Source organism: Chryseobacterium jejuense (genome assembly GCF_900100075.1).
In the GTDB taxonomy this organism is placed as follows: Bacteria; Bacteroidota; Bacteroidia; order Flavobacteriales; family Weeksellaceae; genus Chryseobacterium; species Chryseobacterium jejuense.
Window position 1 is genome coordinate 1 of sequence record NZ_FNEG01000008.1, and the last position, 209,874, is coordinate 209,874.

The 209,874-nt window shown below is 36.0% G+C and carries 187 protein-coding genes, 2 tRNA genes and 2 riboswitches; of the genes, 106 read left to right on the forward strand and 83 right to left on the reverse strand.

What is annotated here, in order from left to right; translation table 11 throughout:
- Positions 1-972 precede the first annotated feature (972 nt).
- The 5 genes from BLS98_RS20265 to BLS98_RS20285 form a co-directional block, all read right to left on the reverse strand.
- Positions 973-1,046, reverse strand: a tRNA-Asn gene (locus BLS98_RS20265).
- A 192-nt stretch (positions 1,047-1,238) separates the two neighbouring features.
- The gene (locus BLS98_RS20270; protein WP_089738893.1) at positions 1,239-2,966 is read right to left on the reverse strand and encodes an erythromycin esterase family protein; all 1,728 of its coding nucleotides are present in this window, start codon (positions 2,964-2,966) and stop codon (positions 1,239-1,241) included.
- Between the two features lie 160 nt (positions 2,967-3,126).
- A tRNA-Asn gene (locus BLS98_RS20275) sits at positions 3,127-3,200 on the reverse strand.
- Between the two features lie 80 nt (positions 3,201-3,280).
- On the reverse strand, positions 3,281-4,762 hold the full coding sequence (gene rseP, locus BLS98_RS20280) for an RIP metalloprotease RseP (RefSeq protein WP_089738894.1): 1,482 nt from the start codon (positions 4,760-4,762) through the stop codon (positions 3,281-3,283).
- Between the two features lie 106 nt (positions 4,763-4,868).
- Positions 4,869-5,309, reverse strand: coding sequence for a DUF6646 family protein (locus tag BLS98_RS20285; protein WP_089738896.1), 441 nt, complete (start codon positions 5,307-5,309; stop codon positions 4,869-4,871).
- Between the two features lie 187 nt (positions 5,310-5,496).
- Here BLS98_RS20285 and BLS98_RS20290 point away from each other — a divergent pair, with 187 nt between their 5' ends.
- Positions 5,497-6,249 carry a nitrilase family protein gene (locus BLS98_RS20290; RefSeq protein WP_089738898.1) on the forward strand — a complete coding sequence of 251 codons (753 nt, stop codon included), beginning with the start codon at positions 5,497-5,499 and terminating at the stop codon, positions 6,247-6,249.
- Between the two features lie 43 nt (positions 6,250-6,292).
- Here the strand turns inward: BLS98_RS20290 and BLS98_RS20295 are convergent, their stop codons facing one another.
- From BLS98_RS20295 to BLS98_RS20305, 3 genes are read right to left on the reverse strand one after another with little or no spacing between them, the layout of a single operon-like run.
- Positions 6,293-6,592, reverse strand: a complete 300-nt coding sequence (locus BLS98_RS20295; RefSeq protein WP_089738899.1) for a thioredoxin family protein — start codon at positions 6,590-6,592, stop codon at positions 6,293-6,295.
- Between the two features lie 17 nt (positions 6,593-6,609).
- Positions 6,610-6,981 (reverse strand): rhodanese-like domain-containing protein, encoded by a 372-nt coding sequence (locus BLS98_RS20300; protein ID WP_089738901.1) that lies wholly within the window; start codon positions 6,979-6,981, stop codon positions 6,610-6,612.
- Between the two features lie 4 nt (positions 6,982-6,985).
- A complete protein-coding gene (locus tag BLS98_RS20305) occupies positions 6,986-8,395 on the reverse strand; it encodes an MBL fold metallo-hydrolase (RefSeq protein ID WP_089738903.1) in 1,410 nt (469 codons plus the stop codon).
- Between the two features lie 357 nt (positions 8,396-8,752).
- On the opposite strand from BLS98_RS20305, the gene BLS98_RS20310 reads away from it, so the two are divergent.
- The 13 genes from BLS98_RS20310 (at position 8,753) to BLS98_RS20370 (ending at position 23,883) form a co-directional block, all read left to right on the forward strand.
- Positions 8,753-10,279, forward strand: a complete 1,527-nt coding sequence (locus tag BLS98_RS20310) for a helicase HerA-like domain-containing protein (RefSeq protein WP_089738905.1) — start codon at positions 8,753-8,755, stop codon at positions 10,277-10,279.
- A 147-nt stretch (positions 10,280-10,426) separates the two neighbouring features.
- Positions 10,427-11,650: a 3'-5' exonuclease gene (locus tag BLS98_RS20315; protein ID WP_089738906.1), complete on the forward strand. Its 1,224-nt coding sequence runs from the start codon at positions 10,427-10,429 to the stop codon at positions 11,648-11,650.
- Positions 11,651-11,909: 259 nt separating this feature from the next.
- Positions 11,910-13,112 carry a diaminopimelate decarboxylase gene (lysA, locus tag BLS98_RS20320; protein ID WP_181575078.1) on the forward strand — a complete coding sequence of 401 codons (1,203 nt, stop codon included), beginning with the start codon at positions 11,910-11,912 and terminating at the stop codon, positions 13,110-13,112.
- 375 nt (positions 13,113-13,487) lie between these two features.
- Positions 13,488-15,221, forward strand: a complete 1,734-nt coding sequence (locus tag BLS98_RS20325) for a thiamine pyrophosphate-dependent enzyme (protein WP_089738909.1) — start codon at positions 13,488-13,490, stop codon at positions 15,219-15,221.
- Positions 15,222-15,357: 136 nt separating this feature from the next.
- Entirely contained in the window at positions 15,358-15,837 is a 480-nt protein-coding gene (locus BLS98_RS20330) for a hypothetical protein (protein WP_089738911.1), read from the forward strand.
- A gap of 45 nt (positions 15,838-15,882) precedes the next feature.
- On the forward strand, positions 15,883-16,296 hold the full coding sequence (locus tag BLS98_RS20335; protein WP_089738913.1) for an energy transducer TonB: 414 nt from the start codon (positions 15,883-15,885) through the stop codon (positions 16,294-16,296).
- 168 nt (positions 16,297-16,464) lie between these two features.
- Entirely contained in the window at positions 16,465-17,901 is a 1,437-nt protein-coding gene (miaB, locus tag BLS98_RS20340; protein WP_089738915.1) for a tRNA (N6-isopentenyl adenosine(37)-C2)-methylthiotransferase MiaB, read from the forward strand.
- Between the two features lie 9 nt (positions 17,902-17,910).
- The gene (locus BLS98_RS20345) at positions 17,911-18,426 is read left to right on the forward strand and encodes a hypothetical protein (protein ID WP_089738916.1); all 516 of its coding nucleotides are present in this window, start codon (positions 17,911-17,913) and stop codon (positions 18,424-18,426) included.
- Positions 18,398-19,195, forward strand: coding sequence for a tetratricopeptide repeat protein (locus BLS98_RS20350; RefSeq protein WP_089738918.1), 798 nt, complete (start codon positions 18,398-18,400; stop codon positions 19,193-19,195). The genes BLS98_RS20345 and BLS98_RS20350 overlap by 29 nt, the downstream gene beginning before the upstream one ends.
- A 36-nt stretch (positions 19,196-19,231) precedes the next feature.
- Positions 19,232-20,518: a sigma-54 interaction domain-containing protein gene (locus BLS98_RS20355; protein ID WP_089738920.1), complete on the forward strand. Its 1,287-nt coding sequence runs from the start codon at positions 19,232-19,234 to the stop codon at positions 20,516-20,518.
- 15 nt (positions 20,519-20,533) lie between these two features.
- Entirely contained in the window at positions 20,534-21,238 is a 705-nt protein-coding gene (locus BLS98_RS20360) for a DUF2189 domain-containing protein (RefSeq protein WP_089738922.1), read from the forward strand.
- Positions 21,228-21,779 (forward strand): LptE family protein, encoded by a 552-nt coding sequence (locus BLS98_RS20365; protein ID WP_089739214.1) that lies wholly within the window; start codon positions 21,228-21,230, stop codon positions 21,777-21,779. The genes BLS98_RS20360 and BLS98_RS20365 overlap by 11 nt, the downstream gene beginning before the upstream one ends.
- A 1-nt stretch (position 21,780) precedes the next feature.
- Complete coding sequence (locus BLS98_RS20370; RefSeq protein WP_089738924.1) at positions 21,781-23,883, forward strand: tetratricopeptide repeat protein; 2,103 nt, start codon at positions 21,781-21,783, stop codon at positions 23,881-23,883.
- Between the two features lie 47 nt (positions 23,884-23,930).
- On the opposite strand, the gene BLS98_RS20375 is transcribed toward BLS98_RS20370, so the two are convergent.
- The 4 genes from BLS98_RS20375 to BLS98_RS20390 all read right to left on the reverse strand — a co-directional run bounded on the left by BLS98_RS20375 (position 23,931) and on the right by BLS98_RS20390 (position 26,541).
- Positions 23,931-24,536 carry a DUF4126 domain-containing protein gene (locus BLS98_RS20375; RefSeq protein WP_089738925.1) on the reverse strand — a complete coding sequence of 202 codons (606 nt, stop codon included), beginning with the start codon at positions 24,534-24,536 and terminating at the stop codon, positions 23,931-23,933.
- Between the two features lie 286 nt (positions 24,537-24,822).
- Positions 24,823-25,194 carry a ribonuclease P protein component gene (gene rnpA, locus BLS98_RS20380; protein WP_089738927.1) on the reverse strand — a complete coding sequence of 124 codons (372 nt, stop codon included), beginning with the start codon at positions 25,192-25,194 and terminating at the stop codon, positions 24,823-24,825.
- Entirely contained in the window at positions 25,194-25,922 is a 729-nt protein-coding gene (locus tag BLS98_RS20385) for a tRNA threonylcarbamoyladenosine dehydratase (protein WP_089738929.1), read from the reverse strand. Before BLS98_RS20385 ends, rnpA begins: the two co-directional genes overlap by 1 nt.
- The gene (locus BLS98_RS20390) at positions 25,915-26,541 is read right to left on the reverse strand and encodes a TatD family hydrolase (protein ID WP_089738931.1); all 627 of its coding nucleotides are present in this window, start codon (positions 26,539-26,541) and stop codon (positions 25,915-25,917) included. The genes BLS98_RS20385 and BLS98_RS20390 overlap by 8 nt, the downstream gene beginning before the upstream one ends.
- 96 nt (positions 26,542-26,637) lie before the next feature.
- On the opposite strand from BLS98_RS20390, the gene BLS98_RS20395 reads away from it, so the two are divergent.
- The 9 genes from BLS98_RS20395 to BLS98_RS20435 all read left to right on the forward strand — a co-directional run bounded on the left by BLS98_RS20395 (position 26,638) and on the right by BLS98_RS20435 (position 35,525).
- On the forward strand, positions 26,638-27,267 hold the full coding sequence (locus BLS98_RS20395; protein WP_066693165.1) for a TetR/AcrR family transcriptional regulator: 630 nt from the start codon (positions 26,638-26,640) through the stop codon (positions 27,265-27,267).
- 103 nt (positions 27,268-27,370) lie between these two features.
- On the forward strand, positions 27,371-28,366 hold the full coding sequence (locus tag BLS98_RS20400; RefSeq protein ID WP_089738933.1) for an outer membrane protein assembly factor BamD: 996 nt from the start codon (positions 27,371-27,373) through the stop codon (positions 28,364-28,366).
- Between the two features lie 42 nt (positions 28,367-28,408).
- Positions 28,409-28,732 carry a DNA-directed RNA polymerase subunit omega gene (locus tag BLS98_RS20405; RefSeq protein ID WP_002983982.1) on the forward strand — a complete coding sequence of 108 codons (324 nt, stop codon included), beginning with the start codon at positions 28,409-28,411 and terminating at the stop codon, positions 28,730-28,732.
- 123 nt (positions 28,733-28,855) lie between these two features.
- Positions 28,856-30,061 (forward strand): bifunctional phosphopantothenoylcysteine decarboxylase/phosphopantothenate--cysteine ligase CoaBC, encoded by a 1,206-nt coding sequence (gene coaBC / locus BLS98_RS20410; protein WP_089738935.1) that lies wholly within the window; start codon positions 28,856-28,858, stop codon positions 30,059-30,061.
- A gap of 36 nt (positions 30,062-30,097) precedes the next feature.
- A complete protein-coding gene (gene porD, locus BLS98_RS20415) occupies positions 30,098-31,003 on the forward strand; it encodes a type IX secretion system protein PorD (RefSeq protein WP_089738937.1) in 906 nt (301 codons plus the stop codon).
- The gene (locus BLS98_RS20420; protein WP_089738939.1) at positions 30,991-31,524 is read left to right on the forward strand and encodes an SMI1/KNR4 family protein; all 534 of its coding nucleotides are present in this window, start codon (positions 30,991-30,993) and stop codon (positions 31,522-31,524) included. Before porD ends, BLS98_RS20420 begins: the two co-directional genes overlap by 13 nt.
- A 96-nt stretch (positions 31,525-31,620) precedes the next feature.
- The gene (locus BLS98_RS20425) at positions 31,621-33,270 is read left to right on the forward strand and encodes a DNA repair protein RecN (protein WP_089738941.1); all 1,650 of its coding nucleotides are present in this window, start codon (positions 31,621-31,623) and stop codon (positions 33,268-33,270) included.
- A 50-nt stretch (positions 33,271-33,320) separates the two neighbouring features.
- Positions 33,321-34,787: a DUF5687 family protein gene (locus BLS98_RS20430; RefSeq protein WP_089738944.1), complete on the forward strand. Its 1,467-nt coding sequence runs from the start codon at positions 33,321-33,323 to the stop codon at positions 34,785-34,787.
- Positions 34,788-34,790: 3 nt separating this feature from the next.
- A complete protein-coding gene (locus BLS98_RS20435) occupies positions 34,791-35,525 on the forward strand; it encodes an ABC transporter ATP-binding protein (RefSeq protein ID WP_089738946.1) in 735 nt (244 codons plus the stop codon).
- Positions 35,526-35,609: 84 nt separating this feature from the next.
- On the opposite strand, the gene fumC is transcribed toward BLS98_RS20435, so the two are convergent.
- Positions 35,610-37,004 carry a class II fumarate hydratase gene (fumC, locus tag BLS98_RS20440; protein WP_089738948.1) on the reverse strand — a complete coding sequence of 465 codons (1,395 nt, stop codon included), beginning with the start codon at positions 37,002-37,004 and terminating at the stop codon, positions 35,610-35,612.
- Between the two features lie 195 nt (positions 37,005-37,199).
- On the opposite strand from fumC, the gene BLS98_RS20445 reads away from it, so the two are divergent.
- Together BLS98_RS20445 and BLS98_RS20450 are read left to right on the forward strand one after the other, a co-directional pair.
- Complete coding sequence (locus BLS98_RS20445) at positions 37,200-38,807, forward strand: fumarate hydratase (RefSeq protein ID WP_089738950.1); 1,608 nt, start codon at positions 37,200-37,202, stop codon at positions 38,805-38,807.
- A gap of 171 nt (positions 38,808-38,978) precedes the next feature.
- Complete coding sequence (locus tag BLS98_RS20450) at positions 38,979-39,263, forward strand: hypothetical protein (RefSeq protein WP_181575077.1); 285 nt, start codon at positions 38,979-38,981, stop codon at positions 39,261-39,263.
- Between the two features lie 94 nt (positions 39,264-39,357).
- Here the strand turns inward: BLS98_RS20450 and BLS98_RS20455 are convergent, their stop codons facing one another.
- Complete coding sequence (locus BLS98_RS20455; protein WP_167356260.1) at positions 39,358-40,230, reverse strand: helix-turn-helix transcriptional regulator; 873 nt, start codon at positions 40,228-40,230, stop codon at positions 39,358-39,360.
- A 143-nt stretch (positions 40,231-40,373) separates the two neighbouring features.
- Here BLS98_RS20455 and BLS98_RS20460 point away from each other — a divergent pair, with 143 nt between their 5' ends.
- The 10 genes from BLS98_RS20460 (at position 40,374) to BLS98_RS20505 (ending at position 59,192) form a co-directional block, all read left to right on the forward strand.
- Positions 40,374-41,405, forward strand: a complete 1,032-nt coding sequence (locus BLS98_RS20460) for a T9SS type A sorting domain-containing protein (protein WP_089738955.1) — start codon at positions 40,374-40,376, stop codon at positions 41,403-41,405.
- 197 nt (positions 41,406-41,602) lie between these two features.
- Positions 41,603-44,437, forward strand: coding sequence for an alpha-amylase family glycosyl hydrolase (locus BLS98_RS20465; RefSeq protein ID WP_089738957.1), 2,835 nt, complete (start codon positions 41,603-41,605; stop codon positions 44,435-44,437).
- A 99-nt stretch (positions 44,438-44,536) separates the two neighbouring features.
- A riboswitch (SAM riboswitch) is annotated at positions 44,537-44,642 on the forward strand.
- A 94-nt stretch (positions 44,643-44,736) separates the two neighbouring features.
- Positions 44,737-47,190: a TonB-dependent receptor plug domain-containing protein gene (locus tag BLS98_RS20470; protein ID WP_089738959.1), complete on the forward strand. Its 2,454-nt coding sequence runs from the start codon at positions 44,737-44,739 to the stop codon at positions 47,188-47,190.
- Between the two features lie 7 nt (positions 47,191-47,197).
- Positions 47,198-48,496 carry an APC family permease gene (locus BLS98_RS20475; protein ID WP_089738961.1) on the forward strand — a complete coding sequence of 433 codons (1,299 nt, stop codon included), beginning with the start codon at positions 47,198-47,200 and terminating at the stop codon, positions 48,494-48,496.
- A gap of 148 nt (positions 48,497-48,644) precedes the next feature.
- Entirely contained in the window at positions 48,645-49,730 is a 1,086-nt protein-coding gene (gene prfA, locus BLS98_RS20480) for a peptide chain release factor 1 (protein ID WP_089738963.1), read from the forward strand.
- A gap of 82 nt (positions 49,731-49,812) precedes the next feature.
- The gene (locus BLS98_RS20485; RefSeq protein WP_089738965.1) at positions 49,813-50,478 is read left to right on the forward strand and encodes a hypothetical protein; all 666 of its coding nucleotides are present in this window, start codon (positions 49,813-49,815) and stop codon (positions 50,476-50,478) included.
- 104 nt (positions 50,479-50,582) lie between these two features.
- Positions 50,583-52,685 (forward strand): prolyl oligopeptidase family serine peptidase, encoded by a 2,103-nt coding sequence (locus BLS98_RS20490; RefSeq protein WP_089738967.1) that lies wholly within the window; start codon positions 50,583-50,585, stop codon positions 52,683-52,685.
- Between the two features lie 136 nt (positions 52,686-52,821).
- Positions 52,822-55,902: a reprolysin-like metallopeptidase gene (locus tag BLS98_RS20495; RefSeq protein ID WP_089738969.1), complete on the forward strand. Its 3,081-nt coding sequence runs from the start codon at positions 52,822-52,824 to the stop codon at positions 55,900-55,902.
- A 138-nt stretch (positions 55,903-56,040) separates the two neighbouring features.
- Entirely contained in the window at positions 56,041-58,161 is a 2,121-nt protein-coding gene (gene scpA, locus BLS98_RS20500; protein ID WP_089738971.1) for a methylmalonyl-CoA mutase, read from the forward strand.
- 44 nt (positions 58,162-58,205) lie between these two features.
- Positions 58,206-59,192, forward strand: a complete 987-nt coding sequence (locus BLS98_RS20505) for a M28 family peptidase (protein ID WP_228425111.1) — start codon at positions 58,206-58,208, stop codon at positions 59,190-59,192.
- Positions 59,193-59,235: 43 nt separating this feature from the next.
- Here BLS98_RS20505 and BLS98_RS20510 read toward each other — a convergent pair whose 3' ends face one another.
- On the reverse strand, positions 59,236-60,078 hold the full coding sequence (locus BLS98_RS20510; protein WP_089738973.1) for a hypothetical protein: 843 nt from the start codon (positions 60,076-60,078) through the stop codon (positions 59,236-59,238).
- Positions 60,079-60,515: 437 nt separating this feature from the next.
- Between BLS98_RS20510 and BLS98_RS20515 the strand changes: the two genes are divergently transcribed.
- From BLS98_RS20515 to BLS98_RS20535, 5 genes are all read left to right on the forward strand, one after another.
- Complete coding sequence (locus BLS98_RS20515) at positions 60,516-61,265, forward strand: hypothetical protein (protein ID WP_089738975.1); 750 nt, start codon at positions 60,516-60,518, stop codon at positions 61,263-61,265.
- A gap of 11 nt (positions 61,266-61,276) precedes the next feature.
- Positions 61,277-62,668 carry an RtcB family protein gene (locus BLS98_RS20520; RefSeq protein WP_089738977.1) on the forward strand — a complete coding sequence of 464 codons (1,392 nt, stop codon included), beginning with the start codon at positions 61,277-61,279 and terminating at the stop codon, positions 62,666-62,668.
- 203 nt (positions 62,669-62,871) lie between these two features.
- On the forward strand, positions 62,872-63,447 hold the full coding sequence (locus BLS98_RS20525) for a nucleotidyltransferase family protein (protein WP_228425108.1): 576 nt from the start codon (positions 62,872-62,874) through the stop codon (positions 63,445-63,447).
- Positions 63,448-63,449: 2 nt separating this feature from the next.
- A complete protein-coding gene (prfH, locus tag BLS98_RS20530) occupies positions 63,450-64,148 on the forward strand; it encodes a peptide chain release factor H (protein ID WP_089738979.1) in 699 nt (232 codons plus the stop codon).
- Positions 64,135-64,641, forward strand: coding sequence for a tetratricopeptide repeat protein (locus tag BLS98_RS20535; RefSeq protein ID WP_089738981.1), 507 nt, complete (start codon positions 64,135-64,137; stop codon positions 64,639-64,641). Before prfH ends, BLS98_RS20535 begins: the two co-directional genes overlap by 14 nt.
- A gap of 141 nt (positions 64,642-64,782) precedes the next feature.
- Here the strand turns inward: BLS98_RS20535 and BLS98_RS20540 are convergent, their stop codons facing one another.
- Together BLS98_RS20540 and BLS98_RS20545 are read right to left on the reverse strand one after the other, a co-directional pair.
- Entirely contained in the window at positions 64,783-65,070 is a 288-nt protein-coding gene (locus BLS98_RS20540) for a c-type cytochrome (protein ID WP_089738983.1), read from the reverse strand.
- 24 nt (positions 65,071-65,094) lie between these two features.
- Entirely contained in the window at positions 65,095-65,388 is a 294-nt protein-coding gene (locus tag BLS98_RS20545; protein ID WP_066693231.1) for a c-type cytochrome, read from the reverse strand.
- A gap of 197 nt (positions 65,389-65,585) precedes the next feature.
- Here BLS98_RS20545 and meaB point away from each other — a divergent pair, with 197 nt between their 5' ends.
- Entirely contained in the window at positions 65,586-66,578 is a 993-nt protein-coding gene (gene meaB, locus BLS98_RS20550; protein ID WP_089738985.1) for a methylmalonyl Co-A mutase-associated GTPase MeaB, read from the forward strand.
- Here meaB and BLS98_RS20555 read toward each other — a convergent pair.
- Positions 66,575-67,126: a DUF4251 domain-containing protein gene (locus tag BLS98_RS20555; protein ID WP_089738987.1), complete on the reverse strand. Its 552-nt coding sequence runs from the start codon at positions 67,124-67,126 to the stop codon at positions 66,575-66,577. The two genes, meaB and BLS98_RS20555, sit on opposite strands and share 4 nt — an antisense overlap.
- A 106-nt stretch (positions 67,127-67,232) precedes the next feature.
- On the opposite strand from BLS98_RS20555, the gene BLS98_RS20560 reads away from it, so the two are divergent.
- Entirely contained in the window at positions 67,233-68,039 is an 807-nt protein-coding gene (locus BLS98_RS20560; RefSeq protein WP_089738989.1) for a M48 family metallopeptidase, read from the forward strand.
- Positions 68,040-68,248: 209 nt separating this feature from the next.
- Entirely contained in the window at positions 68,249-68,560 is a 312-nt protein-coding gene (locus BLS98_RS20565; protein ID WP_045501475.1) for a hypothetical protein, read from the forward strand.
- A 37-nt stretch (positions 68,561-68,597) separates the two neighbouring features.
- Here BLS98_RS20565 and BLS98_RS20570 read toward each other — a convergent pair whose 3' ends face one another.
- From BLS98_RS20570 to BLS98_RS20625, 12 genes are all read right to left on the reverse strand, one after another.
- Positions 68,598-69,209 (reverse strand): outer membrane beta-barrel protein, encoded by a 612-nt coding sequence (locus BLS98_RS20570; RefSeq protein ID WP_089738991.1) that lies wholly within the window; start codon positions 69,207-69,209, stop codon positions 68,598-68,600.
- Entirely contained in the window at positions 69,193-70,002 is an 810-nt protein-coding gene (locus BLS98_RS20575; RefSeq protein ID WP_089738993.1) for an ABC transporter ATP-binding protein, read from the reverse strand. The genes BLS98_RS20570 and BLS98_RS20575 overlap by 17 nt, the downstream gene beginning before the upstream one ends.
- Complete coding sequence (locus BLS98_RS20580; RefSeq protein WP_089738995.1) at positions 70,002-70,754, reverse strand: MlaE family ABC transporter permease; 753 nt, start codon at positions 70,752-70,754, stop codon at positions 70,002-70,004. Before BLS98_RS20580 ends, BLS98_RS20575 begins: the two co-directional genes overlap by 1 nt.
- Positions 70,755-70,849: 95 nt before the next feature.
- On the reverse strand, positions 70,850-72,220 hold the full coding sequence (locus tag BLS98_RS20585) for an exopolysaccharide biosynthesis polyprenyl glycosylphosphotransferase (protein WP_089738997.1): 1,371 nt from the start codon (positions 72,218-72,220) through the stop codon (positions 70,850-70,852).
- Between the two features lie 43 nt (positions 72,221-72,263).
- Positions 72,264-72,893: a 7-carboxy-7-deazaguanine synthase QueE gene (locus BLS98_RS20590; RefSeq protein ID WP_089738999.1), complete on the reverse strand. Its 630-nt coding sequence runs from the start codon at positions 72,891-72,893 to the stop codon at positions 72,264-72,266.
- 7 nt (positions 72,894-72,900) lie between these two features.
- Positions 72,901-73,785 (reverse strand): bifunctional 5,10-methylenetetrahydrofolate dehydrogenase/5,10-methenyltetrahydrofolate cyclohydrolase, encoded by an 885-nt coding sequence (locus tag BLS98_RS20595; protein WP_089739001.1) that lies wholly within the window; start codon positions 73,783-73,785, stop codon positions 72,901-72,903.
- A gap of 25 nt (positions 73,786-73,810) precedes the next feature.
- The gene (locus tag BLS98_RS20600) at positions 73,811-74,635 is read right to left on the reverse strand and encodes a class I SAM-dependent methyltransferase (protein WP_089739004.1); all 825 of its coding nucleotides are present in this window, start codon (positions 74,633-74,635) and stop codon (positions 73,811-73,813) included.
- Positions 74,636-74,638: 3 nt separating this feature from the next.
- Positions 74,639-76,279 carry a glucose-6-phosphate isomerase gene (pgi, locus tag BLS98_RS20605; RefSeq protein WP_089739006.1) on the reverse strand — a complete coding sequence of 547 codons (1,641 nt, stop codon included), beginning with the start codon at positions 76,277-76,279 and terminating at the stop codon, positions 74,639-74,641.
- Between the two features lie 207 nt (positions 76,280-76,486).
- Entirely contained in the window at positions 76,487-77,092 is a 606-nt protein-coding gene (locus BLS98_RS20610; RefSeq protein WP_089739008.1) for a hypothetical protein, read from the reverse strand.
- On the reverse strand, positions 77,082-77,516 hold the full coding sequence (locus BLS98_RS20615; RefSeq protein ID WP_394331783.1) for an RNA polymerase sigma factor: 435 nt from the start codon (positions 77,514-77,516) through the stop codon (positions 77,082-77,084). Before BLS98_RS20615 ends, BLS98_RS20610 begins: the two co-directional genes overlap by 11 nt.
- Before the next feature lie 99 nt (positions 77,517-77,615).
- Complete coding sequence (locus BLS98_RS20620) at positions 77,616-78,491, reverse strand: TraB/GumN family protein (RefSeq protein WP_089739012.1); 876 nt, start codon at positions 78,489-78,491, stop codon at positions 77,616-77,618.
- Between the two features lie 143 nt (positions 78,492-78,634).
- Positions 78,635-79,555 (reverse strand): DUF4349 domain-containing protein, encoded by a 921-nt coding sequence (locus tag BLS98_RS20625; protein ID WP_089739014.1) that lies wholly within the window; start codon positions 79,553-79,555, stop codon positions 78,635-78,637.
- A gap of 210 nt (positions 79,556-79,765) precedes the next feature.
- Between BLS98_RS20625 and BLS98_RS20630 the strand changes: the two genes are divergently transcribed.
- The gene (locus tag BLS98_RS20630; protein WP_089739016.1) at positions 79,766-81,124 is read left to right on the forward strand and encodes an acyl-CoA dehydrogenase family protein; all 1,359 of its coding nucleotides are present in this window, start codon (positions 79,766-79,768) and stop codon (positions 81,122-81,124) included.
- A 51-nt stretch (positions 81,125-81,175) separates the two neighbouring features.
- Here BLS98_RS20630 and BLS98_RS20635 read toward each other — a convergent pair whose 3' ends face one another.
- Positions 81,176-81,553 carry a MauE/DoxX family redox-associated membrane protein gene (locus BLS98_RS20635; protein ID WP_089739018.1) on the reverse strand — a complete coding sequence of 126 codons (378 nt, stop codon included), beginning with the start codon at positions 81,551-81,553 and terminating at the stop codon, positions 81,176-81,178.
- Between the two features lie 155 nt (positions 81,554-81,708).
- Here BLS98_RS20635 and BLS98_RS23425 point away from each other — a divergent pair, with 155 nt between their 5' ends.
- A complete protein-coding gene (locus BLS98_RS23425) occupies positions 81,709-81,954 on the forward strand; it encodes a bacteriocin-like protein (protein WP_089739020.1) in 246 nt (81 codons plus the stop codon).
- A 73-nt stretch (positions 81,955-82,027) separates the two neighbouring features.
- Here the strand turns inward: BLS98_RS23425 and BLS98_RS20645 are convergent, their stop codons facing one another.
- Positions 82,028-83,140 carry an AI-2E family transporter gene (locus tag BLS98_RS20645; RefSeq protein ID WP_089739022.1) on the reverse strand — a complete coding sequence of 371 codons (1,113 nt, stop codon included), beginning with the start codon at positions 83,138-83,140 and terminating at the stop codon, positions 82,028-82,030.
- A 191-nt stretch (positions 83,141-83,331) separates the two neighbouring features.
- Positions 83,332-85,737, reverse strand: coding sequence for an endopeptidase La (lon, locus tag BLS98_RS20650; protein ID WP_089739024.1), 2,406 nt, complete (start codon positions 85,735-85,737; stop codon positions 83,332-83,334).
- Positions 85,738-85,997: 260 nt separating this feature from the next.
- Here lon and BLS98_RS20655 point away from each other — a divergent pair, with 260 nt between their 5' ends.
- From BLS98_RS20655 to serS, 11 genes are all read left to right on the forward strand, one after another.
- A complete protein-coding gene (locus BLS98_RS20655) occupies positions 85,998-88,151 on the forward strand; it encodes a peptidylprolyl isomerase (protein ID WP_089739025.1) in 2,154 nt (717 codons plus the stop codon).
- Positions 88,152-88,279: 128 nt separating this feature from the next.
- Positions 88,280-89,230: an MlaD family protein gene (locus BLS98_RS20660; protein ID WP_089739027.1), complete on the forward strand. Its 951-nt coding sequence runs from the start codon at positions 88,280-88,282 to the stop codon at positions 89,228-89,230.
- Positions 89,231-89,238: 8 nt separating this feature from the next.
- The gene (locus BLS98_RS20665) at positions 89,239-90,570 is read left to right on the forward strand and encodes a 4Fe-4S dicluster domain-containing protein (RefSeq protein ID WP_089739029.1); all 1,332 of its coding nucleotides are present in this window, start codon (positions 89,239-89,241) and stop codon (positions 90,568-90,570) included.
- An 88-nt stretch (positions 90,571-90,658) separates the two neighbouring features.
- A complete protein-coding gene (locus tag BLS98_RS20670; protein ID WP_089739031.1) occupies positions 90,659-91,444 on the forward strand; it encodes a (Fe-S)-binding protein in 786 nt (261 codons plus the stop codon).
- Positions 91,445-91,476: 32 nt separating this feature from the next.
- The gene (locus BLS98_RS20675; RefSeq protein WP_139166164.1) at positions 91,477-92,613 is read left to right on the forward strand and encodes a hypothetical protein; all 1,137 of its coding nucleotides are present in this window, start codon (positions 91,477-91,479) and stop codon (positions 92,611-92,613) included.
- A 144-nt stretch (positions 92,614-92,757) separates the two neighbouring features.
- Positions 92,758-93,573, forward strand: a complete 816-nt coding sequence (locus BLS98_RS20680) for an FkbM family methyltransferase (protein WP_089739035.1) — start codon at positions 92,758-92,760, stop codon at positions 93,571-93,573.
- 82 nt (positions 93,574-93,655) lie between these two features.
- Complete coding sequence (locus BLS98_RS20685) at positions 93,656-94,144, forward strand: hypothetical protein (RefSeq protein WP_089739037.1); 489 nt, start codon at positions 93,656-93,658, stop codon at positions 94,142-94,144.
- Between the two features lie 186 nt (positions 94,145-94,330).
- Positions 94,331-95,479 carry a glycosyltransferase gene (locus tag BLS98_RS20690; RefSeq protein WP_139166165.1) on the forward strand — a complete coding sequence of 383 codons (1,149 nt, stop codon included), beginning with the start codon at positions 94,331-94,333 and terminating at the stop codon, positions 95,477-95,479.
- The gene (locus BLS98_RS20695) at positions 95,476-96,720 is read left to right on the forward strand and encodes an oligosaccharide flippase family protein (protein WP_089739041.1); all 1,245 of its coding nucleotides are present in this window, start codon (positions 95,476-95,478) and stop codon (positions 96,718-96,720) included. The genes BLS98_RS20690 and BLS98_RS20695 overlap by 4 nt, the downstream gene beginning before the upstream one ends.
- Positions 96,721-96,747: 27 nt before the next feature.
- Positions 96,748-97,251: a hypothetical protein gene (locus tag BLS98_RS20700; RefSeq protein WP_089739043.1), complete on the forward strand. Its 504-nt coding sequence runs from the start codon at positions 96,748-96,750 to the stop codon at positions 97,249-97,251.
- 63 nt (positions 97,252-97,314) lie between these two features.
- Complete coding sequence (gene serS, locus BLS98_RS20705; RefSeq protein WP_089739045.1) at positions 97,315-98,583, forward strand: serine--tRNA ligase; 1,269 nt, start codon at positions 97,315-97,317, stop codon at positions 98,581-98,583.
- A gap of 60 nt (positions 98,584-98,643) precedes the next feature.
- On the opposite strand, the gene BLS98_RS20710 is transcribed toward serS, so the two are convergent.
- From BLS98_RS20710 to BLS98_RS20750, 9 genes are all read right to left on the reverse strand, one after another.
- Positions 98,644-99,387 carry a hypothetical protein gene (locus BLS98_RS20710; protein ID WP_089739047.1) on the reverse strand — a complete coding sequence of 248 codons (744 nt, stop codon included), beginning with the start codon at positions 99,385-99,387 and terminating at the stop codon, positions 98,644-98,646.
- A 19-nt stretch (positions 99,388-99,406) separates the two neighbouring features.
- A complete protein-coding gene (locus tag BLS98_RS20715) occupies positions 99,407-100,132 on the reverse strand; it encodes a sulfite exporter TauE/SafE family protein (RefSeq protein ID WP_089739049.1) in 726 nt (241 codons plus the stop codon).
- On the reverse strand, positions 100,123-100,575 hold the full coding sequence (locus BLS98_RS20720) for a FixH family protein (protein WP_089739051.1): 453 nt from the start codon (positions 100,573-100,575) through the stop codon (positions 100,123-100,125). The genes BLS98_RS20715 and BLS98_RS20720 overlap by 10 nt, the downstream gene beginning before the upstream one ends.
- A 9-nt stretch (positions 100,576-100,584) precedes the next feature.
- Positions 100,585-102,039, reverse strand: coding sequence for a cytochrome c oxidase accessory protein CcoG (gene ccoG, locus BLS98_RS20725; RefSeq protein WP_089739053.1), 1,455 nt, complete (start codon positions 102,037-102,039; stop codon positions 100,585-100,587).
- A 95-nt stretch (positions 102,040-102,134) separates the two neighbouring features.
- Positions 102,135-103,016 (reverse strand): cbb3-type cytochrome c oxidase N-terminal domain-containing protein, encoded by an 882-nt coding sequence (locus BLS98_RS20730; protein ID WP_089739055.1) that lies wholly within the window; start codon positions 103,014-103,016, stop codon positions 102,135-102,137.
- 10 nt (positions 103,017-103,026) lie between these two features.
- Positions 103,027-103,227, reverse strand: coding sequence for a cbb3-type cytochrome oxidase subunit 3 (locus BLS98_RS20735; protein ID WP_045501410.1), 201 nt, complete (start codon positions 103,225-103,227; stop codon positions 103,027-103,029).
- A gap of 17 nt (positions 103,228-103,244) precedes the next feature.
- Positions 103,245-105,506: a cytochrome-c oxidase, cbb3-type subunit I gene (gene ccoN / locus BLS98_RS20740; protein WP_089739057.1), complete on the reverse strand. Its 2,262-nt coding sequence runs from the start codon at positions 105,504-105,506 to the stop codon at positions 103,245-103,247.
- 21 nt (positions 105,507-105,527) lie between these two features.
- On the reverse strand, positions 105,528-105,737 hold the full coding sequence (gene ccoS / locus BLS98_RS20745) for a cbb3-type cytochrome oxidase assembly protein CcoS (protein WP_089739059.1): 210 nt from the start codon (positions 105,735-105,737) through the stop codon (positions 105,528-105,530).
- A 109-nt stretch (positions 105,738-105,846) separates the two neighbouring features.
- The gene (locus BLS98_RS20750) at positions 105,847-108,225 is read right to left on the reverse strand and encodes a heavy metal translocating P-type ATPase (protein WP_089739061.1); all 2,379 of its coding nucleotides are present in this window, start codon (positions 108,223-108,225) and stop codon (positions 105,847-105,849) included.
- A gap of 89 nt (positions 108,226-108,314) precedes the next feature.
- On the opposite strand from BLS98_RS20750, the gene BLS98_RS20755 reads away from it, so the two are divergent.
- The 12 genes from BLS98_RS20755 (at position 108,315) to BLS98_RS20810 (ending at position 118,199) form a co-directional block, all read left to right on the forward strand.
- Positions 108,315-109,028, forward strand: coding sequence for a Crp/Fnr family transcriptional regulator (locus tag BLS98_RS20755; RefSeq protein WP_065400912.1), 714 nt, complete (start codon positions 108,315-108,317; stop codon positions 109,026-109,028).
- 62 nt (positions 109,029-109,090) lie between these two features.
- Positions 109,091-109,906, forward strand: coding sequence for a 3-methyl-2-oxobutanoate hydroxymethyltransferase (panB, locus tag BLS98_RS20760; protein WP_089739062.1), 816 nt, complete (start codon positions 109,091-109,093; stop codon positions 109,904-109,906).
- A gap of 3 nt (positions 109,907-109,909) precedes the next feature.
- Positions 109,910-110,233: a hypothetical protein gene (locus tag BLS98_RS20765; RefSeq protein ID WP_089739064.1), complete on the forward strand. Its 324-nt coding sequence runs from the start codon at positions 109,910-109,912 to the stop codon at positions 110,231-110,233.
- A 5-nt stretch (positions 110,234-110,238) separates the two neighbouring features.
- Complete coding sequence (locus BLS98_RS20770) at positions 110,239-110,916, forward strand: RluA family pseudouridine synthase (protein WP_089739066.1); 678 nt, start codon at positions 110,239-110,241, stop codon at positions 110,914-110,916.
- Between the two features lie 19 nt (positions 110,917-110,935).
- Positions 110,936-111,778, forward strand: a complete 843-nt coding sequence (locus BLS98_RS20775; RefSeq protein ID WP_111994725.1) for a hypothetical protein — start codon at positions 110,936-110,938, stop codon at positions 111,776-111,778.
- 104 nt (positions 111,779-111,882) lie between these two features.
- A riboswitch (TPP riboswitch) is annotated at positions 111,883-111,978 on the forward strand.
- A gap of 57 nt (positions 111,979-112,035) precedes the next feature.
- A complete protein-coding gene (gene thiS, locus BLS98_RS20780; RefSeq protein ID WP_089739070.1) occupies positions 112,036-112,242 on the forward strand; it encodes a sulfur carrier protein ThiS in 207 nt (68 codons plus the stop codon).
- A gap of 24 nt (positions 112,243-112,266) precedes the next feature.
- Positions 112,267-114,078: a phosphomethylpyrimidine synthase ThiC gene (gene thiC / locus BLS98_RS20785; RefSeq protein ID WP_089739072.1), complete on the forward strand. Its 1,812-nt coding sequence runs from the start codon at positions 112,267-112,269 to the stop codon at positions 114,076-114,078.
- Positions 114,075-114,662, forward strand: coding sequence for a thiamine phosphate synthase (locus BLS98_RS20790; RefSeq protein ID WP_089739074.1), 588 nt, complete (start codon positions 114,075-114,077; stop codon positions 114,660-114,662). Before thiC ends, BLS98_RS20790 begins: the two co-directional genes overlap by 4 nt.
- A gap of 92 nt (positions 114,663-114,754) precedes the next feature.
- The gene (locus BLS98_RS20795) at positions 114,755-115,378 is read left to right on the forward strand and encodes a thiamine phosphate synthase (RefSeq protein WP_089739076.1); all 624 of its coding nucleotides are present in this window, start codon (positions 114,755-114,757) and stop codon (positions 115,376-115,378) included.
- Positions 115,379-115,419: 41 nt separating this feature from the next.
- A complete protein-coding gene (locus tag BLS98_RS20800) occupies positions 115,420-116,196 on the forward strand; it encodes a thiazole synthase (protein ID WP_089739078.1) in 777 nt (258 codons plus the stop codon).
- Positions 116,197-116,207: 11 nt separating this feature from the next.
- Positions 116,208-117,326: a 2-iminoacetate synthase ThiH gene (gene thiH / locus BLS98_RS20805; RefSeq protein ID WP_089739080.1), complete on the forward strand. Its 1,119-nt coding sequence runs from the start codon at positions 116,208-116,210 to the stop codon at positions 117,324-117,326.
- Positions 117,327-117,488: 162 nt separating this feature from the next.
- Entirely contained in the window at positions 117,489-118,199 is a 711-nt protein-coding gene (locus tag BLS98_RS20810; protein ID WP_089739081.1) for a HesA/MoeB/ThiF family protein, read from the forward strand.
- Between the two features lie 186 nt (positions 118,200-118,385).
- Here BLS98_RS20810 and BLS98_RS20815 read toward each other — a convergent pair whose 3' ends face one another.
- Together BLS98_RS20815 and BLS98_RS20820 are read right to left on the reverse strand one after the other, a co-directional pair.
- The gene (locus BLS98_RS20815) at positions 118,386-120,617 is read right to left on the reverse strand and encodes an outer membrane beta-barrel family protein (protein ID WP_089739082.1); all 2,232 of its coding nucleotides are present in this window, start codon (positions 120,615-120,617) and stop codon (positions 118,386-118,388) included.
- Positions 120,618-121,010: 393 nt separating this feature from the next.
- Complete coding sequence (locus BLS98_RS20820; protein WP_089739220.1) at positions 121,011-123,137, reverse strand: outer membrane beta-barrel family protein; 2,127 nt, start codon at positions 123,135-123,137, stop codon at positions 121,011-121,013.
- 179 nt (positions 123,138-123,316) lie between these two features.
- Between BLS98_RS20820 and BLS98_RS20825 the strand changes: the two genes are divergently transcribed.
- Together BLS98_RS20825 and BLS98_RS20830 are read left to right on the forward strand one after the other, a co-directional pair.
- Positions 123,317-124,324: a sensor histidine kinase gene (locus BLS98_RS20825; protein ID WP_089739084.1), complete on the forward strand. Its 1,008-nt coding sequence runs from the start codon at positions 123,317-123,319 to the stop codon at positions 124,322-124,324.
- Entirely contained in the window at positions 124,317-124,991 is a 675-nt protein-coding gene (locus tag BLS98_RS20830; protein WP_089739085.1) for a LytR/AlgR family response regulator transcription factor, read from the forward strand. Before BLS98_RS20825 ends, BLS98_RS20830 begins: the two co-directional genes overlap by 8 nt.
- A 333-nt stretch (positions 124,992-125,324) precedes the next feature.
- Here BLS98_RS20830 and BLS98_RS20835 read toward each other — a convergent pair whose 3' ends face one another.
- Positions 125,325-127,592 (reverse strand): aconitate hydratase, encoded by a 2,268-nt coding sequence (locus BLS98_RS20835; protein WP_089739087.1) that lies wholly within the window; start codon positions 127,590-127,592, stop codon positions 125,325-125,327.
- A gap of 316 nt (positions 127,593-127,908) precedes the next feature.
- Positions 127,909-130,692, reverse strand: a complete 2,784-nt coding sequence (locus tag BLS98_RS20840) for a bifunctional aconitate hydratase 2/2-methylisocitrate dehydratase (RefSeq protein ID WP_089739088.1) — start codon at positions 130,690-130,692, stop codon at positions 127,909-127,911.
- A gap of 289 nt (positions 130,693-130,981) precedes the next feature.
- Here BLS98_RS20840 and BLS98_RS20845 point away from each other — a divergent pair, with 289 nt between their 5' ends.
- From BLS98_RS20845 to BLS98_RS20880, 8 genes are all read left to right on the forward strand, one after another.
- Positions 130,982-131,755, forward strand: coding sequence for a WG repeat-containing protein (locus BLS98_RS20845; protein ID WP_228425106.1), 774 nt, complete (start codon positions 130,982-130,984; stop codon positions 131,753-131,755).
- A gap of 461 nt (positions 131,756-132,216) precedes the next feature.
- Entirely contained in the window at positions 132,217-134,334 is a 2,118-nt protein-coding gene (locus BLS98_RS20850; RefSeq protein WP_089739222.1) for a TonB-dependent receptor, read from the forward strand.
- Between the two features lie 180 nt (positions 134,335-134,514).
- Positions 134,515-135,267, forward strand: coding sequence for an HU domain-containing protein (locus tag BLS98_RS20855; RefSeq protein WP_089739093.1), 753 nt, complete (start codon positions 134,515-134,517; stop codon positions 135,265-135,267).
- On the forward strand, positions 135,255-135,806 hold the full coding sequence (locus BLS98_RS20860) for an acyl-CoA thioesterase (RefSeq protein WP_089739095.1): 552 nt from the start codon (positions 135,255-135,257) through the stop codon (positions 135,804-135,806). The genes BLS98_RS20855 and BLS98_RS20860 overlap by 13 nt, the downstream gene beginning before the upstream one ends.
- Positions 135,807-135,951: 145 nt before the next feature.
- Positions 135,952-136,881, forward strand: coding sequence for a 2-hydroxyacid dehydrogenase (locus tag BLS98_RS20865; protein WP_089739097.1), 930 nt, complete (start codon positions 135,952-135,954; stop codon positions 136,879-136,881).
- A gap of 197 nt (positions 136,882-137,078) precedes the next feature.
- Positions 137,079-138,341: a serine hydrolase domain-containing protein gene (locus BLS98_RS20870; RefSeq protein ID WP_089739099.1), complete on the forward strand. Its 1,263-nt coding sequence runs from the start codon at positions 137,079-137,081 to the stop codon at positions 138,339-138,341.
- Between the two features lie 25 nt (positions 138,342-138,366).
- Complete coding sequence (locus tag BLS98_RS20875; RefSeq protein WP_089739101.1) at positions 138,367-140,145, forward strand: Ig-like domain-containing domain; 1,779 nt, start codon at positions 138,367-138,369, stop codon at positions 140,143-140,145.
- A gap of 4 nt (positions 140,146-140,149) precedes the next feature.
- Entirely contained in the window at positions 140,150-140,608 is a 459-nt protein-coding gene (locus BLS98_RS20880; RefSeq protein WP_089739103.1) for a heme-binding domain-containing protein, read from the forward strand.
- A gap of 191 nt (positions 140,609-140,799) precedes the next feature.
- Here BLS98_RS20880 and BLS98_RS20885 read toward each other — a convergent pair whose 3' ends face one another.
- From BLS98_RS20885 to BLS98_RS20905, 5 genes are all read right to left on the reverse strand, one after another.
- Positions 140,800-141,312 carry an NUDIX hydrolase gene (locus BLS98_RS20885; RefSeq protein ID WP_089739105.1) on the reverse strand — a complete coding sequence of 171 codons (513 nt, stop codon included), beginning with the start codon at positions 141,310-141,312 and terminating at the stop codon, positions 140,800-140,802.
- A gap of 35 nt (positions 141,313-141,347) precedes the next feature.
- Entirely contained in the window at positions 141,348-142,268 is a 921-nt protein-coding gene (gene xerD / locus BLS98_RS20890; RefSeq protein ID WP_089739107.1) for a site-specific tyrosine recombinase XerD, read from the reverse strand.
- A gap of 6 nt (positions 142,269-142,274) precedes the next feature.
- The gene (locus BLS98_RS20895) at positions 142,275-142,697 is read right to left on the reverse strand and encodes a deoxycytidylate deaminase (protein WP_089739109.1); all 423 of its coding nucleotides are present in this window, start codon (positions 142,695-142,697) and stop codon (positions 142,275-142,277) included.
- Between the two features lie 50 nt (positions 142,698-142,747).
- On the reverse strand, positions 142,748-143,515 hold the full coding sequence (locus BLS98_RS20900; protein WP_089739110.1) for an enoyl-CoA hydratase/isomerase family protein: 768 nt from the start codon (positions 143,513-143,515) through the stop codon (positions 142,748-142,750).
- Between the two features lie 105 nt (positions 143,516-143,620).
- Positions 143,621-145,108 (reverse strand): catalase, encoded by a 1,488-nt coding sequence (locus BLS98_RS20905; protein ID WP_089739112.1) that lies wholly within the window; start codon positions 145,106-145,108, stop codon positions 143,621-143,623.
- A gap of 133 nt (positions 145,109-145,241) precedes the next feature.
- On the opposite strand from BLS98_RS20905, the gene BLS98_RS20910 reads away from it, so the two are divergent.
- From BLS98_RS20910 to BLS98_RS20935, 6 genes are all read left to right on the forward strand, one after another.
- Positions 145,242-146,192 carry a LysR substrate-binding domain-containing protein gene (locus tag BLS98_RS20910; RefSeq protein WP_089739115.1) on the forward strand — a complete coding sequence of 317 codons (951 nt, stop codon included), beginning with the start codon at positions 145,242-145,244 and terminating at the stop codon, positions 146,190-146,192.
- 233 nt (positions 146,193-146,425) lie between these two features.
- Positions 146,426-147,706, forward strand: a complete 1,281-nt coding sequence (gene metK, locus BLS98_RS20915; protein WP_089739117.1) for a methionine adenosyltransferase — start codon at positions 146,426-146,428, stop codon at positions 147,704-147,706.
- Positions 147,707-147,790: 84 nt separating this feature from the next.
- Positions 147,791-148,282: a hypothetical protein gene (locus BLS98_RS20920; RefSeq protein WP_089739118.1), complete on the forward strand. Its 492-nt coding sequence runs from the start codon at positions 147,791-147,793 to the stop codon at positions 148,280-148,282.
- A 195-nt stretch (positions 148,283-148,477) separates the two neighbouring features.
- Positions 148,478-149,068: an RNA polymerase sigma factor gene (locus tag BLS98_RS20925; protein ID WP_089739224.1), complete on the forward strand. Its 591-nt coding sequence runs from the start codon at positions 148,478-148,480 to the stop codon at positions 149,066-149,068.
- Between the two features lie 203 nt (positions 149,069-149,271).
- Positions 149,272-149,967, forward strand: a complete 696-nt coding sequence (locus BLS98_RS20930; protein ID WP_089739120.1) for a YjjG family noncanonical pyrimidine nucleotidase — start codon at positions 149,272-149,274, stop codon at positions 149,965-149,967.
- Positions 149,968-150,341: 374 nt separating this feature from the next.
- A complete protein-coding gene (locus tag BLS98_RS20935) occupies positions 150,342-150,791 on the forward strand; it encodes a PepSY-like domain-containing protein (RefSeq protein ID WP_089739122.1) in 450 nt (149 codons plus the stop codon).
- Positions 150,792-150,840: 49 nt separating this feature from the next.
- Here BLS98_RS20935 and BLS98_RS23430 read toward each other — a convergent pair whose 3' ends face one another.
- Positions 150,841-151,017 carry a hypothetical protein gene (locus BLS98_RS23430; protein WP_167356261.1) on the reverse strand — a complete coding sequence of 59 codons (177 nt, stop codon included), beginning with the start codon at positions 151,015-151,017 and terminating at the stop codon, positions 150,841-150,843.
- A gap of 196 nt (positions 151,018-151,213) precedes the next feature.
- Here BLS98_RS23430 and BLS98_RS20945 point away from each other — a divergent pair, with 196 nt between their 5' ends.
- Positions 151,214-151,885, forward strand: coding sequence for a response regulator transcription factor (locus BLS98_RS20945; protein WP_089739125.1), 672 nt, complete (start codon positions 151,214-151,216; stop codon positions 151,883-151,885).
- On the forward strand, positions 151,885-153,171 hold the full coding sequence (locus tag BLS98_RS20950) for a sensor histidine kinase (RefSeq protein WP_089739127.1): 1,287 nt from the start codon (positions 151,885-151,887) through the stop codon (positions 153,169-153,171). The genes BLS98_RS20945 and BLS98_RS20950 overlap by 1 nt, the downstream gene beginning before the upstream one ends.
- Positions 153,172-153,227: 56 nt before the next feature.
- Here the strand turns inward: BLS98_RS20950 and trpS are convergent, their stop codons facing one another.
- The 9 genes from trpS to ileS all read right to left on the reverse strand — a co-directional run bounded on the left by trpS (position 153,228) and on the right by ileS (position 161,592).
- Positions 153,228-154,196 carry a tryptophan--tRNA ligase gene (gene trpS, locus BLS98_RS20955; protein ID WP_089739129.1) on the reverse strand — a complete coding sequence of 323 codons (969 nt, stop codon included), beginning with the start codon at positions 154,194-154,196 and terminating at the stop codon, positions 153,228-153,230.
- A gap of 121 nt (positions 154,197-154,317) precedes the next feature.
- Positions 154,318-155,178, reverse strand: a complete 861-nt coding sequence (locus BLS98_RS20960) for a hypothetical protein (protein WP_089739225.1) — start codon at positions 155,176-155,178, stop codon at positions 154,318-154,320.
- A 1-nt stretch (position 155,179) separates the two neighbouring features.
- The gene (locus tag BLS98_RS20965) at positions 155,180-155,890 is read right to left on the reverse strand and encodes a hypothetical protein (protein ID WP_089739131.1); all 711 of its coding nucleotides are present in this window, start codon (positions 155,888-155,890) and stop codon (positions 155,180-155,182) included.
- 26 nt (positions 155,891-155,916) lie between these two features.
- Positions 155,917-156,561 carry a SanA/YdcF family protein gene (locus BLS98_RS20970; protein WP_089739133.1) on the reverse strand — a complete coding sequence of 215 codons (645 nt, stop codon included), beginning with the start codon at positions 156,559-156,561 and terminating at the stop codon, positions 155,917-155,919.
- A 14-nt stretch (positions 156,562-156,575) separates the two neighbouring features.
- On the reverse strand, positions 156,576-157,217 hold the full coding sequence (locus BLS98_RS20975) for a lipoprotein signal peptidase (RefSeq protein ID WP_045501324.1): 642 nt from the start codon (positions 157,215-157,217) through the stop codon (positions 156,576-156,578).
- A complete protein-coding gene (locus tag BLS98_RS20980; RefSeq protein WP_089739135.1) occupies positions 157,217-157,414 on the reverse strand; it encodes a DUF2683 family protein in 198 nt (65 codons plus the stop codon). Before BLS98_RS20980 ends, BLS98_RS20975 begins: the two co-directional genes overlap by 1 nt.
- 18 nt (positions 157,415-157,432) lie before the next feature.
- Positions 157,433-157,678: a DUF6576 domain-containing protein gene (locus BLS98_RS20985; RefSeq protein WP_089739137.1), complete on the reverse strand. Its 246-nt coding sequence runs from the start codon at positions 157,676-157,678 to the stop codon at positions 157,433-157,435.
- A gap of 78 nt (positions 157,679-157,756) precedes the next feature.
- A complete protein-coding gene (locus BLS98_RS20990; RefSeq protein WP_045501318.1) occupies positions 157,757-158,137 on the reverse strand; it encodes a TraR/DksA family transcriptional regulator in 381 nt (126 codons plus the stop codon).
- Positions 158,138-158,196: 59 nt separating this feature from the next.
- Positions 158,197-161,592, reverse strand: coding sequence for an isoleucine--tRNA ligase (gene ileS / locus BLS98_RS20995; RefSeq protein ID WP_089739139.1), 3,396 nt, complete (start codon positions 161,590-161,592; stop codon positions 158,197-158,199).
- Positions 161,593-162,038: 446 nt separating this feature from the next.
- Here ileS and BLS98_RS23725 point away from each other — a divergent pair, with 446 nt between their 5' ends.
- The 3 genes from BLS98_RS23725 (at position 162,039) to BLS98_RS21010 (ending at position 165,778) form a co-directional block, all read left to right on the forward strand.
- Positions 162,039-163,727 (forward strand): M23 family metallopeptidase, encoded by a 1,689-nt coding sequence (locus tag BLS98_RS23725; protein ID WP_089739142.1) that lies wholly within the window; start codon positions 162,039-162,041, stop codon positions 163,725-163,727.
- A gap of 85 nt (positions 163,728-163,812) precedes the next feature.
- On the forward strand, positions 163,813-165,105 hold the full coding sequence (locus BLS98_RS21005) for a flexirubin biosynthesis putative acyl-CoA ligase FlxY (RefSeq protein ID WP_089739144.1): 1,293 nt from the start codon (positions 163,813-163,815) through the stop codon (positions 165,103-165,105).
- A 64-nt stretch (positions 165,106-165,169) separates the two neighbouring features.
- Positions 165,170-165,778 carry a hypothetical protein gene (locus BLS98_RS21010; RefSeq protein WP_089739146.1) on the forward strand — a complete coding sequence of 203 codons (609 nt, stop codon included), beginning with the start codon at positions 165,170-165,172 and terminating at the stop codon, positions 165,776-165,778.
- A 29-nt stretch (positions 165,779-165,807) separates the two neighbouring features.
- Here the strand turns inward: BLS98_RS21010 and BLS98_RS21015 are convergent, their stop codons facing one another.
- Complete coding sequence (locus BLS98_RS21015) at positions 165,808-167,058, reverse strand: NAD(P)/FAD-dependent oxidoreductase (protein WP_089739148.1); 1,251 nt, start codon at positions 167,056-167,058, stop codon at positions 165,808-165,810.
- Positions 167,059-167,156: 98 nt separating this feature from the next.
- On the opposite strand from BLS98_RS21015, the gene BLS98_RS21020 reads away from it, so the two are divergent.
- From BLS98_RS21020 to BLS98_RS21055, 8 genes are all read left to right on the forward strand, one after another.
- Positions 167,157-168,677 (forward strand): flexirubin biosynthesis tyrosine ammonia-lyase FlxA, encoded by a 1,521-nt coding sequence (locus BLS98_RS21020; protein WP_181575076.1) that lies wholly within the window; start codon positions 167,157-167,159, stop codon positions 168,675-168,677.
- A gap of 79 nt (positions 168,678-168,756) precedes the next feature.
- Positions 168,757-169,488, forward strand: a complete 732-nt coding sequence (gene fabG / locus BLS98_RS21025; RefSeq protein ID WP_089739152.1) for a flexirubin biosynthesis SDR family reductase FlxB — start codon at positions 168,757-168,759, stop codon at positions 169,486-169,488.
- A gap of 107 nt (positions 169,489-169,595) precedes the next feature.
- Positions 169,596-170,816, forward strand: coding sequence for a beta-ketoacyl-[acyl-carrier-protein] synthase family protein (locus tag BLS98_RS21030; protein ID WP_089739154.1), 1,221 nt, complete (start codon positions 169,596-169,598; stop codon positions 170,814-170,816).
- A 4-nt stretch (positions 170,817-170,820) separates the two neighbouring features.
- Positions 170,821-171,075, forward strand: a complete 255-nt coding sequence (locus BLS98_RS21035; protein ID WP_047377388.1) for an acyl carrier protein — start codon at positions 170,821-170,823, stop codon at positions 171,073-171,075.
- A 105-nt stretch (positions 171,076-171,180) separates the two neighbouring features.
- On the forward strand, positions 171,181-172,065 hold the full coding sequence (locus BLS98_RS21040) for an LpxL/LpxP family acyltransferase (protein ID WP_089739156.1): 885 nt from the start codon (positions 171,181-171,183) through the stop codon (positions 172,063-172,065).
- Positions 172,066-172,240: 175 nt separating this feature from the next.
- Entirely contained in the window at positions 172,241-173,758 is a 1,518-nt protein-coding gene (locus BLS98_RS21045) for a phytoene desaturase family protein (RefSeq protein WP_089739158.1), read from the forward strand.
- A gap of 11 nt (positions 173,759-173,769) precedes the next feature.
- Entirely contained in the window at positions 173,770-175,461 is a 1,692-nt protein-coding gene (locus BLS98_RS21050) for a C45 family autoproteolytic acyltransferase/hydolase (RefSeq protein WP_394331782.1), read from the forward strand.
- Between the two features lie 318 nt (positions 175,462-175,779).
- A complete protein-coding gene (locus tag BLS98_RS21055; protein WP_089739160.1) occupies positions 175,780-178,437 on the forward strand; it encodes a T9SS-dependent M36 family metallopeptidase in 2,658 nt (885 codons plus the stop codon).
- 66 nt (positions 178,438-178,503) lie between these two features.
- Here the strand turns inward: BLS98_RS21055 and BLS98_RS21060 are convergent, their stop codons facing one another.
- The 10 genes from BLS98_RS21060 to BLS98_RS21105 all read right to left on the reverse strand — a co-directional run bounded on the left by BLS98_RS21060 (position 178,504) and on the right by BLS98_RS21105 (position 186,048).
- A complete protein-coding gene (locus BLS98_RS21060) occupies positions 178,504-179,676 on the reverse strand; it encodes a DUF2062 domain-containing protein (RefSeq protein WP_089739162.1) in 1,173 nt (390 codons plus the stop codon).
- A 4-nt stretch (positions 179,677-179,680) separates the two neighbouring features.
- Positions 179,681-180,157 carry a hypothetical protein gene (locus BLS98_RS21065; protein WP_089739164.1) on the reverse strand — a complete coding sequence of 159 codons (477 nt, stop codon included), beginning with the start codon at positions 180,155-180,157 and terminating at the stop codon, positions 179,681-179,683.
- Positions 180,154-180,534 carry a 3-hydroxyacyl-ACP dehydratase gene (locus BLS98_RS21070; RefSeq protein ID WP_089739166.1) on the reverse strand — a complete coding sequence of 127 codons (381 nt, stop codon included), beginning with the start codon at positions 180,532-180,534 and terminating at the stop codon, positions 180,154-180,156. Before BLS98_RS21070 ends, BLS98_RS21065 begins: the two co-directional genes overlap by 4 nt.
- A gap of 54 nt (positions 180,535-180,588) precedes the next feature.
- On the reverse strand, positions 180,589-181,224 hold the full coding sequence (locus tag BLS98_RS21075) for a flexirubin biosynthesis protein LolB2 (protein WP_089739168.1): 636 nt from the start codon (positions 181,222-181,224) through the stop codon (positions 180,589-180,591).
- Positions 181,190-181,816 (reverse strand): flexirubin biosynthesis/transport protein LolA2, encoded by a 627-nt coding sequence (locus BLS98_RS21080; RefSeq protein ID WP_089739170.1) that lies wholly within the window; start codon positions 181,814-181,816, stop codon positions 181,190-181,192. Before BLS98_RS21080 ends, BLS98_RS21075 begins: the two co-directional genes overlap by 35 nt.
- Positions 181,809-182,564 carry a polysaccharide deacetylase family protein gene (locus BLS98_RS21085; protein ID WP_089739171.1) on the reverse strand — a complete coding sequence of 252 codons (756 nt, stop codon included), beginning with the start codon at positions 182,562-182,564 and terminating at the stop codon, positions 181,809-181,811. Before BLS98_RS21085 ends, BLS98_RS21080 begins: the two co-directional genes overlap by 8 nt.
- Positions 182,565-182,823: 259 nt before the next feature.
- Complete coding sequence (locus BLS98_RS21090) at positions 182,824-183,885, reverse strand: beta-ketoacyl synthase N-terminal-like domain-containing protein (RefSeq protein WP_089739173.1); 1,062 nt, start codon at positions 183,883-183,885, stop codon at positions 182,824-182,826.
- Positions 183,882-185,081, reverse strand: a complete 1,200-nt coding sequence (locus tag BLS98_RS21095) for a beta-ketoacyl-[acyl-carrier-protein] synthase family protein (protein ID WP_089739175.1) — start codon at positions 185,079-185,081, stop codon at positions 183,882-183,884. Before BLS98_RS21095 ends, BLS98_RS21090 begins: the two co-directional genes overlap by 4 nt.
- Before the next feature lie 84 nt (positions 185,082-185,165).
- A complete protein-coding gene (locus tag BLS98_RS21100) occupies positions 185,166-185,423 on the reverse strand; it encodes a phosphopantetheine-binding protein (protein ID WP_034692439.1) in 258 nt (85 codons plus the stop codon).
- Positions 185,424-185,508: 85 nt separating this feature from the next.
- A complete protein-coding gene (locus tag BLS98_RS21105; RefSeq protein WP_089739177.1) occupies positions 185,509-186,048 on the reverse strand; it encodes a 3-oxoacyl-ACP synthase in 540 nt (179 codons plus the stop codon).
- A 171-nt stretch (positions 186,049-186,219) separates the two neighbouring features.
- Between BLS98_RS21105 and BLS98_RS21110 the strand changes: the two genes are divergently transcribed.
- Genes BLS98_RS21110 through BLS98_RS21130 form a run of 5 tightly spaced genes read left to right on the forward strand, consistent with a single transcriptional unit; the run spans position 186,220 to position 189,825 of the window.
- The gene (locus BLS98_RS21110; RefSeq protein ID WP_089739179.1) at positions 186,220-187,545 is read left to right on the forward strand and encodes a hypothetical protein; all 1,326 of its coding nucleotides are present in this window, start codon (positions 186,220-186,222) and stop codon (positions 187,543-187,545) included.
- A 12-nt stretch (positions 187,546-187,557) separates the two neighbouring features.
- Positions 187,558-188,124 (forward strand): DUF6705 family protein, encoded by a 567-nt coding sequence (locus BLS98_RS21115; protein ID WP_089739181.1) that lies wholly within the window; start codon positions 187,558-187,560, stop codon positions 188,122-188,124.
- Positions 188,124-188,693, forward strand: coding sequence for a DUF6705 family protein (locus BLS98_RS21120; protein WP_089739183.1), 570 nt, complete (start codon positions 188,124-188,126; stop codon positions 188,691-188,693). The genes BLS98_RS21115 and BLS98_RS21120 overlap by 1 nt, the downstream gene beginning before the upstream one ends.
- Entirely contained in the window at positions 188,693-189,262 is a 570-nt protein-coding gene (locus BLS98_RS21125) for a DUF6705 family protein (protein WP_089739185.1), read from the forward strand. The genes BLS98_RS21120 and BLS98_RS21125 overlap by 1 nt, the downstream gene beginning before the upstream one ends.
- Complete coding sequence (locus tag BLS98_RS21130) at positions 189,262-189,825, forward strand: DUF6705 family protein (RefSeq protein ID WP_089739187.1); 564 nt, start codon at positions 189,262-189,264, stop codon at positions 189,823-189,825. The genes BLS98_RS21125 and BLS98_RS21130 overlap by 1 nt, the downstream gene beginning before the upstream one ends.
- A 70-nt stretch (positions 189,826-189,895) precedes the next feature.
- Here BLS98_RS21130 and BLS98_RS21135 read toward each other — a convergent pair whose 3' ends face one another.
- From BLS98_RS21135 to BLS98_RS21160, 6 genes are all read right to left on the reverse strand, one after another.
- Positions 189,896-191,056, reverse strand: a complete 1,161-nt coding sequence (locus tag BLS98_RS21135; protein WP_089739189.1) for a beta-ketoacyl synthase N-terminal-like domain-containing protein — start codon at positions 191,054-191,056, stop codon at positions 189,896-189,898.
- The gene (locus BLS98_RS21140; protein WP_089739191.1) at positions 191,053-191,481 is read right to left on the reverse strand and encodes an acyl-CoA thioesterase; all 429 of its coding nucleotides are present in this window, start codon (positions 191,479-191,481) and stop codon (positions 191,053-191,055) included. Before BLS98_RS21140 ends, BLS98_RS21135 begins: the two co-directional genes overlap by 4 nt.
- A 68-nt stretch (positions 191,482-191,549) precedes the next feature.
- Positions 191,550-192,818 carry an ABC transporter permease gene (locus tag BLS98_RS21145; RefSeq protein WP_089739192.1) on the reverse strand — a complete coding sequence of 423 codons (1,269 nt, stop codon included), beginning with the start codon at positions 192,816-192,818 and terminating at the stop codon, positions 191,550-191,552.
- Complete coding sequence (locus tag BLS98_RS21150; RefSeq protein ID WP_089739194.1) at positions 192,805-193,563, reverse strand: ABC transporter ATP-binding protein; 759 nt, start codon at positions 193,561-193,563, stop codon at positions 192,805-192,807. Before BLS98_RS21150 ends, BLS98_RS21145 begins: the two co-directional genes overlap by 14 nt.
- 1 nt (position 193,564) lies before the next feature.
- Positions 193,565-194,560, reverse strand: a complete 996-nt coding sequence (locus BLS98_RS21155; RefSeq protein WP_089739196.1) for a BtrH-related acyltransferase DarH — start codon at positions 194,558-194,560, stop codon at positions 193,565-193,567.
- A gap of 52 nt (positions 194,561-194,612) precedes the next feature.
- Positions 194,613-195,017, reverse strand: a complete 405-nt coding sequence (locus BLS98_RS21160) for a flexirubin biosynthesis protein DarG (RefSeq protein ID WP_089739198.1) — start codon at positions 195,015-195,017, stop codon at positions 194,613-194,615.
- A gap of 430 nt (positions 195,018-195,447) precedes the next feature.
- Here BLS98_RS21160 and BLS98_RS21165 point away from each other — a divergent pair, with 430 nt between their 5' ends.
- Positions 195,448-198,360, forward strand: a complete 2,913-nt coding sequence (locus BLS98_RS21165; RefSeq protein ID WP_089739200.1) for a M16 family metallopeptidase — start codon at positions 195,448-195,450, stop codon at positions 198,358-198,360.
- A 569-nt stretch (positions 198,361-198,929) separates the two neighbouring features.
- Here the strand turns inward: BLS98_RS21165 and BLS98_RS21170 are convergent.
- Genes BLS98_RS21170 through BLS98_RS21190 form a run of 5 tightly spaced genes read right to left on the reverse strand, consistent with a single transcriptional unit; the run spans position 198,930 to position 205,562 of the window.
- Complete coding sequence (locus tag BLS98_RS21170) at positions 198,930-199,373, reverse strand: hotdog family protein (RefSeq protein ID WP_089739202.1); 444 nt, start codon at positions 199,371-199,373, stop codon at positions 198,930-198,932.
- Between the two features lie 6 nt (positions 199,374-199,379).
- Complete coding sequence (locus tag BLS98_RS21175; RefSeq protein WP_089739204.1) at positions 199,380-199,811, reverse strand: hotdog family protein; 432 nt, start codon at positions 199,809-199,811, stop codon at positions 199,380-199,382.
- Positions 199,811-200,950: a dialkylresorcinol biosynthesis protein DarB gene (locus BLS98_RS21180; RefSeq protein WP_089739205.1), complete on the reverse strand. Its 1,140-nt coding sequence runs from the start codon at positions 200,948-200,950 to the stop codon at positions 199,811-199,813. Before BLS98_RS21180 ends, BLS98_RS21175 begins: the two co-directional genes overlap by 1 nt.
- Before the next feature lies 1 nt (position 200,951).
- Positions 200,952-201,866, reverse strand: coding sequence for a hypothetical protein (locus BLS98_RS21185; RefSeq protein ID WP_089739207.1), 915 nt, complete (start codon positions 201,864-201,866; stop codon positions 200,952-200,954).
- Positions 201,867-201,908: 42 nt separating this feature from the next.
- Positions 201,909-205,562, reverse strand: a complete 3,654-nt coding sequence (locus BLS98_RS21190; protein WP_089739208.1) for an MMPL family transporter — start codon at positions 205,560-205,562, stop codon at positions 201,909-201,911.
- 172 nt (positions 205,563-205,734) lie between these two features.
- On the opposite strand from BLS98_RS21190, the gene BLS98_RS21195 reads away from it, so the two are divergent.
- From BLS98_RS21195 to BLS98_RS21205, 3 genes are all read left to right on the forward strand, one after another.
- Positions 205,735-206,727 (forward strand): hypothetical protein, encoded by a 993-nt coding sequence (locus tag BLS98_RS21195; protein ID WP_089739210.1) that lies wholly within the window; start codon positions 205,735-205,737, stop codon positions 206,725-206,727.
- A 12-nt stretch (positions 206,728-206,739) separates the two neighbouring features.
- Entirely contained in the window at positions 206,740-207,894 is a 1,155-nt protein-coding gene (locus tag BLS98_RS21200) for a hypothetical protein (protein WP_089739212.1), read from the forward strand.
- Positions 207,895-208,471: 577 nt separating this feature from the next.
- On the forward strand, positions 208,472-209,874 hold a 1,403-nt coding region (locus BLS98_RS21205; protein WP_139166166.1), incomplete at its 3' end, for a hypothetical protein.

Consider the following 209,874-nt stretch of genomic DNA (forward strand, 5'->3'; position numbering starts at 1 on the left):
GCCGATGGTACTGCTAACGCGGGAGAGTAGGCCGCCGCCAGTTTTTATTTTATTTTTAAAAATCCTTTATCATTACGATAAAGGATTTTTTTTTGTGCCATACCCAACGAATAAAGCAGACCTAATCCACAACTCAAGGATAACTCATCCAATAAGTAATCAGTAATGAGCAATGAGCAATGGGTAATAACAGAGATGTTCTCAAAGTTATATTCATTACCATCTATTCTATATTACTCTCCTACTTTATTTTTTAGTTGATCTAAAACCTATTATATAAGTGTTGGATCACTCTTTTTATCAAGGATATTCCTTGGTATCATTACTATTCTTTTTCCATGGCCTATTGTCATCCTGTAAGGATCCTTAGCAATGGGAAGGCTATGAAGTAAGCTATCCATAATCAGTAGAACAAAATTATGAATACCATTGTCTAGATCCCTACGGGATGACAAAGAGTACTGTTTGGTTACAAACTAAAATAGCATACAAATGCTCCCAAATTCATTGTAGATTACTTATTACTCATCACTCATCATAAAGGGGCTTCATTTATCATATGGGAAAAGAGCCATTTGCCATTCATTATTCCTAAGCTTTTTAGGCCTAAAAATAAGTTATTATACAAATTAGCTACTTTGATGTCTCATAATTTAAATTGCAATAAAAATAGGGCTTATTTGAAGTTATAGAGAACAATGTTTAATAGTTTTGAATAAGCAGAGTACTTTATATTGGGATAGGAAATGTTTGTTAGATTTTGATTTTTTTATCAGGATTGAATAAAGCCTTTTTCAAAATAAGATTCGAAATGAAAGAACATTTATGATAGAATGAAGAAAGGTTACTTGAATTAACCAATTATTGACCTTGGATTGAGAATTGACTAATAATTTTTAAATTATTGCCCCAAGAATATTGAATAAGATTATAGAAATAAAAAAAGACCTACATTTCTGTAAGTCTTTTTTGCTCCTCCTGCTGGGCTCGAACCAGCGACCCTCTGATTAACAGTCAGATGCTCTAACCAACTGAGCTAAGGAGGAATGTCCTTTGTTTTAAGTGGTGCAAATATAATAGGAATATCTGTACCAAGCAAGTTTTTATCCCTTAATATTTAACGAAAATAGCTATTGTTTTATTTTTCAATAAATTAAATTTCATAAAATATTTAAAATTTGAGATACAAATGATAAAAGGTGTTTTAAAAGATGCTATTTCTAGAGAGTAAGATATCTTTATTTCAATAAAACTGAGGCTGTAGACTTGTTAATGAATATAAGATAGTCAAAATCTTTTGATATATTTTTAGGGCTAAACTCATCAGGCTTATTCCTGGAGCCCGTGATTCTGAGGTCTAATCCTTCAATCAGCCATTTCAATTTTTCATTATTATCCTTCTTTATTTTCTTTATATCAAGAATAAAGTAAGGCTCGTTAATAGAATTCAGAAAATATTCATACGTTCCTACATAGGGCTCTTGTGCATTGTACGCAGTCAATCCATCTTCACCTACTGCAGTATATTGGCCTGAGTGAAATGCAAAGCCTATTGTGGTATAATCTTTTCCAAGTTGATCTGATAAGTATTTTCCCATACGTATAGGGGCCTTATTGATATGGGTATTATGAGCCCAAAGTATGATTTTCGAATTCTGGTTATGATTTTTTATCCATAAAACATTTTCAGCCATAAACTTATCTCTGGTAAAACTATTTAATTCGGTATTCTGTTCCAGAAGCCGGAGATACTGATTAATCCAGACAAGATTATCATTACCAATCTTTTCCTTATTAATATCATTTTTAATGTCTGTAATAATAGAAACCACAATATCTTTCTTTTCCATTTCAACAATCCGATCTCTTTTTTCCTTGTCTTTAAAATTAGCCAGTAATGGGCTTAATTTGTCAAGTTTTTCTAAGATTGAGGGATTGGCTTTAAAAACTTTTTTAAGTTCATTTAATGGCGTATAGAAGTCCTGCATATCAAAACCGGTAAAAAGAATTTTACGGCTTGATGTTTCATTGTATTTTTTCATCCATTCGGTCATAGCTAAAACTTCATGGGTATTCCATGTCCAGAAACCCATTGCTCTCAGATAATCTTTTGCTGATCCTTCGCCTTTAGTAGTATAGTTACTGACCTGATAAGATTCCGGCATTCTTGCCTCAATAGAAAAGATATTGAAATTGTTATTTTGTATCAGATATCGAATGATGCGATCTTTCATTTTGAAAATCTCCGACGATCCATGGGTAGATTCTCCCAAAGCAAGAATTTTTGAATCTCCGATAAGTTTATTCAATATTTCAAGATCTTGAGTATTGTTGGTGTCCGGATCATATGTTTTCAGAGGGTAGATATATTTCTTCAACAGGGTAATTTCTTCCTGGTTCAGTTTTTCTTTTTTGGATGCATCTTGAATTGGTTGATGATCTGAAGCTATCCTGAAATCATCAAACCATACAATGCCTTCTCCTTCAAAAAGACCTCCCACTACAATTTTTTCAGCATCTGGGCTTATTCTCATACTAAGAGATACCTCTTTCCAGTCTGTAGTTCCCTTGATTCTTTTGTTTTTCATATTGTCGAAAGAGATGATAGCTTTTTTTGCATCAGTCACTTTGATCCAAAGTCCTGCATTTCCAGCTCGATGGGACTGTATTTTGATTTTGGCTGTAAGATGTAATTCTTTTCCCTTCAATAGATGAACCGGAAGAAGTGTGTAGATTGAAGAGAAATTAGAACTGTCAGCAGAGCGACTGGTAATCTGCATACTTTTTTTTCCGGAAAATTTGGTGCTATTATCAACTTGATAAGAATAACCACCTTTCTTAAAATCCCATTTCAAGGGTAAGTTATTTGAATTGGTTTCTTCAAAATCTAAATTGAGAAAACTTTGTGCAAAAATTGTTTGGAAAAAGAATATACCGATTACAGGCAGATATTTTCTTAGAATCATCTTATAATGGTTATAGTTTTGTAAAATAAAACCATGAATTTATCTAATAAATTCTTTTGCAGAAATTATTTTATGATACTTTATAAGAAATTATACCTTTTTTAGAATACAAGAATGGACGTAAATAAAAAAAGACCTACATTTCTGTAAGTCTTTTTTGCTCCTCCTGCTGGGCTCGAACCAGCGACCCTCTGATTAACAGTCAGATGCTCTAACCAACTGAGCTAAGGAGGAATGTCCTTTGTTTTAAGTGGTGCAAATATAGGACGAATATTTATACCCTGCAAATATTTTTAAGAAAATTTTTCAAAAAATTACAGACCTCCTGTAATCATTTTGAAAATATCGCTTCCGAATATCAGTAACATTAAACCTAATAGGAATATAACTCCCACCATTTGAGCATTTTCCAATACTTTTTGAGGAACAGGTTTTCCTACAATGATTTCGTATAATGTAAATATAACATGCCCACCATCAAGTCCCGGAATAGGAATAAGATTCAGGAACGCTAACCATACGGAGAACATTGCTGTAAAGCCCCAAAATGCAGACCAGTTAATAGAAACATTACCTGTAGCATCTTTATCTACCGGCATATTTTTTACGATAGCGATAGGACCTCCTACTTTTTTGTAACCTTGAACCTTCTTGTTGAAGATTAATTTAAACTGCTTAATCTGATATGTTAAGCTCTCAATAGTAAGGGTAAATCCTCTGGTGATAGATCCGAAGAATGTATAATCACGGTGAACATTATATTTTTCAATTTCCTTGAAAGACACTACACCAATTGTTCCTTCTTTAGAAACAGGAATATGTAAGTCAACAGTTTCATTGTTTCTCGCTACTTTGAAATCTACTACTTTTCCTGCATTAGGAACAACCAATGGTTTAAGTTCATCATAATAAGTAATAGGAGTTCCGTTGATGGCAAGAACTTTATCACCAAGTTTTAAGCCTGCATCCATTGTTGATTTTGAAACAATGGTATCTATAATAGGAGTCATTCTTGGTGTAAGGAATGCTCTTGGCTCAGGATCATTGAATGCTATTACTTTTCCGTCATCATTGGTTGGGAAAGTAACCTCTTTTCCATTTCTGGAAACGGTAATTTCGTCACTTAGTAAAACGTCTAATGCCAGTTTTTTGAAGTCTTTCTGAACTTTTCCGTCTACTTTCAATATTTTATCTCCATCCTGGAAGCCCATTTTCTTGGCTGCTGCAGTATAATGAAGTGGGGTAGTGATTTTATCTGCTTCAAAGATATTTTCTCCATTTTTTCCAACTAACGCTGAGAATATGATCCATGCCAAGAAGAAGTTAACGGTAACCCCGCCCAACATGATGATAAGCCTTTGCCAAGCTGGTTTAGACCTGAATTCCCAGGATTCAGCCGGTTTTTTCATTTGGGCTGTATCCATACTTTCGTCTACCATTCCGGCAATTTTCACATAACCTCCGAAAGGAAGCCATCCGATTCCGTATTTGGTTTGCTCCGGATATTTTCTCCAATCGTCGTCAGAAAGTTTTGATATATCGATAGGAACTTCTTCCTTTTTTCCATTTACCTCTATCACTTCAGTATCTGGCAGGTTCTGAGATAAGAATTTATACTTCCATTTTCCGTTAACCTTCTTCATAGAGAATATGGAGAAGTAAGGATCAAAAAACAGGAAGAATTTCTCTGCTCTGGTTTTGAACCATATGGCTGGTAAGAAGTGGCCAAGCTCATGAAGAACTACAAGTATAGAGATACTCAGAATGAACTGGAAGAGTTTGATTGCTATTTCCATTAATAAATTTTAGATTTTAATTTGCAAAGGTAACAATTATCAAAACTATGCCAAATAAAAAAGCCCCTCTAAACGAGAAGCTTTGTCATATTTTAGGACTATTTGATTATAAATTGAATGAAACTCCAAGACTACCGTTGTTACCCACCTCTGCAAATACCCCAATTCTTTCTGTAAAGAAATAGCGTGCACCAATGTGAGCCCCTATTCCAAAGTCTTTTCCAACCACTCCAACGTCAACACCAGGATAAATATCCAACTTTGGCGGAAGGTTTAAAGCTTCCTGTAGGTGAAAATTCAATCTTCCGAAAACAAATACCCGGTTATCCTTATCGTTGTTCTTGTAATTGCTGAAATAACCATTAAGACCAGCTCCTACGGATATGAGCTTATTCAATCCGTAGTCGTAAGTTCCTGTTATTCCGGTTCCATATCCCCAGGCACTAAGCCCCAATTGAACTTTTTGATCTCCCTTTCCAGTCCATGCTTGAGCATTAGCCGTGATTCCGAAAAAGAACATCATCACCATAAAAACCAATTTCTTCATAAAATTTATAATGTTTAATGATATTAATAAAAATTACCTGCATCAAAAATGAAACCGAAAGAGACTGAATACTATAAAAATAGCAGACTTTAATAAATATTAAGAATTATAACTCTCTTTTCCTTATTCAACATAAAAGCTGTATTTTTATCCTTCAGATATTGAAATAATTAAAAAAATAGAAAAGATGAAGATTGTAGGGCTCAATTTGGATATCATCTGGAAAAATAAAGCTGAAAATTTTAAAATAATAGAACGAGAGCTTCAAAATCTTGAAGCAGATTTATTTCTGCTTCCTGAAATGTTTTCAACGGGCTTCTGTATGGATGCATCTGAAGTTTCTGACAGAAATGGAGAATCTCTGGAATTTTTGAAGAAGATTTCAAAAGAAAAAAATGCGGCATTCTGCGGCAGCGCACCCGTAGAGGAAAATGGTAATTTTTACAACAGAATGTACTTTGTACAACCGAATGGAGAAGTTACTTTTTACGATAAAAGACACTTGTTTTCCTTTTCTGGAGAAGATAAAGTATATACTCCAGGGAGAAACAGAGTGATTGTAGAGTATAAAGGAATCCGTTTTTTACTTCAGGTATGCTATGATCTTCGTTTTCCTGTATTTGCAAGAAATAACGATGATTATGATGCGATTTTATATGTTGCGAATTGGCCTGAGAAGAGGGTAGGAGCTTGGGAGCATCTTTTAAAAGCAAGAGCCATTGAAAATCTTTCTTTTGTATTTGGATTAAATCGAATAGGAACAGATGGAAATAATCTTTTCTACCAGGAGAGCTCTCATTGTTTTTTTGCTGATGGAAGAGAAATTTCAAATAAAAATGGAAATGTTGTGTCAGCTGAACTGGATATGAATGAGTTGAAGGATTTCAGAACTCATTTTCAGTTTTTAAATGACCGTGATCATTTTTCAATAGATTTATAAAAAATAAGGCTGAGTTTACATAAACTCAGCCTTATTTTTAATCTTAAATATATTGTTGCAGAAGCTGCGTTAATGTATTCACATCATGCACTCCACTTTCCTTCCAAAGAAGTTCTCCTTCTTTGAAGACCGCTAATGTAGGTACACCTCTTACTCCGTATTGTGCTGCAATAGCAGGATATTGGTCTACATCTACCTTTATGATTCTGGCTCCTTCACCAATATTTTCTTTTACAGTATTTAATACCGAAGATTGCACTTTACAAGGTTGGCACCACGTGGCAAAAAAGTCAATAAGTACCGGTCTTTCGGAATTAATGATTTCCTGAAATTTTTGTGACATAGTTTGAGTTTATTAGTTTACTTTTTATTTGCTTCGTCCTGGATGCCTTTCACATTTTTCCAACTCGTTCCATCGTAGGCTTCCACTCCGTTTTTCTTTAAAATTTCCATAGCCTGGTCTGCCTGTACTCCTTTATTACAGAATACGACTACTTTTTTACCCTTTAGGGTTTCAAGTTCGTTCTGAATATCTGCTAACGGGATGTTAATCGCATTTTTAGCCGTTCCGGCAGCGTATTGTTCAGGAATTCTTACATCCACTAATGTTACATCTGAACTCATTACCACTTCCTTAATGTTAGCCTTGGGAAATTCCGCAGAATGAGTTGTTTTACAGCTGCTTAATGCTAGAATAGAAGTTAAAGCTATTCCAAAAAAACTAAGTTTCATAATGTTATGATGTTTTGGACTGACATACAAAGTCCGTTGTCGGAAGTTTTTCTGTCTTTTTAATGCCGTTAAAACCACCTTCTATTTCAGTAAAGTTTCTGATTCCGTGTGAATTAAGAATGCTTGCTGCAATCATACTTCTGTATCCTCCAGCGCAATGAAGGAAGAAATGCTCAGAGTCATCAAGATTACGCGCCCAATCACTAATGGAGTCCAAAGGTCTGTTGTAAGCATTATCAATATGTTCTGCAGAATATTCTGTAAGTTTTCTAACATCAATTACTTTTGCATCTGTTGTAAACTGTTCTGCAAACTCAACAGGAGTGATTCTTTTTACTTCATCAACTTCTTTTCCTGAATTTTTCCAGGCTTCAAAACCTCCGTTCAGGTAACCCACCACGTTATCAAAACCTACCCGGCTTAATCTGATGATAACTTCTTCTTCTGTTCCCTCATCTGTTATCAATAGTAAAGGATGCTTTACATCTACGATTAGGGTTCCTACCCAAGGAGCAAAATCTCCTTTTAATCCGATATTCACAGAATTAGGGACAAAACCTTTATGGAAATCTGCAGCTCCTCTTGTGTCAAGAATTAAAGCTCCGGTTTCTTCTGCCATTGCTTCAAAATCTTCTGGAGAAACAGGCTGAAGTCCTTTATCCATAACTACATCCAGACTCTCATAACCACCTTTATTCATAGCTACGTTCATTCCAAAATATTTTGGAGGTGCAGTAAGCCCGTCAAGTACTTCTCTAATGAAAGAAGCCTTATCCGGCTGGTTAAGTGCATAGTTTGTTCTTTTTTGATTTCCCAGAATATCTACTGTTTCTTTCTGCATATTTTTTCCACATGCAGAACCTGCTCCGTGAGCCGGGTAAACAGTAATACTGTCATCCAAAGGCATAATTTTGCTTTGAAGACTGTCATACAGAATCCCTGCAAGATCTTCCTGAGTAAGATTAGTTGCTTTCTGCGCAAGATCCGGTCTTCCTACATCTCCTAAAAACAGAGTATCTCCAGTAAAGATGGCTGTTTCCTTGCCATTTTCATCAATTAGAAGATAAGTAGTACTCTCCATTGTATGTCCCGGAGTGTGAAGTACCTTTATTTTTATTTTTCCAATTTCAAAAACCTGGTTGTCTTCAGCAATAATTGCTTCAAACTCAGGAGCTGCCGTAGGCCCGTATACAATCGGAGCATTTGTTTTTTCACTTAAATCTAAGTGTCCTGAAACAAAATCAGCATGGAAATGGGTTTCAAAAATATATTTTAAAGTGACATTGTCTTTTTCCAGACGATCCAGGTAAGGTTTTACCTCTCTTAAAGGATCAATAATGACAGCTTCGTTTTCTGATACAATATAATAGGCACCCTGAGCCAGACAGCCCGTATATATTTGTTCAATTTTCATTGGATATTTTTTTAATAGTTAAAGATACAAAGTATTAGATAAATTCTAAATCAAATGTTAAATTCAATTGATAGTTTCTTTCAATACTTATGTTAAACAAATGTTTAACACGCGATGTTTTTCAGCAAAAAGGATGCCTTACATAATGATAATCAACAAATGCTGTTTTTTATCATGTTTACTTATTGAAGGGCAGTTTTTTAACAATATAGTATTCTTATTTCATAGACCATGGTTTGAATTTTGCTTAAATAGTGGCAAAGTTGTTTCCTCAGGCTACTAATGAAAGTTAGAGGGAAAATATTACACAATATTTTAAAGAAAATTTTATATTTATAAGTTCAAAAAAGCGATCAAATGGCAGACAAAGCACAATTTATTGAAGAATTAAATGCTAGATACACTCCAAAAGGAGAACATATTATATTAGGAAAAGGAATGCTGGACGGAGAAGTTGTTCCTGAAGTAAATGTAACCATCCCTTTAAAAACCATTAACCGTCACGGCCTTATTGCCGGAGCAACAGGGACAGGAAAAACCAAAACATTACAGGTTTTTGCAGAACAGCTTTCTCATCAAGGAATCCCGTCATTAGTCTTGGATATCAAAGGTGACTTTTCCGGGATTGCAGAAGCAGGTCAGATGAATTCTATCATTGAAGAAAGATATGCAAAGACTCAGCTTCCTTATACTCCGCAAGGGTTTCCTGTAGAATTGATGAGTATTTCTGGAGGAAAAGGTATAAAACTGAGAGCTACCGTAACAGAATTTGGCCCTGTTTTATTAAGCAAAATTCTTGAGCTTAATGATACGCAGCAAAGTATCATGTCTATTGTCTTTAAATACTGTGATGACAAAGGACTTCCTTTGATTGATCTTAAAGATTTGAAAAAAGTTCTTCAGTATGTTACAGATAATGCACAAGGAAAAGCTGAACTTGCAGCTAATTATGGCTCAATAGCATCGGCTTCATTGGGAGCTATTCTAAGATCTATTGTAGCATTGGAGCAGCAGGGAGCCGGAGACTTCTTTGGAGAGTTGAGTTTTGACGTTCAGGATTTACTGGAAACCAGAGATGGAAAAGGAGTTGTTAATATTTTAAGAGTATCAGATATTCAGAATAAGCCACAGCTGTTTTCTACCTTCATGCTTTCTCTTTTTGCAGAAATCTATATGACTTTCCCTGAAGAAGGAGATAGTGGAAAACCAAAATTGGTATTGTTTATAGATGAAGCACACTTACTTTTTGATGAAGCTTCAAAAACCCTTCTTTCTCAGATTGAAACGATGGTGAAACTTATCCGTTCAAAAGGAGTGGGAATTTATTTTATTACCCAGATTCCTGGTGATGTACCGGAAAGCGTTTTGTCACAATTAGGATTAAAAATACAGCACGCCCTGAGAGGGTTTACAGCAAAAGATAAAAAGGAAATTTCTAAGGCTGTAGAAAACTATCCAACTACAGAATTTTATAACGCTTCCAATCTGATTCAGAATATGGGAATTGGTGAAGCATTTGTAACTGCTTTGGATGAGAAAGGGATTCCAACACCGTTGGTGCATACTTATCTTATTTCTCCTGAATCAAGAATGGATGTTCTGAGTGAGGCGGAAATTACTGAATTAACGTCCAGCTCAGCTATGGTCACTAAATATGAGGAGGCAATAGACAGAGAATCTGCTTATGAAATGTTAACCAACAGAATGGAACAAGCAGCTCAGAACCCAACACCTAATCAAAGAACAAAACCGGTAAAAGAAGAACCGGGAATGTTTGAACAGGTATTGCAAAGCCAGGCGGGAAGAACTTTTACCAATACACTGATGCGTGAAGGTGCGAAAGCTATTCTTGGAATGTTTGGTCTTGGAGGGCGAAGAAGGTAATAATTACTTAACTTAAATCTAAAGTAACCTGCTATATTTTGATATTTTTTTTGTTATTTTAGCAGGTTATCTTTACTGATGGGGAAAATAGTATCGGATTAAAGAGCTAAAACTTTTAATAATAAACACAGCAGTTAATAGAAATCAATGTATTCAATTATAGACATAGAAAGTAATGGTGCAGGTTATAGAAATGAATGCATTATAGATATCGCCATTTACAGATATGACGGGCAGAAAATTACAGATCAGTTTATATCCCTTGTTAATCCCGAAGGAGATATTACACCTTTTGTACAGAAGCTCACCAGCATCACACCAAAGATGGTGAAAACTGCTCCTAAGTTTCATGAAATAGCCAAAAGAGTTATTGAAATTACCGAAAACACAACATTGGTAGGACATAATATTGATTTCGATTATAGAATGCTTCGTCAATCGTTCAAAAGGCTTGGCTATGATTTTAAAATCAACACTTTAGATACAATTCCGTTAGCTAAAAAACTGATTCCTGATGAAGTAAGTTATTCGTTGGGTAAATTAGTAAAATCACTGGGAATTCCTTTGACTAATCATCACAGAGCAGATGGGGATGCCAGAGCAACGTTGGAACTGTTTAAACTTTTAGTATCAAAAGATATTGAGAACGAGATTATTCAAAAACAGCACGATGAAACCAATGCCAAAACCTATATCAATAAGATCAAGTTACTAACACAAGATCTTCCGAACGATAAAGGATTTGTGTATTTTCAGGATGAGGCAGGAAGGATTATCTTCTCAGATTACGCTCAGGATATCAATAAGTTTTCAAAAAAAGTATTTAACTCCAAGTCAAAAAAATGGGAGCACGTTCAAAAGGGCTCTGAACAGATTAATTTTGAACTTACCGGAACAGATATTATTGCTAAACTGACTCTGAATTCCAAAAATATTAAGAAAAAGGAAGTACTGCCATTTGGTCTTTATTTCAGAAACAATAAATATGTTGTTGAAAAAAACAAACTGAATAAAACGGAAAAACCGATTCTGAAATTCAGATCATTTACCCAGGGTACAAAAGCAGTTCAGTTTATTGGGGCTCAGGAAGAATACAATGATGTAGCAGTATTGAAACAGAAAATAGAGTTCAGAAAAAGAAATGAACTTTGGCTGGGTATCGGAAGAAAATTAGGAGAGAAATTATTTTTAATTATTGAAAACGGAAAGGTCGTGTCCTTTGGTTTTTATGAACTGTTTACGCAAATACAGACGTTAAGTAAACTTGCTAAATTAAAAATAGACCTTCAGCTGTCTTCAACAGATTTGAACAATGAACTGCAGCTAGCACTTCTGCGTGGTGATTTTGAGACGTTGCCACTGCCTAAATAATTAAAAATTTAGACCTTAAATTTTGATTAGAAAGAAGATACTTTTCAAATCAATTTTCTCAGAATAAAAAATAAATAGTATTTTTGCAAAAAATAAATAGAAGCAATGCAAATTTTAAAACAAATAAAAACTGGAAAAAAGGGAGCTATTAAGTTCTCTAAGGTTTGGAATATTTGAAAGACTTGTCTTGCATAAAAAATAATCAATGTGGCAGGCTCTTTTACTAAGAATCTGCCTTTTTTTATGTTAAAATAAAATTATGAATTCACAAGAATTATTAAAGATCGCCAATGAGTTTGGCACACCAGTGTATGTTTATGATGCTGAATCCATCAAAGTTCAATACGAAAAACTTACATCTTCTTTTTTAAAACATACTAAGTTCTTCTATGCAGCGAAGGCGTTGACAAACATCAATATCCTTAAGTATGTCAAGAAGCTGGGTGCATCTTTGGATTGTGTATCTATTAATGAAGTCAAATTAGGATTAAAGGCAGGATTTCCAAAAGAAAAAATATTATTTACTCCCAACTGTGTTGACTTAGCTGAAATAGAAGAAGCAATGACATTCGGAGTTCATATTAACATTGATAACATTTCTATTCTTGAGCAATTCGGGAATAAATACGGAAATTCTTATCCTATTTTTGTTAGAATCAACCCACACATCTTTGCCGGCGGAAACTATAAAATTTCAACAGGTCACATCGACAGCAAGTTTGGAATTTCTATTCACCAGCTTCGTCACATTGAAAGAGTGATGAAGAGCACCAACCTTAATGTTGAAGGACTTCACATGCACACAGGAAGTGAAATTAAAGATCCTGAGGTTTTCCTTCAGGCTCTGGATATCATGCTTGAACTTTCTGAGCATTTCCCTAACCTGAAATATCTGGATATGGGAAGTGGTTTCAAAATTCCTTATCAGGATAGTGAAGAAGAAACTGACGTTAAAACATTAGGAAGAAAAGTAGAAAAAGTTTTAGGTGAGTTTGCAAAAACTACAGGTAGAAAATTCGAATTATGGTTTGAACCAGGGAAATTCTTAGTAGGAAAAAGCGGATATCTATTAGTAAAAGCTAATGTAATTAAACAAACTACAGCTACAGTTTTTGTTGGGGTAAATTCAGGATTTAACCACCTGATTCGTCCAATGTTCTATGATTCTTACCACACCATTGAAAATTTATCCAATCCAAAGGGAGCAGAAAGAATTTATACTGTTGTAGGAAACATCTGTGAGACGGATACTTTTGCATGGGACAGAAAGTTACACGAAGTAAGAGAAGGTGATATCCTTGCGTTCCACAATGCAGGAGCTTACGGTTTCGAAATGAGCTCAAACTTCAACTCAAGATTAAAGCCTGCTGAGGTTTTATTCCTGGATGGAAAAGCTCACCTGATCCGTAAAAGAGATGAATTTGAAGACTTATTAAGAAACCAGATTGAGGTGGTTATCTAACCTATAGAAAATAATATATAATCGGCTGTCCCTTTGGATGGCCGTTTTTATTTTTAATATAGTTTATAACTTTTAAACTTAAAAATAAGATATAGTTTTTTTATATAAGGATTGTGATGTTTTGTACTGATGTGTTCTTGGATTATAAAGTAATTCCCCTTTGCTAAGTGAAAGGATTTTGCGTTCTATTTTAAATCAAACATTTTTAAATAATCTTGCGAACTCACCGTTAAAATCTGGAACATCATTAAAAATTTACGAGTTTTTTAATACTGTATCTCCTTCAGTTCTGCTATTAATTAGCTAAATTTGATAGGCTTAGGATATGTACATCCCAAGTACTATACAGAAAAACAACCACCAAATCTATAAATTATGGCTAAAAATATAGCAGAGCAAATTGTTGAAATGCTCGAAAGCGCCAATGTGAAAAGAATCTATGCAGTAACAGGAGACAGTCTCAATCACCTAAATATTGCGGTGAAGAAAAGCAGCATCCAGTGGATTCATGTACGCCATGAAGAAGTAGGAGCTTATGCCGCCGCCGCCGAAGCTGAACTAGATGGCTTTGCAGTATGTGCAGGAAGCTGCGGCCCTGGACACGTTCATTTGATTAATGGAGTATATGAAGCACACAAATCTCATGTTCCAATGCTGGTGATTGCGTCTACAATTCCAAGTGATGAAATGGGAATGGATTACTTTCAGGAAACCAATACCATAAAGTTATTTGATGATTGCAGTTATTATAATCAAATGATTACCCGTCCCGAACAGGTGCAGAGAACCATTCAAACGGCTATTCAGCATGCCATTTCCAAAAAAGGAGTAGCTGTAATTGGTCTTCCAGGTGATGTTTCAGAGCTGGATGCACAGGAAGGAACAACATCTACCCAGATTTTTAAAACCAATCCTGTAATAAGACCATCAGATGAAGAACTGAAAAATCTAGCCACTCTAATCAATGAAAGTAAAAAAGTAACCCTTTACTGTGGGATTGGATCTGCTGAAGCCAGTGCTGAGGTGATACAATTATCTCATTTATTAAAAGCTCCTGTAGGCTATTCATTCCGGGGAAAAATGGCCATTCAGCCTAATAATCCTAATGAAATTGGGCTTACAGGTCTGCTGGGATTCCCTTCTGCCTATCATGCGATGCATGAAGCCGATCTTGTGATCCTTCTTGGAACAGATTTCCCTTATCAGAAATTTATGCCGGTAAAAAATAAAATTGTTCAGGTTGATGAAAGCCCGGAAAGATTGGGGAGAAGAGCAAAGCTTGAATTGGGGCTTACAGGAGATGTTAAACAGACGATTATGGCCTTACTTCCTTTGCTGAATGAGAAAACAGATGTTGACTTTCTTAATGAGCAGCTGGCTTTTTATGATAAAGTAAAAGAAAATCAACTGGAATATGTAAAAGATTCAGGGAAAGCAGATGCTATTCAGCCCGAGTATGTAGCCCATACTTTGGATCGGTTAGCTAAAAAAGATGCAATTTTCACGGTAGATACGGGAATGTGCTGTGTTTGGGGAGCAAGATTTATTACAGGAACAGGAGAACGAAAGATGCTGGGATCCTTTAACCATGGATCAATGGCCAATGCAATGCCAATGGCTATTGGGGCTTCTCTTTCTCATCCCGATAAACAAATCATTGCGATGTGTGGTGATGGTGGTTTATCGATGTTATTAGGTGACATGGCAACCATTTTTCAGTATAAACTTCCTGTAAAATTGATTGTGTTCAATAACAGAACTTTGGGAATGGTAAAATTGGAAATGGAAGTGGGCGGAATGCCGGATAACGAAACAGACATGATTAACCCGGATTTTGCAATGGTTGCTCAGGCTATGGGATATCCTGGAAAAAATGTTCATCAACCTGAAGAGGTGGAGAATGCTATTAAGGAATGCCTGGAGTATAACGGACCTTATTTACTTAATATCTTTACCAATCCTAATGCATTGGCTCTTCCTCCAAAAATTGAACTCGATCAGGTGTTAGGAATGACCAAATCTATGGCTCAGCTTATGCTGGGAGGAAAAATGGATGAGGTCCTTGAAACCGTTAAAAGTAATTATAAACACATCAAAGGCCTTTTATAGAAGTTGTTTTCAGTATTTTAATACGCAAGATGTGAACCCCATTTTAGAAAACTTCATACATTGTGTGAAGTTTTTCTTTTTGGTAAGACTTCTAAATATTTACCTTTGTTTATTAATTTAATGAACAGATCAAGCTATGAGAACGATACTTTTATTTTTTGCCGTATTTTTTGCCAACTTTTCTTTTGCGCAGGAGCTTGAAGATAGAGATGATTCCTTTATTGTAGAAAACAATAAAAACCTTTTCAAAATAGACATTAAAGAACCTTTTTTACAAGTCGCGGTAAAATGTAATGATTTTAAGCCTGCAGCTTTTGAAGGAGGAGCTTCAGCGTATAAAAATATTCTGAGTAAATACATGTATACCTATTTGAATGCAGATTTCTATACACTGAGTGGAGATTTTACATTTACCTTAATGATAGATGAATCAGGAAAGGTAATAGATGCTGTAGGTGCTCCAAAAGTATTGCACAGTGAAGCGTTCTTTGATGATATGCAATATGTAGTGAGAAGAATCAAAAGAAACTGGAAGCCTGCAACTTGTAACGGACAGTCGGTAAAATCAGAAATGAAAGTAAAAATGAATTTCTCTTCTTTATCAATAGATATGTAAAGCCATCGCTGCAGAGACATTTTGATTAATAACTATTTAATAACCATGAAAAAACACATTGTAATCCTGTTCCTCTTTATGGGGTTTATAGGATATTCACAACAGTCACAATCTCCAAAAGAAGATGTGGTGGGTTCCCAAAATGCAGAATTTCCAGGTGGTGATGAGGCTTTTACCAAAGAATTTTTAGAGATGATCCACGCCTACATTGATTTGAAAAAATATGCAGTAAACGGAAAATTTGTTTTTGTTTTTGATGTGAGTACAAACGGGAAGGTGGATAACCTTGATGTATTACCCAAAGTGAAAAATAGTGAGATGTTTATTGATGATATGAGGTTTGCTATTAAAAAAGTAAAGAAGAAATGGAAACCTGCAATGAAGGATGGGCAGCCTGTAGTTTCTAAAAAGATCATCAAAATTAACTTTACTTCAGACCATTTTGACCACGGAGATTAATACTTTTTCAATAGAAAAAATGATAGTTCTTCAGGAGTTTAACAGATCATAATAATCCTCCTGCCATTCTGTCACAATATTTTGTATCTTTGCAGACTCATCTGTTCGTAGTTTAAAATTCACGGAAAGAATTCCTATGTTTTAACCCCGAACCTTAAATTGATTATTGTGCAGGAAAAATATATAGACGAAACAAAACAGGGCGAAGCATTTGCTATTGCCGAAAGACCTGAAAATTCTAAAAAACTGTTTTTAGAAAGCTATGGTTGTCAGATGAACTTCTCAGATTCAGAAATTGTTGCCTCCATTCTTAATGAACAGGGATATAACACAACTATGAAAGTAGAAGAAGCAGATCTGATCCTGTTAAACACTTGCTCTATTCGTGAGAAAGCCGAGCAGACAGTGAGAATGCGTCTTTCCCAATTCAAAAATCTTAAGAAAGAAAAGCCAAACATGACGGTAGGGGTTCTGGGATGTATGGCAGAAAGATTAAAAACCAAATTCTTAGAAGAAGAACAATTGGTTGACCTTGTAGTAGGACCAGATGCTTATAGAGACTTACCAAACCTACTAAAAGAAACAGATGATGGTAGAGATGCCATCAACGTAATACTTTCCAAAGAAGAAACTTATGCAGATATTAATCCGGTTCGTTTAGGCGGAAACGGGGTTACAGCCTTTGTTACCATTACGAGAGGTTGTGATAATATGTGTACATTCTGCGTAGTTCCATTTACCAGAGGAAGAGAAAGAAGCCGTGATCCACACTCCATTATTGAGGAATGTAAAGATCTTGCCAATAATGGGTATAAAGAAATTACCCTTTTGGGACAGAACGTAGACTCTTACTTATGGTATGGAGGCGGTCCTAAAAAAGATTTTGCCAAAGCATCTGAGATGCAGAAAGCAACGGCAGTTGACTTTGCTCACTTATTAGATTTGGTTGCTAAGGCAGTTCCGGAAATGAGAATCAGATTCTCTACATCAAACCCTCAGGATATGAGCCTTGATGTATTTAAAATGATGGCGAAGCACGATAACATCTGTAAATATGTACACCTTCCTGTTCAGAGTGGAAGCAATAACATGCTTGAAGCGATGAACAGACAGCATACCCGTGAAGAATATCTTGAATTAATCAGAAAAGCGAAGGAAATTGTACCGGAAGTGGCATTTTCTCAGGATATGATTGTAGGATTCTGTAATGAATCAGAAGATGATCACCAGGATACACTAAGCCTGATGAGAGAAGTAGAATATGACTACGGTTATATGTTTGCTTATTCAGAAAGACCGGGAACTCCGGCTCACAAAAAAATGGAAGATAATATTCCTGCTGATGTGAAGCAGAGACGTCTTGCTGAGGTGATTGCGCTCCAGGGAGAGCTTTCCAGAATGAGAATGGTGTCTTATGTAGGAAGAGTTCATCAGATCTTGATTGAAGGAACTTCCAAAAAGAATCAAAACCAATGGAAAGGAAGAAATTCCCAAAATGCAGTTTGTGTCTTTGATAAGCTTGAAGGGCAGCAAATAGGTGACATTGTGGACGTTTTTGTGTATGATAACACCCAGGGCACACTTTTAGGGAAAATCACAGAATAAATTTAAGTTTTGAAGGCGGTTTCCCTTTTTACTTTATTTTCCTTTGTTCTGTTTTCGTGTCAGGCAGAGAAAAACAGGAGTAAATATCCGGATACTGTAGGTGATATAGCTTTTGATGAAAAATTGGATGAAGCAGGCTTTAAGAAATGTGGAGCAGGAAAAGACAGACCTTTCAGTTTTCAATATTATCACGGACCTAAGATGTTCGATTATAAGGGAGAAAAAATTGCTATCGTTCAAAAACTTAAAAAAGAAAATATATATTCAGAAAAGAAGGTCAACGGATATATTACCGTTAGATTTTTAGTAAATTGTGAAGGAAAAACAGGCCTGTTCAGGCTAAAGCGCATGAACTCGGATTTGAAAGATATTGCTTTGGATGAAGAATTGGAAAACAAGCTGTTGAAATTCACAAAATCATTAAATGGCTGGATGCCGAAAGAGATAGAAGGTTTAAAAGTAGATTACTATCAGTATTTAACCTATAAAATTGAAGATGGAAAAGTTTCAGAGGTATTACCTTAGCTTTTTGTTACTTATAGTGTACACCAATACTATTGCACAGGTCAACTGTAATGCAATAGAGGGTGAGGACTGCAAAAAAGCCTGTGAACTTTATAACACAGCTTCAGATTTACAAGGCTCTTGGGAATCACAGGAAGGATTTGATAAAGCGATAGAGCTTTGCCCGGATTTCTCCAATGTTTACATGGAGAAAGCAGTGCCTTATCTCAAAAACGGAGATTTTGCAACCTGGAAAATCCTGATTGATAAAGCTGTTGCCTTAGACCCTAAAATGCATCTTGGCTACAGAGGCTGGTGCAAATTTCAATTTTTAGGAGACTATAAGGGAGCTATTCAAGACTTAGAAGAGTTTCGTAAATATTATCCTGAAGATCTTGGCAGATCTTTAAATGGAGATTATCATCTGGATGTAGTTAAAGCTATGTCCTACAGTGCTTTAGGGAAGAAAGGAAAGGCCGCCGGAATTATTGAACACCTGTTGGCTACAAGAGGATATGTAAAAGGCATGTTCGATCATTACCAGCTTGGTGTGACTTATTTTGAGCTGGGTAGATATGATAAAGCCCTTGAGAATTTTGAAAAACAAAGCAAAGAAAACAACTTTGCTGAGAATATATACTTTAAAAGTAAAGTTTCTAAAATTAGAAACAAAGATTATTTGGATTTGAAAATGTTAGCCTTAAAAACGTACGATGAAGGTAAGACAATGAAAGATGTCTATACTCATCATTTTAACAAAGTCTACAGACAGCAGATTGAAGAGCTGTAGAATAGTAACATTCAATCAATAATCAAAAATTTACTTATGAGCAACGAGTTACAAAACATAAAAAACCGCTTCGGAATTATCGGGAACTTTCCGGCACTCAACAGGGCCCTGGAAAAATCGATACAGGTTGCCCCTACCGACATCTCCGTTCTTGTTATCGGAGAAAGTGGAGTAGGAAAAGAATTTATTCCGAAGATCATTCATTCAGAATCCAGAAGAAAACATCAGCCTTATATCGTAGTCAATTGTGGAGCTATTCCTGAAGGAACGATAGACTCAGAATTATTTGGGCACGAAAAAGGAGCTTTTACAGGAGCTACTGCCACCAGAAAAGGATATTTTGAAGTAGCAGATGGCGGAACTATCTTCCTGGATGAGGTAGGTGAACTTCCTTTACAGACGCAGGTTCGTCTTTTAAGGGTACTTGAGAGTGGCGAATTTATGAAAGTAGGATCTTCGCAGGTACAAAAGACCAATGTAAGAATCGTAGCAGCTACCAACGTTAACATGATGAAGGCTATTCATGACGGAAGATTCCGTGAGGATCTGTATTACCGTTTGAATACCGTTCAGATTGATATGCCGCCTTTAAGAGAAAGAAAAGGAGATGTCCATTTGCTGTTCAGGAAATTTGCAATAGATTTTGCAGAAAAATACAGAATGCCTGAACTGGAACTGGAGCAGAGTGCCGTTCATTATATAGAAAACTATGCTTTCCCAGGTAACGTCCGCCAATTAAGGAATCTTGTTGAGCAGATGACCGTTGTGGAAAGAAACAGAAATATCACTGCAGAAAAACTTGCAGAATATATTCCGATGGAAACCCACCTTCCAATGGTGGTAAATAATCAGAATACTCCAAAACCAAATGATTTCGGAAGCGAAAGAGAAATCATGTATAAGATTCTCTTCGATATGCGAAACGATATTAATGATTTAAAATCCTTAACTTCGGAATTAATAAAGAACAGAGGAACAGCTGATCTAAGTAATCATGAGAAAAGTCTGATTAACAGAATCTATACTCCTGAAACTCAGCCGCAGATAAATTCAGGCTCTTTACTGTATTTTGAGAATAATGACGCTCCGGCAGTACAGACACCTACCATTATTTCAAGCCCGGATGATAGCTACGAAGATATTGAGGATATTGAAGTAGAAGAAAACAGACCCGAATCACTCTCTCTTCAGAATAATGAAAAGGATTTGATTATCAAAGCACTGGAAAAACATAAAGGAAGAAGAAATAGAGCTGCAGACGAGCTGGGAATTTCACAGAGAACTTTATATAGAAAAATAAAACAGTATAATCTGGAAGATTAGTAAAGCACAATAAGTATGAATGTAAATTTAAAACCTAAGCCGATTAATTTTAAATTCGGGGATTATATTAACAAGGGTATCGAACTTTTAAAGAAAGATTTTGGAAATATTTTTGTTGCATTTTTAGTGTGCATGATCATGTCAATCATCCCTTTTTGTGGAATGCTGGCAATGGGCAACATGTATAAATATCTTCAAAAATTAAATAGAAATCAACCTGCTAGCCCCGGAGATATTTTCGACTTTAAAGACTTTATGCCTTATTTTATTCTACAGCTCATTATTTTTGGAGCCGTTTTAATCATTTACATTCCACTGATTATTGTATTAGCACTAACAGGAGCATTATCTGGTAGTGATGACCCTAACCCAATGGCAGCGTTTTTTATGTTTCCTTATATATTTGCAGTAATGATAGCGATCTATTACTTTGCATTAAAAGCTTTCTATATTACTCCTTTAATAAGTCTTAAAGGAATTAAAGATTTAAAAACAGCCTGGAATATTTCAAAGGTAATGACCAAAGGAAATCTTATATCAATTCTTCTTTTCTCATTTGTAGTAGGACTTTTAGCTCAGATAGGTTTTCTTGCTTGTGGGATCGGAATTTTCCTGACCCTTCCCTTTGTATATGCTGCTAATTATTTTGCTTACGAAGATGCTATTCAACAAATTGAATTTGATGAAATCACTGAAATTGGATCTAAAAATGAATTTTAAAAATAAAAATATCAGTCTGAAACAGCCATTGCGAATGATGGTGCTCTTTGCACTGCTGGGAGTATTAAACTCATGCTATAGCTTTACAGGATCATCTCTTACAGATGAGAAAACCGTTCAGATCAACGAGTTCCCAAACAATGCTTCTCTTGTAAACCCAGCATTGTCACAACAGTTCTCAACCGATATTCAGAACAGGTTTTTACAGAGAACTACTCTGAAAGGGACAAAATCAAATCCTGATATTCTGATAGAAGGAGAAATTTCAGACTATGCTATTACGCCTACTACCATCAGCTCCAATACGCAGACAAATCCTGCAGGAGGAGTGGTACAACAGGCTCAGAATAAACTTACAATTACTGTAAAAGTACATTACGAAAATAAAGTACACCCGGATTCCAGTTTTGACAGAACGTATACGGATGAAGCTGCATTTAACAGCAGTTTGTCACAGAGTGAGATCGAAAACTCTCAAGTGAAAATTGTGACTGAGAGAATTATTAACAAGATTTTTAACGACATTGTAGCGAATTGGTAAGATGAATCCCAGAGTTTTAGAATTAATAAAAAATCCGAAAAATATTCAGTCAGAAGATCTAGGTCTTTTGAAGGATGAGATTCACGCATTTCCCTATATTCAAAATATCAGGGCACTTCATCTGTATGGAGTACACCTGTATGAAAAGGAGAATTATCAGAAAGAACTTTCCATAACAGCGGCTTATACCACTGATAAAAAAATTCTTTATCAACTGATCAACGGGAAAATTCAGCAAGAAGTAAAATCGGTAGTAACGGAAGATAAACCATCTGTAATTGCTGCTGATAAGCCTGTAAAGTACAACTATAATGTCAAAGGTTTCCCGATAAAAAGAGAAGAATCTGCCCCAGCTCCTGAAAATGAAGAGGCAGCAGAAAAGGAAACATGTATAGTACAGACAGAGCAGGAAGTAAAGCATCTTTATGTAAATGGAGAACGCAATAGAATTCTGTTTGAAGGCGAAGAAAACTTCCTGAATGAAGAAAACCCTGAAACGATAGATCTTGAATCTACATTAGAATCAGGAACACTTGTAACCCAAAGATCAGAACCGGATACTGCTACAGTGCCAGTTCAAGAGGAAGCAGAAGAAAGCTTTACACCGGGAACTGTTATTAATGAAGATCAGATTACGTCAGAAGCAGTAGAAGAAAAAGTTGAAGAACAGGAAAATCTGAGTTTTGAAGAAACCGAAGCTTTATTACCAGAAGCAAAAGTAGAAGAAAATGCAGTTGAAGTTCCAATAGAAGATGCTGAAGGCATTGTTGAAGAAGAAGTTCCTGTTTCAGAAATTAAAGAAGAGACAGAGCCTTTAATAGCGGAAGCAATTGTTGAAGAAAGCATCGTTGATGTTCCAGCAGAAGATGCTGAAGCTATTGCTGATGAAGAAATTCCTGTTTCTGAAGTTGAAGAACAGATCACGGAAGAACCGGATGCAGAGTTAAGTTTCCATGGAACAGAGGCCTTCTTGCCGGATGTTAAAATTCAGGGCAATAATGATGAGGTTGCTGAAGCCGTTGAAACTCCAGTACTCAATGTGAACAAGCATGAGGAGGAGATGAGACGCTTGATTGAAGAGGTTGAGAAAAAGATGAAGGAAACTAAATCTGCTCAGCAAGAAGAACAAGTAGAGCCAGAAGCTGTTGAAGATCATGAGATAAGCTTCGCAGAGACACAAAGTTTCCATTTCTGGTCAACAGATCAGGAAAATTCAGTACAAGCGGAAGAGGCAAAAGAGGAGGAGATACAGACAGAAGCAGCTGAGCATACAGAACCTGAAGTAGAAGTTACAAAAGAAGAAGTTGTAGAAGAAACGGTTCCTGAAGTTCAGGCAACATGGAAACCTATGAGCCTTGAATCTAATGTACCTGATTCTTTAATTAATAAACAGGCAGAAACTGTTGCTCCTGCAGTAAATATTCCTGTAGTAGTGGAAATGCTTTCTACAGAGGTAAAAGTTGAAAATAGAGAGGCTCTTGAAGAACCTGAGACTATAATAGCGCTTCCTGTTGAAGATATTTCTGCGGAAAAAGAGGAAGAACAATCTGAAACTCCTGAAGAAATACAGGAGATTAATGAAGCAGCTCCTAAGAAGGATGGGGAAGTTCCGGTAATGAATGTCTCATTCTTTGGTAGTGATATTTCGAGTTTGAAAGTTGGCGAATCGAAGGAAGCTAAAGAAGAGCCTATAAAAGAAGAACCAATGAAGGAAGTAGCGGTGGAAAGTATTCCTCAGTCTCCAATCAATAGCAACGTTCCAGGATTTATCAATACATGGCAAAGCTGGCTGAAAATTGGCAGAACAGAAGAGGACGAGGTTGAAAAGGAGAAAGAGGAGATTAAAGAAAAAGCAATTGAAACCTTTATTGAAACCAATCCTAGGATCAGCCAATTGAGAGAAGAAAGTTCCTATGTTGTCAAAGAAAAGAATGATGATATTTCCCACTTGATGACCGAAACACTAGCCAATCTTTATTTCGAACAAAAATTATATGCTAAAGCAATTAAAGCATTTGGAATACTGATTAAAAAACATCCGGAAAAGAAAGAATATTTCGAAACCAGAATTAAAGAAATCAAAGATTTTAGAAGTAAAAACTAAGATATAATATAAAAGGTACAGCTCTAGGAGACTGTACCTTTTGTTTTTTATTCAGTTGAAGGTGTTTTTCTGCCCCTTAGCTTCCTCCATGCTTTTCGGCCATATACCACTACCAAAACCAATAAGATAATAGCTAGAATAGCTGCAATAATAGGAGCTACCATTGCAAGTACAGTCATGATGCCGGCTCCTGCGGTCTCAGTAGTTCCCACTACAGAATTTCCCAACCCTCCTGTGGTGGCTGTAGAAGCTGCCCGTATCCCTGCAAAACCGGAACTTATGGTAGCAGCTGTTCCTCCACCTGCAATTAAAGCCAGCGCCCATTGCGGAAATGTACCTAATTCGGCAAACTGACTGGCAAATAAGATAGAGCCGGCTACAGTAGCCATTGGAACAGAAACAGTATCCAATAAATGATCTACGAATGGGATATAATAAGCTAAAATTTCAACAACCGTTGCGATTCCCGTAGTGATGAGTGCAGGTAAACCCGCCAGCCATTCAAAACTTTCACTCATTGGAATCCAATGAAAATAAGAAGCAAGACTTACGGCAAACAGAGGAAGAAAAACCCTGAAGCCTGTGGCAGCAGATAGTCCAATGCCGATAAAGGCACTAATGACATACGAAAGATAGGGAACTTGATCCAACATATTAATTTTCAGATTTATTGTTTCCTATAAAATTACAAAAAGTATGCGAGATGTAAAGAATCTGAATTTTGAGAGAGATTTGGGATACGAGTTGCGCAGTTTCGGTTTGTCGGCAAGTATAGACTTGATACAGAAAATCTATGAAATATAGGCTTAGAGAAGCTTATTGCGTAATCATCTGTGTGAGAGAAAAAAGAAAAAAATCTGTGTAATCAGTAAGGTATGCGAGAGGAAGCCATCAGTAGGGTTTAATACTATCCTAACTGTTAGGCTTCTCTATCAAAAATTATTTTTTCTGAGCATCACAAAGCTTGATAAACTGTGCTTCCACATCCTGAAACTTGGCAGGCATTTCGGAAGAAACCCAAAATAGCATGGCCCTTGTTTTTTCTCCAAAAGCTTCTTTAAATAAGCCTTTATTTAATCGATAGCACTCTCTTAGCAACCTTTTAATACGGTTTCTGTGAACCGCTCTTTTGAAATATCTTTTAGAAACAGAAACGCCAAACTTTCCGCTTTCAATGGGGATAGTGGGCTTGTCTTTCAAAATAATGATTCTCAGATTTCCAGAAGTCCGCCATTTACCTTTTTCAAAAAGTAAACTGATCTCTGTATTTTTTTTGAGCTTTTCCGCTTTCGGATATTTGGTATTCTGCATTAATCTTGTTTCGCTAGTAGAGAGTTGATAACTTCAGCAGCAGCATACAACCCGAAAATTGCAGGCATATAGCTTATTGTTCCGTAAAAAGATCTTTTATAATTAGTTCCGTCAGTCATTTTCAAACTGTCTTCATCCTGAATATCATTAGCAAAAACACAACGAACCCCTTTGTCAATTTTAACTTTTTTCAACCTTTTTCTTACTTGTCTTGCAAGGTGGCAATGTTCGGTTTTGCTAATGTCTCTCACCAATACTTTGCTTGGGTCGGTTTTTCCACCTGCTCCCATTGAACTTACAACCTTTATTCTTCTTCTTTTGGCAGCAATAATCAAACTAAGTTTTGGTGTAACGCTGTCAATACAGTCCAAAACATAATCAAACTTTGCAGAATCTAAAACTTCATCCATTCTTTCAGGATTTAGAAACTCATTGATTTTGGTTAAATTAAGATCAGGATTAATATCTAAAAGCCTTTCTGCAACAACTTCTACTTTATGTTTTCCAACAGTAGAACGTAAAGCCGGTAATTGTCTGTTAACATTGGTAATATCCACTGTATCACCATCCACGATCGTCATCGTTCCTACTCCGGCTCTCGCCAGAAATTCAGCAGCAAAAGAACCTACACCGCCTAAACCAACAACCAAAACAGTGGCTTTATTCAATTTTTCCAAACCTTCTTCTTTTACCAAAAGTTCCGTTCTTTCCAACCAGTATTTATCCATTTCTTATCGTGTGTAAATTTTCTAAAATTTGTTCGTTGAGGTCTTCCAAAGAAATTCCTTTTATTTCCGAAACCTTCAGGTACAATTCATCGATCTTAAAGTCTTCATTGTCAGTTTCTAAAAAGAATTTGTCTAAGGGAGTGTTTTTTAAAATATCCTGCAAAGATAAATTATACAAAACAGCTTTTCCAAAACTCAGATAAAAATTATTTGTCAGAAGATCCTCTGCAATTTTCTGTTTTTTATTAAAACCATGAATAATCATAGGTTGTTCAGCCTTTTTCTTAAAGGAAATCACCTCATAAAATTTTCTTACACAGTGAATGATAACAGGCTTTTTTACTTCATTGGAAATGTTGATCTGTCTTAAAAAAACATCTTCCTGAATTTTTTGAGGAATAGAAACAAGAGAATCCAGACCACATTCACCTATGGCAAAACAGTTCTGAAACATCATACTTTTCATCCAGTTCAACTGACGATCTATATCATTAATGTCAATATCATTGGGGTGTATTCCTATTGAATAAGGGGAATCCGGCGGAATTTGCTCAATATCCAAATTGTAAATTCCGTCTCGAATGTATTTTTTATGATGATGAAAATCAAAAAATTCCATAGCCAAAAATACTACTATTTGGAATTAATATAAAATTATTAAACAATCGTTTACAAATGTGTTAAAAATTTCTTAACTTTACTCAAAGTACACTTTATGAAAAAAAAATTTACTGAAAAACAGATTCACATACTGGATATTGCAGAAGAATTAATTGCAAAGAAAGGGTACGAAGGAACTTCTGTGAGAGATATTTGCTCCAAAGCCAATATCAACGTCGCTATGATCTCCTATTACTTCGGTTCTAAGGAGAAAATGATGTCTTATCTTTATCAATATAGAGTATTAAAGACCAGGGAAAATTTTTCAGAATTTGCTGATACCATCAAAGAAGGAAAGCCAGAAATGCAGATGCGCGAAATGATAAAATATATTGTTTCCCAGCTGTTCAAATATAATTATTTCCATGGGTTTGTTACTCAGGAACTTCGTCATACAGAGAATTTGAAGGATGAATTGCTGGATTTTTACCAGCTGTTTGTTAAAAAACTGGATGAAGTCATCAAAAAAGGAGTGGCTTCAGGAGTATTCACCTTTACCCCAAAGCCGGAAGATATTCTTACGATGATTATCGGTTCTACCTTATTTGTGATCCGGAATAAAAATTTTTATGAACTTTACGTACCAAGTAAAAACGAAGAAGCCTATGCAAAAGAGGCTGAAAAGAAGGTGAGAATGAATCTTTTATTAAGTGTTTTTGCAATTTTAGGATACGCTGCAGACTAAAATTACGTTAAATATTCATAAAAAAAAATCTATTGACAAAAAAGTTATATTTTTGCAAATTAGTAAATCGGCTGTATAATCCGAAAACTGTTGAACTTTTTATATGAAAAAATATATTTTAGGTCTTTTTGCTGTAGCAGTGATGGCATCATGTGTTAGCCAGCAAGAAAGAGCAATGAAGAGTGCTGATAAAGATTTTATCTTAAAAGCTGCCAATGAAAACTTCGCTAAGAAAAAGTGGAAAAATGCATTGGCTCTTTATGACAGACTGGCAAACCTTGTAGCAGGAACAGATGATTTTCCTAACGTAGGTTTCAATACAGCTTATGCCAATTACTACGATAAAAGTTATAAACTGGCAGGGCATCAGTTTAAAAACTTTGCGGTCAACTTTCCAAAAGATCCAAGAGCAGAAGAAGCTGCTTATATGTCTGCATTATGTTACTATGAAGGATCTATGGATTACAACCTGGATCAGTCTAGTACAGAATTAGCAGTTAATGAGCTTCAGGATTTCCTGAACAATTATCCTAATTCTGAAAGATCAAAAAATATTAGTCAACTTATTGACGAGCTTTCTTATAAGCTGGAGTTTAAAGCTTATGAAAACGGAAGACAGTACTTTAAAATGGGTGAGTACAAAGCTGCTAACGTAGCATTGGAAAATGTATTGGAAGATTTCCCAAGTACAAAACTTCGTCCGAAAATTTATGATTATATCATGAAATCTCGTTATGAATTAGCTATAAAGTCTATATATAGTCTTAAAGACGAACGTATTGAAAGTGCTTTAACCTATGTGAAAATGGTTGAAAAAGAGCTTCCTAATACAGAGTACTCTAAAACGGCATCTGATTTGAGAGCAAAACTTGAAAAAGAAAAAGAACATTTTGTGGTGGTTAAAAAAGATACCGAAGCAAAAATTGCAGCTTTAACAGCTAAGCAAAAGAAAGAAGCAGAAAAGCTTGCCAGCCAGGGTAAAAAAGAACAGCAGATTAAAGATCAGATCAGTAACGAAAAGCAGGCAAAGCAGATGCAGAGGGATAGTGCGGCACTTCAGACCCCTCCACCAGCAGCGACTTTCAAAATTAAAAGATAATTCGTAAATTTGCCATCTTAAAATAAAAATAAATTTCTCAAAATGAGTGTAAAAGATACAAAAGCAGAAGTAAATACTATTACTTACGACAAAGATAAGATTGAAGATAAAGTAGGTTCAATCTACGAAGCTATTGTTATCATGGGAAAGAGAGCAGAGCAAATTAATGCGGAGATCCGTACGGAACTTCACAACAAATTAGATGAATTTGCTGTTCACAATTCTACATTGGAAGAGGTTTTCGAAAACAGAGAACAAATTGAGATCTCTAAACATTACGAAAAACTTCCAAAGCCAACTTCAATTGCTATTGAAGAATGGTTAAACGATGATGTATATTTTAGAAAAACAGAAGAAAGAAAGTAATCATCTGTGTTTTTTATAAACGAAGGTCATAAAGGAACTAAGTTCTTTTATGACCTTTGCTGTTTTAAACCCTGATTGTGGGAAAAAATAAGTATTTTAGTGTTTCAAAAAAATTAAAGCTAAATGAGTGTTTCCGGTAAAAAGATCCTTATTGCTGTTTCTGGCGGAATTGCAGCCTATAAAGTTCACTTCCTGATAAGAGACTTTGTAAAACAAGGAGCCGAAGTACAGGTAATTATGACCCCTGATGCAGAACATTTTGTAACCAAATTAAGTTTGGCTACACTATCTAAGAAACCAGTTTATTCTGATTTTTATGGTGACAACGGAACCTGGAACAGCCACGTAGAACTTGCTTTATGGGCAGATGTGATGATTGTGGCTCCATGTACAGCCAATACCTTATCTAAAATGATCCACGGAATGTGTGATAATCTCGTGATTGCCACTTATATGTCTGCGAAATGTCCGGTATTTATTGCTCCGGCAATGGATTTGGATATGTATGCACATCCTTCCACAAAAAGAAATCTCGAATTGGCAGGAAGCTATGGGCACCTTATCATTCCCGCTGAAAACGGAGAATTAGCTAGTGGATTGGTTGGTCAGGGAAGAATGGCAGAGCCGGCAACCATTTTTAATACTGTTGAAAATTATTTTACAGATTATACCGTTGAAAAAAGCCTTGAAGGGAAAACTGTCTTAATTACAGCAGGACCTACTTATGAATCGATTGATCCGGTAAGATTCATAGGAAATCATTCCTCAGGAAAAATGGGGTTCTCTTTAGCTGAAGAAGCTTCAAAAAGAGGAGCAAAGGTGATTTTGATCTCAGGACCAAGTTCCCAAACCCTTACCGATAAAAATGTAGAACTGCATAAAGTAACTTCTGCAAAAGAAATGCTGGCTAAAGTATTTGAGTTTTATGATACCATAGATATTGGGATTGCAAGTGCTGCAGTGGCAGATTATGCACCAAAGGATGTGGCTAAGGAAAAGATCAAGAAGAATGATGAAAACCTTACCATTGAACTGGTGAAAAATCCTGATATTCTTAAAACGATGGGGGAAAAGAAAACCCATCAGTTTCTGGTAGGATTTGCTTTGGAAACCCAGAATGAAGAAGAAAATGCCAAAGGAAAACTGGAAAAGAAAAACCTTGACATGATTGTTTTGAACTCTTTGCGTGATGAAGGAGCCGGGTTTAAAAATGATACTAATAAGATCAAGATATTCACCAAAACAGAAAAAAGAGAATTTGATCTGAAGTCCAAAGATGATGTAGCGAAAGATATTCTCAATTTTGTTGAATCTCAGCTTTTAAAATAATTTTAATAAATTTCCGTTCTCAATTTTTAATAGACAATGAAAAAAATTATAAGTTTATTTTTTCTGTTATTTATCTTTAATCTTGGTTTTTCCCAGGAGTTGCTGGCAACTGTGCAGGTAAATTCTCAGCAGATAGGAGGGAGTAACCAGCAGGCTTTTAAAGCTTTGGAGAAAAGTCTTAGAGATTTCATCAACAATACCAGCTGGACAGGGAAGAAATTACAGAATTTTGAAAAGATCAAATGTGGTTTTTCCATTGTTATTTCTGAAAGAGATGTCAATAAATTTAAAGGAGTCATTGTAGTTCAGGCAGTACGTCCTGTCTATAATACCACGTATGAATCCCCTTTACTGAATCTTCAGGATCAGAGATTCAGTTTTGAATATATTGAGAACGAAAACCTTATTTTCAATGAGAGACAGTTTTCCGGGAAAAACCTTACCGATGTAATCAGTTTCTATATTTATCTTATTTTGGGCTATGATGCTGATAGTTTCCAGTCAATGGGTGGAACCCAGTGGTTCACAAAAGCACAGCAGATTGCTCAAAACTCTCAAAACAGAAACTATGACGGTTGGAATACGATCAACGAACCGAGAAGCCGTACCATATTGATTAACGAAATTATGAATCCAAACTGGAGCCAGTTGAGATCTACGATGTATACTTACCACAGATCCGGTATGGATAATCTCTTTAATCAGGATCAGACTCCTGGAAAAAAAGTGATTTTTGATGCTCTGATGCAGCTTAAAATGTATGAAAATTCTTTCCAACAAGGCTTTTTCTTCAATCTTTTCATGGATACTAAGAGTGATGAGATCTTCAATGTTTTCAATTCCGGGAATAATGGCGGACTTATTCTTAATGACCTGAAGCAGACCATGATTATTCTTTCTCCAAAAAATATTGATAACAAGTGGAATAAATGGAAGAATTAAATTATGAGGAAGGACGAATTAAAGAAATAGTTGACAGAACACTTAGCTTTTGGATTGAGAATGAACTCAATCAACTTCCTTGTGATATCGAAATAGAAATGCTTGCTCCGGATCAGCCTGATGAAGAATGGAAATTCTGGCTTCCTATTGAAAGTACAATTACAGACGTTGCACTTAAGGAATTTGAAACAGAAACAGGGTTTGTTTTTCCAAACGATTTTAAAATATTCCTGAAACATAAACATTTTTATGAGCTTCAGATCTCGGAAGTTTCCTTTTGCTCACTTCCTGTCAGTTCGTGGAGAGCTTCTCTTCGTGAAATGATGTTCGAGACCTACTCAAGAGAATTCCTTTTTGATAAAGGGTATGTTCCTTTTGCGGTATACAGTGACTGGGGACTGTTGTGTTTTGATACCCATAACAATAATACTGTTGTTCTTTGGGATCATGAAGATGAAAATTCTTTCCAGTATCAATACTCAAACTTTTATGAACTGCTGGCAGAAATTTCAAAAGTGTAAGCCTTCTTATTTAATCGTTATCTGTCGTTTCTGTTTTCGTTAAAAAAACTTACTTTTACAATCAATATTAATATCTGATAAAAACACGGATTATCCATGCTTTCAAGAATTTACATTAAGAATTTTGCCCTGATTGATACCCTTGAAGTATCATTGAATAATGGTCTTCAGGTAATTACCGGAGAAACCGGAGCAGGAAAATCCATTATTTTGGGTGCATTGCGTCTTATCCTGGGCGAAAGGGCAGATGTAAAATCTATTTCAAAAGCAGAAGAAAAAAGTGTTGTAGAAACAGAGTTTGCATTGAACAATCAATTCAAGAAGTTTTTTATTGAAAACGATCTAGATTATGAGTTGCAGACCATCATCAGAAGAGAAATATTACCATCCGGAAAATCAAGAGCATTCATCAATGATGTTCCGGTAACATTGGATATCCTGAAAGAGCTTTCTTCTCAGTTAATTGATATCCATTCTCAATTTGAAACATCCAACCTTTTTACCTCAGAATATCAGTTTAAAATTATAGACGGACTTTCTGAAAATAAAAAAATCATTGAAGACTATCAGCTGGAGTTTTCAGCATTTCAGAATCTTAAAACCTTGTTGAAAAAGCTGAAAACACAACTTTCAGAAGCCAATAAAGAAAGTGATTATAAAGATTTCTTACTCAATGAGCTTGAAGAATTAAAACTGGATGATGTAGATTACGAAGATATTCAAAACCAATTAGCTGTTCAGGAAAATGCAGGAATGATTTCTGAAAACGTAGGTCAGATCCTGTCCAGATTCCATCAGGAAGAAATTGGAATTCTTTCATTCTTTAACGAAGCAAAAGCTAAACTTTCCAGAATTGCAGGTATTTCAACCAGTTTTGCAGAGCTGGACCAAAGGCTTGAAACCTCTTTTGTGGATTTGAAAGATATTATTTCTGAGCTTGAACATGAAGCAGAGAAACTGGAGATCAATCCGGAAAACCTTCTTGTTCTTACGGAGCTGAATAATAAGATAAATGCTTTGTTCCTTAAACACAATGTTTCAGACCTTAATGAACTGATTGAGATCAGAAACGGGCTGGCAGGAGATCAGAAAGGAGCTTCAGAGCTTGAAGCACAAATTCTTGAAACTGAAGAGAATATTGCTCATAAAGAAAAGTCACTTCAGATTCTCACTGAAAAGCTTTCCAAAAATAGAAAAAAGAACATTCCTGTTTTCATTAAAAAAGCAGAAGGACTTCTTAAAAAACTGGGCCTTGAAAAAGCCAAAGTAGATATAGAATTACAGGATGCTGAAGAATTTAATCAATTCGGAAGAGAAAATATTCAGCTTTTATTCCAGGCCAATTCAGGATTTCCACTTAAGCCAATCCAAACGGCTATTTCTGGTGGAGAAAGATCCAGAGTAATGCTTGCTGTGAAAAAAATTATCGCAGAAAGTGATGAATTACCAACATTGATTTTAGACGAAATTGATACTGGAGTTTCAGGAAAAGTAGCCGAGGAAATTGGAAATCTGATGCGCGAAATGTCTGAAGATATGCAGTTGATTGTTATTTCTCACCTTGCACAGGTTGCAGCCAAAGGAAATGATAATTATAAAGTGGTAAAACAAGATGTTGCCGGGAAAACTCAATCTACCATCATTCCTTTAAATGATAAGGAAAAACTGAATGAGATTGCCCAATTGCTTTCAGGAAGCAAAATTACTGAAGCAGCTCTTGCTCAGGCGAAAGAACTTATTGGCTAAGAAGCTGTAACGTTTTTTACATTATATTTACTAATGTAAAAAACTAAACTATGTTTCTAAAGTTCCTTAATCTTGAAATTAAAAGCTTTTTCCGTGGTACCTCTTTAGGAGTTAATCTTACCATGAAAATTTTAAGATTCATTGCGATTCTTTATTTCATGGGATGCCTTGTAGGTGGAGCTTTTCTGGTCTTTATGTATGTGAAGAATGAAATACATCAGGATCCTTTAAAGATTGTTTCCACATTTTTACTCATAGGTTGGGTTGCAGATTTAGCAATCAAATATCTCTGGCAGGAAATTCCAACACAAAACATCAAGCCTTTCCTTACTTTGAATATTAAAAAGAGGACATTGGTAAATTATCTGTTGGTAAAAACCTTTTTTTCAGCCTTTAGCTGGCTTAATTCTCTGTTTTTCATTACGTTTTCGGGGATTGCATTGTTTTATGGATATAGTTTTCCAGGAGTTTTATCATGGTTAATAGGAGTCTCTGCTATTTTTTATCTAAATAGCTTTCTCAACATTTTTCTCAACAGCACAGAAAAGGTTGCTATTGTTGTAGCTGTAGTTATTGCAATAGTGGCAGCGTTGGGCTATTATAATATTATCCCAATACTTTCTTACTCGGACATTGCTTTCTATGGCCTATATGAGAAACCATATCTTTCCTTGATTCCTGTTTTCATATTTGCTGTACTGTGGGTGTTTTGTTTTCGATATATCCGTAGGGAATTCTATCTGGATCAAGGCCTTGAAGCAAAAAAATCAGTAGGTAAAACAGAAAATATTGCTTTTCTAAATAAATATGGAGTCATAGGAACATTCATTAACAATGATATAAAAATGCTGAAACGTAATAAAGTAACCAGAGGTATTCTTTTGGGAAGTTTTATGTTTCTTTTTTATGGATTGCTGATGTATACTTCTAAAGCGTACAAAACTCCCGCAATGACAATGTTCATGGGACTTTTTGTAACGGGAGGATTTCAGTTTTTATTTGGGCAAAGAGTTCCTGCCTTTGACAGTTCTTATTATCCTCTGATGATGACTCTGAATGTTCCCTACAAAGAATATTTAAAGGCCAAATGGTGGCTGATGAATATTGTAACAGGAGTGTCAATCATTATAGCTGCATTGTATAGCTATTTTGGCTGGGAAATTTATGTTACGTTTTTTGCAGCCGGGCTTTATAATATCGGCGTGAATTCACAATTTACACTTTGGTCCGGAGCATTCAATAAAACTCAGATTGACCTTAATTCAAAAGAAAAAAGATTCGGGCAGAAAAATAGTTTCAATTTGAAATCGATGCTGTTAATGATTCCTAAAATGCTGCTTCCCATGGCTGTATTCGCTGGTGCAAAATCTCTTTTTGGAATCACGGCTGGAGTAGTAAGTATTGCAATTATGGGATTAATAGGATTTTTATTGCGGGAAAAAATCTTTGATATCATTGTGAAACACTATAAAAGAGAAAAATACAGCACACTGGATGCATTTAAAAATAAAGACTAAGCTATGATTACTATAAATAATTTATCTAAAACATACGGGACGGCAACCGTTCTGAATATTGAACATCTTGAAATTTCTAATGGAGAAACTTTTGGTCTGGTGGGAAATAACGGAGCCGGAAAGACCACTCTTTTCAGCCTGATGTTAGATCTTATTCAGGCTAGTACTGGGTTTGTAAGCATTGATGGGACGAAAGTAAATGAATCAGAAGTCTGGAAAAACAAAGTTTCTGCGTTTGTAGACGATTCTTTTCTTATTGGCTATCTGACTCCTGAGGAATATTTTTATTTTATTGGTGAATTGAGAGGGCAGAATAAGGCATCCATAGATGAGTTTTTGAAACCTTTTCATGATCTTTTTAATGGTGAGATCCTTAAATCCAATAAATATATCAGAGACCTTTCAAAAGGAAATCAGAAAAAAGTAGGCATCGTAGGAGCCATTATTGGAAACCCTGAAATCATCATTCTGGATGAACCTTTTGCTAACCTGGACCCATCTACACAGATTAAACTTAAAAATCTAATCAAAGAATTATCGAAGCAGGATGGTGTAACTTTTCTTATCTCCAGTCACGATTTATCTCATACTACTGAAGTTTGCAACAGAATAGTGGTGGTAAACAAAGGACAGCTTGTAAAAGATATTCAAACAACACCTGAAACACTGAAAGACCTTGAACAGTATTTTTCAGATCAGGTTTCTGGTCCAAATGAAGCTGCCGAAAATAAATTTTAATGTTTTGATAATATAGCCAAAAAAGCACCGAAGAAATATCTCCGGTGCTTTTTGTTTAAAGTCTATGAATGAAAATTAGAATTGTTATTTCAGGCTACCCACCATATCTTCCGGTTTTACCCATTCATCAAACTGTTCTGCGGTTAATAACCCAAGATTGACAGCTTCTTCTTTTAACGTTGTTCCGTTTTTATGAGCGGTTTTAGCAATTTTGGCTGCATTTTCATATCCAATATGAGTGTTTAAAGCCGTTACAAGCATTAAAGATTTATCTACAAGTTCTTTAATTCTCTCATGGTTCGGCTCAATACCTACAGCACAGTGATCATTGAACGAAATACATGCATCAGCAATAAGTTGTGCAGATTGCAGGAAGTTGTAAGCCATCACCGGTTTGAAAACATTCAGCTCATAGTTTCCTTGAGTTCCTGCGAATGAAATAGTAGTGTCATTTCCAAGAACCTGAGCGCAAACCATTGTCAGAGCTTCATTTTGAGTTGGATTTACCTTTCCAGGCATGATGGATGATCCCGGTTCATTTTCAGGGATGTGGATCTCTCCGATTCCGGAACGAGGTCCGGAGGCCAGTAATCTGATATCCTGAGCAATTTTGTATAGAGAAACAGCAAGTTGTTTTAATGCTCCATGGCTTTCAACAATAGCATCATGTGCTGCCAGTGCTTCAAATTTATTCTCAGCTGTAATAAACGGATGGTTAGTAAATTTTGCAATGTATTCAGCTACTTTTACATCATAACCATTTGGAGTATTCAGTCCTGTTCCTACTGCAGTACCACCTAAAGCCAATTCAGAAAGGTGAGGCAAGGTGTTTTTTAAAGCTCTTAATCCGTATTCCAGTTGAGCAACATAACCGGAAAACTCTTGTCCCAGTGTAAGTGGAGTAGCATCCATCAGGTGGGTTCTTCCGATTTTTACTACATCTTTGAAGGCTTTGGCTTTTTCAGCAAGAGTATTTTTTAATTTTTCAACAGCGGGAATAGTCACTTCCACTACTTTTTTGTAGGCTGCAATATGCATAGCGGTTGGATAAGTGTCGTTGGAGGATTGAGATTTATTCACATCATCATTCGGATGAATTTCAGATTTTTCGCCTAAAGTTCCGCCATTATTAACATGGGCACGATTAGAAACCACTTCATTCACATTCATGTTGGATTGCGTTCCGGAACCGGTCTGCCAGATTACTAATGGAAATTGATCGCTCAGTTTTCCTTCAAGAATTTCATCACACACTTTGGCGATCATATCTCTTTTTTCACCTGAAAGTACTCCTAAATCTGCATTAGTATAGGCTGCGGCCTTCTTTAAGTACGCAAAAGCTTCAATGATCTCGTGAGGCATGGATCCTTCAGGACCAATTTTGAAATTATTTCTTGAACGTTCCGTCTGTGCACCCCAAAGTTTATCTGCAGGTACCTGCACTTCTCCCATGGTGTCTTTTTCAATTCTGTAATTCATTGTGGTTGAAATTTTAAAGTCTTTTAAATTTTGAAGCCACTTTTACTTTTTGTGGATTCATTATTTGGTTAGTATAAAGGTACTTATAAACTCATAAACCCGCAATTTATAATCATTATAAATATCAATTTTAATGACTGATTTTGCTCATCTTTTTTTAATGGAAGCCGTATTTTTGTACAAACAAAAAATTGAATGGACTTTAGATATCAGGATCCGTATCCAATTCAGAAAGATGATACGGTGTACAAAAAGCTTACATCAGATTATGTAAAGATTGAAAAACTAGGTGACAGAGAAATTTTAACTGTTGACCCGAAGGGATTGGAGTTATTGGCTGAAGAAGCTATGGCAGACGTTTCTTTCATGTTACGTTCTTCACACCTTGAAAGCCTTAAAAGAATCATTGATGATCCTGAAGCTACCGACAATGACAGATTCGTTGCTTATAACTTGTTACAAAACGCTGCTGTAGCGGTTGAGGGAGCTCTTCCTTCTTGCCAGGATACAGGAACGGCAATCGTAATGGGTAAAAAAGGAGAAAACGTATACACAGGTGTGGATGACGGTGAATTCTTAAGCCGTGGAATCTACAATACTTACCAAAAAAGAAACTTAAGATATTCTCAGGTAGTTCCTTTAACAATGTTTGATGAGAAAAATTCAGGATCAAACCTTCCGGCACAGATTGATATCTATGCTAAAAAAGGAGATTATTATGAGTTCTTATTCTTAACAAAAGGAGGCGGTTCTGCTAACAAAACCTTCCTTTACCAAAAAACAAAATCTTTATTAAACGAGAAGTCTCTTGAAGAATTTGTTAAAGAAAGAATCTCAGATCTTGGGACAGCAGCTTGCCCGCCCTACCACTTAGCATTAGTGATTGGAGGAACTTCAGCTGAGGCTAACCTTGCTGCAGTGAAGAAAGCTTCTGCAAAATATTATGATAATCTTCCAACAGAAGGAAATGAAGCTGGCCAGGCTTTCAGAGACCTTGAATGGGAAGCTAAAGTTCAGAAAATCTGCCAGGAAAGTGCTATCGGAGCACAGTTTGGTGGGAAATACCTTACTCACGATGTAAGAGTAATCAGACTTCCTAGACACGCTGCTTCTTGCCCGGTAGGAATGGGAGTTTCATGCTCAGCAGATAGAAATATCAAAGGGAAAATTACAAAAGACGGTATCTTCCTTGAGCAGTTGGAACAAGATCCAAAAAGATTCTTACCAGCAACGCCACCACATTTAGAAGAAGCTGTTGAAGTTAATTTGAATAAGCCAATGCCTGAAATTCTGGCGGAGCTTTCAAAATATCCAATCAAAACAAGACTAAAACTTAACGGGACATTAATCGTAGCAAGAGATATTGCTCACGCTAAGATCAAAGAAATCCTCGACAGCGGAAAACCGATGCCGGAATATTTCAAAAATCACCCCATTTACTATGCAGGACCTGCAAAGACACCGGAAGGAATGGCTTCAGGAAGTTTCGGCCCTACAACAGCAGGGAGAATGGATGTTTATGTTGATGAATTCCAGAGCCATGGCGGAAGTATGATTATGCTGGCAAAAGGAAACAGAAGTAAAGATGTTGCCAATGCTTGTAACAAATACGGAGGTTTCTATCTTGGATCTATTGGTGGACCTGCAGCTATTTTAGCCAAAGATAATATTGTATCAGTAGATGTAGTAGACTTCCCGGAATTAGGAATGGAAGCAGTAAGAAAAATTGAAGTAAAAGATTTCCCTGCATTCATCATTACGGATGATAAAGGAAACGATTTCTTTGCAAATCTTGCTCATTAATTAAATAAAAAAGTCCTTGAGAGCGGAGATATGAGATCATTGAATAAGTCTCAAATCTCCCGTCTCATGGCCTTAAAATCTATATAGAATTAAAATAAATTAAAAAATAGAGCCTGTATCTTTTGTGTAAACAGGAAAAAAGCTTTATTTTTGCCTAAAATCTTTAAGAGAATGATAACTATTTTATCAGCATTTTGGCCGTTCTACCAGTTCCTTTGGACTGTATTTTTCATTACTATGTTCTTAGTAGGATTCTGGTGTATTTTTATGTTCTTCGGATTAGTAATCCCAATGTGGCTAACTGAAGGTTTGAAAGAGTACTTCGGAAAAGTGAAGCCTTTCGATCCTGAAGATATCAGAAGAAAGCTTATTACTGAGCAGGAAGGTGTAGAAACTATCTACAGCCAGCCTAAAGGAAACGGACCTTTCCTTCACGATCACGGACATCATCATTAATTGATTGTCATTGCTTTTTCACCTGAATTCTGAAAAAGTAATATCAAAGCAAAACAACATATATAAACCGCTTAATTTTTTTTAAGCGGTTTTTCTATTTATTATTCCGTAGATGTTCCGGAGAGACGCCAAACTTCTTTTTAAAAGCCCGGGTAAAATTCTGGAGATATTCATAGCCGCATTCAATAGCAATTTCCTTTATCATCATTTCTTTGTCTGTAATCAGCTTTCTGGCTTTCAGCATTCTTAATTCAGAAATGTAGTGACTGATTGTAGTGTGGTATTCCGCCTTGAACTCTTTCCTGATGAGGTTTTGATTTACCCCTATTAATTTTCCGATTTCCTCTGCTTTAATATTCCGGTGATAATTTTCATCAATGAATTTTTTAATGATTTCAGGAGCTTTTGAGGAAGCTTTCAGGTTGTTTTTTTCATTGAACTGTTCAAAAATAAGGATAAGCAGCTTGATGATCTTAGCTTCAATAAACAGCTTCTGCATGATTCCCTTTTTAGAATAGCTTAGAATCTCTTTTAATATAATATGCATTTCAACGGTCATGTTGGGAGGAGTGGCTTTTTGAAGAAAGACGAAATTGTTATGGATCATATTTTCCAGAATTTCGGCTCCCTCTCCATTAGTTTCCGGAGTAATTAGATTTGAAATGTACTGGTAATTGAGCTGAATATGCAGATATTTCAGAGGTTCTTCACTGTTGGTCCATAATTCTGCTTTGTTTTTCTGCAGAGAATAATGAAGGATGTATTGATTCTTTTTAAACATGAACTGAATATCACAATCATGAGCTTTCAAATGAATGTCCGGACTTAATAAGAACAGAAGATTAAAACTAGATGAGGACTCCAGGAGGTATAATCTTGAAGCTCCTTTAAATCTCGATGAATCCTGTATGATAATTTCAATATTCTCCGATCTGAAAACGATCTCATTTTCCTGTTGATTCCCCATACAACACATTTTTACAGCCATAGTACCACGTAAAGTACTCTTATAGGATAACTAAAAGGTGGGAAATGATAACCCGGATTTAATTTCGTAAGGTACTTTTGCGCAAAATTAAATTAAATTTAGAATAAATAAAAATAATATTTATGGTTGGAGATTTATCTTTTGCAGTACGAAACCTGGGAATAGGAATTATGCTGATGGCTGGAAGTGTATTAAGTGCACAACAAGGCTGCAATAATACTGATCCTGGAAATAATGTTGGTGATTTGGGATGTGTAACCTTTACCTATCGTGGGCAGCCGGTTACTTATATTACTGTAAGAACTGCGGATGGAAATATCTGGCTTAAGCAAAATCTTGGAAGTGAAAGAGTAGCAGAATCTATGAATGATGATAAGGCGTATGGAGATTTGTTTCAATGGGGAAGATGGGATGATGGGCATCAATTGAGAACTTCTTCCACAGCTTTTGCTCCTTCTAGCAATACTCCGGATGGTTTACAAGGCGAGGCTTCTTTTGTTACAGGATCTCCGGCATGGTGGTCTACTAATGGTCTTGATGATAAATGGTCTGGGACTGGTTTTTCAGAAATAACAGAAACTATTGGAGTTGATCCTTGTAAAGCAATCGGGAACGGTTGGAGACTACCTTCTCAAGGAGAATGGGGAGATATTGCTCAGGCTGTAGGAATTCAGTCACCTGTAAAAGCCTTTGAAGGAATTTTAAAATTACCAATGGGAGGTTTCCGTAATTCATCAGATGGAGGTTTTACTTTTGTAGGTCAGAAAGGGTATTATTGGAGTTCTACTGCTACAGGAATTGGTGGAAAATATTTGTATATCGGAACGCTGGTAGCAAATGCTTCAGCCGGAGCATCACGAGGGCAAGGCTCATCGGTAAGATGTATGAAGACTCAAGATCAATTAGGTACCACAGACATTCATCTGAAACGAAATAAGGTTGAGGTATACCCGAATCCTGTTAAAGGAATTCTTACCCTCAAAAGTGATCCAGTGATTGAGGGAGTGAAGATTCTTAATGCTGTCGGACAAAGTATAGGCGCTTCATTTTCAGACAATAAGGTTAATATGAATAGCCTTCCATCAGGGTTATATATGATAGAGTTAAAATTAAAGAACGGAGAATCTGTGGTAAAGAAAATTATGAAAAATTAATTTTTTTAACATTTGAATCAATATATCTGCGAGATTTCCGTTACATACGGTATAGTTCATTACAATTACTTTTATTGAAAGGCTCATGAAATTTTTCATGGGTCTTTTTTTATGATCTGGTAAAACATCTATGGTTAAATAAAATAAAATCATTCTCGTGAAGAAAAATTAATATTATATTCGATAAAAATAAAGACATGAAAAAGTTTTATTCTGTTGTTTTGCTATTCATTACAACGGTTGTTTGGGGGCAGATTAACTATACGGTTTCTCCCAATCCTTTTAATGAGACAAACGCTATAACCCTCACAATTCCCGGAAATCAGATTGACGAATCGGCCTGGGGAGTAACCAATAATGCAATTTATATCTGGTCCTGGTCCTTTGATGTCAATTATCAGAACAGCCTAGATTGTCCTACCAACGGAAGCTGGAATAGCTCCAATGATCTGAACAAACTTAACTATAACGCTGCAACAGATACATATTCACTAACACTAACGCCAACTGTTTTTTTCGGCAGAACGGGAATCGGAAGGTTTGGATTTTTATTAAAAGATAAAACAGGATCACATCAGAGCTCTCCAGATATCTTCGTGAATGTGGGTATCCTGAACTTAAACTTGACAAATCCTGCAGCAAACAGTCTTACAACAGTCCCGGCGGGAAACACCATCAATATTACAGCAACAACTAATGTTAATGCTACTTTTCAGCTTAAAGCCAATGGAGCAGTAGTGAACTCCGTATCTACACCCTCTCAATCTTATTCCTATAATTATACAGTTTCACAGGATGCCAGCATGGAACTTGTTGCCACAGAGGGAAGTGGTTCGAAAACAGCAACTTTCATTCTACAGGTTCCCCGAAATGTACTTTCTGAAACCATTCCGAACTGGATTAAACAGGGAATAAATTATGACCCGATAGATCCTACAAAGATTGGGCTTGCTTTGTATGCTCCTCACAAAAACTTTGTGCACGTCATCGGAAGTTTCAATAATTGGACCGTGAATGATACTTATTTGATGAAACGTGATACCACCAATCCCGACCTTTATTGGATTGAAATGAATGGATTGACTCCACAACAGTTGTATACATTCCAGTACAGGACTAATGATTTGAAAAAAGTAGCTGACCCTTATTCTCCTCAGATCTTATCTTCTTATGATGATCCATGGATTTCCTCATCAACCTATCCTAATCTTCCGGTATTTCCGGCAGGGCAGAGTTTTGAGGCTTCAACATTCAAGACAGGACAAACATCTTACAATTGGCAAATTACCAATTTTCAGAGACCAGTAAAAGAAGATCTTGTGGTGTATGAACTTTTGCTAAGAGATTTTACGCAGGAAAAAAACTGGCAGTCTTTGATTAATAAAATTTCCTATTTAAAAAATCTAAAAATCAATGCCATTGAATTACTTCCTATTATGGAATTTGATGGAAATCTTTCCTGGGGATACAATACTTCCTTCCATTATGCCTTAGATAAAGCCTATGGAACTCCGGAAAAATTCAAAGAATTTGTTGATTTGTGTCACCAAAATGGGATTGCTGTGATTCTGGATGTCGCTTTTAATCATGCAACAGGGCGTTCTCCATTAGTAAGACTTTGGAATATAGATCCTGATGGGGATGGTTTTGGTGATGTGGCTCCAAATAACCCTTATTTCAATCAGGTTCCGAAGCATTCATATAATGTGTTTAATGATTTTAACCATTCCAGCCCTTCAACTCAATATTACGTTGAAAGATGTCTTGAACAATGGTTGAAAGAGTATCACATTGATGGCTTCCGTTGGGATTTGACGAAAGGCTTCACTCAAAACTGTTCTGAAAATGATGAAAACTGTACCAATGCCTATCAGCAGGACAGAGTAGACATCATGAAGCAGTATGCAGATAAACAATGGGCACTTGATCCTAATTCTTACATGATATTTGAGCACTTGGGAACAGATCAGGAAGAACTGCAATGGGCCAATTACAGAGTAGCAGAAGGAAAAGGAGTGATGCTTTGGAATAAACAGACGGAGCCTTATAATCAGAATACGATGGGCTACAAGGATAACAGTAATTATGACCGTATGAATCATAATCTTCATGGGTTTACCAGCATGAGAGCAGTAGGATATGGTGAAAGCCATGATGAAGAAAGATTGATGTTTAAAAATCTTTCTTATGGAGCAGTCAATGGAAACTATAGTGTAAAGAACCTGAATACGGCTTTGGAAAGAATGAAAACATTCGGTGCTACATTCTTTACCATTCCAGGCCCAAAGATGATCTGGCAATTTGGGGAACTAGGCTATGAATTCAGTATCAACAGATGCGCAGATGGAAGTATTAACAACGGATGTAGAACCGATGAAAAACCTGTAGCTTTTACATTAGGATATGATAGCGATGCCAACAGAAAGGCTGTTTATGATACATGGGCGAAGATTATTGATATCAGAAATACCAATCCAGTATTCAAATCAAAAACCTATACCATAGAGTCAAACAACCTTGCCAATGATCCTGATGGTTTAATTACACGAATTTATGTTTACGACAACACCATTAACGGACTGAAAAACGTGGTAGTTCTTGCGAATTATTCCACTTCCGCACAAAATGTAGTTCCTTATTTCCCATATGTTGGTCAGTGGAAAAATTTGATGGATGATACCCTCTCAAATATTAGTTCTACAATAGCTCCAATTACTTTACAGCCTGGAGAATTCAGGATTTTTGGAAACTTTGCCGGGGCTTTATCCGTTTCAGATGTAAACGCAGGAAACAAATTGTCTCTTCAGATTGCAGATAACCCGATCAAAAATGGTTCAGTAAAATTGATCTTTAATAAAGCTAAAAACGGAGAAATTATCATCTTCGATATGAGTGGTAAAAAGCTGGATTCTTTCAAATTGGATAAAGAAAATGGCACTTATGAGCTAAAGGTAAATTATCCGCCGGGAACGTATCTGGTCCACCTCAAATCAGAAACCGGAATGGCGATTCAAAAGATGATCGTAAAATAAATACAAAGGCAAATTTGCAAATCAGCAGGTTTGCCTTTTTTTCTTCAAAGGAATGAGTCTCTTTTTGCATATTTGAAAAATAAGTCTACCTTTGCACTAGATTTATCAAGAAAGGTGGAGGGATTTGGCCCAATGAAACCTTAGCAACCAACACAATTCCAGAAGTGTAAAGGTGCTAATTCCAACCCGATGGGGGAGATAAGTGAAGTCAATATTTCTTATATGAATTCCATTTCTTGAAGTCTTGTGTATCTGCAGAACGATCTGCGGAAGAATATTATTAATTGGCAAGAACAAAGATGAAAAAATTAAGTACAGCTGTATTATTACTGGGAACAATTTTAGTTGCTGCTCAGGAGCAGGAAGAAAAAGGAAAACAAATCGAAGACATCATCATCGTCGGAAACCGTAACGTTAAAAGAACAAAGCTGGAAACTCCGGTGCCTGTGGATGTTATCAATATCGATAAAGTTCAAAGATCGTCTCCACAAATGACGGCTCAGGACCTTCTGAACTATGTTATTCCTTCCTTCAATGCTGTAAGACAATCCGCGTCTGATGGAACAGAGCATATTGATCCTGTAACGTTAAGAGGAATGGGTCCGGATCAGGTTTTAGTACTGCTTAATGGGAAAAGAAGACATACCACTTCACTGGTTAATTATCAGAATACAGTAGGAAATGGATCTGTAGGAACAGATTTAAGTACCATTCCTGTTATTGCCATAGAAAAAATTGAAGTATTAAGAGATGGTGCGGCTGCACAATACGGGTCCGATGCTATTGCCGGGGTTATCAATATTATTTTAAAAAAGAATGCAGGTGCTTCTGCAAGTTTAACCTATGGATTAAGTGGAAGAAATGATGGAGATACTTATCAGGCAGGTGTAAACTATGGAACTTCTTTGGGTAAAAATGACGGATTTATCAATCTTTCATTACAACTAAGCCACAGAGGAAAAACAACGAGAACTCAAAATCATAATCTTGATATTTTCGGGAATAATTTCGCTTATGAATTTGCTGGTGATGCTGAAGCTATACAAGCTGCCAGGGATGCGGATGACGCGAAGATTAAAGAAAGAGGATTAACGAGAGATGATTTCAATTTCCAGATTGGAGATGCACAGATCAGACAGGGACAATTGTTTTTCAATTCAGAATATCCTTTGAATGATCATTTTAAATTCTATTCTTTTGGAGGTTTCAGCATTAAAGAAGGAAAAGGATACGGCTTCAGAAGACTTCCTAATGAAGACTTTAATATTGTGAAAGCAATTTATCCTAACGGTTTTCAGGCCGTTCTGAATTCTCAGATTTATGATATTTCCTATGCAGTAGGAGCAAAATATAATGTAAACGATTGGTTGATTGATCTTAGTAATACTTTTGGAAGCAATACCTTCAATTATAACGTAAGCAATACCAATAATGCCTCTCTGGGGATCAAATCACCAACCCGTTTTTATGCAGGAGCGCATAGCTTCTTGCAAAATACAGTGAATCTTGATGTTTCGAAAAAGATAAAGAACTTCAATATTGCATTCGGAGGAGAATTCAGGTTTGAACAATATCAGATCAAAGCAGGAGATGAGGCTTCTTACACTCAATATGATGAGAATGGAAATGTGGCAACAAAAGATTCTAAAGTGATAGGAGCTGGAGGTTCGCAATCCTTCATTGGTTTTTCACCGGATAATGCTTTGAAAAAAGACAGACATTCTACAGCGGTATATGCTGATATTTCCTATGATTTGGATAAAAAACTGAATATTGATGCCGCTGCCAGATTTGAAAACTACTCGGATTTTGGAAGTACCCTGAACGGAAAACTTGCCGTGAGATATGAATTTGTAAAAAATTACGCTATAAGAGCAGCAGTTGGAACAGGGTTCAGAGCACCATCCCTTCAGCAACAGTATTTTAACAACTCTTTTGCTGATATTTCTACTTCCGGTTCCGGAATTGTTAGGAAAGGAATCTTCAATAACGATAGCCAGGCCGCACAAGTTCTGGGATTTGATAAATTAAAGCAGGAAACCTCAGTTAATGGAAGCGCAGGATTTACCCTACAGCCCATTAAAGGACTCTTTATTACGGTAGATGGATATATCATTAAAGTGAAAGACAGAATTGTCATTACCAGCAATATCACGGATTCAAGATTGTCTGATCCTAAAGTGGTAGGAGAAGGAAATGCAGTGGAAAGCGGCAGATTCTTTGCCAATGCCATTGATACCGAAACAAAAGGATTAGATGTAGTCGTTTCCTATGATTGGAAGCTGGCTGGCGGAAGCTTAAATATTAACCTTGCCGGAAATTATACCGAAACAAAAATTACAGATTTTCACTTCCCGGAAAACCTTGGAACTCCACAAAATGAATTCTTTGGCCCGGATCAGATCAACATTATTGAAACCCTTTCTCCTAAAACAAAAGCTTCATTGGGGCTAACGTATGGAATAGGTAAATTCAATTTTCTCGTGAGAAATACCTATTTTGGTAAAGTAATAAGAGACGGTTACCCTTTCGGAGAAGTTCAGGAATTTTCTCCAAAAGTGATTACTGATGTTAGTGTAGGATATGATATCACAAAAAATATCAACTTTACAGTAGGAGCCAACAACGTATTTGATGTTTTCCCGGATCTTCAGAGCTATAAAAATTCATATTATGGAGTATTTAAATATGCGCCGGTTCAGATGGGAACATTGGGAAGCTATTTCTTCGGAAGGCTTAATTTTAATTTTTAATGAGTAAATGAGTACTGCTTCACATCAGATCGGCTGGAAAACAGCCGCAGCCATCGTAGTTTCCAATATGATAGGAACGGGGATTTTTACAACCCTGGGATTTCAGTTATCCGATATTACCAATACCTACAGTATTTTCCTGTTATGGGTAATCGGAGGAATTCTGGCACTGTTTGGTGCCTTTTGCTATGCGGAATTAGGATCCCATTTTAAAGGAAACGGTGGTGATTTTATTTATCTTAAAGAAACCTATCATCCTTTATTTGGTTATCTGATAAGCTGGGTTTCCCTGATTATCGGGTTTTCTTCGCCTGTTGCGTTGGCAGCATTGGCCATGTCGAAATATCTTTCCGTATTTGATTATTCCTTTGGAAATGGTTTTGCGATTGCAGCCATATTTTTGGTGGCTATAACGCTATCATTCAGTTTAAAGACTTCAAGCCGTTTTCATAACTTTTTCACGTTTATCAAGATTGCTTTTATCATTGTACTGGTGATTCTGGGAGTTGGATTATCAGATTCTCCCCAAATTGGAAACAGCTTAAACTTCAGTGACAGCTGGCAGAATGAGATTATGCTTCCTGCCTTTGCAACCTCATTGGTTTTTGTTACCTATTCCTATACCGGATGGAATTCAGCGTCTTATATTGCGGGGGAAATAAAAGATGTTCAAAAAAATCTTCCTAAATCACTGATTATAGGAACCGTTTTTGTGACCATAAGCTATATTCTTGTGAATTACATCATGCTGAAACATGCTCCGGTAGATCAATTGGCAGGAAAAGAAGATGTAATGGGAGAAGCTGCCGTAAATATGCTGGGACTTTCTTTCGGAAAAATTGTGAATATTTTTATCGCATTACAACTGATTGCAACAATTAGTGGATATCTCTGGGTAGGATCAAGACTTACACAGGCTTTTGCAAAAGATACCCGCATCTGGAAACAGCTTTCTGTAGGAAATAAAAAAGGAATTCCGGTAAGAGCCATCTTTGCTCATGCGGTTATCGCAACGATCATTATTTTAACAGGAAGTTTCAAGGAAATCTTTGTGTATACCGCATTTATCCTTCAGTTATTTGCAAGTTTAGCGATTTCAACCGTGTATTTTCTTAAAAAGAAGGATAGAAAAATTTTTAAATCCAACGCCTTTTATATTTTCCCGACAGTTTTCTTACTCTTTAGTATTTATATTCTGTACTTTACCTTTATTCATAACCCTAAAGAAAGTTTAATAGGGCTGGGAATTATTGCGGTAGGACTTATTTTATATTGGATAGACAGAAGACTTTCCAAGGGAGATTAAAAGGAATATTGAAAACATAAAAAAGCGGATAGGGCAATTTGTAAACGGATCTTTTTAGCGTTTTGTTCCCTTGAACCCTAATGCTCAAAAATTTATACTTTAATTTTGAATTAATAATTCTTATCTTTGCACCCACAAAAATTCGACAATGTCTAAATCATTAATTCCAAAATTAGAAGCTATAAAACAAAGATATAATGAGGTTGCAGACCTTATTATACAGCCTGATGTCATTTCAGACCAAAAAAGATATTCTTCTTTGAACAAAGAATATAGCGATTTGGGTAAAATTGTAAGAGTTTACGATCAGTACAAAGGTGCTTTAGACAGCATTGAAGAATCTGACGAAATTATTGCTGATGGCTCAGACAGAGATCTTGTAGATCTTGCAAAAGAAGAAAAATTAGAAGCTCAATCTAAACTTCCCGGATTAGAAGAAGAGCTTAAAGTTCTTTTGATTCCTAAAGATCCTGCAGATGACAAAAACGTTATCGTTGAATTACGTGCCGGAACCGGAGGTGATGAAGCTGCAATCTTCGTGGAAGATGTATACAGAATGTATACCATGTATTTCAAAACGAAAGGATGGAGACATGAAGTAACAGATTCCAATGAAGCTGCAAAAGGATACAAGGAATTGATCATGAAGGTGGAAGGAGAAGGTGTGTACGGAGTGATGAAATTCGAATCCGGAGTTCACCGTGTACAACGTGTACCTGAAACAGAATCTCAGGGAAGAGTTCATACATCTGCTATTACGATAGCCGTTTTACCGGAAGCAGAAGAAGTAGACTTTGAATTAAACCCGGCTGATATTGAAATGCAGACTTCCCGTTCAGGAGGTGCCGGAGGTCAGAACGTAAACAAGGTTGAAACTAAAGTACAGTTAACTCACAAACCTTCAGGGATGGTAGTTGTTTGTCAACAGGCTCGTTCTCAGCTGGCTAACCGTGAGTTGGCAATGGAAATGCTAAGAACTAAGCTATACGATATCGAATTACAGAAAGTACAGGGAGATATTGCAGCACAGCGTAAATCTATGGTTTCTACAGGTGACCGTTCTGCAAAAATCAAAACATATAACTATCCACAGGGAAGAGTAACAGATCACAGAATCAACAAATCGATGTATAATCTGGATGCTTACATGAATGGAGATATTTCTGAAATGATTGATGCCGTAATTATGGCAGAGAATGCAGAAAAAATGAAGGGAGAAGAAGAAAACTACTAAAAGTTTCAAAAAATAAAATAAAGCCTCTGATTTTTTCAGGGGCTTTTCTTTTAACCAGAACAATACATTCAAAATATTAACTATGAAAAACTACAAAATTATTTTTTTGCTGTTACTGACGATGATGGGACAGCAGCTTACAGCACAAACAGAAGTAAAGAAACCGAAAGAAGTATTTGAGCTTTTCTTTGGGTCTTTCCTGAATAATGATGAAGCCACCCGCCTTAAACTGAATGACTATCTGAGACCTACCGTTGAAGGAAAAGATGCTTTTGAGATCAACTTTAAAGAAAACACAGATGAAATGGTAAAATCAAGTGCAGAAAACTTCCTTTCAGTATTTCCTAAGGCAGCTGCTTCAGCCTGTCAGAAAGAAGCTGAAGATTATTTCAAAGTTGTATTTACCAATTTCAGGAATGCTAAGCTTACTATTAAAAATATTAACGTAGTTCAGAATGAATATATAGAAGATCAGAAAATAGCTGAGGTGAAATATACGGTAAGCTTTAAGATACCAACCACTCCAACGCCTCATCCAAATGTAGAGCCAAAAAAAATAAAAGCTGATGATCTGAAAAAATATTTACTTCAATTGACTCAGAATTTTAGCAATGCTGATAAAACAATCACCACAGATCAGGAATTCAGTTTATATGAATTAAAAGAAGGCGATAAAATATACTACTGGAACGGAAGTCCGGATCAAATTGTTACCAATCTTACCGATTTCTATTTTGACAGTTTGTAAGTAGAGAACAATTGATTAATAATCATTTAAATAATTAAAAGTCCCGAAAATTGGGGCTTTTTTTATTTCACTTACTTTATGTATTTTTGAGAAAACCGTTCAGTATGAATTTTAAACCTATGTTATTAACTGCTGGAGTTCTGTTTTCAGCATCTTTTTATTCTCAAACAATGAATTATCCAAAAGCATTAAAGGGAGCTCAAACCGATACCTATTTTGGAACTGCAGTTTCTGATCCGTACAGAGATCTTGAAAATGATTCTGAGGCTACCAAAAAGTGGGTAGATGAAGAAGTAGCGTACAGCCAGAATTATCTTTCAAAAATTCCATTCAGGGATAAAATTAAAAATCAATTGAAAGATATCTGGAATTATGAGAAAATTTCAGCACCTTTCAAAGAAGGAGAATATACATATTATTCTAAAAATGATGGATTGCAGGCACAGTCTGTTTTATACAGAACAAATAATAAGACTAAGGCTACAGAAGTATTTTTAGATCCTAATAAATTCTCAGAAAAAGGAACCACTTCCTTATCTAACCTTTCTTTCAACAAAAAGGGAACGCTTGCCGCATATTCTATTTCTGAAGGCGGAAGTGACTGGAATAAGATCATCATCATTGATGCTGTTAACAAAAAACAGATTGATGAGACTTTAGTAGATGTGAAATTCAGTGGGATTTCATGGCAGGGAGACGAAGGTTTCTACTATTCAAGCTACGACAAACCGAAAGAAGGTACTGTCCTTTCCGGAATGACGGATAAGCATAAAGTGTATTTTCACAAGCTGGGAACAAAGCAGTCTGAAGATAAACTGATCTTCGGTGGAGAAAAAACTCCAAGAAGATATCTGGGCGCTAGTGTTTCAGACGATCAGAGATATTTAATTATTTCAGCAGCCAACGCTACGAATGGAAACGAGTTGTTTATCAAAGATTTGAAAAAAGGGGGAGACTTTGTACAGATTAACAAAGGATTTGATATCAATGCTAACATTGTAGATACTCAGGGAGATGAACTTTTCATTTCTACAGATAAAGATGCTCCTAATATGCGTCTTGTAAAAACAACCATCAGCAATCCCGCTCCGGAAACATGGAAAGATGTTATTCCACAAACAGAAAATGTATTAGGAATCTCTACAGGAGGCGGATATTTCTTTGCTACTTATATGGTTGATGCTATAGATCAGGTAAAGCAATATGATAAAACCGGAAAACTGATCAGAGAAATTACACTTCCTGGCAAAGGAAATATTTCAGGTTTTGGAGGAAAAGAAAAAGAGAAAGAATTGTATTATTCTTTCAGCAACTATATTACACCGGGAACTACCTATAAATTCAACGTAGATTCAGGGAAATCTGAAGTATATCAGAAGCCTAAAGTGAAGTTCAATCCGGATGATTACGTTTCTGAGCAGGTATTTTACACGTCCAAAGACGGAACAAAGGTTCCTATGATGATTAACTATAAAAAAGGAACGAAGCTTGATGGGAAAAATCCTACCATTCTATACTCTTACGGAGGTTTCAATATCAGCTTACAGCCATCTTTCTCAGTAGTAAATGCAATCTGGATGGAAAATGGGGGTATCTATGCTGTTCCAAACATCCGTGGTGGTGGTGAATATGGAAAAAAATGGCATGATGCGGGAACAAAAATGCAGAAAAGAAACGTTTTTGAAGACTTTATCGCAGCAGGAGAATACCTACAGAGCAAAGGCTATACATCAAAAGAATATATGGCACTTTCTGGAAGATCAAACGGAGGGTTATTAGTTGGGGCAACCATGACTTTACGCCCAGACTTAGCAAGAGTAGCATTCCCAGGAGTTGGAGTATTAGATATGCTAAGATATAACAAGTTTACAGCTGGAGCTGGATGGTCTTATGACTACGGAACTGCAGAAGACAACAAAGAAATGTTTGAATATCTGAAATCATATTCTCCGGTACACAACGTAAAAACAAAAACATGTTATCCGTCTACAATGATCATTACCAGTGACCATGATGACAGAGTAGTTCCGGCTCACTCTTTTAAGTTTGGAGCAGAACTTCAGGAAAAGCAGGCTTGCAAGAACCCTATTTTGTTAAGAATTGAGAAAAATGCAGGGCACGGTGCCGGAAGATCAACAGATCAGGTAATTGGTGAAAATGCAGATTTGATATCATTTGCTTTATATGAGATGGGAATAAAAAAATAGATATTAAAAGTAAAATACTCAACATAGCGGCTAATTTGTTAAAAGTTAGTCGTTTTTTTATGTGAAATTATATTTATAATTCTTATTTTTATCGCGGATATTTAAAGTTTATTAATCTTAGATTAATTAAGTGATTATGAAAAAAAGAATTTTACTAGTTTGTGCATTGGCAGCGGGGCTGTCTAGCTTTAATGCACAGAGGTGGACGCCAGCCTCACAAAAAACGTCTGACATTAGAAGAGAGGTAGAGGTTCAGTATTCTTATAGAATGGATCTTCAGTCTCTTAGAAATACATTGAAAAATGCTGTAGAGACAGGGAAAGGAGCTCAGGCTGTTATTATTTCTTTACCTACGGCGGAGGGAAAAATTGAACAATTTGCAGTGTACAGTGAGCCTGTGATGGAAAAATCTTTAGCAGATAGATATCAATTAGGTTCTTATATGGGAGTTGGAGTAGATGATCCATCTAAATATGTGAGATTCAGTACTTCTCCAACTGAAATGCAGTCTATGATTATTAAAGACGGAGTATTTCAGTTTATAGAGCCAATCTCTACAGATAAACAAACTTATGGTGTTTTCTATAAAACAAAAAGAACAGAAGGACTCCATGGTTTTGAATGTTCAACAGATGAAAAAGGATTGGACATTAAAGCATTAGAAGCATTTGGAAAAAAAAATCTTTCTAATGTAGGAATTGCAAATAGACCAGCAAGTACAAAATTTAGAACATATAGATTAGCACTTTCTGTAACAGGAGAATATACACAGTATTTCTTATCTCAGCCGGGAGCACCTGTTGCCACAACTGAGGATGAAAAGAAAGCAGTGGCACTTACAGCCATCAACAATACGATGAGTAGAGTAAATGGTGTTTTCGAAAAAGATTTTGGTATTAAACTTCTTGTTCAGAACTTCCCTGGAATCATTTATACCAATGCAGCTACAGATCCTTATTCGGCGGCAGCACAAATGGGGAACTGGAATGTACAGCTTCAACAAACTCTTACTACCCAGGTAACTAATGCAAACTATGATATAGGTCATTTATTTGGTGCCACAGGAGGTGGAGGAAATGCAGGATGTATTGGTTGTATCTGTACGGACCCTGCCAGTACCACTGCTAAAGCTAAAGGTTCAGGATATACTTCTCCTGCCAATGGAAAACCTTTTGGGGATGCTTTTGATATTGATTATGTAGCTCATGAAATGGGGCATCAATTAGGAGGAAATCATACATTCTCTCATGCTTCTGAGGGATCAGGAGTTAATATTGAACCAGGTGGAGGTACTACCATTATGGCTTATGCCGGAATTACACAGGATAACCTACAGGCTAATTCTAATGCTTACTTCCATTATTCTTCCATTAATCAGATTCTAAATAATCTGGATGCGAAAACAACATGTGGAACTACAGAAACCATCACAAATAATAATGCTCCAGTTATTTCAGCTCTTACAGCATATACTATTCCTAAAGGAACGGCTTATTATTTAGAAGCATCAGCCACTGATGCACAAGGTGATCCGATTAACTATACTTGGGAGCAATATGATACTGCAAGCAGCAAGGCTTCTATCTCTGGAGATAGCGGTTGGGGATTCATTACAGAAGGTTCTATTGCTAGATCTTTTACAGGTACAGCAAGTGGAAAAAGATATTTCCCTAGTTTACCTCTTGTAATGGAAGGTAAGCTTACTAACAAAGCAACATGGGAAACCGTTTCATATGTTCCTAGAGTACTTCATTATGCTGTTACTGCAAGAGATACAAATGCGCAGAGACCAATGCTTTCATCTCTAGAAACAACAGTTACAGTAGGTAATGACGGTCCATTTAAGTTTACTGGTATTACAGGTTCTACATCACTTTATAATAATGCAGCCAACACTATTTTATGGGATGTAGCCAATACAAATACAGCTCCTTACAATACAACAAACGTTAAAATTGAATATACTACAGATCTTGCAAATGGTGCATCATGGACAGAACTTGTAGCTTCTACACCTAATACAGGAAGCTTCACAGGGCAGATGCCAGCAGGATTAACAGGAAATATTAAGTTAAGAATTTCTGCTGTAGGAAATGTATTCTATGCAGTATCTCCTACGTTGAAAGTTGAAACAGCTCCAACATCTTCTTCTGCAGCACCTACAGGTGTTTTTGCACTAGATACAGAAGTTTTAAAAAGCTCAGCGAGATTATCTTGGAATAACTTCCCAGGGGCTACATATTTAATTAACTACAGAAAAGTAGGGGAAACAAACTGGCAAAATACCACAAGTAATACAAGCTCTGTAACATTAGCTAATCTTGAAGATGAAACTAATTATGAAGCACAGGTAGCAGCTGTTGTAAACAGTGTTCCAGGAACATATTCTTCAAACTATACCTTTAAAACAAAAGGGTTAAGAACAGGTTATGATTACTGTTTAATGACAACAGGAGGAAATAACATGAACGGATATTATTACAGTGGATTAATTAGCTTTGGATTAGCTAACTTAAATTATTCGCAAACAAGTATTGCAGGAGTAGCTAGAACTTATCTTGACTTCAGTGAGGATGCAACTAGGTTGGTGAACCTAACAAAAGGAACACAATATACAATTACATACAGAAACTTAGGAAATGCAGCGGGTTATGATGACTTTATTGAAGTATGGATTGACTATAACAGAAACGGTGTTTTTGAAGATTCTGAGAAAATTGGATCTAGCGGTGACATTCCGGTTAATGATCCTGATTCTGGTTATGATTATCATGATGGAACATTAACGTTTACAGTACCGAATACCGCTTACTCAGGTGATAAAATGCTTAGAATGAGAGTAGCAAGTACATTCTTTAATCCTTCATCAGGACCATGTGGATATCCTTCAGTTCCGGCAGGTCCAGGAGTTATTGTTTCTGCTGGTGGATTCAGAGATTTCTCAGTGAAGATCGCAGAAACATTAGGAACAGATGAAGTAAGAGGTACGAAGTCATCATCAGAAGTTTCTATCTATCCTAACCCTGCAGATACTTTCGTAGAAGTGAAAAACCTTAAAGGTAAGGCAGATTACAAAATTTACTCTGCTGACGGAAGATTAGTTCAGGAAGGTAAAATTGATGGAAGAATTAATGTTGCTTCATTAATTAAAGGTATGTATGTTGTGACGATCAAAGATGATAAAAACACTTACAATACTAAGCTTATTAAAAAATAATAAGATTAAATAAATTGTATAGAGGCCGGGCATTTGCCCGGCCTTTTTCTTTAGATAAACTTCAGAAAAACTGAATGTTAACAGAAGTTTCATGTTTCGTTCAAAAAAATTAACTTTACGGGGACAAAAATTATTGGAATGCGAAAAACAATTTCTGTGAAAAAGCCCGATTTTAGTGTATCTCCTCAGGAAAGAGAAATTTACAACTTTGAAAAAGACGGGTTAGAACTTAAGTCATCCTATGAAAAAAAGGATGTAAAAGATGAATCATTAACACAGACTTCTCCAGGAATTGAACCTTACCTGAGAGGACCGTATTCCACCATGTATGTTCAAAAGCCATGGACTATCCGTCAGTATGCCGGATTCTCCACAGCTGAAGAATCCAACGCCTTTTACAGAAGAAACCTTGCGGCAGGACAAAAAGGACTTTCTGTAGCGTTTGATCTTGCTACGCACAGAGGATATGATTCTGACCATGCAAGAGTAGTAGGAGACGTAGGAAAAGCAGGTGTGGCCATCGATTCAGTGGAAGATATGAAGATCCTATTTAACGAAATTCCGTTAGATCAGATTTCCGTTTCCATGACAATGAATGGTGCTGTACTTCCCATTCTGTCTTTCTATATCGTAGCAGCAGAGGAACAGGGCGTAAAACAGGAACTGCTTTCAGGAACTATCCAGAATGATATTCTGAAAGAATTCATGGTAAGAAATACTTACATTTATCCACCTGCACCATCCATGAAGATCATTGCTGATATTTTTGAATATACTTCGCAGAACATTCCAAAATTCAACTCTATTTCCATTTCAGGATACCACATGCAGGAAGCAGGAGCTACTCCGGTATTAGAAATGGCTTATACCCTAGCAGACGGTCTTGAATATGTAAGAACAGGAATCAAAGCAGGGATGAACGTAGATGATTTCGCTCCACGTTTATCATTCTTCTGGGCAATCGGGATGAATCACTTCATGGAAATTGCTAAAATGCGTGCGGCAAGATATATCTGGGCCAACCTTTTAAAGCAGTTTGATGCTAAGAATCCAAAATCTTTAGCATTAAGAACCCATTCTCAAACTTCTGGATGGTCATTAACAGAACAGGAACCTTTCAATAACATCACAAGAACTGCCATTGAAGCATTATCTTCAGCATTAGGAGGAACACAATCGTTACACACCAATGCATTGGATGAAGCTATTGCTCTTCCTACCGATTACTCAGCTAAAATTGCAAGAAATACACAGATTATCCTTCAACAGGAAAGCAGAATTTGTGATGTGGTAGATCCGATGGGCGGAAGTAACCTTGTGGAAAGCCTTACCCAGCAGATGATTGAAGAAGCGATGAGGTATATTGATGAGGTGGAACAGGAAGGTGGAATGACCAAAGCCATTGAAGCGGGAATTCCAAAAATGAGAATTGAAGAAGCGGCTGCTAAAAAGCAGGCTAAGATCGATAGTGGTGAAGAATTCATCATTGGGGTAAACTCATTCAAATCCTCATTAAAACAAGATGCCATAGAGATTCTTGATATTGATAATACAGAAGTTCGAAGAAAACAGATTGAACGATTAAATACAATCAAAGCAGAGAGAAATACTGAAGCAGTAACGGAAATCCTGAATGAAATCCGTGAAAGTGCAAAAACAGGAAAAGGAAACCTGCTGGCACTTTGTATTGAAGCGGCGAGAAGAAGAGTGACACTTGGCGAAATGAGTGATGCCATGGAAGAAACCTTCGGAAGATATAAAGCCAACATTAAAACAATCTCTGGAGTATACGCTATGAATGCCGGTAAAAACGAATATTTTGAAAAAGCCCTTAATCTGACTCAAAAGTTTGAAGAAGAAGAAGGCCGTCGCCCAAGAATTATGGTGGCTAAAATGGGGCAGGATGGGCATGACAGAGGTGCGAAGGTAGTAGCAACCGCATTTGCCGATATGGGATTTGATGTTGACGTAGCTCCATTATTCCAAACACCGGAAGAAGTGGCAAAACAAGCTGTAGAAAACGATATTCATATTCTGGGAGTATCTTCATTGGCTGCCGGACACAAAACATTAGTGCCTCAGGTAGTAGGAGAATTGAAAAAACTGGGAGCAGATGATATTACTATCGTAGTTGGCGGGGTTATTCCACAACAGGATTATGAATTCCTTTATGCGAATGGGGCAGATTTCATTTTCGGCCCAGGAACAAACCTTCCAAAATGTGCAGTGGAAATCCTGCAAAGATTTTTAGAAAACTAATCCCAAAAAGCTTTAATTTTCATATAGAAATTAAAAGCAGATCTATGGGTTTAAAAAATATACTAAAGCCTACGAAGAAAAAGCTGATTTTCTTCGTAGGCTTTCTCTTTATAGGTATGATATTTCTCTTTTCAGGAGGGAAAGAGGTGCGGACCGTAAAAATTTCTCCTGTTCCTGCAGATAGTGTACAGGTTAAAAAACATCTGGTAGCACTTACCCAGACTCCACAATTCCGGAATCATAAAAATATAGATCAATTAGATACTGTTGCAGACTATATTCACCAAACTTTCATGACTTACGCTGATAGTACAGCGTTTCAGGAATATACAGTAAATGGACAGGTCTATAAAAACGTAATATGCTCTTTTGGTACGGGAAACAGCAAAAGAATTATCATAGGAGCTCATTATGACGTTTGTGGAGACCAACAGGGAGCAGACGATAATGCTACCGGAGTTACAGCACTTCTGGAGCTGGCAAGAGTGCTTCAAAATCAAAAACTCAAATATAGAGTGGATCTTGTGGCTTACACATTAGAAGAACCACCTTATTTCAGAACAGAGAATATGGGCAGCTATGTTCATGCAAAATATTTAAAAGATAACAACATTAACGTCTATGGAATGGCCAGTGTAGAAATGATTGGTTATTTTAAAGATGAAAAAGGATCTCAGGATTTTCCTATAGGTGCTCTTTCCTGGATTTATGGAGACAAAGGTGATTTTATTACTTTAGTAAAAAAGTTCAGCGGAGCAGGGCCGTTTGTAGGAAACTTTATAGATCATTTCAAAGATTCAAATCAGATAAAAGCAGAAACATTTCCAGCCCCGAAATTTGTTGGCGGTGTAGACTATTCCGATCATCTGAATTATTGGAAGTTTAATTTTCCAGCACTCATGATTACCGATACGTCCTTCTTTAGAAACAAAAATTATCACAAATCTACAGATACTTTAGAAACATTGGATATCAAACGGATGACAAAAGTTATTGATGCTATTTTTCTAAGCATTATTCACCTCAAGTGAAAAAAATAAAGGCTGTTTCAACAATTGAACCAGCCTTTATTTTTTATTTTTTCTGAACGATTTTACCATCATCCATAATCTGATAATACGCTTTAGTTATCTTTTGAGAATTTCCATCAATCTGATGATCCGTTGTTACAGTAATTTCCCCTCTTTTATTGATTTCATAACTGCTGAATTCTTCTTTCTTGTCGTCTTTTCCGGGATCAAACCAAATGCCTTCTACGTAGGCTTCACCAACGATGCTGTTATTCAATACAGTAAGCAGATAATAGCGGTAATCAAAATCTCCGCAATCCATAGGGACAAGAATTAGTTCAATATTTTTATATCGGGTTAAAGGAAAATATCGGAATGTAGGCTCTCCACAGCTGTACTTTTGTGAACCTTCCACCGCAAAATCAGTTTCTATAAACTTTACATCTACCTGTGGAAGACTTTCAATGGGTAAGCTGTAAAGCCCTTGCTTTAATAAAGATTCCATTGGGGCAGATTCATCTTTACCCTTTCTCCATTCCTCAATAGAAATATATTCTCCGGATACAGGTTCTAATACGGTTAACGTATTACATTTATCACTTGAAGCCTGAAAAATATGATAGGTTTCAAAGCGATCCGGACCGTTATACCCTACAGAAATAGAATAATCCCAGTCGTTATTTACTTTGGTACTGTCTACAAGAAAACCGATCTTGCCTTTTCCTTTGGTCTCTGATTCGAGAAACTTGGCCTGGTCTTTTATTTCCTCCAACGCCAAGATTTTTTCCATGAAATGAGGAGAAAAACAACCTTTCTCTACTACTTTCACCTCTTCTTTTTTTACAGGTTCCTCTTTCTTACATCCTATGAAAAGTAATGGAAGTAATGCCAATAAAAATCTATGCATACAACTCGTTTTTCACAAAAATAAGAATTAAATAATTGATGATTAAAAAAATAATTCTATATTTGCACCTGAAAATCAAGTTTAACCATTTAAAAACAACGAAGCAATGTTCAGAACTAATCAGAATTCTACAGTTGGATTACCCCTTATGGTGGTAAGGCTTCGCGGTTTGGTACACTCTTAGAAAAATAGTACAATACATATCAAAACCCGAAGTCGTAGAGATTTCGGGTTTTTTATTGCGCAATATTTCAAACTCACGTTTCCCCGAAATCTTTTTAAGTGTTTTTTAAGAACAAAATAGTTGAGGTTTTAGCCCTAAAACTATACCTGTTCATCATTATTAATTCATTCAACTAATGTTTTAGTTGATTAAGAAAATAGAGTAAGAGCATGTCCGATATTTCGGGTATTGCATCTGATATCTTGTGTCTTACATGGAAAATGACAACCTTCTGTCTTACCGGCTGAGAAGCCTGAGAAGCAGAAAAAGAACAATAAAAAAAGATGTAGAAAAACAGATAAGAAAAAAGTATAAACGTAGTAAGGAAGTCTGGCATATAAGAAAAAACATTCCATTGGTTCCTCTTTCAACTCCCTATCAATTAGGATTCGTAAGATTCTTTGTGGTAAGAGATGATGTCATGCGGAGCAGTGATGGAGAGTTCTTTGAAGGACTTTTGAAGAAAATCAATACCTACATGTATTCTGGAAGCCGCCAATTTTTGAAGAAGAAAAGAAAATTTGGACGAAGAATATATGTAGAAAGAGAGCAGAAGCTCAATCGTGTTTCTTTATGCTCCTGGATCAGTCCAAAATTTGGGCTTACCCCAAGAGAAAGACAATATTTCCTGAAAAAGGAAGAATACTGTCCCTTCCGGAAATACAATGAAACTTACTATGAATTTACGGAACCGTGGAGATTTACCTTGAGGACAAGACCTCATATGATAACTCATTACAAGCCTATAGATGCAGAATTGAAAAAAGAGGAGGCAGAATTAGACGCGTATTTAGAACAGTACAAAGTTACTGGAATTATCAACAAAAAAATTCATGGTAAATCATACTCATGGGATTCGAAAACTGAAGATACTGATCTTATCAAAAGCAGGAAATATACTACCTGCACAATGTCTGCAACAGAGATTGCAGAAAGTTTTTTGGACGATGCGTCCTTTATTTAAAAACAAAAACAATGGGAAATTTAAAACTAAAAGGAAAAGATATATTAAAACTGGGCTATCCAAATAATCAAAGTGTAAACGTAGCCTTGGAAGTAATGAAGAGAAATTTTGCAACCAAAAATGTACATTATGTGAAATCTCTTTTAAAGGAGATTCTGATTCATCCGGAACAATTCGAAAAAGATTTAACCTTCGGACAGATTGCAGAAACTTTACTTTCATCCAAAAAAACAGAAAAAAGGATGTTGAATTCGCAGCGTGCAGACTTTCAGATCTTCGGGAATAATATCTCAGAAGAAGCAAAAAACCAACTGTACACAGCTTTGAAACTTCCGGTTTCTGTCCAGGGTGCATTAATGCCTGATGCTCATAGCGGATATGGTCTTCCGATCGGAGGTGTTTTAGCTGTAGAAAATGCAGTGATTCCTTACGGAGTAGGAATGGACATCGGTTGCAGAATGAGCCTCAGTATTTTGGATACACCCGTTTCATATCTGAACGGAGCAAGGGATAAATATGAAAAAGCCCTTGCCGAACATACAAAATTTGGAATGTATGAGACTCACAAATCTCATATAGATCACGAAATCTTCGAGAGAGACACCTTTGATCTGATTCCTATTCTGAGAAGATTAAAAGGAAAAGCCATCAAACAGATGGGATCTTCAGGAGGAGGAAATCACTTTGTGGAGTTTGGAGAAGTGGAAATTACCGAAGAAGATGAACAAATCGGATTACCAAAAGGAAAATACCTTGGTATTCTTTCACACAGTGGCTCAAGAGGATTGGGAGCTGAAATTGCCCAGTACTATTCAAGAGTAGCGGTAGAACAATGTCCACTGCCTAAAGAGGCGCAACAGTTTGCCTGGCTAGACTTAAGTACTCACCTTGGATTGGAATACTGGACAGCTATGAACCTTGCAGGAGATTATGCTTCAGCCTGTCACGATGATATTCACAGAAGATTGGTAAAAGCAGTAGGCGGAAGAGTAAAAGCTCGAATCGAAAACCATCACAACTTCGCATGGAAGGAAATCCATAACGGAAAAGAAGTGATCGTTCACAGAAAAGGAGCTACACCAGCCAATGAAAATGAATTGGGTATGATTCCCGGATCTATGACTGCCAAAGGATTTATCGTCCGTGGAAAAGGAAATCCGGATTCACTGAATTCAGCTTCGCACGGAGCTGGCAGAGCACACTCAAGAGGAGAATGCAGAAGTCTTTTCACTCAGAATGACATCAAAAAAGAGTTAAAGCTTAAAGATGTTACGCTAATGGGCGGAAATACAGAAGAAGCACCAATGGCTTATAAAGATATTCATGAAGTCATGAATGCACAAAGTGAATTGGTAGATATTCTGGGAACATTCCAGCCAAGAATTGTGAGAATGGACAGATAGCCAGTTAAATATTAGGAGCTTAATCCCGCTTTCCGCACTCGCTATTTTTCTTTTACAAAAAGAAAAATGAGCTCAGACAATTGCTGCAATCGGGGCTAGGCATAAATTCAGTCATTCTGAATTCAGTTTCAAAACGAAGCGAAGAATCCTGCTGTATAAAAAGAGATTCTTCCTTCGTCAGAAATTGCAGATTCAGCGTAGTAATGACAAATAAAAACCACACAAAACAAAAAATGGGAGCACCTCATAATATAAAAAGATATGGAGAGCTCTGGCCGGAATTCAGAATCCGGTTAGGACTCGAAATAGTAGAAAAACTAAAAGATAGAATCATTATATCCGGTGGATGGGCATGGCATTTTATGTCTGAAACAGGGCATACAGAATACAAGCATGCTCATGACCATAAGGATATTGACGTCTTTGTAAAGAAAGAAAACGTAGCTGAAGTGGTCATTATTCTTCAACAGGAAGGGTTTCAGAAAGTTTGGACCCGTTACGACCATCTTCCAAGCGAAGAAAACTTTAGACGCTATGAAAAAACGGTAGAATTAGAAAATGGAAAATATCACAGAATTACCATCGATTTTTTTGAAAGAAACGACCTTGAGACAATCGAAGTCAATGGGTTTACGGTGGTAAAACCTGATCTTTTACTTTCATTCTACAGAAATATTCACTCCAGCGATAAATGCTGGGCAGTAATGGCTGCAAAAGAATTATTACAAAAGGGAATAGATCCTGTTGGAAATCCCTTATTAAGCAAAATGCCAAAATAACAATGGAAAAATTAATACAGATCACTTCCGGAAGAGGACCTTTAGAATGCCAATGGGTAGTATCCAAGGTATTAAAAACCTTCCTGGAAGAACTAAAAGATAATACTATAGATTACGAGATTATTCATCGTGAAAACGGAGATGTAAATATGACGATAAAGTCCGTAACCGTGCTTTTAAAAGGAAAGAACATCAAAGAATTTTTAGAAACCTGGCTGGGAAGCATCTGTTGGGAAGGAAAAAGTACATTCAGAAAACTGCATAAAAGAAGCAAATGGTTCATCGGTATTTTTGAATTGGAAAACCTGGAAACTGCTAATTTCAATGAAAAAGATATTAGATTTCAGACCGCCAGAAGTCAGGGAAGTGGTGGGCAGAATGTCAATAAAGTGAATACGGCTGTCCGTGCTACCTATATTCCTACCAATGAATCCGTATTTGTACAGGATACACGATCTCAATTGAATAATAAAAAGCTATCCATTACCAGATTAAAAGAAAAAGTAATGGGAACCTATATTCAACAATTGGAAGATAGAATGAAAGAAACCTGGAACCATCATCTTCAGGTAGAACGTGGAAACCCGGTCCGTACATTCTCCGGAACAGATTTTAAAAGCAACTATCAGGATAAATCCTTTAAAAAACAAAGGAATATCCTTAAACAAAAATTTAAAAATTATAGCAATGACCTTAACTAAAAATAAATACTATTTTGAAGCCTTGGACTACTTCCCTTACAATATGTCTGAGTGTCTGGACGCCCTGAACTATGCTCTTTCCTATGAACCAGAAGATGCAGACAGTCTTTGTCTGATGGGAAGAGTCTATTCAGAGGTTCTGAGAGATTATGAAACCGGGAAAAAATATTTTGAAGAAGCGATGCAGTCCAATATTGGAAATGTAAACACTCCTAAATATTATATAGAATGCCTTCTGAGCAATGAAGATTATGAAGAAGCAGAAAAACTCATTGAATATGCTCTAAAAATGAAAGGGATAGATAAAGCAGAAATTCTGAATAGCAAATCTCTTTTACTGGAAAGAAAAGGAGAATATAAACAGGCTTTGGAACAGCTTAAAGAGGCAAGAAAGTTTAGTTTTTGTAGAAGTTCACTTGACCTTTTGGAAGATAGAGAGAAACTTCTTCAAAACAAAATGCCTAAAACAAGGACAAGGAAAAAAGTGGAATAACCACGTTGAATATCATGAATATATCTGGCAAGATCTATGGTCCATATCCAGCAGGGAGATAAAACCCAGACTGAAAAACTTATTGTAAGATAATGTTCTTTCTTCCATAATAATCAAAAAAATAAGCTTTCAAATGAAAGCTTATTTTTTATTTGCAGAGATCAGATAGTCATAAACCATTTGATGTTGGTCATCACTAAGCTTGGCTTTAGGAGCCATTCTGCTTAAAGTGTTGATCCAGCCCTGATTGTCATGCTTGGTAGGTTCTGGCAGTTTATGGCATTTTGCACAGGAATTTTCAAAAATGGTTTTTCCTTGCGCCAATTGCTCAGATGAGGTATACTTAGGGCCTGTTACAGCCGTACTTTTAGGTCCGCAGGATACCAGAAATGCTGATGCTGCAATACCGCTTAAGATTAACTTTTTCATACCTTTATTATTTTATTGGGTGAATTACTTTTTCACAGAAACAATATAATCATAAACCCATTTGTGCTGCTCGTCTGTTAGTTTAGCCTTTGGAGCCATTGCATTCATAATCCCTACCCATTGTACAGAATTATGAGATGTAGGATCAGGCAGTTTATGGCATTTTCCACAAGAGTTTTCAAAAATAGTTTTTCCCTGGGCAATCTCTTCAGCGGTAGAAGTTGAAGTTCCTGCGGTAGCCGCAGAAGTTGAAGCTTTAGGAGTACAGGAAACTAATAGAATCGCAGTGAATGATGCCGCAGCAATGAGTTTTTTCATGTTTCTTATTTTGATAGATAACAAATGTAATCAATTCCGAAACCCGTTGATACTGTGTGTTGTAGTTTTAATTTAGAAGAAATAAAAATTGAAATGGTGCGAATAATGAAATACATAATTTTCTGTTATCATCCTTTTATGAGGTCATTAACTATGAACTATTGACCATTCGCTTTTTAATTATTAATTTTGAATCAATGAAATTTTCTACAGAAGAACTTATTGAAGGAATACAGTCAGGTAATAAACGTCTGATTGCAAAGGCCATTACTTTAGTTGAAAGTAAAAAAGCTGAGCATAGAGTACAGGCGGAAGACCTTCTGAAAAGAATTATGCCATTCTCGGGGAACTCCATAAGAGTAGGAGTAACTGGAGTACCCGGTGCGGGGAAATCTACTTTTATTGAAAGTTTCGGTAGATTGGCTATTGCTCAGGGGAAAAAGGTGGCTGTTCTTGCCATTGATCCCAGTTCTTCAATCAATAAAGGAAGTATTCTGGGAGATAAAACCCGTATGGAAGAGCTTGCAAAAGAAGAGAATGCGTTTATTCGACCTTCCCCAAGTTCAGGGTTTTTAGGTGGAGTAGCCAATACAACCTTTGAAACCATGATGATCTGTGAAGCTGCCGGTTATGATTATATTTTAATTGAAACCGTTGGAGTAGGGCAATCTGAGGTTTTGGTAGCAGATATTACTGACGTTTTTCTATTCCTTAAAATCATTGGTGGTGGTGATGAACTACAGGGAATAAAACGTGGAATTATGGAAATGGTAGACGTTGTTTTCATTAATAAAGTAGATCAGGATAATTTTCAAAAGGCAAAAAATACAAGACTAGAATTAAAAAGAGCGTTAGATTTTATTCCGCCAAAAGAAAAAGGATGGAAAATCCCGGTGTTATTAGGTTCTGCATTACACAATGAAGGGCTTCAGGAGATCTATGATAAAATCTCTGAATTTATTGATTTGAAAAAGAAAGCTGGGCGGTTTGACGAAATCCGTACCCAACAGGCAGAAAAACGCTTTGAATATTGGGTTCAGGAATATATTTTATCCTTGATGAAAAAAAGTAATGCTGTAGAAGAAGCTTATCAATGGCACAAAAAAAATGCTTCAGAGATGATTTCTAATCCAAGTACTGAAGCAAAATTATTTGTTGAAAAATTTTTATCCGGTGAAAACAGAAATTAAAGTTTTTCCTTTTCCTGTTTCACTTCACTTTTAGAAACATATCCATCATAAGTGATTGGTTGCCTGTCATTGCTTTTCATAGAAACGAATGCCTTACCATTTTTAAAGATCTCAATATTGATCTCTTCTACAGTACTCACATCCTTAGGCTGGATTTTTACAGTCCAGGTTCCTTTTTTGTTCTGAGATTTATTAATGACAAAATCCTTTGAGGTAAATCTGTACCCATTTTTATCGGTATTTCCAAAAGATGGGGTAAATAATCTTCCGAAATATGGAAGCACAACATCTACAGTGTTCTTATTGACTTCAATAGTATAATCTCCAGTGTTCAGATTCAACATTCTGGTGGAAGTAGAATTAGGCATGGAGTTCATCACATTGATAACATCATAATTTGTTGGATTAGCCTTTTGTGCATAGAAAGTAAATTCCTGGGAATCCACTAATGCATTTACTATTGTTGGATCCGATGAACCTTGTGATGCACAACTCTGAAAGCTGAACAGAAGCCCAAATATCATCAGAATAGAAATATACTTTTTCATAATACAGATAATTATTAAATTTAAACAGCAAAATGTATGCAAAAATTTCATATCAAAAATATTTTGGAATAAAAATTGTTAAGGTTGAATTATTAACACTCAAACTATGAAAGTTACACATCTATTAGGAATGGGAGCATTTGCTCTATTGGTTGCTGCCTGTACTACAAATCCAATTACAGGAAGGTCGTCTTTACAGCTGGCCAATAATTCAGAAATTTTAACAATGTCTGCACAAGAATACAAAACGACATTGTCTAAAGGTAAGCTTATTACCGGAACAGCAGATGCAAAGAGAGTGGTAAATGTAGGAAACAGAATTAAAAACGCAGCAGAGAGATATTATCAGAGTATAGGAAGATCAGCAGATCTTGCCAATTATAGCTGGGAGTTTGCTCTACTGCAAAGCAATGAATTGAATGCATGGTGTATGCCGGGAGGTAAAGTAGCTGTTTATACAGGGATTTTACCGGTTACCAAGGATGATAACGGACTTGCTGTAGTAATGGGACATGAAGTTTCTCACGCATTGGCAGGTCATGGAAATGAAAGAATTTCTCAGGCTATGATGGCTCAGTATGGAGGAGCTATTCTTGGCGGAGCTATTTCAAATGCACAATGGGCAAGTGTTTTCCAGAAAGTATACCCTATCGGATCACAGGTTGCATTGCTAAAGTATGGCAGAGGCCAGGAATCTGAAGCTGACGAAATGGGATTATATTTAATGTCTATGGCAGGTTACGACCCAAGAGCAGCTATTCCTTTTTGGAACAGAATGGAAGCCGCTTCTTCAGGAGCAAGACAACCGGAATTCTTATCTACTCACCCGAGCCCGGATACAAGAATTTCAGATATTAATAAAGACTTACCGAAAGCTTTAGAGTATTACAAGGCTGCGGGAGGAAAAATGTAATCTATTAATTTATTATAAAAAACGGACTTATTTCTAAAATGAGTCCGTTTTTTGTTTGATAATACTTTTTCTTTTCACAGAATTTGGAATAATTATGGCATATTGATTATTGGAAATACCAATTAAAGTGCTTATTCAGTATAAAGGCTTATTAATTTTTTAGTAAATTTGGTATAGCTTTTATAACATAATCAATTAAACACAATATTATGAAGAGTTTATCAATTACCGGACTTATCCTCTTAGCAGTTTCGGCTTTACTATTTTATCTTACCACTGATTTTGCCGTAGAGCAGATTAAAATTTCTCACATCATGGGTATCATGGCTGGAGTAGGAATTGGTCTTATTATTGGCGGAATGGTTGGATATCTCAGTAAAGGAAGCGCTATAAAGGCTGAACAGAAGAAAAAAGAATTCAAGCAGCTTCAGAAAGAAAAAGAAGACTTAGAAAAGCAGGCCGCAGAAATTGCAAAGCGTCAGGCTGAGCTTGAAAATCAAAATAAAAATCCTCAAATTTAAAATTTGAGGATTTAAAGTTGTTATTTTCGATTGTTGATTAAAATTTATATCCTAAACCAACCATAAATAAGTTAGGTCTGTTATCATATCTGATCTCCGAACCGGAAACTTTGTTGATGAAGTTTCTTTCGTCTTTACTGAAAGCCCCTTCGTATTTTGCATTTACAATAAGCTTTTTAATTTCAAGCTGTGCACCGAATTGGTAGCCTACCGTAAAGTTATTTTTTGCATTTTCTTTAAAATCGTTGTAAGTATTGTCTTTGCTTAGGTTAAAGCTTCCTACCGGACCTACAAAAACACCAAGCATATTACCTAAAACGTTATATCCTAAAAGAACCGGAACATCAATACGGTTGCTCTTTACATCAAAAGTAGTATTCTCTGTTGTGAATTCATTCTTAAAGTGAGTATAATATACCTCTGGCATTAAGAAAAGTGAAGTAGGTAATGCTACCTTTAATGAAAGTCCAACATTGAACCCTACATTGTTTTTTCCTGTTCCTTCAATAGCATCATTCACAGTTCCTTTAATGTTGGACCATGATGGTGAACCTGTAGGAAATATTATGTTGGCCTTACCTGCCAGTGAGATCTGTGCAGAAGCCCACATTGAAAACCCTATTAACGCTACACTAAGTACCTTTTTCATTATCGTCTAATTTTGTATTCTCAATTGTTTTATTATTCTCAAGTAAATATTCTCTCAGTTCTTTAAACAGTTCTGAAGAATAAACGAAGTCGATCAGATTTTTATTGCCTGCTGTAATCAGAATGTCTTTATTTCCTTCCCATTCCTTGATTCCAAGTCTTAGGTATACAATTTTCTCACCAATCGTCATTACAGAGTTCATATCATGGGTATTGATGATTGTTGTAGTATTATATTCTTTGGTGATTTCATATAGAAGATCATCAATGATTTTTGATGTATATGGATCCAGCCCCGAGTTAGGTTCATCACAGAACAAATACTTCGGATTGTTCACAATAGCTCTTGCAATGGCAACCCTTTTCTGCATTCCCCCGGAAATTTCAGAAGGGTATTTTTTATCAGCTTTGTCAAGGTGCACTCTACCTATTACTTCAAAAACCCTTTTCTTTTTTTCTCTATACGTAAGATTGGTGAACATATCCAACGGAAACATAATATTTTCCTCCACTGTTAAAGAGTCAAACAGAGCACTTCCCTGGAATACTGTTCCAATCTCTGAACGAAGATGCTGTTTTTGATCGCGGGTCATGGTATTAACATTACGGCCATCAAATAAAATTTCTCCGGAAGACGGCATATAAACATTCAACAGACTTTTCAGAAAAACTGTTTTTCCGGAACCACTTTGTCCAATAATCAGGTTTACCTTTCCTTTATCAAATGAAGTTGAAATTCCCTTAAGTACTTCAACATCGCCAAAACTTTTCTTAAGATCTTTTACCTCAATCATTAGCTTAATATTAATTGGGTTAAAATTAATTCAGAGATGATAATGAATACCATTGTCCATACCACAGCCTGTGTACTGGCTCTACCTACTTCCAGTGAGCCTCCTTTTACAAAGTATCCGAAATAAGACGGAACGGTTGCAATGATGAAAGCAAAAACAGTGGTTTTGGTAAATGCATAATAAATGAATAAATTAGGCATATACATCTGAATCCCGGTGATATAGTCGTTTGCTGTCCAGTTTCCTGTCAAAAGCCCAGCAATATAACCTCCGGAAATACCAAATACGATACTTATGGCAATCAAAAGAGGATTAAAAATCATACAGGCAATGATCTTTGGAAATATCAAAAAGTTGGGTGAATTTACTCCCATGATATCCAAAGCATCAATCTGTTCAGAAACTCTCATTGTTCCGATACTGGAAGCAATATATGAACCTACTTTACCTGCTAAAATTAAACTGATGATGGTAGGGGCAAACTCCAATACAAGTACGGCTTTTGTTGCATATCCTACAAATGAAGGTGGGATGGGAAATGAAGACGCATCAAAGTTGTTGAACATCTGAATAGCCACTACAGCCCCCACGAAGATTGATGTGAAGACTACAAGTCCGAAAGAATTTACTCCCAAATCATTAATTTCTCTCATGAACAGCTTCCAAAAAACCTTCATTTTCTGAGGTTTCTGCAGGGATTTTCCTAAAAGAATAATATATTCCCCTATTGCTGTGAAAAACTTTTTTAACATACCGCTAAATTAGACTTTTTTATTGAATTAGGCTAAGGTTGAAATGAAGACTAATGCCCGGATAATGTTAAAATTATCCTAACCTTAGCATAGCTTTATTTTGCATTTTTGTCCCCGCCAATAACCAGTAAAATGGTTTTTAATATGATAACCAGATCCAGAACAAAACTCCAGTTTCTTACATAGAAGGCATCTGCGAGAATCCTTTTTTTCATTTCTACTTCCACATCTCCCAGGTCACCACGCAATCCGCTTACTTGTGCAAGCCCTGTAATTCCAGGGGTTACCATACTTCTTAAGCTGTATCTTCCGATTTTTGGTTTGTAATAATTATCAACGGCTAACATGTGAGGACGTGGCCCTACCACAGACATTTGGCCTTTCAGAACGTTGATGAACTGCGGAAGTTCATCAAGGCTGGTTTTTCTTAAAAATTTACCTACCCTGGTGATTCTTGTGTCATTTTCTTTAGTAGTACTGGTGGTAGATTCATCATTCACCACCATGGTCCTGAATTTTATACAGCTGAATACCTCTTCATGGAAGCCATACCTTTTCTGCAGGAAAAAAACAGGTCCTTTGGAACTTACCCGGATTAAAATAGCAATAATCGGGAACAACCAGGTACAAACAAGAACCAAGACAAATATGGAAAAAAAGATGTCAAAAGCTCTTTTCATCAGGAAATTAGAATAATAATCCAATGGATATCTTGCCTGATTAAGGATAGGTTGAGTTTGTATATAAGCAAGGTCATACAGGAAAAAATCACTCTGAGTAATACTCGGGATCAATGAAATATGAACCTTATTGTCTTCTGCGAGTTTGAAAATTTCCGATTCTGTGCTTTCGCTATAAGAATTTTCTGTAGAGAAAAACAGAGTATGTATCCCATTCTTTTTCCAGAAATTAACCAGTTCTGCTGTAGTGGCATCTGCATTCTCATGTTCGAAAATCCTGTATCCATAATCTTTACGTTCCTTAAAAATGTTTTTAAGGATCTCAGTAGAATCTCCATTTCCTAAAAACATGATATTTCGGTAGTTAGCTCCCAAGGAGCGTAAATACTTAATAGAAAAATAAATAAATGATTTTGCTAAGAAGATAAAGATAAACAGATAAAATGACAGCCAATAAATATCTGAGTTAAAGAATACATTATTGCTGACCTTTCCAATAAGCAGTACCCCAAGTATAAAGGAGATGAAATGGATCAAAAGCCTTTCCAGAAAGAGGGTATACGTAAGGTTCCTCGGAATATTGTATATTTTTGTCCTACCGCTGAGAAGCACCCAGAACAAAAACAGCAAAACCAGAGAAAAAGTGTTCTGGTACCAGGTTTCCTTATGATACTTCAGATTTTCGTTTCTGCTTATAAAAAAGAATATGAAGATAGATGCAATAACCATAAGGTCAAGCAAAATAATGATCGATTTCAGGTATCTAGAGTATCGAATTCTCTGCATCTATCGGTATTATTACAGGAACGGCCAGCTAATGTACGTATTTTTAAGGGATATTCAGATATTTGTGGGTTTGTACCGAAGCCTGCCATTCCGGGTGTTCAAGAATAAAATCTGTAATCTTCGGATACATATCATCCCTTTTACTCCATTCACTTTGAAGATAAAGCTTACAGTTTTCAGAAACCTTGGCAGCCTGCTCCTGTGCAAATTCAAAGTCATGATTGTTGAAAATGATGACCTTAAGCTCGTGAGCATTTTGATAAATCTCTTCTTTCGGCAATCCTGTTTTCTTTGGAGAAAGGGTAATCCAGTCCAGATGTCCGCTCATAGGATATGCTCCAGAAGTTTCAATGTGGATCGTACATCCAAGTTCCTTTAATTTAGATGTCAGGATCTCCAGATTCCATGTAAGAGGCTCTCCTCCTGTAAGAACGATGGTTTTACAATGTTTGGCTGCTGTTTCCGCAATTTCCACTGCATCCATCAATGGATGAAGCTCAGGATTCCAGCTTTCCTTTACATCACACCAATGGCAACCCACATCGCATCCTCCTAATCTGATAAAATAAGCGGCTTTTCCTGTGTGTGCTCCTTCTCCCTGTAAAGTGTAAAAATGCTCCATTACAGGGAGCATTTTACCTTCTTTTAATAAAATATCTTGTTCTTTATTCATTTTAAAATTAGTCGTTATAGACCGAAGTTTTATAGGCAATGATGGTGTTTTTCATCAACATTGCTCTTGTCATTGGGCCTACTCCTCCAGGAACTGGTGTAATCCAGCTTGCCTTTTCTGCACAGCTGTCAAAATCTACATCACCAGCAAGGTAATATCCTTTTGGAGAATCATCGTCTACTCTTGTGATCCCTACGTCAACAATTACGGCACCATCCTTAATCATTTCTCCTTTTAAGAAATGTGGATCTCCCAAGGCTGTAATAACGATATCTGCCTTTTTAGTATACTCTTCAATGTCTTTTGTGTATGAGTGTGTAAGTGTCACTGTTGAGTTTCCAGGGAAATCTTTTCTTCCCATTAAGATACTCATTGGTCTTCCTACAATTTTACTTCTTCCGATGATTACACAGTCTTTTCCTTTAGTCTCAATATTATATCTTTCCAATAATGTTAAGATTCCGAAAGGAGTTGCTGGCAAGAAAGTATCCATTTCAAGAGCCATTTTTCCAAAGTTTTCAGGGTGGAATCCGTCCACGTCTTTTCTTGGGTCAATAGCATTGATGATTTTCTCCTGATCAACCTGATCCGGTAAAGGCAACTGAACGATAAAGCCATCAACAGCCTTAGACTTATTCAGTTCGTCAATTGTCTCCAATAATTCAGATTCCGAAACTGTGCTAGGGAATTTGATTAAGCTGGATTGAAACCCTACTTCTTCGCAGTCTTTTACTTTAGCATTTACATATGCCTTACTTGCTCCGTTGTTTCCTACAAGAATTGCTACCAAGTGAGGTGCTCTTCTCTTGCTTGCAAGGATTTTTTCAACTTCAACTTTAATCTCTGCTTTAATTTCCTTGGATACTTTAAGTCCGTCAAGAATTTCTGCCATTTTTACTTTTTACTTTTATTTAGATTTAGATTTTTTCAAATACTACAATGTCCTGAAATTCATCGGCTCCTTCCTTTTCTACATCATTTCTCCAGAATCCTCCTTGTATTGTTTTTACTTTCAGACCTGCCTCATGGGCCATTTGATTCAATAATGGAACATTTACAGCAATATTAGCAGCTGTTACTTTATCATCCATTAATCTGTAGCCTTCATATTGATGTGGAAAATGCATGCTGCCCCCTTCTTTTTTAGACTCATCATATAGGAAAAAGGTAGCCAGACATTGTCCGCCACTTTTTAATACTCTACTGATCTCATTCAGATATTGTCTGATTTCAGGAATCTGCATGTGAGTGAAGACAGAGAATAAAAATGCTTTATCAAACTGAGCATTCTCATAAGGGAAGGTGAAGTTTTCTGCTTTCTGGCTGAAAGAATTATACAGATCATTATAAATCGGTGTAAACTTAAAGTTGAAATTCGGATATTTTCTATGGATATGTTTGTCACACCACTTAATTCCCTTTTCTACTGCATCAAAACCATCGTAAGTTCCCTTATCTATAAATCCGGACAGGGCAACAGCCGTTCTCCCGATACCACAGCCTATATCCAGAACATGGTCTGTATTTTTAAGGGCGATATGTTTCTTCAGAACATTCGTCTGACGAATTCCATGGGGAATAAAATCGCTGCTTCCCACATAAATGTCCCCTTTTTTGGGCTCGTTTTTAGCTCTTTTTCCGGTGATCCCTTCATAAAGGTCTATAGGAAAATAATAGAGTTTTCTTCCTAAAAGTCTAAAACCGGGAGGCAGTTTATAATAATATGATCGTAATGCAGACATCTGCTATTTATTTCCTTTATAATAATTAATTAATCCGTTCGTAGAGCTGTCATGTGAAGTAACAGTCTCATTGCTTTCAAGTTCTGGTAAGATTTTGTTAGCAAGTACTTTACCTAATTCTACTCCGAACTGATCGAAGCTGAAAATGTTCCAGATAACACCCTGAACGAAAATTTTGTGTTCGTACATAGCAATTAACTGTCCTAATGAAAAAGGAGTTAATTCCTTGAATAATATTGAGTTAGTAGGGGTGTTTCCGTGGAAAACCTTAAAGTTTAATAATCTATCTATTTCCTCATCAGATTTTCCTGCATTTTTAAGTTCTTCCTCCACCTCTTCTTCCGTTTTACCAAAAGCAAGAGCTTCTGTTTGGGCAAAGAAGTTGGCTAATAATTTATCCTGATGATCAGAAACCTTATTAGAGCTCTTAGCATAGGCAATAAAATCTGCAGGAATCAATTCTGTACCTTGGTGGATCAGTTGATAAAATGCGTGCTGCCCATTAGTTCCAGGTTCACCCCAAATAATTGGTCCTGTTTCATATTCTACGAATTCACCGTTTCTGTCTACACATTTTCCGTTGCTTTCCATATCTCCCTGCTGAAGATAAGCTGCAAATCTGTCCAGATATTGTGAGTATGGAAGGATTGCATAGCTTGTTGCTGCATAGAAATTACGATACCAGATTCCTAAAAGTCCCATTAATACAGGCACATTTTCTGAGAAATCTTCGGTCTGGAAGTGTTGGTCTGTATCAAAAGCTCCTTTTAAAAGTTGTTCAAAGTTTTCATAGCCCACAGCCAGTACAATGCTTAATCCGATAGCACTCCAAAGCGAGTATCTTCCGCCTACCCAATCCCAGAATTCGAAAATGTTCTCTTCTGCAATTCCAAACTGCTTAACAGCTTCAATATTAGTGGATAAAGCTACAAAGTGCTTTGCTACATCTTCCTGTTTTCCAGCTTTAAGGAACCAGTCTTTTGCAGAATTTGCATTCGTCATTGTTTCCTGAGTAGTAAACGTTTTAGAAGCAATGATAAATAGAGTCGTTTCCGGGTTTAAGTTTTTAACAACTTCTGCAATATGATTTCCGTCCACATTGGAAACAAAGTGAACATCCAGTCTTGTTTTAAAATGCTTTAAAGCCGAACAAACCATTACAGGTCCTAAATCTGAACCTCCGATTCCGATGTTTACTACATCTGTGATCTCTTTTCCGCTGAAACCTTTGTGCTCTCCTGAAATAATTTTTTCGGAAAAAGCTTTCATGTGATTCAATACTCTTTTGATCTGTGGCTTAATATTCTCGCCGTCTACAAGAATTTCACGATCGGAAAAATCTCTTAAAGCAGTGTGTAAAACAGCTCTCCCTTCCGTTTCATTAATTTTATCACCAGAAAACATTTTAGAAATAGCATTTTTTAACTGACATTCTTCTGCCAGTTGTAATAAAAGTTCTTTTGTTCTGGAATCAATAAGGTTTTTAGAATAATCGAAAAGGTAGTTATCCTTTTGCAGAGAGAATTCTTCAAAACGGTTCGGGTTGTACTGGAAAAGGCTTCTTAGCTCAAGATCGTTAGATGCAAAATGTTCGTCAAGGGCTTTCCAGCTGTTGGTTTGTATAGGATTTATTTTTGATAGCATGTTGTTGAGAATTTATAGTTCAGAAAAATAAGGTGCCGGATCAAAATCTTTAGAAATCCATAACGATTTATTTCTGATTTGCAAATTTAAGGAAAAATAGAACCTCAAATAAATTTGAAGCTGATAAATAACAATTTTTTAAAAAACAAAACCCCAGAAATGATCTGAGGTTTACTTTTTATACCTTTAAAAATGTTTTTTTGAATATTATTCTTCTATTTCATTCAGAATATTTTCCAATTGCTTAGCCCGGCGTCCATAGATATACTTTGTCCATAAAACAATATTAACGATAATTGCGATTGTTCCAATAAGAACAGAGATAATGAGAGTTTGTTGATAAGAATTGGCTACATTTTCAAAGGTCATTCCTTTTTTAGCCAATACCTTATAGAATTCAAGTCCCAGTGTAATCATGAAGTGAGGGAGAAGCAGGAAGCCGAAAGATTGATATCTTTCCATATTGAGTTTTAATTCATGGTAGATTTTCCAGAGGCTGTTTTTTGTATTTCCTGTATAAAGTTCTGTTTGCTTGTAAAATTTGTAAAAGCCAAATAAATAATAAGAAGATATAACAACAAGCATCACATAAGAGGTATAATAAATAACATATTGTGAGACTGGAAAATTCAGTATTTGAGGGAAGAATGCCATAAAAATAATAGCCAGAACCTGTGCCGGAAATTCTTTTTTCATACTCTTCTGAATTTTCTCAATAGGGTGTTTACTCTCTTTTAATTGTTCTATCGTTTCTGGAATATGAACATTGCTGTCTTCATTATTCCATTGTTCTTTTAATTGATCAAAATTCATAACCTGATTTTTTTATGATTTGCTGTATTTTTTCTTTTGTTCTGTTAAGTTTTACGCGGGCATTGCCTTCGCTAAGTCCGAGGTTGCTTCCAATATCCTTGTGTGACATTCCTTCCATGAAATAAAAGATGACGGCTTTCTCCAGAGAGTTCAATTCCTGAACAGCCCTGTAAAAAACTTCCAGCTGTTTATCCTTTGTAGGATTATAATCTTCATGCTGTACCTCAAAATGATGGGGTGAATCTGTATGATTTTTAGACCTCTGCTTTTCTTTTTTCAAATAGGTAATAGCAGTATTGATGGCGACACGATACATCCAGGTTGAAAACTCACTGTTTCCTTTGAAGTTTTGATAGGATTTCCAAAGCTGGATAAGGATTTCCTGCTGAAGGTCTTCCCGGTCTTCTATAGAATCGGCATAGATCCGGGAAGCTTTGTATAAGATGCCTTTGTGCTGATTAACAAGCTTTAAAAAGGCTGTTTCAGTGGGAGTGCTCACAATAGTTTCATGGTTGGGTTATTATTATAAGTTGGATACGGGTTTTACGGTATATCCTTTTGCTTTAAGAAGGGTGATGAGTCCGTTATTTCCCCATAAATGACCACTTCCTACTGCAAAGAAAGAACTTTGTTTTTTCATTATTTCAGGCATTTTTTCTGCCCATTTTACATTTCTGTCAGTAAGTACAAGCTTCTCCTGTTTCTTATTCATGAATTTTGGGTCTTTAATAAGTTGATCCAGACTTTTTAAATTTTCATTTTTAAATGCTTCAGTCATTTTTTGTGAAGCAATGGTATACTCATTACTTAATTTTAGCTGGGATATTACTTCTTTTAAATTATATGACTGTCCAATTGCATTAATTTGATCGTCAACCTTTTCCAGACCATTCACGCTCTTTTTGTTTTTCAGAGCCTCTGTTAGCAATTCAAATTCATACATCTTTACTTCATTTGGCGGACATGGGATGGCTTTTGTCGCGATAAGAGAGTAAAGAGCTTGTGTGCTGTGGCTATCAACATTTTTAAGGCTGGTTCCATAATCGGCAAGTAGTTTATCCAGTTCTTTTGCTTCTTCAGGTGTCAATTGCTCAGAGATTTTTTTATCTGCAGCCATCATTTTTTGCATGGCAAGCACTTCATTTTGATCTGTGTAATTGATTTCCATCACGAAGTTTTCAGCTTGATGAAGGGCTTTCCAGGTTTTAGGTTTTATCTCAAAATCTTTGTTGCATAAGATATGAAATGTTCCTGCAATATAAGATGGCTTAGAAAGTCCGTTTCCGGATACCTCCCATAGCAGGCTGTTTTCATTTTCTGTGTTCTTATTTTGTGCAGTTGCTGTTGTGAAGTGTATTGACAGTAATGCAGCGAATCCAAGTTTTATTAAATTTTTCATAGTATTTATTTTTTTTGATTTTCTGTTCTTTTAAATAGTAGGTAAGGGGGACATTACAATCGTTACAGTTTTTTTTCAAAAAAATAAAAACCTCCTGAAAACAGGAGGCTGTAAAATCTAAAATTATGATGATAACCTATAGGTTAGGAGTTTTGTTCAGAAGACTTAGAAAGTTCAGACCTTTTTGCTTTTCTTTTTCTTAAGAAATAAACCACTCCGGCTGCGATTAATACGATGGGCCATATGTTGATGAGCCCTACAATAATTCTCTGGATCAAATAAAATCCATAAACAAAACCGTCTTTTGCATCATATATAAAGTTGTATTTATATTTATTATCAATGCTGTCTGTATTGGTTACAGCAATTTCTGCGATGCGTAGTTTGGGCTCTTTGATGTAGATGTCAACGGTGCTGTATTTCAGGTTGTCAGCCATACTCATGGTATTCAGTTTTTGAAGATTTCCTTCAGACATGTTATCGTCACCCAAGCTTACTTTGTCTTTATTGGTTTTTATTTTCTCGATATTTTCTGAAGTCTTCTGGTTCCTTTTAGCTTCCAGCTCAGAATATTTGATATTGGCGGTAACATCTTCTGCGTTGATTGTTCTTGAATTTAAAAATAATTTGCTGGTGTTGATAGCTGTTAAAAGCTCTCCAAGTTTTTCGGTAGGTACTCTTACCTGCATTGTGTTTTCAGTCTTGTATTTTTTGATGAGCATCGCTTCAGTGTCGGAAGTGTTATAAGTATCTTCATAAACAACATTGCTCTGAAGATTGCTTTTGGTAACAAAACCTCCAAGATCTTGCACAGACTTTTCAATAGAAATGGTGGCGTTGTAAACATCTTTCACCTCCATATTTACATCTGCAGTCTTGATGAACTGCTTGTCTTTTACTTTCATACTGGCAGCAGACGAAATGCTGTCTGCTACTACGGCTGCAGAATCTGTTGAAGCTTCATAGCTTTTAAGTTCACTGGTGGTTGCTTCTCCTTTTTTACATGAATAAATTCCCAGTAAAAGAACAGCAGATAATGATAGTGTAATGTAATTCGTTTTCATAGCGTAAGATTTTTGAGGTTTTGCTTGAGTCAAAGTTCAGCCAGGAATCTTTGTAATGATTGAAAATGGGAAGTAAAAAACTTGTAAAGAGAATGTTCTGTTTTAATAAATTGAATATTAGCTATTTGTAAAATGGTTGATGAATTAGGAACTTGTTTTCGGAGTAATTTTTGCTTATCTTTTTACAAACCAAAATCACAATATATCATTATGTCAAATACCTTTTCTAAAATCAGAAATGCAATAGGGCTATTTACGTCCATAGATTTTGATCAGCTAAGTGCTATTTCACAAAAAGTAGATCTGCCCAAACTGATGCATAATTTTTCAAAACTTGATGATAAGCAACTTTCAGGACTCATGAAAATGCTTGATCCCAATAAGAAAAAGAAAGAGCTTCCTCCCATTGATGGTGATTTTTATGATATCTACCATACTTTAAGCCTAGAACAACGGGAAATACAGCTTAAAGTAAGAGCTTTCATGGAAAAAGAGGTAAAGCCTTTGGTCAATCATTACTGGCTTAGAGATGAATTCCCTTTCGAGTTGATTCCAAAATTTCAAAAACTGGATATTTGTGGAGTAACCTATGAAGGATACGGCTGTCCGGGTATGCCTTTTCTGATGGAAGGGGTTATTGCTATGGAAATGGCCAGGATTGATGCTTCTATTGCTACCTTTTTTGGAGTGCAGTCAGGGTTGGCAATGGGTTCTATTTATATCTGTGGTTCAGAAGAGCAAAAACAAAAATGGCTTCCACAGATGCAGAAGTTTGAAAAAATAGGAGCCTTTGGACTTACCGAGCCGGAAGTGGGCTCCGGAGCTGCGGGTGGACTTACCGTTACTTGTAAGAAAACAGAAGAAGGCTGGGTTTTAAACGGTCAGAAAAAATGGATTGGAAACGCCACCTTTGCAGACCTTGTTATTATCTGGGCAAGAGATTTAGATAGTGGAGAAGTAAAAGGATTTATTGTTGAAAAAGACAATCCCGGATATTCCGTTGAGAAAATTAAAGGAAAAATGGCCTTGAGGATTGTTCAAAACGGATTGATTACACTTAAAGACTGTTTAGTTACAGAAGAAAACCGTCTGCAGAATGCCAATTCATTTAAAGATACCGGAAAAGTACTGCGGATGACTAGGGCAGGAGTAGCATGGATGGCAACCGGATGCGCAAGAGGGGCTTATGAAAGTGCTTTAGCATATACCCGAACAAGAGAACAGTTTGGAAAACCAATTGCTTCATTTCAGATGATTCAAGGGCATTTGGTTGAAATGTTATCTAATCTTACCGCCATGCAGACTATGGTTTTCAGATTGTCTGAAATGCAGGATGAAGGAATTTTAAAGGATGAACACGCTTCATTAGCTAAGGTTTTCTGTACATTAAGAACTCGTGACATCGTTTCCAGAGCAAGAGAAGTAATGGGTGGAAATGGTATTCTTCTGGAATATGATGTAGCCCGTTTTGTAGCTGATGCTGAGGCTATTTACTCCTATGAAGGAACTAAAGAAATCAACTCGCTCATCGTAGGACGATCGATTACTGGTTTTAGTGCCTTTATATAAGAAAGTTAGCAGATGATGGTTTTGTCATCTGCTAAATATAAGTTTCAATTGCTATCCAACAAGGTTTTTATACTTTGCTCTGTTATCAATTAATATCCAGATATTAATTAGAAAAAGAATGCCGGAAATACAAATTCCTGTGGTGGAAGGATCTCTGTAAACGTTATGGATTAAAATTCCTGTCAAAACAGGCAGAATAATGATAGCTCCTAATGCTCTTGTTTTTGGAAAAATAAATAAAAGGCCGCCAATTACTTCTACAGTTCCTACGAGTGGTAATAACCAGCCTATTTCTCCAAATGCCGCATATAATTTCATTTGAGTTTCAGTTAGTGGGGGAGCCGGATTGTAATGAAAGAACTTGTCTAATCCTGCATTAATAAACATAACTCCGAATAAAATACAGATGATAAGTTTGATGATTTTCATAATAAATATTTTATATCAAATGTAAAATAAAAATATAATTCTATTGCGATTTTATTAGTTAAAAACATTTTTATCTGTGTTAATGGTAGGTTAATATTGAATTTTGCATTGCTTTATTATTTATATTTGAATACAAACTAAACTCAATAATTATTATGTTGAAAAATCTTAAAAAATTAAACCGTATCAACCTGAGAGAAATTCAGGGTGGCGTTGGTATTGGAAAATGTGATATTGGCCCTATAGGATGCCCATGTAAAATTCCGCCTGGTGATCCATGTTTGGGCGGTCCTGGAGGAGGAGGACAAGATTACGGATACTGTCCAGATATACAATCTAATATTCTTTGCACAGAAACCTGTCCAAATGGAATGCATCCATATTGCGCTGCGAGTGTATAAGATATACAAATAAAGAAAAGGCTGCTTTTTAAAGCAGCCTTATTTATTACTCATTATTTATTGCTAATAATGCCTAGTCCATTTCTTTCAACGTAATATTCTTTGAGATTTTGTAGCTTTTCTTCTTTTTGTTGGGCCTTTCTTCTTCTCCAAGTAATTTTCCCCAAGGCTTTAAATCTTCAACTTTTTCACAGATAATTTTAATAATAGCAATGGCAGGAATACACAGAAACATTCCGGCAATTCCCCAAAGATGCTCTCCTAAAAGAATTCCTATAAAAGAAAATAACGCATTGATCTTCACTCGGGAGCCTACAACAAATGGAAGTACAATATTTCCATCTACAGCATGAATACCAATATATCCTATAGCCACATAGATACAGGTTGAAGGACTGCCGGTAGCAAATGCAATAAAGCAGGAAATAACCAGTGAGATGAAAATGCCCAAATAAGGAATCACATTTAATAATCCTGTTAAAACCGCTAAAAGGATGGCGTATTTTACCCCTAAAACAGTAAGTACAATAGAGGTAAGGATAGACACAATAATAACCTGAAGACAAAGTCCGAAGATGTATTTCTTGGTCATAACCCGAATTTCATTTACAGCAGCCTGAACACTTGATTTATGTCTTTCCTTGAAAACAGTAACAATAAAATTGTTCAACAGTCTTCTGTAATTTAAAATGAAGATAAAAAATAAGGTGAAGAATATGATGAACCCAAATCCTGTTGAAAAAATACCGAATGTAAAACCTAAAATAGCACCGGAAGAAGATAAGAGTTTATTCAGTGCTTGGTTGATATAATCTACCTGTTCATCTACCTTTACATTAAAAGTTTTGGAAACCCAATGTTGAGCATTATTAAAAACGGTAGTAAGTTGTTCTCTCAAGTGAGGAAGGTCCTTGCTGAAATCAGATAACTGATTGGTGAAGAAATAAATGATTCCTGCTAAAATCATTAACATAATGAATACAGAAGTCATTGTTGATACAGATCTTGGAAATCTTAGTGTTCTTTCCATGAAAGTGGCTATCGGTAAAAACAGCATAGCCATAAGGAATGCAAAGAAAAAAGGTGCTAAAATGGTCTGCCCCAATGCTAAAAGATATCCGATTCCGATAATCGAGATAACAACAAGGGTGAGCTTAACAAGGAAAGGAAGTCTGAGAAAGTTCATAATCTAAAATCTGCAGTAAGGAATAAAAATAAGAAAAACCCATCGAATTGAAGAATTTTTTATTCAAACAGTGTGGATTTTTCTTTCTGCATATCAAAATTCATTCCTAAAGTCCCCTGTAAAAGCAGAAACACGTCCTGAATTCCAGGACGTGTTTCTTATTGAGAAGTTGATATGTAAATAAGTTGTTTTTATTTTTCAATGGCGATGTCAATGACTTCTTCCATTCTGTTGACATAGTGTACTTTCAGATTTTTTAAATAATCCTTCTTAATTTCTTCTACATCTTTTCTGTTCGCTTCACAAAGAATAACATCTTTTACTCCCGCTCTGGTTGCGGCAAGAAGTTTTTCCTTAATTCCGCCTACAGGAAGTACTTTTCCTCTTAATGTAATTTCTCCTGTCATAGCAAGGTGAGGTTTTATCTTTTTGTTTTTAAAAGAAGAAACCATTGAAGTTAACATAGCAATACCGGCAGAAGGTCCATCTTTTGGAGTAGCGCCTTCAGGAACGTGAACGTGGATGTTTTTCTTATCCAGATCTTCCTGAGCGATTCCCAATTCATTATGTTTAGCCTTAATGTACTCTAATGCAATAGTAGCAGATTCTTTCATAACAGTTCCCAGATTACCGGTCATTGTTAAAGCTCCTTTTCCATTGCTTAGAATGCTTTCAATGTATAAAATGTCACCCCCTACACTTGTCCATGCAAGGCCTGTTACTACCCCTGGAGCATCTGTAATTTCAGATAAGCTTTTTGGTCTTGGAACTCCAAGAATTTCATCTACTTTTTCCAGTGAAATCTTTGGATCGTATTCTTTTGCCAAGGCGGTTTGTAATGCTACCCATCTTCCAACAGAAGCAATTCTTTTCTCTAAGGTTCTTACACCACTTTCAGAAGTGTGTGCCTCAATAATATGTTTAAGCTCAGGATTTCCAAGTTTGAATGATTTGGTATCCAAACCGTTTTCTTCCTGTTGCTTTTTGATTAAGTGTCTTTTAGCGATCTCAATTTTTTCTTCCAGAGTATATCCTGCAATCTGAATAATTTCCGTTCTGTCCAAAAGAGGAGTCTGAATGGTTGAAAGAGAGTTCGCTGTAGCAATAAACATTACTTTCGATAAATCATATCCCATTTCAAGGAAATTGTCATAGAAAGATTTATTTTGTTCAGGATCAAGAACTTCTAGAAGTGCAGAACTTGGGTCTCCGTGAAGTCCCTGTCCAATTTTATCAATCTCATCCAAAACAATCACCGGATTCGAGGTTCCTGCCTTTTTAATAGACTGAAGAATTCTTCCGGCCATCGCACCAATATAAGTCTTTCTGTGTCCTCGGATTTCACTTTCATCATGAAGACCGCCTAAAGATAATCTTACATATTTTCTGCCTAAAGCATCCGCAATAGATTTCCCTAGGGAAGTTTTACCTACTCCCGGAGGTCCTACCAATAATAGGATAGGAGACTTCATGTTGTTTTTTAATTTTAAAACAGCCATGTGCTCCAGAATTCTTTTCTTAATATCTTCAAGTCCGAAATGGGCTTTTTCTAATACTTTTTCAGCCTTAGCAATATCAAAAACATCTTTGGTGTACGTTTCCCATGGAAGATCTGTGAAGAAATCCAGATAATTTCTCTGTACATTATAGTCCGGAGAATTAGGATTCTGTCTTTGTAATCTTCCTATTTCCTTTTGGAAATGATCCTCAACTTCCTGGTTCCATTTCTTTGTTTTTGCCTTAGCGATAAGATCTGCTACATCACTTTCAGGTCCGCCGCCTAATTCTTCCTGGATCGTTCTGATCTGTTGGTTCAGGAAATATTCTCTTTGCTGTTTATCAAGATCTTTTGAGGTTTTCTGATGGATCTGATTTCTCAATTCCAGTTTTCTGAAGTCCTCATGCATCATTTCATAGCACTTATTAGCTCTTTCCATCATGCTTTTTTCTTCAAGCAGCCTTTGTTTTTCCAAAGACGGGAAGCTGGCATTGGTACAGATGAAGTTCAGCAAATCATCATTGTTGTTGATGTTTTTGATCGCAAAATTAGCAGCATTAGGAATGTTAGGATCCAGCTCAATAATTTTTAAAGCAAGATCTTTGATGTTTTCCAGTAAAGCTTCATATTCCTCCTGATTTTTAGGCTTAGTATCCTTCAGTTTGGTGATTTCAGCTCTGAAATAAGGTTGGTTTTCAATGATTTTCTTGATTTTAAATCTATGGAAACCTTTAGTGATAGCCGTAATGTTACCTTCGGGAAGTTTTATAATCTTAATAATCTTTGCTAATGTACCGGTTGTATAGATATCCTTTTCGGTAGGTTGCTCAAGATCAGAGTTCTTTTGGCTTACAATTCCGATGAAATCTCCGTTTTTCTGCGCTTCCTCAAGGAGTTGTATAGATGTTTTTCTTCCTGCAGTAATAGGAATTACCACATTCGGGAACATCACCATATTTCTTACCGGAAGTATTGGGAATATTTTCTGTTCGGAATTTTTTTCAGTCTCTCCAAAGTCGGAAAGATTGATTTCTTCAGTAACGATATCAAAACCGTCGCTGATCATTTCTTCTAAACTTATATCTTCAAATTCTGTCATAATGGAAAGAATGACAAATTGTCATTTTCGTATTTAATCGTTAAATGGATTTTTTATAATAAGCCTTGAAAACGTGTGCTATATTATAATGTACTAGATTGCACAATACTTATGCCATTTGTTTTTTGCTAAAAAATATGGTCAAAATTTCCTTTTTTAGATAATCTTTAGGAATTAAAATGAAAATAAAGAACTTCTGCTTCTCTAATTTCTTAAAAATGTGTATTTTCGCAAACTGATAAAAAACTATAATTTATAAAATGGCAATTTTAGGACAGATTAGGAGTAAGCCTTGGCTTTTAATGGGAGTAATAGCCTTAGCGCTTTTGGCGTTCTTGGTGAACCCAGATAGTATCGACAAGGTTTTTGGAAAGAATCCTGATGTTTTAGGAAAAGTAAACGGTGAGAAAATCACCCGCGAAGAGTTCAATGATCAACTTTTCGTGCTGCAGCAACAGGCTGAACAACAAGGTCGTCCAAAGAACGGTCTTGAAGAGCAGGCTTGGCAGTTACTTGTTCAATCTAAACTTATCAAGCAACAGTTTGAGAAATTGGGCTTTGAAATGACTGATGATTATTTCTGGAATCAAATCCAGTACGATCAGATGTTCGCTCAAAATCAGCAGTTTTTTGATGAGAAAGGGAACTTTAAAACTCAAGACCTTAAGAAAGAAATTGAAACATTACAGAACACTAACCCTCAGGGATATGCTCAATGGTTGAAAACTAGAAAATCAATTGAGTACAGACTGATGGCAAGACAGGTGTTTACCAATATTTCAGCAGGAATTACTACGGGTAAGAAAGAAGCTGAAGAATTGATGAAAGAAAGAGATCAGCTTGCTGACATCGACTTTGTAAAGGTAGACTATGCAGCTTACCTTCAAAAAACAAAGATCAATGTTACTACAGAAGATCTTGCTAACTACATCAAGCAGCACCCGGTAATGTTCAAAGCTGAGCCTAGCAGAAACTTAGGTATTGTATTTTTCCCTTCTAAGCCAAGTGCAGCAGATGATGCAGCATCTTTAAAGGAAATTACAAAACTATACTCAGGAGGTACAGATGCTAGTGGAGGTGTTGAAAACTTCCAGAATACAAAGAATGACTCTATGTTTGTTATGGCAAACTCAGATTCACCTTTCAATCCTCAGTATGTTAAGCCTACACAATTGCCTGCTACTATACAAGGTCAGATCGCAACAGCTGCGGTAGGACAGACATTTGGCCCATATAAAGAACAAAATTTCTATGTAGTTTCTAAGCTTGTAGGTAAGAAGACTTCAGATTCTACATTGTCAAGACATATTCTGATTGCTTTCAAAGGAAGCCCAGCAGGAGAAGGAGTAGCAAGGTCTAAAGAGCAGGCTAAGAAATTAGCAGACTCTATTGGAGCAATTGTAAAAGCAACACCTGCTAAATTTACAGAGTTCCTTAAGCTTTCAAATGATCCAAACTCTGCTGCACAAGGAGGTAGTCTTGGTTGGACAACTCCGGAAACACCTTTCGTTCCAGAGTTCCTTACTTATCTTGCAAACAATCCTAAAGGAGCAACAGGGGTTGTGGAAACTCAGTTTGGTTACCACATCATCAATATCGAAGATAAAAAATCTGGATCAATGGGGTATAAGGTGGCTAATCTTGTAAAAGAAATCAAGCCTTCAGATGCTACAGAAGCTGAAACAGATAAAAACGCTAGAAAATTCATTCAGCAGGTTCAGGGGAAATCTTTCAACGATTTCGTGAATATTGCTAAGAAAGGAAACTTCCAGTTTACTAACCCTAAAACAGCGAAGAGATTCGAAGGACAACTTCAGGGATTAGGTACTGAAAAAGATGGTGAGATTCTTACTTGGGCTTTTGATAAGAAAAGATCTAAAGGAGATACAGAATTATTCAATGTAGACGGAACAGGAGACAAAATTGTTGTATTCATGAACGGAAAACAAGACGCTGGTCTTGCTGATCCTGAATCTGTAAGAGATCAGATTGAAGTGATTGTTAAAAACAAATTGGCAGCAAAACAAATTTCGGATAAAATTGCAGGAGCAAAAGCTTCAGGTTTAGATCAGATTGCTGCATTGTTTGCTAGTACAAAACAAAGCGCTCAGGTGAACCTATTGAACCCATCAGTAAATGGTGCTATGGAGCCTAAAGTTGCCGGTGCAGCATTTGGTGTTGCAAAAGGTAAACTTTCTAAGCCAGTTGAGGGTGGAACAGGTGTTTATGTATTGGTTAAAAAATCAGAGACTGTAAACAAACAGCCAGGTGATGTTAAGCAATTTACTGAGTCTATTTCTCAGAGAAATGCAGGGATGTTCGGACAGGCTTGGTTGAAGAGTCTTCAGGATAACGCAGATATCCAGGACTACAGAATCGAGATTTGGAACAAGCTGGGAAATCAGCAACAATAAGAGATTCATATCTATCAATATAAAAGCGACAATTTTTTTGTCGCTTTTTTTTGTATTTAACGCAGAACAATAAAGGAAAAGATTTATTTAAAATGTACTATATTTGCTTATTAGAAAAAAATTAGCAAGTGAAGTTCAGTAAAGAATTAAAAGCGGGTGTGATTGCACTTCTAGCTATCGTAGGCTTTGTGGTGTTGTTTCAATTTATGAAAGGGAAGAGCCTTTTTACTACCGACAATATCTTTTACGCAAAATATGACAATGTAGAAGGCCTTGCGCAATCTTCAGCAGTCTCTATTAATGGTCTTAAAGTAGGCCAGGTTGATAAGATCATTCCTCAGACAGCAAAGGATGGTAAAATCAGTTTTGTTGTAAAAATTACAATTGATAACAAATTCGAATTTTCAAAAAATTCATCACTGGAGATTTTCGAACCGGGATTAATGTCCGGTAAAGAAATGAGAGTAAATCTGGTTTACGGTGGAGTTACTGCAAAAGATGGAGATACCTTGAAAGGAGCCTTTAAACTGGGAATGATGGGAAGTTTATCTTCTCAGGTAGGTCCGGTAAAAGATCAGTTACAGGTTGTTTTACATAGAGTAGACTCTTTAATGGCCAATGCCAACCAGCTTGTAGATGCTCAGAACAGAGCCGAAATCAAATTGTTATTATCTAACCTTAATAAGACAGTAGGAGCATTGGAAACTACCGCAGGAAGTGTAAACAGCCTTGTTGGTCATAATGATCCTAAACTGCAGAAAGTATTGGATGATGCAAGCCTTACCATGCAAAGTGGAAAGACAACATTGGATAAATACGGAAATCTTGCACAAAGTATTGATACGAAGCAATTAAATGCAACAATTGCTAATCTGGATGCTACTGTAGGAAAACTGAATCAGGTGATTGGTGGAATAGACAAAGGAGAGGGAAGCTTAGGAAAGCTGATGAAGGATGATAAATTATACAACAACCTGAATTCAGCATCTTCTAATTTGAATTCATTGATTGAAGATATGAAAGCTAACCCTAAGAGATATATTAATTTCTCAGTTTTCGGTAAAAACAATAAAGACTAATACGCCTTATGCAGTACATCGATAACATTATTTTCCTGATTTTATTAGTGGCGGGATTTGGACTGTTTGCCAAAAGCCTGCTGAAGATCTATAGAAATATCAGACTTGGTCACGAGATCAACAGAAATGACAGAAAATCTGAACGCTGGAGTACCATGGCTAGAGTGGCTATGGGACAAAGCAAGATGGTAAAACGTCCTGTTGCCGGTGTCTTACACCTTTTCGTGTATGTAGGGTTTGTTATTATCAATATAGAACTTATTGAAATTATTGTTGATGGACTATTTGGAACACATCGTTTCCTGGCTTCAGTCTTTGGAAACGGATTCTATAGTTTCTTTACGGCGACATTAGAAATTCTTGCTCTTCTTGTTGTGATAGGAGTGGTGGTATTCTTCATCAGAAGAAATTTTTATGGAGTGAAGAGATTAACCATGAAAGAGCTTTTCGGATGGCCAAAACAGGATGCCAACTGGATTCTGATCATTGAATTTGCATTAATGATGGCTTTCTTTAAAATGAATGCTGCTGATTGGGTACTGCAACAAAGAGGAATAGTGCCTGCATTGGGTAGTTTTCCGATTAGTTCTACTATTTTAGGGCCTATTTTCAGTGGTTTTGGGGATGGATTCTTGCATTTTACAGAAAAAGGAGCTTGGTGGTTCCACTTTGTAGGAATTCTGTTTTTCATGAACTATCTGTATTATTCAAAGCATTTACACATTATTTTAGCGTTCCCAAGTACTTGGTATGCGAATCTTGATAAAAAAGGAAAATTCAATAACCTTGATTCTGTAACAAAAGAAATCAAGTTAATGATGGACCCTAATGCAGATCCTTATGCTGCACCAGCAGAAGGAGCTGAAGCAGATGTGCCGTCTAAGTTTGGAGCTGAAGATATATTTGATCTTAATCAGGTACAATTACTGAATGCCTATTCTTGTACAGAATGTGGACGTTGTACTTCTGTTTGCCCTGCCAATATTACAGGGAAAAAGCTGTCTCCAAGATTGATCTTAATGAAGACCAGAGACCGATTGGAAGAGGTTGGAAAAAACATCGACAAAAACGGAAAGTTTGTAGACGACGGCAAAAAGCTGTTGAACGACTATATCTCTAAGGAAGAACTTTGGGCTTGTACTACATGTAATGCATGTACAGATGCTTGTCCGGTATTGTTAGATCCGCTTTCTATTATCTTCGAAATGAGAAGATTCCTGGTAATGGAACAGTCAGCTGCTCCGCAGGAACTGAACCTGATGATGACGAATGTGGAGAACAACGCTGCTCCTTGGCAGTATAACCAGGCTGACCGTCTGAACTGGGCTTCAGAAAATTAAAAACTAATCGATTTGAAGATTTGAAAATTGATTAAAGCTAGCTAATTTTCAAATTTCCAAATTCTCACATTTTCAAATTGAAAAAGAAATGGATTTCAATATAAAAACAATGGCAGAATATGCTGCCGAAGGAAAAGCACCGGAAGTTTTATTTTGGGTTGGATGTGCGGGCAGTTTTGATGACCGTGCCAAAAAAATTACAAAAGCATTTTGTAAGATATTGAATAAAATAGGGGTAGAATTTGCAGTGCTGGGACAGGAAGAAAGCTGTACCGGAGATCCTGCGAAAAGAGCCGGAAACGAATTTGTTTTTCAGATGATGGCCCTCACCAATATTGAAGTCCTAAATGCTTACGAAGTGAAGAAAATTGTAACAGCATGCCCACACTGTTTCAATACCCTTAAAAATGAATATCCAAGCCTTGGAGGTCACTTTGATGTAGTTCACCACACTCAATTCCTAAAAACCTTAATGGAAGAAGGAAGATTGAAAATTGAAGGTGGAGCATTCAAAGGTAAAAAAATTACCTTCCATGATCCTTGTTATCTGGGACGTGCCAATGATGAATATGAAGCACCAAGAATGTTGCTTGAAAAGCTTGATGCTGAGCTTGTAGAAATGAAGCGCTGCAAAACAAACGGTCTTTGTTGTGGAGCTGGAGGTGCACAGATGTTTAAAGAGCCTGAAAAAGGGAACAAAGACATCAATATCGAAAGAACAGAAGAAGCTTTATCTTTTGAACCTAAAGTAATTGCTACAGGATGCCCATTCTGTAATACAATGATGACGGATGGGGTAAAGCATTTCAATAAAAATACTGAAGTTGCAGTAAAAGATATCGTTGAGCTTCTTGCTGAAGCAGATGATTTATAATCTTGCCAGTCACATGACTGTAATATTGTAGTATGAAGGTTAAATGGGGCATCTCCTTTTTGTTTATAATATCCATACTAGCGTTTCTAACCTACCGGAATTATAACAACAGAGTATATGATTGGGATATGCCGGGATACCTGGGGAGTATGTTCACAACTGAATTTCCAGATTCACCGGATAAGGTTCGTGAACTTACATACTCATCCATAAAAAAAGAGGCCCCTGTAGAGCAGTATAATAACCTTATAGGGATTAAACCCTCGGCTACAACCAGACAATATTTTGCGAAAAATACACAGTCTTTCACAGAACAGTTACCTTATTTTCAGATAAAGATAGGGTATATCCTTGTGATTACTTTTTTTTATAAGTTGGGATTTTCACCACCAATGTCCGTGTTGTTTATCGGCCTTATTTCTTACTTTATTTCAGGGTTATTAATCTTTTATATCTTAAAAATCCTGTTTCCGGAAAAGTACATACTTACAGTTCTTTTGACATCTGGGATTATGTTGATGCCAACCGTTACTTTTATGTCGGGGGAATCTACTCCGGATATGCTTATCTTTCTGTTTATCTTAATTTTTGCGATAGGATTAATAAAAAAATGGAGCCAATGGAGCATGTTCTTGCTTCTTGTGGCCATGACCTTTATACGTCCGGACTATATTACTTTTGCCCTAACCTACCTTGGTGCTATTTTCTTATTTGATTATTGTACAGAAAAGAAAATTCGTGTTGCTCTTATGCTACAAGGCATTGTGATCTTCTCAATGTATCTATTCATTATGAAGTTTTATAATTATCCAGGCTGGGTTGATCTTTTTTATGACTCATTTATTGAGAGAAGGCCTATTATCTCGGCAAAAACGGCTCATGTGAGCTTATCTACTTATTTACAGGTTATTTACAATAAAATTATTGTTTTTAAAAAAGTTACATTGTCTGTTCTCATTATTACGGGAGCGATTTTTTGGATGTCGAAAGAGGCTTGGGTAAGAATGGTTTCGGTTCTTTTTCTTGTAAATGTGTACATCAAATTCTTTTTCTTTCCCCAATCGGCAGACTTAAGGCTTTTCTTCCCGTTTATTTTCCCACTTTTCATTATGATCCTTTATGTAGTAAGTAGAAAGTATAACAATGTTAAACTCTCTGGAATTGTGTGATTTCATCTTCAACAAAAGGAAATAAAGTTGCTATTGGGTAGCATTTTCTGTAAAAATAATCTGAATAATACCAAATTATAAAGTTCAGGAATAATCCCATTTTTTATTCGGAAATGCTGTATATTGCGGGCAGATAAAACTAGTATGAGAAGTCTTCTAGCTTCATTTTTTAAAATTATTTTAAGCATCCCCTTTTTCAGACAGAAGTATTTTACTTTTCACAAGTATATTTTCAACCCATATCATCCTTTTGATGGAGTAAAGAAAAATATTGTTTACAGAGGTTCCATCCAACTTAATTTAGATCTTGGTGACTGGATTCAACAACAGCTTTATTTTGTAGGAGACTATGAAAAGAATGAGATAGATTATCTGTATTCGGTTTTACAGGATGGAGATACTTTTATAGATATAGGAGGAAATATCGGGATATTTTCATTAAATGCCTCTCAAATTGTTGGAAAAGAGGGAAAAGTGTACGCTTTTGAAGCCTTTAAACCTAATTATGAGAAGTTTTCTCAACATCTTTCTATTAATCATTTCAACAATGTAACCCTGGAGCATCAGGCTGTTTCGGATAACAATAACTATATTGAAATTTTATACAATGAAAGTTATGGAAATGTAGGAATGGCTTCATCTTATCTTGAGAATTTTACGGCAAAAGAAAAGGTGAAAAGTATTATTCTGGATGATTATGTGAAAAATCAACAGCTTGTTAAGATTGATCTTATTAAAATAGATATTGAAGGTGGTGAGTTTTCAGCTTTACAAGGAATGCAGGAAATCCTTACTCATTATCAACCTAAAATTATCATAGAAATAAACAATATTGCACTGAAAAACTCGGATCACAGTGAAGAAGAACTGATCCGTTTACTTCTTGATAAGGGCTATTCCCAGACAAAAGTATTAAGCAGGAATGAGAACTCTTACAATGCTGTATTTGAATGTCTTTAACGGAGAATAATCTATTTACAGGATATAAGTCACATTCTGTCTGAAGAAAAAATCGTAATTTTATCCCCTAAATTGATTAGATATGAAAATTGAAGAATCAAACGTTGTAGAAACAAACGACTACAGAGTCATTATATATCCGGCTTCAAGACCATTTGAAACTAAAGAAGCAAAGGCCATCACAGAAAAACTATTTGATTTCCTGGCTGGTTGGGCTGCTCATGGAAAACCACTTTCTTCATCCTTTAAAATTGAAAAAAATCAATTCATTATCGTATGTGTTGATGAAGAAAAAGAAATGGCTTCAGGATGCAGTATTGATGCTTTAGGAAAGGTGATGAGAGAGATTGATGAAGAGTATCAGTTGGGATTATTTGACAGGATGAAAGCCAGCTTTGTAGAAAACGGAGAAGTGAAAACATTAAAACTTCTTGATTTCAAGAACAAATTGAGAAACGGTGAATTGTCTAAAGACATTGAAGTTTTTGACTTTTCTAAAAATACTTATCTTGATTTTTTAAGCCATTTTCTTCTTCCACTGGAGAAAAGCTGGGCTGGAGGGATCAGTTAAGTGTTTTATAACCAATAATAACATAAGGATGATGTATATCGTCCTTTTTTTATGCCCAGAAATCTGGACATTGTGATATTCTGAACAGTTCTTATAAAAGAGGGAAATTCATTACCTTTAACCATTGTTTTGCTTTGATGTGGTTTGCATTAATAGCCAAACACAGAGATACAACTTAATAACATTTTGAAAAGAAAAAAGATACTCTTCATCTCGTCATGGTTTCCTAATGCATTAGAGCCTACCAACGGCAATTTTGTACAGCGGCACGCGGAAGCCGTTTCATTATCGTGTGATGTTGAAATACTGCACGCTATAGGTAATTTTGAGCAGGAAGAACTCTATGTTTATGATGACAGAATGATTAATGGCATCAGAACCTTAATCATTTATTATAAAAATTCAAAAAATCCGGTTCAGAACTTTTTAAGAAGAATGAAAGCCTATTTTAATGGATTTGCCAAACTGAATACACCGGATCTTGTTCATGCTAATGTTTTGCATAACAATATGTTGTTTGCCGTTTATCTGAAAAAGAAATTTAAAATTCCATTTGTAGTTACAGAGCACTGGACGGCTTTGCAAAAGCAGAATCTTTCCCGAACATCAGGTAATATTAAACGGATTGCAAAATATATTGCAAAACATGCCGGATATATTTTACCGGTGAGCCACAATCTAAAAGATAGCTTGAAAGAGTTAGGAATCACCACACCGATGAAAGTTATATCGAATGTGGTAGATACTGATGTTTTTACCGTTAAACCTAGAATTGAGGCATCAAATCATGTGAAGTTTCTCCATGTATCAAGTTTGATTCTTCGTAAAAGACCTAAAGATATCATTAACGCCATTTATCTGTTGCATCAAAACGGATATCCGGTAAGACTGGAAATAGGAGGAGATGGAGACTCTGAATCTTTGCTGGCTTTGGTTAAAAAACTATCTGCAGAAGAATATATACAAGTTTTCGATGCCATAAGTTATGCTGAAGTTGCTGAAAAAATGCAAAATTCAGATTATTTTATCTTATTCAGTGAAAATGAGACCCAAGGATGTGTTATTCTGGAATCTTATGCCTGTGGGAAACCTGTGATCTCAACGATGGTGGGAGGTGCAGCAGAGTTTATTATAGATGGGCAGGGAATAGGAATTGAAAAAGACAATACAGATCAGCTTTATAAGGTTTTGGAGAAAATCTGCAAACAGGAATATACCTTTAAAAATGAAGCAGAGATCAGGGATTTTTGTGTGGATAAATATTCCCGAAAGGCTATTGCTAAGCAGTTTACCGAAATTTATAATGAAGTTCTTTCTAAAAACAATATCTCGTGAAAAGCCTGAAAGATTTTTTAAGAAATTTTTTTAGTAATAGTGGACATCATGTTTTCTTTTCATTTCTTATTGCTAAAATCAGTAGTTTTCTAGGATCTTTACTGATTATAAGATTGTTGCCAGAAAATGAGTTTGGGGTTTTAAGTATTGTTCTTTCTGTGCTCACTATTTTTGCTCCATTTACAGGTTTTGGAAGCAGCCAGAGTCTAATGCGTTTCGGATCTATATCATCAGATAAAGAAGAAAAATTGAAAATCTCATCTTACTTTTTTTTCAAAGGAATTCTTTTTGAATTGATTCTTATTATCTTGTTTTTGAGTGCATCTATCTTCTATTTTCATAAATATGAAGATATCTTTATTATTTTTATTGCCTGCGCTGTAAGACTTGGAGGATTTTACTTTCTAAATCATATTCAGGTTTTTTATAGAATTACAGGCAGTAATCAGATATTTGCTAGAATTAATAATGTAGTGAATATCGGCGGGCTGTTGCTGGTATTGGTTCTTACTTATTTCTTTAAGTTTTACGGCTATCTTATAGCCATCAGTATAACCCCATATTTGTCCTTATTGTGGCTAAAAAAAGATATATATGCACATCGTGCATTCAGACTTCAAAATTATAAAGAGATGTGGAGATACGGGATCTTTACAGCTCTTACATCCCTTACTTCAGATGCTCTTTATTCTTTGGATATCCTGTTACTTGGTTTTATGATGAATGAAAATGCCGTTGCCAATTACAGGACTGCAATTCTGATTCCTTCAAATATTATTTTTTTAGCGACCAGTTTTCTGCAGAGTGACTTCCCGGTTCTTTCAAAAAACTTTAAGGATAAAAAGTTTCTGCAGTCCTATGTGATGAATTTTAATAAATTTTTCATTCCCATTTGCCTGGGTATCCTACTTTTCTTTTATCTGTTCAAAAAGTACATTATCATTTTCTTCTTTGGAGAATCATATGTGGAGAATACAACATTATTTATGATTTTATCAGTAGGTTTTACATTGGGAATGCTAACCAGAAATTTATATGGAAACCTTTTGCCTGCGGTAGGGAAAGTAGAAATTAATACCTGGCTAAGCACGGGTTCACTTATATTTCTGGCAGTACTTGCTTATCTATTGGTTCCTGCTTATGGAGCTATTGGGATGGGAATTGCAATGACAGCAACACTGCTTATTTCAGGTTTGGGCTTTCTGTTTTTTTTCTTTTCCTACTTAAGGAAACTGCCTTAATAGCAAAATCTTTTTATCTTTGCTGGAATGAAAAATATCTTTCTTTATATCTTATTATTAAGCGGTGTGGTTATTAGCTGCGGAAGTGATGACGATTCTTTACAAAGAATTGATCAGATTCTAAATATCTATATGAAGTCTGAAACCAATCCGGATCTACTGAATGCTAAAAAAAGTGGATCTTTTACGAGTTTTTCAGTAAATGATATGTTAGGAGACAGAGACAACTCTCCAGTTACTACCATTCCTCTAAGAATGAGACAGGACTCTGTTTTTTATATAGAGTATATTGCAGGAGCGAAAAGAAAGAAATTTGATTCTGCAGGTATCAATTATTATTCAAAGATGGCAGTTACCTTAAATAAGACTGTTAATAATACTACTCAGTCGGTTACAGATATTCTTGAAATCCATTATAGAAAGACACCGGAATTATTTCAGGTTTCTGAGGTTTTATATAATACAAAATCCGTATTTTCAAAAGAATCGGGAGCGCCCAATTCCATAAATAACGTAACTGTCACAAAATAATTCTAAATTTGTAAAATGATTAGCTTATATTAGGCTAAATTTAATATTTAACATCTAAATAAAATGTTACAAGTCAATTTTTTACGCGACAATAAAGAACGCGTTTTAGAAGGTCTTCAAAAAAGACAATTCAAGAATCTTGAGTTGGTAGACGAAGCTATTGCTACTGACGATGAAAGAAAAAGAATCCAATTTGAATTAGATTCCCAGCTTTCCGAGATCAATAAAATCTCCAAGGAAATTGGACTTTTAATGAAGGAAGGAAAGAAAGAAGAAGCGGAATCAGCAAAATCTAAAACAGCACAATACAAAGAGTCGAGTTCAGAATTGAAATCTCAGCTGGAAGTAAAAGAAACTGAATTATTAAACATTCTGTATCAGCTTCCAAACATTCCAAACGAATTGGTAAAAAACGGAGCTTCTGCTGAGGATAACGAAAATATTTTCCAGTCTCACACTGTGGAAGGTCTTGGTGAAGGAGCTATCCCTCACTGGGAGCTTGCTAAAAAATATAACCTTATTGATTTTGAATTAGGAGTAAAAATCGCAGGAGCAGGTTTCCCTGTTTATTTAGGAAAAGGAGCAAGATTACAAAGAGCTTTAGTTCAGTATTTCCTTGATAAAAACGTTGAAAAAGGATATACAGAAGTAAATCCGCCTCACGTAGTGAATGAAGCTTCTGGTTATGGAACAGGACAGCTACCTGATAAAGAAGGGCAGATGTATTATATCAATGAAGATAATCTATATCTGATCCCTACAGCAGAAGTTCCTGTAACAAACCTTTATCGTGATGTATTATTAGATGAAAGAGATCTTCCGATTAAAAATACAGCTTTCTCACAATGCTACAGAAGAGAAGCAGGAAGTTATGGAGCTCACGTAAGAGGGCTGAACCGTCTTCATCAATTTGAGAAAGTAGAGATTGTAAGAATTGAAAAGCCAGAAAATTCTTATGCTGTTTTAGAAGAAATGGTAGAACATATCAAGGAAATCCTTACAGATCTTGAACTTCCATTCAGAGTATTAAGACTTTGTGGCGGAGATACAGGCTTTGCTGCTGCAATGACTTATGATTTCGAAGTATGGAGTGCTGCTCAGGAAATGTGGTTAGAAGTAAGTTCTGTTTCAAACTTTGAAACATTCCAAGCTAACAGATTGAAATGCCGTTACAAAGCAGACGGAAAATCTCAGTTAGTACACACGCTGAACGGATCTGCAATGGCATTGCCAAGAATTATGGCTGCTCTATTGGAGAACAATCAGACTGCAGAAGGAATTAAACTTCCTAAGAAAATTGCTGAATACGCAAGGTTTGATCTGATCAACTAAAAGGTATAAAGTTTCTATTTAAATAAAAAACCACTGAAATCTTCAGTGGTTTTTGTTATTTTATTCAGTAACAATGATGATCTTTTTATCAGCATTTTTCAATTTTGAATCTTTGTCATTCATCGCTTTCAAATCATATTCTATTCTTACAGAGTAATCATCAACCTGTTTTAGCCAGTCATGTTTACCGGTGATAGATTTTATTTTGTTTTCAAACTTTAAGGTAGTTCCGATGTTTTTGAGAAACATCATCATCATACCTTCCATATTTTCTGTTTCTTCTTTTGATCCTTGGGAACGAAGCACTTCTTCAATATTTTTAGCATTGAAAAAATCTGTATTAATGGTTAATGTTTTTCCATCCCAGGTATTGAGTATGTTTTGATCAAAGGGTAATTTATCGTCTTTGTTGAAATTCTTAACAACTTCATAATCATTAGGGGTGATGTGATCTAATTTAAAGGAAAATCCAATAGGGACGGGTTTCTTGTCTTCTTTTGTAGATTTTACAAAAACCTTTTTTATAATCCTGATCGTGTCCTGATTTTCCGTTTTCAGTTTTCCTTCTTTTTTTAGAAGATCATACATGCTTGTCCACACCGTTGGGAATCTGTCCATCTCCTTAAACTTGTCTTGTTTTAATGAATCTGGTGTCATAGCTTGCATCTCTGCCATAAACTCTCGGGTATCTACATCGGTAATCATAGATGTAGCTGAATCTTTATGATAGATTATTTCGGTATTGATGCTGCAGGATTGTAGAGTAAACAGACTTATTAAAAATAAGACGATTATTTTCTTCATGGTATACTATAAATTCTAATTAATGACAGTTAACGGCTCCGTTAGGATCTTTTGAAATAGTCATCGCTTCGGCTTTTGGAGAAACATAAGGAATACCAAGTTCTAAGCCTCTGAGGATAAAAAGTCCGCCCAAAATAATCATAATGATAGGGACTGCCTTTAAAACCTTTGTTCTGAAGGCCTGGTTCATAAGATTTCCAGCCAGAACGATAGCAAACATGAATGGAAGGGTTCCCAAACCAAATAAGGCCATATATAAGGCTCCCTGCCATATTCCTCCGCCAGCAAGACTTGCTGTAAGAGCCATATAAACCATTCCGCATGGTAAAAAGCCATTGAGAATCCCAGTTGAGAATCTCGAACGGTAATCTGCCTTTTGCAGTAAGCGTCCTAGATTGGATTTAACAGAGTATAAAAATTTAGATAGAAAAGGAATTTTTGAAGCAAAATCTTTTCCGCCAAATGAAAATACGGCCATAACAATAAGCAGAACACCGGCTGTAATGGTTAGATACTTCTGAAACCCGGCCATCTCAAATCCTTGTCCTATAATCCCAAGAAGTGCACCTAATAAAGAATAGGTGAAGATCCTTCCGAACTGATAGGTAAGATTTTGAAGATAAAAATTAGCCGCCTGTTTTTTGGTTAATCCCATCGATAAAGCAATAGGCCCACACATTCCGATACAGTGAAAACCGGAAGCAAAGCCTAAGGCAATAGCCGATACAATAAGTCCTATTTCCATATCACATCATAATCCATTCTATAGTCTGTTTTGTCTTTAGTCCAACTTAATCTCAGGGTATAATTACCCATCTTTAATACCTGTGCAGGGATAATGAAAGTGTGGTTGGCATCAAGATCTACAGATTTTTTGATGTCTAAATTCTGGTCGTCGGTTCTGTTTAAAACAAATTTTACCGTAGTATTTGAATGCGTATTATCTTTTGGAAAAGTGATTTTAATACCATTAGTGTCCTGGCTGAATACAGGTTTTTCCTGAAGTTCGTCAGCTCTTTTCTTGGAATCAATTACATCTTGATACTGTAATTCCTCTTCGTAATAATTATCGGTTACCATTTCAGAGTTCTTTTGCCCGTTCGGGAATAGAAACATCATGGATAATATAAAAATAATAAATGCTGCTAATGCAATTACAACACCGTGTCCCCAACTAAAGTTCTTCATTTTTTCTATTTAAAATTGCAGTTTGAATGGTCCTTCAAAATATGTTTGATAAGAATCGATAAGTTTACCCTTCATATCGTAAACTCCGATTGTGATGTTCTGTTTAGAAAGCTTCATTTCATCTTCCGGGAAGCTGATATTAATGGTCCCTTTTGAAATTTTATCCCTGTCTACAGGAATTTTACTTGAAGCACTATAAGTAATCTCCCCGTGAGCAGGTGCCATTACCTTGATGGTAACCATTTTCTTCTCATTGGTTTTATTCAGGAAGGTATAATTATAAGTATTGATAATTTTTCCTTCTTTCACGAAGAATGTACTTCCCGCAGGTTTAATGAATTTAGCTTCCATTTCTCCACGGCTGTAAAGAAGATAGCCTAAGAATCCTACCAGAAGGAATAAGAAGATACTGAACCCTTTCATTCTTCCGGTAAATTTGAACTGAGTTTCTTTCTCAATTTCGTTTTCAGAAGCATATCTTACCAGTCCTTTCGGAAGACCTACTTTTTCCATTACTTCATCGCAGGCATCAATACATGCTGTACAGTTGATACATTCCAGCTGTTGTCCGTCTCTGATGTCAATTCCGGTAGGGCATACTACAACGCACTGATGACAATCAATACAATCTCCTTTTCCTGCTGCTTTTCTATCTTCTCCTTTTCTCCATTTTGATCTTCCTTCTCCTCTTTTGAAGTCATAGAAAACGTTGATGGTATCTTTATCAATTAATACTCCCTGAAGTCTACCGTATGGGCATACCAATGTACATACCTGCTCTCTGAACCATGCAAATACAAAGTAAAATGCAGCAGCAAGGAGAATCATTACGATAAAATTGGTAGGATGTGCAAATGGCCCTTCAGACACAATTTTGATTACTTGTTCATAGCCCACAATATACATGAACATAAAGTGAGTAATGATTAATGAAATAACAATGTAAACAAACCATTTTAAAGTTCTTTTCCAGATCTTCTCGCTGTTCCACTCTTGTCTGTCCAGCTTCATTTGCTTGTTTCGGTCACCTTCAATCAGATATTCGATTTTACGGAAGATAGATTCCATAAAAATTGTCTGAGGGCAAATCCACCCGCAGAAAATTCTTCCGAATGCAATCGTAAAAACGATAATAAAGATTAATGATGCGATGGCTCCTAAAGTAAGGATAAAAAAGTCCTGTGGATAGAAAGGCTGTCCAAAAATGAAAAACTCTCTGTCTATCACATTGAATAATAACAATGGATTACCATTAATTTTGATGAATGGTAATGAAAAATAAATAATTAATAAGAGATAACTTACAATGTTTCTATAGTTAGTGTATTTTCCTTTTGGTTTTCTCGGAAATACCCATCTTCTTTTACCGGATTGCTCCATTGTCCCGATAGAATCTCTGTAAGTTTCAGGGTCCAGAACCTGTCCCTGTCCGCCTCGTACTTCTATTTCTTCTATGTCTGACATATTGTAATGTATTTAAAAAAGAAAAAACATAATTCGTTACTATTTTTAAGGTAATAACAAATTATGTTTTTTTCATATGTTTCTAATTTTTTAGATTATTCTTTTTCCCAGTGTGCTTCAGTTCCTTGAGGAGCAGCTCCTCCTTGAGCCGGAGTTACTGGTGGTAATTCCTGGTTGATGTGATATACATACGCTGCAATCTTTTCAATTTCAGCTCCAGAAACTTCTCCGTTTTTACCGAATGCTCTCATCGCAGGGTTAGTAGGAGAACCATTCCAGTCCATATGGAATACGTTTTTGAATAACGTCTTCTCTGGCATGTTGATCCAGTGGTTATCCGTTAAGTTTGGACCGATACCTCCACTACCGTCTTCTTTGTGACAAGATGCACAGTTTGTTTTGAATAATTCTTTACCTTCTGCAATATTATCTGCTGAATATTTAGCAGTTTCAATAGTTACAGGCGGCTGGCTTGCTTCATAAGCTGCAATGCTTGCCAATTGCTCCTTATATTCTTTTTCATACTCGCTTAACGGGTGAGCGAAATCTGTAAATGAATATGCGGCAATATATACAATACAAAAAGCAGTCCCAAAGTAGAATAAACCTACCCACCATTTTGGTAATTGGTTATCCAACTCCATGATTCCATCGAAACCGTGGTCAATAAGGATATCTTTTTCTTCTGTATCAGATTGCTTTTTAAAGGCAGCTGCATACATTCTTTTGAAGAAAGGAATTTTCTTTTCAGCTAAATAAGCCGCTTTCTCTTCCGGAGATAGTTTTTTGAATTTGTTGTTTTCAATCAAATCTCCAATAGAACTGTGGATAAAGGCAAGGATACTACCAATAACAACAGTTCCCCAGAAGTAAGGCGAAGCTAGGAACGCGTAGCTCTGCACAAACAAATAATAAAAAACTATTAAAAGTCCGATTATTATCAAGATGTTTACAACAACAGGTGTTCTTTGTTTCATAAAAAATAGTTTAATTTTTTAAATTAAAATCGTCGTCTTCATCCTCTCCAAGCGGAGCTTCTTCTTCCTCTTTGTAATATTTCTTAGGCTTGCTAAAAACATAGATTACCAGAGCTACGAAGAACAGCATAAAGAAAATCAGAGCCAGGGTCTGGTAGAAGCCAGCATTTTCTGTATTGGATAATATATCTTTAAAGTTCTGAGGAATCATACTAACCTTTTAATGTTTTAGTTATTACTTGCTGTTTTAATTTCAGTTGTTTTAATATCTGTTCCTAATCTCTGTAGGTAAGAAATAAGAGCTACAATTTCTTTTTTCTCTAATTCTCCCTGAGGTTTCTTAGCATAAGCCTCTTTCAAGTCATTTGCTTCAGAGAAGATATCTTTTACAATTTTCTTTGCCTGGTTATCTGCCCATGTATTGGCTGAGTCAATTTGAGCTTTTGTATAAGGTACATCAAATGTATTCTTCATTAGCTTAATCTTGTCTACCATCTTAGATCTGTCTAAGTCTGTAGCAATTAACCAAGGGTAACGAGGCATGATAGAACCTGCAGATGTAGATCTTGGGTTATACATGTGCTTGTAGTGCCAAGAACTTGGGTTTTTACCTCCTTCTCTATGTAAATCCGGTCCTGTTCTCTTAGATCCCCAAAGGAAAGGTCTGTCGTATACGAATTCTCCTGCTTTAGAGTACTGTCCGTTTTTACCGTTAAATCTTGTAATCTCATCTCTGAACGGTCTGATCATCTGAGAGTGACAAGCATTACATCCTTCACGAATATAAATATCTCTACCTTCAAGTTCAAGCGGAGAATAAGGCTTCACTGCTGAAATGGTAGGTACACTTTTCTTAAGAGATAGAGTAGGAATAATTTCTACCATACTTCCGATGGAAATAGTACACAATGACAATACTGTTAAAAGCAATGGCATTCTTTCTAACCAAAGGTGGAATCCTTCTCCTTCTTTACGTTTGTTTCCGATATTTGCTAATGCAGGTGCTTCAGCAGGAACTTCTTTCTGGAATGATCCTTTTCTTACAGTAGCAATTACGTTAACGATCATTAGGATAGCTCCAGAAATATAGAATAACCCTCCTAAGAATCTCATTTTAAAGTAAGGAATAATTGCAGTTACTGTATCCAACCAGTTTTTCCATAATAATGTTCCGTCTGGGTTGAATTGTTTCCACATTAATCCTTGTGTGAATCCTGAAATATACATTGGTACTGCATAGAAAATGATTCCTAATGTCCCTAACCAGAAATGCCAGTTAGCTAATTTTACAGACCAAATTTTAGTTCTCCACATAATTGGTACCAAGTAATAGATAACCCCGAATGCCATGAAACCATTCCATCCAAGAGCACCTAAGTGTACGTGACCGATAACCCAGTCTGTAAAGTGACCAATTTTGTTGATGTTTTTAGTTGCTAAAAGCGGTCCTTCAAATGTTGCCATACCATAACAAGTAACAGCTACTACGAAGAACTTAAGGATAGGATTTTCTCTTACTTTATCCCAAGCTCCTCTTAAGGTAAGAAGACCATTTAACATTCCTCCCCAAGATGGTGCGATAAGCATGATAGAGAAACCAGTTCCTACTGCTTGTGCCCATGCTGGTAGAGCGGTATACTGAAGGTGGTGAGGACCAGCCCAGATATATACGAAGATTAGTGACCAAAAGTGAATAATAGACAGTTTATATGAGAATACAGGTCTGTCTGCTGCTTTTGGTAAGAAGTAATACATTAAACCTAGAACCGGAGTTGTCAATACGAATGCTACTGCATTGTGACCATACCACCATTGTACGATGGCATCTTTTGCTCCTGCATATGCAGAATAAGACTTCCAGCCAGAGAAAGATAATGGAACTTCAAGGTTGTTGAAGATGTGAAGCATTGCTACTGCTACCCAAGTTCCAAGATAGAACCAAATAGCAACATAAAGGTGTCTTACTCTTCTCTTTGAAATAGTGAGAATCATGTTTGCTCCAAAAATGATCCATGAGAACGCAATCAAAATATCGATCGGCCACTCATGTTCAGCATATTCTTTTGAAGTATTAATACCCATAAAGAACGTAATGAACGTAGCAACGATCATAAACTGCCATGTCCAGAAGTGAATCCAAGATAATGTATCACTGTACATTCTTGTCTTCAATAATCTTTGCGTAGAGTAGTATACCCCTACATAAACAATATTACACACGAACGCAAAGATCACGGTATTGGTGTGCAACATCCTGATTCTACCAAAACCAAACGCTCCATGAGTGTTTATTAACCCTTGAATATTACCCGATGCCAAACTTTTAATGGTTGTATCATCTGTACCGAATAAGAATTCAGGTAATTCAGGGTAGAAAAGCATTAATGCCGCCGTAAGCCCGAACGTAAATCCTATGAAACCAAAGATAATGGTCGCATAGAGGAACGCACGGACAATACTATTGTCATAACTAAACTTTTGTGTTTCCATATCAACTATTCACTATTTTTCTCAATTTTTATTATTTTCTCCTATTTCTTTTTCGTCTTTATCCTTGTTGCCAGTTTCATTTTTTTCTTTGACTTCATCATCGAAAAGAATTCTAACAGCCGGAGATTCATCATCTTCAAACTGCCCTTTTTTGGCATACACTATAAATACGACCAGGAAGATCGCAGCTAAAGAAACACTGCAGACGATCATTAAATATAGAATATCCATTGGACAACAAAATTAACCTATTTTCGGGGTTCAAATTTAGTGAAAAATAATGACATTCATCACGAAATGCCGATTTCAGCTAATTTAAAATCAGTCTAAATAAGAGGGTTTAAGCCCGTTTTTTGAAGTATTTTCGACCCAGTATCCAAGTTGAAACTGTAGTAAAGGTAACTACCGTGATAGAGCTTACCGGCATGATGATAGCCGCGAAAAGCGGATGCATGTGTCCTGTAACTGCGTAACTTAACCCAACAATATTATAAAGAAAACTGATTATAAATGTCATTTTCACAATGGTGATGGAGCCTTTACAGACGTTCAGATAGTTGTCTAAAGTGACTACTTTATCACCGTTCATGATAACGTCAGAAGATGGCGTAAAGCTGTTGGTGTCATCCGCAATGGCAATTCCTACATTACTTTGTTTTAGTGCTCCCGCGTCGTTCAGTCCATCACCAAGCATAGCTACTTTCATATGCTGATCCTGAAGGCTTTTGATGTAGTTCAGCTTGTCTTCCGGGCTTTGGTTGAAAGCCATTCCTTTGTAGTTTGGAATAAGCTCTTTAAGCTGGTTTTCCTCTGAGGAATTATCTCCGCTCAGAATAAATATTTTGTAGTTGGTAAGTTTATTAAATAAGTCTTTAAGCTTAGGTCTGTACTCATTCTTAAAGATGAATTTTCCTAAGAATTCACCATTTTTGCTAATGTAAACGGCGGTTTCCAGGTTTTTAGGTTCCTGATTGTTGTAACGGGCAGAGCCGATTTTGTAAACATTTCCTCTTACGCTGGCCACGTATCCTTTTCCTGAAATTTCCTGGAAGTCTTCAACCGGGAAATAATTGTCATTAAACTCTATAAATTCATAAAGAGACTTAGATAAAGGGTGGTTTGAGTTCTTTAATAAGGTTTTGATATTCAGTTGATCGAATTCATTGATCTCAGAACCCTGATATTTGATATTTGATTTTTTTCTGTGGGTAATAGTTCCGGTCTTATCAAAAACGATCGTATCTAATTTTGCGATTTTTTCAATCGTTAACGTATCTTTTACATAAAATTTATTTCTACCTAAAATCCTCATAATGTGTCCGAAAGTGAACGGTGCAGATAATGCTAGTGCACACGGACATGCAATAATCAGAATGGCGGAAATCACCTGGAACATTTTCTCTAAATCGATGAATGCCCAATAAATTCCAGATATAAGTGCAATACCTAAAATGATGAATGTGAAATATTTACTGATGTTGTTCGTTAACGTGTCAAGACCTGTTTCATGTTTCTTGAAAGCTTCTTTATTCCAAAGTTGAGTAAGATAACTTTGATCTACATCTTTAATAACCTCAAGTTCCAGAGAAGATCCAACCTGCTTACCACCGGCAAAAATTTTGTCTCCAGGCTGTTTGCTGATGCTTTCACTTTCTCCGGTAATAAAACTGTTATCTATGTTTCCTTCTCCGTTGATAAGAATAGCGTCTACTGGGATGATTTCCTGGTTTCTAACTAAAATTCTGTCTCCAACTTTTATTTCGGAAAGAAGGATGTTTTCCTGTTTTCCTTCGAAGTCAACCTTAGTTACAGCAATAGGGTAGAATGATTTGTAATCTCTGTCATAAGAAAGAGCACTGTATGTTCTTTTCTGGAATAGTTTACCCATCAACATGAAGAACAGAAGTCCGCAAAGGGTGTCAAAATATCCCGGACCGTAATCTGTTGCTACTTCGTAAATGCTTCTTCCGAAAAGAACAAATATCCCTAATACAATAGGAACATCAATGTTAACGATTTTATTTTTTAATCCGTACCAGGCGGATTTGTAATAGTCTGAAGCGGAATAAAATACAACCGGACATGCTAATAAGAACATCAGAACTCTGAAAAGTCCTTTATAATGCTCCATCCAATAATCTTCACCACCTACATATTCCGGAAATGCTAAAAACATTCCGTTCCCGAAAGCAAAACCTGCAATTGCAAATTTTACAAGAAGTGATTTATCAAGATGATCAACATTTTTTTCAGCAGTTTCAAGGCTGATAACAGGTTTGTATCCTAAATTTGTTAAGAAATTAGCGAGTTCGCTTAATTTTAGATCTTTATGGTTGAAAGAAATCTGTAAGGTCTTTCTAGTGAAGTTAACCTGAGAGTACTTAATATAAGGATTAAGGGTATGAAGGCTTTCCAATAACCAGATACAAGAAGAACAGTGAATTACAGGAATCTTGAAGGTAACAAGGCTGGTATTTCCTTCAGAGAAATCAGTAACTTTTTCAAAAATTTCAGGAGTGTCTAAATAATCGAATAGGGTAGAATTTTCATCGCTCGGACGAATTCCTGCCCCTTTATTAAGTTCATAGAAATTACTTAAATTATTTATATTCAGAATTTCATAAACAGACTTACAGCCATTGCAACAGAAAGTCTTTTCATCAAACAAAATTCTCTCTTTTTCTATCCCTTGACCACAATGAAAACAGTTCTCGCTCACCTCCCTAAATTATTGAACTACAAAATTATAACAATTTTTTTTGTTTATCGAGTTAAAAAGTTCTATTTTTGTGATAAATATCATATAAAATGCCGCAGGAACAACAGATAGCCATTGAAGAGAGGTTCGCCAGAGTTTTTAATGATAAATCATTTAAGGAAAGACTTTCTAGCGCAGATTTTGAAAAATATATTAACGGTAAAAAAAGATTGAGTTTTCAGAAACACGATACTATTTTCGAAGATGGGGAAACACCAAAAGGTGTATTCGTACTTGAAAAAGGAGCCGCTAAACTTTCAAAATCAGGAGCATTTGGGAAAGATCAGATTTTAAGATTTATCAAAGAAGGGGATATTATCGGCTATCGTTCTTTGCTTTGCGGGGAAAATTTCCAAGCCAAAGCAGAAGCCATGACAGACATTGAGTGTGTTTTCTTACCAGCAGATATCTTTATGTATCTTCTGGAAGTAGATCCGCAATTGTCTTTCGTAATGCTTCAAAAAATTTCTTACGAATTAGGAGAATCTTCTAATACCATAACGTTCCTTGCCCAAAAAACGGTAAGAGAAAGGCTGGCTGAAATATTGCTGCTTTTGGAACAGAAATTAGGGGTAGATCCGGAAGGCTTTATCAAAATCTCCTTAACCAGAGAAGAAATTGCCAACATCATTGGTACTGCTACTGAAAGTGCCATTCGTCTCATCTCGGAATTCAAACAGGATAGTCTGATAGAAGTTGACGGGAGAAACATCAAGATTCTGAATCACGATAAACTCATGAAACTCGGTCACGTAGTTTTATAAAAATCATAAAAACTTAAGTCGGCTACAGGCCGACTTTTTAACTTTTAAAAAATAGATAAATTATGTCTGTTCACTCTGAAATTAAAAAAGTTACGACTGAAACCTTGCGTAAAATGAAATTCGACAAGGAGAAAATAACAATGCTTACAGCCTATGATTTTACCACGGCAAAGATGGTAGATGCAGGTGGAGTAGATGCTATTTTGATTGGAGACTCTGCAGCCAATGTAATGGCAGGTTTTGAAACTACATTACCTATTACATTAGACCAAATGATCTATCATGCTCAAAGTGTGGTAAGAGGAACTGACAGAGCTTTAGTGGTGGCAGATTTGCCATTCGGAACTTATCAGAGTAATCCTGAAAAAGCATTAGAGTCTGCAGTAAGAATGATGAAAGAAGGAGGTGCTCATGCTGTGAAAATTGAGGGCGGAAAAGAGATTTCAAAATCTATTAAAAAAATCATCAATGCTGGGATTCCTGTAATGGGACACTTAGGATTAACGCCACAATCTATTTATAAATTCGGAACTTATAAGGTAAGAGCAAAAGAAGAGGCAGAAGCTGAAAAACTGATTGCTGATGCACAGCTTTTAGAAGAATTAGGATGTTTTTCTGTAGTATTGGAAAAAATTCCTGCTGATTTAGCTAAAAAAGTTACTGAGAGCATTTCTATCCCTACTATCGGAATTGGTGCCGGAGCAGACTGTGACGGTCAGGTTTTGGTATATCATGATATGGTAGGAATGAACAAAGGTTTCAGTCCTAAATTTTTAAGAAGATATCTTGATCTTTACACAGAGATTACAGGAGCTGTGTCTCAATATGTACAAGATGTAAAGAATGTAGAATTCCCTAACCAAAACGAAAGTTATTAATTCATGCAAAATCAACAACAATCTATTCAGGGAATATTATCTATTGCTGCTTTAATCTGTCTTGCTATAGGCTGGTTCAATTTATTTTCACCTGAGATCAATCATTTACTTTCCAGAAAAGTGTTCTATGTTCTGATAGGAGCAAGTTTCTTTATTCAGGCACCTATGCTGACCAATAAAAACTTCATGTATGCGATGTATGCAGCAGCAGGAGTTTGTGTGGTTGGAGCTTTATTGCCGGATAGTTCAATGATTTCAGGACTTAAAACAGTTGGTCTTTTGGCGGGGATTATTCTTTCAATGTCAAATAGAAACAGAAACAGATAGACTGAATGAAGGAGCAGATTGTATATGAAGACAACCATCTTCTGGTAGTGAACAAAAAAGTCGGTCAGCTTGTACAGGGCGATAAGACCGGTGATGAATCACTATTGGAATCTATCAAGAATTATATAAAAATAAGAGATGCTAAGCCGGGAAATGTTTTTCTCGGCTTGGTTCATCGTATAGACCGTCCCACTTCCGGGCTGGTTATTTATGCTAAAACCTCAAAAGCACTTTCGCGTCTTACTCAGATGGTGAAAAACCGTGAGGTTAAAAAGACCTATTGGGCGGTAGTTGGAAAAGAATTAATTCCACAAAGCCAAAGACTGGTTCATTATTTAAAGAAAAACGAAAAGAATAACAAGGCGATTGTTTTCCCAAAAGTTACAGAAGGCGCTAAGGAAGCCATTTTAACTTATAATATTATCAAAACTTTAGATAATTATCTGCTTCTTGAAATAGATCTTGAAACCGGAAGACATCACCAGATCAGAGCTCAGCTATCAAAAACCGGGATTCCGATCAAAGGAGATCTAAAATACGGTTCTCCACGTTCCAATCCGGACGGAGGAATCAATCTTCATGCAAGGAAACTGGAATTTATTCATCCGGTTACTAAAGAAAACATAGAAATCATAGCTCCTGTTCCGCAGAATGATGCGATCTGGAGAGCTTGTGAAGAATAAGCATATCATAAACTATAACATGAAATTCAAATCACTTTTATTAGCCACATTGCTGGTTATGGCATCTTGTTCAGACAATGATGAAATGCCTATTGATAATTCAAAACAGACGATTACTGAAAATACAAGTAAAATCTCGTGGAACTATCCCGTTTTGTCACCTGTGTTTAATGGATTGGAACAAAATTATATTTTCGAATATGATTCTCAGGGAAGAGTTAGTAAAAAAGTAGGAGGAAAGTTGGAACTTTCTGGAAGTACGGGTTTCCCTTATGCTTATTCAAAATCAGTGTATACAATCGTAACGTATACAGGAAATACAGCAATTATGAAAAATTATAGCTCTGACCCTAGTTTCAATATTCAATTGAAGGAAAGAAGATTTGAATTTGATAATCAAGGTAGAGTTATTAAATTAGTTATTCCACAGGTTAATAATTCATATATGGATATGTATTTGACCTATACTTATGACGCTTCAGGAAAGTTAATTGAGATTTTAACTCAATATCCTAATGCTCCATACGATCCAACTGACCCGCAAGATTATATTTTGACATACGTAGAAAAGTTTATTTATAATAATTCAGGAAATTTAGAAAAGGCAACTAAAACTGAAAAGCATAATAATGTTGATGCATACATTACGAATGAAATTACATTTGATAATTTTGATTCTGCACAAAATCCATTTAAGAAATTAGGCATTTTTGAAGATTATTTCTACTTTTCATTATCAAAAAATAATCCTCAAAGAAGAATTTCAAAAGAGTATCAACCTTATAGCTCCGAATTTTTTCTGAACCAATCAAATTGGGCTAATCAACATAATACCAATGGCAGCTTAAAGCTTTTCTATTAAAGCATTTGAATAAATATCAATAAGATCCATCTCCAAATTTGAGATGGATTTTTTGTTTCCGTAAAATTAGATTTTGCCCATTCTCAAAAAATAACTACCTTCGTCCCACACTTTAGGGGTGTCTGTGTTTACAGACTGAGACTTTACCCTTTGAACCTGATCTGGATTATACCAGCGTAGGGAAAAGTAGATGACTTTTGCTGTACATTCTATTGTACAATAATAGCCATTCCTAAAGTATATTTAAATCATTAGGAATGGAACTTATAATCAACCACACCCGAAAAACATTTAATGTACTTCCCGAAAATCTGGAAGCATTATTGGCTATGGAGCTACCTGGAAAAAAGAAAGGGATTGCCGTAGCCCTCAACAATCGTATTATTCCGCTGTCAATCTGGGCGGAAACTCCCCTTAACAATCTGGATTCAATTTTAATCATTACTGCCACTCAGGGCGGATAATTCTCATACTTAATACCCATATTTATGGCTCATTCAATTACATGTTCGCCATTTCCGAACTCAAAGAAAATCTATGTTGAAGGAAAAATTCATCCTATCAATGTAGCAATGCGTGAAATACAACTTAGCCCTACCAAGCTGACTAATGGAAATTTTGAAGAAAATCCTCCGGTAACAATCTACGATACTTCAGGACCTTATACCGATGAAAATGCAACAATCGATATTCAAAAAGGGCTTCCAAGAATAAGAGAACAATGGATTCTGGACAGAGAAGATGTTACTATTCTGGATGGAATCACCTCAGAATACGGAAAAGCACGTCTCGCAGATTCTAAACTTGATGAATTGCGCTTTTCTTACGATCATAAACCTAAAGTTGCTCAGGAAGGAAAAGAACTTACTCAGCTTTATTATGCAAAACAAGGCATCATTACTCCGGAAATGGAATATATTGCCATCAGAGAAAACCAAAGAATAGAACAATTGCAGTCGGTTCCAAAAGAAATGGCCTGTCAGCATATTGGAAACAGTTTTGGTGCTAATACTCCAAAAAGTAAGATCACTCCGGAGTTTGTAAGAGATGAAATTGCTGCCGGAAGAGCTATTATTCCAAATAACATTAATCACCCGGAAAGCGAACCGATGATTATCGGAAGAAACTTTTTGGTGAAAATCAATGCGAATATCGGAAATAGTGCTGTTTCATCAAGTATAGATGAAGAAGTAGAGAAAGCAGTTTGGGCTTGCCGTTGGGGTGCTGATACGATTATGGACCTTTCCACAGGAAAAAATATCCATGAAACCAGAGAATGGATCATCAGAAACAGCCCGGTTCCCATTGGTACAGTTCCCATTTATCAGGCACTGGAAAAGGTAAAAGGAGTACCGGAAGATTTAACATGGGAAGTTTTTAAAGATACTTTGATTGAACAGGCCGAGCAGGGAGTATCTTATTTTACCATCCATGCCGGAGTTTTATTGAGATACATTCATTTAACAGCCAACAGAGTAACAGGAATTGTTTCCAGAGGAGGCTCTATTATGGCGAAATGGTGTCTTTATCATCATAAAGAAAACTTTTTATATACTCATTTTGAAGAGATTTGCGAGATCATGAAGAAGTATGATGTAGCATTTTCTTTAGGAGACGGTTTACGTCCGGGTTCTATTGCTGATGCTAATGATGATGCTCAGTTTGCAGAACTTGAAACTTTAGGGGAACTGACAAAAATTGCATGGAAGCACAATGTACAAGTGATGATTGAAGGTCCGGGACACGTTCCGATGCACATGATTAAAGAAAACATGGAGAAGCAATTGGAAGTGTGTGACGAAGCACCTTTCTATACATTAGGCCCTTTAACTACAGATATTGCACCGGGTTATGATCACATCACTTCAGGAATCGGTGCCGCTATGATCGGATGGTTCGGATGTGCCATGCTTTGCTATGTAACCCCAAAAGAACATCTAGGTCTTCCGAACAGAGATGATGTGAAAGTGGGAGTAATTACTTACAAACTAGCAGCCCACGCCGCAGATTTAGCAAAAGGACATCCGGGAGCACAATACCGAGATAATGCATTAAGTAAAGCAAGATTTGAATTCAGATGGGAAGACCAGTTCAATCTTTCATTAGATCCGGATACTGCCAGAGCTTATCATGATGAAACGCTTCCCGCGGACGGAGCTAAAATTGCTCACTTCTGCTCTATGTGCGGACCAAAATTCTGCTCGATGAAGATCACCCAGGAAATTCGTGAATCTGCAGAACAGGGAATGTTTGATAAGTCACAGGAGTTTATTGAAAAAGGAAAGGAAATTTATATATGATTCTCGTCATCACTTCTGAAACTATAGTTCCAAACGAATCAGAGAGCATCAATCAGATGTTTCATGAGGGATTGGATTTGCTTCATATAAGAAAACCATGGATCAGCGAGGAAGAAATGATTGGTTTTATCAAAAGTATTGATGCCTCATTTTATGGGCAATTGGTACTGCACAGTCATCATGATCTGGGACAAGATTATGGGATTTCAAGATTTCACTTTAGAGAAGAAGACCGAAAGGAAGGAAAATACACACCTTTTATGGCTGGAAATACAATTTCAACTTCTGTTCATGATATCAATACCTATAATACATTGGAAAAAGAGTGGGAATATGCTTTTATAAGCCCATTCTTTCCAAGTATTTCCAAAAAAGGATATGGAATTGATTCAACAGTGATGGAAAGCCTGAGTCAAAGAAATAATCCGGATGTAAAGCTGATTGCCTTAGGAGGTATCGATTCCAATCGTATTCAGGACGTTTTTGATCTTGGAGTAGATGGTGTGGCTTTATTAGGAGCTGTTTGGGAAAGTGATGAACCTTTAAGTGTACTTAGAAAATGTAGGAGAGCTATCAAGAGGTAAAACCTGGAAATTGCTTGCAGGAAATAGAAATTTTATATCGAACAATTTTTAAAAAGCAATCCCTCTTTATTCGGGATACATTCATAGTCAATATGGAAAAATTACAATACATCTCAAAGGGGCATACACGGCAGGAGCAGGAACTTAATATCCGTAAAGCCTTAGATCATGGGATAAAATGGGTGCAGATCCGCTGGAAAAATGCTTCTGAAAATGAATTAATAAGCCTTTGTGAAGTTTCAAAGCAGCTTTGCTCAGAATATCAGTCAATCTGTATCATCAATGATAATGTTAAGCTGGCAAAATCAATAGATGCTGATGGAGTTCACTTAGGATTAAATGATGGCTCCATTGAAGAAGCAAGAATCATTTTAGGAGATAATAAGATCATTGGTGGAACAGCGAACACCCTTTCAGATGTTCTTCAAAGAATGAAGGAATCATGTGATTATATTGGGTTGGGGCCACTAAGATTTACCTCTACAAAAGAAAAGTTGAGTCCTATTCTTGGGTTTGAAGGCTATCAGGAAATTATAAATAAACTTCATGAAAAATCAATGATGATTCCTAAAATATTTGCCATTGGAGGAGTAAGTCTTGAAGATATTCAGTCATTACAGCAGCTCGGAATTTATGGAGTGGCGGTTTCAGGGCAGATCACCAACCAGCCGTCCATTATTAATGAGTTTAAAGCCTTGTCGAGTTTTAAACCTTGACAAGGCTGGGACAATGCCCTCAAAAAAATAAATAAGTACATATGCATAATCAAAAATTAATAATAGCAGACAGAACTTTTGAATCAAGATTGTTTTTAGGAACAGGAAAATTCGGAAGCCTTGAAGATATGGCAGCTTCTGTTGTGGCTTCAGAATCCAATATGGTTACAATGGCTTTAAAGAGAATTGATGCTCAGTCAGCCGAAGATGATTTATTAGATTCATTAAAAGGAACCCAGGTTCATCTTTTACCCAATACCTCAGGAGCAAGAACTGCTAAAGAAGCTGTGCTGGCTGCACAATTAGCAAGAGAAGCTTTAGAAACCAACTGGGTAAAGTTGGAAATTCATCCGGATCCGAAATATTTATTACCAGATCCTATTGAAACATTGTATGCCACCGAAGAATTGGCCAAATTAGGTTTTGTAGTGATGCCTTATATTCATGCCGATCCTGTTTTATGCAAACGTCTTGAAGATGCAGGAACAGCTGTGGTAATGCCTTTAGGAGCGCCTATCGGAACCAATAAAGGATTGAGAACACTGGATTTCTTAGAAATTATCATCAGCCAAAGTAACGTTCCTGTTGTTGTAGATGCTGGCATTGGTGCACCGTCTGATGCTGCAAAAGCTATGGAGATGGGAGCAGATGCAGTTTTAGTTAATACAGCCATTGCAGTTGCACGAAATCCTGTAAATATGGCTGTAGCTTTCAAAGAAGGCGTGATTGCCGGAAGAAGAGCTTTTGAATCAGGCTTGGGAGCTATCGCTAATCATGCTGAAGCATCAAGTCCTTTAACGTCGTTTTTGTTTGAATAAAAATAAGAATCATGAATAGTTTTAAGGAGGTTTTCGAGCAGTACCAGTGGGATGAAGTAAAAGCCAGACTTGAAAAAGTAACGATCTCCGAGGTTCGAAACAGTCTCCAGAAAAGAAACAGAACACTGGATGATTTTCTGAATATGCTTTCACCGGCAGCATCACAGGAGTTGGAACTTATGGCAAATATGACAAGAGCTCTTACCCAGAAACGTTTCGGGAAGACCATTCAGTTGTATGCTCCATTGTATCTGAGTAATGAATGTCAGAATATCTGTACATATTGTGGGTTTAGTTTAGATAATAATCTCAGAAGAAAAACACTAACTGATGCAGAGCTGATGATAGAGGTTTCAGTATTAAAGTCAATGGGAGTCAATCATGTTTTGTTGGTGAGTGGAGAAGCCAATAAGATAGTCGGAGTTCCTTATTTTCAGAATGCAGTTCGGTTACTAAAACCTCATTTTTCCAATATTTCCATTGAGGTACAGCCTTTAGAAGAGACTGAGTACAAGCTTCTTCATGAAGAAGGTGTACATTCGGTGTTGGTATATCAGGAAACTTATCATCAGGAAGTGTATAAAGAATATCACCCGAAAGGCAAAAAATCCAATTTCTATTTTCGCTTAGACACTCCTGACCGGATTGGGCGAGCAGGAATCCATAAAATGGGATTGGGAGTACTGCTTGGTCTGGAAGATTGGCGTGTAGACAGCTTCTTTAACGCCCTTCACATCGATTATTTACAGAAACAATACTGGAAAAGTAAATTTTCAGTGTCATTTCCAAGGCTTAGACCTGCGGAAGGAATCATTGAACCCAATTTTATTATGGAAGATAAAGACTTGCTGCAACTCATCTGTGCCTACAGAATCTGGAATGAAGATCTTGAAATATCCATCTCTACAAGAGAAAATGAAACCTTCAGAAATCATATTGTAGCATTGGGAGCTACCACCATGAGTGCAGGTTCAAAGACTAATCCGGGTGGATATGCCGTGGATAAAGAATCTCTGGAGCAATTTGAAACCAGTGATGAAAGAAGTATGGAAGATATTAAGAGGATGATTAAAAATTCAGGGTATGATCCGGTGATGAAAGATTGGGATTCTGTTTATAGTGGTGCTTAAATATTAATTTTTTAGAACCATGAAGGAATATTAAGAGAGTAAGGAAAGTTAAGAGAAAAATCAAAGATTTTTATTGAGCAACTATGACACTTAATGCGAAGCAAAACTTAACTATTCTAAACATCTTAATACTCCTTAATGGTTTAAATATGATACATCAAAATGCAAAAAGAAGATCTTTTTAAAAGATATAGCCGCCAGATCTTTATGGATGAAATTGGACTGGAAGGACAAAAGAAAATAATAGCTTCAAAAGTTTTGGTTATAGGTGCCGGTGGACTGGGAAGTCCTGTCATTCAATATTTAGCAGCAGCAGGTGTTGGAACAATAGGCATTGCTGATTTTGACAATGTTGAACTTCATAACCTGAACCGTCAGATTATTCACAACGAAAATGGAGTAGGAGGATTGAAGACAAGGAGTGCAGAGCAGTTTGTCAACAATCTTAATCATCAGGTAAAAGTAACAGGGATTGAGCAAAAAATTGAGGCTGCCAATATCTCGGAGATACTTCCTCAATATGATATTATTGTAGATGGTTCAGACAACTTTTCCACAAGGTATCTGGTGAATGATACCTGTGTCACATTAGAAAAAACACTGGTCTATGGGAGCATCTTAGGGTTTTCCGGGCAGGTAGCTGTGTTCAATCATAATGGAAGTAAAAACTTACGTGATATATTTCCCGAGCCTCCTTTTGATGAAGATGCACCAGATTGTGATAGTCTTGGTGTTCTGGGAGCTCTCCCAGGAATTGTAGGAAGTATGATGGCGCTTCAAACCTTGAAAATAATTACAGATCTTCCTGTAAATATCAATCAGTTAACCTTGATTGATACGCTGAATTGGAGATTTCAAACTTTAGATTTCTAGCATGAGCTAGATTTTTGTTTCTTGCAGATCACACAGATTTCGCAGATCTAAGCGTGGGAATGTTATAAAAATCTGCGTTATCAGCTAAATCTGCGTGAGATATTTTTTATCCTCTAAAATCAATAGAAATAAAAAAGAGGCAGTGATACTATTACTGCCTCTTTTTTGGTTATTAATCATTTAAATCTATTGCTGTCCTTGCTGCATAACGCCACCATTATCCTCTTTCTTGGTTTGGTTCAGGATATTTGCATCCTCTTTAGCCAATTTATTTCTTGTAGGAATTTTATAATTGATGGAAATTCCGAAGTTTCTTGAATCGTATTTCGTTCTAAGCATTACATTTTCTCCTGATGGTGGATTGGAGCGTACCTGCATGATCTGGCCATTGAAAATATCATTCGCAAAAACCGAGACTGTAAGACGATTGTTCATAAACTTTTTCGTCAGGGTAATATCTAAGTTATTGCTAAATGGTTTCTCTGCAGTGAAGTAAAAATATCCTGCTTTTGGCGTTAGATAGCTGTAATTTGCTGTCAGTTTAATATCTTTTGGAAGAATCAGCTGAGTCATCAGGTTAAGAATCCAGAATCCTTTATTGTTCAGGTTGTCAATCTCATGTTTCTGATATCCTGCATAAATGTACATGAAATTCATTTTGTCAGGATTGAAATTCGATTTCATAATCTCACCTATAGACTTGGTAAAAATTTGGAACGGAACAGGAAGTCCAACATTGAAATTATGAATTTTCATGTTAGAGATATTAATCTGCTCATTGTAAAGATTTCTACCATCTTTTCTAATGATTTGTGCCACCTGATTGCTAGCTGAGCTTACACTATATCCGATGAATGAATAATCAAAAGCCGAAATTTTCAACTCATAGTTATCAAAAATGGTAGGCTGAAGATTGGCATTACCTGTAATTTGAGTATTCGGACCTCCAAATGTGGTATTATTGGGGTTTAGTGCAGAAATACTTGGTAAGCTGATCTTTTTGTTGTAATTCGCAGCCACATATACCTGGTTCATCAGGTTGTACTGTATGCTGGCATTTGGAAAGAATTTAAACTTATCAAATGGAAGCAAGTCATCCTGAACAAGCTTTCCATCTTTATCAAAATATCTGGTGATTCCTGAAATATCATAGTTTTCAAAGCGTGAGCCCAACGTGAAATCAAACTTTTTCAATTTAGCCTGAAATTCAAGGTAAGTGGAAGCTGTCTGTCTTTGGTATTCAAGGTTTTTTAACCCCTTACTTTCCGTATCATAATCCTGTCTTTCATACAAACCTCCGGCACTCACTTTTCCTCCATCAAGAAGCTTGATGGGTTGAGAATAATCAACCTTAAGGTTAGCAATCCTCATATCAGAATTATTCCTTAACAAATTTCCTCGAGTTGTTGTTGGAAGACGCTCTTCAGGATTTTCATAAGTTTTGTCAAAGAATATATTATCCTGTCCAAATTTAGTATAGGCCTTCGTATAGCCCAACTGGAAATCTAATTTCTGAGATTTATCAGAGAAGCGTTTCTGATAGGTTACCACAGCTTCTTGCCTTATTGTATTGGTTCTTGCTGCATCTGAAGATCCGAAAGTATAGTCTCTGATATAAAGTTTATTAGGTGATTTCTCATCGTAGGTTCTGTCACCTTTACCATTACTTAAAGTATAATTATCATTGTTATTGTGATAAATATCGTAGTTCATCAACAATCTGTCCTGGCCAAGATCAAAAGTTACTCCCGCCTTAGCAAAATAGGTACGGGCAAATCGATCCGTATTACTGTTCAATAAGTCATCCTGCTGTGTATTCATCATACTTTCACGATAATTCTGGCCAACATTAAGCTGCCATCCGAAATATTTATTTCTGGCATTTAAATTCACAGAGTTTGTGGTTCTGCTTCTGTATTTATCGTAGTTGGTGAAGGTATAATTTCCGGAATAGGTGGCGCTTAAGTATTTGTTGGCGTTTTTATTCGTAATAATATTCATAACAGCACCTCCTGATGTCGCAGGAAATTCTGCTCCGGGCTGTGTAACGACTTCAATTCTCTCTACAGAATTGGCGGGCATGCTTTCGAGGAAAGAGTTTAATTCATTGGAGGTAATGTTCAAAGGTCTTCCGTTAAGGTAAACGTCCAGCATTTTTCCTTGATACATCATTCCGGCAATGTCTGTAGATACAAGGCCGGGAAGCTTTTTAATTCCTTCCAAAACATTCCCGTTATTAAGCTGAGGTTGTTCAGAAAAATCAAAAACAGTACGGTCTGCTTTTTGTTCAACGGCTTTTTTAGTTTTGGTGATGACAATGCCGTCTATTTGTTTTTCTTTATTGCTGTTATTGCCTTTTTCCTGTGCAAAAGCAAGTACTGAAGTTACCAGCGATATAGCGAATAGAGTTTTTTTCATAATGTTTTTTTACTACTATCCGGTTAGACGCTAAAAAAGAAACTTTGTTACAGGCACTTAGATAATTTTATTTAATTCCCGAGCCGGATACCCAGCTGGCCAGGCATAGAAAGCCTTTCTGTACGTTTAGAAAAATAGGAAATGGTCCGTTGGAAAAGAAGCGTAATAGTAAATAGAGTTTATGAATTTGAAACTGGGAGCCGGAAGTTATAAAGACCTTAAAATGGTTGTGTTTTTATCCTTTTTTAAAGGTGGTTTTATGGTCATAATCAGTCGTTGTATGACTAACATTAACTTCCAGCTTTTTTCCAGCTTCCACTTTCTAACTTCTCTGTTAATTACAAATTCTCATGGCTATTAGTTTTTGTATAGAGAAGGTTAAAAGTTTTTTAGTTATTGAGCTCTTTGTTTTTCTTCAAAATTCACAGCTCTTATGTTGGATTTTACTTTCTGATTTCCAAAATTATAAGTCACACTTACATTCAGCCTTCTGGCATCCCAATAATTATTAAACGATTGAGTATTATCAGCATAATAAGCATCTCCTATAAATCTGCTCTGTTTAAAGATGTCCGTTACGGAAAGATTAACCTGTAAAGCTTTTTCCATAAAATTCATTTTTATCCCGGCATCCAGACTTCCCATGTTCTTTTGATACGTATTTCCATCTCTGGATGGTAATGTTTCCCAATAGTTCACGAATAAGAAAAATGTTTTAGCCTTATTAAGCTGAAAGGTATTTTTCAAAGAATAATAGAATGACTGCCCGCTCTTTGGGATAAGATTAAACTTTGTAATCTGTGTTTCATTATAACTGAATGAAGTAGAGATATTACTTTCCCAGAATTTGAAAAAGGTATCAGTGTAATTGAAATTAATCCCATACGTATCCTGATTGTAATAATTATAATAGCTGCTGGTAACAGAAAGATCATCAAGAAATAAGATTTGGCCATAATTATTGGTTGTTTTCTGATAATACAGATTGGCAGAAAACTTATTTTTAAAAATATAATTAAACTCAATATTATCATTGAAAGACGGTTGTAATTCAGGATTTCCTGAGTAATAACTGCGTGGGTTAGAATACCATCTGAATGGATTCAAAGCATGGAAACTCGGACGGTTAATCCTTCTGGAATAGTTAAGACTGAATTGGTTGCTGCTATTGGCTTTATAAGAGATATAAGCAGTAGGAAAGAATTTTCCATAATTGTTTTCAGTCTCTGACTGTGTAGTAGGAGAGAAGCTGTTCGTTTGAACATACTCATAACGGATTCCGGCCTTAGCTGACCATTTTTCGCCAAAATCTTTACTGGCACTGATGTAACCTGCGTAATTTTTTTCTGTATACTCGAAAAGGTTGCTTTTCCCAGGATCAATTTCATAATGATCATTTTTCAGATCAAAATATTCAATATTGGAATTGTTGGAAAATTGGCTATATTTTGTACCGGTTTCAACCTGTATATTTTTAAAATTTAGGGTAAGATCTGCCTGTGCGGATGAAATCTTATAATCTACTTCAGACAGGTTTCGAACGGTTTCTTTAGAGTAATCAGATAGGTCTGTAGTGATAAAGTTAACCTGAGTATCTGGCCTATTTCCATAAAAATTATATCCTAGGCTAAATTTATGATCCCCAAATTTATGATCAAAATAAGTATTCAACATTTGTGTGGTAAAAGGGGAACGGTGTTTAGAATCCGTCTCCGTCAATAAAGTGGGTATATTTCCAGTGAAATAATTTTGAGTGGAGTAGATATCCATATCAATATTTCCTTTTGTAATATCATAAATGACCCCAACAGTAGATTTATCAGAAAGAGAATAATCAACATTGGCATTAAACCCAAGCCCATTATACATATCCTTTCTTTCATCTCTGCTGAACGAAGATTCATTTCCCACAATCTGATAATTTTCTACAGAACGTTTTGCTGTATCAAATCCCTGGAATTTTACCGTTGCCTTTATCTTTTTATCCTGATAATTAATTCCTGTTGCACCACCAAAGCTGCCGTAAGTTCTTTGATTATAATAAGTGTTTAAATACCCGCTCCAGCCAAGATCCAGATTCTTTTTTAATACAATATTGATGATCCCGCTATTTCCCTGAGCCTCATATTTTGCCGGTGGAGTGGTAATTACTTCAATTTTCAGGATATTTTCTGAACGGAGATTTTTCAGATAATTGATAAGTTCAGCTCCGGAAAGATTAAGCATTCTGTCATTCACCATAACGGAAACACCATTTTTCCCGGCAATAGAAACAGCCCCTTTGTCCTCGTCTATTTTAAGTAATGGAGTGCTTGCCAATACTTCAGTTCCGCTGCTTCCATTGGATAGCATAGAGTTTTGAACATTATAAACAAGGCGGTCTACTTTACGCTCTACTAATGCTTTTTTACCGTTTACCATAACCGTTTCAATAGTTTTTACATTGTTGGCAGAATCTTTCGTTTGTCCAGCTGCAAAAGAACTTAAAATAGTGGCGATAAGAAGGATATGTTGTTTCATATGAGTATCAGGGTCTGTTTTTGTTATTTTCTGAAGCAAAGGTATTGTGCATGCCTTTCCACTGAAACAGCCTTTAGATAAAGGGGGAATTTTATCCTATAAATTTATTTTCATCGATAAAATGAGTAGGTTTATCGAAAATCTGGCTTTTGATAGAGAGGATCAATTATTTTTGTGCTATGAAAAAAAAACAATTGCTTTTTCTGCATGTCTTCTATTGGGCCATGTTTGTAGTAGGGACGATTATTGTTCCTGAGATTTATTCTAAGAGGGAATATTCCATTCTTAGGATTACCTATTTTATCACCAGTTTTGTATGCTTTTATTTCAACTATATCTTTATTGTTCCGATTTTCTTTGACATTAAGAAGCTCTATAAGATTCTTATCGGATTTTCTATTAGTGTGACTTGCTTTGTTTTGGTGCGCTATTTTACAGATGAGGTTATTCTGAAATATTTTTTTGGAATCAGTAATTATCCAGAAGGAACAGAGTTTTGGTATTATTTTTTTGATAATATCTATAATAGCGTGACCTCCATCTTTATCAGTACAGTTTTCTGTTTATTTAAAATATATTCTTCGCTTGATGCAGAAAGACTTCAGCTGGTGGAAGAAAAGAAGAATGCAGAACTGAAAGCTCTAAAAACCCAGATTAATCCCCATTTTATATTCAATACCTTAAATAATATTTATTCATTGGTATATCAGAAATCGGAGAAAGCATTGCCTGCTATTGAGGAGCTCGGGCAATTATTGAGATACAGTACAAAAGACCTTGAAGAAGATTTTATTTCCTTAGATAAAGAGATTGGATACATTGATAGCTTGACTGAGCTGGAAAAACTGAGACTCAGAAATCCGGAATTGATTCTTGTAGAAAAAAATATTCAGCATCCTCATCTGAATATTTCACCGATGCTGTTGGTGCCATTTGTTGAAAATGCTTTTAAACACGGTGATCTGCGTGGTAAAGGATTTGAGCTGAAAATTTCCGATCAGAATAAAGTATTGCATTTTTACCTTTTAAATTTTAAAAAAGACAAGATGAAAGACTCTGTTTCCGGAATTGGTATTCAGAATGTGAAAAAAAGACTGGAAATATTATATCCTAAACACGAGCTGAATATAAAAGATTCCGAAACAGAATTTATGGTAGATTTAAAAATTGATTTGAAGGATGAATAAAATTAAATGTATCATCGTTGATGATGAACCTCTGGCTATATCGCTTCTTGAACAGTACGTACAGAAAATTCCATTTCTTGAGCTTGTTTTTTCCACAGAAAATCCCATTGAGGCGCTAGAGTATATTCAGAATAATGATTCAGATCTTATTTTTCTGGACATCCAGATGCCGGAGCTTACGGGAATCAATTTCATGAAGATCGTGGGTTCCAAACAAAAATATATTTTAACAACAGCTTATTCAGAATATGCATTGGAAGGGTATGAACATAATATTGTTGATTATCTTCTGAAACCTATTTCCTTTGAACGCTTCCAGAAGAGTGCTCTGAAAGCCCAGGAGCGATTTTCTTTTCAGGAAGAAGAGTCTCATTTTTTCGTTAAATCATCAGGGCAACAGCATCGTATCAATTTTAATGAGATCCTTTATATCGAAAGCATCAAAGACTATGTGAATATCCGAACTGCCGGAGAAGAGTATATCGTTCTGGATACGCTTAAATCTATGGAGAATCAGCTGTCTGATAAGTTTGTAAGAATTCATAAGTCTTTTATCATTAATCTGGATAAAATCAAAAGTATTGGAGCTAAAAAGCTGGTGTTATCAGAACAGGAAATTCCAATAGGAGACAGTTATAAGTCTAATCTTTTAGAGAGATTGAAATAGAATACGAGAACAACTCAAACCTTATAGGTTTCAAAAACCTATAAGGTTTAGAACTATTTCTTCATCCACAATCTGCGTAATCCGCAAAATCTGCGTGAGATTAAAAAAAAAATTTTCACGCTGATTTAGGAGATTGAGCAGATCTTTTTTAGGTTTTGGCTAAAGCCAATTGATGATTTGTTTTATAAAAAGCGGACTAAAGTCCGCTCCTATTGAATTCTTATAATTGTGTTGGAATCTACAGATAAAGAATCATTTTAATGGTAATAAAAACAAAAAAGACGGCTTCTGCTGAAGCCGTCTTTTATAATTAATCGATCTAACAATTAATTTTTATTTCTCTTGTTGTTTAATCAAGTTTAGCGCAGAACCAGCCTTGAACCAATCGATCTGTTGATCGTTGTAAGTATGGTTTGCCATGATGATATCTTTAGTTCCGTCTTTGTGAACGAATTCTAAAGTCAATTGTTTTCCTGGAGCGAACTGATCAAGGTTTAAGAAGTTAACCGTGTCATCTTCCAGGATTTTATCATAATCAGACTCATTAGCGAAAGTGATTCCCAGCATCCCTTGTTTTTTAAGGTTTGTTTCGTGAATCCTTGCGAATGATTTTACCAATACTACTTTTACACCAAGGTGTCTAGGCTCCATGGCTGCGTGCTCTCTTGAAGAACCTTCACCATAGTTTTGGTCTCCTACAACAATGGTTGGAACGCCTGCCGCTTTATAAGCTCTTTGTACAGCAGGAACTTCACCATATTCACCCGTTAATTCGTTTTTAACGTGGTTGGTTTCCATATTGTAAGCGTTTACAGCACCAATTAACATATTGTTTGAAATATTGTCTAAGTGACCTCTGTATTTCAACCATGGTCCAGCCATAGAAATGTGGTCAGTTGTACATTTTCCGAATGCTTTGATTAATACTTTTGCTCCCGTAATATTTTTACCATCCCAAGCCGGGAATTCTTCTAATAACTGAAGTCTGTCTGAAGTAGGGCTTACGTTTACTACAACGCTGGATCCATCTGCAGAGGGTGCCTGGTAGCCATTGTCATCTACTGCAAATCCTTTTGCAGGAAGTTCGAACCCTTTAGGCTCGTTAAGTTTTACCTGCTCGCCAGCTTCATTGGTTAAAGTATCAGTAATCGGGTTGAAGTCTAATCTACCTGAGATTGCCACAGCCGCTACCATTTCTGGAGAAGCTACGAATGCATGAGTATTGGGGTTACCATCAGCTCTTTTTGCAAAGTTTCTGTTGAAAGAGTGAATAATCGAGTTTTTCTCCCCTTTTTCAGCACCTTCTCTGTCCCATTGTCCGATACATGGTCCACAAGCATTGGTAAAGATTCTTGCGTTTTCAAATTTTCTGAATGAATCTAAGAAACCATCTCTTTCCGCTGTGAATTTCACCTGCTCAGAACCTGGGTTAATCCCTAAAATTGCTTTAGGTTTTACTCCTTTAGATACTGCATCTTCTACGATGGAAGCCGCTCTTGATAAATCTTCATAAGAAGAGTTGGTACAAGAACCGATAAGCGCCCATTCAACTTCCAATGGCCATCCGTTAGCCTCAGCTTTAGCTTTGAATTCAGCAACAGGAGTCGCCAAGTCTGGAGTGAAAGGTCCGTTTAAGTGTGGAGTTAGTTCAGAAAGGTTAATTTCAATTAATTGATCGAAATATTGTTCCGGGTTTGCATATACTTCAGCATCCCCTGTTAAATGTTCAGCAATTTTATCTGCTGCATCTACCACATCCTGTCTTCCTGTTGCAGAAAGATATCTTCTCATGGAATCATCATATCCGAAAGTAGACGTTGTAGCTCCGATTTCAGCACCCATATTACAGATGGTACCCTTACCTGTAGCAGAAAGAGATTCTGCTCCTTCACCGAAATATTCTACAATACATCCTGTACCTCCTTTTACGGTAAGAATTCCCGCTACTTTTAAGATAACATCTTTAGCAGAAGTCCATCCATTCATTTTACCGGTTAATTTAACCCCGATAAGTTTAGGCATTTTAAGCTCCCAAGCCATTCCTGCCATTACGTCTACAGCATCAGCACCACCTACACCAATAGCAACCATTCCTAGTCCGCCGGCGTTTACGGTGTGAGAGTCGGTTCCAATCATCATTCCTCCAGGGAAAGCATAGTTTTCCAATACAACCTGGTGAATGATACCTGCTCCGGGCTTCCAGAATCCGATTCCGTATTTATCACATACAGAACTTAAGAAGTTGAACACCTCAGAGTTTTTGTTGATACCTTCCTGTAGATCTTTATCAGCACCTACTTTCGCCTGAATCAGGTGATCGGCATGAGCTGTTGAAGGAACAGCTACTTTAGTTTTTCCAGCCTGCATAAACTGTAAAAGTGCCATCTGTGCTGTTGCATCCTGCATAGCTACTCTATCCGGTGCAAAATCTACATAAGAGTTTCCTCTTTCATGTGCTTGTGTAGCATTTCCTTCCCAAAGGTGGGTGTAAAGAATTTTTTCTGAAAGGGTAAGAGGTTTTCCCACAATCTGTCTTGCCGCAGCAATTCTCTCTGGGTAACGCTCGTACACTTTTTTGATCATATCAATATCAAAAGTCATATCGTATTTAGTTTTGTTCTTTGTCCGTTAATGTTTCTTTCTCTGATATTTTAAAAGAGAAAAATCGTTTTTTATATATCAAAAAATGTTCCTATAATCCATAAATAGGGCAGTTTTGATTCTAAAACCAAGAGATTTTATAACTTTCAATTTAAGAAAAAATAGATTCTATTTTCTCGATTTTCTCGGAAAAAAATCGTATCTAAGTTAAAATAGAACGATTCTAAACAAAAAATGGAAGATTTTAGATCCAAAAGGACTAAAATCTTCCATTGATATGATTTTCAATAGTCTTGCGACTTATTGGTCTATGCTGTTAGTGAGCACTTGTACTTGTTAATTCCTTGATAGAAGGAACAAAAGTAGTAAGGTCAATACCTTCAACAGCTGCTTTATATTCCTCAATACTTGGAATTCTTCCGATGATAGCAGAAAGAACAACAACCGGAGTTGAAGCCAATAGAGATTCTCCTTTTTTACGTTCAGAATCTTCTACTACTCTTCCTTGGAATAGACGCGTTGAAGTAGCTAAAACAGTATCTCCTTTAGCTGCTTTTTCCTGGTTACCCATACAAAGGTTACATCCAGGACGCTCAAGGTACATTACGTTTTCGTATTCTGTACGAGCTTCACCTTTTGGAGCATTGTCATTAAATTCAAAACCTGAATATTTCTCTAATAATTCCCAGTCACCTTCAGCTTTTAACTCGTCAATGATGTTGTAAGTAGGAGCTGCCACTACTAGAGGTGCGCTAAATTCTACTTTACCATTTTTCTTTTCAAGGTTTTTCAGCATCTGAGAAACTATTTTCAAGTCTCCTTTGTGAACCATACAAGATCCAACGAAACCAAGATCTACTTTTTTCTCACCACCATAATAAGAAAGATCTCTGATGGTATCGTGAGTATATCTTTTAGAAACATCATCATTGTTTACATCCGGGTCAGCAATCATAGGTTCTACGATTACATCAAGATCTACAACAACTTCAGCGTAATATTTAGCGTTTGAATCCGGAGTAAGAGCTGGTTTTTCACCTGATCTGATCTCTTCAATTCTCTTATTAGCTTTGTCAATTAATCCCTGAAGAACCTTGTTATGGTTATCCATTCCTTTGTCAATCATAATCTGGATTCTGCCTTTAGCGATTTCCAATGATTCGATTAGGGTATTGTCTTCAGAAATGTTGATAGATGCTTTAGCCTTCATTTCAGCAGTCCAGTCTGTAAATGTGAATGCCTGGTCAGCAGGAAGCGTTCCAATGTGAACCTCAATGATTCTTCCCTGGAATACGTTCTCCCCTCCAAATTGCTTCAACATCTGAGCCTGAGTAGCATGAACCACATCACGGAAATCCATGTGAGGTTTCATTTCACCTTTGAAAGTTACTTTTACAGATTCTGGGATAGGCATTGATGCCTCACCTGTAGCTAATGCAAGAGCAACCGTTCCAGAGTCAGCTCCGAAAGCAACTCCTTTAGACATTCTTGTGTGAGAGTCACCACCAATGATGATTGCCCACTCGTCTACAGTGATATCGTTAAGAACTTTGTGAATAACGTCAGTCATAGAATGGTATTCACCTTTCGGGTCACGAGCTGTGATTAATCCGAAATCGTTCATGAATTTCATTAGCTTAGGAATGTTCGCCTGAGCTTTTTTATCCCAAACTGAAGCAGTGTGACAACCTGATTGGTAAGCACCGTCAACAACTGGTGAAATTACAGTAGCCGCCATTGATTCAAGCTCCTGAGAAGTCATAAGACCTGTTGTATCCTGAGAACCAACGATGTTTACCTGTACACGAACGTCTGAACCAGCATGTAATACTTTTCCTGGTGTAGTTCCTACTGCATTTCTGTTGAAGATTTTTTCAACTGCCGTAAGACCTTGTCCTTCGTGAGAAATTTCTTTTGATGGAGCAAAAACCGTTGGAGCTTCAACACCTAAAACCTGAGCGGCAAATGTTTGTAATTTCTTACCGAATACAATTGCATAAGATCCTCCAGCCTTGATGAATTCCATTTTTTGTGGCGTGAAAGACTTCGTAAGGTCAATCAATTCCTGATCTCCGTTATATAATTTCTTTTCTTTTGTATTAATGGTTAAAACAGTTCCTGTAGCTACTGAATAAGCTTCTTCAAGAACGATATCGCCATTTTCGTTACGAACAGGGTTTCCGTTTTCGTCTACTTTCTTCACCCAGTTCTTAAGGTCAACACCAATACCTCCGGTAACATCCACTGTCGTAAGGAAGATTGGAGAAATACCGTTTGTACCTCCAACAATTGGAGCGATATTTACGAATGGTACATATGGGCTTGCTTGTTTACCAGTCCATAAAGCCACGTTGTTTACCCCGGACATTCTGGATGAACCTACACCCATTGTTCCTTTTTCAGCAATAAGCATAACGCTCGCATCAGGATGTTGCGCCTGTAAAGCTTTGATTTCTTCCTGAGCTGCAGGAGTAATCATACATTTACCATGAAGTTCACGGTCTGATCTTGAGTGAGCCTGGTTACCCGGAGAAAGTAAATCAGTAGAAATGTCTCCTTCACCAGCGATATAAGTAATCACTTTGATTTCTTCAGCTACTTCTGGAAGTTTAGTGAAGAATTCAGCCTGTGCATAGCTTTCTAAAATTTCTTTAGCAATTGCATTTCCGCTGTTGTATGCCTCTTTTAAACGGTTAGTGTCCGCTTCATAAAGGAAAACCTGAGTTTTAAGAACGTCTGCAGCTTGTTGAGCAATAGCAGCATCGTTTCCTAAAGCTAGGTCTAATAATACTTCGATAGATTTACCTCCTTTCATGTGAGATAATAATTCAAAAGCGAAAGCCTGAGAGATTTCTTCTACTACGGATTCACCTAGAATGATCTCTTTTAAAAATTTAGCTTTTACACCAGCTGCACTTGTAGTTCCCGGTAGGGTGTTGTAGATGAAAAATTTAAGAGAGTCCGTTCGATCTGCATTACCAGAGTCTTTGATCTGTGCGATAATTTCGCTTAGTAATTCAGCACCATCAATTGGCTTTGGATGAAGCCCCTGGTCTTTTCTTTCTTCAATCTCTTTAATGTAATCCTTATAAATATTCATAATAGAAGGTCTTTCAATATTAAAGGTAGACTATTTCGCTGCTTCTTTACTGGTCTGTATAACTACAGTTAATGACATTTTGAGGTCTTGCATGTGATGCAACATTCACCAAAGAAGGTCAGCATAATCTACTTTTTTTAAAAGTTTTTTAAATTATTAAACAATTCAAAATGTTCCCCAAAATTACGAAATTTTACGATTTTATGAGAATGAAATTATTTAGATTCTTTATAAATATGAATTTGATATTTTCTATTTTTGGGCGTAATATTGCAGACAAATGGTGAATATGAAAAATATCCTGAATATTTTGTGCGTTTTTATTTCGATTTCTGTTTTCTCTCAGGCTAGATCTGTGAAGAAACCTGCGATTAAAAATGCTACGAAAACTACCGTGAAAAAAGAGAAAAATGTGGTAACTAAACATAATCCGGATCTGGTTGTTATTAACAAAGATCTTCCTCTTCTGATTCCCAAAAAGAAAGGAGATAGTTTCGGATATGTGAATCAAAACGGGAAATATATCATTCAACCGGAGTATCATATTGCCGTATTCTTTTATGAAGATTGCAACCTTCTGAACTCTCCGAATGAAAAAGTGAGGAAATTTGGAGCAAAAGACTACGCAACAGTAGAAAAGAATATGATTTCTTATCGGGTAGATCATTCCGGAAAAAGAGTGTATCAGTTTAAAGATTCCGATCTTGGAAAATGTAAGTTTGAAGAATATAAACATCAACTTTTCCAGGCCTATATTCTCAATGGTTTCTATGGGATTATTGAAAAATCAAAATTTGTCAACGCTGCAGACTACCGTCAATATCAGATTTATCCACAATATCAATATTTATTCATCATGGAAGGAGACGATGTTTCCGATCCAATGATTGTGGCTTCAAACAACGATAAATTTGGAGTTATTGATGTGAATAACAAAATCATTATTCCCTTCGAATATTCAAATATTAAAAGAAACTTCAGCTGGAAGTTGGGTAAAATGTTTGAAGTGACCAAAGACGGTAAAAACTATTATTACATCGATGCAAATAATAAGACATACTAGATGATAAGTGATGAATGATAGATGATAAATGATGATTGCTCATTACTTATGAAGGTTTTATAACGTCTATTGAGTCATACACAACTTTATATTAATCTTAACATGCCCTGTCATTCTGAATGTAACGAAGTGAAATGAAGAATCTCATTTATAAAAGAGATTCCTCCTTCGTCGGAATGACAACAAACTAAACGGATTTTAACTCTAATTTTTTCATACCGCTAACACTTTAATAATAGTCTCGTAGGTAAGGAATCCGTACCTCGAATCCCGAAGCCTTCATCTCATATATTTTTTGTAATTTCGCGGCTGAAATAAAGGGGTGCTTTAACAGGCTGAGATTATACCCACTGAACCTGGAACAGGTAATGCTGTTTAGGGACATCAACTCTACTGAGGGTTGAATTTGTATAATATCTTATCGATCCCCTTTTATTCATTAAATGTTAAAGATTTATAGAATGAAAGGATTATTTTTTTTAGGGCTTAGTGTAGGCTCTGTGGCCTTTATTCAGGCTCAAAAAACGGATTCTCTGAAGATCAGAGAAATAGAAGCGGTCAGCTTTACGAAAAGACTTCCTGTTGCTAAGGAAATTATCAATGTTCAGAAAGATTTAGACGGGAAAAATTTAGGACAGGATCTTCCTATCCTTTTAAAAAATCAAACTTCAATCATTTCTACTTCGGATGCCGGAAATGGTGTAGGCTATACAGGTTTTAGAATTCGTGGGGTTTCCGGAACGGCCATTAATGTGATGATGAACGGAGTTCCTTATAATGATTCTGAAAGTCAGGGTACTTTTTTTGTGAATGTTCCGGATTTAACGAGTTCTGCCTCACAGATTGTTATTCAGAGAGGGGTAGGTACTTCTAACAATGGAGTTTCTGCCTTTGGAGCAAGCATTAATGTGATTTCGAGAGAGCCGGAAGAGAAGTTTTATTTAAAAACCGATGATAGTTATGGATCTTTCAATACTTATAAATATTCAGCAGAGGTAGGTTCAGGAAAATTCTGGAAAAACCGTCTTTCTGTAATGGGAAGGTATACGAATATTCATTCTGATGGATATATAGACAGAGCTTCTTCTGATCTGCATTCTTACAATTTTACCGCTTTGTTTGAGGAAGGAAAAACCAAATTGCGTTTAATGGCTTTTGGTGGAAAGGAAAAAACATATCAGGCATGGAACGGGGTCAGTAGAGAAATGTGGGAGACCAATCCAAGATTCAATATTTCCGGTGCAATTAGAGATGCCAATAAAAATATTGTAGGTTTCTATGATAACGAAACTGATAATTACAGACAGAACCATTATCAGTTGCTTTGGGAACAAAAATTCAACGATCGCTGGAACCTTGAAACTACTTTTCACTACACCAAAGGAAAAGGATATTACGAAAACTACAAACAGGCGAGTTCTTTCTCAAAATATCATCTCCCTAACATTATTGAAGGTGGACAGACTATTACCAAATCAGATTTCATCAGAAAAAAATGGTTGGACAATGATTTCTACGGAGTAGTTTCTACCTTGTATGGAAAGTTTGAAAACCTCGATTTAAACTTTGGAGCTGTAGCCAATCAGTATTACGGAAAGCATTTCGGAAATGTTACCGGAGTGTTTTATCCGCAGATCAATGAAAGTGAATACTACAGAAACCGTTCAATAAAAAATGAAGTCTCTGGTTTTGCAAAGGCTTTATACAGAATGGATAATTTTGAGTTCTTCGGTGATTTACAGCTTAGAAGCATCAATTACAATACTAAGGTTATCATGGCCGGAGACGATGATGGTGCAGATCTGGACAAAAACTGGCTGTTCTTCAATCCAAAAGCAGGTGTGAATTATAAAATTAATGACGGAAAAATTTTCCTGTCTTATGCACATGCTCAAAGAGAACCGAACAGAGCAGATATTATGGCCAACAATGATGTGAAGCCCGAAAAACTTCACGATTTTGAAGCCGGATTTGAAAAGCAGTTCGGACTTTTATCTTTAACTGCGAATGTTTATTACATGTATTATGTGAATCAATTGGTATTAAATGGTCAGCTTAACAGTGTTGGAGCATTTATCAGAACCAATTCAGGGAAAAGTTACAGACGTGGAGTAGAGGTTGGTGCATTGGCAAAGCTTTCGAAGCAATGGGAAGTTTCCGGAAACGTTACTGTAAGCCAGAATAGAAATCAGGATTTTAATATAGAGGTTGGAAAATCACCAGTAAGTCTGGGGAATACTCAAATCTCGTTTTCTCCAAATATGATTGCTAATTTAGGGGTGAAATTCAATCCAAACAAAAACTTCCAGTTTGCTTTAATGAACCAATACGTTGGAAAGCAGTATATGGATAATACAGAAGATAAAAACGTAGAACTTAAAGATTATTTACTGACAGATTTTAATGCACAATACCAGTTTAAAATTGGTCACAATGATGTTGCCTTAAAACTATTAGTGAATAACCTATTCAATAAAAAATATGTAAACAATGGATCTGTTGCTGAAGATGGCAGTCCATTATACTTTGCTCAGGCAGGAACCAACTTTATGTTTGGAATCAGCTGGAAGATTCAATAGTTGGAAAGAAAGTAATGACTGTAAATAAGTGAATTGCAAATTTATCTTAAAAGAGATTGGGGATCATGAACAGTGAACCTATTTTAATATGAAATACTCAAAAGGCTGCTTCGGCAGTCTTTTTTTATATCCGTTAAATATCTTCAAAAAGTCATGAAAAAGTTATAAATTTGCCACCAAATGAATATTTCAGCATACATTTTAGAATATTTAAAACAATATGGAACTGTCACGGTTCCAGGCTTTGGAGTGTTTTCTCTCAAAAATTCTAAAGCAATCATCAATTCCGAAAACGGAAGTATCCTGCCTCCTGCAAGTCAGATTGAATTTACAATCGACTATGAAGTGAAGGCTGAAGATCTTACTGTTTATATTGCCAGAGAAAAGCAGATGTCTGTAGAGGCTTCAAGAAGTGATCTGAAGATACAGACTGATTTTTGGAAGAAAAAGCTTCAGGCAGAACAGCTTCTTGAAATTCAAAATCTGGGAACAATCTTTATTGAAGAAGGACATACTCACTTCAAAGGAAAAAGAGTGGAAGCGGGACGTCCGGATTTTTTCGGATTGGAAGAGATCAGATTCTCCGATATTAATAATGGCGAGAAAGTAAAGACTTCCGAAAACGGTGAAAAGGATTACAAATTCAAGAAGACTATTCTTTGGTTCTTCCTGTTGATTATTCCAATTCTGGGTATTGCCTATTTTGCATTTACCCAAAAAGAACTTCTTTTCGGAAAGAAATCCTTTAATAAAGTGTCTGTACAGACTTCTACCCATCGAATTGTAAAAGATACGGTGAAAGTAATGGCACATGCTCCTGAAACCCCGGTTTCAGATTCCCTGAAGAAAGATTCATTGGTAAAACCTGCCGGTAAAACAACTAAAACAGTTCCGGTTGCTCCAAAAAACACTAAGAATAAATGGCAAAAATAAAAACAGCGTCAGAATCTCTGACTATTATGACCAATATCGTTCTTCCGAACGAAACAAACTCTTTAAGAAACCTTTTTGGTGGTGAACTTTTAGCAAAAATGGACAGATGTGCTTCCATTTCTGCAGCAAGACATTGTGAAAGAAGAGTAGTAACGGCATCTGTAAACCACGTTTCATTCAATCATCCTATTCCTGAAGGTGGAGTTGTAGTGCTGGAATCTAAAGTTTCCAGAGCATTCTCTACTTCTATGGAGGTGTATGTGGATGTTTGGTCTGATGATCCGATTAATCAGAAAAAAGTTCATACCAATTCAGGGATTTATACCTTCGTTGCGGTAGATGAATTTAACCGCCCGATTCCAATCCCGGATATGGTTCCGGAAACAGAAGATGAAAAAGAAAGATATGCCGCTGCATTCCGTAGAAAAGAACTTTCATTAATTCTTTCTGGAAGAATGAAACCTTTGGAATCTGTAGAGCTTAAGAAATTATTCCAGGAGCCGGAGGAGCCACAAACCTCCAAGAAAGATAAAAAATAAAAACTTGAAATGCTTTTAATACTGGAACTCCCAAATTAAAAGCATTTTATTTTTATATCCGTATAATAAAATTACAAACGCTTTTGTCTGAAAAATGATAATGGTGTTATTTGTGAAACCAATTAGTGTCATTTGTGTTTAAATTATGAAAATTCTCCTTTTAGATAAAAACCATCCCCTTATTACCGAGCAGCTTTTAGCTAAAAACTTCATTTTGGAAGAAGACTTTACTTCCACTTATGATGAGGTTTGTGATAAAATCAACAATTATGATGGTATTATCATCAGAAGCCGTATTCCTTTAGATAAAAACTTTCTTGAAAAGGCACAAAACCTGAAATTCATTGCACGAGTAGGGGCAGGAATGGAAAATATTGATATTCCTGTGGCTGAAAAATTAGGCATTCAATTAATCAACTCTCCGGAAGGAAACAGAGATTCAGTAGCAGAACACGTTGTTGGAATGTTATTGGTGTTGATGAACAGGCTTTTCATTGCTTCTCAGGAAGTAAAGAATGGAATATGGAAACGTGAAGAAAACAGAGGTGATGAACTGCTTGGAAAAACTGTTGGATTGATCGGATATGGAAATATGGGAAAAGCTACAGCTAAAAGACTTTCAGGTTTTGGTTGTAAAGTTCTTTTCCATGACATTCTTCCCGGACTTTCTGATGAATTTGCCACTCAGGTTACTTTGGACGAACTGAAACAGTCTGCTGAAGTGTTGAGCCTGCATATTCCTCTAACTTCTGAAACCCATTATCTTATTAATGAAATATTCATTTCTGAGATGAAAAATAACTTCTATTTTGTCAATACGGCAAGAGGAAAAAATGTAGAGACTAAAAGTTTAGTAGAAGCGTTGAAGTCCGGAAAAGTAAAAGGAGCTTGTTTAGATGTATTAGAATACGAAAAGTCTTCTTTTGAGCACCTTGAAACCGAGAACGAAGATCTAAAATATCTGCTGGAATCCGAAAAAGCAATGGTAACGCCGCATATTGCAGGATGGACACATCAGAGTAAAGAAAAATTGGCGCAGTTTATTGTAGACAAGATTGTAGCTTCACATGGTTAAACAATAACTAAAAGAGATAATAGTGAAGGCTGAGAAAGTAATGATAAAGAAGTTACTTTCTCAGCTTTTTTGTTTCATCTGTTTTTATGATTTTCTTTTTGGTTTTTCTTTCATTATGTTAAATTATTCATAATGTCCCCCTCATATTTACAATTTATTTTTGACTTTTATTAAATTGCCGCTCATTTTTGAATCTTATGAAGATGCGTAATTTAGTACTTGCTATAACTGTTGTTTTATTCCTTTTTTCTTGTAAGAATAAATCTGAATCCAAAGAGGCTTCAGCTGAAAACACCACCAACCTGCCCAATTACGGGAATGTGGATTTAAGCCATGTTTTTACAAAAGCGGACGGACAGCTTTCCAATAAAGAATCTTTAACAGGTTATATAGACCAATACTATAAAAAAGTATGGGAAGGCGGAGATCTTAGTGGTGGAATTCTGGTTGCTAAAGGCGATGAGATTGTATACGAAAACTACAGAGGTTTCGGTAGAGAAGGGAATCAGATGCCTATTGATAAAAATACACCATTACACGTAGCTTCGGTTTCAAAAACATTAACGGCAATGGCTATGATGAAGCTTGTAGAAGCTGGAAAAATAAAACTTACCGATCATCTTACCCAATTCTTTCCAGGGTTTCCTTACCCGAATGTAACCGTTCAGACTTTATTGGATCAAAGAAGCGGATTACCGAAGTACGAATACTTTATTACCAAAATACAACCTGCCCCGGCAGAACTCTCCAAGACATTTATTACGAATCAGGATGTATTGAATATGATTATCAAATATAAACCGGACCTGGCAAGAGATACCGATACCGGATTTATGTATTGCAATACAAACTTTGCCCTATTAGCTTTACTAATTGAAAAAGTAACTAAAACTCCTTTTCCACAGGCAATGAAAGAAATGGTTTTCACACCACTGAAAATGACTAATACTTACATTTTCCAGGAAAAAGATATTCCAACAGCTTCACAGTCTTTCTATTATGGTGCTAATAAGTTATATCCTTTAGATCGTTTGGATTTGATTTATGGAGATAAAAACGTTTATACTACACCAAGAGATTTATATAATTTCTCAAAAGCAATGTTCTCAAAAGATTTCCTGAAGCCGGAGCTGATGCAGATGGTATTTACGCCTTACAGCAATGAAAAAGCGGGAATGAATAATTACGGTCTTGGTTTTAGAATGAAAATCTTCGATAACGGTGAAAAACTAACCTATCACAACGGATGGTGGCACGGAACCAACTCTGTATTTGCTCACCTTTTAAAATCTAAAGTTACCATTGTTGCCATCGGAAACAAATATTCGGGTAAAGTTTATACAGCACTTGCATTGTCCGGATTATTTGAAAATTTCCCTTTACAGCAGGAAAAACTTCAGACTGTAATGAATGATAGCAAAGATAGTTTGAACAGCGGACACGAAGTTTTTGGAGAATAATGTTTACTTTTGCTTAAACATTTTCATGAAAAGGTTTCTTTTATTATTCGTTATCTGTTTTCTTGTACACTCTTGTGCAAGGGTTGGATCTCCTGTTGGTGGTCCAAAAGATACACTGGCTCCAAAGTTTTTAAGTTCAAATATTGATACAACAAGGATCAACGTCAAAAGAGATATCCGCGAACTTCGTCTGGATTTTGATGAATACGTGACCTTAAAGGATATCAATAAAAATCTTATCATTTCTCCGCCCATCAAGAATATCAAGCGAATTCTTCCATCGAATATTGCCAATAAATTTGTTCTTATCCAATGGACGGATACACTTCAGGCCAATACCACGTATAATTTCAACTTTGGAAATTCTATTGCGGATAATAATGAATCCAATATTCTTCGCTATTTCAATTTCGCTTTCTCTACGGGAGATAAGTTGGACGATCTGTACGTTAGTGGTGAAGTAAAAGATGCCATGCAGATTAAGAAAAAAACCGGGACTAATGAAAATAAGCTGGTGGTTGGATTGTATCAGGTAAAAGATACCATGAATTACAAGCAAAAACCATATTATATTACTAAGGTAGATGATGATGGATATTATGAGCTGAATTATCTTTCTCCGGGAAAATATAAAATCATAGCTTTTGAAGATGAAAACGGAAACTCTGTATACGATCCTGGAAAAGAAAAGATAGGATTTAAAAAAGAAGTTGTTGATGTTGAAAAATCAATTTCTGGCTTAAATTTGAGTGTTTACCCATCAAAGAAGCCGTTGAAATATTTAGAAATGAAGGAGATTGCCGGTGGGGTTCTTATGACATTTGAAGGTCATCCGGATGAGGTGAAAGTTCAGTCTCTTAATGATAAGCTTAAGGATATTAAAGTAACCCATACTCCGAAATCTGATTCTGTTAGAATCTGGTTTGATGCTGTGAAGAATAATATAGGACAGGAAGCTAACGAAAAATTGTTGTTTAGCCACAATATTGGCCCTAAAAAAGATACGGTGTATTCAGTTTCTTTATTCTATAGATACAACAAGAAAAATGTAATGGATGTCTTCAGTGATAACGGAGGTGGTTCATTAGCTCCAAAATCTGATTTTAAAATTTCATCCAATTACTTTTTAGATAAGATTGATGCTTCAAAGTGGAAACTGGCTGTTAAAGGAGATTCTTTGACTACGCTGCCATTTACAGCTAAAATTTCAGAAACCAATCCTTACCAGATTCAGGTGAATTCTGACTTTATCAGCGGGAAAGATTATCAGCTTACGATTCCTAAAGAAACAGTTTCTTCCTTCTATGCGAAGAATTCTCAGTCTAAACGTTTTGACTTTACTGTTGATAAGGTAGATCAGATTGGAAGCCTGGAATTCACCCTGTCCAATACACCTACATCTAACTACTGGATTCAGCTGCTGGATTCTTCAGATAAGGTAGTATATCAAAAATATACCAAAGGAGATAAAGTGAAATTTGATTTCCTAAAACCTGGTGAATATGTTGTTAGAATGTTAGTGGATAATAATAACGACAAGTATTGGGGAGAAGCGGATTTTTCTACCGAAACCTTCGCAGAAGATGCCTATATTTTCTATAAAAAAGCTTTGATAAAGGCATTATGGGAAACAAGAGAAGAATGGGATCTTAAAGATACCAGAACACTAGATAATCCTAGAGGAGCTACAGCACCTCCGGCACCGGTTACACCTCCGGCTTCTGAAGAAAAAGGAAAAGCTGTAATACAGGAAAGTAAAAAAGAGCTAAAATCTGAGAATGCAGTGATAACTCCGGTAAAATAGATAGATGAAGACGGCAAAGAAAATAATCTTATGGACTCTGGTAACATTTGCTCTTATCCAGTTTTTCCCAATTGATAGAGTAAATCAACCGGTTGATTCCAAAGTGAATTTTGTTCAGATAAAGCAAGCTCCGGAAAAGATAAGCACGCTTCTTAAGAATGCTTGTTATGACTGTCATTCCAATGAAACAATATATCCTAAATATGCGTATGTAGCACCTATTTCCTGGTCTGTAAAAAGCCATGTGAATGACGGACGCCAGCGTCTTAATTTTTCTGTTTGGGGAACTTATAATAAGGAATTAAAAGAGAATATGCTGGATAGGTCTATTGAAGCTCTTAAACATAAGACAATGCCACTACCTGGTTATATTGTTTATCATGACGAGGCTAAGCTTACAGAGGCAGAAAGAACCTTGCTTATTCAGTATTTTGAAGAAATGCTGAAATCTAAGACATACTAAAATATAATTCCCACAGATTCCACAGATCATCACAGAGCTTTTACGAAATGCATCTGTGTAATTCGTGAAAGCTGTGGGAAAATTGTTTTTCAACATAAAAAAACTCCCGCAGATTTTACAAAATAAGCAGTTGGTAAAAACCAGTAATCTGCTGTATCTGCAAAATCTGCGGGAGCATATATTTACAAAAATTATTTCTTCAGATAATCCTCAAAAAATCTCTTCTGAGAATCAAAAGCAATCTCATCAAGGTTGAGCTCCTCTAAGGGAATCCATACCGCTTCAGAGATCTCTGAAAGCTCAAGATTTACCTCAAACTTCTCCGAAACATTATACTCATAAAAAAGATCAATCGTATTGTAATCAATTTCTTTATACTGATAAACGTTCGGAAGACTGCTAAGGTATTTCAAGTTGGAAATATCAATATCAAGCTGAAGTTCTTCAAAAAGCTCTCTTTTACAGGTTTCCTCTGCACTTTCTTTAGGATCAACAAAACCTCCGGCCAGATCCAGTTTTCCTTTTTTAGGATCCCTGTTTCTTCTGGTAAGATAAATTTCGTTACCACATCTGATAACAACCGCTACAGCGCCTGCTACATTATTGTACAGTGTAAAACCACATTCAGGACAACTCCATTTTTTTTCATTATCCCAATGTAAGGTCTCTTTGCCACAGCTCGGGCAATATTTCAATACTTTCATCCGTCTATAATTATTTTTCAAAGGTCAGATAGACCTTAGCTTCCCTGAGTAATATTAATATTTCTCGGGTGATAGCTTAAGATAACATCCCTTAGCTCTTCTGTCTTGAGGTGAGTGTAGATCTCTGTTGTAGTAATGCTGGAATGGCCCAACATTTCCTGAATATAACGGAGATCAGCTCCATTCTGCAGCAAATGTGTTGCAAAAGAGTGTCTGAAGGTGTGCGGGGAAATTTTCTTATTAACTCCTGCTTTATCTGTAAGTTCTTTAATAATAAGAAATACGATAACTCTTGACATGGAAGTACCACGGCTGTTCAAAAACAGCGTATCCTCGTATTTTTTATTGATTTTTCCTTTAGAGCGTACCTCTTTGATGTAACTTTCCAGAAGTTCAGCTGTATAATCAGCTAAAGGCACAAAACGGGTTTTATTTCCCTTTCCGTGTACCTTAATATATTGCTCCTTGAAGTTGATATTGGAGATCTTCAGATCAATCAGCTCAGATACACGGAGTCCGCAACCATAAAGTACCTCTATGATACATTGGTTTCTTCTTCCGAGATCTGTATTGACCTCAATGGCAGCAATAATTTTATTAATATCCGTCAGGCTTAACGTGTCCGGCAGATATAGTCCCAGTTTAGGACCTTCAAGTAACGCTGCAGGGTTGTCTTCACGATATTCATCTTCCAATAGAAATTTGAAGAAGGCTTTAATGGAAGATATCCATCTTGCCTGTGATCTCTCACTGAATTTCTGTTTAGAAAGATTGAAAATGTATTCCTGCAGGTTTTCGTATCCGATAGAATCTGGACCGACGTTTGCCAGATCTTCTTCTGCGTAATCTTTTAGTTTTTTAATGTCCCGAACATAGGCGTCGAGCGTGTTGTCTGAAAAATTTCTTTCGAAGCGAAGAAATATTTCAAAATCTTTGATCTTTTCATCCCAAGTCATTTGTGCTTATTTTTTTAGTTCACAGTCCGATATTTGTTCTATTTCAATGTTATGGTTTCTCAAAAACGATATCCCATCGTCATCCGAATACTCATTAATATACACCAGTCTTGCAATACCTGCCTGTAGAATCAGCTTACTGCATTCTTTACAGGGCGACAATGTTAAATATAACGTTGCTCCTTTTGCAGATTGTGTAGAAGCTGCCAGCTTTAATATAGCGTTGGCTTCTGCATGCAATACATACCAGTGCGTTTTCCCCCCATCATCTTCACAGCAGTTTTCGAATCCCATAGGAGTTCCGTTGTAACCATCTGAAATAATCATCCTATCTTTTACGATAAGAGCCCCTACCTGTTTTCTCTTACAGTAGGAGAGTTTTGCCCATTCCTGGGCCATTTTTAGATAAGCTTTATCAAACTTATTCATACCGCATCATTAGTTTTTTCGAAATAATTGGATTAAAATCTTCTGAAAGATTAGAAGTTCGGCTTTCTTTTCTCTAGGAAAGCAGTTACTCCTTCTTTCTTATCTTCCATTTCGAAAAGTTCCCCGAAATATTTAATTTCAGTTTCAAAACCTTTCTCCGTGTCAGATAAATTAACGGCGTTTATAGCCTTTGATATTGCCATTGGTGAATTATTGGCAATAATACTCGCTAATTCTTTCGTTTTGGTTAATAATTCTTCAATAGGGTATACTTCATTTACCAGTCCGATCTCTTTTGCTTTTTGAGCAGGGATCATTTTGGCAGAGAAGATCATTTCGTTGGCAATACCTTTTCCGACAAGTTTGGGAAGCCTTTGAGTTCCTCCGTATCCTGGAATTAATCCCAGTGTTACTTCAGGAAGCCCCAATCTGGCGTTTTCCGATGCATATCTGATATGGCATGCCATGGCAAGCTCTAAACCTCCTCCTAATGCAAAACCGTTTACGGCTGCAATGACAGGTTTGGATAGGTTTTCAATTTTGTTGAACAATGTATTTTGTCCGTTTCTTGCAAGTTCCTCAGCTTTTTCCTGTCCGAAGTCACTGAATTCCTTGATGTCAGCTCCAGCTACAAAAGACTTTTCTCCGCTTCCTGTAAGGATAATTACCCTGCAAGAAAGATCGGAATTAAGCTCATCCAATGCTGTACTGATCTCCTGAATTGTCTTTGCATTCAATGCATTTAAACTCTCAGGTCTGTTTATGGTAATGATAGATAATTTATCTTCCTTTTTTAATAATATATTTTCGTAACTCATTTTTCCACTTTAAAATATCATCCTTCGCAAATTATGAATTTTTTACAAAAAAAAGGAAAAAATATTATTTTTTTTTCCTTTTTTTTGATTTATTGTTCAATATGATTATTTGGAGTGATTCATCATATTTGCATCAATATTGATGTTTAGTTGAGAAGCTACTTTCATGCCAAGCTCAATGTTAGCACGGAAAAAGTGACATAATTGTCTGTTGATAATTTCCTCCCTTTTAGGTCCGGTAATTCCCTTCATACTTCCTATAATATTTTTGATCAGATTATCTCTGTCTTCAGCATTCATTGCTTTCGAATAAAGAAGTCCCGGTTGCGTATAGTGATCGCTGTCATTATCGTTTCTGTTATAATTGGCAACATGAGCGCTATCTAATTCATACTCATGGTTTTTATAAGAAACATCCGGTTTAATATCATCAAAACTGTTTGGATAATAATTCGGTTTATCCTGATATTGGCTTGAATCTGCCATATATCCGTCTCTTTGGTAATTATTAACCGCAAAAGGACATCTGTTCACTTCTAATTGGTGAGCATTTACACCCACTCTGTATCGGTGTGCGTCCGGGTAGGAGAATAATCTTCCCTGAAGCATTTTGTCCGGAGAAAAACTGATTCCGTTGATAAGGCTGCTTGGTGAGAAGGTAGATTGCTCAACGTGGGCAAAATAGTTAACAGGAACTTCATTCAATTCCATTTCTCCTACTTCAATTAATGGGAAATCATCATGGAACCAAACCTTTGTTACATCAAAAGGATTCCATCTGAAATCTTTTGCCTGCTCTTCTGTCATCACCTGGATGTACATGGTCCATTTTGGGAAATCTCCGTTTTCAATTGCGTTGCAAAGATCTTCCTGTGCAAAGTCAGGATTTTCTCCTGCCATTTTTACGGCATCTTCATCTGTGAAATTTTTCACTCCCTGTTTTGTTTTGAAGTGGAATTTCACCCATACTCTTTCATTTTTATCATTAATCATGGAGAAAGTATGAGATCCGAAGCCATGCATATGTCGGTAACCGTAAGGTGTTCCTCTATCTGACATTAATATAAGAACCTGATGAAGTGATTCCGGGTTTAAACTCCAGAAATCCCACATCATAGTGGCACTTTTCAAATTGGTTCTTGGAAGTCTTTTTTGGGTATGAATAAAATCCGGGAATTTCTTAGCATCTTTAATAAAGAATACCGGAGTATTGTTTCCTACAAGATCCCAGTTTCCGTCTTCAGTATAAAATTTTAATGCAAATCCTCTTGGGTCTCTTGCAGTATCTGCACTGCCTTTTTCGCCGCCCACTGTCGAAAAACGGGCAAACATTCTGCAGGAGTTTCCTACTTTTGAAAATAATTTAGCCTTGGTGTATTGGCTGATGTCATGCGTTACGGTAAAAGTTCCGTATGCTCCACTTCCTTTGGCGTGTACAATTCTTTCAGGAATCCTTTCCCTAACGAAATGTGCAAGATTTTCCTGAAGGACAAAGTCTTGCAGCAATACCGGGCCTCTTGGTCCTACCGTCTGGGAATCCTGATGCTCAAAATAAGGTGCGCCGTTGCTTAACGTTAATTTTTTAGAATCCATATATTGATGATTTGAATAATTGTTCTCGTATTTTCTAAATCGAACCGTAAAGGTACTAATTATCAAATTTACTTGAATTTTTAATTGCTAATAACAAAAACGTTATATCTTTGTAATAGATAATATTAATCAAATGAACATTCAGCAACTGGAGTATCTTATCGCTGTTGATAAGTATAAACATTTTGGTAAAGCAGCTCAGGCGTGCTTCATTACCCAGCCTACCTTAAGTGCCATGATACAAAAATTTGAGGATGAATTGGATGTGAAGGTTTTCGACAGAACTACCCACCCGATCCGTACCACAGATGTAGGTCTTCAGATCATCGATCAGGCGAAAGTAATTATAGAATCTGTCAATGAGCTGAAAAACAAAGCCAACCTGTTGAATAACATTTTAGGAGGAACCATTAATCTTGGAATTATTCCTACCGTTTCTTCATTTATCTTACCTACGGAAATCTTCAAATTCCTTGAAGCTAATCCGAAGATTCAGATGAATGTAAAGGAAATGACTACAGATAATATTATTAAAGCTTTGAAAGCAGGAGAACTGGATGCGGGAATTATCTCTACTCCTTATGATACTGCTGATGAATTTTACCAGGATTTCCTGTTCAATGAAGAATTAATGATCTACAGTTCTAATACTGAAGCGAACAAAAAAAATTCTTACATTATTCCTGAGGATCTGAATGTAGAAAAAGTATGGTTACTTGAAGAAGGAAACTGTTTGAGAAACCAGTTCGAAAACATCTGTCACCTGAAAGAAAATACTTTGAAACCTAAGAATTTAGATTTCTTAGCTTCCAATATCCAGACTTTAGTACACATGGTAGACAAAGTAGGGGGAATCAGTATTCTTCCGGAATTGGCATTAAGTCAGCTTTCTGAAGAGCAGAAAAAGAATGTATTCAGATTCAAGAAGCCTTTCCCATACAGAGAGATCAGTATTATTTACTATAAGCCAACCTTTAAGCAAAAGATTATTGATGAATTATCACATTCCATCAAAAATTCTTTGGAACTTAAGTTAAATTACCACTTAAATCCGAAAGAGTTTGTAAGCATAAAGCCTCAGTAATTAAGAAGCTTTACAGTGATATAAATCATTAATTTAAAGAAAATTATAATTAGTAAACAAAAATTTTGAGTATTACAAAAATAGTGCTTAAATTTGCTGACGTTTACGAACGAGGAAAAATTTGACCTGATTGCAACCTCTATAAAAAAATGCTAAAACAGTATTCTTTTTGGGCAATTGTTATTCTTATTTTTCTTCATAGTTATTTTTTAATCTAAAAAACAAAGAATAATATGTCTTATTTATTTACATCTGAATCAGTTTCAGAAGGACATCCGGACAAAATTGCCGACCAAATCTCCGATGCATTAATCGATCATTTCTTAGCATACGATAAAAGTTCAAAAGTAGCATGTGAAACTCTTGTAACTACCGGACAGGTGGTATTGGCAGGAGAAGTAAAATCTGATGCTTACCTTGATGTTCAGACGATTGCCAGAGAAGTAATCAACGGAATTGGGTATACAAAAGGTGAATATATGTTCAATGGAGACTCTTGTGGAGTAATTTCTGCAATCCATGAACAGTCTCCTGATATTAACCAAGGTGTTGACAGAGCAGTAAATGATGAGTCATTTGAAGCTAAAGCAAACGCACAGGGAGCTGGTGACCAGGGAATGATGTTTGGATATGCTACGAACGAGACGGCTAACTATATGCCTCTTGCTTTAGACTTAGCGCACACTATCCTTAAAGAACTTTCTGCAATCAGAAGAGAAAATAAAGAGATTACTTACTTACGTCCTGATGCAAAAAGCCAGGTAACGATTGAGTATTCTGACGATCATAAGCCCATCAGAATTGATTCTATCGTAGTTTCTACTCAGCACGATGACTTCGGAGCAGAAGAAGAGATGTTGAACAAGATCCGTGAAGATATCAAGAACATCCTTGTTCCTAGAGTGGTTGCTCAGCAGACTGAGGAGATCAAAGCTTTATTCAACGATCAAATCAAATATCACATCAACCCTACAGGTAAATTCGTAATCGGTGGTCCTCACGGAGATACGGGTCTTACAGGTAGAAAAATCATCGTTGATACTTACGGTGGTAAAGGAGCTCACGGTGGTGGTGCTTTCTCTGGAAAAGATCCATCAAAAGTAGACAGAAGTGCTGCATATGCAACAAGGCACATTGCTAAAAACCTTGTAGCTGCTGGTGTTGCTGATGAAGTTTTAGTACAAGTTTCTTACGCAATTGGAGTAGCGGAGCCTTGTGGTTTATACATCAATACTTACGGAACGGCTAAAGTTGATCTTCACGATGGAGAAATCGCTAAAAAAGTGTCTACTATCTTTGATTTAAGACCTTATGCTATTGAGCAGAACTTAAAATTAAGAAACCCTATCTATCAGGAAACGGCTTCTTACGGACACATGGGTAAAGAGCACTATGTAGCTGATAAAACATTCAACAAAGGTCATAAAAATGAGCTTACGTTGGAAGGCCTTGAGTTTTTTACTTGGGAAAAACTAGACAAAGTAGACGAAATTAAAGCCGCTTTTGGTATTTAATTTTTTCTTAGACTAAATATTATGAACTGCTTTGCCTTCCGGTAAGGCAGTTTTTTTTAATTTTACACCTTAATAAATTGAGAGATGATGAATTTTCGGACTGCAGTTGCCATTCTATCCCTGTTTTTGCTGAGTACATTGGTGAAAGCCCAGTATACCATGCATAAAATGATCAGTGTAGGATATACCTACCAGAATCAAAGCTTTGGAGAAGTGGGAGGAAAGCTGCTTTTTCTTAAAAATGATGATGTAATTTACAGATTGGGTGGTTCTGCCTTAATGGGTGTAGCAGACTCGAAATTTGCCATCATGCCGAAGTTGCAGGCGGATGTTTTACTTAATTTTGAAAAGAATGTGGATTTCTACCACTCTTATTACTTTTTAATAGGAGCGGAAGGAACCAACAAATATATTGCTCCGAAGATAGGTGTTACCTTATTTGGGATGCTTGATCTTACCGGAGGTTATGCTTTTCCTATTGGAGACACCCGATTAAACGGAAAAGAAATGAAAGGGCTAAATATTAATTTTACATTAAATATCCCTACTGTATTCATTCATGACATGTTTAAATGATTTTTTTTAAATTTTTATAGCGAAAATTTAATAATTGCTTAACAGTTATTAAAAAATTATTATATTTACGTCATAATATAATTGTACCACCTATCGAAGAGACTCTACTCTGAAGAACTGTTTTGTATATACAGCAAAAACTAGATAATGTATCTGGAGGATAGCTGGGCTGCAAATATTATATTGAGAAGAGTTATGAAATCAAAATCGGATAGTTTACTAATTTCGCTTTACCAGAAAGGTGACGAGGGCGCATTATCAACCCTTATTCATCGCCATCAGAGAGAACTGTTTACATTCATTTTTTACAAAATTAATGATGAAGATTTAGCCAACGATATTTTTCAGGATACATTCATGAAAATTATTGTAATGCTAAAAGAAGGACGTTACAACGAAGAGGGTAAATTTATCCTTTGGGCTAAAAGAATCTCCCACAACCTTATCATCGATCATTTCAGATCAAAATCCAAAAATATCAAAGTTTCAGAAACTACTTTTGAAACGGATGAATATTCTATTTTTGATTTGATCAGAGAACCGTCTGAGAATATTGAAGATCAGCTGGTGACGAATCAGATTCAGGAAGACCTGTTGAGAATGCTGCAATTTCTTCCATTGAACCAGCAGGAAGTAATCAAATTAAGATTTTTTGACGGATTAAGTTTTAAAGAAATTGCCGATCATACTGATATGAGCATTAACACCACATTAGGGAGAGTACGATATGCGCTTATTAACCTGAGAAAAATCATGGAAGAAAATAACATAATATTAACCAGATAGATAATATTTTGTAAAATTTCACGTTTTTAAGGAAAACATATTACGCTTATGAAAAAAAATGACTCCTTAAAAGTGAAAACTTTGAAACCTAAAAAAGAAACCATCGATTTTCTGCTCAATTTTTCTAAAAGCCTTGAAATTGTGAAAAGCAAGAGCAAGAATTATCCTATTACAAAAAATTAAAATTATTAACTTTGTGCTGTATGAAAATGCAGCACGTTTTTTTTGACCTGGACAATACGCTCTGGGATCATCGTAGAAATGCCTATTTAACGATCAAAGAACTTTTCGAAAAGCAGGAAATCAATTCGAAGTATAACATAGACTTTGAAGAGTTTCATGCGGTTTACCATGATATTAATGAAGAATTATGGGAAAAAATCAGAGATGGAATTATAGGCAAAGAGTATTTGAGAGAACACCGTTTTTATGACTCCTTCATGCATTTTGGAGTAGACAATAAAGAACTTTCCCTTTATTTTGAAGAGAATTTTCTGGATAATATTGTAAGTCATAATGAATTGGTGGAAGGGGCTGAAGATGTCCTTGAATATCTGAAGTCGAAGAATTATACACTTCATATTATTTCCAACGGCTTTCAGGAAGTAACAGAAAGAAAATGTACTCTTTCTGGAATTGCACCTTATTTTAAAACCATTACCAGTGCGGATGCAGTAGGGGTAAGGAAGCCAAATCCTAAAATTTTTGAATATTCCCTTGGACTTTCTGAAGCAAAGAAAGAAGAAAGCATCATGATTGGCGATGACTGGATTGCTGATGCTATAGGAGGAAGAGATTTCGGAATGGATACCATCTTCTTTGATGTATACAAAGAAGATAAACAAGAAACCGGATTAAAGTCTATTACCCATCTTCAACAGATTAAAGAATACTTATAATCTTTTATATTTCTAAAGTTGAAATAAGGCTTTGAAATTTTTTTATTGAACCATTAAGGCTATTGAAGCTATTAAGACGATTAAGACAACTATCATTGCGAGCCAAAGGTGAAGCAACCTCAACAGAACCACACTTAATTCTCTTACTATCTTATCTCTACCTTAATGGTTTGTTTTTTTATGACTGATAAATGATCTTCTTTGTTTTCAAGCATCTGTGCTATTCTGTAAAATCTTTGGTTAATTATAAAATACCACAAGACTATCAACACTCTGTATTTACATTTTAATTTTTACAAATTAAGCTGTTCCCAATTCTTTCCTAAATTGATTTGGAACTTTGCTTCATAATAATAACAGAAAAATTTAATATTATGAAAAATGTAAAGAAAATCACCAGCGTATTTATTTTAATTTTCTTATTGATCGGTGGCTTGATTTCAGCTCAGGACAGAGCGATCAATCCTAATCATTTACCTAAGACTACTAAAACATTTCTTGCAGGTCATTTTAAAGGCATTCCAGTATCATCTGCTATTGAAGACAGAGAAATCTACGGTGTGGATGAATATAAAGTCTATCTGAACAATGGGATGAAAATGGAATTTGACAGTAATGGAAACTGGAAAGAAGTAGATGGTAACCATCAGAAAATCCCTTATGGTTTTATTCCTGCTTCAATTAAAAATTATAGCAGCAGAAACTTCCCGAATACGCATATCGTTAAGATCGAAAAGAAGAGATGGTCTTATAAAACAGAGCTTTCCAACGGATTGGAACTGGAGTTCGACCGAAACGGCAATTTTAAAAAAATTGATGATTAGATCAAATAAAGAGTAACAATAAAATTTTATGATTATGGTAAACTGGTGTTTAATTAACAGTGATGGAAGAAAAGCTTCTTCCGCTAAGATTAGAAAGAGTATTGTGTCTTTTCTGACAAGGAACCATCCATGCAGCGTGATTGATTCTATTGAGAAAAAATATAATGCTTATAAAATTCATCTGATAAATGGTCTCTGTCTGATTTTTGATGAGAATGGACATCATGTAAAAACGAATTAATTTTTAAAGTAAGAAAGTTGGGAGTGGGAAGAGGGAAGTTGGATAGAACGATTTTGAAATTGTTTGCCACTTAGAGACGGATCGTTGCAGGTGGTATAAAAGTAACTTCCAGCCTCCTTCTTCCAGCTTCCAACCTGATAATTTCATATATTTGATATACGTTATCCAAGCAGCAGAGCCTATGAAGATTTTAATAGTAGAAGATGAACCGGACCTAAGGGATACTGTACAGAAGTTTCTGGAAGCAGAACATTTCATTGTAGAATATGCAGAAAACTATAGTACCGGACTGGAAAAGATTATTTCCTATGAATATGACTGTATTCTGTTGGATATTATGCTACCGGATGGAAATGGGATAGATCTCCTGCGGGAAATCAAGAAAATGCATAAAAAAGACCCTGTAATTATCCTTTCTGCTAAAGATTCTGTAGATGATAAAGTGACAGGGCTAGAAATAGGAGCCGATGATTATCTGGCCAAACCATTTCACCTTGCAGAACTGATGGCAAGAATCAGATCTGTCATAAGAAGAAAAAATCAGGATGGTGAGAATATCATCAGGTATAAAAATATCAGCATTGATCCGGAAAACAGAAATGTTAAGGTAGGAAACGAAGACCTTGTGCTCAACCGAAAAGAATATGATCTTCTCTACTATTTCGTTATACATCCGGAAAAAACATTGCAGAAAACAACTCTTGCAGAAGCTATCTGGGGAGATTATATCGATCAGGCAGACAGTCTTGATTTTATTTATTCACAAATTAAAAACCTCCGTAAAAAACTGAAAGCCCTTGATGCCGAAGCAGATTTTCAGGCTGTTTACGGAATAGGATATAAATTCGTCTGATGAAGGTTTCATTAAAATATTATACGATAAAATACCTTATCATGATCCTGCTGCTGATTATTGCAGTATGGGCAGGGCTGTTTTATGCCTATATTCTGGATGAGGTACATGATAATGTAGATGATGGATTAAAGGATAGAAAGATACAGATTATCAAAGCGGTATATCTAAATCCGCAGTTGCTAAAGAATAATGATTTTGGATTCAATGAATTTAAGATTATGCCGATCACTGCTGCAGAATACCAAAACAAAAGCAGACTCTATAATAAGATGTATTATATGGAGTATGATGATAAAGACCAGCCTTATCGTGTATTGGAAGCAGATTTTATAGATCAGTATAAAAATCATCAGAGGCTTGTCATCAGAACATCCACGGTAGAAGAAGATGAGCTGATTTATGACCTTACAACGGCTTTAATTGTTCTTTATATTCTTTTGGTGGTGAGTATTGTTGCTGTTAACAGTTATCTGCTGAATAAGGCAATGCGGCCATTCTATTTAATTTTGGATAAATTGAAGAAATACCAGTTTGGAATTCCCTTTTCTCAGGCCGAGCAGAATTATTCCATCAAAGAATTTGAGGAGCTGAATGTGGAAATCAACGAGATGATTGACCGTAATGAACTTGTTTTCTACCAGCAGAAACAGTTTATTGAAAATGCTTCTCACGAACTTCAGACACCATTGGCAATCGTTATTAATAAAATAGATCTTCTGATTCAGAATGATAATCTTGATAAAAAGAACCTGACCTTTCTCACGGAAGTTAAAAATGATCTGAGAAGAATGGTAGGATTGAATAAATCTCTGCTAATGCTCTCCAAGATTGAGAACAGTCAGTTTAATACAATATCAGAGGTTGATTTTAATGTGATGGTGAATAAACTTGTAGAGAATTATGAAGACTTTATTGCCTTTAAAAATGTAGAAGTTAATATTATTGAAAAAGGAGTTTTTAAAGCTAGTTTTAATCAAGACCTTGCAGATATCCTTCTTTCTAATTTGCTTAAAAATGCCGTTAAATACAATAACGAGGAAGGAACTTTAAATATTTTTATGGAGAACAACAGGATTATCTTTCAAAATAGTGGAACGCAGGCTTCGTTGGATAAATCCAGGATTTTTAACCGTTTTTATAAACAGAGCTCCGACCATACCTCTACGGGCTTAGGATTATCCATTATTAAAACAATCATCAAACAATATCCGGGTTGGGATATTACCTATGAGTTTGAAGATCAAATGCACTATTTCATTCTTACAAAAAATAAGATATCATAAAAAAATCGGCTGCCTCAGAATTGAGACAGCCGATTTCTTATATCTAAAGTTTAGAATTAGTATCCTAAGCTTGTTCTTACTCTTCTAAGAGTTTCCAGAGCAATCGGTTTTGTTTTTGCAGCACCTTCCTGAAGTTTAGCCTCTAGTTCATCAAGATTGTTCATGTAATAATTGAACGTTTCTCTTTCTTTCTCAAAACGAACTAAAATAAGATCTAAAAGCTCTTTTTTCGCATGACCATATCCGAAGTTACCTGCTAAATATTTTGCTCTTAATTCCTCAGTCTGCTCAGACGTAGCAATAAGCTCATAAATCTGGAATGTTTTATCAGTTGCAGGATCTTTAGGCTCTTCTAAAGACCTAGAATCAGACTCAATACTCATCACCTGTTTCTTCAATTCTTTTTCAGGCAGGAAGATATTGATGATATTTCCCATTGATTTAGACATTTTACGGCCATCTGTTCCCGGAACATATTTGGTGTCTTCCTGAAGTTCAGATTGTGGAAGTACAAAAACTTCACCCATCTGGTTGTTAAACCTTGAAGCTACATCTCTTGCAATTTCCAAATGCTGAAGCTGATCTTTTCCTACAGGAACTATCTCTGCATCATACAGTAAAATATCTGCAGCCATCAAAATAGGGTAGGTAAACAAACCGGCATTTACATCCTGAAGTCTGTCAGCCTTATCCTTAAATGAATGCGCTAATGTTAATCTTTGAAAAGGGAAAAAACATGATAAATGCCAAGATAGTTCACAGGTTTCAGCGATATCACTTTGTCTGTAGAAAAATGTTTTTTCGGTATCTAATCCACAAGCAAGCCAAGCCGCAGCAATCTCGTAGGTATTCTGTCTTAAAGTCTGCGCATCTTTAATCTGGGTAAGAGTATGAAGATTCGCAATAAATAAAAATGATTCATTTCCTTCCTGCTTAGAAAGTTCGATAGCAGGAATAATAGCCCCTAATAAATTTCCAAGATGGGGTGTTCCGGTGGCTTGAATGCCGGTAAGAATTCTTGACATTTGTTTAAAATTTATATTTAAAAATTAATGAATTGCAAATTTACGCAAAATTACTTTCTAATTGCGTTATACTATTCGATTCCTACTCTTTTCTTTAATGAAGAATTCTGGATCAATAAACCTATTTCTTTAATTCAATTTTATAGATAAAAGTAAGAACCTTGAAATGCCACAGTGTTAAAGTTTGTTCTGCTAATATAGTATCATTTTCGGAACCAATAATGAGACAATCACGGAATGAACGCATAAATTGTGACCAATATTCACCTTTAGAATCTTTAAGTAAAAAATAAAAACCAGCATCACCAAATTTTTTTCCTGAAGAATCTAAAATCAGTTCTCCATTTTTTCCGACGCTAGGAGTCATCAACACGGTTGCATTCCCATTGGGTAAAGGAAATACAGCCTTTACGCAAGTTTTTCCTGACGGTAAATTGCTGATGCCATAAACTCCGGAATAGATAACCTGCCCGGTCGATTCAATAGAACGATACCAAAACGTGTATTTTATTTCATTGGTCTTGGGATCGGTAAGGTTGATGATTTCGCTTTTTAGAGATTCTGAACCGTCAATTTCTTTTGTAGGAATATTCAGTTGGTTAATTCTATTACTGAATAATTTATTAATTAAAATTCCAAAAAATTTGAAATATGGATTCCATTTTATAGAAAAATTTAAGTTATGATTTGAGGTGTTTTCATAGAAGTCAATCACATTTTTGGATAAATTGGAGAACTCATCTTCAGATAAGTTAAGCTTTAGCATTGAAGGAATAATACCTTTTACTTTTGAGTCTTTTTCTACAATTAGATTTTCTTTTTCTGCAAATTGATGAATAAAATCCTCACTCATTGCATTCAAATTACCAAAAGGTCCCATTAGCCAGAGAGAGTCTTCAGGCTTAATTTTTCTTCCACGCAGAATTACCCATTGTTGAGTAAACCAGTCCTGGAATTTCTGTAGAGGATAAGCAAATCCCATTTTAGTTGTTTTTGAGATATGGAATAATGTTGTGTTGCCCATTCCATTCCCCAAATTCTGAAATAGGTTTAAAGCGCAAAGTGGTAAATTCGAAATGAAAATCTTTTCGATCTCTTTCTTTCATTGCGTTGGCGTGCCTTTCTGGTTTTGGAACTTTGCTATGTCCATGAACCATATCAGTCATTTCTTTTTGATTTTTCCAAATTGAAAAAGTGGAAATGGTATTAGGGAATTTGATGGAGGCCAAAGATAAAGTTGTTGCCGGATGGTCTCGAACTAATTTTTCAACAGGTCTTCCCCAATGAATAAATCTAGGGATTTCCAAAAATTTCATTCTGGCAATGGTAACTGCAACGACTGGCGAATTCGGATTTTCAAATTCTGCGGTTTCATCAGGAATTTCAAATTTGTTGAATTTTCCCCATTTTCTCATAAAAGTTAATCTTGTGTGCCAACCTTCAGATAAAATTTTTCCTAAACTGTCTTTAGCTAAAAAATTTTCGATATCACTTTCATCTTCCCATTGTGCAAATACAGCGATTTGTCTTATCAACATTCGGGAGGGTGAAAAAATAGGAGAGCCTAAAGTCATCACCGTCATAATTTCTGCGTGAATTAACCCTGAGATATTTCTTGACTTTGGTGAAGAAAAAAGAATTCTGAGTGCAGAAAGGTAATCTGTTTTTACTAAATGATACGTGAAGACACTCATTTTTGTGATTGTATTTGTTTTTAATACTAAGGAATAATAATCTTTTCCCCACCAAATTTCGGCTCCACTCCAAATATCAAATCCCAATATACCTTAGCTTTGGCAAGATACTCTCTTAAATTGGTCTTTAAACCTGCATATTTATTCACATCTTCTGCATTATACCCAAAGGCCTGTATTCCGTTTTTCTGGGCAAGGAAGACCGCTCTTTCGTTGTGAAACTTTTGAGAGATGATCGTCAGTTTGGTTTGGCCAAAAATATCTTTAGCCCGCACCACTGAATCCAAAGTTCGGAATCCTGCATGATCCAGAATGATTTTATCCTGTGGAATTCCCCGTTGTACAAGTGCAAACTGCATATCTTCAGGCTCATTGTAATCCTTACTGCTGTTGTCTCCACTTACGATAATGTATTGAATTTTTCCGCTTTTGTACAGAGCGGTAGCCGCTTTAATCCTGTTATAGAAGTAGGCATTGGGCATTCCGTTGCTTAACGTTTTTCCAGTTCCCAATAGTAGTGCAGTTTTTGCTTCCGGTACATCAGCAATATTGTAAGATACAGAAGCTGCGCTGTCCTTTTTAATGTTGTAATTGGCCCAGGCAATAAAAATAATTCCTGCGACCAGAAGAAGCAGGAAAAATTTAAAAATATTTTTGATTGTTTTTCTCATTCGAAATACATCTGTTAGAATTCAAGTCCGTTAGGGAATGCTTTTTTTCTGAAGATTAATAAGAAAGCAGCTCCTACAGTAATTGCTGAATCGGCAACATTGAAAATATATTTAAAGAATTCAATATGCTTTCCGCCTATGATAGGCCAGCTATCCGGAACATACCAGTCTACTACCGGGAAGTGAAGCATATCTACAACACATCCTTTCATAAAAGTGGAATATCCTTGCCCAAAAGGAACAAATTTTGAAACTCCGCCGTAGCCAATCCATCGGTCAGTGCTGGCGTCATAAACCGTTCCGCTGTCGAAGATCATTCCGTAGAACATTCCGTCAATAAGGTTTCCGATAGCTCCGGCAAAGATGATCGCCATTGGAACCAACAGATAGTTGGAGGCTCCTTCTTTCAACCATTTTTTAAACATATAAACCATTCCTCCGATCAGGAAAATCCTTAGAATAACAAGGAAGTATTTCCCGATAATGCCACCAAAATGAAAGCCATAAGCCATTCCTGGATTTTCAACAAAAGTTTTATTAAAGAATCCTTCTATAACCGGAATACTCTCATTCAGTTCGAAATGAGTTTTAATATAAATTTTTGAGGCTTGGTCTATCAACAACACCAAAAATGTGATAGCTAAGATCTTTTTCATTACTGTTGTCCTTTAGGTTTTGAAGGTTTTGCAGCTGGTTTTACATTCTTATTATCGCTAGCTTTCTTAATCACTTTTTGTCCGTTATATGAACTTTTCACGTGAGCTTTCTCAAATTTAATGTTCATTTCTTTCAAAACACCTTTCAGTGCGTTAAGCTCCATTGCATTTTTTGGATGTACTATGATTGATTCCATTTCTTAGTATTTAATTTTTTACATTTTGGACAATTCGTCGAGTCTTTTCCTATCTTTTTCAGATAGATCGTTGATCCCATTTTTGCCCATCTTACTCAACAATCTGTCTATTTCTTTCTCCCGGTCACGTTTATCAGAATTAAACTGGTCATCAATGGTGTAGTAAGTGTGCTTCTTTGGAGAAAATCTATTCTTGATCCATTCTCTGTTGAAAAAAGCCAGCACTACTGCCACAATGATTACCAAAATCAATACTTCGCTCATGGGTATACATTAAAAATTAGGTTTATAAAGTATCCACAGATACAATATAAACCCAATATTATTTTACAAACCTTACGGCTATTTTTGCATGTTTTTCGCTTCGATGCTTAAGGTAGCATGAGGAACGGCTAAAAGTCTTTCCTTAGGAATTAATTTTCCTGTTACTCTACAAACACCGTAAGTCTTGTTTTCGATTCTGATTAAAGCATTTTTCAGATCACGGACGAATTTTTCCTGTCTTCCTGCAAGAATAGAGTTCTGCTCTTTGCTCAAAGTTTCTGCACCTTCCTCAAATGCTTTGAATGTAGGTGAAGTATCATCAGTCCCATTATTCTGGTCATTGATGAAACTTTCTCTGATTAGCTGAAGATCTTTCTCTGCTTTTTCTATTTTTTCTTTTATGATCGCTCTAAATTCCTGTAAATCAGCATCGCTGTATCTAACTCTTTCGTCTGACATATTCTTTTCTCTTTTTTAATAAAATTATGAAATGGAATTTGAAATACAATAACTACATGTTAATTTTTTTCGACATTTATCTTAAAATTAACTTCATCGATTTCGATTTCGTTAAAATTTGAAAGTGAAGATACAATTTCTATTTTATTTGACAAGACCTCGGAAGAAATATATTCCTCATTTTTCTTAATATCTTCAAGGAAAGGTGAATTTTCTTCAATGGAGATATTAATTCTGTCTGTCAGTTCAAAATCGTTCTCTTTTCGCAGGTTTTGAATTCTGTTAATAAACTCTCTTGCAATACCTTCTGATTTTAACTCATCGGTTAACGTCAAATCTAGTGCCACAGTTGTTTTACCATCGGAAGTTACAGTCCATCCCGGAATATCTTTAGTAGAGATTTCCACATCGTCAAGTGTGATCTCATAGCCCTGAACATCCAGTTTTCCTGCTTTTTCAAGAGCGGCAATCTGTTCTGTGGTAAGATTAGCAATCTCAGCACCAACCACCTTCATATCTTTTCCTAATTTAGGACCAAGCGCTTTGAAGTTTGGTTTTATCTGCTTTACAATTAAGTGAGATGCTTCCTCAGCATTAATTAACTGTAATTCTTTCACGTTTACTTCCTGCTTAATAAGGTCTGCAACAGCAAGAATCTGCGCTTCTGTTTTAGCATCCAATACAGGAATCAATACTTTTTGTAATGGCTGACGAACTTTTACGTTTTCTTTCTTTCTTAAAGAGAAAACCATACTCGTAATGTTCTGAGCTAAGTGTGTTTTTTCAACCAAATCCTGATCAATTAAACTTTCATCAGCAACCGGGAAGTCTGTTAAGTGTACAGATTCACAGTTTTCTTTTCCTGTTACTTTATTTAAGTCCTGATATAATTGATCCATAAAGAACGGAGCAATAGGAGCAGATAATTTTGCTACTACTTCAAGACAAGTATATAAAGTTTGGTAAGCAGAGATCTTGTCATCAGAATAATCTCCTTTCCAGAAACGTCTTCTGCATAATCTTACATACCAGTTACTCAAGTTATCGTTTACGAATGTATTAATCGCTCGTGCTACTCTTGTAGGTTCGTAATCTTCGTAGAATGCTTTTACATCTTTTATCAATAAGTTCAGCTCAGAAAGGATCCATCTGTCGATTTCAGGACGGTTTTCCACTTCTTTTTCTGAATAGTTGAATCCATCAACATTCGCATATAATGAAAAGAATGAATATGTATTGTAAAGAGTTCCAAAGAACTTTCTTCTTACTTCATCAATTCCTTCGATATCAAATTTCAGGTTTTCCCAAGGGTTTGCATTCGAGATCATGTACCAACGTGTAGCATCCGGTCCGTAAACAGAAAGCGTTTCGAATGGATCTACTGCATTTCCTAAACGTTTTGACATTTTCTGTCCGTTTTTATCCAAAACAAGACCGTTACTCATTACATTTTTATAGGCAACAGAATCAAAAACAGCAGTTCCAATCGCATGAAGCGTATAGAACCAACCACGAGTCTGGTCAACACCTTCTGCAATGAAGTCAGCAGGGAATGCCTTGTTGCTGTCAATCATTTCCTTGTTCTCGAAAGGATAGTGCAATTGAGCATACGGCATAGAACCTGAATCGAACCAAACGTCGATCAAGTCGCTTTCACGCTTCATTGCTTTTCCGGAATCAGAAACCAATACAACTTTATCTACTACATTTTTATGAAGATCAACCAATTCATAGTTAGATTCAGACATATTTCCTACTTCAAAACCTTTGAATGGGTTTTCAGTCATGAAACCTGCCGCAATAGATTTTTCAATCTCGTTGTAAAGTTCCTCTACAGAACCGATGATCTTTTCTTCTTTTAGATCCTCTGTTCTCCAGATTGGCAACGGAATACCCCAGTATCTTGAACGGGATAAGTTCCAGTCGTTTACATTTTCTAACCAGTTGGCAAAACGTCCTTCTCCGGTAGCTTTTGGCTTCCAGTTGATTTCTTTGTTCAGATTAACCAATCTGTCTTTTACAGCAGTCATCTTCACAAACCATGAATCCAACGGATAGTATAATACCGGTTTGTCAGTTCTCCAGCAGTGTGGATAGGAGTGAACATATTTCTCTACTTTGAAGGCTTTGTTCTCTGTTTTCAACAAGATCGCCAATTCTACGTCCCAAGATTTCTCAGGCGCAGTTCCTTCATCGTAATATTCGTTCTTGATATATTTTCCTGAGAATACTTCAGGTACATTTTCTCCTTGAAGGAATTTACCTTGTAGATCTACCAATGGAATAAGGTTGTCATTCTCATCCTTTACCAACATTGGAGGGATCTCAGGCTGAGCCATTTTAGCTACTCTCGCATCATCAGCACCAAAAGTAGGAGCTGTGTGTACGATACCTGTACCATCTTCAGTTGTTACGAAATCCCCTAAGATTACTCTGAAAGCATTTTCAGGGTTGTCATTAGGCGTAAACCAAGGAACTAATTGCTCATATCTTGTATCAACAAGCTTTTCTCCGGTAAATTCTTTTAAAATTCTAAATGGAATTACTTTAGTTTCCGGAGTGTAGTTGGCAAAATCTTCGTCTGTACCTTCAGCATATTTCTTACCGAATACTTTAGGTAAAAGAACGCTTGATAATACAACCGTTACCGGCTCAAATGTATATTGGTTGAATGTTTTAACGACAACATACTCAATATCTCTACCTACTGTAAGGGCCGTGTTGGATGGCAACGTCCAAGGGGTCGTCGTCCATGCAAGGATATGTACATCTCCGTCAACATCGTTGAATAAAGCAGATGAATCTTTCTTCACTTTAAACTGAGCAACAACCGTAGTGTCTGAAACATCACGATACGTTCCAGGCTGGTTTAATTCGTGAGAAGAAAGTCCTGTTCCTGCTTTTGGAGAGTAAGGCTGGATTGTGTACCCTTTATACAACAAGCTTTTGTCATATAATTGCTTCAACAACCACCAAACGGTTTCCATATATTTTGACTTGTACGTGATGTACGGATCATCAAGATCTACCCAATATCCAATTTTTTCTGTAAGGTTATTCCATACATCGGTATAACGCATTACAGCTTCACGACAAGCTTTATTATAATCTTCAATAGAGATTTTTTTACCAATATCTTCTTTAGTAATTCCTAATTCTTTTTCTACACCCAGTTCCACAGGAAGACCATGCGTATCCCAGCCAGCTTTACGGAAAACCTGTTTCCCGTTTTGAGTCTGGTAACGGCAGAAAATATCCTTCAATGCTCTTGCCATTACGTGGTGAATTCCAGGCATACCGTTTGCTGAAGGCGGACCTTCATAAAAAACAAACTCAGGATTTCCCTGACGAATCTCAACACTCTTATTGAAAGTTTTATTTTGTTTCCAAAATTCCGCTACATTCTCTGCTACGTCAATAAGGTTGAGGTTTTTGTATTCTTTAAATTGGCTCATTGTAAATATCTCAATATTCGTTGATAAATTAAGTCTGCAAATTTACTAAATTTTGTCGGTTTATAAGATATGTTTTCTGTAGGTAATTTCTATTAAAAACTTCAATTTCAGAAATATAAATGAAAAGAGGAGGGAAAAGTGAATAATGAAGAGCAAATGAGTGTATATTTTATGCCTTTTGATATGAAACTCTGCTGAGCTTTTTCATGTATTTTCAATCAGGTGAAATTCAATAGAAGCGGGCTTTAGCCCGCGTAAAAAATAGAAAAAAACCATTGGCTTTAGCCAAAACTTAAATTATAATCTCTCGCAGATCAAACAGATTTCGCAGATTGATCCATCATCATCTGGGATTAAAAATAAAAACATCCCATCTGAAACAGTACAATAGCACGATCATTGCTTGAAATCTCGTATATTTAAGTAGAACTAAACCCAAATGCTGTATGAAAATTTTCTCCAAACTGATAGTTGCTATTTGTTTAATCACTACAATTATCACACAGGCCCAAAATAACTATCCACAAAACTATTTCCGTAACCCACTGAATATTCCTATGCAGTTGGCTGCCAATTTTGGTGCGGTAAGAACCAATCATTTTCATATGGGATTGGATCTGAGAACGAATAGTCAGGAAAACTTATCTGTATTGGCTGCAGCAGATGGCTATGTAAGCCGGATAAAAGTAGAACGTTACGGCTTTGGAAATGCGGTATATATCACCCATCCGAATGGTTTTACTACAGTCTATGCCCATTTGAATAAATATTTTGATAAGCTTGATGAATATGTAAAGGAGAAGCAGTACAAAGACGAAAAATGGGAACAGGATATTACATTCCAGCCCGGACAGTTTCCGGTTGCAAAAGGACAGCTTATTGCTTTGAGTGGAAATACAGGAGGTTCAGCAGGACCACACTTACATTTTGAAATAAGGGATACCAAAACAGAAGAATGTCTTAATCCACTATTGTTTGGATTTAATATTCCGGATTCTGTAGCTCCTATTATCAGTGGGTTGTATTGGTATGACCGCAGATTCAGCACTTATGAGCCCGGAGCTAATGGGATTGCTGTTAAAAAAGTTGGAAATACTTATACTGCTGATGTTGTAAAAGTTAATTCTCCAATGATAAGTTTTGGAATTAAAGCCGTAGATAAAGCCAACCAGGGATTTAATCTGGGGATTTATAAGGCAGAAATTTTGATGGATGGAAAGTTAATCTACGGTTTTAGCATTGATAAGATAAGCTATGATGATACCCGCTATCTGAATGGTTGTATAGATTACACTAAATTCATCAGAGATAAAGTAGGAATTCAGCATTTATCTTCATTACAAGGGATGAAACTGCAAAATTACAGTGTGCCCAATCTGTCAGGAATTATCAACCTTCTGGATGAAAACGTTCACAATATTGAAATTGTTTTGAAAGATGTAAAAGGAAATACCAGCCGATTAACTACAAAAGTTCAGTTAACTAATGCCGGAAGCGGAATTGCAACTTCCGGAAAAACGATTTTACCTAATGAAGGGAAAACTCTTACCACTGAAAATGCAGAAATCAACTTCAGTAAAAATGCGATGTATGATGCTGTAAATTTTAATATGTATGAAAAAAACAGTGGTAATGAAAACACTGTTTCCAATACCATTGTTTTGCAGAATCCATATCTTCCGGTTCAGGATTATTACACCTTGAAAATAAAACCTAACAGGAAGCTTTCCAAAGACGAAAAAGACAGAGTAGTGGCTTTGTTTAATTATGGAAGTGATAAAGATGCCGTAAAAGTAAAATGGAATGGTGACCAGGCAGAAGCTCAGTTCAACAGGTTGGGCACTGCGGAATTGATATTGGATAACAGCCTGCCATCAGTTTCATCAAACTGGAAAGAAGGTGCTATTGTAAACGGTGGTTCTTTACGGTTAAAAGGAAGCACAAAAGTAGGTGATATTATTTCATTCAGAGCTGAATTGAATGGGAAGTGGCTACGATTTGCCCGGGTAAAAAATGATTTTGTCTCTATTTTTGATGAAAAATGTCCAAAAGGTTCAGGTTCTCATACTTTAAAAGTAACTACCATTAATAGTGCAGGAAATACCAATATACAGACCTTTACGTTTCAGAGATAAATGATTGGGAAGGTATAATCTTTTGATCTTTTACTGTTTCAATCTTCTAATTTTAAATAAATTTGTCCTTTAAAAATTAAAATCATTGGAATTTCACCCGTTTATCGAAAAATCGAGCACTCAGGAAATAAAGGCGTTTCAGGAAGAAAAACTTCAGCAGCTTCTGGCTTACCTTGAAGAGAACTCCCCTTTTTATCAGAGGCTGTTTAAAGAAAAAAACATCCATGTTGGAGAGATTCGGAGATTGGAAGATCTGCAGAAGATTCCTACTACATCAAAAAATGATTTGCAGCAGTATAATCATGACTTTTTCTGTATTTCACCAGATAAAATTGTAGACTATAGCACAACTTCAGGAACTTTAGGGGATCCGGTGACCTTTGGGTTATCTGATGGAGATCTTGAACGGCTGGCCTACAATGAAGCGATATCTTTTGCCTGTGCCGGGATTCAGAAGGGAGATGTAGTCCAGATGATTACTACCATCGATAAACGCTTCATGGCAGGACTCGCTTATTTTTTAGGATTAAGAAAAATGGGAGCCAGTGTTGTCAGAATGGGGCCGGGAATTCCGGAACTGCAATGGGATTCTATTTTCAGATATAAACCGAAATACCTGATTACTGTACCATCATTTTTACTGAAAATGATTGATTATGCAGAAAAACATGGGTTGGATTATAAAAATTCAAGTGTTTACGGGGCTGTATGTATTGGAGAAAGTATCAAAAATCAGGATTTTACAGATAATATTCTTTCTCAGAAGATTAAAGAAAAGTGGGATATCAAGCTCTTTTCTACCTATGCTTCTACAGAAATGAGTACTGCTTTTACAGAGTGTGAGTTTCAGATTGGAGGACATCATCATCCTGAGCTGATTATTACAGAAATTCTGGATGATGAGGGAAATATTGTAAAAGAAGGTGAAAGCGGAGAACTTACCATAACCACTTTGGGAGTAGAAGCCATTCCTTTGCTGAGATTTAAAACAGGAGATATTGTAAAAGCCCATTACGAACCATGTCAATGCGGAAGAAATACACTTCGGTTGGGGCCGGTGATCGGAAGAAAACAACAGATGATCAAGTATAAAGGAACAACATTGTATCCACCTGCCATGAATGATATTCTGAATGATTTCAACAATATTCTGTGTTATCAGATTGTGATTCAGGCTAATGAAATCGGACTAGATGAAATTATCATCAAGTTAAGTACAGATCAGGAAAATGAAAAATTTGTGAATGAAGTAAGAGACCATTTCCGTGCGAAATTAAGGGTGAGTCCAAAAATTGAAATCATCAATTTTGATATTCTTTCTAAAACTGTTTTCAATCCAAATAGCAGAAAACCAATCACTTTTATTGATTTAAGATAAAATTGAATATAAAGAGAGTGGGAGCTTTCTTTTATTATATATTTAAATAGCAAAACTAATACACATGAAAAAAATATTGTTGCTGACCTTGCTTACCATGATGGTAATGGCTTTCGGACAGGAGAAAATGGAACTCATTTCAGGAAACTTTCAAGCCTTAAAAGATCAGAAAGAAGTGAATGTAGAGCTTAAATTTGATAATGTATTGTTTATGAAAGAAAACTTTACAGAAGCTCAATACCTGGAAAATAGGAAAGAAGATGTTCTTGCTAATCCTAAAAGAGGAAAAGAAGCGTGGAAACAATGGATTGGAGAATGGGAACGATATAAAAAAGAAGAGTATATCAATCATTTTATAAAAGGGTTGGGCAAATACTATAAAGATGTCACATTTAAAAAGGATGGTTCAGCTCAGTATACTTTGATTGTAGATACAAAATGGCTTTTGCCGGGCTGGCATGGCGGACTGATAGTGATGGAAGCGCAAATAAGCGGAACAATAAAATTGGTGGAAGCCGGTAACCCTTCCGTGGTTTTAGCTGAAGTGGCTTTGAACCAATTTGATAAATTTATTCAAAGTAAAGATGAAGTCATGGAGTATGGAAGAATTGCCACGGTATATGAATCAACAGGAAGGTATCTTGGAAAAGAAATAAGAAAATCCGTAAAATAAAAAGCGGTCTGAAATTCAGACCGCTTTTTTTATTCTTGAGTTTGTTCTTTTTCCAGTTTGATGAGGTTGGCAAGATTTTTAACCACCGTATCATGCTTTTTCACAAAAGGATTGTCTTTGTTCCAAACATATCCCGCTAATACAGCACATATCTTTTTCTTTACATCCGGGTTTTCAGGTTGATGGAAGAATAATTCCTGAAGATTTCCGGTGTACCATTCTTTTACATAAGTAGTGAAGACATCCACACCATATAAAATATAATCTGTGTACTCTGTTTGCCAGTCGATTTTTTCACCATTCAGCTGTCTTAATGCCAGTTTAGCAGCCAGCATTCCTGATTCTGTAGCGAAAGCCATTCCAGAAGAAAAAACAGGATCAAGAAATTCCGAAGCGTTACCGGTTAAGGCGAATCCGTCTCCGAATAATGCTTTTACAGAACATGAATAGTCTTTCAGGTGTCTTGGTTCAAAAAGGAACTCTACATCACCAAAACGTTTTACATAATAATCTGAAAGGGAAATTGCTTTTCTTAAAGCCTCGGCAGCATCTCCGTTCTCAGATAATTGATCAATATATTCAGTTGGGCCTACAATCCCTAAACTTGTATTTCCATTGGAAAAAGGAATTACCCAAAGCCATACTTCGGTTTCAATAATATCAAAAGAAATTAAAGTTCCCTCTTCACCAGGTTCTCTGTTAGTGTCATTTACATGGGAAAAGATAGCAGAATGAGGTGAAAGTTTTGAAGGTTTTTCAAGATCAAGCAAACGAGGTAAAACTCTTCCGTAACCGCTTGAATCAATCACGAATTTTGCGTGGATTTCTTTAGTTTCTCCTTCTTTAGTTTTTACGGTTGTGATAGAATCTGTTCCATTGAATTTGATATCGATAACTTCCGTTTCAAATTCAAGGTCTACTCCTTTATTAATCACTTCCTGAGCCAGGGTATTATCAAAATCAGCTCTAGGAACCTGCCAGGTCCAGTCCCAGCCTTCCCCGAATTTATTGCTGAAATCAAAAATGCAGACTTCGTCACCACGAAGGAAACGGGCACCCAGTTTTTTTTCAAAGCCCATTTTATCCAGTGCAGGGAAAAGTCCCGCCTCGTCAAAGTGGTCCATTACCCTTGGAATTAAGCTTTCACCAACTACCAGCCTTGGGAATTTTGTCTTTTCGACAACTTTTACGCTGACGTTATTGTTCTTTAAGTATGATGAAGATACGCATCCGGAAGGTCCAGCTCCGATTACAAGAACGTCAACAAATTCTTTGCTCATCTTTGATTTTTTATTTTAATAATAACTTTTATCTTTGCCGCAAAATTAGTGACAAATAATTAATATTTTACAAAATTATCAACTATTACTTTTAATTGATGAAAATAAATAACTTTTTAGAACTGAAAGACTTTCAAAAAATTATCATTGGGAATGAAAAAATAGAACTGGATGAATCACTTTTATCAAGAGTGAATACAAGTTTTCAGTTTTTAAAGGAGTTTTCAAAAAATAAAGTAATATATGGTGTGAATACCGGTTTTGGGCCTATGGCTCAATTCAAGATCAGTGATGAGGATACACACCAGCTTCAGTATAACCTTATCAGAAGCCATTCTTCAGGTATCGGAAATCCTTTGCCTGCTGAGGAAGTGAAAGCTTGTATGCTGGCAAGAATGAATACCTTATCATTAGGAAACTCAGGAGTACATGAGTCTGTTATTTATCTTCTTCAGGAACTTATCAACAGAGATATTACGCCGTTGATCTTTGAACATGGAGGAGTAGGAGCAAGCGGTGACCTTGTTCAGCTGGCTCACCTTGCTTTGGTATTGATTGGAGAAGGAGAAGTTTTCTACAAAGGAGAAAGAAAATCTACTAAAGACGTTTTTGAAATAGAAGGGTTACAGCCAATACAAGTTGAGATCCGTGAAGGGCTAGCTCTAATGAACGGAACTTCAGTAATGTCAGGAATTGGTATTGTAAACGCTTATAAAGCGAATCAGTTAACAGATATTTCTATTAAGCTTTCTTGTGCCATCAATGAAATTGTTCAGGCTTATGACGATCATTTATCAGAAGCATTAAACGGAACAAAAAGACATTACGGTCAGCAGAAAGTAGCAGAAAGAATGCGTGCTCATCTTGCAGACAGTAAGCTGATCAGAAAAAGAGCAGACCATTTGTATACTCACTTTGAAGAACAGGAAAAAGTATTCAAAGAAAAAGTACAGGAATATTATTCTTTAAGATGTGTTCCACAGATTTTAGGCCCGGTATTGGATACATTAGAATATACAGAGAAAGTTCTTGAAAATGAGATCAATTCTGCCAATGATAACCCGATCATCAATGTTGAAGATCAACATGTTTATCACGGAGGAAATTTCCACGGAGACTATATTTCTTTGGAAATGGACAAACTGAAAATTGTAGTAACCAAGCTTACGATGTTGGCTGAGAGACAGTTGAACTATCTTTTAAATGCTAAAATCAACGAAATCTTGCCTCCTTTTGTAAATTTAGGTAAATTAGGTTTCAATTTCGGGATGCAGGGGGTACAGTTTACAGCAACTTCCACTACGGCGGAAAGCCAGATGTTGTCTAATCCTATGTATGTTCACAGTATTCCGAATAATAACGATAATCAGGATGTTGTAAGTATGGGAACCAATGCAGCGGTTATCTGCAGAAAGGTCATTGAAAATGCCTTCGAAGTATTAGCCATTGAAGCCATTACTATCGTTCAGGCTATTGAATATCTTGGTTTCCAGAATGAGATTTCATCATCTACAAAAGAACTGTATGATGCGATCAGAAAAATAATTCCTGCATTTTCAGATGATATGGTCATGTATCCGTATCTGGAGGAAGTAAAGAAATATTTAAAGGCAATGTAATTATTAGCTCTCATCAATTGTCTTTAAAAAAGAAAAACAAAGTAACTTAAAAAAACTAAAACAAAATAAACACTAACGCATGAAATGTGCAATTGTAACAGGAGGCTCCAGAGGAATCGGGAGGGCAATCTGTATAAAACTGGCTGAAGAGAAGAACTACCATATATTAATTAACTACACTTCCAATGAAGCTGCAGCAAAGGAAACTTTGGCTAAAGTAGAAGAATTAGGAGCTAAAGGAGAAATTCTTAAGTTTGATGTAGGAAATACCGAAGAAGTACAGCAGGTATTAACAGCATGGCAGGAGAGTAATCCTGAAGCTGTGGTAGAAGTTATCGTTAATAATGCCGGAATTACGAGAGACGGGTTGTTTATGTGGATGCAGAAAGAAGACTGGAGTAGTGTAATCAACACCAGTTTAGATGGTTTCTTCAATGTTACTAATTTCTTTATTCAAAAATTGCTTCGTAATAAATACGGAAGAATCATCAATATGGTTTCAGTATCCGGAGTAAAAGGAACAGCTGGGCAAACGAACTATTCCGCAGCTAAAGGAGCATTGGTAGGGGCTACAAAAGCTCTTGCACAGGAAGTTGCTAAAAGAAATATTACTGTAAATGCAGTAGCGCCAGGGTTTATCAAAACTGATATGACTCAGGAGTTCAATGAAGATGAATTGAAAGCAATGATTCCTGCCAACAGATTTGGTGAAGCAGAAGAAGTTGCAGATCTTGTAGCGTTTTTAGCATCCAGAAAATCTTCATACATTACAGGAGAAGTCATTAATATTAACGGAGGAATTTACTCATAAATAATCTAACAATATACCAATGTATCAGTGTACCGATGTTGATTGATTGTCAATGAAAATTAGGTTACATTGCTAGACTGTTACATTGTTAAATTCAATATAATCAAATGGAAAATAGGGTTGTAATTACCGGAATGGGAATTTATTCCTGCATCGGGACGTCTTTAGAAGAGGTCAGGGAATCCCTATATCAAGGAAAATCCGGTATTGTCCTGGATCAGGACAGAAAAGAGTTCGGTTTCAGATCAGGACTTACAGGAACTGTTCCAAAGCCTGATTTAAAGAACCTTTTGAACAGACGCCAGCGTGTAAGCATGGGAGAAGAAAGTGAATACGCTTATCTTGCTACCCTTGATGCCTTGAAGCAGTCCCATCTTGATGAAGGCTTTTTAGATGCCCATGAAGTTGGGATTTTATACGGAAACGACAGTGTTTCTCAGGCAGTAGTAGAGTCTATTGATATTGCAAGAGAAAAGAAAGATACAACATTGATGGGATCGGGTGCGATTTTTAAATCAATGAATTCAACAGTAACCATGAACCTTTCTACGATCTTTAAGCTGAAAGGAATTAATCTTACCATCAGTGCAGCCTGTGCAAGTGGCTCACATTCCTTAGGATTGGCTTATATGATGATTAAGAATGGTTTTCAGGATATGATTATCTGTGGTGGTGCTCAGGAAACCAACAAATACTCTATGGCCAGCTTTGATGGATTAGGTGTGTTTTCAGCAAAAGAAGACGAACCTACAAAAGCATCACGGCCTTTTGATGTTGATAGAGATGGTTTAATTCCAAGTGGTGGAGCTGCTTCTTTAATTGTTGAAAGTCTGGAATCTGCTCAAAAAAGAGGAGCTCCTATCATTGCTGAAATTATAGGTTATGGTTTCTCATCAAACGGCGGGCATATTTCAACTCCAAACGTTGATGGGCCGGCTTTAGCAATGGACAGAGCCTTGAAACAATCCGGATTGAAAGCTTCAGATATCGATTATATCAACGCTCACGCAACTTCCACTCCTATTGGTGATGCCAATGAAGCCAAAGCCATTTATGAGATTTTTGGAAGTGAAGTTCCGGTAAGTTCTACGAAATCCATGACGGGACACGAGTGCTGGATGGCTGGTGCAAGTGAAGTTATTTACTCAATTCTGATGATGCAGAATGATTTTGTAGCTCCGAATATTAACCTGGAAAATCCTGATAATGAGGCTCAAAAGATAAATTTAGTCTCCAAAACAAAAAATCAAAAAATTGATGTATTTTTGTCGAATTCTTTTGGGTTCGGGGGAACCAATTCTGCACTAATAGTTAAAAAATTTGATTAAAAACATGGAAAGGGAAAAAATTGTTGCTATTGTTAATGATTTTCTTGTAAACGAATTTGAAGTTGACGGAGACGAAATCAGTAATGATGCCAACCTTAAAAATACACTGGGACTAGACAGCTTAGATTATATTGATATGGTCGTAGTGATTGAATCCAATTTCGGAGTGAAATTAGGAGAAGCAGACTTCAAGAAAATGGTAACATTTGATGATTTCTATACAACGATTGAAAATAAAATCGCTGAAAAAAACGCATAGTTATTAAGTAATCTATATTCCTTACAAGGTACCAATGTAATAATAGAAGAGGATGCTCACAGATATTATTACATTGGTACTCTGTTATATTAGCAAACTGTATTTATGAACAAGTGGAAAGGTAAATCTAAAGGGACGGTTCTGGGCTACAGAATATTCGTCTGGTGTATTAGAAATATCGGCATCAGAAGTTCATATTGCGTATTGTACTTTGTGGCTGCTTATTACGTTCTGTTTCAGAAAAAAAGCAACCAATACATTCTCTATTACTTCCAAAAAAGACTTAATCTTAGCTATTGGAAAGCCAAGCGCTCCATTTTTAAAAGTTACTTCACATTCGGGCAGGTTCTGATTGATAAAACGGCTATTTCTGCCGGCTTGAGAGAAAAATATACCTACGAATTTGATGGTATTGAAAACCTGAGAAATCTTTTGGCTGCCAAGAAAGGAGGAGTTCTTATCAGTGCTCACATCGGTAACTTTGAAGTCGCGGAACATTTCTTTGCAGATATTGATTTTGACTGTCAGATCAATCTGGTCACTACAGATCAGGAAGTCACTGTTATTAAGGAATACCTGGAAAGTATCTCTGTAAAAGAAAGCAATATCAAATTCATTTATGTTAAAGAAGATATGTCGCATATCTTTGAGATCAATCAGGCATTATCCAATAATGAACTGATCTGCTTTACCGGAGACCGTTATTTTGAAGGTTCAAAATTCTTGGAAGCTGATCTGTTGGGGAAAAGTGCCAAGTTCCCGGCAGGGCCATTTCTTATCGCATCCCGATTGGGTGTACCCGTTGTCTATGTTTACGTAATGAAAGAAAACAATCTTCATTATCATTTGTATGCAAGAGTCGCTCAGAATATCAAGAACAGAGATTCTCAGGGGCTTTTACAGTCTTATGTTCAGAATCTTGAAACCATGGTGAAAAAATATCCGCTTCAATGGTTTAATTATTTCGACTTTTGGGATGATATTGATTAATTTTTCTATTTTTATTCCCTAAAAACTAATAGAAATTCAAAACCATTAAGAAATCCGGAGAAATTGAAATTTAAAAAGGTATTGCCTAAATAGGATTTCCTTGTATAGTAACGGGAAGATAATATCTGAGTTTCTTAAATTCCCAATATCTTAATTAAAAAAAGCACACCCTCTTTTGAAAAAAGAATATGACATACTTGTAATCGGCAGCGGATTGGGAGGTCTTGTTTCGGCTCTTGTTTTGGCGAAAGAAGGTCTGAAGGTTTGTGTGCTGGAAAAAAATAACCAGTATGGTGGAAATCTCCAGACTTTTTCAAGGGATAAGCTTATTTTCGATACCGGAGTTCATTATTTGGGAGGGCTTTCAAAAGGCCAGAATCTGAACTGTTTTTTCTCCTATCTGGAGATCATGGATGAACTGGAACTTCAGCAAATGGATGAAGACGGATATGACAGAATTTCCTTTGGAGATGAAAGCATTGAATATCCACATGCCCAGGGTTATGAAAACTTTGTAGAACAGCTATCTGCCTATTTTCCTGAAGAAAAGGAAAATCTTGAAAATTATTGTGAAGAAATTCAGTATGTATGTAAACAGTTTCCAAGATATAATGTCGTAGGAAAGGAGAATTACAATGAAGAAATCCTGCATTTAAATACCAAACGATTTATTGAATCTGTTACTCAAAATAAAACGCTTCAGGCAGTCTTACTAGGTTCCAATTTCCTGTATGCGGGAGATTCTGAAAACGTTCCTTTTTATGTTCATGCTTTAACGGTGAATTCTTACATACAAAGTGCTTATAAATGCGTAAAAGGGGGAAGCCAGATATCAAAGTTATTGATTAGAAAACTTCGTCAGTATGGAGCTGAAGTTCACAAGCATTCAGAAGTTTCCGAATTTATTTTTAATGAAAATAATACCCTCAATTCCGTAAAAACAAAGGTTGGGAAAGAATATTCCGCTAAGCGGTTTATTTCCAATATTGAAATACGTTCTGCCATTAAGCTGATTGGAGAAGAAAGACTGAAAAAATCTTTTCTGAACAGGGTTTTAAGCTGGCAGCCGGTTTCATCCTGCTTTAGTGTATATCTTGTTTTGAAACCTAAGTATTTACCCAATTTTAATTACAATATCTATCATTATTCTTCGGAAGATCAGGTCTGGAATGCATACCGTTACCATAAAGAATCCTGGCCGGAGACTTATATGCTTTCGTCTACACCATCAAAACATCATCCTGAGTTTGCAGAAAGCCTCACCGCTATTTCTTATATGGATTTTGATGAGGTGAAACAATGGGAAACAACAGTCAATACCGTAGTAGATGAGCATGAAAGAGGAAAACAGTATGAAAGGTTCAAACTGGAAAAGACTGAAAAAATGATTGATGCTTTGGAAAAGAAGATTCCTGGCTTAAGACATGCTATTCAACAGATATATACTTCTTCTCCTTTATCTTACAGAGATTATATCGGAAGTTTTGACGGAAATATGTACGGATACATGAAAAACTCAGATAATCCTCTAAAAACAATGGTTTCACCCCGTACAAAAATTGATAATCTGTTTCTCACAGGACAATCTGTCAATATGCATGGAATTTTGGGGGTCACCATTGGCGCATTCAATACCTGTGCTGAAATTCTGGGAAAAGAAACTATTGACAGCCGTTTGGAACCAATGACCTAATAAAAACAACCGTGAACAAAACTAATATCCAATACCTGTCATATAAAAGGCTATTCATAGGCTTCCTTTTTTTCTTTCTTCTGAATTCCTGCGGAGTATCAGACTCTATTCATCATCTTCCTGATGTAAAACAATATACCCTGGAGATTCCGAAGGTCAATAAGATCAATGATAGTACATTCAGTTATAATCGGAATTTTCTTACCAAAAATAAACAACAGCTTTGGGAGCTTTACATTAAAGGAAATCCTTTGCAATTAGGGTATAATAACGGAGCACTAACTCAGGATCTGATGCAGAAGCAGGAGGGAATATTCTTTTCCAAAGTGGAAGGTTTTGTGCCTTCAAAGTTTAAACAGAAGCTTTTAAATACCTTCTTAAAGTGGTATAACCGTAAAATGTATCTCAATGTAAGAGAAGATTATCAGGCAGAATTGTATGGCTTATCTCAATATTCGTCTGATCAGTATGATTTTATCGCACCAAGATACCTGAGAAACTTATACTTACATGGTGCTCATGATATTGGACACGCCATGCAGGACCTGGCAATGGTGGGCTGTACTTCTTTGGCGGTCTGGAATGAAAATACGGAAGATGGTGATATGCTGATTGGAAGAAACTTCGATTTCTATGTGGGAGATGAATTTGCTCAAAATAAACTGGTTGAATTTGTGGAACCTGAAGATGGAATTCCCTATATGTCTGTGAGCTGGCCGGGAATGATAGGTGTGGTTTCCGGAATGAATAAAGAAGGGATTACAGTTACAATCAATGCCGGGAAATCAAGGATTCCTTTAACTGCAAAAACTCCTATTTCTCTGGTAACAAGGGAAATTCTGCAATATGCTAAAACCATCGAAGAAGCTATTGCTATCGCCAAAAAAAGAAATGTTTTTGTTTCAGAATCAATCTTAGTGGGAAGTGCACATGATAGAAATGCTGTAATTATTGAAGTTTCACCGAAAAACTTCGGAGTATATAGGGTTGAGAATACTAGCAGAGTGCTTTGTACCAATCATTTTCAATCTGATGTTTATAAAGATGATATAAAAAACCAGAAGCAGATTGAGGAAAGCCATTCGGCATACCGCTATGAGAAGCTTCAGGAACTCTTACAGGAAGAGGAAAAACTGAACCCGGAGAAGATTGCTTCCATTTTAAGAAACCGGTCCGGACTAAAAGATAAAAGTATAGGCTATGGAAATGAGAAAGCCTTAAACCAGCTATTGGCTCATCATGCAGTTATATTTTCACCTGAAAAGAAATTGGTCTGGGTATCTTCCAATCCTTATCAGTTAGGAGAATTTGTATGCTATGATCTTAATGAAATATTTTCTGGGAAGGATTTACAACCCATGAACTTCTCAAAATCACAACTCAATATTCCTCGTGATCCCTTTGCAGATTCAGAAGAATTTGAAAACTATGAAATATCCAGAATGCTGAGCAAAGAAATTAATGAAGCTACAGATGGGCGGGATATTGCATTTGCAGATGGATTTTTTCCTTATTATCAATCTTTGAATCCTGACTTCTGGAAAGTATATTTTTTGAGTGGAAAATATTATTATCACAAAAAAGAATATGCTGAGGCAAAGGCAGAATTTGAAAAGGCTCTTACTAAAGAAATAACTACCATACCGGATCGGAAAATGGTTGAAAAATACCTTAATAAAACCAATAAGAAGACGAATAAGTAATTAGAATATTACGTAAATAACTTCTGAGCTTTTCTGTAAATGTTTTGATTAGGGAAGCTCAAGTATTCGATAGAGCACATCATGTAAAAATTCAAAATAGGTCAGACTTAATTGTTGTAAAAGGATCATTATTATTTTTAAAAAAAATAATAATTAATTCAATAGCAGGAAGTGAAAACTCAATTTTTTTAATATTTGAGTTTTTTTTGTAGTGTTATTTACGGTAATTCTTTGTTTTTTTTAACAAATATGTAACATTTTAGTTTATTTCTCTACTAACTGAGAAATTGGATATTAATATTTGTTAAAAGAAAATCTATGAAAAAAATTCGACTTAGTGTTAAGCTATTGTTATTTTGTTCTCTTTTTAGTGCAGGGATTGTCTCTGCTCAAAAGTATGAACAAACAATTAAAGACTATGTTAATTCTGTAGGATCATTTCAAAGATCTAACCCAGAATTAAAGGGCTTTAAAATTATCAACATTGATCCTTCAAGCAGTTTAAAAGGAGATATTGTAGGAATACAGCAAATGATTAACGGTATTCCTGTTTTTGGTAGTTCTGCAAATGTTTTAATTAGAGAGGGTAAAGTATTAAATTTTACAGATACATTTCTTAAAACATATCCTACTGCAATTAAAGGGAAAGAAAATGGCAGAAAGGATATTTTGATTGAAAATACTGTTAAGAAACTGAATGGCTCATCTGTAGCCAAGAGTATTGATGGTCATGAAGAACCAATAAAAGTTAATACAGTTTATTTTGTTAAGAAAGGGGAATTAATACTTGGTTATCAGTTTAATATTGAGGAGAAAGGTACAAGTAACGTATGGAATACAATTGTAAATGCAGAAGATGGTTCCATTTTATATCAGGAAAATACAACTCTTTCTTGTGATTTTCACCCTGAAGCTTATGAACAGCATCATGCTTTAGGAGAGTCTTTATCCGGAGTAAACATATTACCATCTGCTTTACCAAGCGATAGAAGTACTGCAGAGTTACAAAAGAATACAAATTTTGTTTTATTACCAGATAATGCGTCTTATAACGTTTTTGCTTTTCCGGTAGAAGCTCCTACTTTTGGAAACAGAACATTAATTACAAATCCTTGGGATCTGGTAGCATCTCCAGAAGGCTGGCACTCTGACGGTACTACTAGTTATACCATTACAAGAGGAAATAATGCCTTTGCATATACAGATGAAGCTAATACTAACGCTCCACAGTTCTCTCCAGATGGTGGAGCAAGCAGAACTTTTGATTTTCCTTTAGATATTACACAATCACAGCAAACTTATACTTCGGCAGCTGTTACCAATTTATTCTATACAACGAATAAAATGCACGATGTATTTTACAAATTTGGATTTACCGAGTCTGCAAGAAATTATCAGAAGAATAACTTTACAAATGGAGGGGTAGGTAATGACCCTGTTCTTGCCGAATCCAGAGATGGAAGTGGTATTAATAATGCTAATTTTAACCCTGGTGTTGATGGAACAAGCGGAAGAATGCAAATGTTCCTTTTTGTACCTAACGGCGCAAGATACCTTTATTATAATGCCCCGTCGAACTACGTAACAAGAACTCCTGCAGCAGCTACAGCTAATTTTGGGCCACAGCTGATTGGTGGAACTCCTGTAACAGGGGATTTAGCTCTTTCAACCCCTGCAGATGCATGTACTACCGTTACAGCTGGAAGTCTTACAGGTAAAATTGCTGTAGTAACCGCTGCAGCATGTGGCTTTGCTGTTAAAACAAAAAATTTGCAGAATGCCGGTGCAGTGGGAGTTATACAATACCACCCCAATAGCAATACTCCTGTAGGATTAGGAGGAACAGATACCACAATTACGATTCCTACAATTATGGTAGGTAAGAACGAAGGAGAGTTTTTGGTCACTGAATTAACAAACGGAGCCGTTGTAAATGCTACTTTAAAAACTGAAGCCGTTTATAAAGACGCAAGTTTAGATAACGGAATCATTAGCCATGAATATGGGCACGGAATTTCTAACCGTCTTACAGGAACAGGAAGCTCTTGTTTATCTTATATTTCATCTAATGAACAAATGGGAGAAGGGTGGTCTGATTTCTTTGCCTTAATGATGACTACTAGACCAGGAGATAATGCATCTATTGCAAGAGGGGTAGGAACCTTTGCTTCAGGAGAAGAAACAACAGGTGCGGGAATTAGACCTGCAAAATATTCACCTGATTTTGCCATTAATAATTATACATATGGGAGAACGAATGGAATGAAGGTAAATGCTAGTAATCCTATATTTGGAGCGCTTACAGTACCTGATGTTCATAGTATTGGTTTTATCTGGGCTTCAATGCTTTGGGATCTTAACTGGAAATATGTAGAAAAATACGGATATAGCAGTAATGTTTTAGCAGATCCAAACAGTGGTAGTGCAAAGGTTTTACAACTGGTAATGGATGCGCTTAAATTACAGCCATGTAATCCGACCTTTATACAAGGTAGAGATGCAATTCTTGCTGCAGACCAGGCTACTGCTAATGGTGAAAATAAATGTATGATCTGGAAGACATTTGCTAAGAGAGGTCTAGGAGTAAACGCTTCAGCAGGATTACTTAACGGATTGGAATTCGGAGCTAATCAGCCTTTATTAGATATGAGTGATCAGGTAGAAGATTTTACTATTCCAAGTGAATGTCAGTCATTAGCTGTAAATGAAGTGGCAGAGAATTCGAAAGGAATCTCTATTTATCCAAATCCGGTAAAAAATGAATTCACGATAAAAACTCCTTCAGGAATGAATTTATCAGGAATTACAACAGTTTCTATCTACGATTTTACAGGAAAGTTGATTTCTCAGGAAAATATCAATCTTAACAAACAGACAACCGTTAACGCAAGTAATCTGATCAATGGAGCATATATTGTAAAGATTAAGAATAATTCTTCAATCGATTACAGTCAGAAAATTATTGTTTCAAAATAGAAACGTCCAACTTATTTATTTTTAAAGTCCCGGAATTTTTCGGGACTTTTTATTTTGAGCTTTATTCTAATTATTCTCGGGATTCAGTTTATTCAGGAAAAAGAAGGTAGAGATCCCTGCAATCGCAGATAATGTTGTGCTTAAGATAAAACTTCCGATGATATATTGAAGCAGATTATTTTTTATCAGCTCAAAATTAAGATCTTGGCTTAGGAGATTACTATCTCCATGCACAAACGGAGCGCCCAGAAATAAGGATGCTGCAATAATAAAAGGGATAAAAGGTGGTAGGCTCACATTGGAAGCTACAAATGCCAGAACCTTATTCAGCTTAAAAAGAACAGATAAGCTGATCACAAGCAAGGTCTGGAATCCCCAAAAAGGAGAAAGCCCTATAAAGACTCCAAGAGCAATGGAAAAGGCTTTTGTACGGTTGCTTCCGTCGCTTTCCAACACATCTTCCTTTATGAACCTTTTAAAGCTTTTTTTTTTGAAATTATTCACGAAGTTTCTCGGAATAATATAGAATAGGGTAATCGTTACCAAAATTGTATTCAGAATACTGATTCTGGTGAAATCCTTAAATGGTCTGAAGTGAGAAACACGTTCTGCAGGATCATAGAGAACTTTAATGGGAATGTTCTTTACCGGAACATGCCTCCAGGCAGTTCTTACGATGATCTCAATTTCAAATTCAAACTTAGGGGTAAAATATTTCTTTGGAATTTTGTGCAAAGGATAAAGTCTGTATCCGGATTGAGTATCTTCTAGCTTGATTCCGGTTTCAAACCAAAACCAGAAATTAGAAAATCGGTTTCCGAAACTGCTTTTCTTTGGAATTCCGTCCTGGGACATATTTCTGTTCCCAATCAACAGAACATCTTGATCTTCCAGAAGAAGAGCTTCTACAAATACCGGGATATCGTTTGGATAATGCTGCCCATCAGAATCAATGGTTATGGCGTAATCATAACCCAATTCTTTTGCCTTTCTGAAGCCTGTTTTAAGCCCATTTCCTTTTCCTTTGTTCTCAGGTAAGGAAATTACCGTGATCTGAGGATATTGGTTCAAAATCTGAGGCGTGGAATCGGTGGAACCATCATTAACCACAATAATACTCTCGGTGTAATCTAAAACACCGTCAATTACCCTTTTCAGGGTCTTTTCATTATTATAAGTAGGTATTAAAATGCAGATTTTCCTTTCAGAAATTGCATTTTGTACTTCAGCAAGGGACATGTTTTTATTTTAAAGTGGCTCTTTCCGCCTCGGTCATAGTTTTAGACTGCAACGCAAACCTTTTGATATAGTTTTTTAAAGCTGCATTCTGTTTGCTGTAATTGTTCAGGAGAAATGTTTTGTCATCTTTTAAACTTCCTCTGTATCCCACAATTTTAGGAATATTTTCCTGAACACTTAGTCTTATCAGGCGAAGTTCTGCATTATTGGGATTACTTTTAATGATTCCTTCAAGGTTGGTTGCACCAGTCTTTACAAGGGCTTTCCTGTTGCCTTTAGATACTTTAGCTTCCATAATTTTGGCAGCTGCTTTATACCCTAAAGTGACTGGATCAGAACCCGATTGTTTTTCTGCAACGTCAATGAAATTTGACGTGTTGGTACTGGACTCGTTAGCCTTGGCATAGCTGTTTCTCAGTGCTTCAAGATCAGACTGAAAGAAAAATATAAATGCCGCTACGAAGGAAAAAATAAGTTTCATGACATTAATTTTTTATAGCTTACAGACAGTTTCAATGCAATAGTCTCGCCAAAAGAGGTTGAGTTTTTTACTTTAACATCCTCACCATCTTCCGTAATATCCAGTTGAAGTTTCAGATCAGGAGTTTCAAAAGGATTGATAATCGCCATGAATTTTACATTCGAAGCTGTTTTTAAAAATAATTTTGAAGCTGTCAATTCTTCTGTCAGTTCTTTAATGATTTGCATCATACAAACTCCCGGAGTCACAGGGTTTCCAGGAAAATGTCCCTTGAAAATGTCGTGATCCTTATTTAATTGAATATAAGCAAGAAAGCTTCCGTTTTCTGCCTTTTCGTATGATGTCAAAGTATAAAAATCTGTAAGAATAGTCTGCATGATCTTATTTTTTTAAGATTAAATAGATGATAAACTCCGGTTTGAAAAACAATATTATTCTGTTTCGGTTATTTGAAATAGTTTTATATTGATCTTAAAATCCTTATGTTGTAAGTTTAAGCTGTCTGCGAAGATATGCTTTTTTGCATCAAAAGTAAAATCGATCTTTTCTCTGTTGTTTTTCGTGTAAATGATCTGTTTCAGTAGATTATTGTCTTTATTGAAGAACAGATAATAGCTTTTATTATCAATCTTAGAGAGATAGATTTTAGCATTTTCATTTTCAAAACTTTCACTCACTGGATATTGTCTTTTTAACAGCTGCTGAAAATCATTTTTCAGAAAGTTAATAACAATTTTCTTATCCAGATCCGGCAATACATAATTGAATTTAAAATTTTGATCTGAGATTTCAAAATCAATCAGTTTATTCCCGAAATCAGAAGTTAATGCGACACGATGCGTCGTTTCATTCAATTTTTTGATAATGAGAATCCCGCTTACATGATTTTTATAAATATCCATCTGACATTTATAAACATAGTCTTCAGCAGACGAAAAATATAAATTTTCAACTGTTTTTTCTTTTGCCGGAACTGGCTTCACATCGGTAAGCTGATAGGATTTACAGGAAACAGCCAATACCAGAACCAGGCTATAAACTAAACTCTGACGCAGGAATTGAAGCATTGATCTTTGTGTTTTTGAAAACAATAGTAGTAGTATCTCCCGAAGCTTCCGTCATATTCACCTGAGAAACCGTAGATTGGCTTTTAGGGAAGAACAGTTCAATCTGCTTAATGTATTTTAAAAGCTGTGAAGTCTTCGGAACAAATTTCGCCACATTGTAATTTCCGTTTTTGAAATACGTTACTGTAAACTCAGGATCGTTGAACATGGTTCCGTTTGAGCTTCCTACAATCAGTTTATTGATCTTTTCAAAAGTTTTGCTCTTAGCATCTACAGACGATTTTTTCCCCTGGTCATTGATGTAAATCTTATTGCTTTTAAAAACAATGCTGTACTGATAAGGCTTGGTGTATTTCCAACTCAGCATATTAGGAGTCTGCAAAGACATTTTTCCATAGGTAACAATGCTTTTATCCAGGAAATCCATTTTTTTGGTTTGGGTAAAATCACTCTGTAAAGTTTTGATTTCTTTGGTGTCTGCAGAAACCTTGGATACAAATGCTTTAGCTTCTGCTCCGGACATGGCTGTGTTTTGAGCAAAAAAGAAACCGGATACCAGTAAAAATGCTCCGAAAGCAATATTTTTAATCATTTTTTCTTGAATTTGTAATAGAATCAACTGTAAAAGCTGAATACTTTTTATCCTCCAAAAATACTAATAAATCTGCCAGTACACGATACGTTTTTTCTGAAGTGTCATGAAGGAGAATAATGCTCCCTTTTCTTAGACTTTTAGTTACTCTTTGGTAGATTTTCTTTTCATCATCAATAATGGTGTCCAGAGAGCGGACATTCCATCCGATGCTGGTTTTATGAGTCCGTTTTATCGCTTTGGCAATACTCGGATTAGTTACTCCGAATGGCGGTCTGTATAAATTGGTTTGTATATTACCAACATTCTTCATGATTGTATCACAGTTTTCAATCTCTGCAATCATTTTTGAAGTTGATAAAAAACCAGTTGAGTTGGAATGAGATAAAGTGTGATTCCCGATGGTATGGCCTTCTGTGATAATTCGTTGAAAGGTTTCAGGATATTTTTCAATTTGTTTTCCGATACAGAAAAAAGTTGCCTTGATTTTGTGTTCTTTGAGTAAGTCTAAAAATTTCGGGGTGAATTCAGTAGGACCATCATCAAAAGTAAGAGCTACTTCCTTGATTCTCGTTCTTTTATGAGTAATACTGTTGACGAAATATCCCAGCTCAATAGCAAATGATCCCCAAACTACTACTGCGGAAAAAGCAAGGAAACATGCGATATACACCCAAAGACTTCCCTGAAACGCATAGATAAAAACGTTACAGAAGAGATAAAACAAGATGAATGAATAATGTCTCATGATTGGTGTTTTTGAATTTGTGATTGTTTATTTCCTTATTCTATAATTGTTCAATCATTCTGAATATAAAGGTAGAGATTCTTCCTTCGTCAGAATGACAATTGTAACAAATTTATGTCGGTTTGATCTATTTTAGAGCTCTTTTTGTGACACTGTAAGAGTCTAAACCAATACATTCAAATTATCCATATTGAGATTCCGCGTTCGCTCTGAATGAAAAATAAGGGTTTAGTATTAAATAAAATTGCTGTTTTGCCAACTAGGCCTTCTCTAGTAATACCAAGCTATGGTCATTGCCTGCGAGATGATTGTAAAGAAGTATATTTTTCACTTCTTCCTTTTTCTTTGCATTAATCATCATCACTTCCGGGATCTGCTGTTCCTTAAGAATATGACAAGCAATAAACGTAGAAAAACCACTCGCTGTATTAAATTCTCCACTCAAATGTTTGTAATACAATAATGCCGAATCTGGAAACAAGTCCATAGCCTTTGTATAATAAGCATCAGAATCTGCATCTCCGCTGAAGCCTAAAATTACGGCATCAATATCTTTTGTAGAGAGATTGTTCTTTGTTAAAAGCTCCTGAATAAAATCTGAAGTTTCCTCCAGTTCCAATCTGTTACTGATTTTAATGTCGGTAAGTTTTGCGTAGGAATTTTCGGTTTTATCTTTTCCAACAACGAAAAAGCTTGCTCCTTCCCCCCAAATAACACCCTTAGTCATAGAATTCAGATAATCCGCAGGAAGATCTGATTCTTTTTTAATGGTATTATTCAGACAGTAAAGTTCCATGGTTCTGTTAGTTTGTTCATCAGTAGACCCCACCAGAACATTGTGAGCTTCACCATCCTTAATCTGAAGTTGGGCATCCAAAAAAGAAAACTCCAGCGATGAAGATGTATTTACATAGGTAAAGTTGTAGGCATGACACTGCAATCCAAGGGCAATCTGGCCTGCAACAGTATTATGAGTAGATTGAATAAAAAATGTTGGGGTTAAAAACTCCTCATGATTATCAATTACATTTTTCAGAAACTTTTCAGAATCCTGTGAACATCCCATTCCGGTTCCTACAATAATGGCATCCGGCTGTTCAATTCCAGCTTCTTTTAAAGCATAGTTTGAAGCTACAGAACTCATTTTTACAGTTTTGGACATTCTCCTGATCATGGCCGGAGGAATGAATTCTTTGTAATTAGGTTCTATGGCTTTAATCATCTTCACCGAATTTTCCGGGGTAAGATTCTGAAGAATATTTTCGTTTAAAGTGTCCTGGACAGAGATACAGGATGCACTGTTGATGTATACTGTACTCATGATTTTGAGAAAATTAAGGTTGAACAGTTTCCGCCAAATCCAAATGAATTGGAAAGAACATGATTGATATTTTTCTCCTTCAGTTCAGTAACCGGGGTTAAATCAAACTCTTCTATTTTCGTTTTGAAATTCAGATTTGGGAAGATGAGACTGTGCTGCATAGCTAAAATTGAAAATACAGCCTCAATTCCGGCAGCGGCAGCCAGTGTATGTCCTGTGAATGCTTTTGTAGAGCTGAATTCAGGGACTTGGTTTTCTCCAAAAATTCTAATCATGGCAATTCCTTCAGATAAATCATTATTAGGAGTTGCTGTTCCATGAACATTGATATAGTTAATATCTTCTTTTTGTAAACCTGAAATTTTCAGTGCCTGTTGCATGGCTAAAAATGCACCCTGTCCGTTTTCAGAAGATGCGGTCTGGTGATGAGCATCGTTGGCATTTCCATATCCGGAAAGATAGGCCAGCACTTTTTTATTTTCCTTTTTAACAATTTCTTCGGATTCAAGAACTAAGAAAGCGGCAGCTTCTCCAAGGTTCAATCCTTTTCGGTTATTATCAAAAGGAGTATTGTAAGAGTCTGTAAGGATCATCAGTGTATTGAACCCGTTCAGCGTAAACTTTGAAAGGGAATCTGTTCCCCCAACGATAACACGGTCCAGAACTCCGTTTTTAATGAGCTTGGCTCCCATCATGATAGCATTGGCTGCGGATGAGCAAGCTGTACTGATGGTGGAAACCATACCTTTTAATCCCAAATGATCGGCAATCACCAAAGAGGAATTTCCGGCATCATGAGCGTCAATATATTTTTGCTTTTCAGGAAAGTCTTCGTAGGAATAGAAGTATTTTTCAGTAATATCCATTCCTCCAACGCTGGTAGAGGAGATAAGCCCGGTTCTGTAACCGTTGATATCTGATATTCCTGCACTTTCTACAGCTTCTTTAGCGGCTACCATCCCTAATAAAGATGTTCTTGTAACATTATTGTCTTCGCTAAGCTGAAGTTTCTGTACAAGTTCCTCGTTGGATAATTTTATTTCACCTGTTTTAATGTTTCCTGCATGGCGGGTTTCAAACATCTGAATATCTGAAATACCATGTTTTCCGGATTGCAATGAAATAAAATTTTCCTCCACATTGTTTCCGATGGAGGAAATGATGCCCATTCCTGTTATGGCAATTTTTTGACTCATTCTATTAAATAATGTAACAATGTATCAATGTAACAGTTTACCAATTCTTAGTACATTGATACACCGTTAAACAGTTATATTAATTTATTTTGTTCTGTTATCTTCGATGAATTTAGCCATGGTATCGATAGATTGGAAAATTTCCTTTCCTTTTTTAGGATCGGCTAATTTTATTCCATAATCTTTATCAAGAAGAACGATTAATTCTAGAGCATCAATAGAGTCTAATCCTAATCCACCTCCAAATAATGGATCGGTGTCTTTAATTTCCTCTACAGAAACGTCTTCAAGGTTAAGGACTTCAATAATTTTGTGCTTCAATTCAGTTTTTAAGTTTTCCATAATTTAATTAATTTACCAATGTATCATGTACAGTTTACCAATAGCTAAAATTGTTACATTTCTACATTGTTATAGTGTTCCATTTTTACAAGGTTAGCAAATATACAAAAGCTTTATAATTTTCCTGAAATAATTCAACCCAGCCACACAATACTTTATCAGCTTTGCCGGATTGGAGAATCTGTTCAGCATAATCGTTTAAAAATTTTTCATCAAATTCATCCAAAACAAAAAAAGCATTCTCTGTCTGCATTTTGTGCTTAATACTGATCTCACCTACACAGATGTTGGGTAAGGTATAAACAAAGACTGCCGGGCTAGGGAAGTAGTTCTCCTGAGAATTAATGCTTTCCTGGTATTTGAAATCAGTATCCAAACTGGAAGATCTGTTGGCAAAAACTAATGCAGTTCTGCTGTGGTCTTCCTCTTTTAATAGCATTTCGGCAGAGAGAAAAGCCAATTTACTCAAACTGTCCATTTTATGAAACTTCGGATAGCTGAGCGCTAAGTTTTTATAGGCTTCTTTGGCAAATTCCTGGAATGTATTGCTTTCGGTTTCAAAAATAAGGTTTCCATCAACGGTTATTTTTGAATGTTCTATGGTGCAGGTATTGATTTTCCTCATTAATGCGCTTCCATTTTTTACAAATATAAAATAATTTAGAATGATGGGTAATAGGTATTCGTTTAATCACAAAATGCCTTTGTTGGGAATGGGAATCGCAAATATTTCGATATTTTGTCACTTGTATGTGATAAAAATTATTATATTTAACGAATTAAAAAACAAATGTCTATGAAGAAAAATTTAGCATTGCAGCTTTCGTTGCTGTTTGCTTTAGCCCTATCTTTACAATCATGCAGGACTGGTGAAGATTATCTCTCTGCTAAAGAAGAACAATATTATTCCAACAAATTTCAGGTATTTACTTCGCTTAATGATGAAAGTGTAGATTATGCCAAAGGCTTCAAAACCCTTATGGAAAACTATGATGGGATTCATAAAACGCATTATACAAGAACTTCTGCCATAAAATCAGGAAGTCTGGGTAAAAGTGATGAAGAATATGTAGAGTTCAGACTGCACTCCCAAAGTATGCTTTTGGAAGATGATGAACGCTGGATTATTTACCCCATGCTAAAGAATGGGCAGGTAAGTGGATTAATGGCAGGTATTCTGAGGAAGGAAGAAACTGAAGTGGAATTCAGAAATCTGGATTCCGGAAACGCTTATTACGACGAAGTGTTTAAAATATTCAGTATGGCTTATCTGAAACACAACCTGAAAAACGGATTGAACAATAAAGGTGGTGGCTGTGGATTTGATTCTAATGATGCGTGTGATATAGGAAATATTGATATTACTCCACCCAAAGGTGGCCCTAAAGGCAATGGTCCTAAAAGCGGATGTACTGGATTGAATAACTGCATCAAGCCTGAAGTAAATCCTGGCGGCGGCGGTGGCGGCCCCGGAGGTAGCGGATCTTCTTATGTAGAGCCATGTGATAAAACAAAAACAATGTTGGCTAGCCAGAAAAACAAGGATATTATTGATGATCTTAAGGAGCATATGAAAGGCGGGTCCAGAGCAGGAGAAAAAGGATGGCGGGACAATAAAACAGGAGCTCCTACGCAAGGCACCCAAAATGAAGACCATAGTGTAAACCTTGGAGACCCTTCTACCATGAATGGTGGCTATCATAATCACCCAGGAACCGGGGTGAAGATATTTTCGGCCAATGATATTGCTATTCTAATAGAAATTGCGAGATATCAAGCCATAGGAAATACAGGAAATGCCTATATGGTAGTGGTAGCTCCAGGTGGCATACAATATGTAATGTACTTTAATGGAACGCATAATGAAATCCCTGCGTATGGAAGTTATAGTGTAGGACAATTGGATGGTTGGAATAAAGAACAATGGCTTACGTATATAAATACTGTTTCTAATGATAATCTTTCTAATTATCAAAAATTAGAGAAAGTTTTTTCCTCAACCTTAAAATCTATGGGATTACAAAATAAAGTTATCCTACAAAGAGTTGAAGAAGATTCCAAAATTTCAACAATAAATCAAAACTCAGATGGAAGTACAACAGCCAATCCATGTAATACTTAAAATAAGAACATTATGAAACAATTAATTTATATATTAGCTTTATTTACAATATCTTGCAAAGCACAACAGCAAATATTCCCGTTAAATACTTATGCTGAAAATATTCCTATCAATTCATATTTTAAAGATTTAAATAATGAATTGAATCCTTATACTGGAGTGTGGGTTGCCTCATTTGAAGATAAAATGATAACCCTTAACATTTCTAAAAAAATAGAAATGCCAATTAAACTTTTTGGAAAAAACTTTTATCGAGATCAATTATTTATCCGATATGAAATAAAAAAAAATGGTGTAATATCAGAAAGTACACTAGATAAAGATTTTACTAATAATTCTCAACTTTCCATAGAAAGTGCACTCACTCAAGATAATGGTAATAAAGTTATACTCCTTTTTTCAGGGGGGAGTTGTAGTGTAGGTATAGGAACTATCAATTTGGAGAAAATAAATGCTACTCAATTTTCATGGGGGTATTATCCTGGGACAACAACGAGAATTGATACTCTTTGCCCTCCTGATAAAGAGTACAAAATACACCTTCCCGAGACAGAGAACCTGATCTTTACAAAGCAGTAATGAAAAATGGACTAATTATACTGGGGATTTTTGTTGTGTTTTCTTGTAAGGCACAACAGCAAGTATTTCCGCTAAATACTTATCCAGATAATGTTCCTGTCAATTCATATTTTAAAGATTTGAATAATGAGTTGAATCCTTATATTGGAATATGGACTGCCTCATTTGAAGATAAAATGATAACCCTTAACATTTCCAAACAAATAGAAATGCCAATTAAACTTTTTGGAAAGAACTTTTACACAGATCAGTTATTTATCAGATATGAAGTAAAAAAAAATGGAGTAGTATCAGAAAGTACACTCAATAAGGATTTTATAAATGATGTAGGACTTTCTATAAAAAGTTTACTCACTCAAGATAATGGTAATAAAGTTATATTCCTTTTTTCGGGGGGAAACTGCAGTGTTGGTATAGGAACTATCAATTTAAAGAAAATAAATGCTACTCAATTTTCTTGGGGATATTATCCGGGAACTACAACAACTAATGATATTAATTGTCCCCCTGACAGAGAATATAAAATATACCTTCCCGAGACAGAAAACCTAGTCTTTACAAAGCAGTAATGAGAAATAAGTGGATTATATTGGGGATTTTTGTTGTGTTTTCTTGTAAGGCACAGCAAGTATTACCCTTGAATAATTCAGCTTTTAGATCTCCAACAAACTCATATTTTAAAGATATTAATCACGAATTTGATTATTATCTTGGAATATGGAAAGCAACTTTTCAAGATAAGACTATCACTTTGCATATTTCAAAAGAAGTAAAGATACCTTTTGAAATGTGGAATAAAAACTTTTACAGAGATCAACTCCGAGTTAGATACGAAATAATGAATAAGAGTGGGGTAATTCTTGAAAGTTCTTTAAATAAAGATTTTACAAATGATATTAGCCTGTCTATAAAGGGACTTAAGACCCAATCAAATGGAGCCTTACTTAATTTAATATTTGCAGGAGGTAATTGTAGTGTTGGTGTAGGAGCAATTAACTTTAAAAAAATTGATGCTACTCAATTTTCATGGGGATATTATCCGGGGACAACAACGAGAATTGATACTCTTTGCCCTCCTGATAAAGAGTACAAAATATACCTTCCCGAGACAGAAAACCTGATCTTTACAAAACAATAATGAAAAATAAGTGGATTATTCTGGGGATTTTTGTTGTGTTTTCTTGTAAAGCACAGCAAATACTTCCATTAAACACTTCCGCTTTTAAGTCTCAGACAAATTCATATTTTAAAGATATAAATAATGAATTAGATTACTACACAGGAGTATGGACTTCAAATTTCGATAACAAAACTATAAAACTTGTTATTACTAAGGAGATAAAAAAAAACCTTAAAATGTGGAAAAAGAATTTTTATACCGATCAATTATTTATAAAGTATGAAGTAAAAAAAGATGATATAGTTTTGGAAAGCACATTAAATAAAGATTTTACAAGTGATTCCAAACTTTCTATTGAAGGCTCAAAAATTCAAGAAAATGGCAATATTATATTTGTTTTTTCAGGAGGAAACTGCAGTGTTGGTATTGGTACCATTACTTTAAAGAAAATAAATGATACTCAATTTTCATGGGGATATTATCCGGGGACTACAACGAGAATTGATACTCTTTGCCCTCCTGATAAAGAGTACAAAATACACCTTCCCGAGAGTGAAAACCTGGTCTTTACAAAACAATAATAAAAAAACCGCTCAATGTGGTTTTTTTATTATTGTATGCAGTTTCAGGAATGAAAAAAAAACATTGTTTTTAACATTTTTCCAGCACAATCGCCGCATTACAACCTCCAAAACCAGATGCAGTTTTCAGAATATATTTTACGGTTGCAGACTGATTTTCTTTGATAATATTCAATGGTTGAGACACTCCCATTTCTTCAAAGTTTTTAGAAGGGAGCAGGGTGTTTTGAAGAGCAGATTCCATAGAAATAATACTTTCCAATAATCCAGAAGCTCCTAAGCAGTGTCCGTAATATCCTTTCATGCTGTTGAGAGGAACATTTTGAAGCTCCATTCTGCTGAAAGCGATGCTTTCCATTTCATCGTTATATAATGTTGCCGTTCCGTGGGCTGAAATAAAATTGATTTCTTCTGCAGAAACATGGGCTTCCATCATGGCATTTCTGATGCTTCCGTATAAACCGTCTCCTGTTCTGGAGGGGCCTGAAATATGGTTGGCATCATTGATAGCTGAGTCTCCCAATACTTTAAATCTACATTTTTCGTTTTGCGAAATTGTTTCTTCGTCAGAATGACCATTAGTGATATAAACTGCTGCTGCTGCCTCACCAATATTGATTCCGTTCCGATTTTTATCATAAGGTTTGCAAGGTTCTGAACCAATTGCTTGAAATGAATTGAAGCCGGAGATCACAAATTCCGAAATTTCATCTCCTGCAATTACAAAGGCATCTTTATATTTTCCTGCCTGAATCATATTCTTGGCAACCGCAATAGCCATAACTCCGGAAACACAGGCATTGGAAACTACAATAGGTTTGGTTTTAAATCCGAAAAAATCTGCAATTTTCTGGGCTAGTTGTGATAAATAAACACCTTCCGGTAATTCAGTCTGGTTTTTTAATAAGCTGATATTTCCTTTTGTTGTAGAAAGGATGAGAGCTGTGTTTTCAGTTATATTATGTTTTTCAGCCAGAGGCTTCATGCTTAGAAGAAGCATTTTTTCCAGTCTTGTGAATTCCTGCTGGGTATTTTGAGTGAAGACTCTATCAAATTCTTCATCCAGCTTTTCAGAATCAATCACGGAGGCATAAAAAGCATCCTGATTTCCTATAATTTTATGTAAAGCAACCCCTGATTTTCCGGCTAAAAGTGCCTTCCAGTTAGAATCCACATCAAAACCAAGAGGCGTTACACAGTTATAGTCTATGATATAAATTTCCTTCTTCATGATAAACCCATTTTATCTTTCCAGGCTTGAAAAAACTCCGGATTATATAAACATAAACCTCCATTGCTGTCCAGAAATACCTGAATAGTTTCTCCGCTGCATACCAACTTGTCTTCCTGATTGAAAAGCTCATATTTATAAATAAGCTTTGCTGAGACAGAATTCACAAAAGTGGTTACAACTCTAAATGTTTCTCCATATTTTAACGGAAGAAAATGCTCACAGGTGCTTTTTACAATAGGTGTTACATAGCCTGCCTTCTGAATATCGAGGTAAGTAAGGCCATGCTGACGTCCAAAAGCTTCTCTTCCGTCTTCAAAATAAACAATGTAATGCCCATGCCAGACAATGCCCAGTGGATCTGTCTCATTGAATCGTACTCTTACTTCTTCAGTACAGGTTAATATATTTTCGTTAGACTGCATGTTTTTTCTTCCTGAGTTTTGTTTTTATGGATGTCAGAACTTCCTGACAATATTAATAATAAAATAGATTAAATATTATGAAGCTTTCTTTCGTAGAAAATAGAGATGGATACGGTTGCAATGTAAAATAAAAATAGAAATACCAGTTCTTTGGCAATACCTCCGATTCCGCTGTTTCTTAAAATAATATCATAATAAGCGTTTAGTCCCCAGTTCATAGGAGAGAATTTGGCTACAGTCTGCATGAATTCGGGCATTAAAAATACCGGAACCCAGATTCCACCGATTGCTGCCAACACTACTACAGATGTTGCTCCAAAAGGAGCTGATTGTTCCTGGGTATCTGCAATAGTTCCCAATAATACTCCAAATCCTATGGCTGCAAGCCCTGCAAATAAAGTTACCGTAACAAGCTGGAACATCTTACCGGATACATCAAATGCCGGAAGGTCCATGTATGGGAAAAGATAAATCCCTACAGCCACCATCAGCAAAAACTGAATAAGGCAGATAATAAGATAAGTAAATGTCTTTCCTAAAATATGTACAAAATAGGGAGTAGGGCTTATTCTTGCTCTTACACTTGTTCCCTGGCTTTTTTCTTTTACAAGGTTGATGGATAAAGGAACAACAATGAAAAAGATGGCGAAAAGAGTCCATGCAGGAACGTTATGCTGAACAGAATTCGGCATAATGTCCATTTCTCCTTTTTTCGGTGTGATTTCTTTGAAACTGATGAGGTTTTTATTCTCCTCAAGGTTTTCTGTTGTTCCAAGCTGATCCTGGAATGCTTTGTAGATCTTTTTATTTTCGATCTCAAAAACCATTTTGTTTACGGAATTCATTACAGAGTTTTTGAATCCAGCATTGGTTGCCGGGTCAAAATATAAATGAATTTCTTTAGCTTTCGGAGCTTCTATTTTTGTTTGTGCAGAATCACCTTCCAATCCGAATGAACTTACAATAGCCTGAACTTTGGAATCAATATTGGTGTTTAAATCCTTCGTAAGGTCTTGAGGAATGACAATCGCCATTTGATATTCTCCCGCAAATACAGCCTCCTGTGCTGATTTTTCGTTGAAATTGGTCAGCAGTTGGAAGGTCTTACTATTTTCAAGTTCTCCTTTTATATTTTTAGAAACTTCAGATTTATCATGATCAATAAAAATGATTGGGATTTTTGAACCTTCAAGGTTTTTAAAGGTAGAATCCTGAATCAGGGTAATGGTTACAATTAAAAGCAACGGCATTACGAAAATGATGACAATTCCTCCAATATCTCTTTTCAGCAGAAGAATTTCTTTAATAAAACTTCTCCACAGTTTATACAACAACATCTCTTAATTCTTTTCCGGTTAATGAAATGAAAACATCTTCAAGGTTTTCTGCGTGGGCAATCTGAGAAACAAGTTCTTCAGGAGTTCCCACAGCATGAATTCTTCCTTTATCGATAATCGCAATCTTAGTGCAGAATTCTTCTGCCTCAGAAAGGTGGTGGGAAGTATAGATGATGCATGTTCCGTTTTTATTCAATTCTAAAAGGAAATCAATGATTACTTTTTTGGATTGTACATCTACGCCTACGGTAGGTTCATCCAAAAACAACACTTTCGGATTGTGAAGGGTGCCAGCGATGAGGTTGCAACGGCGTTTCATTCCTCCTGAGAATTGGCCTACCTGTTTGTTGGCAAATTTTGAAAGCCCCATAATTTCCAGGGAATCATCAATCGCTTTGGTAAGCTCCTTATGCTTTAACCCATATAAGCTTCCGAAAAACATCAGGTTTTCTTTAGCGGTAAGAGTAGGATAGAGTGCATATTCCTGTGGAACAATTCCCATAATCTCCCTGATCTTGAAATTATCTTTTTGTGGAGATAGTCCATTGATCGTAAATTGTCCTGAAGTAGGTTTAATTAACCCCGAAAGCATAGATATCAAAGTTGTTTTTCCTGCTCCGTTAGGACCAAGAATCCCGTAGATATCGTTCTTGTGGATATTCAAAGAGATATCATTTACAGAAAACTCATCGGAGTTTTTGTATTTTTTATATAGATTTTTAATCTCAATCATATTCTCTGCCATATCAGATCGCTTTTCTCAGTTTTTTATAGAAAGCTTCTTCTAAATCTGCAATATGAAGCATTGTTTTTGATAATTCGTTGTAGATGTCGCTCTTAGCATTTCTGTTTTTATACACTCTGGCAATATCTACTGCAAAATCTCTCCAAAGATCCCCAATAGAGGTAATTTCTTTTGAAAGTTCTTTTAATTCATCATTTTTAAGGATAACAGCTGCCTCCTGAAGAAATGCTCCATAAATAAATCTGAAGCCTCCACCTCCTGTGCCGATTTCCTCCTGCATTCTTATCAATTGCCCAAGATAATGGTTGGTTACTTTTGTTCCTTTCTTTTCTGCCCATTTTGGAATGCTTTTAGCCACCCATCTCATCGCTTTTACTCCAATAAGTGGTACCGGAGCCAGCATGTTTTTGCAGGTATCTTTAATTCCTTTTTTTATGGCTTCTTCCAGATGAACATCTTCCGGAATATAAATAGGATAGTACATGTGTCCTTTGGGAGGCAGTGCTCCTTTGGCATATCTTACTTTTTCCAGTTCTGCTTCTGTAAGGGAAGTTGTGTAATCCATTACCGGATCACTGATGAGGAATTTCCCATCTTCTTTACCATATACGACAAGATTGTGGGCATTGAAGTGGAATTTATATTCTTCAGGGAAATAGGTAAGGTTAAAAACACCTACCTGAAGTCCTGTAGGGATATTTTGTTCTAAGTTTCTTTCCAGTGCTTTTTGGGCATCCTGGGGATTTGAGAATTTTTCTCTTTTGATTTTAATTCCTAATCTTTTAGCTGCTTTACTGAAAATAGCACCCGGCATCGGACGATAGCTGAAGCCCGGAGCAAAATTCACCTTCAAAAAAGGAAGGTAGACAAAAAACAATCCTGACCCGATCCCGAAGATCATAGGCTCACTTAGTTTCAGTCCTCTGTTAAGCAGTAGATTAGAAGCAACACCGTTTTCGCAATGCGCAGTCTGATGGTGTTCAAAGTTTAATTTCATTTGCAGTTTGTATCTTTTTCCTGGGTAAATAAAACGGAGTGTATTACTTTGTTTATTTCCCGTTGAAGTTTTTTAGTTCATTGACTGAAATCCCGAATGCATCGGCATATTTTTTCAGTGCAGTTTCGCTTAGTGTTTTAAATACTTTGGGTTTAAAGTGTCTTTTTACCCTCCATTGCCATATTCCTACATAAGAGGCCAATACTCCCAGGTCCATTTTATTGAACTCCATAAAATAAACGATAGGGCTTACAATATTATTGGCAACGTTTTGCTTGGCATCTTCAATCCTCTCATGAATAAGCTCCATAGATTCATCCAAAGCTGCTTTTTTAGCATCCCAGCCTGTACTGTTTGCTGTTGTATAATTATCATTTTCATCCGTTACATAAAGAACTTCTGTCATGTTGGCGGATTTCAGATTACTTTCGTCTTGAGGAAGGTCTTGTTTTTTCATCTGAATAATGTTTAATTTTTTAGGTTCCAGATGAAATAAGACTCACCTGTTTTTGATTCTTTTAATCAGGTGGCTAAAATAGTGAAAATACATAATATGAAAATTAGGGTTGCCCGGACGATGATATTGTTTTGACATAAAGGTTATATCAGGTTTTGGACACAAGTTTTAACAGAGTAATATTTTCTCCGATTTGACCAGGTACAAATTGACATTGATACCTCTCTTTAAGTTTATACAAATAAGGAGAATCTTTGTTTTATTCAGTTTTTGAACTAGGGATGTTTAACTAATTGGATGTAATGAAATCTTAAGAAATACTGTTAGTACTTATGATGCATATTTATGATGGAGCAAACTGTAACAAGTGCCTCCTGTCATAAGACTAATGGAGTAGAAATTTGAATATAAAAATTATTAAATAACCACTATGAAGAAACTTTTTATTTCTGTTTCGCTTTTCTGCATGCTTAGTGCTATGGCTCAGAAATTCGATACTCAAAAACTAACAGATGCCCAAGGTTACACCTATGAAACGGTGAAGAATGACCTGGCAGGGGTAAGAGTATATACCCTGAAAAACGGATTAAAGGTTTATCTTGCTAAAAATGAAGATGCCCCAAGAATCCAGACTTATATTCCGGTAAGAACAGGATCAAATAATGACCCGAGTGATAATACAGGATTGGCTCACTACTTAGAGCATATGGTTTTCAAAGGAACCTCAAAGTTGGGAACTCAGGATTGGGCAAAGGAAAAAGCATTGTTGCAACAGATTTCTGATCTTTATGAGCAGCATAAGGCAGAAAAAGATCCTGCAAAGAAAAGGGAGCTTTATAAAAAGATTGATGAGGTTTCTCAGGAAGCTTCAAAATTTGCGATTGCGAATGAATATGATAAAGCGATTTCTTCATTGGGAGCTACAGGAACTAATGCTCACACTTGGCTGGATGAAACCGTTTACAAAAACAATATTCCATCTAATGAACTTGAAAAATGGTTAAGGGTAGAAAAGGAACGTTTTTCGGAACTGGTACTTCGCCTTTTCCATACTGAATTGGAAGCGGTATATGAGGAGTACAACAGAGCACAGGATAATGACGGACGTTTGGTAAACTATGCTTTAATGGAAGCTCTTTTTCCAAAACACCCGAACGGACAGCAAACTACTATCGGGACTTCTGAACACCTGAAGAGCCCTTCAATGCTAGCTATTCATAAGTATTTTGATACGTATTATGTGCCTAATAACATGGCCGTAGTATTGGTTGGAGATATCGATTTCGACAAAACTATAAAATTAGTTGACCAGTATTTCGGGGCTTTCAAATACAAGGAGCTTCCGATGAAAAAGATGGTAACAGAAGAGCCTATGACTCAGATTGTTTCCAGAACTGTAAAAAGTCCATCTACTCAAAGAATGACGATGGCTTGGAGAACAGATTCTTATGGAAGTCAGGAAGCGAGACTGGCAGATGTAGTGGCTGAAATATTGAGCAACAGAGGTGATGCCGGTTTAATTGACCTTAATATTAATCAAAAGCAAAAAACGTTAGGAGCTGGTGCTTATGAATCTCCATTCAAAATGTATGGAACGTTTGCATTAGTGGTAACTCCTAAAGAGGGACAAAGTTTTGATGAGGCTAAAAAATTATTATTGGATCAGCTTGACCTTGTTAAAAAAGGGCAGTTTCCGGATTGGATGCTGAAAGCTATCGTAAATGATAAAAAGGTTCAGCGCATGAAAGGGTTGGAAACTGCTGATGGTTTGGCTACGGAACTTTATGATTCTTATATCAAAGGAAGAACCTGGGAACAGGAGCTGGATGAGATCAATCAGTATGAAAAGATCACTAAGGCTGATGTAGTGAAGTTTGCGAATGATTTCTTTAAGGATAACTATGTTGTAGTGTACAAAGAAAAAGGAGTGAATGATAAACTTGTTCGTGTAGAAAACCCGGGAATTACTCCTATTAAACTGAACAGAGAAGCTCAATCGCCTTTCCTTAAAGATATTTTAAATACTAAGGTTGCTGAAATTAAACCTGAATTCATCGATTATAAAACAGCAATCCAGACTTCAAAAGTAAAAGACAAGACGGTAAGTTTTGTGAAAAATAAATACAATGAGATTGCTCAGGTAAGCTATGTTTTTCCTTTCGGAACAGATAATGATAAGGAACTTTCGTTAGCAGGGACTCTTTTTGAATATCTTGGAACGGATAAATATACTCCGGAACAATTGAAGGAAGAGTTTTATAAGCTAGGAATTTCTTACAGTTTCAGAACTTCAAATGACCAAACTACGGTTACTTTATCCGGTCTTGAAAGCAATATGAAGAAAGGAGTTGAGTTGATGAATCACTGGATGACCAACGTAAAAGCGGATAAAGCAATTTACAGTCAAACGGTAAAAACAATCCTTGAAGCCAGAGAAGTTGCTAAAAAAGATAAGGTGAGAATTATGGGTGCTCTTTCCAACTATGCAAAATATGGAAAAGACTCAAGAATGACAGATGTGATTTCTAAAGCTCGTCTAGAAAGTATTGATGCAGTAGAGCTGGTTAAAAAGATCAAAACACTGAATCAGTATCCTTACGAAGTTCTTCTTTACGGACAGGACAAAGCAGGAATGGAGAAAGCGGTACAGCCTTATATTGTAAACGCAAGTCTACAGCCTGCAAAAGCTAAGGAATATGCAGAGCCTGCAACAACTGGAAAGGTATATTTCACGAATTATGACATGGTACAGATGGAAATGGCTAAAGTAGCAAAAGCAAGTTCTGTAAACCTAAGCAACTTCGGAAAGGCTAATGTTTTCAATGAATATTTCGGAAGAGGGCTGTCGTCTATTGTTTTCCAGGAGATCAGAGAAAGTAAGTCTTTAGCATATTCTGCCTATGTTTCTTATGCAAATGCTTCAGAAAAAGGACATGCTAACTACATCACGAATTATATCGGAACGCAGGCTAACAAGCTTCCTTTGGCTGTAAATGCAATGAGCGAACTAATGGCTGAGTTACCACAGATTCCAACACAGTTTGAAAACGCTAGAGGTTCAGCATTAAAGCAGATTGCGTCTAACAGAATTAACAGAACTAATATTTTCTTCAGTCAGTTAGCACTTAAAAAGCTAGGGGTTGATTATGACCTGAGAAAAGATACCTATGCTGAAATTCAAGGATTGACATTGCCTCAGCTGACAGGATTCTATAATACAGAAGTAAAACCTGTACAATACAATACCGCAATTATCGGTAAAAAAGAAAACCTAAATATGGATTCTATCAACAAGATGGGAACATTCCAGGAAGTATCTCTTGAAGAGATCTTCGGATACTAATATTTTAGTTTTAATAATAGGTAAAGTGGAGCAGAAATGTTCCACTTTTTTGTTTAAATAAGGTATTTGATTGATAGTGAGTGTTTCACGGATCTATAGAATGTTTCACGTGAAATATTCTATTTTTTTAACACGAATGTCACAAATAATTCCACAAATACTCACAATGATCTGTAATGTTTTTCAGTGACTATTTTTATAACGCAAGGTTCGCGGAAGGATTATTAATTGTTGATGTTTTTCGATCGCAAAGGCGTTTCACTAAGCCAAGGAAGATGTTTGGTAAGATTGGCTGTTTTTAATTCAATAGAGGTGGGCTTTAGCCCGCCTAAATAAATCATGAAATTCATCTGGCTTTAGCCGAAACCTAATGATGAATACAACAATTTTCCAAGTAAAAACAAGTAGCTGTCTTTGCTGAGTGAAACGCTTCTGCGAACTTCATAATAATAAGAATAAACATTCCCTTGCGATCATAGCGTTAAAAATAATAATCCCCAATCTACACCATTATAAAAAACAAAAAGCTGCACAAAATGTACAGCTTTTATAGTATTTTTTCTTTCTTTTTACGATTTTACCTCCTGAATAAACAGGTTAATCTCTGCTCGGATTAACAATTCATCATTATTGAACGTTTCGCAGAAGATGTGGCAGATATTTTCAAACTGGGAAATCAGTGATGCTTTTGAAATGATCTTGTCATTTACTTTTGGAAGTCCGAAGATCTCAATTTTTTTGATATTGGTGATAAAGCCTATCACTTTGGTATCTGCTTCCGGATTTTCGAAGAAGCTTTGCCCAAGGATGGATGAGCAGGTTTGGGCCAGATTTTCAATTAATCCGGCTTCAGCCAATTCATTGTTATGAACAAAGATATTGTCTTCTTTTATTTCAAAGGAAGTCACTACTTTTTCCTTGGTCAGTTCCAGGATATAGTCTGCCATAAGCATCGGTTCGCGATGCGGTAAAAAGTTGTGAATATTGATGATATTTTCTTCCCTGATTTCCATTGAAAGTTATTTTACAGCAGTTTTCATTTGAGATTTTGCAATGACTTCGCCATTTAATTTGGTGACGATGTCTACAAGTGTTACTCCCATTACTTCGTTGAGGATGGTTACCTCAGATTTCAGTTGATCTCCAATTTTAGGCAATATTTCGGCTTCAAAAGATTTAATGGCTCCAATATATCCTGTAGGAGCATCTTTTCCAAGCATATAATACTTGTAACCTGTATGAAGTGCTACACTTTGTGCCTGATGCTCAATAAGTCCGGAAGCCTGAAAAAATCCGTCATGAACAAAAAGATTATCTTCTTTTATTTCAAAACCGGAAATCAGATGGCTTTCAGAATATTCTGATAACTCATGTACCATTACAAACGGAGCACGTTGCGGGATAAGACTTTGTACAAAATCTTTATCGGATGTTGGCAGTCTGTTTTCCATTAGTAGACTGTTAATAAAGAACAAGAATAAGCGAATCTTCCACTTTCAGGCACGCAAAGAAGTACTTTCTCTCCTTTTTTTAATGTTCCGGAGTTCATTAGTTCTTCTAATGCTACGAAGATAGATCCAGCCCCGATATTTCCTATATCAGAAAGGTTGTAGAACCATTTTTCAGCAGGGAAATCCATTCCTTTTTTAGCGAATTCCTCTTTCAATCCATCTTTGAAATATCCTGAAGAGATGTGAGCCAATACATGGTCAATTTTTTCAGGATCCAGATTATGCTTGTCAAAAGAAGCTCTTAAGCTTTCAGCACCTTTTACTAGAATATATTTATCAAGGATTTTTGTGTCTTGTTTAATGGCAAAAATAGAGTCCTTCAACCATGAATCAGATGGATAATCTGCCCATGATTTTAAGCTTCCGTCTTCCTGCTTCTCACATCCTGCGTACATACATGCCTCGATTTCGTGAGCGTAAGAATAGAAATCAATAAATTCTACTCTTAAAGAAATTTCGTTTTCTCTAGGTTTATTTTGTAATAAGAAAGCACCTGCTCCGTCAGAAAGCATCCATCTAAGGAATTCTCTTTTGAAAGCAATGATAGGTCTTTCTTCCAATAATTTTAAATTTTCAGCTTCATGATTGAATTTATCAGCAGTCATCCATGCAGACATTCTTTCAGAACCAGCACATACAGCACTTTCCTGTACACCGGCTCTTACAGAAAGGAATCCGTAGTTAAGCGCATTCATCCCTGAGTTGCAAAGTCCGGTTGCTGTATTGATTTCAATAGATTTCCCGATATTCAGTTCACCGTGAACCATAGAGGCATGTGAAGGCTGAATCTGATCCGGAGAAGTAGTTCCTACGGATAATAACTTCATATCTTCCTTTTTGAAGTTCTCATCAAAAAGTCCTTCAATTGCCTTTGCAGTAAGCTGCGCATTGGAATGCGTAGGGTTTCCTTCTTTATCTAAAGCGTAATATCTTGTAGTGATTTTATTATTTCTTAAAATAAGTGATCTGGCTTTAGAAGGTGCGTCATTGATAAGCCCCAGATATGTTTCCATTTCCTCATTTGATACCGGTTCATTGGGTAAAAATTTTGAAGCTTTTGTTATAAATACGTCGTACATTCTATTTTAAATTAATTCCTTGTAAATATCTTTTTTGTTTTTGTCTTTTAAACCAAAATATAGGGGTTGTAAGCAGGTGTAACACCAAAACGACAGGTGAGATAATCCATATCGCAGCCATCAAATATACCTTAAAGAATTTTATCAGCAATGGGCGTTTCTCTTTTTTCTTGATAATCAGATGAGACCATACTGTGAAAATCTTGTTCCCTACCTTTTCTACACGCACTAAAAACGGACGGATTTCAATAGCACCATTTTTTACAAGATCCGGCTGTAAATTTTCCAGGTCATTGTTTTTAAAATGCTTTTGGATAATCTCTCCATATTTTACAGAACCTGTAATTTCTTCGGACGAAACTCCTGCTGCCGGCAGCATACCTGATTGTTCCTTTTGTCCTGTAGTCAGCCAACGAAGAATGGTCAGTACACTGGTATAATTGTCATGTCTGTCTACTAATGCAATGTTTCCTACAAGTTGGGCTTTTAAATCTCTTAAATATACTTTGAGTTTTTCTTGGGAAAGCATCCACATATTTCGGGTTCCGGAAATGGTAACTACAGGAGTATCTTTCAAGATACGTTCTGCATAGCCACTTTTCAAAAATGAAATAATCGGGATAGAGGGTGTGAGATACCATACCTGATAACCGAACAGGATGAGGTCATACTTTTTGTTCAGTATTTCTTCTGAAGGGGGTACAATTTCCTTAGGTATTTGTAAATAAGATTCCGGAAAGGTGTTGAAAAAAACATCACCTGGCCAAGGAAAAGGAAAATCTTCCTTTAGCTTAATATTATAATACGTAACATCATATTCTTCCTTTTGAGCTTCAAAAGGCTTGGCTATATTTCTCACAATATCCTCCAGCTGGCCGGTTTGAGAATAATATATGACAAGTATATTTTTTTTCATGGAATCTTTTTAGTGTTTACAAAAATATGTTTTTCATATTTATTATTCAGTTTTAAATACTTTTAATGCTTCAGAACTGAATTTTAATGTATGATTTTTACTTTCTATTGCCTTGTTTGTGGTATTGATGAAAATGATGGTTTCAGGAAGAATCTCAAGATCGCTGATGTTAAAACTGTCATCAGAAACCAAGAGAACATCAATCTTTTTATTCACTTCAGACAGATCTTTTATATAGTTTATTTTTCTCCTTTTTACCAGATAATTATGGGCGGCTGTTGCTCTTTTATTGTCATTTCTGATCCACGAAAAAACTCTTCTGCTGGCCTGATAAAGGGTAAGTAAAGCATCTTTTTGTCCAAAATCATCAGCAATATGAAGAATATTGGCATCATTAGCAATATGTTTATTCAACTCAAAGTAAACCGATTTATTGGCTTTGAAGTCTTTCTTTACTTCTGTCACCACTTCATTATCCTTATATAAATAGCTTAAGAATAGCTGCTTTTTAAAATAATTTTCATCCTCAATTTCTTCCCTCAGCTTGGCAAATTCTTCTCTGTAGTAAGCATTGATCTTTTTTGTTCTCTCAGAATAATTTTTACCAAAGCTCAGATCATCTTTATTGATTCTGTCGCCTACTTTTACCGTAATACTTCCGTCATAGATAATAAAGTCGCCTTTCGGAAGTACTTCAGAATTTCCGTGAATATATAAAGGAAGAACATCCAATCCGAATTGTTCTGCAAGATAGAATGCTCCTTTATGAAACCTTTTCACGTCATTGGAATAAGAACGTTCTGCCTCTGGAAAAACAACAAGAGAATATCCCTGTGCAATTTTTTCCTTCAATTGATCCATTCCGTTTTCAATGCCTTGAGAAACCGGATAGAAGCCCAATGCTCTTACCAGTCTTCCGAATACTGGAGATTGATATACCCAATCATTCACCAGATAAATGATCTTATGAGTTGCCATAGCAATAGCCAGTGTATCTAAAAAGGAAGTGTGATTGGCAATGATAACAGCAGGTTTACTAAAATCTTCAGCTGGATTTTTAATGACTTTTTTCTTAACAAGTGGACTTGAATAAAGCACAGATGTTAAAAATTTAGCCAGGATTAATTTAATGATGTCTAATGTTTTGCCCTTGGAGTTTTTAATGAAAATACTTCCGAAAGCTGAAAATACCAATCCACCAAGTCCATAATATAAGAATGAGAATACAGCTCGTAAAAACAGCCTGAATGTAATGGGTGAAAGCCCTTTTTTTGATCTATTGGTAATCAGTAACCTAAACCAAAACGGATATAGGGTAGAAGTGATGATAATCACAGAGAACATTCCGATCAGGGCTACCAAAGCCAATGAATGCAAAGCCGGATGTTTGGCGAAAATTAAAGAACCAATAGACAAAATGGTTGTAAATACCGCCAAGATAATTGAGGTTCTGTAAGTCGGAAGCTCGTTTTTCCCTGTGGTGTGCTCTTTTTGCATAGCCTGTGTAAGGAAAATACTAAAATCGTCTCCCACTCCAAATACCAATGTACAAACTACTGTACTGAAAATATTCAATTCCAATCCTAAGAAGTAAAGAATTCCGGCGGTTACCACTCCTGTCAGAACAATGGGAAACATGGTAAGAATGGTCAATTCAAAATTTCTGAAGAAGACAATGATTGTTAAAATAATAGCCAGAAGGGAATAATTAATCAGCGTATTGAAATCTCTTTTTAATAGACCTAAAAAGTTCTCATTCATCTGCTGACGGTCAATCGCAATGGCATTATGTTTCTTTTCAATATCCTTAATGAAAGCATCTCTTTTTTTCTCATCAACCTTTACTACATTGGAAACCGTATAAAAACCATTTTCATTGCTCATGAACTCTGAGATCTGAAGCGCTTTCACCTTTTCATAGTCCTTGATGTCTAAGGTAGCGTAGTTTTTATTTAAAACCTGATTGAAGTTGTCAAAGGCTGAACTGTTGAATCCGAATTTATTCCCATTGCTGATGAGCTCAGAAACCGTTTGATTCTTTTTGTTATCATTCCAGAATTTTTTCCATTCCTCAATTTTCTTTTGCTGATCTTTTTCAGACAGAACAATACTTCCGATCGAGTTATAGCTGAGAATTTTTCCTTCTTTCTTCTCCTTCTCCAGGAATGTGTTTAGTTGAGAGTTTCTAGCCAACGCCTGCTCTTCAGAATTTCCATATGAAATTGTATAAATGGATTTAGAAGTAATATCCGAAAGCTTCTGTAATTTGGCTTCACTGATTTTCATTTCCTTCGGAATATAATTCAGATTCCCAATATCTTCATTAAAGCCAACATGTCTGAATCCAAACAAACATGCTAGAATGATGATGGAGCATCCAATAATCAAAGGTTTATTTTTCTCATACGGGTAGGATCCGATCTTATCAATGAAGTTGGTATTCAGTTTCTCTTTGACCGGTTTAGGTTTATAAAGCTGTGGAACAATAATCAACGCACTAACGGAAGATAGTATAACCGTTATGGCAGCGAAAAGTCCAAGATCCTTTAAGGCTTCAGACCTTACAAATACCAGACATAAAAAGGAAACGGCAGTAGTGGCACTGCTCAAAATAATAGGCTGGGTAATTTCTTTATAAAGCTCCTCAATATTGTTATTGTGCTTGTAATGGGTGAGAATATGCAGGGCGTAATCTATGGTAATCCCAATAAGAATGGCTCCTACACTTAATGAAATGGCAGAAATTTTATCCTTAATAAAATATAGTACCAATAAAGCCAGTAAAACAGAGAATACTGTAGGAAGGAAGACAATGATTGGGGTAAAGAAGTTCCTGAAGTAATAAATGAGCAGGACCAAAAGTACCGTCATAGAAATCACTACTGTATTCTGAATGTCTTTTTTGATCTGCTTGGCATTGGCCACCGCAATCACAGGAGAACCGAAATAGCTGATCTCTGTTTTTCCCTTGAACTGTTTGTTTAGGTTGTCTTTTATGGTATTAAGCTGGTCAACAAAAGCTTCATTGGTTTTTGTATCGTTACTTTTATTTTTAGGTTCAATGAAAAGCAGAAGGTTTTTGCCATCTTTAGTTACAATATAACTGTCTTCCAGTTTGAAGTCCTTACTGATATTTAAGGCATTTAATTTTTTGATTCCTAAAAAGGTCAGTCCGAGAGGATCCTTTTTAATAAATTCTTTAGTAACAAGGCTGGTAGGAGAGACCAATGAAATGTAATTATCCTCTACCTGTTTAGCAATGCTGTCTTTTTGAAGTTTCCTTTCAATCTCTTTATAATCATTTTCACTGAGGAATAGTGGCAGGTTTTGATTCACAAAATCAAAGGTTTCAGAGATCTCGTTATCATTTACTTTTCCCTGAATAGAACCAATATACTTTTGTAAAGGCTCTGTTTTTTGTAAAAAAGTATCTGCAGTTTCTGAAAGCTGGAAGCTGTCTTCATTGGATTTGTTTTCTATGATAACAATAATCTTATCCGAAAAATTAAGTTGTTTAAGAACTTTTGCAGTAAGATCTGATTTTTCATTTTTAGGGATGATCTGATTAATATCTTCCTCAAAGTTAATCTTAGAAGCAAAGAAAAGGCATAAAGTAGCAATTCCTAATGCTGTAAAAACAGAAAGAATTTTGTTTCTGGAAATCAGATAATATAAAAATATAAAAAAGCGATGCATTACGTTTGAATCAAGTCTGCAAATTTAAATTTTTAAGAATTACATCAAAATAATTAAGGATAAGTTTTGTCTGAAAATCAATAAAATATTCTACTTTTGTAAAAGTTCCCTTTTGATGAAATGTATTTTAAACCATAATTATTATTAAAAAAATAAGAATCTGTTTTTTGATATGTTGAAAAAAAATGATGAAAAAATAAACGGATTTCTATTGGTAGCAGTGCTCCCGTTTCTGCTGTTTGCGATGGCTTACTATGGCTTTGAGTCTTCTTATGTAAGATTGAAAACCATGGAAAAGGCTCCCGACTTTATGTTCGCTTCTGTATATGCTTACAGAGTAATTCCCAATTATCTGAGTGTACATGTTACAGAAATAGTGACTTTCTTTGTAAACAATTATATCCCCTTTCTGAAAAACTTTCTTTTAAAGCAGGGAACATTATTTTACCATAGTATTTTTCTGATTAACAGTTTCTTTTTTATATTGTCTTCAGTTGTTCTGCATGCGCTTCTTAAGCTAGGTGCTTTGCATCTTACGATCAGAAGAATGATCCACCTATTGGCGATATTTTTTATTGTTATTATACAGTATGTTCCCACCAACTGTGATTCTATTGCCATCTTCTTTTATCTTTGGGGAGCATTACTCACATTGAAATATCTGGAAAAAAGGAAACCCACAGATTTTATTCTTTTATGTGCGGTGGTGTTTATTTCTACGCTGGCAAGAGAAACTTCATGTCTGAATATTTCTTTCTTTGCCGCAATGTGCATTGATTTTGAAAAATTAAAAAATAAAGATTTTACTTTTATCAAAGAACTTATCTTGTTGGTGATTGCATTTATTGTTCCTTATGCTGGGCTTAGAATGACGATTCATCAGGATGTTTCTTTTGTGGAAGGAATTTATTTCCTGGATAATTTTAGCAGCCCTTTTAACCTGAGTGGTCTTTTGTTTGGAATAATAAGTTTATATTTCAGTTATCTGTTGTGTAATGATAAAGGAAGAGTGCTCATCTGGAAGTACCTTTTCTTTGCCATCCCTTATCTGATAATGATTGCTATGGTAGGACTTTTCTGGGAAACAAGACTTTTTTTACCATTGATTCTTACAGGAATTGTAGTGGCTTCTCATCAGTTTAAAAATCTGATACCAAAACAGTGAAATTCATAATAAATGAGTTCGATAAAAAAAGCACTGGAAGGATTTAAATTAGGATGGTACCTTATAGCAGTTACTGTTCTTTGTTTATTTAAAATTGGATTTGCCTATTATGCATGTAATGGGTTTGCTTTTGCAGATTGGTTAATTAATTATCAGGATGGAGGATTTAAAAGGAGAGGGCTGCTGGGAACTGTTTTTGTTTTCTTCTATGATTCATTCTCTATCAAATTGCAGTATTCTGTTTTTGTAGCTCAGGCCATTGTTTATATCTTGTTTTTTTATCTTTTGTCATTACTATTTAAGGTAAAGCAAACTAATATTATAGACGTTTTCTTATTTCTTACCCCATTTTGTTTGTGGGGATTTCTTTCCGATGCGGCAATTGGCTCTAGAAAAGATGGGATTTTGTGGTTGCTTTTCTCCATATTTACTTACTTTTTAATAAAGAATAAATATTCTGGATTTAGAGAGACTATTCTATTGATTTCTTTCTCTTTGTCCGTTTTTATTCATGAGAGTTTTATTTTTTATGCTCCTTATTTTTTATTTATTCTGTTCCTTCATAGCAGGAAATTAGACATTCAAAAGAGTCTTAAAATAGTATTGGCTTTCTTTATTCCGGCAGTATTCATTTTTTTTATGGGAAATATGAACCCGGATTATGGCAATACACTTCAGCTTGTTAAGGCCTGTGGTATTAACCTACAGGACTCAAATATTTTTCAATGGAAAGAAAATGAACTAATTAAGATTCAGTATTATAGAGAGCATTTCAATACAGTTAGTCTTTATGTGGTGAGTTTCACACTAGAGGTATTCTTCATACTCTATTATATCTTCATCATTAAGAAACAGGAACTTTCTAATAAGAGCCTTTTATTAATCACTTTTTCTATTTTGATTATATTGACAATTCCTCTGTTTTTAATTGCTATTGATGTGGGAAGATGGTTGTATAATCACTTTATTCTTTTTTTCATTATCCTGATTTTCCAGCTTCCTGATAGGAAAGATGATATAAAAATAATGGACAGATCTTTGGTGAATAATAAAAATATAATTTTCGTTTCACTTGTTCTTATTGCTGACTTTGTTTATCGTGTTCCATCATATGAGTTGGGCCTTGATATGGGATTGCCTCTAAAGCTTTTGTTGAAATTTTTTTAGAAAAAACAATTGGATTTAACCCCATAAAACGATTAAAATACATTTTAAAATAGCTTATCATGATTAATCTAAAACAGGAAAAATATAAAAAATAGTGATGTAATTTATTTATTTTTTCAATTTTAATAGTGATGTTTTTTTTGAATGTTTTCACTATAATTATGTTTATGGTGGTTTAAATTGTTTATTTTTCATTTATGACATATTCTTATTTAAAAATAGAATTTCTCTATTAAGGGAAATTTTTTTATTTTTTTTGGTAACTTCGTTAAAAATTTAAATGTTAGCTATATCTGGAATTTTTAAGGATTTCTAAAACACATAGCCAGAAAACTAAAGAACACGTAATCAAAAAAATACGATCTGCCTACTTACAGATTACTCTGTTCGCTGCCTTTTAAAATTACTTATAAGAATCTGATTTAATATACCCCGTTTTCCAGATAATAAATTTACGATCCTGACTTATCGACAAAGTTAGGGTTGGGATAGTATTTTGAATTCTATCTGATTTTCAAAATATTATTTGGATTATACATTCATTTTACCTTCTAAAACACGTTTAAATTCTTTTGGTATGAAAAAAAGATTCATCTTAAAGATTTTTGTTGCAGTATTTTGTATTGCAGTATCTCATGCCTGGGCGAGGATAACACCCGTCCCCGAACCCGGTGAGACCAGTATTGGATTCAAACATATGACTGCTTTACCTCCCAGCACATATGATCTGGATCCTCTTATTATCATTTCACAAAATGTGAATGAGAGGGGATTGGTAGTTATGAAAGGAAACTTTCAAAAGCCCACTACCGCAGGAGATGTAAAGGTTACCATCAAGTACAAAGATGCCCAAAACAACTGGGTATCTCTATGGTGCAAAACTTTTGCAGGGAATTATGACTATGATGAAGATCTTACAGCTAATTTCGAGCTGCCGCAATCTGTTTTGAGTGCACACTCCGTTAAAATTGAATTGAGTTCAAATGAGACGGTGACCAATTGGTCATCAGTTACATGGAATAAAAGTGTAAACCATTACAAGCAATCGGATTATACTTATGGGAACTGTGATTTGGATGAAAACCAATACACTCTTCTGTTTACCCCTAAAAAGAATGGAACCGTTGTGTATAACCCCAATGGAACTGTTTCCGGGGTAAAAGACAGGGTAACTTCTCAGCATTTGGCGAAAAAGCTGAATGATATTGTACTGTCTTTCCAGGGGAATGCTGCATTAGATAATTCCAATGCCAGTTCACCAGTGATTAACATTACAAACCCGAATAATCTTTCTACGATAGCAAGTTCACAGAAATATATTTATCAGAATAGTGATACCAGTCCTTTCGAGTTCTCTTATCATGATCCGGTGTATATGTTTGCAGGAAAATTTTCCAATGAAAGTTTCTTTATCAACTTCAGCAATTGGTTTTTACTAGCGTCTGATGGAGGTGAGGATTTAGGCAGGGGATATCTTGATTTCACTAATCCTAATGCACTTGTCAACAAATATTATGGTCTTTATAACTATATCAATGAAAAACTGGGTGATGTTTTTACCAATCAGCAGCCTGTTGTTATTGTGATCAGTAAAATTACTGGATTAAGAGTTTATAAAGCCAATGGTCAATATATTTCGCTTTCTGCCATAAGCAACTACAATACAATTAATGATTTTGGGTATCCACCTCTTAATGGCAAGCAGAGAGGTCCAGGTTCCGAAAACTTTTCGTTAAGTAATACCTCTCAGGCATCATTGTATGGTGTTGGTGCCATTAGAAACAGAAAAGTGATCAACAGCTGGAACGGTCCTATGAGACCTTTGATGGATATTGAAAGCGAGATCAATAAATTTATAAAATATGTAGGGATTTTTACCAACCCGGTTACTGAGGAATGTCCTGTTTCCTGCTTTACAATCAATTCCGGAGCTGTATCTGATTATGCAGATTGGTCTAAAGCGCCCAACAGTTATATCTT

Excerpts from the sequence above, each read along its gene's own strand:
- BLS98_RS20270 (WP_089738893.1), bottom strand. The coding sequence starts at position 2,966 with ATGATTCTAAGAAAATATCTGCCTGTAATCGGTATATTCTTTTTCCAA.
- rseP (WP_089738894.1), bottom strand. The coding sequence starts at position 4,762 with ATGGAAATAGCAATCAAACTCTTCCAGTTCATTCTGAGTATCTCTATA.
- BLS98_RS20285 (WP_089738896.1), bottom strand. The coding sequence starts at position 5,309 with ATGAAGAAATTGGTTTTTATGGTGATGATGTTCTTTTTCGGAATCACG.
- BLS98_RS20290 (WP_089738898.1), top strand. The coding sequence starts at position 5,497 with ATGAAGATTGTAGGGCTCAATTTGGATATCATCTGGAAAAATAAAGCT.
- BLS98_RS20295 (WP_089738899.1), bottom strand. The coding sequence starts at position 6,592 with ATGTCACAAAAATTTCAGGAAATCATTAATTCCGAAAGACCGGTACTT.
- BLS98_RS20300 (WP_089738901.1), bottom strand. The coding sequence starts at position 6,981 with ATGAAACTTAGTTTTTTTGGAATAGCTTTAACTTCTATTCTAGCATTA.
- BLS98_RS20305 (WP_089738903.1), bottom strand. The coding sequence starts at position 8,395 with ATGAAAATTGAACAAATATATACGGGCTGTCTGGCTCAGGGTGCCTAT.
- BLS98_RS20310 (WP_089738905.1), top strand. The coding sequence starts at position 8,753 with ATGGCAGACAAAGCACAATTTATTGAAGAATTAAATGCTAGATACACT.
- BLS98_RS20315 (WP_089738906.1), top strand. The coding sequence starts at position 10,427 with ATGTATTCAATTATAGACATAGAAAGTAATGGTGCAGGTTATAGAAAT.
- lysA (WP_181575078.1), top strand. The coding sequence starts at position 11,910 with ATGAATTCACAAGAATTATTAAAGATCGCCAATGAGTTTGGCACACCA.
- BLS98_RS20325 (WP_089738909.1), top strand. The coding sequence starts at position 13,488 with ATGGCTAAAAATATAGCAGAGCAAATTGTTGAAATGCTCGAAAGCGCC.
- BLS98_RS20330 (WP_089738911.1), top strand. The coding sequence starts at position 15,358 with ATGAGAACGATACTTTTATTTTTTGCCGTATTTTTTGCCAACTTTTCT.
- BLS98_RS20335 (WP_089738913.1), top strand. The coding sequence starts at position 15,883 with ATGAAAAAACACATTGTAATCCTGTTCCTCTTTATGGGGTTTATAGGA.
- BLS98_RS20350 (WP_089738918.1), top strand. The coding sequence starts at position 18,398 with ATGGAAAAGTTTCAGAGGTATTACCTTAGCTTTTTGTTACTTATAGTG.
- BLS98_RS20355 (WP_089738920.1), top strand. The coding sequence starts at position 19,232 with ATGAGCAACGAGTTACAAAACATAAAAAACCGCTTCGGAATTATCGGG.
- BLS98_RS20360 (WP_089738922.1), top strand. The coding sequence starts at position 20,534 with ATGAATGTAAATTTAAAACCTAAGCCGATTAATTTTAAATTCGGGGAT.
- BLS98_RS20365 (WP_089739214.1), top strand. The coding sequence starts at position 21,228 with ATGAATTTTAAAAATAAAAATATCAGTCTGAAACAGCCATTGCGAATG.
- BLS98_RS20370 (WP_089738924.1), top strand. The coding sequence starts at position 21,781 with ATGAATCCCAGAGTTTTAGAATTAATAAAAAATCCGAAAAATATTCAG.
- BLS98_RS20375 (WP_089738925.1), bottom strand. The coding sequence starts at position 24,536 with ATGTTGGATCAAGTTCCCTATCTTTCGTATGTCATTAGTGCCTTTATC.
- rnpA (WP_089738927.1), bottom strand. The coding sequence starts at position 25,194 with ATGCAGAATACCAAATATCCGAAAGCGGAAAAGCTCAAAAAAAATACA.
- BLS98_RS20385 (WP_089738929.1), bottom strand. The coding sequence starts at position 25,922 with ATGGATAAATACTGGTTGGAAAGAACGGAACTTTTGGTAAAAGAAGAA.
- BLS98_RS20390 (WP_089738931.1), bottom strand. The coding sequence starts at position 26,541 with ATGGAATTTTTTGATTTTCATCATCATAAAAAATACATTCGAGACGGA.
- BLS98_RS20395 (WP_066693165.1), top strand. The coding sequence starts at position 26,638 with ATGAAAAAAAAATTTACTGAAAAACAGATTCACATACTGGATATTGCA.
- BLS98_RS20400 (WP_089738933.1), top strand. The coding sequence starts at position 27,371 with ATGAAAAAATATATTTTAGGTCTTTTTGCTGTAGCAGTGATGGCATCA.
- BLS98_RS20405 (WP_002983982.1), top strand. The coding sequence starts at position 28,409 with ATGAGTGTAAAAGATACAAAAGCAGAAGTAAATACTATTACTTACGAC.
- coaBC (WP_089738935.1), top strand. The coding sequence starts at position 28,856 with ATGAGTGTTTCCGGTAAAAAGATCCTTATTGCTGTTTCTGGCGGAATT.
- porD (WP_089738937.1), top strand. The coding sequence starts at position 30,098 with ATGAAAAAAATTATAAGTTTATTTTTTCTGTTATTTATCTTTAATCTT.
- BLS98_RS20420 (WP_089738939.1), top strand. The coding sequence starts at position 30,991 with ATGGAAGAATTAAATTATGAGGAAGGACGAATTAAAGAAATAGTTGAC.
- BLS98_RS20425 (WP_089738941.1), top strand. The coding sequence starts at position 31,621 with ATGCTTTCAAGAATTTACATTAAGAATTTTGCCCTGATTGATACCCTT.
- BLS98_RS20430 (WP_089738944.1), top strand. The coding sequence starts at position 33,321 with ATGTTTCTAAAGTTCCTTAATCTTGAAATTAAAAGCTTTTTCCGTGGT.
- BLS98_RS20435 (WP_089738946.1), top strand. The coding sequence starts at position 34,791 with ATGATTACTATAAATAATTTATCTAAAACATACGGGACGGCAACCGTT.
- fumC (WP_089738948.1), bottom strand. The coding sequence starts at position 37,004 with ATGAATTACAGAATTGAAAAAGACACCATGGGAGAAGTGCAGGTACCT.
- BLS98_RS20445 (WP_089738950.1), top strand. The coding sequence starts at position 37,200 with ATGGACTTTAGATATCAGGATCCGTATCCAATTCAGAAAGATGATACG.
- BLS98_RS20450 (WP_181575077.1), top strand. The coding sequence starts at position 38,979 with ATGATAACTATTTTATCAGCATTTTGGCCGTTCTACCAGTTCCTTTGG.
- BLS98_RS20455 (WP_167356260.1), bottom strand. The coding sequence starts at position 40,230 with ATGGGGAATCAACAGGAAAATGAGATCGTTTTCAGATCGGAGAATATT.
- BLS98_RS20460 (WP_089738955.1), top strand. The coding sequence starts at position 40,374 with ATGGTTGGAGATTTATCTTTTGCAGTACGAAACCTGGGAATAGGAATT.
- BLS98_RS20465 (WP_089738957.1), top strand. The coding sequence starts at position 41,603 with ATGAAAAAGTTTTATTCTGTTGTTTTGCTATTCATTACAACGGTTGTT.
- BLS98_RS20470 (WP_089738959.1), top strand. The coding sequence starts at position 44,737 with ATGAAAAAATTAAGTACAGCTGTATTATTACTGGGAACAATTTTAGTT.
- BLS98_RS20475 (WP_089738961.1), top strand. The coding sequence starts at position 47,198 with ATGAGTACTGCTTCACATCAGATCGGCTGGAAAACAGCCGCAGCCATC.
- prfA (WP_089738963.1), top strand. The coding sequence starts at position 48,645 with ATGTCTAAATCATTAATTCCAAAATTAGAAGCTATAAAACAAAGATAT.
- BLS98_RS20485 (WP_089738965.1), top strand. The coding sequence starts at position 49,813 with ATGAAAAACTACAAAATTATTTTTTTGCTGTTACTGACGATGATGGGA.
- BLS98_RS20490 (WP_089738967.1), top strand. The coding sequence starts at position 50,583 with ATGAATTTTAAACCTATGTTATTAACTGCTGGAGTTCTGTTTTCAGCA.
- BLS98_RS20495 (WP_089738969.1), top strand. The coding sequence starts at position 52,822 with ATGAAAAAAAGAATTTTACTAGTTTGTGCATTGGCAGCGGGGCTGTCT.
- scpA (WP_089738971.1), top strand. The coding sequence starts at position 56,041 with ATGCGAAAAACAATTTCTGTGAAAAAGCCCGATTTTAGTGTATCTCCT.
- BLS98_RS20505 (WP_228425111.1), top strand. The coding sequence starts at position 58,206 with ATGGGTTTAAAAAATATACTAAAGCCTACGAAGAAAAAGCTGATTTTC.
- BLS98_RS20510 (WP_089738973.1), bottom strand. The coding sequence starts at position 60,078 with ATGCATAGATTTTTATTGGCATTACTTCCATTACTTTTCATAGGATGT.
- BLS98_RS20515 (WP_089738975.1), top strand. The coding sequence starts at position 60,516 with ATGGAAAATGACAACCTTCTGTCTTACCGGCTGAGAAGCCTGAGAAGC.
- BLS98_RS20520 (WP_089738977.1), top strand. The coding sequence starts at position 61,277 with ATGGGAAATTTAAAACTAAAAGGAAAAGATATATTAAAACTGGGCTAT.
- BLS98_RS20525 (WP_228425108.1), top strand. The coding sequence starts at position 62,872 with ATGACAAATAAAAACCACACAAAACAAAAAATGGGAGCACCTCATAAT.
- prfH (WP_089738979.1), top strand. The coding sequence starts at position 63,450 with ATGGAAAAATTAATACAGATCACTTCCGGAAGAGGACCTTTAGAATGC.
- BLS98_RS20535 (WP_089738981.1), top strand. The coding sequence starts at position 64,135 with ATGACCTTAACTAAAAATAAATACTATTTTGAAGCCTTGGACTACTTC.
- BLS98_RS20540 (WP_089738983.1), bottom strand. The coding sequence starts at position 65,070 with ATGAAAAAGTTAATCTTAAGCGGTATTGCAGCATCAGCATTTCTGGTA.
- BLS98_RS20545 (WP_066693231.1), bottom strand. The coding sequence starts at position 65,388 with ATGAAAAAACTCATTGCTGCGGCATCATTCACTGCGATTCTATTAGTT.
- meaB (WP_089738985.1), top strand. The coding sequence starts at position 65,586 with ATGAAATTTTCTACAGAAGAACTTATTGAAGGAATACAGTCAGGTAAT.
- BLS98_RS20555 (WP_089738987.1), bottom strand. The coding sequence starts at position 67,126 with ATGAAAAAGTATATTTCTATTCTGATGATATTTGGGCTTCTGTTCAGC.
- BLS98_RS20560 (WP_089738989.1), top strand. The coding sequence starts at position 67,233 with ATGAAAGTTACACATCTATTAGGAATGGGAGCATTTGCTCTATTGGTT.
- BLS98_RS20565 (WP_045501475.1), top strand. The coding sequence starts at position 68,249 with ATGAAGAGTTTATCAATTACCGGACTTATCCTCTTAGCAGTTTCGGCT.
- BLS98_RS20570 (WP_089738991.1), bottom strand. The coding sequence starts at position 69,209 with ATGAAAAAGGTACTTAGTGTAGCGTTAATAGGGTTTTCAATGTGGGCT.
- BLS98_RS20575 (WP_089738993.1), bottom strand. The coding sequence starts at position 70,002 with ATGATTGAGGTAAAAGATCTTAAGAAAAGTTTTGGCGATGTTGAAGTA.
- BLS98_RS20580 (WP_089738995.1), bottom strand. The coding sequence starts at position 70,754 with ATGTTAAAAAAGTTTTTCACAGCAATAGGGGAATATATTATTCTTTTA.
- BLS98_RS20585 (WP_089738997.1), bottom strand. The coding sequence starts at position 72,220 with ATGCAGAGAATTCGATACTCTAGATACCTGAAATCGATCATTATTTTG.
- BLS98_RS20590 (WP_089738999.1), bottom strand. The coding sequence starts at position 72,893 with ATGAATAAAGAACAAGATATTTTATTAAAAGAAGGTAAAATGCTCCCT.
- BLS98_RS20595 (WP_089739001.1), bottom strand. The coding sequence starts at position 73,785 with ATGGCAGAAATTCTTGACGGACTTAAAGTATCCAAGGAAATTAAAGCA.
- BLS98_RS20600 (WP_089739004.1), bottom strand. The coding sequence starts at position 74,635 with ATGTCTGCATTACGATCATATTATTATAAACTGCCTCCCGGTTTTAGA.
- pgi (WP_089739006.1), bottom strand. The coding sequence starts at position 76,279 with ATGCTATCAAAAATAAATCCTATACAAACCAACAGCTGGAAAGCCCTT.
- BLS98_RS20610 (WP_089739008.1), bottom strand. The coding sequence starts at position 77,092 with ATGAATTTTGATCAATTAAAAGAACAATGGAATAATGAAGACAGCAAT.
- BLS98_RS20620 (WP_089739012.1), bottom strand. The coding sequence starts at position 78,491 with ATGAAAAATTTAATAAAACTTGGATTCGCTGCATTACTGTCAATACAC.
- BLS98_RS20625 (WP_089739014.1), bottom strand. The coding sequence starts at position 79,555 with ATGAAAACGAATTACATTACACTATCATTATCTGCTGTTCTTTTACTG.
- BLS98_RS20630 (WP_089739016.1), top strand. The coding sequence starts at position 79,766 with ATGTCAAATACCTTTTCTAAAATCAGAAATGCAATAGGGCTATTTACG.
- BLS98_RS20635 (WP_089739018.1), bottom strand. The coding sequence starts at position 81,553 with ATGAAAATCATCAAACTTATCATCTGTATTTTATTCGGAGTTATGTTT.
- BLS98_RS23425 (WP_089739020.1), top strand. The coding sequence starts at position 81,709 with ATGTTGAAAAATCTTAAAAAATTAAACCGTATCAACCTGAGAGAAATT.
- BLS98_RS20645 (WP_089739022.1), bottom strand. The coding sequence starts at position 83,140 with ATGAACTTTCTCAGACTTCCTTTCCTTGTTAAGCTCACCCTTGTTGTT.
- lon (WP_089739024.1), bottom strand. The coding sequence starts at position 85,737 with ATGACAGAATTTGAAGATATAAGTTTAGAAGAAATGATCAGCGACGGT.
- BLS98_RS20655 (WP_089739025.1), top strand. The coding sequence starts at position 85,998 with ATGGCAATTTTAGGACAGATTAGGAGTAAGCCTTGGCTTTTAATGGGA.
- BLS98_RS20665 (WP_089739029.1), top strand. The coding sequence starts at position 89,239 with ATGCAGTACATCGATAACATTATTTTCCTGATTTTATTAGTGGCGGGA.
- BLS98_RS20670 (WP_089739031.1), top strand. The coding sequence starts at position 90,659 with ATGGATTTCAATATAAAAACAATGGCAGAATATGCTGCCGAAGGAAAA.
- BLS98_RS20675 (WP_139166164.1), top strand. The coding sequence starts at position 91,477 with ATGAAGGTTAAATGGGGCATCTCCTTTTTGTTTATAATATCCATACTA.
- BLS98_RS20680 (WP_089739035.1), top strand. The coding sequence starts at position 92,758 with ATGAGAAGTCTTCTAGCTTCATTTTTTAAAATTATTTTAAGCATCCCC.
- BLS98_RS20685 (WP_089739037.1), top strand. The coding sequence starts at position 93,656 with ATGAAAATTGAAGAATCAAACGTTGTAGAAACAAACGACTACAGAGTC.
- BLS98_RS20700 (WP_089739043.1), top strand. The coding sequence starts at position 96,748 with ATGAAAAATATCTTTCTTTATATCTTATTATTAAGCGGTGTGGTTATT.
- serS (WP_089739045.1), top strand. The coding sequence starts at position 97,315 with ATGTTACAAGTCAATTTTTTACGCGACAATAAAGAACGCGTTTTAGAA.
- BLS98_RS20710 (WP_089739047.1), bottom strand. The coding sequence starts at position 99,387 with ATGAAGAAAATAATCGTCTTATTTTTAATAAGTCTGTTTACTCTACAA.
- BLS98_RS20715 (WP_089739049.1), bottom strand. The coding sequence starts at position 100,132 with ATGGAAATAGGACTTATTGTATCGGCTATTGCCTTAGGCTTTGCTTCC.
- BLS98_RS20720 (WP_089739051.1), bottom strand. The coding sequence starts at position 100,575 with ATGAAGAACTTTAGTTGGGGACACGGTGTTGTAATTGCATTAGCAGCA.
- ccoG (WP_089739053.1), bottom strand. The coding sequence starts at position 102,039 with ATGTCAGACATAGAAGAAATAGAAGTACGAGGCGGACAGGGACAGGTT.
- BLS98_RS20730 (WP_089739055.1), bottom strand. The coding sequence starts at position 103,016 with ATGAAACAAAGAACACCTGTTGTTGTAAACATCTTGATAATAATCGGA.
- BLS98_RS20735 (WP_045501410.1), bottom strand. The coding sequence starts at position 103,227 with ATGATTCCTCAGAACTTTAAAGATATATTATCCAATACAGAAAATGCT.
- ccoN (WP_089739057.1), bottom strand. The coding sequence starts at position 105,506 with ATGGAAACACAAAAGTTTAGTTATGACAATAGTATTGTCCGTGCGTTC.
- ccoS (WP_089739059.1), bottom strand. The coding sequence starts at position 105,737 with ATGGATATTCTATATTTAATGATCGTCTGCAGTGTTTCTTTAGCTGCG.
- BLS98_RS20755 (WP_065400912.1), top strand. The coding sequence starts at position 108,315 with ATGCCGCAGGAACAACAGATAGCCATTGAAGAGAGGTTCGCCAGAGTT.
- panB (WP_089739062.1), top strand. The coding sequence starts at position 109,091 with ATGTCTGTTCACTCTGAAATTAAAAAAGTTACGACTGAAACCTTGCGT.
- BLS98_RS20765 (WP_089739064.1), top strand. The coding sequence starts at position 109,910 with ATGCAAAATCAACAACAATCTATTCAGGGAATATTATCTATTGCTGCT.
- BLS98_RS20770 (WP_089739066.1), top strand. The coding sequence starts at position 110,239 with ATGAAGGAGCAGATTGTATATGAAGACAACCATCTTCTGGTAGTGAAC.
- BLS98_RS20775 (WP_111994725.1), top strand. The coding sequence starts at position 110,936 with ATGAAATTCAAATCACTTTTATTAGCCACATTGCTGGTTATGGCATCT.
- thiS (WP_089739070.1), top strand. The coding sequence starts at position 112,036 with ATGGAACTTATAATCAACCACACCCGAAAAACATTTAATGTACTTCCC.
- thiC (WP_089739072.1), top strand. The coding sequence starts at position 112,267 with ATGGCTCATTCAATTACATGTTCGCCATTTCCGAACTCAAAGAAAATC.
- BLS98_RS20790 (WP_089739074.1), top strand. The coding sequence starts at position 114,075 with ATGATTCTCGTCATCACTTCTGAAACTATAGTTCCAAACGAATCAGAG.
- BLS98_RS20795 (WP_089739076.1), top strand. The coding sequence starts at position 114,755 with ATGGAAAAATTACAATACATCTCAAAGGGGCATACACGGCAGGAGCAG.
- BLS98_RS20800 (WP_089739078.1), top strand. The coding sequence starts at position 115,420 with ATGCATAATCAAAAATTAATAATAGCAGACAGAACTTTTGAATCAAGA.
- thiH (WP_089739080.1), top strand. The coding sequence starts at position 116,208 with ATGAATAGTTTTAAGGAGGTTTTCGAGCAGTACCAGTGGGATGAAGTA.
- BLS98_RS20810 (WP_089739081.1), top strand. The coding sequence starts at position 117,489 with ATGCAAAAAGAAGATCTTTTTAAAAGATATAGCCGCCAGATCTTTATG.
- BLS98_RS20815 (WP_089739082.1), bottom strand. The coding sequence starts at position 120,617 with ATGAAAAAAACTCTATTCGCTATATCGCTGGTAACTTCAGTACTTGCT.
- BLS98_RS20820 (WP_089739220.1), bottom strand. The coding sequence starts at position 123,137 with ATGAAACAACATATCCTTCTTATCGCCACTATTTTAAGTTCTTTTGCA.
- BLS98_RS20825 (WP_089739084.1), top strand. The coding sequence starts at position 123,317 with ATGAAAAAAAAACAATTGCTTTTTCTGCATGTCTTCTATTGGGCCATG.
- BLS98_RS20830 (WP_089739085.1), top strand. The coding sequence starts at position 124,317 with ATGAATAAAATTAAATGTATCATCGTTGATGATGAACCTCTGGCTATA.
- BLS98_RS20835 (WP_089739087.1), bottom strand. The coding sequence starts at position 127,592 with ATGACTTTTGATATTGATATGATCAAAAAAGTGTACGAGCGTTACCCA.
- BLS98_RS20840 (WP_089739088.1), bottom strand. The coding sequence starts at position 130,692 with ATGAATATTTATAAGGATTACATTAAAGAGATTGAAGAAAGAAAAGAC.
- BLS98_RS20845 (WP_228425106.1), top strand. The coding sequence starts at position 130,982 with ATGAAAAATATCCTGAATATTTTGTGCGTTTTTATTTCGATTTCTGTT.
- BLS98_RS20850 (WP_089739222.1), top strand. The coding sequence starts at position 132,217 with ATGAAAGGATTATTTTTTTTAGGGCTTAGTGTAGGCTCTGTGGCCTTT.
- BLS98_RS20855 (WP_089739093.1), top strand. The coding sequence starts at position 134,515 with ATGAATATTTCAGCATACATTTTAGAATATTTAAAACAATATGGAACT.
- BLS98_RS20860 (WP_089739095.1), top strand. The coding sequence starts at position 135,255 with ATGGCAAAAATAAAAACAGCGTCAGAATCTCTGACTATTATGACCAAT.
- BLS98_RS20865 (WP_089739097.1), top strand. The coding sequence starts at position 135,952 with ATGAAAATTCTCCTTTTAGATAAAAACCATCCCCTTATTACCGAGCAG.
- BLS98_RS20870 (WP_089739099.1), top strand. The coding sequence starts at position 137,079 with ATGAAGATGCGTAATTTAGTACTTGCTATAACTGTTGTTTTATTCCTT.
- BLS98_RS20875 (WP_089739101.1), top strand. The coding sequence starts at position 138,367 with ATGAAAAGGTTTCTTTTATTATTCGTTATCTGTTTTCTTGTACACTCT.
- BLS98_RS20880 (WP_089739103.1), top strand. The coding sequence starts at position 140,150 with ATGAAGACGGCAAAGAAAATAATCTTATGGACTCTGGTAACATTTGCT.
- BLS98_RS20885 (WP_089739105.1), bottom strand. The coding sequence starts at position 141,312 with ATGAAAGTATTGAAATATTGCCCGAGCTGTGGCAAAGAGACCTTACAT.
- xerD (WP_089739107.1), bottom strand. The coding sequence starts at position 142,268 with ATGACTTGGGATGAAAAGATCAAAGATTTTGAAATATTTCTTCGCTTC.
- BLS98_RS20895 (WP_089739109.1), bottom strand. The coding sequence starts at position 142,697 with ATGAATAAGTTTGATAAAGCTTATCTAAAAATGGCCCAGGAATGGGCA.
- BLS98_RS20900 (WP_089739110.1), bottom strand. The coding sequence starts at position 143,515 with ATGAGTTACGAAAATATATTATTAAAAAAGGAAGATAAATTATCTATC.
- BLS98_RS20905 (WP_089739112.1), bottom strand. The coding sequence starts at position 145,108 with ATGGATTCTAAAAAATTAACGTTAAGCAACGGCGCACCTTATTTTGAG.
- BLS98_RS20910 (WP_089739115.1), top strand. The coding sequence starts at position 145,242 with ATGAACATTCAGCAACTGGAGTATCTTATCGCTGTTGATAAGTATAAA.
- metK (WP_089739117.1), top strand. The coding sequence starts at position 146,426 with ATGTCTTATTTATTTACATCTGAATCAGTTTCAGAAGGACATCCGGAC.
- BLS98_RS20920 (WP_089739118.1), top strand. The coding sequence starts at position 147,791 with ATGATGAATTTTCGGACTGCAGTTGCCATTCTATCCCTGTTTTTGCTG.
- BLS98_RS20925 (WP_089739224.1), top strand. The coding sequence starts at position 148,478 with ATGAAATCAAAATCGGATAGTTTACTAATTTCGCTTTACCAGAAAGGT.
- BLS98_RS20930 (WP_089739120.1), top strand. The coding sequence starts at position 149,272 with ATGAAAATGCAGCACGTTTTTTTTGACCTGGACAATACGCTCTGGGAT.
- BLS98_RS20935 (WP_089739122.1), top strand. The coding sequence starts at position 150,342 with ATGAAAAATGTAAAGAAAATCACCAGCGTATTTATTTTAATTTTCTTA.
- BLS98_RS23430 (WP_167356261.1), bottom strand. The coding sequence starts at position 151,017 with ATGATGTCCATTCTCATCAAAAATCAGACAGAGACCATTTATCAGATG.
- BLS98_RS20945 (WP_089739125.1), top strand. The coding sequence starts at position 151,214 with ATGAAGATTTTAATAGTAGAAGATGAACCGGACCTAAGGGATACTGTA.
- BLS98_RS20950 (WP_089739127.1), top strand. The coding sequence starts at position 151,885 with ATGAAGGTTTCATTAAAATATTATACGATAAAATACCTTATCATGATC.
- trpS (WP_089739129.1), bottom strand. The coding sequence starts at position 154,196 with ATGTCAAGAATTCTTACCGGCATTCAAGCCACCGGAACACCCCATCTT.
- BLS98_RS20960 (WP_089739225.1), bottom strand. The coding sequence starts at position 155,178 with ATGGGATTTGCTTATCCTCTACAGAAATTCCAGGACTGGTTTACTCAA.
- BLS98_RS20965 (WP_089739131.1), bottom strand. The coding sequence starts at position 155,890 with ATGAGTGTCTTCACGTATCATTTAGTAAAAACAGATTACCTTTCTGCA.
- BLS98_RS20970 (WP_089739133.1), bottom strand. The coding sequence starts at position 156,561 with ATGAGAAAAACAATCAAAAATATTTTTAAATTTTTCCTGCTTCTTCTG.
- BLS98_RS20975 (WP_045501324.1), bottom strand. The coding sequence starts at position 157,217 with ATGAAAAAGATCTTAGCTATCACATTTTTGGTGTTGTTGATAGACCAA.
- BLS98_RS20980 (WP_089739135.1), bottom strand. The coding sequence starts at position 157,414 with ATGGAATCAATCATAGTACATCCAAAAAATGCAATGGAGCTTAACGCA.
- BLS98_RS20985 (WP_089739137.1), bottom strand. The coding sequence starts at position 157,678 with ATGAGCGAAGTATTGATTTTGGTAATCATTGTGGCAGTAGTGCTGGCT.
- BLS98_RS20990 (WP_045501318.1), bottom strand. The coding sequence starts at position 158,137 with ATGTCAGACGAAAGAGTTAGATACAGCGATGCTGATTTACAGGAATTT.
- ileS (WP_089739139.1), bottom strand. The coding sequence starts at position 161,592 with ATGAGCCAATTTAAAGAATACAAAAACCTCAACCTTATTGACGTAGCA.
- BLS98_RS23725 (WP_089739142.1), top strand. The coding sequence starts at position 162,039 with ATGAAAATTTTCTCCAAACTGATAGTTGCTATTTGTTTAATCACTACA.
- BLS98_RS21010 (WP_089739146.1), top strand. The coding sequence starts at position 165,170 with ATGAAAAAAATATTGTTGCTGACCTTGCTTACCATGATGGTAATGGCT.
- BLS98_RS21015 (WP_089739148.1), bottom strand. The coding sequence starts at position 167,058 with ATGAGCAAAGAATTTGTTGACGTTCTTGTAATCGGAGCTGGACCTTCC.
- BLS98_RS21020 (WP_181575076.1), top strand. The coding sequence starts at position 167,157 with ATGAAAATAAATAACTTTTTAGAACTGAAAGACTTTCAAAAAATTATC.
- fabG (WP_089739152.1), top strand. The coding sequence starts at position 168,757 with ATGAAATGTGCAATTGTAACAGGAGGCTCCAGAGGAATCGGGAGGGCA.
- BLS98_RS21030 (WP_089739154.1), top strand. The coding sequence starts at position 169,596 with ATGGAAAATAGGGTTGTAATTACCGGAATGGGAATTTATTCCTGCATC.
- BLS98_RS21035 (WP_047377388.1), top strand. The coding sequence starts at position 170,821 with ATGGAAAGGGAAAAAATTGTTGCTATTGTTAATGATTTTCTTGTAAAC.
- BLS98_RS21040 (WP_089739156.1), top strand. The coding sequence starts at position 171,181 with ATGAACAAGTGGAAAGGTAAATCTAAAGGGACGGTTCTGGGCTACAGA.
- BLS98_RS21055 (WP_089739160.1), top strand. The coding sequence starts at position 175,780 with ATGAAAAAAATTCGACTTAGTGTTAAGCTATTGTTATTTTGTTCTCTT.
- BLS98_RS21060 (WP_089739162.1), bottom strand. The coding sequence starts at position 179,676 with ATGTCCCTTGCTGAAGTACAAAATGCAATTTCTGAAAGGAAAATCTGC.
- BLS98_RS21065 (WP_089739164.1), bottom strand. The coding sequence starts at position 180,157 with ATGAAACTTATTTTTTCCTTCGTAGCGGCATTTATATTTTTCTTTCAG.
- BLS98_RS21070 (WP_089739166.1), bottom strand. The coding sequence starts at position 180,534 with ATGCAGACTATTCTTACAGATTTTTATACTTTGACATCATACGAAAAG.
- BLS98_RS21075 (WP_089739168.1), bottom strand. The coding sequence starts at position 181,224 with ATGCTTCAATTCCTGCGTCAGAGTTTAGTTTATAGCCTGGTTCTGGTA.
- BLS98_RS21080 (WP_089739170.1), bottom strand. The coding sequence starts at position 181,816 with ATGATTAAAAATATTGCTTTCGGAGCATTTTTACTGGTATCCGGTTTC.
- BLS98_RS21085 (WP_089739171.1), bottom strand. The coding sequence starts at position 182,564 with ATGAGACATTATTCATTCATCTTGTTTTATCTCTTCTGTAACGTTTTT.
- BLS98_RS21090 (WP_089739173.1), bottom strand. The coding sequence starts at position 183,885 with ATGAGTACAGTATACATCAACAGTGCATCCTGTATCTCTGTCCAGGAC.
- BLS98_RS21095 (WP_089739175.1), bottom strand. The coding sequence starts at position 185,081 with ATGAGTCAAAAAATTGCCATAACAGGAATGGGCATCATTTCCTCCATC.
- BLS98_RS21100 (WP_034692439.1), bottom strand. The coding sequence starts at position 185,423 with ATGGAAAACTTAAAAACTGAATTGAAGCACAAAATTATTGAAGTCCTT.
- BLS98_RS21105 (WP_089739177.1), bottom strand. The coding sequence starts at position 186,048 with ATGAGGAAAATCAATACCTGCACCATAGAACATTCAAAAATAACCGTT.
- BLS98_RS21110 (WP_089739179.1), top strand. The coding sequence starts at position 186,220 with ATGAAGAAAAATTTAGCATTGCAGCTTTCGTTGCTGTTTGCTTTAGCC.
- BLS98_RS21115 (WP_089739181.1), top strand. The coding sequence starts at position 187,558 with ATGAAACAATTAATTTATATATTAGCTTTATTTACAATATCTTGCAAA.
- BLS98_RS21120 (WP_089739183.1), top strand. The coding sequence starts at position 188,124 with ATGAAAAATGGACTAATTATACTGGGGATTTTTGTTGTGTTTTCTTGT.
- BLS98_RS21125 (WP_089739185.1), top strand. The coding sequence starts at position 188,693 with ATGAGAAATAAGTGGATTATATTGGGGATTTTTGTTGTGTTTTCTTGT.
- BLS98_RS21130 (WP_089739187.1), top strand. The coding sequence starts at position 189,262 with ATGAAAAATAAGTGGATTATTCTGGGGATTTTTGTTGTGTTTTCTTGT.
- BLS98_RS21135 (WP_089739189.1), bottom strand. The coding sequence starts at position 191,056 with ATGAAGAAGGAAATTTATATCATAGACTATAACTGTGTAACGCCTCTT.
- BLS98_RS21140 (WP_089739191.1), bottom strand. The coding sequence starts at position 191,481 with ATGCAGTCTAACGAAAATATATTAACCTGTACTGAAGAAGTAAGAGTA.
- BLS98_RS21145 (WP_089739192.1), bottom strand. The coding sequence starts at position 192,818 with ATGTTGTTGTATAAACTGTGGAGAAGTTTTATTAAAGAAATTCTTCTG.
- BLS98_RS21150 (WP_089739194.1), bottom strand. The coding sequence starts at position 193,563 with ATGGCAGAGAATATGATTGAGATTAAAAATCTATATAAAAAATACAAA.
- BLS98_RS21155 (WP_089739196.1), bottom strand. The coding sequence starts at position 194,560 with ATGAAATTAAACTTTGAACACCATCAGACTGCGCATTGCGAAAACGGT.
- BLS98_RS21160 (WP_089739198.1), bottom strand. The coding sequence starts at position 195,017 with ATGAAAAAACAAGACCTTCCTCAAGACGAAAGTAATCTGAAATCCGCC.
- BLS98_RS21165 (WP_089739200.1), top strand. The coding sequence starts at position 195,448 with ATGAAGAAACTTTTTATTTCTGTTTCGCTTTTCTGCATGCTTAGTGCT.
- BLS98_RS21170 (WP_089739202.1), bottom strand. The coding sequence starts at position 199,373 with ATGGAAATCAGGGAAGAAAATATCATCAATATTCACAACTTTTTACCG.
- BLS98_RS21175 (WP_089739204.1), bottom strand. The coding sequence starts at position 199,811 with ATGGAAAACAGACTGCCAACATCCGATAAAGATTTTGTACAAAGTCTT.
- BLS98_RS21180 (WP_089739205.1), bottom strand. The coding sequence starts at position 200,950 with ATGTACGACGTATTTATAACAAAAGCTTCAAAATTTTTACCCAATGAA.
- BLS98_RS21185 (WP_089739207.1), bottom strand. The coding sequence starts at position 201,866 with ATGAAAAAAAATATACTTGTCATATATTATTCTCAAACCGGCCAGCTG.
- BLS98_RS21190 (WP_089739208.1), bottom strand. The coding sequence starts at position 205,562 with ATGCATCGCTTTTTTATATTTTTATATTATCTGATTTCCAGAAACAAA.
- BLS98_RS21195 (WP_089739210.1), top strand. The coding sequence starts at position 205,735 with ATGTTGAAAAAAAATGATGAAAAAATAAACGGATTTCTATTGGTAGCA.
- BLS98_RS21200 (WP_089739212.1), top strand. The coding sequence starts at position 206,740 with ATGAGTTCGATAAAAAAAGCACTGGAAGGATTTAAATTAGGATGGTAC.